We start from the raw sequence: 224,740 nt of genomic DNA on the forward strand, positions 1-224,740 counted from the left end.
GGACAGCTGACGAGGCTGCTTAATTTGACTTTAAACCCGCACTTGCACAGTGATCCAATCCACGCCGGGGGTTTCGGCACCAGCGACGAATTTTGGGGGCAGCGCGCCTTGTTCCTGCGCAACGATCACGGACTCGACCAGGGCGGCGGAACGACCGCACTCTCCTTCGGGCGTCCGTCGGCGATTCCGGAAGCGCCGGCGCGCAAGGGCTTCGCCGACCGGTTGCGCGCCCGTTACCCCGATTTCGAACTCGTCCCCGATCTGGGATCACGCATCGGAACGCTGCAATGGTATCGCGGCGCCGCAACCTGCATCGGCCTGTGCGCCGTCACGCTGTTCATGGCGCCGGGCCTCGAAAATCCCATCTACGGCTATGTTCCGCCCGCGCTGGAAGGCAGCGAGTGGGAAGCCGCCCGAGCCCAGTCGATCACGCCGCTCGGCAAGGGCGCCGGCACCGGCTATCGTATGGCAGCCACTGCGCTCGTCCAGCCACTGGCCGAGACGCCCGAGCGTCCGGTGATCGACCTTACCGCCACCTTGTCCTCGGGCAACGGCCTGTTGAGCGCGCTGCGTCGTTCGGGCGTCGGAGCGACCGACGCCAGCTTCGCTGCCGAACTGATCGGCAATGCGATCGATTTGGACAGTCTTGCCTCCGGGACGACGCTCGACCTGCGGCTCGGCCGCCGGATGGACAAGTCGCAGCCGCGGCCGCTCGAGCGCCTGGCCTTTCGCGCGCGCTTCGACCTCAGCGTCGAAGTAGTGCGGAGCGGTGCCGGCCTGGCGCTCAAGCAAGTGCCGATCGCCGTCGACCACACGCCGCTGCGCATCCGCGGCAAGGTGGGGCCCAGCCTCTATCGCTCGGCGCGCGCGCTCGGCGCTCCCGCGAAGGCAGTCGAAGCCTTCATTCGTTCGATTGCCTCCGAAATGCCGGTCTCGCGTCTCGGCGCCGACGCCGAATTCGACATGATCGTCGAGCAGGCGCGCGCCGAGACCGGCGAAGTCCAGATGGGCGACCTTCTCTACGCCGGCGTGACTCAGGGCTCACGCAAGGTGCAGCTCGTCCGCTGGGAGGATGGGGGCCGCACCGAATGGCTCGACACGCGCGGCCGCCGCGAAACCCGCGGCACGTTCGATCGGCCCGCGAACGGGCGCCTGAGCTCGGGCTATGGCATGCGCCGCCACCCGCTGCTCGGCTACCGCCGCATGCACAAGGGGCTCGACATCGCGGCGCCCACGGGCACGCCGATCCGCGCCCCTGCGGACGGCACCGTCACATTCGCCGGCCGCAACGGCGGCTATGGCAATTTCATGCGCGTGCGCCATTCGAACGGGCTTTCGACCGGATATGGGCATGTCAGCCGCTTCGCCGTGCGCTCGGGTGCGCGCGTGCGACAGGGGCAGGTGATTGCCTATGTCGGCTCGACGGGGGTCTCCACCGGGCCGCACCTCCACTGGGAAGTCTATCGCAACGGCCAGGCGATCAATCCGAATTCGGTGAGCTTCTCCAATATCCGCCAGCTGTCGGGCGGCGAGCTCAGCGAATTCCGGTCGAAGCTGAACCGACTGATGGCCGTGCCGGTCTCTGTGCCGGTACGCGAGGAAGCGGACGCCGCCGGCGAGGACTGAGGCGCGTCAGCTCCGCTGACCATCTTCCGAGGTAGCCGGTTTTCGCAAGGATACCGCGGCCTCTCTCGGACGGACGCTGCTACCGCCCCTGCGCCCGCCACCGCTTGATCGTGCGCTCGAGGATCGCCTCCTCGCCGGCCGTTTCGCGCCACAGCTGCGAGAAGGCAGGATCGCCCGACGCCGGGCGCCTCGTCTCGTCCAGCGTGTCGAACAGCAGCCGGACGGGCGTGGCCACGCCTTCGCCGACTGCGATGCACTCGCGGTTGCGCAGCGCCGGGATCGAATCGAGGAAGCCGCGCGCGCCTTCGGGCATGGCGGCACGGACGAAGCCCTGATCGCGCTCGTTGTTGAGCCGCATCGTCAGGATCGTGCCGCACTGCGAAAGCACGCCTTCGGCAAGATCCGACGGACGCTGAGTGATGAGGCCCAGCGATACGCCATATTTCCGGCCTTCCTTGGCGATCCGGCTGAGGATCCGGCCAACCGAGGAGCCGTCGGCGTTGCGCTCGTTCGGCACATAGCGATGTGCTTCCTCGCAGACGAGCAGGATCGGCCGCTGCGGCTCGTTGCGCGACCAGATCGCAAAGTCGAACACCATCCGGCTCAGCACGGCCACCACCACAGAAGTGATTTCGGACGGCACGCCGGAGACGTCGATGATCGAGATCGGCTTGCCGTCGCCGGGCAGCCGGAAGATGCGCGCGAGGAAACTCGCCATCGAATCCGCCACCAGCATGCCCGAGAACATGAAAGCGTAACGCGGATCGCCCTTGATCTCGTCGATCTTAGCCTTGATCCGCAGATAGGGCGCACTGTCGGTCGCCTTGTCCATCTTGCCCATCTCGAGCTGGATCAGCTGCGACAGGTCCGACAGCAGATAGGGGATCGGCGCGTCGACGGTGAGCTTCGGAATTTCCTGCGCCAGCCGGTTCTTCGCCTTGGCTGCGAGCAGGCATTTGGCGAGGATGTCGGCGTCCACCTGCCGCTCCGAACCGCTGCTGGTGAGAAAGACTTCGCAATGCTCCTCGAAGTTCATCAGCCAATAGGGCATCGCTAGGTTCGACACGTCGTAGAGTGCGCCGCTGTTCTTGAAGGCCGCGCCATATTCGCCGTGCGGATCGATCATCACGACATGCCCCTGCGGCGCCAGATCGCAGATGCGGTGCAGGATCAGCGCGGCGGCGGTCGACTTGCCGGTGCCGGTCGATCCCAGCAGCGCGAAATGCTTGCCGAGCATCGAATCGATGTAGAGCGCGGCGCGGATGTCGCGAGTCGGATAGACGCTCCCCACTTCGATATGGGCGCGATCGTCCGCGGCATAGATTTGCTGGAGATCCGCCGTGGAGACGGGAAAAACGGGGCAGCCCGGCGTGGGATAGCGCGTGACGCCGCGCCGAAATTTGTAGAGCTTCCCGGTCAGCTTTTCCTCGTCGCCCTCGCCGAGGAAGTCGACCTGCGCCGCGATCCGATCGGTGCGCCCGTCGGCGAGCCGCAGCGAACGGATGTTGGCGATCAGCCACGAACTGCCGACGCGCATCTTGATCTGCGCGCCGACCTGGCCGGCATTGGCGATCACCGTGTCGCGATGCTCCGCCAGCGCTTCGAGCGACTCGCCGTCGAGCATTACCTGGCTCGACGATCCCGCGATCTCGAGCACCGCGCCGATCGGCGCCAGCGCCGAATGCAGCTGTGGCGAATCGCCCGTCAGCGGCTGCGCGCCTTCGAATCCCTGGCTTCCGAACGTAGCGTCCATTCCCTGCTCCCCGTCGCGCGGCGAATCATGCACAAAGGGAAGTAAAGATTGGGTTCTTTCGCTGTGGACCGGGCGGAATCAGAACCGCCGCCAAAGCGCGCCGGCGCCCCAGCCGAACAGGACCGAAAGGGTCACCGCTGCGAGGCCGTACAGCAGCGAGGATCGCTCGGCGGCACGCGCGACGAAGCGTTCGAACCCGGACTTGCGGATTTCGATCGGCCGCACCGCAGCGGCCAGCACGCGGCCGTCGCGGATCAGGAAGGTTTCCGCAGTGAATCGCCCGACCGGCACACGCGCCGGGATCGAAATACGCGCGCGGTACAGCACGTCGTCGGTGATCTCCACTGCGCCCGGCGCTTCGTAATAGAGGCCCTTGCTCCGCATCAGCGAGACCAGCCCGGCATCGAAGCGGCGCTGCGCCTCGGGAATTGCACCGGAGGCAGGCGAAAGCTGCAGGCTGTCGAGCCCGAGCTCGTAGATGGCGCGTGTGCGATCGTCGACCAGCGTGTCGATCGGCTCGGACGAGGCGATTGCATAGAAGGACGGGGCCGAGCGATAGCGCATGCTTTCGGCGTTCACCCAGATGCCGGCGACTTGCTCCTTCTCGCGCACCAGGATCGACTGCACCGGCCCCTTCACCACCACGACGATCTCGGCGGGTTCTTCGTCCGGTCCCGGTGCCCGGCCACCGGGGTAGACGATCGCGCCGAACAGCAGCAGCTCGGCACCGGTGAAGGAATAGACGATCTCGATCTCGCGCTGCGACACGTCCGGCACCAGCACCGGCTTCGTCGCACCGCCGAGCAGCAGCGCCGGCAGGAGCAGGAACAGGGCGCGGCCGATCATCCAGCCAGCTCAATGGTGAAGATTTCGTCGGGTCGCCACACCAGCCCCAGCAGCATGCGCGACGCGACCACCAGCACCATCACCGCAAGCGCAAAGCGGAGATATTCGGGCTTGGCCTTTTGCGCGAAGCGGGCGCCGAGCTGTGCCCCCACCACCGATCCGATCAGCAACAGCACGGCGAGCACGATATCCACCGCCTTGGTGGTGGTGGCGTGCACCAGCGTCGCCGCCGCCGTTACGAACAGGATCTGGAACAGCGACGTGCCGACGACCACCGTCGCGCCCATGCCGAGCAGATAGAGCATCGCCGGCACCAGGATGAAGCCGCCGCCGACGCCGAGCAGAATGGTGAGAATGCCGGTGAAGAAGCCCAGGATGAGCGGCGCCAGCGGCGAGATGTAGAGCCCCGAGCGATAGAAGCGCCAGCGCAGCGGCAGCGCCGCGACCAGCGGATGATGCCGGCGGCGGCGCGGACGCGCGGGGCCGCCGGCGCGCACCGCACGAATACTCCGCAGCGATTCGGACAGCATCAGCCCGCCGATCGATCCGAGCAGCACGACATAGAGGACGCCGATCGTGGTATCGATCTGGCCGCTCGCCTGAAGCAGGGTGAAGAGCCAGGCGCCGGCGAAGCTTCCAAGGATCCCGCCGGCGACCAGCACCAGTCCCATCTTCATGTCGACGCCATTGCGGCGCAGATGCGCGAAAACGCCGGACACGCTCGCACCCGTCACCTGGCTGGCCGCTGAGGCAGCCGCGACGGTCGGCGGAATGCCATAGACAATGAGCAGCGGGGTAGTGAGAAAGCCCCCGCCCACGCCGAACATTCCGGAGAGCAACCCCACGCCCAGGCCGAAGAACACGATGACGAGCGCGTTCACCGAAAGATTGGCGATGGGAAGATACAGGTCCATGGAAGTGACGCGATACTCGCTCGCGGCGCTCGGCAAAAGCGCAGCCGATCAGAAATCGGCGGCGAGCGTGAGAGTCGCCCCCGATCCGGGTTGCGCATCGCCGGCGACGCGCTGGCGCCAGTCGAGCGCGACTCGCATTGGGGAACCGCCGGTGTCCACGCCCAGAATGGCGCTGGGGCCCAGGTCGAGCCGCGCCGCGTCGCGCTGGGCAGCACCCCAGACTCCTCCGCCGAGCGCCAGACGAAAGTTCGATCGCTGCGCGACGGTGCGCGTGATCCGGATTGCGCCATCGGCATAGGGTTCGATCCGCGTGCGGGCGACTGCGCCTGCCTGGCCATAGGCTTCCAGGCGAAACTCGTGCTCGATCCGCCGGTCGATGCCTGCGATCAGCCCCAGCGCGGGACCGCTGACGCCCCCCGGCTCGAGCGCGATGCGCTGCTCCGCGGCGAGCCGCACCGGCAGCTCGCTCGGCTGCCACTCGAGGCCAAGCGCCGCCTCACGTCCGCGCCCTTCCAGCGGCGCCGTCACGCGCGCGACGGCAGCGAGCCGGGCGCGCGGTGCGAGCCCATAGGCAAGGCGCACGCCGGCCTGACCGCCGCCGAGCTGAGCTCCGCCAGGCGCTTGCGCGAGGCCGCCTGCGCCGCGTGCGACCAGCCAGGCGCTGCCCGACCAGCGGGCGCGGAGCGGTGGAAGCGGAAACGGGAGCGGCGCCTCCTGCGATGGAGGCGGCGAAACGCTGGCTGTTGCGACGCTTCCGACCGGCACGGGAGATCCATATTGGATCAGGCCGAGCAAGGCGAACTGGACACGCACCGGATCCCGCGCACGCCGAGCCGCGGATGCGCGAGGAGGTGCGAACGCCCGTAGCCTCGCCGGCGCCACTGCGCTGCTCCGATCGGTCGCCGTTGCGGCGCGCATGTCGGGGCTCGGCTTCGGTTCGGGCCCGGTCTGGGGGATGGCCACAGCGGCAGCCAATGGAATGCTCTGCCGCACGGCTTCTGGAAGCGAGCCGGTGTGAGGCCAGAGCAACAGAATGCGGGCGGCGATCCATAGGACGGCGATTGCGGCGAGAAACCGGAGGGGCCGCCCGCGCCCCTTCATCGTGCGATGCTCTCTGGCAAGTCCGGAAACTGGTGGTGTGTCTTCTCCCATTTCAGGGCGCCGCCCGCCAGCATCGAAAGATAGAGAAGAACGGCTCGGCGGGCCGCGAAAAGCGCCACCATGTTGGACACGAGCACGCGCGGCAACGAACGGGCTGCCTCGGCGGCGCCATAGGCACGCCAGACGAATGCGGCGCGGATCAGCGCCCGCCACGCGAGCAGCGCCGCATTGGCGAGAAGCAGCGCATGCATGGCTGAGGCAAGCGCAGGCGCCTGCGTGCCGGTTGTCACGTGGAGGACAAGCGAAGCCCCCCAGGCGACGAGCGCGCAATAGGCGACCGCCAGGACAGGCATTGCGAGCGTCGCTCGGCGATCGCGCATCCGCATCCAGTGATCGGCGATGTGGCGCGGCTCGGCCCAACCGATCCGGTCCCATCCGGCGAATGCGATGCCCGTCATCCACCGTGCCTTCTGCCGAACCGCCGCGCCGAATCTCGCCGGGAAATATGCCCGGACTGCCACCGGCCAGCCGCCGGGGCACTCGGCGACGCGCGCGATCGCTGTCCGTCCGCCCATTGCGCTCACCGTCAGGCCGAGCTCATAATCCTCGGTGAGGCTCGACGCGTCGAAGGGGGCGCCGTCGCGCAAGTCGGCGATCCGCCCAAGCATATCGCGGCGAATGGCACAGCCGACACCCGCGAAGGGCATGCCGGCGCCCAGCGTCTGCCGCACGACGAGCTGCTTGCCATGCGCTTCAGCGAACTCGTCGCAATAATGGCCCGAGACCCAGCGCGACGCCGGGTGCGGAAGCGGCAGCACCGGAAGCTGCACTGCGGCATGCTGTTCGAGCATGTGGGCGAACACCCGAAACTCCTGCGGATGCACCACATCCTCCGCATCGTGCAGCGCAACCGCGGCAAAGCGCGTCGCCTCCGCCATTTCGTCGCGCAACAGCGCCCGCCACAGCGTGTTCAGGCAGTCGGCCTTCGTGGTGGGGCCGGGGTCGGGGCCGATCACCAGCCGGACGCGGGCATCCGATGCCGCGATCCGAACGACTGCTGCGATCGTGGCGGGATCATTGGGATAGGTCCCCACATAAATTCGGTACGCCGGATAGTCGAAGCGCTCGAGCGCCGTCCGCAGCATCGGCTCGATCACTGCCGACTCGTCCCAAGCGGGCACGAACAACGCGATCTGCGGCGGCTCCGCCGGCAGCGGAATGTCCGCGAGGCTCGGCCGAGGCGCCGCGCCGGCGCCGAGGCGGCCGCGCAGTGCTCGCCACCCATAGATCGCATCGACAAGCAGATCGTCGAGCCCGCCGATCAGAAACCAGATCGATGCGAACAGCGTCGCCTCGCGCGCGGCGCCATCCACCAGCAGCACCAGAATCGATCCGTTCTGCACCCGAACTCCCCCGATTCGGTTCGAACATCATCAATGCAGCAGTAGCTTCGATCAAGGGCCGCCACGCGATGTGCGCAATCGTCGCTGGACTCGCTTGCCGACGGCCCGGTACTTTGTTGCTCGCCTTTGGGGGGAAGGGTGCATGCGACTCGGTGCTCGGATCGCGCTTCTGGCGCTTGTGCTCACGCCACTGGGTGCCGATACGGCGTTCGGCGATTCGCGGCCGCAGGTGGTGCTCGCCACGCCCGGCATCGGCGACGGATCGATCGAGCGATTCACGGTGCGGTTCGACGAGGCGATGGTGCCGCTCGGCGACCCTCGGGCGCAGGGGCCGTTCACTGTCGAATGCCCTGTCGGAGGCGAAGGTCGCTGGGTCGATCAGCGCACTTTCGTTCACGAATTCGCCGATCCGCTGCCCGGCGGCGTCACCTGCACCTTCGCGCTTCGCGAGGGTCTGAAAAGCCTCGCCGGCTATGCCGTCACCGGCCAGAGCCGGTTCACCGTGGACAGCGGCGGGCCGATCGCGCGCGCCGTGCTGCCCACCCGCTGGGGCGGCAAGGTCGAGGAGGATCAGGTCTTCCTAGTCGCCGCGAACATGCCCGCCGATCGCGCTTCGGTGGCCGCGAACGCGTATTGCGCGGTCGACGGCATCGGCGAGCGCATCCCCGTCGAGGTGCTCGACGCGCGTGTACCCGCGCGGCTGATCGATGAACTCGGCACCGATCGCTGGGAAGTGCGCAGCTTTCTCGAAGAGGCTGGTCTGCCGCAGGCGCTCCCCGAAGGCGACGAGGCACGCGCACAGGCCACGCGCACGATCACTGCGCTCAAATGCGGCCGGCCGCTGCCGCCGGGGCGCGACGTGGCACTCGTCTGGGATGCGGACATCGCCGCCGCCTCTGGCCGCAGGGCGGGCGCCGACGAGCGGTTCGACTATGAAGTGCGCACGCCCTTCACCGCGCGGTTCGAATGTTCGCGCGTGAACGCCCAGGCGGGATGCAATCCGATCGAGGAGGCGCACGTCCGCTTCTCCGCTCCGGTCGCGCGCGACAAGGCGGCGGCGGTCCGCCTGCGCCTTGCCGACGGGCGCGAGATCGCGCCGACGCTGTCCGACGAGGACCAGCGCAACCAGACGCTCGAGTCGGTCGGGTTCGATGCGCCGCTTCCCGCCGACACGAACGCGCAGCTGATCCTGCCGGCTGACCTTGCCGACGAGAGCGGTCGGCCGCTCGCCAATGCCGAGCGTTTCCCGCTCGAAATCCGCATCGACGAGGCGCCGCCGCTGGTGAAGTTCGCCGCGCCCTTCGGCATCCTCGAGGCGCAGGAGGGCGGTGTGCTGCCCGTCACCGTGCGCAACGTCGAACCGGCGCTTCAGGGCGCACAGCGCGCGGTGACCGGTGAGAAGCTGCGAGTTGACGCCAGCGACGGAGAGATCGCGCAATGGCTGCGGACGCTCGACGAAGCCGACAACTACCGCAGCGAGACAGTGACGCGCGGCGGCGAACCGGTGCGGATCAACCGCACCGGCGACCGGCCGGTGCTGATGGGCGATGATTCGGGCGCGAGCAGCTTCAACGTCACGCTGCCCGGCGGCGGTCGGACGTTCGAAGTCGTCGGCATCCCGCTCAGCGAGCCGGGTTTCTATGTCGTCGAGCTGGCCAGTCCCCGCCTCGGCCAGGCGCTGCTCGGGCGCGAAGCGACACGCTATGTCTCGGCTGGCGCGCTCGTCACCAATATGGCGGTGCATTTCAAATGGGGCCGTGCGGGCTCGCTCGTCTGGGTGACCGCGCTCGACAGCGGCCGTGGCGTCGATGCGGCCGAAGTGCGCGTCACCGACAGCTGCACCGGGCGATTGCTCGCGCGCGGAACCACCGATGTCTCCGGCCGGCTCGCCGTTCCGCCGGGCCTTCCCGAACCGGAAACCTGGGGTAATTGCGACAGCGCGGGCGCGCATCCGCTGATGGTGTCGGCGCGCAAGGCGAACGACATGAGCTTCACGCTCACCGACTGGGGCGAGGGCATCCGCCCCTACGACTTCGATCTACCCTATGGCTGGACCCCGCCGGAGACGATCTTCCACACCGTGTTCGACCGTGCGCTCGTGCGCCAGGGCGAGACGGTGCACATGAAGCATATCGTGCGCGAGCCGATCGCGAGCGGCTTCGCCGCATCGCCGGCATTCTCCGGCACGCTGCATCTTTCGCACCGCGGATCGGACACGCAGTTCGAGATTCCGCTGACGATCGGGGAGAACGGCACCGGCGAGACTCAATGGTCGGCACCGCGCGGCGCGCCGCTCGGCGACTATGATCTCCGCGTTGAGGCGGGCGATCGGTCGATCTGGACGGGGCAGTCGATCCGACTCGATGAATATCGCCTCCCGACCATGTATGCCACCGTCACTGGGCCCGAAACGGCCGCGGTGAAACCAGGGTCGCTGCCGCTGGACCTGTTCGTCGGCTATCTGTCGGGCGGCGGCGCCGCCAACATGCCGGTCGAAGTGCGCGTCGGCTATTTCGAAGGAGTCGGCACGCCGTCGGGCTATGAGAGCTTCAGTTTCGGCGGACGCGAGCTCCGCGAAGGCACCCGGCCGATGGACGGCGAGGGCGACGACCGGACCGATACGCTGCCGCCCACTCAGACGCTGCCCGTGACTCTAGGCCGCGACGGTACTGTACGAACCAGCATCGACGTGCCCCAGTCGCTCGATCAGGACACGGCGATGCTCGTCGAGCTCGACTATCAGGATGCGAACGGCGAAGTGCTGACTGCCTCGCGCCGCATCCCGATCTACGCCTCGGCCGTGCGGCTCGGCATCAAGACCGACGGCTGGCTGATGTCCGAAGACGATCTGCGCCTCAAGCTCGTCGCGCTCGACACCGAGGGGAAGCCGATCGCCAATCAGCGGGTGCGGGTCGACCTCTACAGCCGCGAAATCCTCACAGCGCGGCGGCGGCTGATCGGCGGCTTCTACGCCTACGACAATCAGATGCGTACGACCAAGCTGTCGCCGCGCTGCACCGCGACCACCGACGAACTCGGCTATGCCGAATGCAGCATCGATCCCGGGATTTCGGGGGAAGTCTATGCTGTGGCCTCGACCACCGACTCCGCCGGAAATGTCGCGCGGGCGAGCCAGTCGGTGTGGCTCGCGGGCGAGGACGAATGGTGGTTCGGCGGCGACAATGGCGACCGGATGGATGTGCTTCCCGAAAAGCCCGAATATGCCGCGGGGGAGACGGCGCGGTTCCAGGTGCGCATGCCGTTCCGCGAAGCGACAGCGCTGGTGACGGTGGAGCGCGAAGGCGTGCTTTCCAGCTTCGTCGTCGGGCTGGAGGGCTCGAATCCGGTGATCGAAGTGCCGATGCCCGGCGACTATGCGCCCGACGTCTATGTCTCGGTGCTGGCGGTGCGCGGTCGCGTCGACGGCTGGTCGCTGTGGACGGCGGATGTGGCGCGCCAATTAGGCCTGCCCTTCTTCCGCCGCGATGCCTCCAAGCCGACCGCGACGGTGGATCTCGCAAAGCCCGCCTATCGCCTCGGCATCGCGCGCGTGCGCGTCGGCTGGGAAGGGCATCGGCTCGATGTCGACGTGCGGGCGGACAAGCAGAGCTACGCCGCACGCGAGACCGCGACTGTGGACCTGCACGTCGTCAATCCCGACGGCAGCGCCGCCGGCGAGGCCGATGTCGCCTTCGTGGCGGTCGACGAGGCGCTGCTCCAGCTCGCGCCCAATCCCAGCTGGGAGGTGCTCGAAGCGATGATGGGCGAGCGGCCGCTCTCGGTGCTGACATCGACCGCGCAGATGCAGGTGGTGGGCAAGCGCCACTATGGCCGCAAGGCAGTCGAGGCGGGCGGCGGCGGCGGGACGGGCGACTTGTCCGGGCTCAACCGCGAGAATTTCGAGCCGGTGCTGCTGTGGCGTGGCCAGGTGGATCTGGACGAATCGGGTCGTGCGAAGGTGCAGGTGCCGCTGAACGACGCGCTCACTGCGTTCAGGCTGGTCGCGATCGCCGCCAACGGCAGCCAGCTGTTCGGCACCGGGCAGACGACGGTGCGCACCCAGCAGGATCTCAGCATCTTCGCCGGAGTGCCGCAGCTGGTGCGCAGCGGCGATCGCTTTGCCGCGGCGTTCACGCTGCGCAACGGCTCCGACCGGCCGATGCGCGTGACTGCCGAAGTCGAACTGAGCCCGCGGATCGCCACCGGCAATCCGCTGACCGTCGATGTGCCGGCTGGCGGCGCGGTGCCCGTCGCGTGGAATCTCGATGCGCCCAATGCCGAGGGCACGCTGACCTGGAACGTGCGTGCCCGCTCGACGGACGGCGCGACCGACCAGATCACCGTGACTCAGGACGTGAGACACGCCGTACCGACCGAAACCTGGGCCGCAACGCTTGTGCGCGTCGGAGATGGCACTAGCATCACCATCCGGCCGCCGGCCGGCGCGCTGCCCGGGCGGGGAAATGTCTTCGTTCGGCTCGCCGACTCGCTGTCGCCGCCGCTCGAAGGGGTGCGTGGCTATATGTCCCGCTATCCCTACGAGTGTTTCGAGCAGCGGCTGTCGAAGGCGGTCGTGCTTGGTGACGTCGGCGGCTGGAACCAGCTGGCGGGCGAAATGCCGGCGTTCCTTGATGACGAGGGTCTGCTGCGCTATTTCGCGATCCAGTCGCTGCCCGGATCGGAAGCACTCACCGCCTATGTGCTGGCGATGGCCGCCGAGGCCGGGCTGCCGCTGCCGCAGGGGCCCCGCGAGCGGATGCTTGAGGCGATGAAGGCAGTGCTCGACGGGCGGCTGCGCAACGAGGATCAGGGCGACGTGCGCCTCCAGCGAGTCGCGGCCTTCGCGGCGCTCGCGCGCCATGGCGTCGCCACTCCCGCGATGCTCGGCCAGCTTGGCATCGGCCCCGCCGACATGCCGACCTCGTCGCTCGCGGACTATCTGTCGGCGCTGGGCCGCGTTCAGGGGCTGGCGAACGGCGCCGAGCTGCGCGCGCAGGCCGAGCGGGTGCTGCGCACGCGGCTGGTCTACGAGGGGACGCGCATCGACATCAGCGACAAGGGCGAGATGCCATGGTGGCTGATGGCGTCCGACGACGAAGCCGCGATCAAGGCGCTGGTCGCCACGCTCGGCAGGCCAGGATGGGAAGAGGATTCGGCCAGGATGATGGTCGGCGTGTCGCTGCGTCAGCAGCGGGGCCATTGGGATACGACCCCCGCCAATGCCTGGGGCGCGGTCGCCGCGCGCAAGTTCGATCGGATGTACCCGGCCAATGCAGTCCCCGGCACGACCACGGCGACGCTCGCGGGGGCGACGGTCTCGCGCGCCTGGCCGCTCGTCGAGCCGCGCCGCGAATTCAGCTTCCCATTGCCTGCCGCCGCCGCGCCGCTGCGCGTTGTGCACAGCGGCGGCGCTGGGCCCTGGGCGACGGTGCAGGTGCGTGCCGCGGTGCCGCTCGCCGAGCCGGTGAACGCCGGCTATCGCCTAAGCCGTCAGGTCAGCGTCGTGCAGGCGGCGACTCCGGGAACGCTCCGTCGCGGCGACGTCGTCAAGGTGACGATCACGGTGGAGGCGTCTGCGGCGCGCAACTGGGTCGTGATCGACGATCCGGTTCCCGCCGGGGCACAGGTGCTGGGCGGTCTTGGCAATCAGTCGCAGATCCTCGGCGCCGAGGCGGGAAGCGGGGAGGGTGTGCAGCCGAGCTATGTCGAGCGCGATCGCGACGCGTGGCGGGCCTATTTCCGCTGGATGCCGCGTGGCAGCGTCACTGTCTCCTATGTCGTGCGGCTCAACACCGCCGGGCGGTTCCATTTGCCGCCGACTCGAGTCGAGGCGCTTTATTCGCCGGAGATCTTCGCCGCCGTCCCCAACCAGCCGGTCACCGTGACGCAGCGGTGACGACGAGCGATCCCCGGCGGCACGGGTTTGCGTCGAGCCTGTCGATCGGCGCCGCCGTGGTGCGGGGGCTGCGCCGGAGCTTCGCCGATCGCGGCTGGCGCGGCCGTGTCACGCCGCATCGGCTGATCGGGGCGGCCGGCGCGCTGTTCCTAGGCCTGTTCGCCGCTTTCTGGTGGATCACGCTCCCGCCGCCGCTGCCCGGTTTCGCAGTCGTGCGGGCCGGCTGGCAGCCTTCGGAGGCCTGGCTATACGATCGCAACGGTCGGCTGCTCGACAGCAGCCGAGTCGATTTCGCCGCACGCCGGCTCACCTGGACGCCGCTGGCGGAGATTTCGCCCGCCGCGCGCTCGGTTCTGACCGCGGCGGAAGATCGGCGGTTCGAACGCCATGGTGGCGTCGATTGGTGGGCGCTCGGCGGCGCGCTCCGCGACCGAGTGGAGGGCAGGCGCGTTCGCGGCGCCAGCACGCTGTCGATGCAGGTCGCGGCCTATCTTTCGCCTGCGCTCGCGGCGCCCGGCTCGCGCAGCTTTTGGGACAAGTTGCGCCAGATGCGCGCCGGCGACGCGCTCGACGGTCATTGGACCAAGGATCAGATCCTCGAGGCCTATCTCAATCTCGCCGGGTTCCGCGGCGAAGCGCAGGGGATCGGCGCTGCCGCGCTCAGCCTGTTCGGCAAGACGCCCGCCGCGCTGAGCCGCGACGATGCGCTGCTGCTCGCCGCGCTGCTGCCAAACCCCAGCGCCGGTGCAGGCGAAGTCGCCCGTCGCGCCTGCGCGCTTTCGCAAGAGAGTGATTGCGCCCGGTTCTCCGGCGCGGCGGCGTCGATGCTCGGCCCCGCCCGGAGTCTTCAGCTCGATCCCGGCCTTGCTCCGCATCTCGCCGATCGCATGCTGATCGAGCCGGGCCTCAGGATCGAATCCACGCTCGATCTGCGCGTCCAGCAGATCGCGATCACGGCGCTTCGTCGCCAGCTGCAGGGACTGGGGGGCACCCGCGCGCGCGACGGCGCAGTCATCGTCGTCGACAATGAAAGCGGCGATGTGCTCGCCTATGTCGGCGGCATCGGCGGTGCTTCGACGGCACCGGCGGTCGATGGCGCCAGCAGCTATCGGCAGGCCGGATCGACGCTCAAGCCGTTCCTGTACGCAATGGCGATCGAGCGGGGATATCTGACGCCCGCGTCGATCCTCGACGATTCGCCGGTTCAGCTCGACACGGCCTCCGGTCTCTACGTCCCCCAGAATTACGACCGCGCGTTCAAGGGCCCGGTCTCTGCCCGCAATGCGCTGGCCGGCTCGCTCAACGTGCCTGCGGTGCGCACGCTGCTGCTCACCGGTGTCGATGCCTTTCGCGACCGGCTCTGGGATACCGGCTATCGCGGGATCACTGAAGACGGGCAATATTACGGCTTCTCGCTGGCGCTGGGCTCTGCGGAAGTGACGTTGATGGAGCAGGTCGCCGCGTTTCGCAGCATCGCCCGCGGCGGGCTCTGGTCGCCGCTCCGGCTGACCACCCAATCCGAAGCGGCCGAGCCGCGCAGGGTCCTCTCCTCGCAAGCGGCATGGATCGTCGCGGACATGCTCGCCGATCCCAATGCCCGCGCCGTCACCTTCGGGCTCGATTCGGCGCTTCGCCTGCCGTTCTGGGCCGCCGCCAAGACAGGAACGTCCAAAGCGATGCGCGACAACTGGTGCATCGGCTTTTCGGATCGATTCACCGTCGGGGTCTGGGTGGGCAATCTGGAAGGCGATCCGATGCGCGCGGTTTCGGGGACCAGCGGCGCGGCCCCGGTCTGGCGGGACGTGATGCTCGCCATCCATGCCGGTCGCCCGGGCCGGCCACCGCCGCGCCCACCGGGGATCGAGGAACAGCTTACGCGCTTCGCGGGCAATCTGGAACAGCCGCGCCGCGAGTATTTCCTCGCCGGCACCGGCCTCGCCACTGTGTCGCTCGCGCCGCAGACGGCGCGGCGGCCGCGGATCGTCACTCCGGTCACCGGCAGTGTCTATGCGCTCGATCCGGATATCCCACCCGATCGGCAGCGGCTTTCGGTAGCAGTCACTGGCGAAGTCGCCGGCCACCGGCTGCAGCTCGACGGGCGCGACCTGGCGGCGGCCGATTCGCAGCCCCTGATCGTCACTGCCCCGGGCCGTCACCGGCTACGGCTGCTCGATCTGCGCGGCGATGTGGTCGATCAGGTTCTTTTCACGATCCGCTGACGCGAGGTGCCGAACCAATCGCCGGGCCGCGCGTTGCGCCTGGTGGTCCTACCCCTTTCGGGACTGGTGCCGAGGGGCACCGGCCGCGCCGAAATGCGCATCGGCGCGGCCGAACCCCGCAATCACCAATAGAAGTTGTTGTAGACCCGCACCACGATTCCCCGGCGGACATCCACCAGCAGCAGATCGTCATAATGGCGAACGTACCGCTGGAAACGTCCGGCGGGCGGCAGGCGATAGCGCCACGGGTCGTTCACGGCAAAGCGCGGGCCGAAGAACATCGAATTGATCCGGATGCCGGGCCGGAACCGCTGATAGCGGAACGGCGCTCGCCAATGGCCGCGCGCAAAGACGCGGCGATTCTCGTTGCGATAGCGGCGCCAGTCATGGTCGCCCCAGCGTCGTTCGCGATAGTCGCGTCGATCCTCGCGATATTCGCGCCGCGCCTCGCGCAGATCCCGCCGCTCGCGGCGGATGTCGCGCCGGTCGCCATAGCGGCGCGCTTCGCGCAGGTCGCGGCGCTCCTGACGGATTTCGCGTCGGTCCTGACGCAGCTCGCGGGCCGACTGCGCGTTGGCAACGCTCGGCACCGTCGCGACCGGAATGGCGACGGCAGCGATCAACGCTGCGGAAATCAGTTTCTTCATGTCCATCTCCTCTGCGGCTTCCGGCGCCGCTCCGCATGAAGCGAAGCGGCCGCCGACAGGAGCCGGTATGGAGAAGGGCGGCTGAACTCGCCGGGAATGGCCCGGTAATCGCAGCGAAAGCTAGGTTAAGGGCCCGAAGGTCCTCCGGTGCCCGGAGCGCCGACCGTGCCGATGTTGCCGAACAGATCCTCGAAGAAGCCCGATTCGCGGCCGAGCGTCGGCGTCTTGCGGTTGGAGGGGTCGATCGATGCGATCAGCTCTTCGCCGGTCCGGTCGATCGCCGTCACGTTCCCCGCGTCGTCGAATGTCACTCGAAGCGTCACCTGGCGCGTCGGCTCGGGCGTGTTGAACGCCAGATACTTCGTATCGCGCGCGACATAATACCAGGTGCGGTCGGAAAACTGGCCGCTCAGCGTCGGATTCCCGAGCGTCTGCAGCACCGATTCGCGGTTGTCGACGCCCGGCTGGATCGAGTTCACCAGATCCGCGTCGATCACATAGCCCTGGTGGCTCCGCAAAGGCGCACAGGCCGATGCCGCCACCGCGAGAGCCGCCACGAGCAGGGGTGCGCGCAGGGAAGACACCGACATTCCATTCTCCACTCAGGATCGAACGCAACACGCGGATGCATTGCATCACGTACCATTCCCCTCAATATGCGGGAGAGCGTCGCCAAACAAGGAGGCGACGGCGATACGGGAAAAGGACATGCAGTTGCTTCAGCGCTTCCTCGCACGCGATCGCAGCGAGGGCGCGGTGCTTTATGCGGCGATCGTCGCTCGCGGCCGTGACCCGCACTGGTATCGCAAGGGCGGAGTGCCCGACACGCTCGATGGACGGTTCGATATGATCGCATCGGTGCTGGCGATGGTATTGCTGCGCCTCGAAGGCGACCCGGCCGGCGTGAGCCTCTCCACCGCGCTTGCCGAGCGCTTCATTGACGACATGGACGGTCAGCTGCGCGAGATCGGCATCGGCGACCTTGTGGTGGGCAAGCACATCGGCAAGATGATGGGGATGCTGGGCGGCCGTCTCGGCGCCTATCGCGCCGCGTTCGCGGAAGGCGCCCTCGGGCCGGCGCTCGGCCGCAATCTCTATCGCAGCGCGGAGCCGCAGCCCGAGGCTCTGGCGCATGTCGAGGCCGCGCTGACTCGCTTTCGCGAGGAATTGAACGGGTTTTCCGCCAAGCAGCTCGCCGCCGGGAAGCTTCCGGAGTGACGCCGGAATTCTCCCGCCCGCATCGGCTCGACAGGATCGGGGCCGGTGAGAGCACGGTCGCCGTCGAAGCGACCGCGGACGAACGCGCCGCGCTCGCCCGACGGTTCGGGCTCGTCGCGCTCGATCGGATCGCGGCGACCTATGCGCTGCGCCGTGACTCAGCCGGGGTCCATGCGCGCGGGCGCCTTTCCGCTGCCGCGACTCAAGCGTGCGTCGCGACCGGCGTGCCGCTGCCGGTGACGGTGGACGAGGAGTTCGAACTGCGCTTCCTGCCCGAGCCGGAGACCGAAGCCGAAGAGATCGAGCTCGATGCGGGCGCATGCGATACGGTCTTTTACGCCGGCGGGACGATCGATCTGGGCGAGGCGGCCGCCGAGACGCTGGTGCTGGCGCTTGACCCCTTTCCGCGTAGCTCCGAAGCGGCGCAGGCGCTGAAGGAGGCCGGCGTGCTGAGCGAGGAAGAAGCAGGGCCCTTCGGCGCGCTGGCCGAGCTCAAGGAAAAGCTGAAGCGCGGCGGCTGAACGGCCGCGCCGGAGCGCCTATTTCCCGGTGGCCAGGCCGCGCGCGAGCATCGCCGCTACCGTGTCGGCGACTTCCTCCGGCGATGCGTCCTCGCTCCACACGCCATAGCGCAGGCCGAGAAACACGTTCATTCCCATGATCGCCCAGGCGTGCACCTCGCCGACCTCGGGGATCACTTCGCCGCGCGCCGCGGCCGCTTCGAGCCGCGCGCGGATGCGCTCGGCGGTCGTCGTGTAATGCGCGCGGAAGCTCTCGGGATCGACGAATTCGGCCTCGTCGATGATCCGATAGATCTCCTTGTGCTGCCGCACGAACCGCATGAAGTGCAGCAAGCCGGCGCGCTCGGCATCGATCTGGTGCGGAGCGGCACGCAGCGCGGGCGCCACATGCTCGCGCACCTGGTTCGACATGTCGCGGACTAGCGCCCGGAACACGGCGTCCTTCGAATCGAAATAGGTGTAGAAGCTGCCCAGCGCGACGCCGGCTCGCCGCGTGATTCCGCTCACCGAGCCTTCGTGGAATCCCTTCTCGCCGAACTCCTCCGCCGCCGCATCCAGGATCGCGCGCAGCGTACGGCGACCGCGCGCCGTGCGCGGTTCCTTGCCGGCGCTCGCCGCTTCGGCCGGCATTGTGGCCGCGATGCCACGCTCCGTCCCCATTTCAGCCCCTCTCCCCGATCCAAGTTGAAACCCGGTTCAGGTTTCAGTATAGCTCCCGGCAAGTGCTTACAACCCGTGCCGTCGAAGCCGGGGATAACTGTCTTGGGGAGGGAGCTTTTCCGATGAGTCACCGTCTGTCGTCCGTTCGTCCGCTGCTGTTCGCGGGCGCCGCCTTCGCCACGCTGGCGGCAGCGTCCGCCTCTGCGCAATCGGTCGAGGAGCCGGTCGTCGGCGCCGTCGACACGCAGATCGCCGAAAGCGACGAGATCGTCGTCGTGGCCCGCCGCCGCGAGGAGCGGCTGATCGATGTCCCGCTCGCCGTCACGGCGATTTCGGACGAGGATCTGGCGAAGCTCCAGGCGGTCGATCTCAGCGGCATCCAGGGCACGGTTCCCAACCTCAATCTGGTGCAGGGCCGCGGCTCGGCGTCGAACGCCAACATCTTCATCCGCGGCATCGGCCAGCCGGACGCGCTGCAGACCTTCGATCCGGCGGTCGGCGTCTATGTCGACGGCGTCTATATCAGCCGCATCAACGGCGCGCTGTTCAACCTTTTCGACGTAGAGCGGGTCGAAGTGCTGCGCGGCCCGCAGGGGACGCTCTATGGCAAGAACTCGACGGGCGGCGCCGTCAACATCGTCTCGCGCAAGCCGAGCGTTACCGATCTGACCGCCGCAGGCAGCGTCACCTATGGCAGCTACGATCAGCTGCTGGTGAACGGCTATGTCTCCGCGCCGCTGGTCGACGGGACGGTCGGCCTCAGCCTTGCCGGCGTGTATGACCAGCGCGACGGCCTGGTCACCGATCCGGTCGACGGACGCGAGTATAACGACCGCGACACGATCGCCGGCCGCGCCATCCTGCGCGCGCTGCCCAGCGACAGCATCGAGCTGCTGCTGAGCGCGGACTACACCCGCCAGCGCCCGGAGCCCACCGTCGGCTATGCGACCGCGCCGCTGCTCGCCACCAGCTTCACCACCGGCGTGCGCGTGCTGAGCCCCGCCTACCCCTATGGTGAGTATGATTATCGCGCCCGCACTTCGCTCGCTCCGGGCCAGGGGCAGGAGCTCGATCACTGGGGCGTGAACCTCACCGCGAACATCGATCTGAGCGACAGCTTCACGGTCACGTCGATCAGCGCCTACCGCGATCTGGTGAGCGAAGCCTATATCGACATCGACGCGACCGAGTTCGAGCTGGGCGACGTGTTCGTCGGGATCGATCAGTATCAGTTCAGCCAGGAACTGCAGCTCAAGTACAGCTCCGACCGGCTGAACGGCGTGTTCGGCCTCTACTATCTCTACGAGAAGGTGACGTCGCACCAGGAGGCCTATGCCGACGATCTGTTCGAGCTGACGCCGACGGTCGGATACACCTTCACGCGCTTCATCGACGACGATCAGCGGCTCAACAGCTATGCCGCCTATGGCCAGCTGACCTATGATCTGACCGACCAGTTCAGCGTGACCGGCGGCCTGCGCTACACCAAGGAAGAGAAGCGGTATGACCGCTACACCGTCACTGCGTCGAACCTGGCGCTGCTGAACGGCCTGAGCTTCCGCTTCCCGGACGATCTGCCGGCGCCCTACAACGCCACCAACGAAGCGACGTTCGATGCGTGGACGCCCAGCGTCACGCTTTCCTACAAGCCCACGCGCGACACGCTCCTCTATGTTTCCGCCTCGCGCGGCTTCAAGTCGGGCGGCTTCAACGGCCGCGTCAACAGCCTGAACGACGTCACCGAAGTGGTGGACGGCGTCACCACCATCCGGCCCTATTTCGAGCCGGAAACGGTGTGGACCTATGAAGGCGGCGCCAAGGGCCGCTTCCTCGACGGCCGAGTGAACCTGTCCGGCGCGGTATTCTATTCCGACTATCGCGACTTCCAGGCGCGTGTGGGCGCCGGCAACAACACCGGCACCGGCGGCGCGCTGCCCGTGCTCAATGCCGGCAAGCTGCGCATCTGGGGCTTCGAGTTCGAAGCCGATGTGCGCCCCGTCCCCGAATGGTCGGTGCGCACCTCGTTCGGATACCTCAATGCCGATTATCTCGAGTTCGACGATGCGCGGCGTGCGCCCGCCTCGGCCTTCTCGTGCAATCCCACCGGGAACGAGATCGTGTGCGAACCCGCCTTCGCGCCGCCGATCACTCTGTCGTTCGCGACCGACTATACGATCGATCTCGGCAATGCCGGCGGCATCACCTTCGGCGGCGACCTGCGCTTCGTCGACAAGCATTATCTGTCGATCGACAACCGCCCCGGGCTGACCGAGGACGGCTATGAGCTGGCCAATGCCTTCGTCCAGTACACGACCGAGGATGGGCGTTTCTATCTGCGCGGCGGCGTCAAGAACCTGACCGACAGCCTGTACAAGACCGACGGCCAGGAATTCTCCAGCGTCGGCAACATCCAGACCGCCTATTACGGCGATCCGCGCACCTGGAGCATCACGGCGGGTTTCCGCTTCTGATCGCGACGGCTCCGCGCTGAAACTCGGGAAGCCGGGCGTTCCTCGAACGTCCGGCTTCTTTTCTGCGGCACACACCGATAGGAAGGATGCCATGACGTCCGCGACCGCCACCACTCCGCCCGCCACGCGCGGCTATCGCAACGTCGTGCTGGCGATGCTGCTGCTGGTCTATACGTTCAATTTCCTCGACCGGCAGATCCTCGGCATCCTGGTCGAGCCGATCAAGGCCGACCTCGGGCTCGACGATACGCAGATGGGCATGTTGGGCGGAATCGCCTTCGCCATGCTTTATTCGGTGCTCGGCGTGCCGCTCGCGCTGATCGCGGACCGCACCAGCCGCAGCTGGGTCATCACCATCAGCCTCACCGTGTGGAGCGGCTTCACGGCGCTGTGCGGCCTGGCGACCAGCTTCTGGCAGCTGTTCTTCTTCCGGCTCGGCGTCGGTGTCGGCGAAGCGGGTGGCGTCGCCCCAAGCTATGCGATCATTGCCGATTACTACCCGCCGGAAAGCCGCTCGCGTGCGCTGGCGATCTATTCGCTCGGCATTCCCGTGGGTCTCGCGCTCGGGGCGATCCTGGGCGGCTATATCGCCGCCGCGGTCGATTGGCGCATGGCGTTCATCGTGGTCGGCATTCTTGGAGTTCTGATCGCGCCGATCTTCCGCCTGGTGGTACGTGAACCGATTCGCGGGATGAGCGATCCAGTGAGCGCGTCGCCCCCCGCCGAACGTGCGCCGCTCGCCACCGTGTTCCCGATCCTCGCGCGCAAGCCCAGTTTCTGGCTGCTGGCGTTCGGCGCCGCTTCGAGTTCGCTGTGCGGCTATGGCCTCGCTTTCTGGACGCCCGCGCTGCTGATGCGCAGCTTCGGCTTCGATCTGCTCGGCGCGTCGCAGTTCATGGGGTCGCTGCTGCTCATCGGCGGTACGCTGGGCGTCTTCATGGGCGGCTGGCTCGCCGATCGGCTCGGCACGCGCGATCGGGGCAATTATGCGAGGCTCCCAGCCATCGCCTTTCTGATCACGCTGCCGCTCTTCGCTGCGGGATTCTGGTCGACATCGCCGATCATGGCCTGGTTCTTCCTGGTCATTCCGAACGGGCTCAACATTCTGTGGCTCGGCCCGGTGACGACCGCGATCCAGAATCTGGTTCCCTCGCACATGCGCGCGACTGCCTCGGCAAGCTTCCTTCTGATCAACAATCTGATCGGGTTGGGGGCGGGCTCCTGGGTGATGGGCGCGATGTCCGACTCGATGGCCGCGCAGTTCGGCAATGAGTCGCTGCGCTATTCGATGATCGCGGCGCTCGGCTTCTACGCGCTCGCCTCAGTGCTGATGTTCCTGGCGGTGCGGACGCTGCGGCGGGACTGGGTGGAAGGCTGATCCGGCTCGGCGCGCGCGCTCGCGAGAGACCGAACGGCGGCGTTTCAACCTACGTAGCTTACCGAGTCGTTAAGCTACCGAATCGCGCCGGAGGGGAGCGGGGCCCATATCGGCGCCGTGGCCGAGAGCATTGTTCTACGGCAACCAGGCCGGGCGACCTTCCCCCCTTTCGGTCGCCCGGCCTCCCTCACCGCTCGCGGGTCGCCGCGAAGGTGATTTTCGGATAGCGATCGGCGATATAGCCGACTTCCCACGCGCTCTTCGCAAGGAACACCGGATTGCCGTCGCGATCCTTCGCCATCGCGCTGCGGTTGAGGTCGGCGAATTCCTTCAGTGCTGCCGGCTCGCCCGAAACCCAGCGCGCCGTCTCGAACGGCGCCATTTCCAGCCCGGCGGCAACCTTATACTCCGCGTCGAGCCGCGAGAGCAGCACGTCGAGCTGCAGCTGCCCGACCACGCCGATGATCCAGTTCGATCCGATCTCGGGATAGAAGACCTGAGTCACGCCTTCCTCGGCCATGTCGTCCAGCGCCTTGCGCAGCTGCTTGGTCTTGGTCGGGTCCTTCAGCGCTACGCGGCGCAGAATCTCCGGCGCGAAATTGGGTAGTCCGGTGAAGCGCACGGTCGCCTTTTCCGACAGCGTGTCGCCCACGCGCAGCGTGCCGTGGTTCGGAATGCCGATGATGTCGCCCGGAAAGGCCTCGTCCGCCAGCTCGCGCTCGCGGGCGAAGAACAGGATCGGCGAATGGATCGCGATCGGCTTGCCATGGCCCGAGGGCGTCAGCTTCATGCCCCGCTTGAACGTCCCCGAGCACAGCCGCATGAATGCGATCCGGTCGCGGTGGTTCGGGTCCATGTTCGCCTGCACCTTGAACACGAATCCGGTCACTTCGTCGCGGCTCGGCTCGACCGCGGCGGGCTCGGCCGGCTGCGCGCGCGGCGGCGGCGCATGTTCGGCCAGCGCCGCGATCAGCGCGTCGACGCCGAACTCCTTGAGCGCCGATCCGAAGAACACCGGCGTGAGATCGCCGTTGCGATACGCCGCGCCGTCGAAATCGGCATAGCCCGCCAGCGCCAGCTCGGCGTCCTCGCGCAGCTTGGCGAGATTGTCGGCCGAAATCAGCGCGTCGAGCTGCGGATCGTCGAGTCCGCTGGTCTGCACCACCTTGCCCTGGAATTCGCGGCTCGGCCCTTCGGGCAGCAGCAGCTTGTTCGTGCGCAGGTCGAAGATCCCCTCGAACGTGCCGCCCATGCCTACCGGCCAGGTCATCGGCGCCACATCGAGCTGGAGCAGGTCGGCGACCTCGTCCAGCGTCTCGAACACCTCGCGGCCCTCGCGGTCGCATTTGTTGACGAAGGTGATGATCGGCACGTTGCGGAGTCGGCAGACCTCGAACAGCTTGCGTGTCTGGCTCTCGATGCCCTTGGCGACGTCAATCACCATCACCGCCGAATCGACCGCCGTCAGCGTGCGATAGGTGTCCTCGCTGAAATCCTCATGGCCCGGCGTGTCGAGCAGGTTGAAGGTCACGCCGTCGCGTTCGAACGTCATCACCGACGACGTGACCGAAATGCCGCGCTGCTGCTCGATCTTCATCCAGTCGGAACGCGCGCGGCGCGCCTGGCCGCGCGCCTTCACTTCACCGGCAAGGTGGATCGCGCCGCCGAACAGCAGCAGCTTTTCGGTCAGCGTCGTCTTGCCGGCGTCGGGATGCGAGATGATCGCGAAGGTGCGGCGATCCTGGGGTGTGCTCATCGCGCGCGCTCTAGCGGCTGGCGCCGAACCCGTCGAGTGCGGCGCCGCGCCGGCTCACTCTTCCCGGTGTACGGCGAAGCCCTGGAACGACTGATTCACCGGCATCAGCTCGAGCCGGTTGATGTTGAGATGCGGCGGCAGCGTCGCGACCCACAGGATCGTCTCGGCGATATCCTCCGCCGTCATCGGGTTCGCCCGGGCGTAGAGCGTGTCCGAGGCCTCGCGCGATCCGCCGGTGCGCACCATGGTGAACTCGGTTTCGACCATGCCCGGTTCGATCGAGGTCACGCGGACGCCGGTGCCGTGCAGGTCGGCGCGCAGCGCGAGGCTGAAATGGTTTACGAACGCCTTGCTGCCGGCATAGACGTTGCCGCCGGGATAGATGTAGCTCCCCGCCACCGAGCCTAGGTTCACGATCGCGCCCTTGCGCGCGATCAGCCCGGGCAGCAGCTTGCGCGTGATCGCCACGAATGCCGACACGTTGGTGTCGATCATCGTCTGCCAATCGTCGAGCGAGGACTCCTGCGCTGGTGCGGTGCCGAGCGCGAGGCCGGCATTGTTCACCAGCAGATCGATCTCCCGAAACGCCTCGGGTAGCGCCGCCATGGCCGAATCGAACGCCGCGCCGTCGCGCACGTCGAACTGGGCGCCGTGGAAGGAATCGCCCAGCTCGGCCTTCAGTGCGTCGAGACGCTCGGCCCGGCGCCCGGTGCCGATAACGTGCCACCCGGCGTCGACAAGCGCGCGCGCGGTGGCTTCGCCGATGCCGGCGGTCGCGCCTGTGACGAGTGCGGTTGGCATGGGCTTTCTCCTGTTGCTGATCTGAACCATGGGAGGACAGCTTCGTTCAGCCCCGCAGCTCCGCGCCCTGCTTCGCCGCCGCCGCGACCACCCTGTCGCCGATCGCCTTCAGCTCCTCGTCGGTGAAGCTCTTCTCGCCCGGCTGGAGCGTCACTTCGATCGCCAGGCTCTTCTTGCCCTCGGGGACGCCGGTGCCGGTGAATACGTCGAACAGCCGCGCCTCGGTGATCGTCGCCTTGTCGGCCCCCTTCACTGCGCGGACCAGATCGCCCGCCGCTTCGCCGGCATCGACGAGGAAGGCGAAATCGCGCGTGACCGGCTGCAGCGCGGGCGGCGCATAGGCCGGGCGCATGAACCCGCTCGCGCGCTTTCCGGGAAGCGCATCCAGATACAGCTCCACCGCTGCGACATCGTCGTCGAGATCGAATGCCTTGAGCACGCTCGGATGCAGCACGCCGAATGCGGCGAGCACCGTCTTGGGTCCGAGCCGCAACGTGCCCGAACGGCCGGGATGCCAAACCTCGCCCGCCTCGCCCATCACCTGCAGATTGGCGACCGGTGCGCCTGCCGCTTCGAGCAGCGCGAGCGCCTCGGCCTTGGCGTCATAGGCATCGAACGGCTGCGCCTTGCCGCTCCGCCAGGTGCGCGCACTGCGCGCGCCCGCGAGCACCAGCCCCAAAGTCGGCCGTTCGCCGTCGGCGAAATAGCGCCGTCCGATCTCGAACAGGCGGGCACCGTCTGCCCCTCGCTTCAGATTGCGCTCCGCCGCCGCGAGCAGCCCCGGCAGCAGCGAGGGGCGCATCACCTTCAGCTCCTCGCTGATCGGATTGGCCAGAGTCCAGGCGCCGCCGCCGAATGGCGCAGCCTCTGCCTCCGAGATGAAGCTCCAGGTAACGGCCTCGTTCAGTCCGCGCGCCGCCGCCGAACGGCGCAGCTTGCGCTCGAGCAGCTGCTCGGGCGTGGCGGTCGGCCGCGCCACGCCGGGCGCGCGCGGCAGCGGCTCGGCGGGTACCGTGTCGATGCCGGCGATGCGGATCACTTCCTCGACCAGATCGGCCGGCCCTTCGACATCGCGCCGCCAGCTCGGCACGACTGCCTCGCTGCCGTCTTCGCTCACTTCGAAGCCGAGCCGGCTCAGAATGTCGCGCTGCGTGGCGGCGTCGAGTTCCAGCCCGCCCAGCGTTCGCGCCATGTCCGGCACGAAACGCACGCTGCGCGGCTCGGCCGGGGGCGTGCCTGCGCGCGTGATGCCGCTCGGCGTGCCTCCGCACAGGGCAAGCACCAGCCGCGTGGCGATCGCCAGCCCGGCATCCAGGAAGGCGGGATCGACTCCGCGCTCAAATCGCTGGCGGGCGTCCGACGTGAGACCCAGCTTCTGCCCGGTGCGCGCGATATGATCGGGATCGAACCAGGCGCATTCGATCAGCACATCGGTCGTAGTGTCGGAAACGCCCGATTCCTCGCCGCCCATGATGCCGCCGATGTCATGGACCTGCGCATCATCGGCGATCACGATCATCGTCTCGTCGAGTACATAGGTCTTGCCGTTCAGCGCCAGCATCTGCTCGCCCGGCCTCGCCTTGCGCGCGACGAGCCCGCCCGAAAGCTTTGCCCGGTCGTAGACGTGCAGCGGCCGCCCGAGATCGACCGAGACGAAATTGGTGATGTCGACCAGCGCCGAAATCGGCTTCTGGCCGATTGCAGTGAGCCGCCGCTGCATCCACGGCGGGGCAACGCGATTGCTCACGCCCGACACATTCTGCGCATAGAAGGCGGGGCAGCCCTCGGGGTCGTCGGTCCGCACGTCCGGCCCTGCGCCTTCGCCGTCGACCGAAGCGACCTGCGCGCCGCCCGCGCCCGGTTCGAGTTCGACATGGGCATAGACTTGCGCCAGCGGCTTCAGCGTTCCAATCCCCGCGGCAGCCAGATCGCGCGCGATTCCGCGCACGCCCATGCAATCCTGCCGGTTGGGCGTGATCGACACGTCGATCACCGGATCGGTCAGCCCGGCATAATCGGGGTAGGGCAGGCCCACCGCACCCTCGGCGTCGCCGCCCAGATCGATGATCCCCTCATGCGCGTCCCCCAGCTCGAGTTCGCGCACCGAACACATCATGCCGTTCGATTCGACTCCGCGGATCGCGGCGACCTTCAGTTCGAATCCGCTGCCGGGCACATAGGCGCCCGGCGGCCCGAACACGCCGATCATTCCCGCCCGCGCGTTGGGTGCGCCGCATACGACCTGGAGCGGGCCGTCACCGGCTTCGACCGAAAGCACCTGCAGCTTGTCCGCATTGGGGTGGGGCTCGGCGGTCAACACCTTGGCGACGCGGAATGCGGCGAGCTTCTCGCCCGGATTGTCGACACCTTCGACTTCGAGGCCGATGCGAGTCAGCGTCTCGACGATCGTGTCGACATCCGCATCGGTCTCGAGATGCGCCTTCAGCCAGTTCAGCGTGAACTTCATGCGCCCACTCCCCCGCTCAGCGTGGGCACGTCGAGCGCCGAGAAGCCATAGTGGCGCAGCCAGCGCAGGTCGCCGTCGAAGAAGGCGCGCAAATCGTCCATCCCGTATTTGAGCATCGCCAGCCGGTCGATCCCGCAGCCGAAGGCAAAGCCCTGCCATTCCTCGGGATCGAGCCCGCAGGCGGCGATCACCATGGGATGCACCATCCCGCTGCCGAGGACTTCGAGCCAGCCGCCGCCGCTGCCGCCGATCACGCGCTTGCCCTTCTCAAGCGTGTAGCCGACATCGACTTCGGCCGACGGCTCGGTGAAGGGGAAATAGCTCGGCCGCAGACGCAGCACGATGTCGTCGCGCTCGAAGAACGCCTTGAGGAACGTCTGGAGCGTCCATTTGAGGTGGCCGAGCGTGATCCCCTTGTCGATCACCAGCCCCTCGACCTGATGAAACATCGGCGTGTGGGTGGCGTCGGAATCCGAGCGATAGGTGCGGCCGGGAGCGATGATCCGGATCGGCGGCGGACCGCTCAGCATCGTGCGGATCTGCACCGGGCTGGTGTGGGTGCGCAGCAGCATCTTGCGCGCGCCGTCCTCGCCTTCCGGGAAATAGAAGGTGTCGTGCATCGCCCGCGCCGGATGCGTCTCCGGGATGTTGAGCGCAGTGAAATTGTGCCAGTCGTCCTCGATTTCCGGCCCGGTTGCGACCGAGAAGCCAAGGTCGGCGAAGATCTCGGCGAGCTCGTCCATCACCTGGCTCACGGGGTGCACGGTGCCCTGCGGCGGCAGATCGACCGGCAGCGTGAGGTCGACCGTCTCGGTCGCCAGCCGCGCCTCGAGCTGCGCCGCCTCCAGCGCCGCCTTGCGCGCGGCAATCGCCTCGGTCACGTCCTCGCGCAGCCCGTGGATGCGCGGCCCCTCCGTCTGACGCTCCTCGGGGCTCATCTTGCCCAGCGTCTTCAGAAGCGCGGTCACCGCGCCCGATTTGCCGAGCGCGTGGACGCGCAGCGCCTCCAGCGCCTCAAGCCCGGCGGCGGCGTCGACGGACGCGAGAAGGTCCTGGCGGAGCTGATCGAGATCGGTGGTCATTGCGCGGCCTCCAAAGCAAAAGGGGACGGGCGGCGCAATGGCGCGTTTCGCCGCTGCGGGAACGCACCGCTGCCGGCACGCGACTCGGGTCGCCCCTCCGGCGAAGATACACGAACGCCCGCGGGACGTTTCCGTCCCGCGGGCGTTCGGATTTCGATTCGCGTAGGCGCCGTCAGGCCGCTTCGGGCAGCGCCGCCTTGGCCTGTGCGACGATCGCCTTGAAGGCGTCGCCTTCATGCATCGCGATGTCGGCCAGAACCTTGCGGTCCAGCTCGACGCCGGCGAGCTTCAGCCCGTGCATGAACTGGCTGTAGGTGAGGCCTTCGGCGCGAACGCCCGCGTTGATGCGCTGAATCCACAGCGCGCGGAAGGTACGCTTTTTGACCTTGCGGTCGCGATAGGCGTACTGGCCAGCCTTTTCGACGGCCTGGCGCGCGATGCGGATCGTGTTCTTGCGGCGGCCGTAATAGCCTTTCGCCTGATCCAGAACCCGCTTGTGCTTCGCCTTGGTGGTGGTGCCGCGCTTGATGCGTGCCATTGTCCGGTCTCCTTACTTCAGGCCGTAGGGCGCCCACGCCTTCACGTGGTCGACATCGGACTTGGACAGCACGCTCGTGCCGCGATTCTGGCGGATATACTTGGAATTGTGGCTGATCAGCCGGTGGCGCTTGCCGGCGACTCCATGCTTCACCTTGCCGGTGGCGGTGAACTTGAAGCGCTTTTTGACGCCGCTCTTCGTCTTGAGCTTGGGCATTTTCGTCTCCTTGTATCTGCGACGATTTCGAACGGCCACGGCAGCCCATACCGGCCGGGCAGTTCCTCCAAATCGCGGAAAGGCGGGCGCCTAGCCCAAAAGCGGTCGCGTTGCAACAGCCTCAGCGGCTCATGCCGCGGCGGTAGAGCACGGTGATCGCGACTCGGCGATTGCGCGGATCGGCCGGATCGCGGGCGATCATCGGCTCCCGGTCGGCGACTCCCTCGATCCGCTCGAACCGGTCCTCGGGAACGCCCGCGGTGGCAAGGCGGCGGCGAGTCGCTTCGGCGCGCCCGCTCGAGAGCATCCAGTTGTTCATGTTGAGCGGATCATTGTAGCGCAGGCTGTCGGTATGGCCGCGGATCATGATCGTGTTCGGCAGCCGCGAGAGCGATTCCCCCACCAGCGCGACCAGCGCGTCGGCATCGGCGACCAGCGCGGTCGTGCCCACGTCGAACATCGAATAGTCGGCGTCGTCCATCAGATCGATTCGCATGCCGTCGCGGGTCTGGACGAAGCGCACCTGGTTGCGCAGCCGCGAGAAGCGCGCCTCGCCCGCCAGCGTCGCGGAAAGCCGGCGCTGAAGCTCGCGAAAGCTCTGCCGGTCCTCGGCCTGCATCGCACCCGCGCTCTTGAGCGAGCCGCGCTCGCCGGTGCCGACATCGTCGCCGCCCTGCGCCCCGGCGGGGATCGTCAGCGAGCGCGTGCCCGTCTGCGCGGCCTTGTGCGGGTAATTGTCCTTGTCGATGATGCTCTCGCCGCCGAACAGCCCGTTCGATCCGGCACTGTTCTGCCGGAATTCGACCAACGTCGGTGCGAAATAGTCGGCGAGCGCCTTGCGCTGCTTTTCGGTGGTCGCGCCGAGCAGCCACATCAGCAGGAAGAAGGCCATCATCGCCGTGACGAAATCGGCATAGGCCACTTTCCAGGCGCCGCCGTGGTGGCTGCCATGTGCCTCGACATAGACTTTCCTGACGATGATCCGCGGCGGCTGATTCGAGCCGTGCGGTGCGCGCGCGACCATTTACCGCCCCCTCAACCCGTCGAAGACTTCGGCGAACGCCGGCTGGTTCGAATGGGAGATGCCCGAGCGCGCCGCCTCGATCACCAGCGGCTGGGGATGGCCGTGGAGCGAGGCGATGATGATCTGCTTCACCGTGTGGTAGATCGCGGCGTCGGCATCGATGACCTGCTGGAGCCGAGTGGCGAGTGGCCCGACCAGTCCATAGGCGAGCAGGACGCCGAGGAAGGTCCCGACCAGCGCCGAACCGATCATCGCGCCCAGTATCTCGGGCGGCTTGTCGATCGATCCCATCGTCTTCACCACCCCCAGCACCGCCGCGACGATGCCGAGCGCGGGCAGCGCGTCGGAAAGCCCCTGGAGCGTCGTCTGCGGACCCTGCACCTGATGGTGGTGCGTCTTGATGGCGTTATCCATCACCTCTTCCACGGCATGCACGTCGAGCGTGCCCGAGGAGACGACCACCAGCCGAAGTGTATCGGCGATCAGATTGGTCAGCGGCTTGTCGGCGAGAAGCCGGGGATATTCGGCGAAGATCGCCGAGGATTGCGGGTCCTCGACATGCGGCTCGAGTGCGATCGGCCCCTCGGTGCGCAGCATCTTCATCAGCTTGGAAACGAGGAAGATCGTGTCGAGATAATCCTGCTTCCGGTATTTCGGACCCTTCAGCACCTTCATCACGCCGGCGCCCAGTGCCTTCAGCTCCGCCGTGGAATTACCGATGATGAGTGCGCCCACCGCAGCGCCGCCAATGATCATCATCTCGTGCGGCACGGCATGCAGCACCGGCTCGAGCGCCCCGCCGGTGAGTGCGAAGCCGCCGAAGACCATGACCAGAAGGACGATGAGACCGATCAGCGGAAACATGACGCCGTTAACTTCCCCCCTTGCCGCGCAGTGGCCGCCTCTTCTCAGGAAACGGCAGCGCAGTGGCGATCTTCAGCGAAAAATGATGATGCGGTGCTCGCCCGCGGCTCAGCGCAGATAGTCGAACAGCGAGAGCCCCGAGAGCTTTGTGAAGCTCGCCTGAGTCGCCTGAAGCACGGTCAGCGTCTTCTGCAGTTCGGCGATCGCGGTGGGCACGTCGGTCTCCTCGATCGCCAAGCGGGTTTCGGCGTGCGCCAGCGTCGCCGCCTCGAAGCGTTCCGCGACCAGATCGAGCCGCATCGCCCGCGCGCCGAGCGAGGCGCGCGCGGCGCCCACTTGCTCGCCCGCGGCGCCGATCCCATCGATCGCGTGCGACACTGCTGTGCCGAGCCCCTCGCCGCCGGCACGCAGCGCCTGCGCCAAATCGGCGACAAGCGCGAACATGTCCGTGCTGCCCGCCGCCGTGGCGATCCCGCCGAACACGGCCTGGCCACTCACCGTCGCCTGGATCGATTCGCCCCCTCCGATCGGGATCGGCGACGGCGCCCCTTCGCCGACGAAGCCGATGCTGCCGTCTTCGCCACGGGCATAGGCGCGGTCGCCGCTCGCGCCGCCGAACAACGGCTGCCCGCGCGCGTCGCGCGTGTTGGCGAGCGTCAGCAGTTCATCGAGTATCGCGTCGAGCTCGGCGGCGATCGTCGCGCGATCGACGTCTGCGAGCGTGCCGTTCGCCGCAGAGAGCGCGAGCTCGCCCGCACGGCGAAGCTGGGTCTCGATCGCGGCGAATGTCGAATCGTTCTGGGCGAGGATGCCCTGCGCCAGAGTGACGTTCGCGGCATCGGCGGTCTGATCGGCAGCGGCGCGATCGAGCGCCGCCACCTGCTGCCAGGCGGCCGGCGCTTCCGAAGCCGTCGCGAACCTCTTGCCGGTGCCGATCTGCGCCTGAAGCTGGTCGGCGCGTGCCGTAAGGCGCGCCATCTGGGCCATCGGCCGATCGAAGATATGTGTGGTCGAGATGCGCATGGAGCCTACCGGATGTCGAGAATCGCCTGCAGCGTCTCGCGCGCGACCTGGATCACGCGGCCCGACGCCTGAAACGCTTGCTGAAAGCGGATGAGATCGACGGCTTCCTCGTCGAGGTTGACGGCGGCGCCCGCGTCGCGGACTGCGACGGCATTGTCGCGCATCGTGGCCTGCGCCTCTGCGACCGAGCGCCGACCCGAAAGCGCCGATGCGTTCGACGTGATCAGCGTCGTCACCCTGTTCTCGAAGCCTGCATCGCTGCGCAGCGCCTCGAAGCCGGCGAGATTTCCGTTGTCGCGCGTGCCGCCTCCCGGCAACGCCGCTGCGATTCCGCGCGGATCGTGCAGCGCGACAGTGATCTGCGCGGGCGTCTCTCCGGGCGTGAACAGCGGCATCCCCTGCTGCCCGTCGAGGTCCTGACCGCTGGCCTGAACCGCGTTGGCGCCGTCGATGAAGGCAGTCGCCAGCAGATCGAGTTCGGCCCGGGCGGCGGCGATCCGCTGAGCGCCTTCAGCCGTGCCGGCAAGCGCCCCCGCAGCGGGCACGAGCGTCTGAATCTCGCCGCTGCGATGGACGGCGAACGAAAGCGCGCCCTCGCCGTTGCCGACGCAGGTGACGATCCCCGCACTCGTGCCGTCGATCAGCACCGGGCCGGCGGCCCCGCCCGCCCGAACGGCGGCGCGACCCGCGGAATCGACGCTGACGTGGATATCGGTGAGTGCGCTCATCGCCTCGAGCAGCCGATCGCGCTCGTCGAGCATGGCGGCATGGCCGCTGGTGCCCGGCATGGTGGGGCCGATGCCGCCGTTCACCTTGGCGAGGCTGGTCGCGAGGTTGTTGAGCGCGTCCACCGCCGCATCGGCGCTCGTATCTAGGTCGGCAGCGGCTCCGGCGAGCGCCGCACCGGTCGCGCTGAACGCAGAGGCGAGTGCCGCAGCCGATTCGAGCATCGCCGCGCGCGGCGCGACCGCCGCGGGATCCGCCGCGACCGCCTTGGCCGAATTGAAGAAGGCGGTCAGCCGCTCGCCGAGCTGGTTGCCGGTCAGCGCACCTTCGATCCGCGCCAGCCAGGTCACGCTCGCTTCGCTGCGCGCCAGATCGGCTCCGGCGTTGCGCACCTCGGCACTGCGGATCGCGTCGCCCGAGCGGACAACGCCGTCGATCGCGACTCCCGATCCGTTGAGCCGTGCATCGGCGAACGAGGGGCTGGCGATCTCGCGTACCTGCGTCGTCCGGCGCACATATCCGGCCGTGCCGGCATTGGCGATGTTCTCGGACGTGGTGTTGAGCGCGCTCTGATAGGCGCGCACGCCCGAAGCGCCGATCCCCAGCATGTCGCTCATGCGTCGCCCCCGCTGCCGCCGCCGGTCTCGGGCTGGCTGCGCGACAGGAATTCGGTCATCGCCTTGCCGATGCCGAGCGGCGTGTGGCTCGCCATGTTCTGCGCGAGCTGCTGATCCTGCATGTCGCGGAACTGGTCGATCGCCTGGCTCTCGAACAGGCCGTCGGAAAGCCGCGCGCTGCGCATCGAGGACAGCATCATTCGCACGAAGATCGCTTCGAACTGCGCGCCCGCCGCGTCCAGATTGGCGCGCGTGTCGAGCCGCGACGTATCGGGCGCCGTTGGCCCCGCCGCGCCCGAGATGGTCGCGGGGCCGGTCACAGGATGACCAGCTCGGCTTCGAGCGCGCCGGCTTCCTTGAGCGCTTCGAGGATCGCGACCAAATCGGCCGGCGAGGCGCCGATGGCGTTCACCGCGCGGACGATATCGGCAAGCTGCGGGCCCGGATCGAACAGGAACATCGGATTGCGCTCTTCCTCGACCGCGACCGAGCTTTGCTCCTCGAGCGCGGTCACCCCGCGGCTGAACGGAGCGGGCTGCACGATGCGCGGGGCCTCGTCGATCTGCACGGTCAGCTTGCCATGCGTGACGGCGGCGGGACGCACCCGGACCGCCGAGTTGATGACGACCGTTCCGGTACGGGCGTTGACGATGACGCGGGCAGGGGCTTGCGCCGCCTCGACGGGAAGATTCTCGATCTCGCTCATCATGGTTGCGCGAACGTCGGCGCCGGGCGGCGCCATCACCGCCACCGAAACGCCGTCGATCGCGCGGGCGCGCTGCTCGCCGAAGCGCAGGTTGATCGCGTCGGCCACGCGCTGCGCAGTGGTGAAGTCCGAGCGCGCGAGGTTGAAAGTGAGATACGGCGTCGTTTCGAAGCCGGTCTCGACCGCGCGCTCGACCGTAGCGCCCTCGGGAATGCGGCCGGTCGATGGGACGTTGACCACGATCCGTGATCCGTCGCGGCCCTCGGCGCCGAGCCCTCCCACCGCGAGGTTGCCTTGCGCCATCGCATAGATTTCGCCGTCCGCGCCCAGCAGCGGACTGAGGATCAGCGTGCCGCCGCGCAGGCTGCGCGCCCGGCCCATGGCCGATACGGTGATGTCGAGCCGCTGGCCCGGCTTGGCGAACGGCGGCAGCTCGGCCGTGATCATCACAGCCGCCGCGTTCTTGAGCGCCGGATTGACCCCCGGCGGCAGCTGCAGCCCGAAGCGCGACGCGACGCCGCGCATCGACTGGACCGTATATTCGAGATTGTCGTCGCCCGTGCCGGGCAGGCCGACGACGATGCCATAGCCGGTCAGCTGGTTCGAACGGATGCCCTGGAAGCCGCCGAGATCCTTCACGCGCTGCGCGGCAGCGGGCTGGATCGCGATCAGGCCGGCGAGCAGGGCGAGGAGCAAGCGAGTCATGGCGGCGTCTCTCCGTCGGCTCAGAAGGGGCTGATGATCTGGAAGAAGCGGCTGAGCCAGCCCTGCCGGCTCGCCCGGGCGAGGTCGCCGCGGCCGGTGTAGCTGATCTGCGCATCGGCGACGCGAGTCGATGCGACGCGGTTATAGGCGTCGACGTCCGCAGTACGGACGATGCCGCGGATGCGGACGAATTCGTCGCCGCGATTGAGCGTCAGCCGCTTCTCGCCCTGGACCACCATCAGGCCGTTGCCGAGCAGTTCGGCGACGGTGACGGTGATCTCCCCGGAAAGCGCATTGGCCTGATCCGCGGTGCCGCCGCCCTGGAATCCCCGATTGCCGCCGAACGTGGCGTCGCTCGGGCTGAACAGCGAGAGCGGCCCGGTGGTCGGTGGTAGGATCGAAAATCCGCCCGAGCTGTCGAGGTTGGTGCCCGCCGATTTGGAGGCGCTCGTGCGCTCGACCAGAACGATCGTCAGCGGATCGCCCACGCGGCGGGCGCGCTGGCCCTCGTACAGCGCCGCATAACCCTGGCTCGCCTGAAAGATGCCGCCGTTGGCGGGCGGCGCCGGTTGCGCGATCGGCACGGCGGGCGCGAACTGCGGATCGGCGTCGCGGCGCTGCGCCTCGGCCGGAGCCGCGCTGAACGCCAGCACGGCGACGGCGGCCGAACCAAGGGCGAGGCCGGCGAGAAAGCGTGCCGAGCGCATGTCAGACGTTCTGGTTGACATATTGCAGCATCTCGTCGGTTGCCGAGATCATCTTCGAATTGACCTCATAGGCGCGCTGGGTTTCGATCATGTCGACGAGTTCCTCGACGACGTTGACGTTCGAGCCTTCGAGCATGCCCTGGCGGATGTTGCCGCGGCCGTCCTCGCCTGGATTGCCCAGATTGGCGGCGCCCGAGGCGGCGGTCTCGATCAGATAATTGTCGCCCTGCGCCTGCAGCCCCGCCGAATTGGGAAAGCTGGCGATCTGGATCTGCCCGAGCGTGCTCGGCTCGGTCTGCCCCGCGACCGTCGCCGAGACGGTGCCGTCGGTGCCGATGGTGATCGACGTCGCTCCTTCCGGAACGGTAATGCCGGGCATCAGCTGATAGCCTTCGGACGTGACCAGCATGCCTTCGGCGCTGCGCGAGAAGTTGCCGGCGCGGGTGTAGCCGAGCTGGCCACCGGGCAGCTGCACCTGGAAATAGCCGTTGCCGTCCAGCGCCAGGTCGAGCGCATTGCCCGTCGTCTGGAGCGAACCCTGGGTCTCGATCCGCGCGGTGCCCTGGATGCGCACGCCGGTGCCCAGATTGATGCCGGTGGCATATTGGGTATCGGCGGTGCTCGCCGATCCGGGCGCGGTCACCACCTGATAGGCGAGCGTCTGGAACGAGGCGCGGTCGCGCTTGAACCCGGTCGTATTCACGTTCGCCAGATTGTTCGAGATCACGCGCATGCGCATGTCCTGGGCGTCGAGCCCGGTGCGCGCGATGTGCAGTGCGGCGGAACCCATTGCTTGTCCTCCTTAACCGGGCATCCGCATCAGCGATGCGGTGCTTTCGTCCATGCTCTTGGCCTCTTTCAGGAGGTTGGCCTGGACCTCATAGGCGCGCTGGTTCTCGATCATGTCGACCAGCGCCTGCGTGAGATTGACGTTCGACTGCTCGAGCGTGCCCGTTTCGACGCGGGCGTCGAGATCGGAGGGCAGGGCGCCGCCGCCGCGAACGTGGAGCAGATTGTCGAGCCCCTTCACCGTATCCGATCCCTCGGGACTGGCGAGCTTGATCCGATCGATGATCTGCGGCTGCGTGGGGTCGCCGCCCGGCGGCACGATCGAGACGCTGCCATCGGCGGCGATCGCGATCGATTGATGCGGCGGGACCGTGATGGGGCCCCCCGACCCCATCACCGGAAAACCGTCGCCGGTCTCCAGCACGCCCGACGGCGCGACCTGCAGGTCGCCGCGCCGGGTATAGGCCTCGCTGCCGTCGCCCGCCTGCACTGCGATCCATGCTTCGCCGGCGACCGCCACGTCGAGCGGGCGACCGGTCTGGACGAGCGCGCCGGGTCGCCGATCGGCGTCGAGCACCTGCTCCGTCGCGAGCTGGCGCGAGGCGAGGCCATCGCCGGACACCAGCATGCGGTCGAACGAGACCCGGTCGGCGCGATAGCCCACGGTCGAGGCATTCGCGATGTTGTTCGCGATCGAAGCCTGCGCCGCCATCTGGCTGCGCAGCCCCGAAAGTGCCGTGTAGACGAGCCGATCCATGTCCTGTCCTCCCGCCGCGGCTGCGATCAGCTGCGGATGTTGAAGATGGTCTGCGAGATCTGGCTCGCGGTATCGAGCGCCTTGGCGTTCGCCTGGAAGTTGCGCTGTGCGGCGATCAGCCCGACCAGTTCCTCGGTGATGTCGACGTTCGAGCGCTCGACCGCGCCCGCCATCAGACCGCCGAAGCCGTTGGTGCCGGGCTCGCCGAGCCGCGGTTCGCCCGAGAGGCCGGTCGCCGACCAGGTCGAATTGCCCAGCTGGCGCAATCCCGACGGATTGGAGAAGTTGGCGAGCACCACCTTGCCGAGCGGCTGGCTGTCGCCGTTCGAGAAGCTCGCGCGGACGATGCCGTCGTCGCCGATGGTGACGCCTTCGAACTGGCCTACCGCGGCGCCGTCCTGGCTGCGCGCGTTGACGCTGAACGGCGAGCCGACCTGCGTGGTGGCATTGCCGAAGTCGAGCGTGAGCACCTGTTCGGAAGTAGCGCCGGGCGCCAGGAAGCCGCTGAACGTCGTGGGTGCCGATGGCGCGGTCAGCTTGCCGGTCGCGTCGAATTCGAGCGTGATCGGAAGCGGCTCGCCGTCGCCCGCGTCACCCGCACTCAGCTGCTGGTCGCCGACGAACGAATAGACCTTCCAGTTCGAGGTCTGGTTATCGACCGTGGGCGAGGCCTCGCGGACGAAATAATTGGTCAGCGTCAGCGCGTTGCCGTTCGCATCGTAGATCGTCGTCTGGGCCGACTGATTGTAGGTGCCCGGATCGAAGCGGTTGAACGTATAGGGCGTTTCCTCGTCGAACCGGGCGGCGTTGGCCGGGATCGGCGAATTGGCCGAGAGATTGAGCGACAGCGCGACATTCTCGGTCGCCTGCGGCGTGCCGCTGGTCTGCGGCAGGCGCAGCGCCACGGTGGAATCGACCCCCGTCGCCACCACCGCGCCCGAACCGTCGACCGGATAGACTTGCAGCTTGTTGCCCTGTGCGTCGGTGACATAGCGGTCGCTGTCGACCTTGAAGCTGCCGTTGCGCGTGAACATCACGCCCGACGATCCCTCGCCCTTCATTGCGAAGAAGCCGTCGCCCGAAATCGCGATGTCGAGCGCCGAGCTCGACTGGGTATAGCCGCCCTGGCTGAACTGCTGGCGCACCGATTTCACGACGGTGCCCGATCCGACCATCTGGGTCGGGTTCGAATTGGCGGTCGAGGCGATCACGTCGGCGAACTGCGTCGTCGAGCGCTTGAAGCCGTTGGTCGAGACGTTCGCGAGATTGTGCGAGATCGTCGACATGTCGGTCTGCGCGGCCTGCAGCCCGCTGAGCGAAGTGTAGAAGGACATTCGGGTTACTCCTGTTTGCGGGCTCAGCCGGCCTTGAGGACGGCGGAGGGAGAGATCTGGCCGATGCCAGGAAGGGTGAGGACGGGTTCGCCGCCCGCGTCGAATGCGACCGCAGTGACCGGAGCCCAGACCAGCGGAGTCGCTTCGACGGTTTCGCCTTCGGCGTTCATCGCGCCGACGCGGATGCGGAACGGCCCGGCACCGGGTGCGTCGCCGCTGTCGGTCGTGCCGTCCCATTCGAAGTCGATCGCGCCCGCGCTCCGCGCGCCGAGCTGCACCGTCTTCAGGATCGCGCCGTCGCCATTTTCGATTGTCACGGTGACGTCGCTGGCATCGGCGCCAAGGACGATCGTGCCCCCCATCGTGCCATCGGTGCGCGGATAGGCAGTGTCGCCTTCGACGAGCACGGTCTTGCCGACCCAGGACAGCGCATCGGCGGTCGTCGTTCCGCCCAGCCGCTCGGAGATCGCCTTCAGCGTCGAGTTCATCTCGCTGATGCCGGCGAGACTCGAGAATTGCGCCATCTGGGCGACCATCTGGCTGTTGTCGACCGGCTCGAACGGATCCTGATTCTTCAGCTGCGCGGTCATGAGCGTCAGAAAGTCGCTCTGATCCATCTCGGTCCGGCCAAGATTGGCGGTGTTCGCCGAGGCGGTCGCGGCGTTCGACGGTGTCGTGCGGCCGATGCCGAGGGTGGCGAGGGTGGAATCGAAGCTGCTCATCAGCCGCGGCCCAGCTTGATCGTGTCGAGGATCAGCGACTTCGCGGTCGCGAGCACTTCGACATTGTTCTGATAGTTCCGGGCGGTTTCGAGCATGTCGACCAGCTCCTGCGTCTCGTCGACCGCGCTCTCCCAGACATTGCCGTCGGCATCGGCCATCGGATTGCCGGGATCGTAGCGCCGCGTGGGTTCCGTACCCGCGTTGACGACGCGCTCGACATCGACGGTCGACATGCCGCTCGCCGCGTCGAAATGCGTGCGGAACACGGGCTTTAGCGTGCGATAGGCCCCGTCTGCGCTCGAGGCGACGGTGCCGGCGTTCGCGAGGTTGGAGGCCGTGGTGTTCATCCGCACGAGCTGCGCTGACATGGCGCGACCCGCGACCTGGAAGATGGTGAGCGGTTGATCGGGCATCTTACTCCCCCCTCAAGGCGCGCGTGATGGTGTTGATCCGCCCGTTCAGGAACGACAGCGTCGTCTGATAGGCGACGGCATTCTCGGCGAAGGCGGTCTGCTCCGTGGCGAGCTCTACCGTATTGCCGTCCGCGCTGGGCTGGACCGGAACACGGTAGAGCGTCGCCTGCGCGATCGCCTGGTCGGATGCGCCCCCCGACGCCTCCAGTCCGGCGAGCGCTGCCCGGAAGTCGATGTCCTTCGCCAGATATCCTGGCGTGGACGCATTCGCGATGTTGGATGCGAGCATGCCCATGCGCTGCGAGCGCACGGTCAGCGCCGCGCCATGCACACCGAAAAGGCCATCGTTCGACATCGTGCACATCTCCCGCACAAGGTTCGTCCGCATTCCAAGCAATGGGCGTGCCAATTGCGCTTCGGCGCCTCGAGAACCCTCGGGTGCCGTTTGCGATCGGCAGGAGCGGCAGGTTTTTGCCGGATCGGCGGCAACCGGTTGCCGGAACGGTCGCGAATGGTCCGGCGAGGGGCTTGAGCGGGGAGTTGGCCTGCGGATTGCATCGCGCGGAGCATGACAGCCGCCGACCTCGCTCCCTTCCTCGATCCGCTCGCACTCGCCATCGTCGGAGGCGGGACAATGCTCGCGGTGGCGCTCCGGACTCCGGGCCGCGACTTGGTCCGCGGAGTGGCCGCCCTGCGCGTGCTCGGGCGCCGCCGCTTCGACGCCGAGCCGCTGCTCGCGCAGGTCGCGGCGCTGACGCGTATTTCGCGGCGGCATGGCGTGATCGCGCTCGACCGTGCGGTCATCGCAGACGCCGATGTCGCAGCCGCCGTCGAAGCCATTGTCGATGGCGCGCGTGCCGATGCCGTGGCGGAACTGGTCGCGCGCCGCCGTAGCGCGCGCGCCGAGCGCCACCGCGCGGCGGCGGAACTCTGGGCGGCGGCCGCCGAAGCGGCGCCGGCGATGGGAATGATCGGCACGCTGATCGGGCTGGTTCGGATGTTCACGACGATGAGCGATCCCGCGGCGATCGGCGGAGCGATGGCAGTGGCGCTGCTCACCACCCTCTATGGCGCGGTGCTGGCGAGCCTGGTGGCGCTGCCGGTCGCGGCGCGGCTGCGGCGGCTTGCGCGCGTCGAGGCACAGGAGCGGCTGCGGCTGGAGGCACCGCTGGTGGCGCTTGCCTCGATTCAGCCAGCGGGCGTTCGGGCGCCGCACGAGATCGCGGCATGATCGACATTTCCGAAGAGGGCGCGCGCAACGCCCGGCCCGTGTGGCTGACGACACTCGCCGATCTTGGCCTGCTGCTCATGGGCTTCTTCGTCTTTCTGCAGGCGACACAGGCCGAACCGCGGCTTCTCGCCTCGGGCTTCCGCGCCGCCTTCGATGCGCCCGCTGCGGAGCCGCGTCCGGCGATGCCGGTCGCCGCGGCGATTCTCGAAGGCTTCGCGCCCGGATCGGCAGTGTTGCCGCCGGCCGCGCATGTCGTCGCCTGGGCGCGCGATGCCGCGCGTGACCCGCGCACGCGGATCACGGTGACCGGAGAGGCGGGGCGCGACGCTGCCGATCGCGACTTAGCGACCGGCAGCGCTGCGATCCTCGCTGCCGACCGGGCGCGGGCCGTCGCCGCCCTGCTGGTGCGTGGCGGCGCCGTCGCGCCGGACAGGATCGAGATCGCCACTGCGGACGGCCGGCGCCGCGCGGTGCTGACGCTTGGATACGCGGGCGTGCCGCAATGACCGTTGGCCCGGCACGATTGTTGCTGCGCAGGCGCCGATAACGAAGGAGAAGATCATGCTGAAGCTCTTGCTGCCCGCGTCCGCGCTCATCGCTGCGACGCCCGCCGCCGCGCAGGACTTCCAGTCCACCGAAGCGCTCGACACGCTGGTCGCCCAATTCACCGGCAAGGCGATTGGCGAGGAGGGTGGCGCACGCACGGCAGTCGATCGCCGGCTGCGGCTTGCTGCCTGCGCCGCACCGCAGCTCGAATGGCGCACCGATGCCCATGATGCCGTGGTGGTGCGCTGCATGGCGCCCAGCTGGCGCATCTTCGTCCCGGTCGACGCCGCACCCGCGGCGCAGGCGCAGGCGGCAGCCGCGCAGGGATCGACGCGTCCGGCGGATCAGGAACTGGTGATCCGCCGCGGCGATCCGATCACGGTCGAGGCAGGCGCGCAGGGCTTTTCGATCACGCGCGACGGGATCGCGATGAGCGATGCGGCCCCGGGCGCGCGCCTGCTGGTGCGGGTCGAGGAGCGCGAACCGCCGATCCAGGCGGTCGCCGTCCAACCGGGCCGCGCGACCCTTCCTGGATGGACCGATTGATTTTCTGCTAAAGCGCCGTTGCCGACGGCCGTTTCTTCCGGTGTCGGCAGCAAAGCGAGGAATGCGGACATGGTGGATCCTATCGGCAGCAAACCGGCTAGCGCGATCGAGCGCCGTCCGGCGCCGGTCGGCCCTGCCGAGCCCGTCGTCGCGGCGCGCGCGGTAGAGGGTGCGACGTCGCAGAGTGCCGAGGCGCCCGGTGCGACGCTGCTCTCTGCGGCGATGGCCGCCGAGCCACCGGTCGATGCCGATCGTGTCGCGCGCATCCGCAAGGCGATCGCGGACGGAACCTTCCCGCTCGTGCCGTCGACCATCGCCGACCGGCTGCTCGCGCTCAAGATGAGCTGGAAGCCCCATGACTAGGCAGGACGCGCTGGTCGCAGTGATCGAGGCCCTTCACGCGGAGATCGCCGCGCTCAAGGCAAACGACGTCGCTGCGCTAGAATCGGCGACTCAGACCAAGCTCGCCGCGATCGAAGCGGTCGCCGCGCACGAAGCGACTCCGCCCGACGCGCAAATCCGCGAGCTCGCCGCCGAGGCACATCGCCTGAACGAAATGGCGCGTATCTACGTCAACCTGATGGCGGCAAATGTCCGCCGGCGCCTGCAGGATCTTGCCGGTGTGGCGGCACCCGCCTACCGCCCTGGGCTGCGGCTCGCCTACGGCTGAGCCTTTGCGGCGCTTTCCGCTGAGCCGAACCGGCCACAGCTGCTAGACTGGCACGCTCCTTGCTGATCCGTTCCCGCACCCAGGGGAAATCGGATCAGGGTTCGATGAACGTCGCTTCGATCGGAAACACTGCGGACGTCCAGTCGGCGATCGCGCTGGCCAGCCGGCGTACCGGCGTCGACTTCAACTATCTGCTTGGCCAGGCGCAGGTCGAAAGCGGGATGCGGGCCGATGCGCGCGCCCGCACCTCCAGCGCGACCGGCCTCTATCAATTCATCGAGCAGAGCTGGCTCGCCGTCGTCAAAGAACATGGCGAGAAGCACGGCCTCGGCTGGGCGTCCGACAATATTCGCCAGAGTGCGAGCGGACGCTTCACCGTCGCGGACCCCGCGACGCGCAGCGCGATTCTCGATCTGCGCACCAATCCCCAGGTCGCCGCACTGATGGCCGCCGAACACGCGTCCGACAATCAGGCTGCCCTCGAATCGTCGCTCGGCCGCGCCACCAACGGGACCGATCTCTACATGGCGCATTTTCTTGGCCTGGGCGGTGCGCGCTCCTTCCTTGGAGCGCTGGAGACGAACCCTGGCCGGTCGGGAGCGTCGATGTTTCCCGCGGCGGCGCGCGCGAATCGCAACATCTTCTATGCGGCGAACGGCCAGCCGAAATCGCTCTCCGAAATTTATCGGGGCTTCGCCGCGAAGCTCGACCGCGGCGCCGCTGCCGTCGGTGCGACCGGACTCGCCTCGGCGTTGCCGAGTGGCGCGGCCGAGGTTCGTGCGCTCGCGAACGGCGGGGCCGTGATCCCCGGGACGCGCGCGGTCGCGGGCGACACGCCGTGGGTCGAAACGACGCTCGCCAATCTGAACACGCTGCGTCAGGTCGATCCGCTGCGCCCCACGCCCGACACTGCGCGGCTCGCCTATCTGATGCTCGCGAGCCTGGGGGGCTGACCGAATGACTGCCGTTTCGCTTTCGCCCGCTTCGTTCGGACCCGCGATGAAGAGTTTCGCGCTGCCACTCGCGATCCTGCTGCTCGTGGCGCTGATGGTGGTCCCGATCCCGGCGTTCCTGCTCGACGCCTTCTTCATCATGAACATCATGATCTCGCTCGCCGTGCTCATGGTGGCGCTCAATGCGCAGAAGCCGCTCGATTTCTCCGCCTTCCCCACCGTGCTGCTCTTCGTCACGCTGTTTCGGCTCGGATTGAACGTCGCCTCGACGCGCGTCGTGCTCGTCCATGGCCACGAAGGCGAGGCCGCCGCAGGGCATGTGATCGAGGCGTTCGGCACCTTCCTGATCGGCGGCGACTATGTGGTCGGACTGCTCGTCTTCTCGATCCTGATCATCATCAACATGATCGTGGTGACCAAGGGCGCCGGCCGCGTCTCCGAAGTCTCGGCGCGCTTCACGCTCGATGCGCTGCCGGGCAAGCAGATGGCGATCGACGCCGACCTCAACGCCGGCCTCATTACGCCGGACGAGGCACGCGCGCGCCGCATCGAAGTATCGACCGAAGCAGATTTCTACGGCGCGATGGATGGTTCGTCCAAGTTCGTGAAGGGCGATGCGATCGCTGGTCTGCTGATCCTCGCGATCAACATCCTCGGCGGCCTGATCCTCGGCACGATCACGCATCAGATGAGCGTGGGCGACGCCGCACAGACTTATGTGCTGCTGGCGATCGGCGACGCGCTGGTGGCGCAGATCCCGGCGCTGCTGCTTTCGATCGCCGCTGCCGCGATCGTCACGCGCGTCACTTCGAGCCACGATCTCGCCGGACAGATCGGTAGCCAGTTCGGCAGCCATCGCACCTGGACGCCGGTGGCGGTCATTCTGGGACTGCTGGGCATCCTCCCCGGAATGCCCGCGCTCGTCATCCTGCCTGCCGCTGCCGGCGCAGGTTTCGCCGCCTGGAAGCTCCGTGCGATTGCGAACCGACCGCCGCCGCCCGAGCCGGTGGCTACCGAACCGGCCGACCTCTCCAGGATCGGCTGGGACGAGGTGACCGACAGCTGCCACGTCATGCTCGACATCGGCTACGGCCTCGTGCCGCTGGTCGACGAGCGCCGCGGCGGCCCGCTCATGGGCCGCATCACCGGCGTGCGCCGCCAGCTCTCGAAGGAGCTGGGGTTCGTCGTGCCGCAGGTGCGGGTGCGCGACGACATCAATCTGCCGCCCTTCACCTATCGCATCCTGATCGGCGGCGTGGTGGTGGGCGAGGATTCGGTCTCGCCCGACGAGATGCTGGCGCTCGACACCGGGGAAGCCGCGGGCTCGATTCACGGCAAACCCTGCAAGGATCCGACGTTCGGGCTCGACGCGATCTGGGTCAATCCGGGCGACGCCGACGCCGCGACCGGCGCGGGGTATCTCGTGGTCGATCCGGGCACGGTCGTCGCCACGCACCTCAATCAGATGCTGCTCCAGAACGCGTCGGATCTGCTCGGCCCCGACGAGGTGCAGGCGCTGCTCGACGGGCTGAAGGACCGTGCGGCACAGCTCGTCGCGGCGCTGTCGCCGCAGCCGCTGCCTCTCACCACGCTGACGCAGGTGCTGCGCGGGCTGTTGGCCGAGAGCATTCCGCTCAAGGAATTCCGCCGCATTGCCGCCGCGATCGCGGTGGCCGCGCAGCGGACGCCCGACGCCGAGGAGATCATCGAGCTGATCCGGCCCGAGCTCGGCGCGCTCATCATTCAGAAGCTCTGCGGCGTGCGCGAGCCGCTGCGCGTGATGACGCTGGAAGGGCAGCTCGAGGCGCTGCTGGGGCAGGCGGTTCGCGCCGACGGATCGAATCGGCACACGATCGAGCCAGACCTTGGCCAGCGGATCGCCCAGGCGCTCAGCCATGCCGCGGCCCCGCTGATCGCCGAGGCCAAGCCCTTCGTCCTCGTCGTCCAGCCTTCGATCCGGCGCGCGATTCGCAAGCTCGTGAAGAGCGTGCTGCCCGACACGCCGGTGATGAGCTTCTTCGAAGTACCCGAGGAGAAGCCCGTCGAGGTCGTCGCGGTGATCGGTGCGCCGGAGGCGCTTCCCGCATGACCGCAGCTCCCCAAAGGAAGATCGATGCCATGACGGCAGCCGCCGCGCAGTCGCCGCTTACCTATTCGCGCACTCCTTCGTCCGAACGCGAGGCGGAGGCGCTGGTCCGCCGCCATCTGCACACGGTGCGCCGGGTCGCCTGGCACATCCACGGATCGATGAGCACGATCGTCGATGTCGAGGATTTGATCCAGATCGGGCTGGTCGCGCTGGTCGAGGCGGCGAGCGCGTTTGAGGATCGCGGGCAGGTGAGCTTCGAAAGCTATCTGATGACGCGGCTGCGCGGCGCGATGATCGACGAGCTTCGGCGACAGGCAACGCTGACTCGCGGCGCGATGCGGCGGCGGCGCGCGTACAACGGCGCGGTGGCCAGCCTTTCCGAGAGTCTCGGCCGCACACCCACCGATAGCGAAGTGGCGGAAAAGCTGGAAATCACGCCGGAGAAGCTGCGGCTGGAATATGCCACGGCCGAGGCGATCCGCTTCGATTCGATCGATGACGTCTATTCGGACGAGGCGCCCTGGTTCATGGCCGACGAGCCCGATGCCTTCGATCAGCTCGCCGAAGCCGATCAGCGCGAAGCACTGATCGAGGCGATCGCGGGCCTGCCCGAGCGCGAGGCGATGGTGATCCAGCTCTATTACGTCGAGGAACTCAACCTCGAGGAAATCGGCCAGGTGATCGGAGTCGGAGCCGCGCGCGTCTGCCAGATCAAGTCGGCGGCGCATGCGCGCCTGAAGAAGGCGTTGCGGGCGCGGCTCGGCTAGCGGTCGAGCAGCGCCAGCGTCCGATCGTCGCGCGCGCCCGAATAGAAGCCGTCGAGAACCGCGGCGAACCGCGCATCGCCGCTTACCGCCTCGAACAGAGTCATCGACGAGCGCAGTTTCATCGCATCGATGTCGCCGAGCATCGCCTCGGCCGTTCTGCGCCCGCGCCAGTCGAGCACCGCCTCGCTGCACTCGACAAGCCTGGGCCCGAGCTGGTCATGCGCCAGATAGGCGCACGCCTCGGCGCGGTCGACGATCGCATAGCGTTGCGCTTGCGCGCTACGGCCGAGCCCGGCGATCTGCGGAAAGACGAACCACATCCAGTGACCGCGCTTGTCGCCGGCGCGCAGCTCGGCGAGCGCAGCGGCATAGCTGTCGCGCTGCGCCGCGACGAAACGATCGAGTTCGTTCGCTACCATTGGTTCGGCTTCGCGCCGGCCGGCCGCTGCGTCAACTCCGCACGCGAAGAGCCCCGGCGGCATGGGCCGTCGGGGCTCCCGTGCGCCCCCTCTTGCGAGGGAGTTGACCGGTCGGGCGCGCCTGTCAGGGGGGTGACGCCCCCGACCGGCACAGCCTTAGCGGAGCAGCTGCAGAACCGATTGCTGGCTCTGGTTGGCCTGGGCGAGCATCGCAGTCGATGCCTGCGCCAGGATCTGCGCCTTTGCGAGCGCAGTCGTCTCGGCCGAGAAATCGGCGTCCTCGATCCGGCTGCGCGCCTCTTCGAGATTGGTCGAGATCGTGCTCAGATTGTTGACCGTCGACTGGAGGCGGTTCTGCACCGCACCCAGATCACCGCGGCTCGCCGAGATCTTGTCGAGCGCCGCGTCGATCACCGCCAGCGCATCCGAAGCCTCGGTCTGGCTGCTGATCGCGAGCGTGGTGTTCGTCGCAGTCAGCCCGGTGGCGGTGAGTCCCGCCTCGGTGCCGGAGATGGCGACCAGTTCGCCTTCCTCGGCCGAGAGTGCGACCGTTCCGGTGGCCGTCACGCCGGTGGAGTCGATCGCCGTCAGATCCATGGCTTCACCGTCGGCGCCAGTGGCCGCAGTGAACACGCCGTTGGCGCCCTTCAGCGCGACGTTCCCTCCGTCGGCGGCGGTCAGCACCAGCTTGCCGTCGACGTTCGACGCGACGATACCGGCATCGGACACGCCATCGGCGTCGTTGATGGTCGCCACCAGGTCGTCGACGTCGGTTTCGGTGCCGGCCAGAGCGACGTCGGTATCGCCCACCTTGATCGTGATCGCTTCGGCTTCCGGACCTTCGGCGGTCACGCCGGTCGACAGGCTGGTGAGCGCGACGGTTTCGCCCTCGAAGTCAGTCGCCGCAGTGAAGACCGCATCGCCGGCCGCGAATTCGATATCGCCGCCGTCGGCACGCGTCAGCACCAGCTTTCCGGTATCGACCGACGCGACATAGCCCGCGTCGGTGACGGCCGACGTGGCGTTGATGCGATCGGCCAGCGCCTGCACGCTGCCGGCGGTCTCGTCGGCAGCGGTAAGCGTGACCGTCTCGCCGCCGATCGTGAGGCTGAGCGCCTCGGCGATCTCGCCGGTATCGACCGTCAGCGTGACGCTGTTCGGCGCCTGGGTGGTGAACTTGCTCGCGTCGACGGTCAGCGAGACGGCGTTGGTCGCGGTCGCGGTGACGCCGGTTTCCTCAGACTTCGCGTTGATCGCGGCCGCCTTTGCCGCTGCCGATCCATCGGTGGAAGCGCCGATCGCGACACCGTTGATCGTCACGCTGCCCGCCGCCAGCGCAGTCGCGCCGACGTTACCGCCGCTGGCGCTTCCTTCGAGCGCCAGCAGACCCAGCTTGCCGGTCGACGCGGCCACCATCGACACGCTGATCGTCTCGCCGGCGTTGATGCCGGTCTGCAGCGTCAGGGCCTTGAGCGAACCGTCGAGCAGCTTCACGCCGTTGAAGTTGGCGGTTTTCGAGACATTGTCGATCTCGGCGACCAGCTGGTCCATTTCCGACTGCAGCGTTGAGCGCTCGATCGTTCCGAGCGTGCCGTTCGCCGACTGAGTGGCCAGTTCCTTCATGCGCTGAAGCATGTTGGTGACTTCGCCGAGCGATCCTTCGGCGGTCTGGGCGAGCGAAATGCCGTCGTTCGCATTGCGGATGGCGACCGCCATGCTGCGAACCTGGCTCGTCATGCGGCTCGCGATGGCAAGGCCAGCCGCATCGTCCTTCGCGCTGTTGATCCGCTTGCCGGTCGACAGACGCTCCATGGCGGTCTGCAGCGACGCCGTTGCGCCCATCGACGCATTCGACGCGCGCAGCGACGCGATGTTCGTACCGATAACAGTCATGTCCAAGTCTCCTCAGTGCTGGCGCTTCCCGCGTCCCCCCTGAACGGGAGCCCGAGCCGCCAGCCCTGAGAACGACCGCCGATCCGCGGCATTAAGCAGAAACTCGCTCTCGCGCGCGTGCGCGCGTAGAGGCAATGCGCGCGGCGCGGTGAAAATCGTTGCGGAATCGAACAGACTTAACGGCTCGTTTACCACCTTTCCCCCAGAAGCAGCGCGACAGGGGGGATTTCATGGGCACGATCTATCCGTCCGCCGCAGTGCTGCGACAGAAATATGCGCTGGTTTCGGCGCTGCGCGCTCAGGGTTTCGAAATCGGCTCGTGCGAGAGCGGCAAGCCTGCGTCCGGCGACTTGTTCCTGGTCGCACAGGGCGAGACACCGCCGGTGGCCGCACGTACGCTGGTGATCGGGAACGACGGCTGCGCCGCAGTCCCCTTCCGCGACGGCAGTGCCGCCCGCGTCTGCTATTCGCCCGAAGAGGCGGCGACCGGCATCGGCTTCGCCAGCGCCTTCCTGCGCGGCCCCTCGGCGCCCGTGGCAGCCGATCCGGAGAGCCTTGCGCTGCTGGCGCTCGCCGAGCGCGTCGCGAGCGCCGACATCACGGTATTGATCAACGGCCCGACCGGAACCGGCAAGGAAGTGCTCGCACGCGCCATTCACGAGGGCTCGTCGCGGCGCGACGGACCGTTCGTGGCGATCAACTGTGCAGCGCTGCCGGAATCGATGCTCGAAGCCATGTTGTTCGGTCATCAGAAAGGCGCCTTCACCGGCGCCTCGTCGGGCGGCCAGGGCTTCTTCCGCGCGGCGCACGGTGGCACGCTGCTGCTCGACGAGATCGCGGAAATGCCGCTCCAGCTCCAGGCGAAGCTGCTGCGCGCGCTTCAGGAGCGCGAAGTGGTGCCGATCGGCGGTACGCTTCCCGAGAAGATCGACGTGCGGGTGATCGCATGCGCCAACCGCGATCTGCAGGGCGAAGTCGAAGCCGGCCGCTTCCGCGCCGACCTTTATTATCGGCTCAGCGTCTTTCCCTTGACCACCAGGGCACTTGCCGAACGCCCCGGCGACATTCCGGCGCTCGCGGCGGCGATGATCGTCCGTCACGGGGGCGGACGGGCTGCATTGCCCTGGCTTGCGCCCGGTGCGCTCGCCGAACTGACTGCGCACGACTGGCCGGGCAATGTTCGCGAGCTGGAGAATGTGATCCAGCGCGCGCTGCTGCTGGCACCCGCCGATGCGATCGGCGCCGAGCACATCCTCTTCGACCGGCGGCCCGAGAACCGAGTGGAAGCCGGCGCGAAGCTGAGCAACATCGTCCAGATGTCCGAATTTCACGCGATCCGTGAGACGCTGGCGGCCTGCAACGGCAGCCGGATCGAAACCGCGCGGCGGCTCGGCATTTCCGAGCGTACCTTGCGCTATCGGCTAGCCAAGGCGCGCGAGCAGGGTGACGATATCGCCCGGGCGATGTCGGCATGAGCGGCGTCGGCGGACCCGGCGCCGCGATGGGCGTCGATCGGGTGATGGAGCTGCGCGCCCAGATCCTCGAGCGCAATGCCGCGCTCAACCGGGCGCAGCAGACTGCCGGCACGCCCGCACCCGTGGAGCCGCAGCGCACCAGCTTCACCGACACCTTCACCAGCGCGGTCCGCGAGGTGAACCAGAGCCAGCAGGAAGCGGGAGCGCTCTCCGCGGCCTATGAGCGCGGCGAGACGGTGGATATCGCCAAGGTGATGCTCGCGCGCCAGCAGGCCTCGGTTGGCTTCGAAGCGACGCTGCAGGTCCGCAACAAGCTTCTCTCCGCCTATCGCGACATCATGAGCATGCCGGTCTGATCCGATGAGCCCCAATCTCGCACCCGCATCCGAAGCACCCGCAGCGGCCCGGCCGCTTCCGGGCTTCGCCAATCCGCTGCGTCAGCTCGGCGGCATCATCGGCCAGCCTGCGGTCAAGCGCAGCCTGCCGATGATCCTGCTGGTCGGCCTCGTGCTGGCGGCCGCGCTCGCCTGGGCGATGGTTTCCACGCCGCCGCAGCGCATCCTGTTCACCGACCTGCCCGACGCCGACAAGGCGGCGGTCGCCGAGGCGCTTCAGCAGGCAGGAATCGACACCGGATTCGACGGTGGTGGCGCCATCACCGTGGCCGAGGACGCGTATCACAAGGCGCGCATGCTGCTTGCCAGCCAGGATCTGCCGCGCGCCGCGCCGGGTGGCTATGCCATCCTCGATCAGCTGCCGATGGGCGTCAGCCGCGCGGTGGAGGGCGAACGGCTGCGGCAGGCGCGCGAAACCGAACTCGCCCGTTCGATTGCCGAGCTCGATTCGGTCGCCGACGCGCGCGTGCATCTGGCGATGCCCGAAAGCTCGGTGTTCGTGCGGGATCGCGCCGAACCCTCGGCGTCGGTGATCGTCCGCCTCCAGCCGGGCCGCACGCTCAGCGAAGCACAGGTGCGCTCGGTGGTGAATCTCGTCGCGTCCTCGGTGCCGGGGATGCAGGCCGAAGCCGTCACGATCGTCGATCAGCTCGGTGCGCTGCTCAGTCGCCCGGACGGCGATATCGGCACGTCGGCAGGCGACACTCGGATCGATTTTGAACGCCGGGTCGAGGACGAGTATCGGACCAAGCTGTTCCAGCTGCTGACTCCGCTGGTCGGCGCCGGGAACTTCACCGCCGAGGTTCAGGCCGACGTCAACCTCGACGAAAGCCAGGCGACCCGGGAAAGCTACGACCGCGAAGGCGTCGTCCGTGCCGAGCAGGGCAATTGGACCGGAGCGCCGCGCGAACAGGCGCCGGGCGGCATCCCCGGCGCACTGTCGAACACGGCACCGATCCTCGGGTCGGTCGAGTCACCCGATGCCGCGACCGCCGCCGCTCCCGCTGCCGCCGATGTCGCCCCGTCGACAGCGCCGATGCGGCAGAGCGACAGCTTCGCCCGCACCTATGACCTGGGCAAGGAAGTATCCGTGACGCGCACCGTGCCGGGAGCGGTGCAGCGCATCTCGGTCGCGGTGCTGCTGCGCAATCCGGAAGGCCAGCCGCGCACCGAAGCCGAGATCCGCCAGATCACCGAGCTCGTCCGCGCGGCCGTAGGCTATAACGAAGCCCGGCAGGATCAGGTGACGGTCGTCAGCCGCGCCTTCACCGACAATGCGGACGTGCGCGAGGGCCCCGCCTGGTACGAGGCCGGATGGGTCGCGATGGTCGCGCGGCATGTCACTGCAGTGGTCATCGCGCTGCTGGTGCTGCTGCTCGGCGTGAGGCCGCTCGCCAAGGCATTGCTGAAGAAGCGGGAGGAGGGCGCGATGCACCGCCCGGCGCTTGCTGCCGCACAACCGTCCGCCGCCGAACCGCAGCCGGGGGTCAGCGTCGACATGCTCGATCGCGGCCGCAGCTATGACGATCGCGTCGGGCTGGTGCGCGGCTTCACGCGCGACAATCCCGCGCGCGCGGCGCTTGCCGTGCGCGACATGATCCGGACGAATGCGCCATGATGCACGGCGTTCGCCATTTCACCGGAGTGGAGCGCGCCGCCGTGCTGATGATGCTCGTCGGCGAAGAGGAAGCCGCGGCGATCCTCCAGAAGCTCGACCCCGAAGAGGTTCGGCAACTGGGCAAGGCGATGTTCGCCGTTGCCGATGTGAGCGAGGCCGAGGTCGAGCAGGTGCTCGACGATTTCGTGTTCAAGGCGCGCGACCGCAGTACCGTTCAGTTCGATCCGGCGCCGAAGATCGAAGGGATGATGACGAAGGCGCTCGGCGCCGAGCGGGCGGAAAGCGTTCTCGCCCGGATCATGCCGGCCCAAGTGGCCTGCGGGCTCGAACAGCTGGACTGGTTCGATCCCGAAGAGATCGCTTCGATGATCGGGGCCGAGCATCCGCAGATCGCGGCGGTGCTGCTGGCCAACCTCGATCCCGATGTTGCCGCCAAGGTGTTCGAGAAGCTGCCCGAGGCGCAGCAGCCGGAGATACTGCATCGGGTCGCCAAGCTCGGCCCGGTACCGCCGGAAGCGATCGAAACGTTGCGGACGATGCTCGAGAACCGGGCAGCTGCGCCGCGCAAGCAAGCCGGGCTCCAGCTCGGCGGCACGCGCGAGGCGGCGAAGATCCTGCAGGGCGCGCGCAAGGCGACCGAGGCCAAGGTGATGCCCAAGCTGTTCAAGCTCGACAAGGCGGTCGCCAGAGAGATCGAGGAGGCGATGTTCGTCTTCGATAATCTGCTCGAGCTCGACGACAAGAATCTCAGCACGCTCATCCGCAGCATCGACGGCGAGATCCTCGTCAAGGCGCTGAAGGGCGTCGAAGAGGAAGTCCGCAACCGCTTCCTCGGCTGCATGTCGAGCCGCGCCGCCGATGGCATCCGCGACGAGATGGAAGCGCGCGGCCCGATGAAGCTCGCCGAAGTGCTCGACGCGCAAAAGGTGGTGATCGGTGTCGCGCGCGGGCTGGTGAAGGAAGGGGCCATCCACATGCCGGGGGGAGGCGACGAGGAATATGTCTAGCTTCGCACCGGGGCTCGCCATGCGCCACGCCGCTGCCGGCGATTTGCTCAAGAAGGCGTTCGAAGGCGCCGCGGGATTCACCGCCGTCGATCCGGCGGCGAGCGCTGCGCGTCACTTCGCGCCGCAAGCCGAGGGGCCACGGCATTTCAAGCCCGCCGACCCGAGCCGCAATCCGACCGAGGGCTGGGACCCGTTCGATGCCGAGTTGCCTCCGGTGCAGCCGCAGCCGAGCCGCGGCTTCAGCGATCCCGTCGCTGCGGCGCATGCCGCGGGCGTCGCGGAGGGCCGTGCCGCCGCACTGGCGGAAATCGAAGCCGCCCGGGCGCGCGAAGGCGCACTGCTCGACCAGGTCTCGACGGCGCTGGCACGCGGCGCCCATTTCGACCGCGAGCGGATGGCCGGGCAGCTGCGGCAGACCGTGCTGCATCTCGTCCACCGCCTGATCGGCGAAACGGGCATCGCGTCCGACCTTCTCGACCGGCGAGTCGCCGCCGCGGTAGATCTGCTCGCGGACGGTGCCGAGTCGGCGCTGTTGCGGCTCCACCCGGAGGACGTGCCGCTGCTCGAAGGAAAGCTCCCCGCGCGCATCTTCGCGGTCGGGGATGCGCATGTCGCGCGCGGTGGCTTCGTGATCGAGAGCGCTTCGACGATCATCGAGGACGGCCCCGATCTCTGGCTCGAGCAGCTCGCCGAAGCGATCGACAAGGTGCCGATTCCGCCGCCATGCTGAACGCCTTTTCCAACGCGTATCTCGAAGGCCTGAGCGTCCGCGACTTCATCGCGAAGCCAAAGGTCTCCGGACGGCTTTCCTCCTACGACGGGCTGTTGATGGAAGCGGTCGGGCTGTCGCTGCCGGTCGGCACCGTCTGCGCGGTGGGCACGGCCGGTGCCGAGCGCGTGGAAGCCGAAGTCATCGGCTTTCGCGGCGGCAAGACGCTGCTGATGAACCTGGGCGGTCCGGCGCCGCTGCTTCCCAACGCGCCGGTCCGGCCAATCGGACCGCCGGGCGAAGCGGAGGTGGGCGCGGCACTGCTCGGGCGCGTCGTCGACGGCGCGGGCAAGCCGATCGACGGCCAGGGCCCGATCCGCGGCGCCGGCCGCTGGCCGCTCGCGGGCAAGCTCCAGTCGCCGCTCGACCGCGGCCGCGTGCTCGAGCCGCTCGACGTGGGCGTGCGCGCGATCAACGGCCTGCTCACGGTGGGGCAGGGCCAGCGGGTGGGCATCATGGCGGGTTCGGGCGTCGGCAAATCGGTGCTGCTCGGCATGATCGTCCGTGCCGCGCAAGCCGATGTGGTGGTCGTCGGGCTGATCGGCGAGCGCAGCCGCGAAGTAGCCGACTTCCTCGAGACCAAGATCCATGGCGAGGCGCGTGCCCGCTCGGTGGTGGTCGCCGTTCCCGCCAATCATTCGCCTGTGCTGCGAATCCGCGGTGCACTGCGGGCAACCGCCATCGCCGAAGCGTTTCGCGCCGAGGGCAAGAAGGTGCTGCTGATCCTGGATTCGCTCACGCGCGTCGCGCATGCGGGCCGGGAGATCGGCCTCGCGCTGGGCGAGCCCGCATCGGCGCGCGGCTATCCGCCCTCGGCGATCGCAATGCTGCCGAGCCTGATCGAACGGGCCGGCACCTGCGTTTCCTCGGGTGGCTCGATCACGGCGATCTACACGGTGCTCGCCGACGGCGACGACGGCAATGATCCGGTGGTCGACAGCGCGCGATCGATCCTGGACGGGCATATCGTGCTGAACCGCCAGCTCGCCGAGCGCGGCGTCTATCCGGCGATCGACCTGGGACCTTCGGTGAGCCGAGTGATGACCGACATCGTCGGCAAGGAGCATCTCCATGCCGCGCGCGTGCTGCGGCGCCATCTCGCCACCTATGAGGAAAACCGAGACCTCGTGCTGATGGGCGCCTATCGCAGCGGCGCCGATCCCGCGATCGATGCCGCCATCGCCTGCCATCCGGCGGTGCTGGAATATATCCGCCAGGACGCCGACGACGTCGTGCCGCTCGAAGCGGCGGTCGCCGAACTGACCGGCGTCTTCGGCGATGGCTGAGCGCAGCGCGAAGAAGCTTGCGCGAATCCACCGGGTGCGCTCGCTCCAGCTCGGTCAGGTCCAGGCGCAGGAGGCGCACGCGCAGGCGCGGCTGGCGCAGGAGGCGGCGCTGCGGCGGCGGATCGATGCGCTTGCCGCCAATGTCCAGCCGAGCTCGGCGCCGGCGCTTGCCACCAGCCTTGCCGCGTCCGCCCATTTCCGCGAACGGCTTCGCCACACCGCCGAGGCGGCCGATCGACGCGTGGAAGTGGCCCAGCAGGGGCTCGAAGACGCTCGCGCGGCAACCCGCGAGGCCAAGCGCGATCAGACAGCGGTCGAAAAGCTGATCGCGCGTCACGAAGCCGATGCCGCGCTGGCGGCGCTGCGCGCGCTCGAAGCGCTTCCGCCCGTCCGAGGGAATCGGCACGATCCTTGCTGACCCGTTCGAGTGACACGTCACTCGGGGGAGTCATGATCCAGTTCACGTTGCAGCCTGTGACCGCCGGTGCTTCGGCACTCGTCGTTGCCGCAAGCGAGCCCGGTGCGGCGAGCCGCTTCGCGCTCGCGCTGGGCAGCCTACAGGCGGGCGCGGTCGCGGCCGAAGCCGAACTCATCCCTGCCGAGGGCGCGGCTTCGACGATCGACCGGCAAGTTCCTGCCGCTGACGGCAAGCCATTGCCGGAGGCGGAAACCGATGCTGCTGCCGGACCGGAGGTGGAAGTCATTCTTCCGTGGCTGGTCGCCCCCGCGCCTGTGCCGGTGCCGCCCGCCGAACCGCTCGCGCCCCCTGAAGCGGCTCCGGACCCGAGCGGCACATCAGTCGCGCCGACTTCTCTCTCAAACGCAGCAGCCGCCTCAAACGCAGCAGCCGCCGCGCCGGTCGCGGCGGTCGCCCCGGCGGCCACTGCCGCGACGTTGCCGATGGCGTTCCAGGACAGAGGCGGACCTGCCGCGGTCGCCCCCCACGGCGTCGCTCCTGAAGGGCCGCGGCAAATTGCAGCTTCGGTGTCGGCCCCAGCATCACCGCAGACGCCGATCGTGCCGCGGTCCGACCACCGGAGGCTGCTCTCTTCTTCCGCGTCGATCGCTCCGGTCGCAGCCCGGCCAGCGGGCGCGGCAGCCGTCGAGATCAGGCCGCTCCTGCCGCAGGCGGAGGCTGCGCCGGCGGCCACCGGCGTCGTTGCCGAGCCGGACGCCCCATCCTCCGCACCGCTGCGGAGCGCTCCGCACCTGGCTGTGGTGGGATCGGAGCCCACCGCCGCGGCTCCGCAAGCGCCCCGGGCGCCGGTTGAAGCTGCGCGTCCGTGGAAGGACGCGCCAAGCGACGGAACGCGCGCGGCGAAAGTCGATGTACCGAGTCCGCCGAGAATCGAAATATTCGCCGCCGATCCGGCGCGGCCCCTGCCGCTCACCGCCCAGCCACCGCTCGCATCGGCACCGCAGGTCGTGACGCCGGCCGCCGCCACTTTCCTCGCCGAGATCCTGCCACAGCGCCGGACGGGGCGAGTGGAACCGGCGACTGCGCCTGCGATCGCCGCACCGCAGGTCGCCGCACTGCAGATCGCCGCGGACACTGTCCGCACGCCGGTCGCGCAGCCGCTGGCGGAAGCACAGCAGCCGCCGCTCGATCTCTCGCGCAATGACTGGATGGAGTCGATGATCGAGCGGATCGAGACGCTGCGCGACGCAGCGGGCACGACGCGCGAGACGCGTATCCGCCTGACGCCGAACGCGCTCGGAACGCTCGACGTTTCGGTGCAGCAGGACGGCGATGCCCTCCAGATCCGCTTCACTGCGGATTCCGCCGCGACTCGTACTCTGCTCGCCGAAGCCGCGCCGCGCTTGAACGACCTCGCCGAATCGCGGGGGCTGCGCCTAGGCGAGACTGCGGTCGATGCCGGCGGCGCAGGTGCCGGACGCGAGCAGCGCCGGACGCACGAGCCGGAGCAGTTCCTTCGCGTGGCGCGCTCCGGCGCGGCCGAGCCAGAGCCCGATACCGCCACCGACCACCGCATCGCCTGACATTGAAGGGAACCGATGATGACCGAGACGACGATCGAAGAAGCCGCGCCGCCGAAGAAGAAGCGCAGTCTGCTGAAGCTGATGCTGCTCGCCCTGCTGCCGCTCGTGCTGATCGGCGGCGGTGTGGGCGGCGGCCTCTATGCCGCGCAGGCCGGCTGGCTTCCCGGCGCGGGCGGCGCGGCTCCGGCAGCACGGGACGACAGGCCCCAACTCGTCCCGAAGAGCGAACAGGCACATGCCGAAGCCGGCGCCAGCGGCGAGGAAAATACCGGCACGCCGACGCCCGCAGGCGAAGGCGGCGAGGCCTATGCTTCCAACTATTACGCGCTGGAGAAGGAGTTCACTTCGAACCTTCAGAACAGCGTTCATTTCGTCCAGGCCGGCCTCGCGATTTCGACTCACTATGACGATCGCGTGATCCAGAATCTGCGTACGCACGAGATCGCCGTCCGCTCGGCAGTGCTCATGGCGCTGAGCGAAACTACCGAAGAGGAAGTTTTCACCACCGAAGGCAAGCGCCAGCTCGAGGCACGCCTGGTGAACGCGATCAACGGCGTTCTGCAGGAAAAGGAAGGCTTCGGCGGGATTGGTAACGTCTACTTTACCAATTTCATTGTTCAGTGAACGAGCATGGTTAACGCCTCTTCAGAAACGGATGCGCCCGATCGGCGCGAGCGGCCCCGGGCCGGCGCGGAGCACGCCCCGGCGCTGGGCAGCGCGCGGCTCAATCCGTTCGGCGATCTGGTCACGCTGCAGCATCTGACCGCGCGCGCCGCCCGTTCGCTGAAGAGCGTGTTTGAAGGCGTGCTGCGCCGCGATCTGCGCAGCTGGGCCGAGCCGCTCGTCGTGCAGCGCTGGGCCGATTATCGGACCGAGTGCGGCGAAGGGCTGAGTGCCTGGCAGCCGCTGGCGATGTCTCCCGGCAAGGCGCAGGCGCTGCTCGTGCTCGAAGGGCGTTCGGTGCTCGAGATGCTCGACGCCTTCTTCGGCGGCGATGGCCAGGCTCCTTCCACGTTGCCCGAAGAGTTCACGCCCGCAGCCCAGTCGATGGTCGGCCGAATCGGACACGCCGTGGCCGATCCGCTTGCCGCCGCATGGGAGCCGGTGTCGCGGATCGAGTTCGCTCCCGTCGCCGGTGCTGCGATCGCGACCGCGCCCGATCTGGGTGGCGACACCGCGATGGTAGTCACGCGGCTCGGCTTCGCCGCCGGCGACGCCGCGCCGTTTTACATCGATCTCCTCTATCCGGTCGCCGGCCTGAAGCCGCATGCGCCCCAGCTCACCGCAAAGGTCAAGGCGCAGGACTGCGCCGTCGAACCGGAGTGGCGCAATGGGCTCACCCGCGCGGTCATGGCGGTCAGCCTTCCCGTGCGCTCGGTGCTCGCCGAGCCGCGGCTGCGCCTCGGCCAGCTGCTCGAGCTCAAGGTCGGCGACGTCATTCCGATCGAATTCGGCCCCGAAGTGCCCGTGATGGTCGCCGCGCGGCGGCTGGGCACGGGACAGGTCGGTACCTCGAACGGCCGCGCCGCGGTCCGTCTCACTTCCATCGAGCCCATTTCGCAAGAGGATCTCGCATGAACGACATGACCGGCGGATTTCCGGTCGACGCCGCGCTCGCCGCCAATCTGCGGCTGCTGCAGGACGTCGATGTGAAGCTCACCGTGGAGATCGGCGCGACGAGGCTCAGCCTCCGCGAGTTGCTCGCGCTGGGCGAATCCAGCGTGATCGAACTCGACCGCGAGGCCGACGAACTGCTCGACGTCTTCGTCAACGGCACGCTGATCGGTCGCGGCGAAGTGGTGACGGTCGGCGAGAAGTTCGGCGTCCGGATGACCGAGCTGGTCAATCCCGAGAAGCGAGTCGCGCCGCGATGATGTGGTCCTATGTCCTGAAGCTGGTGATCCTGCTGCCGCTCGTCTGCGGCCTGCTGATCGCCTGCCTCTATGCGTGGCGCAAGCTCGAGGGGCGGCTGCCCCGCGGCGCGGGCGAGCGGATGGTGCAGGTGAAGGAGACGATGATGGTCTCTCCCGGCGTCCGCCTCGCCGTCGTCGATTTCGAGGGGCGGCGGCTGCTCGTCTCGGTCGCGCGCGGCGGCGTCACTCTGGTCGACAGGCTGGAACAGTGAGCGTCGCCTCCGTCCTTCGGTCGCCCCGGCACAAGACCGGAGTGACGGTCGCGATGCTGGCGCTGTTCGCAGCGCTTCTCTTCGCCGCACCCGCTTTCGCGCAAGGCACGTCGATACCGGCTCCGGCGCCGACACCCGGCGTCGGCGACGCGCTCGATCGCGCGCTCGGCGATCTGGGCGGCGGCGAAGCGCCGCTCAGCCTGTCGCTGCAGGTCCTCATCATCATGGGCCTGCTTACGATCCTGCCCGGAATCCTCTTGATGATGACCAGCTTCACGCGGATCATCATCGTGCTTGCAATCCTGCGCCAGGCGCTGGGGCTTCAGCAGACGCCGCCCAATCAGGTGCTGATCGGCCTGTCGCTGTTCCTCAGCTTCTTCGTGATGGCGCCGGTCCTCAACACGATGAACACCACTGCCATCCAGCCCTATGCCGAAGGCCGCATCAGCTCGACCCAGCTGATCGAGACCGCGGGCGAAGCACTGCACGGCTTCATGCTCAAGCAGACCCGCGTGAAGGACGTGACGATGTTTGCCGATATGGCGAACACCGGCCCGATCGCGACGCCCGAGGACACGCCCTATTCGGTGCTGCTGCCGGCGTTCGTGACGAGCGAGCTCAAGACCGCGTTCCAGATCGGCTTCCTGATCTTCCTGCCGTTCATCGTCATCGACTTGGTCGTTGCCACCGTGCTGATGAGCCTGGGCATGATGATGATGTCGCCGACGATCATCTCGCTGCCGTTCAAGCTGTTGCTGTTCGTGCTGGTTGACGGATGGGCGCTGACGATGGGCAGCCTCGCCTCGAGCTTCGCGACCTGACCATGGCGGACGCGGACTATTTCCTCACCGTCGCGCGCGAAGCGATGTGGGTGCTCGCGCTGGCCGCGGCGCCGATCCTGATTCCGGCGCTCCTCGCCGGCCTGTTCCTCGGCATGGTGCAGGCGGCGACTTCGATCAACGAACAGACGCTTTCGTTCGTGCCCAAGCTGGCGATCGTGGGCATCAGCCTGGTCATCTTCGGCGGGATGATCCTCGGACTGCTCGGCGACTTCACGATCGGCATCTTCGAACGCATTCCCGATCTGGTGCGCTGAGCGATGATGGGCTTCGGCCTTTCGATCGAGCCGCAGCTCTGGGCCTTGCTCTTTGCGATGGTGCGGATCGGCGCGGCGTTCATCGCCGCGCCGGTCTTCAGCGCGGTTTCGGTGCCGCTGCCAGCGCGGATCGCGCTCACCGGCGCGATCGGGGTGCTGGTGATGCACGTCGCGCCGGTCGTTCCGCCCGCGGAGATTTTCTCGCTCACCACGATGCTGATGGTCGCGGCCGAGGCACTGGTCGGGCTTGCGCTCGGCTTCGTGCTCCAGATCGCCTTCGCCGCGCCGCTGGTGGCAAGCGAAGTGATCGGCATTTCGATGGGCATCGGCTTCGCCGCCGCGGTCGATCCGCAAAACGGCGCGGCCACGCCCGCGCTCGGCCAGTTCCTGTCGATCCTGCTGACGCTGCTGTTCCTGTCGGTCGACGGCCATCTGGTCCTCGTCGATCTCGTCGTGCGCAGCTATGACGCGCTGCCGCCGGGCGAGGCATGGCTCGCGCCCGAGCGGCTGCTGAACATCGCCCTCTTCGGCGGCTATGCCTTTGTCGCCGGGCTGCTGCTCGCGCTGCCGGTCGGTTTTCTGTTGTTGTGCCTCAACATCGTCGTCGGCATGCTCTCGCGTTCGGCGCCGGCGCTCAACCTGTTCGCGGTAGGCCTGCCCGCCAGCCTCGCGCTCGGCGTCGTCGCGATCCTGATCGCGTTGCCGGCGATGGGGGACTATCTGCTGGTGATCATCCGCGAGGCGCTCGACGCCGCGCAGGCGCTGGTGCTGGGCTGATGGCCGAAAGCTTCGGCGAAAAGACGGAAGCCCCGACGCCCAAGCGCAAGCAAAAGGCGCGCGACGACGGCGACGTCCTCAAATCCCGCGAGTTCGCCGCCGCGCTGGGCGTGTTGCTCGGCTGCGGCTGGATCGCGCTGCTCGGGCCGGGGCTGCTCGGCGCGTGCAAGGCCGTGATGGCGGCGAGCTTCACCTTCGGCCGCGGCGATATCGAGGCGTTCGAGCCCTGGCGCCCGCTGGCGGAGGCAGGCTGGAAGCTCGCGCCCTCCCTCGGCGCGCTCCTCGCGCTGTCGCTGGCAGGCGCTGTTCTCAGCCAAGGAGCGCTGGGCGCGCTGAGCTGGAACAACAAGCTGCTCATGCCCAAGGGCTCGCGGATCAATCCCGCCTCGGGCCTCAAGCGGATCTTCGGCGCGAATGGCTGGATCGAACTCGGCAAGTCGCTGCTCAAGGTGGTGCTGCTGGCAGCGATCGGCGGCTGGATGCTGTGGCTCGTGGCGCGACCCTCGGTCGGTCTCGTCTCCTCCGACGTGCACCAGGCGGTCGGCGCGCTCGGCGGGCATTTCCTGATGCTGTTGTTCGCGATGTCGGCGGGGCTCGCCATCATTGCCGGGATCGACCTGCCGATCCAGATCGTGCGGCGGCTGCAGAAGCTCAAGATGAGCAAGCAGGAAGTGAAGGACGAGCACAAGGACAGCGAAGGCTCGCCCGAGAACAAGGCGGCACAGCGCCAGCGCCAACGCGAAATCCTGAAGGGCGGCTTCCGCAAGTCGGTCGGCACCGCACATGTCGTGCTCACCAATCCGACGCATTTCGCCGTCGCGCTGCGCTACGATCAGGGAAGCGACCAGGTTCCGGTGGTCGTCGCCAAGGGGCGCGGCCAGACCGCGCTCGCGATCCGCGAGCTGGCGGGCGAATTCCAGGTGCCGGTGCTCGAATATCCGCAGCTCGCGCGCGCGGTCTACTACACCAGCCGCGAGGGCCAGGAAGTGCGCGACGACCTCTATATGGCGATCGCGACGGTGCTTGCCTTCGTCTTCAACCTGAATGCCGCCGCCGGCGGGCGTAAGCCCCCCGTCAGCGTGCCCGAGACTGCACGTTTCGACGAAAACGGTCGCCCGGAGACACGCCGGCCCTAAAGCGCTGCGCCCGGTTGCCGCTTAATCGGAGAGGGGGACGATCATGGCCGTCGAATCGATTGCGAAGACGCTGGGCACCGGATCGGGAATCGACATCACCGCGCTGGTTTCGCAGCTGGTCGATGCCCAGTTCCAGGCGAAAACCGCGACGCTCGAGAAGAAAAGCGAGGCACTCACCGCGCAGATCTCGTCGGCGAGCCAGCTCAAGAGCAGCATCAGCGGCTTTTCGACGGCTCTTACGGCGCTCGCCAAATCAGGTTCGCTCTCCACTCAGCCGACGAGCTCGAACGCATCGCTGGTGACGGTCGCCGCACAGCCGGGCGCGCAGATCGGCACACTCGACGCGCGGCTGGAGGTTCGGCGCCTCGCCGCGGCGCAGGTCGCGAGCACGGCGCCGATCGCCGATGCCACCGCAGCGGTGGGCATGGGCACGCTTACGCTCACCTTCGGCACGGCGACGGTAGCCGACGGAGCGATGTCGGCCTTCGACCCGGGCGCGACCAGCATCGATATCGCCATCGGCGAGGCGGATTCGAGCCTCGAAGGGATTATGAAGGCGATCAACGCCGCCAATGCGGGAGTCACTGCCTCGATACTGAGCGACCCGGATGGCGCGCGGCTGGTGCTGAAGGGTACGACGGGCGCGGCCAAGGCGTTCACGCTGAGCGCGACGGAAACCCCGGGCGCGGAAGGCCTCTCCGCACTGGCGATCGGCGTCGGCGCGAGCGGCACGACGATCGGCAGCGCGGCGGCCGATGCGGAAATCGCCGTCGACGGGATCGCCGTGAAGCGCAGCGGCAACGGCCTGTCCGACCTTATTCCCGGCGTTCGGATCGATCTGGTCTCGGCACAGCCGGGCACGATCGTGCGGATCGGAAGCACACCGCCCACCGAGGCGCTGCGCCAGGCGGTCGCCGACGTCGTCGACACCTATAACGAGCTGCTGTCGATCGTGCAGGCGGAGATCGATCCCGTCGCCGGGTCGCTGCGCAGCGACATGGCGGCGCGGAACTTGGCGCAGTCGCTGGGGCGGCTGACGCTGGCGCCGCTGGTGCCCGGCGCGGGCACGGACGCGCCGACGACGCTCGCCGCGCTGGGCGTCGCCACGAACCGCGACGGGTCGCTCCGCATCGACGCCGATCGCCTCACCGCTGCGCTCACGACCCATCCCGGGGCAGTCGAAGCGATGTTTCGCGCCGAAAGCGGTCTTCCCGCGGCGCTCGCCGCCATCTCGACCGCCGCGGCGAGCACCGCCACCGGCCTTGGCGCAAGCGAGGCGCGCTATACCGAAGCAGCGGGCAATCTTGAGGAAGATCGCAGCGAGGCACTCGCCGCCGCCGAGGCACTGCGCGCGCGGATGACCCAGCAATTCGCGCGGATGGACTCGAAAGTCGCCGCCTACAAGTCGACGCAGAGCTTCCTGCAGCAGCAGATCGACGCGTGGAACGCGGATTGACTGCGATGCGCTATGCCACGGTTCTCGCCGGCGATCCCGCCGCCACCTATCGTCAGGTCGGACTGGCGAGCCGCGCCGGCGGCGCCGATCCGCATCAGCTCGTCGGCCTTCTTTACGAAGAGGGCGTGGCTGCGCTGCGGACGGCGGCCTGGGCGGCGGAGAACGAGAATTCGGCGCTGCGCGGCGAGCGCGTGTCGCGCGCCATGGCGATCCTCTTCGCGCTCGAGGCCGGGCTGGATTTCGACAAGGGTGGCGACGTGTCCCGCACGCTGGCCAGCTTCTATCACGGGCTGCGCCAGCAGATCGGCGCCGCCAGCCTGGGAAGCGATCCCGCCCCCTTCCGGGATGCCGCCGCCAGCCTGGCCGAAATCGCGGCTGCCTGGGCGAGCATCACGTCGAGCTGAACCGGACAGCTATTCCCAGCGTGCGAGCAGCTGATCGACGCTCGCCGGCTCCGGCGGCACGGCTGCGCAGGGCGATCCGGAAAAGCGCGGTGCGGGCGCCGGCTGCACGCCGCCTTCCTGCATGTTGAAGGTTTCGCGTGCGCGGTTGTGCGGATGATCGGGCGCTTCGGCGAGCGACAGCACCGGGGTGACGCAGGCGTCGCTATCCTCGAACTGCGCTGCCCAGTCGTCGCGGCCGCGCGTGGCAAAGGCTTCGGAGAAGGCCGTCGTCATGTCGCTCCAGCAGGCGCGATCATATTGTTTGAAGCGGCCGGCCTCGAGCCCCAGTCCCTCGCACAAGGCCCGGAAATAGGGGGGCTCGAGCGCGCCGACGGCAACGTGGCGACCGTCCGCGCAGGCATAACAGCGATAAAAGGGCGCGCCGCCGTCGATCAGATTCGAAGCACGGGCATCCACCCAGCGCCCCGCGCCATGGAGGGCATAATAGAGCGTCATCAGCGAGGCCGCGCCGTCGATCTGCGCGACGTCGATCACCTGCCCGCGGCCGGTCGCCTGGGCGGAGAGAATGCCGGAAACCATACCGAGCGCGAGGTAGAGCGCGCCGCCACCATATTCGCCGATCAGGTTGAGCGGCGGCACCGGAGTCGATCCCGTGCCGATCGCATGCAATGCGCCGGTGAGGGCGAGATGATTGATGTCGTTGCCGGCGCGGCGTGCGAGCGGCCCGTCCTGCCCCCAGCCGGACATGCGGCCGTACACAAGCCGCGGATTGGCGGTCAGGCAGCGGCTCGGATCGAGATCGAGCTGCTCCATCGTGCCGGCGCGAAACCCCTCGATCACGCCATCGGCGAGCGAGATCAGCGCCAGTGCCTGTTCGCGCGCGGCGACGTCGGTCAGGTCGAGCGCGATCTCCGAACGGCCGCGATAAAGCGCGGGCGCCACTGCGCTGCCGTCGGGCCCCGAGCGGCGGATACGCACCACGTCGCAGCCGAGGTCCGCCAGCAGCATCCCGCAGAGCGGGACCGGCCCGGTCGCGTCGAATTCGACGATCCGCACACCCGCCAGCGGCCCGTGACTCATTCCGACCATCCGCACCCCCATGCTTTGCCCGAATCGGTCATAGCGGTCGGTCGCCCGAGTGGCCATGCGCGTTGCCGGTGGCCTCACGGCCGCCTTTCCGCTAGCGGGACGATGATGAGGCAACCACATATCGTCGCGATCGGAGGAACGCTCCGGCCTGAATCGAGCACCGCCGGCGCCCTCGCGGCGGCACTCGCCATGGCGGAGACTCGCGGCGCGCGCACGACGCTGCTCACCGGCGACGCGATCGCCTTCGGCCATTATGATCCCGAAACCGCCGGCGATGACCCCGCGGTGGCGCGGTTCGTCGAGGCGCTGCGCGACGCGGATGCAGTGATCGTCGGCTCGCCGGGCTATCACGGTACGCTCTCGGGCCTGGTCAAGAACGCGCTCGATCACGTCGAGCTCTTGCGCCGCGACACGCGCAGCTATTTCGACGGCATGCCGGTCGGCTGTATCGCGACGGCGGGGGGATGGCAGGCGGCGGTCTCGACCCTTTTGGCGCTGCGCGACATCGTCCACGCGTTGCGCGGATGGCCGACGCCGATGGGGCTGGCGATCAACACGAATGCGGAGGAGGATCCGATCGCCGCCTGCGAATCGCAAATGGCGATCATGGTCGCGCAGATTTTCGATTTCCTCGACTGATCCGCCGCCAGATATCCGCGCCGTTAACCAGTTTGTGACGCGCGCGCCCTAGCCTTGCCTCCAGCCAGCAGGGGGGGTGGGAATGGATCAGCTGACGGCAGGGCAGGCGATGCCCGTGCGCCGCAGAGCGACGCGGACGATTCTGGCAGTCGACGACAGCCGGGCGAACCTCAACGTGCTCGCGCACCGGCTGGGCCATCTCGGCTATCTCGTCGTGCTCAGCGACCACGGGGCCGAAGCGCTCGACCTCATCTCGGCGCGTGGCTTCGATCTCGTGCTGCTGGACAGGATGATGCCGGACGTTTCGGGCATCGAGGTACTTCAGGAGATCCGGGGATCGCGCGAGACCGCCGACCTGCCCGTCATCATGATCACCGGCCGCAGCGATCCCGGCGCTGCCGTGGAGGCGCTGGCGGCAGGCGCCGACGATTATCTCGCCAAGCCGTTCGAATTCGAAGTGCTGGCGGCGCGCATCGAGCGCACGCTGGCGCGCGCCGGCCGCGTCGAGGAACTCAAACGCTCCAATCTGGCGCTCGACGCGCGGATCGCGGCGCGCGCCATCGAACTGGGCGAGGCACGCACCGAGCTGGCTGCGACTCGCGCCGATCGCGGGCGCCTGATCGCATCGATCCAGGCGCTGCACGACGAGCTCGACCGGCTCAGCGCCTGAGCCAGTGCCGCCGGCCGAAGAAGCCCGCGATCACCACCGCCAGCAGTGCGCAGACCCCGACCACGCCGGCGAATGCCCAGGGGCGCTCGGCGAAGGGGATTCCCTCGACATTCATGCCGAGCAGGCCCGTGAGGAACGTCAGCGGCAGGAACACCATCGCGACGACCGCAATCGCCAGCGCGCGCTGATCGATCTGTTCGGCCCGAAGATCGGTGAGCGTCTCGTGAATCAGCGCGGCGCGTTCGCGGATGCTTTCCACTTCCTCGGCCATGCGCGCGGCGCGATCGGAAGCCGCAGCGAGATGCAGCCGGTCGTCGTCGCGCAGCCAGTCGCCGGGCAGTCCGGCCAGCTTCTCCAGCGCCGCGCGCTGCGGCACCAGGAAACGGCGATAGCCGATCGCCCGGCTGCGCACCTCGGCGACGTGGCGGCGCAGTTCGATCGAGCGGCCGGGCGCGAGTTGCTCCTCGCATGCGTCGAGCGAATCGCCGAGATCGGCTACGACCGGGTCGAGCTCCTCGGTGATCGCCAGCGCAAGCGCGGCAATCAGGTCGCCCGGATCGTGGATGCCGCCCGCCGCCACCTGACCACACACCGGGTCGAGCACGTTGAGCGACTTGCGCGTGACCGAAAAGACCCGGCCTTCGTGCGCATAGAGGCGGATCGACGCCAGCGGATCGGAAGCGGCCATCGTTTCCGACGAAAGCCCACGCAGGTTGATCACGGCGCCGTCGTTGACTGCATCGCACCGCGGGCGCGTTTCCACCGCGGTGAGCGCTTCGACCAGGATCGGCGGAAGCTTCGCCTCCTCGTCCAGCCAGCGTCTCGCCGTTTCGTCTGCGGAGGTCAGGTGAATCCACACCAGGTCCGCGCGTTCGCCGAGCGCTTCGGCTGCGGAGAGGCGACGCACGGCGGCGTCATGGACCGAATAGGCGAAATCGCTCATGCCATCTCCAGATCGACTGTGAGCCCCGGCCCCGGATCGGCGGGCGGAGCGGCGCAGGCGATCCGATCCGCGTCGGCGCGGGCGCGATTGAGGATGGCGGGCGGTACGTTCTGGCGGTGCGTTACTCGATCGGCGAATGCAAGCGCGCGTGCCTGACGGAGAGTGAGATCATCCGGATCGGCGGAGGTCAGGCGAAACGTGAAGATTTTCGCACAGTCATCCGCCGCGCCGGTTGCCAGCCATTCCTCGACGCGCGCGGGTCCGCCATTCCCCAGCGGATCGAGCGGTCCGCCCGGCGCAAGCGCGCTTCCAAGCGCGCGGCGTCGGGCATCGCCCTCGGGCCAGCGATCCCGGATCGCCTCGCGCGCCTGTGCCAGCGCCTGCGCCAGCCCGCCCAGATCGGCGGGGAGCAGCGCTTCGATCCGCTGGCGCACCGACGCCGCGAGGCCCGCCGACGCGCCGCCGGTCGCCACTGCGACGAGCAGCGGATCGCGATCGATGATCGCGGGGGTGGTGAAATCGCACATTCCGGGCCGATCGACGGCATTCACCAGCAGTCCCCGCGCCTTGAGCCGCGCGACCGCGGCCTCGGCCTCGGCGGCGTCCTCGATCGCCACGATCGCGATCTGCGCCGCGCCTTCTTCGCCGATCACGCTGGCGCCGGCGCGTTCGAGCAGCCGGCGCTTGGCGGCCGCCGCCTCGCCCTCGCCGAGCAGGATCACCGGCCGACCCGCGAGCCGCAGCACGACGGGCAGCCCGGCCTTCACGTCAGCCAGTCCGGCACGGTTTCGGCGGCCATGATCGTTTCGGCAGTGATCCGACCGGCGACTACGTCGAACCGCTCGCCGGAAACGAGCACTTCGGGCACGAGCGGGCGGCTGTTGTAGGTGCTCGCCATCGTCGCGCCATAGGCGCCGGCGCTGCGCAGGACGATGAGGTCGTCCCGCCGAACCCGGTCGATCTCGCGGGCATTCGCGAACACATCGCTGCTCTCGCACACCGGGCCGGCGACGTTGGCGACGAAACGCTCGCCGCACGGTCGAACCGCGGCGATATCGTGATAGGCGTCATAGAGCGCGACGCGCGCGAGGTCGTTCATCGCCGCGTCCACGACCACCCACGGGTGTGTCACGCCCGGCTTCACCCACAGCACGCGCGTCAGCAGCACGCCGGCATTGGCGGCGATCACGCGGCCCGGCTCGAACATCAGCGTGACGCCCCAGTTGCGCGCCACCCGCGCCACCATCGCCCCGAATTCGGCGGGGCTGGGCGGCGCTTCGCCCGGCCGGTACGGTACGCCGAGCCCGCCGCCGAGATCGACATGGCTGATCGAATGGCTCGCCGCGCGCAGCTCGGCGATCAGTTCGCCGACGCGCGCGAACGCCTTTTCGAGCGGGTCGAGCCGGAGCAGTTGACTGCCGATGTGCACCGCGACGCCGCGCAGATCGAGCCCCGGCAGCGGCGCCAGCCGATCGAAGATCGCGCGCGCCTGATCGATCGGCAGTCCGAACTTGTTTTCCGCCTTGCCCGTGGAAATCTTGGCGTGGGTTCCGGCGTCGACGTCCGGATTGACGCGCAGCACCGCGGGCGCACGCATGCCGCGCGCCGCTGCCAGCTCGGCGAGGACGACGCCTTCCTCCTCGAGCTCGAGATTGAACTGACCGATCCCCGTTTCGAGCCCGAGCGCAAGCTCGTCGCGCGACTTGCCGACCCCGGAAAAGACGATGTCCTTCGCCGCAATGCCGGCGGCAAGCGCGCGGGCGAGCTCCCCGCCGGACACCACGTCCGCGCCAAAGCCTTCGCGTGCGAGCACCCGCAGCACCGCGAGATTGGGATTGGCCTTCACCGCGAAGGCGCAGTGCACGTCGCCCGCGCCCGCCAGTGCCTCTCGAAACACTCGTGCGTGCCGCTGCAGCGTGGCGGTCGAATAGACATAGACCGGCGTTCCCACCGCCTCGGCGATGACCGGGAGCGGCACGTCCTCGGCGTGGAGGATGCCGCCGCGAAGCTCGAAATGGTCCATCGTCAGTTGGGTGGCGGAAGATCGAATTCGTCGCTGCGACGCTCGCTCGAGCTTTCGATCAGGTCGTCGCTGCGTGCCGGCCGGGTCTGCATCGGCGCGGCGAGCAGATCCTCGGCGGTCGGTGGCTCCTCCGCGCCATAGGGGGTGGGCGGGAGCGGCTGGCCCGGAGGCGCCTCGAGCTGCTCGCGCGCACCGCAGCCGGCCAGCGCCAGCGCCGCCGCCAGGATTCCGTACCGCCTCATCGCCTTTCCTCCGCCCGGGCCGATCGTGCCGCCTCGATCGCCTCGCGCACTCGCGACGGCGCGGTTCCGCCGAAGCTGGTGCGGCTCGCGACCGAGGCATCGACGCTCAGCACGTCGTACACCCGATCGTCGATCCTGTCGTCCACCGCGCGCAGCGCCTCGAGCGGCAGCTGGTCGAGCCGCAGGCCATCGGCTTCAGCGCGCGCTACCGCGCGTCCGGTGATGTGGTGCGCCTCGCGGAACGGCACATTCGCTTCGCGGACCAGCCAGTCGGCAAGATCGGTCGCGGTCGCGAAGCCGCTCTCCGCCAGCCCGCGCATCCGGTCTGTACGAAATTCGGCGCTCTCGACCATGCCCGTCATCGCTGCGATCGACAGGCCGAGCAGGTCGTTCGCCTCGAACACCGGCGGCTTGTCGTCCTGCATGTCCTTCGAATAGGCGAGCGGCAGCCCCTTCATCGTCACCATCAGGCTGGTGAGGCAGCCCAGGATACGCCCGGCATGGCCGCGGACCAGCTCGGCGGCGTCGGGATTGCGCTTCTGCGGCATGATCGAGCTGCCGGTCGACCATTGGTCGGACAGTTTCACGAAGCCGAACGGCTGGCTCGCCCAGATCACGAATTCCTCGGCCAGCCGGCTGAGGTGCAGGCTGCACTGGGCGGCTGCGGCGAGATAGTCGAGCGCGAAATCCCGGTCGGAAACCGAGTCGAGCGAGTTGCGCGTCGGCCCGTCGAAGCCCAGCGCCGCGGCAGTGGCCTCGCGGTCGATCGGAAAGCCGGTCCCCGCCAGCGCGGCAGAGCCGAGCGGGCACAGATTGAGCCGCACGCGCGCATCCTGCAGCCGCGAGCGATCGCGCCCGATCATCTCGTAATAGGCCATCAGATGGTGGCCGAGCGTCACCGGCTGCGCCGACTGGAGGTGCGTGAAACCCGGCATCACGCTGTCGGCATGCTCCTCCGCACGCGCGATCAGCGCGTCCTGGAACTGGCCCAGCGCGGCATCGGCCTCGTCGAGCGCGTCGCGTACCCACAGCCGAAAGTCGGTGGCGACCTGATCGTTGCGCGAGCGGGCAGTGTGCAGCCGCCCCGCGCTCGGCCCGATCTTCTCGGCCAGCCGGCTCTCGGTCACCATGTGGATGTCCTCGAGCGCATAATCGACGGGCACGCCCTGCGCCTCGAAATCCGCCGCGACGCGATTGAGGCCCTGCGCAATCGCATCGGCATCGCCGGGCGAGACGATGCCCTGGGCGCCCAGCATCGCCACATGTGCCTTGGAGCCTGCGATATCCTGCCGCCACAAGCGCTTGTCGAAGGGGATCGAGGCGTTTATCTCACGCATCACCGCCGACGGGCCTTCCGCGAAGCGCCCGCCCCACATGCTGTTGGAGCTATCCTTGCGACCGGCGATCGCCCTTCTCCTTCCTGCGCTGCTCATGGCGAGCGGCTGCGATACGCAAGGCGATGCGCCGGAGCAAGCGGAGGCAGTGTCCGCCCCCGCCACGCCGACCGCTTCCGGTAGCGCTGGTGACGCCCAGGTCGAGGAGATCGGCACGCTCGACCGCAGCCATGCCGGCGAGATCGCGCCCGACGTTGCCTTCGAGGATCCGGCGGGGCGGGCCGTCACGCTCGCCGATTTCCGCGGCACGCCGGTCCTGCTCAACCTCTGGGCGACCTGGTGCGCGCCTTGTGTGGCCGAGATGCCGACGCTCGATGAGCTGGCGATCCGCGAAGGCGATGCGCTCAAGGTGCTGACCGTCAGCCAGGATCTGCAAGGCGCCGAAAAGGTGGATCCCTTCTTCGAGGAGGCAGGGTTCGAGCGGATCGAGCCCTATCTCGATCCCGAAGTGCTGCTCAGCGCCCATTATGCGAGCAATTTGCCGACGACGATCCTCTATGATTCGCAGGGCCGCGAGGTCTGGCGGATGCTGGGCGGCATGGATTGGACGAACGCCGCTGCCGCCGAGCTGATCGGGGAAGCACGCTAGGCCCCTGCCGCGGTGTAACGCGGCGCTTCCCACGCCCGCGCGGTTGATCCGTACGCGACAATCGCGCACCACATGCCGAGCGTACCGGGGGAAGCGAACAATGGCGGCACTGACACTCGATCATGTGACCAAGCGCTTCGGCGCCGTCACCGCAGTGAACGATCTGAGCTTCACCGTCCCGCAAGGGCAGGTGTTCGGCTTCCTCGGCGGCAATGGCGCGGGCAAGACCACGTCGCTGCGCATGGTGCTCGACATCATCCGCCCGACCGAGGGCAGCATCGAAGTGCTCGGCCGCCGACCGGGGCGCGAGAACAGCGCCGACCTCGGCTTTCTTCCCGAAGAGCGCGGGCTCTATCGCAACATGAAGGCGATCGACACGATCGTCTATTTCGGCCGGCTGAAAGGCATGTCCGCCGCCGATGCGCGGCGCGAGGGGATGATATTGCTCGAGCGCTTCGGCCTCGCCGATTTCGCCAGGACGACGCTCGACAAGCTCTCGAAGGGCATGGCCCAGAAGGTGCAGCTCGCCACGGCCGTGGTGAACCAGCCCCGGCTGCTGATCCTCGACGAGCCGTTCTCCGGGCTGGATCCGGTCAATCAGGCGCTGCTCGAGGACGAAATCCGCCGCGCGGCGGACAATGGCGCGACCGTGATCTTCTCGACCCATGTGATGCAGCATGCCGAGCGGCTGTGTGACCGGCTGTTGCTGCTCGCCAAGGGCCGGAAGGCGTTCGAAGGCTCGCAGGACGAGGCACGCGCGCAGCTGCCGACGCGGCTGACGCTGATCGCATGCGAAACCCCGGCGTCGCTGCCGGGCGTGGTGGAAGTGCATGAACTGGGGACCGCGGGAGCGGGCTGGACCCGCTACGACGTCCGGCTCGATCCCGGCGGCGACCCGGGCGATCTGCTCGAGGCGGCGACTCAACGGAGCTTCGCCTTGCGGGGTTTCGAGCGGCACCGGCCGAGCCTTCACGACGTCTTCATCCACATCGTCGGCGCCGCGGAGGTGAAGCCGTGATCCAGCACATCCTTCTCGTCGCCGCCCGCGAGTTTCGCCAGATCGCGGCGACGCGCAGCTTCTGGCTCACGCTGCTGATCCTTCCCGTCGCGCTCGCGATCGGCGCAGTGGCGCCGCGGCTGATGGAGGATTCGGACACCGAGCGCGTGGTGCTGATCGACGCGCGCGAGACCGCGGCCGCCGCGATTCGCGAGCGTCTGGAGATCGACGAGCAGCGTCGCATCCTCGAGGCACTCTCGCGTTATTCGCAACGCTACGAACTCGACGATGCCGACCAGCGTGCGCTCTGGGCGCAGCACGACCGCTGGTACAGCGACGACGAAGTTCGCGCTTTCGTGGAAGCGGGCGGCGCGGATGCGGCACTGGCGACGATGCGGCGTGCGGCGGGCGAGGAAACGCCGGAATTTGACGCCCCCGAGCCCTGGTACGAGCTGGTCGAAACGCCGGCCGATCTGGCGAATGCGGCACCGGGCGAGCTCGACGCCCGAGCCGATGGCTGGCTCGATCCTTCCGAAGAGAGCGGCCGGCAGGAAGTCGATTACATCGTCTTCGTTCCCGCCGACTTCGGCTCCGAGGCGGCGCCGGTGCGCATCTGGTCCGACGGCCGGGTCTCGCAGGGGTTCGTCCAGACGCTGCAGCAGGTGCTGACGCGCGATCTGCGCACGCGCTATCTCCTGGCTGCGGGCCTGTCGTCCGAACAGGCCGCGACCGCCAGCACGCTTACTCCTGCCGTCGCCGTGAGCACGCCGCCGCCCGGCGGCGGGCGCGAGCGGGTGCTGATCCGATCCGTCTTACCGCTGCTCAGCGCCTATATGCTGCTGATGTCGCTGCTGCTTTCGGGAAGCTGGATGCTGCAGGGCGTGGTCGAGGAACGGTCGAACAAGCTGATCGAGACGGTGCTCGCCTGCGTGAGCCCGAACGAGCTGCTCTACGGCAAGCTCTTCGGCACGGTCGCGGTGGGGCTGGTGATGGTTCTGTTCTGGACCGGCTGCGCGGTCTTCGCCGCCTTTGCGACACAGAGCGCGGTCGCCGAGTTTCTGCGCCCGGCCCTCGCGCCGCTCGCCTCCCCCGGCACCGCGCTGACGATGCTCTACTTCTTTCTTGCCGGTTATCTGATGGTCTCGATGATCTTCCTCGCGATCGGTGCGATGAGCGATTCGTTCCGCGATTCGCAGAGCTATCTGACGCCGGTGATCCTGGTGATCGCAATGCCCTTCGCCTTCATCGCTCAGGCGGTGCTGCGCGAAGAGGGCGGGCTGCTGATCCAGCTGATGACGTGGACCCCGCTCTATACGCCGTTCACGATGCTTGCCCGGCTGGGGACGGGCGTGCCGCTGTGGGAGCTGCTCGGCGCCGGGGCACTGCTCGCGCTGTTCATCGTGCTCGAGTTCGTCTTCCTGGGCCGCGTCTTCCGCGCGAGCCTGCTCTCGGCGGGCGAAAAGCCCACGCTGGCCCGTATCGGCCAGCTCATGCGCCGGCGAAGCGAAGTCTAGGGAGCTTCAAGGAAGCAGCGGCTGGATGCCCCGCGTGGATTCGAACCACGATTGACGGAGTCAGAGTCCGTAGTCTTACCATTAGACGACAGGGCAATGCCGTGCGAGGGGCGCGAAATAGGCGGCGCCTCGCCTGCTGTCAACGCCGCTCGTGCGGCTTGCCTTGCTCCGCCTGCGGCTCTGCGCTAGCCTCCCTGCCAAGCGCCGGTCGGTTCGGGCATCCGGGCCGTGACGGATAGAACATAAGCGAGTTGAATGAGATGGGGGACGGCTCCGTTCAGGTGCCGCGCCGAAGGAGCTCCGGCTCCCCCCGGGCGGCAGGGTCGAATGCAGGGCCGGCACGCGGGCGCTGGCCTGAGGCGCGCCATTATGCCGCGCTCGATCTGGGAACCAATAATTGCCGGTTGCTGATCGCGCGGCCGCAGGGCTCGGGCTTCGCGGTGGTCGACGCGTTTTCTCGAATCGTGCGGCTGGGCGAGGGCCTGGCCAGTAACGGCCGGCTGAGCGATGCCGCGATCGAACGCACCGTCGCGGCGCTGCGCATCTGCGCCGAAAAGTTGAAGCGCCGCAACGTGACACTCGCCCGATCGGTGGCGACCGAGGCGTGCCGCCGGGCCTCGAACGGCCCCGAATTCATCGAGCGCGTTTATCGCGAAACCGGGATCGCGCTCGACATCATCACTGCCGAGGAAGAGGCCCAGCTTGCCGTGCTCGGCTGCCATGCCCTGCTGGAACCGGGCGACGGCCCCGCGCTGGTGTTCGACATCGGCGGAGGCTCGACCGAGCTGGTGCTGGTCGATTCGACCGAGCCGGTGCCCGCCATCCTGGACTGGCACAGCGCGCCCTGGGGCGTGGTGTCGCTCACCGAGGCGGCGGCGCGCGGCGACAGCGACGCCGAGCGCACCGCGGCCTATGCCGACATGCGGGCGCGCGTTTCGGAGAGCTTCGCCGCCTTTGCCGAGCGGCTCGATCCGCCGCCGGGCAGGCGCCGGCTGCTCGGCACCAGCGGCACGGTGACGACGCTCGCCAGCGTCCATCTGGGCCTCGACGCCTATGATCGCGGCGTGATCGACGGGCTGATCGTGCCGAGCCGCGCGATGCGCGACGTGAGCGTGCGCCTCGCCGGAATGAGCCTGGCGGAGCGCTCCGGCGTGGCCTGCGTCGGTCCCGAGCGCGCGGATCTGGTGGTCGCGGGATGCGCGATCCTCGAGTGCATCCTCGATCTCTGGCCGGCGGAGCGGCTGGGGATCGCAGATCGCGGCATCCGCGAGGGCATCCTGCGCCGACTGATGACCGGAGCGCGCGCATGAGCCGGGGCGGAAGCGGCAACCGTGTCGGGCGCCAGCGGGTGCGCACCGCGCGCGGGCGCAGCTCGCAATCGGTCCGCTGGCTGGAGCGGCAGCTGAACGATCCCTATGTGAAGCGCGCCAAGGCGGAGGGATATCGCAGCCGCGCCGCCTACAAGCTGATCGAGCTCGATGAGAAATTCGGCTTTCTGAAGGGTTCGCGGCGGATCGTCGATCTGGGCATCGCGCCGGGCGGGTGGAGTCAGGTGGTCCGCCGCAAGCTGCCGAATGCGGCGATCGTGGGGATCGACCTGCTGCCGGTCGATCCGATCGAAGGCGTCGCCATCCTGCAGATGGACTTCATGGAGGATGCCGCGCCGGATCGGCTGGTCGAGGGGCTGGGCGGTGCGCCCGATCTCGTGCTCTCGGACATGGCGGCGAATACCGTCGGCCATCCCCAAACCGACGCGCTGCGCACCATGGCGCTGGTCGAGGCTGCCTTCGACTTCGCATGCGAAACGCTCGAGCCGGGCGGAGCTTTCGTCGGCAAGGTGTTCGCCGGCGGCGCCGATTCGGCGCTCGTCGCCGCGATGAAGCGCCGCTTCGCCACGGTCAAACACGCCAAGCCGCCCGCCAGCCGCAAGGGCTCGGTCGAATGGTATGTGGTGGCACAGGGGTTCAAGGGTCGCGATCAGGTTTGACCCGCGACGGCATGAAAAAGGGGCCACGGCAATGCCGCAGCCCCTGTTCGTTCGTCCAGGCTGGCCTCAGCCTTCGTAGTCGGCGCCGAGATTCTGATTGCGCGGCGGCGCGGCGGCAGTGAGCCGGAGCGCTTCGGCCGAATCGGACAGCGAACCGAGCTCGTCGGGCGCTTCCTCATCGTCGATCTGCACGCGCTGGAGGCCGGAGACCACCGCTTCCTCGAGCTGCTTGGGCTTCACCGTCTGCTCGGCGATCTCGCGCAGGGCGACCACGGGGTTCTTGTCGCGATCGCGATCGATCGTGAGCTCGGCACCGCCGGAAATCTGCCGCGCGCGTTGCGCCGCGAACAGCACCAGATCGAACCGGTTGGGAATCTTGTCGACGCAATCCTCGACGGTGACGCGCGCCATGCTACGCTTCCTTGGGCTACGGAGTCTCGGGAAAGCGCGGCAAATAGGCGAAGGGCCGCGCAATGTCAAGGATTTCGGGCGCGTTCCGGCCGAGCCTGCCCGCCACGGCCCCCGCACGAGCCGGGCTTGCGCAACGCGGCCCTTCTCTTCATGCACCCGGTCATGCATTCGCCCGCGGCGCAACCGGCATTCACCGTCGACGGCAATCGCCTGACGCTCGTCACCGAAGGGCCGCGACGGCTCGAGGTACTGCTCGACCTGATCGGCTCGGCGCGTCGTTCGCTGCGGCTGCTCTACTATATCTATGTGAACGACAGCGCGGGCGCGGCGGTGCGCGACGCGCTGATCGCGGCGGCGGGGCGCGGCGTCGACGTATCGCTGATCGTCGACGGGATGGGCAGCGAACCGGCCGAACAACGCGACTTCTTCGATCCGCTGCGCGAGGCGGGTGTCGATCTCTGCCGCTTTCTGCCGCGGTTCGGCAGGCGCTATCTGCTGCGCAATCACCAGAAGCTCGCCCTGGCGGACGGCGAGGAGGACGATGCCCGCGCCATGATCGGCGGGTTCAACATCGAGGAATCCTATTTCGGCACCGTCGAGGACGCCGCCTGGCGCGACCTGGGGCTGCTGGTCGAGGGCCCCGCGGCACAGCGGCTGACCGGCTATTACGACGCGCTGGAGCGCTGGACCAAGGCGCGGCGCCCGCCGATTCGCGACCTCACGCAAACACTGCGTGCGTGGAGCGAAACCAGTGGCAACGCCCGCTGGCTGATGGGCGGTCCCACGCGTCGGCTCTCCCCCTGGGCGCGCATCGTGAAGCAGGAAATGGAGCGCGCGCGGAGCATCGATCTCATCTCCGCCTATTTCGCGCCGAGCCCCGCGATGCTGCGGCGGCTTGACGAGGCCGGGCGGCGTGGCCGGGTGCGGCTCGTCCTGCCATCGAAAATGGATCATACTGCGGCGATCTGGGCGGCGCGCTTCGCCTATGCGGGGCTGCTGCGCAAGCAGGTCGAGATCTACGAATATCAGCCGACAAAACTGCACACCAAGCTCTATGTCGTCGACGACGTGGTGCATATCGGCTCGGCCAATTTCGACATTCGCAGCCTCTTTCTCAATCTCGAGCTGATGCTGCGGATCGACGATCCGGCCTTTGCCGCGCATGTCCGTGCCTATGTCGACGGCGAAGTGGCGGCATCGGAGACGATCACTGCGGAGCTCTATCGCGCGCGCGCAACGCCGTGGCGTCGGCTGAAGCAGATGGCCGCCTGGTTCGTGATGGTCGTGCTCGACTTCAGCGTCACCCGCCAGCTCAATTTCGACCGGTCCGACGGCGAGACGCGACGCCGACGTCCGGACTGACTGCGGCTCCGCGCGTCGGCGGGTTGACGTGCCCGTCAACACACTTACACCAGTGTAAGCGAAGTCGCGGAAACATGCGGCACCTGGTGGCGAGAGGATGGCAATGGCGGAAGCATATATCGTGGCGGCGGCGCGGACCGCAGGCGGACGACGCAACGGCAAGCTGATGAGCTGGCACCCGGCGGATCTGGGCGGCGCGATTCTCTCGGCGATCGCCGAGCGCAGCGGCATCGATCCGGCGGCGATCGACGACGTTGTCATGGGCTGCGTCGGCCAGGCGGGCGAGCAGGCGCTGCACGTCGGCCGCAACTCGGTGCTCGCCTCGACACTGCCGCAGAGCGTGCCAGCGGTCACCGTCGATCGCCAGTGCGGCTCGTCGCAACAGGCGCTGCAGTTCGCTGCGCAGGCCGTGATGTCGGGCACGCAGGACGTGGTGATCGCCAGCGGCGTCGAGCATATGAGCCGCGTTCCGATGGGCACCTCGGTCGCGGGCGGCGCCAAGCCGTTCAGCGACAATATCCTCGAGCGATTCGGCGTGCGCGGCTTCAGCCAGTTCACCGGCGCCGAGATGATCGCCAGGAAATACGGCTACAGCCGTGAACAGCTCGACGCCTATTCGCTGGAGAGCCATAAGCGCGCGGCCGCCGCCACCGAGCGCGGCGATTTCGAGGACGAAATCGTCCCGCTCGAAGTCGAGACGGCGGATGGCACCGAACTCCACAAGGTGGACGAAGGCATCCGCTTCGACGCGAGCGCCGAGGGGCTCGCGAGCCTCAAGACGCTGGTCGAGGGCGGCGCGATCACCGCGGGCAACGCCAGCCAGATCTGCGACGGATCGTCGGCCGTGCTGGTCGTGTCCGAACAGGCGCTCAAGGATCATGGCCTCACTCCGCTCGCGCGGATCGTGAACCTCACCGTCACCGGGGGCGACCCGGTGGTGATGCTGGAAGAGCCGCTGTTCGCGACCGATCGGGCGCTCAAGCGCGCGGGCATGAAGATCGACGACATCGACCTCTATGAAGTCAATGAGGCGTTCGCGCCGGTGCCGCTCGCCTGGATGGAGCATACGGGCGGATCGCACGATCGGCTCAACGTCAACGGTGGCGCGATCGCGCTCGGCCATCCGCTCGGCGCCAGCGGTACCAAGCTGATGACGACGCTGATCCACGCGCTGCGCAAGCGCAAGCTGCGCTACGGCCTGCAGACGATGTGCGAAGGCGGCGGGCTCGCCAACGTGACCATCGTCGAGGCGCTCTGATCGCGATGCCCGGAGCGTTGGACGGGCTGCGGATCGTCGAGTTCGCCGGGATCGGGCCGGGCCCGTTCACGGGCATGATGCTCGCCGATCATGGCGCCGAGGTGATCCGGATCGACCGGCCGGGCGCGAGCTTCGGCCCGGCCGCGCTCGCGCGGTCGCGGCGCTCGATAGCACTCGACTTGAAGCAGCCCGAAGGCGTCGCGGTCGCGCGCGCGCTGTGCGGCACTGCCGACGGGCTGATCGAGGGCTATCGGCCGGGCGTGATGGAGCGGCTCGGGCTCGGCCCGGACGCGCTGCTCGCCGGCAATCCGAAGCTCGTCTATGGCCGGATGACCGGCTGGGGCCAGCATGGCCCGCTCGCCGACCTGCCGGGGCACGACATCAACTATATCGCGGTCGCGGGCGTGCTCGAAGGGATCGGCCGGCCGGGCGCGCCGCCGGTCGCGCCGGCGAACTATGTCGGCGATTTCGGCGGTGGCGGGATGCTGCTCGCGTTCGGCATGGTCGCGGCGCTGCTCGCGGTGCAGCGCGGCGCGGCGGGCCAGGTGGTCGATGCCGCGATGACCGACGGCGCGGCGCTGCTCGCGGCGATGAGCTGGGGCTTTCGCGGCGCGGGCATGTGGCGCGACGGTGCGGGTGCCAATCTGCTCAGCGGCGCCGCGCCCTTCTACCGCAGCTATGGCTGCTCCGACGGACGGTTCGTGGCGGTGGGAGCGATCGAGCCGCCTTTCTATGCGGCGTTGCTCGACGGCCTTGGCCTCGCCGGCGATCCGGACTTCGCGCAGCAGATGGACGTCGCGCGCTGGCCCGCACAGAGCGCGCGGCTCGAGACGATCTTCGCGACCCGAAGCCGTGACGAATGGGCCGAGGCGTTCGCCGGCACCCAGGCGTGCGTCTCCCCGGTTCTGACCATGGGTGAGGCGGCGGCGCACCCGCACAATCGGGCGCGCGGCACGTTCGACGAAGTGGGCGGCAGTATCGAACCGGCGCCGGCGCCCCGATTCTCGCGCACGCCCGCGGCAGCGCCGACGTCGCCGGGTGCCGTGGGTGTCGATACCGACACGGTGCTCGGTGCGCTGGGATATGACGACGAAAAGCTCGCGGCGCTGCGCGCCTCGGGTGCCATTCAATAGACGAGAGGAACGACGATGAAGTTCGAAGCTACGGCGGCAGTGGTCACGGGCGGCGCCTCCGGACTCGGTGCGGCAACGGCGCGCGCGCTGGCGAAGGCGGGCGCGAAGGTCGCGCTGTTCGACATGAACGAAGAGAAGGGCGAGGCAGTCGCGAGCGAGATCGGCGGGGTCTTCTGCAAGGTCGATGTGCGCTCGGACGAGGAGGTCGATGCCGGGTTCGAAAAGGCGCGCGCGGCGCACGGGCAGGAGCGGATTCTCGTCAATTGCGCAGGCGTCGGCAACGCGTTCAAGACGGTCGGGCGCGACAAGGCGACGGGCGAGATCAAGGTGTTTCCCGCCGCGGCCTTCGACTGGGTGATTCAGGTGAATCTGGTCGGCACGTTCCGGTGCATCTCGAAATCGGCCGCGGGCATGCTGACGCTCGAGCCCGGAGAAGGCGGCGAGCGTGGCGCGATCGTCAACACCGCGAGCGTCGCGGCCGAGGACGGGCAGATCGGCCAGGCGGCCTATTCGGCGTCGAAGGGCGGCATCGTCGGCATGACCCTGCCGATCGCGCGCGATCTTTCGGCCGAGGGCATCCGCGTCAACACGATCCTGCCCGGCATTTTCGACACGCCGCTGATGAATGCCGCGCCGCCGCAGGTGAAGGAGGCGCTCGCCGCGTCCGTGCCGTTCCCGAAGCGGCTCGGCCACCCCGAGGACTATGCGAGCCTGGCGCTCGAAATGCTCCGCAATCCCTATTTCAACGGCGAGGACGTTCGCCTCGACGGCGCGATCCGCATGGCTCCGCGCTGAGGCACGGCGTGTGCCGGGGCGGAGCTACTCCGCCTCGGCCGCCTGCCAGTACCGGTCGCGCAGCTTGCGCTTGTAGAGCTTGCCGGTCTCATGGCGCGGCAGCGCCCGCTCGAAGTCGATCGATTTCGGGCATTTGACGTGGCTGAGCCGCTCACGGCACCAGCCGATCAGCTCCTCGGCGAAATCGGGCGTGGCATCGCCCCAGTCGACCGGCTCGATCACTGCCTTCACTTGCTCGCCCATCTCGGCGTCGGGCACGCCGATCACTGCCGCGTCGGCCACCTTCGGGTGCGTCAGCAGCAGATTCTCGGTCTCCTGGGGATAGATGTTCACGCCGCCCGAGATGATGAGGAAACTCGCTCGGTCGGTGAGGAAGAGATAGCCGTCCTCGTCGAGGAAGCCGATGTCGCCGAGCGTCGACCAGCTCGGATGTTCGGGGTGGCGCACGCTGGCCGTCTTCTCCGGATCATTGTGATAGGCGAAGGGAACGGCACTCTCGAAATAGACGAGCCCGGGGGCGCCCGGCGGGAGCTCGGCGCCGTCTTCGTCGCAGATGTGGACGATCGCGGTGGTCGAGCGGCCGACCGAGCCGGGCTTCGCCAGCCACTCCTCGGAAGTGATGAAGGTGGCGCCGTTGTTTTCCGATCCGGCATAATATTCGGAGATGATCGGCCCCAGCCAGTCGATCATCGCGCGCTTGACCGGGATCGGGCACGGCGCCGCCGCATGGACGAGGTGGCGCAGCGACGAGAGGTCGTGGCGGGTGCGCGTTTCCTCGGGAAGCCGCAGCAGCCGTGCAAACATCGTCGGCACCATCTGAGTGAAGGTGACGCGATGCTCCTCGATCGCGCGCAGGGCGGCCTCGGCATCGAATTTGCGCAGTACCACGACCGTGCCGCCCAGCCGCTGCATGCCCGTGCTGAAGGCAAGCGGCGCGGTGTGATACAGCGGCGCGGGCGTCAGCAGCACGTCGCGCTCGGTGAGGCCGAAGCGCATCTGGAGAAACGCCGCGAGCGGGTGCGGCTCCTCCGCCGCGCCACCGGTCAGCGGCAGGCGGATGCCCTTCGGTCGGCCGGTGGTGCCGGACGAATAGACCATGTGCGTGCCCGCCGTTTCGTCGGCGATCGGCGTATCCGGGCAAGCATCGAGCGCAGCGGACCAGCTTTCGGCACCGGCCAGCGCGCCTCCGGCGGCGTAGATCGCGCGGACGCCGTCCGGCAGCCGCTCGGCGATGCCCGCCGCCCCCGCGACCTCGGGCGAGGCGACGAGGACGCGCGCACCCGAATCGGCGAGAATATACACGGCCTCTTCGGCGGTGAGCGCAGTGGAAACAGGCACGAAATAGAGCCCCGCGCGCTGGGCCGCCCAGAAGAGTTCGAAAAAGGCGATTCCGTTCGGCAGCCAGGCCGCGACCGCGTCGCCCGCGCGAAGGCCGTCGCCGCGCAGGCGATGGGCGCCCTGGTTCGCGCGCCGTTCGAGCGCCTCGAAACTCAACCTCGTGCCGGTTTCCGCCACGATCACGGCGGCGCGCGCCGGATCGCTGGCGGCGAAGTGCCGCGGATGCATCCCAGTCTCTCCCACTTTGTGTTTTCGCGGCAGGATGCGGCCTTGCTTACACTCGTGCAAGTACTTGTGCGCGTGCCCCGGCTCTGCGACCAAGGAGGCGACGACCCGGGAGCACACCGGGCGAGCTGGAGAGACTGGAATGGCTGCACTGGACGTACCGCCCCCCGCCTGCATGCGCGATCCCGAGATCGAAGCCTTCGCCGAGGGAGCCGGCCGCTTCTTCGAACGCGCGGCGACTCCCGAGCGCATCGCGCGGTGGCGCGAGGCCGGGCAGGTCGAGCCCGCCTTCTGGCGCGAGGCAGGCGAAGCGGGGCTGCTCGGCGTGTCGATCCCCACCGAATATGGCGGCGCGGGCGGCGACTTCCGGCACGATATCGTCGCGGTCGAGCAGGTGGGGAAGCACGGGGTCGAGGGCTTTGCGCTGTCGCTCCACAATGTCATCATCCTGCCCTATGTGCTCGCCCACGGCACCGAGGAGCAGAAGAAGCGGTGGTTGCCCAAGCTCTGCTCGGGTGAGAGCATCTCGGCGATCGCAATGAGCGAGCCGGGTGCCGGGTCGGACCTTCAGGCGATCCGCACTACTGCGCTGAAGGACGGCAACGGCTATCGCATCAACGGCGCCAAGACGTTCATCTCGAACGGCCAGATCGCCGATTTCATTGTCGTCGTCGCCAAGACCGATCCCGAAGCGGGCGGCAGGGGCGTGTCGCTGCTGGTCGTCGAAACCGACCAGGCGGAAGGATTCCGCCGCGGCAAGGCGCTCGACAAGATCGGCAACGATGCGCAGGACACGTCTGAGCTGTTCTTCGACGATGTCTGGGTGCCGTCGGAGAATCTTCTCGGCCTCGAGGAAGGCCAGGGCTTTCGCCAGCTGATGGCCGAGCTCCCCCGCGAACGGCTGATCATCGCGGTGGGATCAATCCAGACGATGGAGCGCGCGCTCGAAACCACGATCGAGTACGTCAAGGAGCGCAAGGCGTTCGGCCAGCGTATCCTCGATTTCCAGAACACCCAGTTCGTGCTCGCCGAATGCAAGGCCAAGGCGACCGTCGCCAAGGTGTTCGTCAATGACTGTATCCAGCGCCAGATCGAGGGCACGCTCGACCTTACGACCGCGGCGATCGCGAAGCTGCGCGCCACCGACACCGAGTGGGAGATCGTCGATGCCTGCCTTCAGCTCCACGGCGGCTATGGCTATGTGAACGACTATCCGATCGCCCGTATGTTCCGGAACAGCCGCGTCCAGCGCATCTACGGCGGTTCGAACGAGATCATGAAGCTGCTGATCGCGCGCTCGCTCTAGCCGCGTTCCGGCATCTGCCAGGCGCGCGCCCGTCGCGGATTTGTCGCTGCGCTGCGACAAATCCGCACGCGCCTGGCACAATTTTGCGACAAGTGACTTCTAGTGGGGCCGGGAAGACTTCGCGGGCCCATCCGGCGTTCGCGGCTATGGCGTAGGGAGTATCGGCTGCGATGCGTAAACTGGGGTGCCTTTTCGGCGCATTGATGATCACGGCCTCGCCAATGGCACTGGCAGCGCAGGAAGCTCCTCCCGCCTCCACCGGACCGGCCGAGCCGAACCCGCAGGACGCAGCCCCGCAGGGCGAGGCCTATGAAGCCGAGGAAATCGTGGTGCGCAGCGAACTGCGCGGCTCGGTGATCGGCGATATCGAGCCCGAGCAGGTGCTGACTCCCGCCGATGTCCGCTCCTATGGCGCGAGTTCGATCGAGGAATTGCTCGAGGCACTTGCGCCGCAGACCGGCAGCGCGCGCGGGCGCGGCGGCGAAAGGCCGGTGCTGCTGCTCAATGGTCGCCGCATTTCGGGCTTTCGCGAGTTGCGCGACATCCCCACCGAAGCGATCGAGCGAGTCGAGATTCTTCCCGAGGAAGTCGCGCTCAAATACGGCTATCGCGCCGACCAGCGCGTGGTGAATTTCGTGCTGCGCGAGCGTTTCCGGTCGTTCACGGCCGAGCTGGAAGGCGAAGTGCCCACCGCCGGCGGCTTTTCCGCCGTCGAGGCAGAGGGCGGGCTGCTGCGCCTCAATTCGAACGGACGCTTCAACTTGAATGTCGAATATGAGGGCAGCTCGGCGCTGCTCGAGAGCGAGCGCGACATCGTGCCGACCACCTCGACCGGCTTCTACGATGTGGTGGGCAACATCACTGCGCCAGGAGGCGTGGGCGAGATCGATCCCGCGCTGAGCGCGATTGCCGGCATACCCGTCACCGTCGCGGGCGTGCCGGGCGGAGCCGCGGGCGGCGCACCGGCGCTGGCGGGCTTCGTGCCGACCGCCAACACGCCGAATGCGAACGGCCTCACCCCCTATCGCACGCTGCGGGGGCCGAGCGAACAGCTCAGCATCAATGCTGTGGTGAGTCGCGCTCTGTCCACGGACATCACCGCGACACTCAATGCGGAACTCGAAGCGACCAATGGCGAGACGCTGCTCGGGCTTCCCGGGGCAGTTGTCACTCTCCCTGCGGGCAGTCCCTTCTCGCCCTTCTCCGGGCCGGTGGAGCTTTACCGCTACTATCCCTCGCTCGCCCCGCTTACGCGCAGCACCGATGGGCGCACCGCGCATCTCGGCCTCGCGATCAACGGCGATTCGGAGGAGTGGCGCTGGTCGGTCACCGGCAACTACGATTATTCGACCAGCGAGACCTTCACCGATCGCGGAGTCGATGCCAGCGGGCTGCAGGCGGCGCTCGATGCCGGCGATCCGGGAGTGAATCCCTTCGCGACCCCGCCGCTCGCGCTGCTCGATGCGCTACCGGTCGATCGCACACGCTCGGCCTCCAGCGTGGGCGAGCTACAGGCGCAGATCGCCGGTGCGCCGCTCTCGCTGCCGACCGGCGACGTCACCACCAGCCTGCGGGTCGGCGCGACGACGACCGACTTCGAAAGCGAGACGCTGCGCTCGGGCATGATGCGGTCGAGCAGCGTCTCGCGCGACCTGGCGAGCGGACAGCTCAGCGTGGACGTGCCGATTGCGAGCACGCGCGAAGCCGTGCTCGATTTCGCCGGCGACATCACGCTGAACGGCAATGTCGAGGTGGAGCAACTGTCGGATTTCGGGACGCTGCTCACCTATGGCTATGGCGTGAATTGGGAGCCGGTCGACGATCTGCGCTTCCTCGTATCGGTAACCGAGGAGGAAGGCGCCCCGACGCCGCAGCAGCTGGGCGATCCGACGCTGGTGACGCCCAACGTCAGCGTCTTCGACTATACCCGAGGCGAGACCGTCGATGTGACGACGATCACCGGCGGTAATCCCGATCTGGCGCCGGATGACCGCAGCGTCTTCAAGCTCGGCGTCAATGCCCGGATTCTCGAGGAGCCCGATCTGCGGTTCAGCGCGGACTATGTGCGCAGCACGACCCGAAACGACATTTCCAGCCTCCCTGCCGCCACCGCCGCGATCGAGGCGGCCTTTCCGGACCGCTTCGTCCGCGACACTTCGGGCCGGCTGATCCAGGTCGATACTCGCGCGGTCAATTTCGCGCGCACCGAACGCGAGCAGATCCGCTACGGCTTCAACTTCTCGATGCCGCTCACCTCGACGGTCCAGCGCCGCATCGAGCGCTATCGCGCGGCGCGCGAGGAAGCCGAGCGCACCGGCCAGCCGGCGCCGCCGGTGCCCGAGGAGCTTCAGCGCATGCGCCAGCAGCGGGGCGAGCGACGCGGCGACGCCGAAGGCGGCGGGCAGCCGCCACGGAATGGCGGGGAGCAGGCCGCGGGTTCGTCCGGGCAGGAAGGGTCGCCGACGGAAGGCGCGCGCACGCCGCGCGGCCCCGGCGGCGGTTTTGGCGGCCGGCGGGGCGGGCGCGACGGAATGGGCGCGGGCCGGATCAACTTCAGCCTCTATCATACCGTCCACCTGCGCGACGAAGTCCTGATCCGCGAAGGACTGCCGGTGATCGACCGGCTGAACGGCGACGCCACGGGCAGCACGGGCGGGCAGCCGCGCCACGAACTGGAATTCCGCGCGGGCATCTTCAAGGACGGGATCGGCGCGCGGATCAGTGCCGATTGGCGGAGCGGAACGCGCGTCAACGCCGGCACGCTGGGGGCGCCAGAGCCACTCGATTTCGCGCCGTTCACCACCATCGACTTGCGGCTGTTTGCGGATCTGGGGCAGCAACTCTCGCTCACCCGCGATCATCCGTGGTTGCGCGGAACGCGGGTCTCGCTCAGCCTCGACAATGTCTTCGATGCGCGCCAGCGCGTTACCGACAGCAGCGGCGCCGTGCCGCTCAGCTATCAGCCGGATCTGCTCGATCCCGTCGGCCGGCAGGTTTCGATCAGCATTCGCAAGCTGTTCTTCTGAACGCAGCGGGTCCGGGGCCGATCGGTTCCGGACCGCTCAATGACCGCGGCAGGCGAGCGCATCGAGAATCTCCTCGACGCGGGCCGGATCGCCCGCGGCGATGACTTCGCCGTTGCTTGTCGCGGTCAGCGGGTCGCCGGCCCAATCGCACATCCGTCCGCCCGCGCCTTCCACGACCGGCACCAAGGCGGCGAAATCGTGCAGCTTGAGCTGCGCCTCGACGACGATGTCGAGATGGCCCGAGGCAAGGCATGCATAATTGTAGCAATCGCCGCCCAGCACGGTGCTGAGCACCTGGCCGTCGAGATGCTCGAAGGCATGGAGCTGCCCGTCGTCGAACAGCGCGGGCGACGTCGTGGCGAGCAGCGCCTCGCCGATCTCGCGGCAGCGCCGCGTCGTCGCGGGCGCGCCGTTCAACGTGGTCGGGCGGCCCACGACTCCCAGCCAACGCTCCTTCAGGATCGGCTGGTCGATGATACCCAGCACCGGCCAGCCGTCCTCGAGCAGCGCGATCAATGTTCCGAAGATGGGCCGCCCGGCGATGAAGGCGCGCGTGCCGTCGATCGGATCGAGCACCCATCGGCGGCCGCTGGCCCCCTCGCGCTCGCCGAATTCCTCGCCCGCGATCGCATCCATCGGCCGCTCGGCGATCAGCAGCTTGCGCATCGCCTCCTCGGCGGCGCGATCGGCCAGCGTCACCGGCGACTTGTCCGCCTTTGCCTCCAGCCCATGCGGCGCGCGAAAATAAGGGAGGATCGCCGCGCGCGCGGAGTCGGCGAGCTGCTCGGCGAGGGCGATGTCGGCGGAGGAAACGGTCATGCCGCTGCCTAGCGCTCCCGGACGGCGCTCGCCAGCCCGCGCCGACGGCAGATTCGACTCGCCATCGTCACAATCGACTGCCAATCCGTCGAGCCGATGCGCCGCAGATTGCTCCTCGCTCCTCTTCTGGCCGCCACGGCGTTCCCTGCCGCAGCGCAGGTGCGCACGGTGCCGGTTCAGCCCGCATCCGAGCGCGAGGCGCTGGGCGGAGTCGAAGTCTATCTGGTCAACGAAGGCGAGGTGCCGGTGTCCGCGCAGGGTCCGCGCCAGATCGAAGTGACCGCGGCCGACGGGACGCGGCTGGTGCTCGAGCGGCTGCCGGCGCCGGAGCGCAGCGTCGCGCCGGGCGGCTTCGCGAAGCTGCGCTACGTTCCTGTCGGGCTTGCGGAGGCCGCGGTCCCGCGCGCCGAGGCGTTCCCGCCGGCACGCCTGCCCGAGCCGGGGGAGACGGTGGTACAGAGCGCGACAGGATCGTCGGCGGGCTTTCTCGATCGGTTTTCCCCTCACGAGCCCGTTTATGGCGCCTTCGGCCTCGGCGATTCCGGTGCGAAGCTGCAAGTGAGCTTCGCCTTTCAGCCGATCGGCGGCGAGGGCGCACTCAGCAATCTTCGCTTCGGCTATACGCAGACGATGTTCTGGGCGCTCGATCAAGATTCGGGGCCGTTCCGCGCCACCACTTACAGCCCCGAAGTCTATGCCGATGTGCCGGTCGGCGACGCCAGCACGCTGGCGCTCGGCTGGCGCCACGATTCGAACGGCCGCGGCGCGGTCGGCTCGATCGACGCCAACCGCATCTTCGCGCGCATCGAACATCGCATCGATCTCGGGGGCGACTGGCGGCTCGATCTCGCGCCACAGGCTTGGTTCTACGTCGGCAAGCAAGGCGCGGCACCGGATCTCGCCGACTATTGGGGATATATGTCGATCACTGCCGCGCTGTCGCGGCCGGACGGGCTGAAGATCGCCGTCACAGGCCGGGGGAATTTCGAAACGGGCAGAGGCGCTGCCGAACTGTTCGTTTCCTGGCCGCTGGCCAGGATCGACGATCGCATCGGTGCCTATCTCTTCGGTCAGGCGTTCACTGGCGATGGCGAGGTGCTCGATGAGTTTCGCGTCGAGGACAGCCATGTACGAGTCGGAATAGCGCTGACCCGCTGAGCGGTGACAACAGGGCGAACGAATGGGAGAAGACTCCGATGTGGACACGATTGCTCCTTCCCGCGGCGCTCGTCGCGGCAGCCTCGCCGGCGCTGGCTGCGCTGACGATCGGTGCTCAGGCGCCCGATTTCCGAACCCAGGGGGCGCTGGATGGCAGGGCCTTTCCGCTGAAGCTTTCGGATCAGCTCGCGCGCGGCCCGGTGGTGCTCTATTTCTTTCCCGCCGCCTTCACGCCCGGCTGCAATGCCGAAGCCCGCGCCTTTTCCGAGGCGGCCGACGCGTTTCGCGCCGCCGGGGCACAGGTGATCGGAATGTCCGCCGATCCGATCGACAAGCTGCAGCGCTTCTCGGTGGAGCATTGCGCGGGCCGCTTCCCGGTCGCGCACGCCGATGCGGCAGTGATTCGCGGATATGACGTGGCGCTGCGCGGCAATGGAGCGATGACCAGCCGCACCAGCTATGTCATCGGCCGCGATGGCAGGATCGCCTATGTCCACGACGATCCCGCGTTCGCCGGCCACGTCACCGGCACGCTGGCGGCGGTACGCGAACTCGGGGCCGCGGCTGATTAATCGCGGTCGAGCAGGTCGTCGGTCACCGTCATCGTGAAGGCGGGAAGATTGTCCGGCGGGACTTCGGCGACGGCATCGACGAAGGCAGCGCGGGTCTCGGGCTCGTCATAGACCATCTTGGCGTCATAGGCCCGCTGCCACGCCGCTTCGTCCGGCCATTCGGCATAGCCGACGAATCGGCCGTCGCGCTCCTGGTGCAGCCGGGAGCCGTAGCTGCCGTAGCGTTCCCGGATCAGCTCGGTCCCGCGCCGCCACGCCTTTCGGAACTGCGCTTCCTTGCCTGGGTGGACGCGCCACCAATAGACCGCGACGAACATAATGCCTCCTTCGGTTTTCGCGGGCGCTCACCGGATGTTAGCAGTTTCGGGCCTAACTCGGTTCCCATGGAATCGCGCCGTACGCAGGATATCGCCGCATGCGGCAGGGTAGGGGTTTGAGCCTTATGGCCGGGGTGAGGGCGGTCCGAGCGAGCAGCGCCGGCGATGCAAGCCGCCGGCTATATGATCGAATCGGCGCGTTTCTGTTCGATCAGCGGCTTGAGCCCGATCCGACCAATTTCGCTTTCGCCTATCATCTTCTCGAGAACCCGGAGGGGCCGCTCGCCCGTGCAGTGGCGGCGCTGACCGACGGCGGCGTGCGGCTGACTCGGCGCGACATCGAGTCGCTCGGCTGCGAGGCCACGCCCGGCCAGAGCGAGGCCACCGACGGCAAAAAGGCCGAAGGGCTGGTCGCGCAGACCCAGATGCAGGTCGAGGGTTTCGAGGACATCATGCATGCGATGCGCGCTGAAACCGAGGGCTTCGGCCGCGATCTCGCCGCGAGTGCCGCCGCCATCAATCAGTCGCGCGCCGAAGTGGGGAACGACGGCGTGATGCTCGATGAAGTCGCGCGAATCACGGCGGCGATGCTGACGCGCGTGCGCACTGCCGAGAGCCGACTTGAATCCGCCACCCGCGAAGCGAGCGATCTCCGCAAGAAGCTTGAGGAAGCGCGCGACAATGCCCGGCGCGATCCGCTGACCGAGCTGCCCAACCGGCGGGCGCTCGAAGAGGCCTTTACCGCCCAGTCGGCTGCAGGCGAACGGCTCTGCCTTGCGGTGTGCGACGTCGATCACTTCAAGTCGGTCAACGATCGCTTCGGCCATGCCGTGGGTGATCGAGTGCTCAAGGCGATCGCCGAGGCGCTGTCGCAGGCGTGCAGCGGCCATCTCGTCGCCCGTTATGGCGGTGAGGAGTTCGCGGTGCTGTTCGCGGGCATCGCCCTAGAGCCGGCGCGCGCGACACTCGATACTGCGCGGGCGACCGTCGCCGCCAAGCGATACCGGCTGCGCGAGAGCGACGCCCCGCTCGGCGAGATCACCTTTTCGGCCGGACTTGCTGCCGGAGCCAGGGACGACAGTTTCCAGTCGCTGTTCCAGCGCGCCGACAGGCTGCTCTACACCGCGAAGAACAACGGCCGGAACTGCGTCCGGACCGGCTGAGGAAAGTCGGCGCCACAAGTTGGCGGATTTCACGATGTGCTTCTGTGTGAATTCCCAATACGCCGCCCCTGAAAAAGGCGCAGCGTTTGATTCCAGTGCCTTAGTGAAAATGGCACAGCCCCTGCAAATGATCGGGTAACGGCGGCCGGACGGTCCGAACCCGCCGATTTGCAGGGAGAAACATCATGGTACTTCGTCTCGATTCGCTCCAGCGTTCGGCCGCCTTTGCGGGCGCGCTCCTCTTCACCGCGGTTCTCGTCTTCGCGTCCAGCCCGGTTCTGCCGGTCGCCTGATCGCCTCAGTCAAGCACCCAAGGGGAGCAGCCATCATGGTTCGCAATCTGCTGGTCGGCGTCGCTTCGTTCGCCGTCACCACCCTTCTGATCGTCGTCAGCGGCGCGCAGGGATCGGCCCTTCTAGGCTGATCCGCTGCGCCCGTGGGCGCCCGGGCTGCGGCGCCCACATTCGCCGCACAATTCCTCCACATCTCCGATTCGCCGGCCCGTGCACGGAACCCGAAGCGGCAGGCGCCGGTTCGGGCAGTATTCCCAAACACATGCACGGGAGCATGCCCCCATGACCGATACCGTCGAGATGGTTCACGAAGACAATCTGCCCGGCCACGAGAGCACTCTCGAGCCCAAGCCGGACTGGGAGCCGCGCTATCCCGGCTCGGGGCGCCTCGAAGGCAAGGTGGCGGTGGTGACGGGCGCCGACAGCGGCATCGGCCGCGCCGTGGCGGCGCTCTATGCCCGCGAAGGCGCCGATGTCGCGATCGTGTATCTGTGCGAGCATGACGACGCCGAGAAGACCGCGCAGATCGTTCGCGGCGAAGGCCGGGAGGCACTCACCATCGCCGGCGACGTCGGCGACGAAGACTTCTGCACGTCCGCGATCCGGCAGGTGGTCGAGAAATTCGGCCGCATCGATGTGCTGGTGAACAATGCCGGCGAGCAGCATCCCGACAAGAACATCACCGAAATCACCGAAAAGCAGCTGCGCCGGACCTTCCAGACGAACATCTTCGGCATGTTCTTCATGGTTCAGGCGGCGCTGCCGCATCTTAAGAAAGGTGCCGCGATCGTGAACTGCACCTCGGTGACGATGTACAAGGGATCGCCGGAATTGCTGGATTATTCGAGCACCAAGGGTGCGATTACAGCGTTCACGCGATCGCTCTCCGGCAATCTCGCCGAGAAGGGCATTCGCGTGAACGCCGTTGCCCCGGGGCCGATCTGGACTCCGCTCAATCCGAAGGGCGGCGCCACCGAAGAGAAGCTCGAGCATTTCGGCGAATCGACTCCCATGGGCCGCCCCGGACAGCCCAACGAAGTCGCGCCGTCCTTCCTCTTTCTCGCCTGCGAGGACGCCAGCTATATGTCGGGGCAGGTGCTGCACCCGAACGGCGGCATCGTCGTCAACGGCTGAGCTAGCCGCCGCTCGCCGCCAACGGAAAACATTTCCGGCGGCCCGCGCCGGCGCCGTCTGGTCGCGTCAGGCCGAGGCGCGTGCGGCTATCGGCGCAGCCTTGGCGGCCGCGTGATCGGCAAAGCGTTCGGCGGCCTGCCCGAGCACGGACTCCGGATCGAGCGTGCGGCGATCGCTTACGCTGGCGCAGTGCGCGCGGAGTGCGCCCGGCGGACAGGGGGCGCCTCTCCGCGCGAATAGGTGCCGGTGAGCAAGCCGGCCGCAAGTACCTTGCCGGCCATTGCCCGCACCAGCGCGCCGCGCCCGGGATTGTCGCCCACGTCCGGCCCCGCGGCGAGCGCGAAGAGCTGAAACGCATAATGATGCTCGCCATGGCCGGTGGGAGGATCGGGCGGCAGCCAGCCCTCGGCGAAATAGCTGTTTCGCCCCACGTCGCTGCCGTCGGCTCCGGCCTTGCCGTCGGCCTGGATCGCGCCTTCGACCAGCTCGCCGTCATGCGGCGGAAGATCCCAGACGACCGCATGCACCAGCGGCGCCGGTGTCGGGGCATCGGCATCCTCGACGATCAGCGCCAGTCGCTCGGCTCCTTCTGGCACACCGGTCCAGAACAGCGGTGGCGAAACGCCCTCGCCATCCTCGGTGAAGCGCACGGGAAGGCGCGCGCCGTTGGCGAAGGCAGGGCTGGCAAGATGCAGGTTGTCGAAGCTGCCGAGCTCGGGCTGAACGATTGCGAGCTTGTCGGCGCCCGCGCGCACGCCTTTCAGCGCATGGCCCAGCCAATGGGGGACGTGTTCGAGCATCGGCGCGTCTCCTTTCCCGCGATGCAACGCCGCAGCAGCCGTCGCGCTCCCGCCGCCGCCTGCTGCGGAGCCATCAGAGATCGAGCGCCTCATATTGCGCAGGCGGCACGATCCCTTCCATCCGCTCGCTCAGAAGCGGGCGAAAGCTGGGGCGGCTTTTCATCCGCACATACCATCCCTTGGCCTGCTCATTGCCCTTCCAGTCAATCCCGCCAAGATACTCGGCGACCGAGATCTGCGCTGCGGCTGCGCAGTCGGCGAAACTCATCGTCGCACCTCCCAGCCAGGTGCGGTGATCGAGCAGATAGTCGACATAGTCGAGGTGGCTGACCGCCGCCTTCATCGCGGCCCGCAGCGCACCGGCGTCGGGTGCCTGCTTGTGGACGATACGCTTGAGCATCCGTTCGTGGAGCAGCGGCGCCGTGACGTCGCGATAGAAATGCGCGTCGAACCAGGTGACCAATCGGCGCACTTCGGCGCGCTCGGGCGCAGTGCCGCCCAGCAGCGAAGCCTTGCTGACCGTTTCCTCGAAGAATTCGCAGATCGCCGTCGAATCGACCAGCACGACGCCGCGTTCCTCGTCGACCATCACCGGCGTCTCGCGCGCGGGGTTCAGATCGAAGAATTCGTCGCGCTGAAGCCAGGGCGATTCGCGCACGAGATCATAGCCGACACCCTTTTCGCCGAGCACGATTCGGACTTTGCGCGAGAAGGGGCACAGCGGGAACTGGAGGAGGGTCCACATGGGCCGTTCCTTAGCGGTACGCGGACTCGCGGGGAAGCGGATCCGCGAAGGTGCGCGGTCGATCTTCCTCCCGCGGCGGCGGCGGCGGTCCTATTCCGCCGCCACGATTTCCTCCGGGTGCGCCGCTTCCTCGACCGGCGTATCACTGAGCGGATGCGGCAGGCGCTCGAGCATTTCCTTCGGTACGACCTGCCAGAATTTGCCGCGTTCGCGCGCCCAGTCGGCGAGCAGGCCCGCTGACCATTTGCTGTCGGTCGCCTGTGCATGCGCCTCGATAAGCCCGCGCAACACTTCTTCCCAATGCGCCGCGTCGAGCCGCTGCCAGACGATGCTCTCGGAATTGGCGCGCAGCGCGAAGCTCTCGTCGGCATCATAGACGAAGGCCATGCCCCCGGTCATGCCTGCGCCAAAGTTGCGCCCGACGGCCCCCAGCACCACGGCGATGCCGCCGGTCATATATTCGCAGCCGTTCGCGCCGCAGCCTTCGACCACCACCGTGGCGCCCGAATTGCGCACCGCGAAGCGCTCGCCCGCCTGGCCCGCCGCGAACAGCTTGCCGCTGGTCGCGCCGTAGAGAACGGTGTTGCCGACGATGGTGTTCTTCCAGCTTTCGAGCGGCGAGCTCACCATCGGCCGCACGATGATCGTGCCTCCCGAAAGCCCCTTGCCGACATAATCATTGGCGTCGCCGAACACCTCGAGCGTCACTCCCTTGCACAGGAACGCGCCGAGCGACTGGCCCGCCGAGCCGCGCAGCCGGACGTGAACATGACCCTCGGCGAGCTTGGACATGCCGAACCGGCGCGTGATCTCACTCGAGAGCCGCGTTCCCACGGCGCGATGCGTGTTGCGCACCGAATAGGTGAGCTGCATCCGCTCGCCGCGCGAGAAAACGGCGGCGGCATCCTTGATCATCTGCGCGTCGAGACCGTCGGGAACCTCGTTGCGGAAGGTGTTGAGGCTGAACCGCCGCTGGTCCTCGTCAGCGTCGACCTTGGCCAGGATCGGATTGAGGTCGAGGTCGTCGAGATGCTCGGCGCCGCGGCTCACCTGGCGCAGCAGCTCGGTGCGGCCGATCACGTCGTCGAGGCTCCTGCATCCGAGCCGCGCCAGGATCTCGCGCACTTCCTCGGCGATGAAGGTCATCAGGTTGATCACCTTCTCGGGCGTTCCGACGAACTTTGCGCGCAGCTTCTCGTCCTGGGTGCACACGCCCACCGGGCAGGTGTTCGAATGGCATTGGCGGACCATGATGCAGCCCATCGCGACGAGCGAGAGCGTGCCGATGCCGAATTCCTCGGCACCCAGGATCGCGGCGATCACGATGTCGCGCCCGGTCTTGAGCCCGCCGTCGGTGCGGAGCGTCACGCGCCCGCGCAGTCCGTTCAGCGTCAGCGTCTGATTGACTTCGCTGAGGCCCATTTCCCAGGGGGTGCCGGCATATTTGATCGATGTGAACGGAGAGGCGCCGGTGCCGCCGGTGTGCCCGGCGACCAGGATCACGTCGGCATGCGCCTTGGCGACGCCCGCCGCGACCGTGCCGATCCCCGCCGAGCTCACGAGTTTAACGCAGACGCGCGCTCGCGGATTGATCTGCTTGAGATCGTAGATCAGCTGCGCGAGATCCTCGATCGAATAGATGTCGTGGTGCGGCGGCGGCGAGATCAGCGTGACGCCGGGAGTCGCATGGCGCAGCTTGGCGATGAACTCGGTCACCTTGAAGCCGGGCAGCTGCCCGCCCTCGCCGGGTTTTGCGCCCTGCGCGACCTTGATCTCGATCTCGTCGCACGCGTTCAGATATTCGGCGGTCACGCCGAAGCGGCCGCTCGCGATCTGCTTGATCGTCGAATTGGCATTGTCGCCATTCTCGCGGGGCTTGTAGCGCTCCGTGTCCTCGCCGCCCTCGCCCGATACTGCCTTGGCGCCGATGCGGTTCATCGCGATCGCCAGCGTCTCGTGCGCCTCGGGGCTCAGCGCGCCCAGGCTCATTCCCGGCGTTACGAAGCGCTTGCGGATCTCGGTGATCGCCTCGACCTGGTCGATCGGCACACCCTCGCCCGGATAGTTGAATTCGAGCAGATCGCGCAGATAGACCGGCGGCAGATCCCGCACGCCGCGCGAGAAATTGAGATAGGTCGAATAGCTGTCGGTCGCGACGGCGGTCTGCAGCAAGTGCATCAGCTGCGCCGAATAGGCGTGAGTCTCGCCGGTGTGGCGCTGGCGATAGAAACCGCCGATCGGCAGCGTCGCCACCATCGCATCGAACGCCGCGTCGTGCCGGCTTTTCGCATTGACGTACAGCGAAGCATAGCCTTCGCCGGAAATCTTGGTCGGCATGCCGGGGAACAGGTCGTTCACCAGCGACCGGCTGAGCCCGACCGATTCGAAGTTGTAGCCGCCACGATAGCTGGAGATCACGGCGATCCCCATCTTCGAGAGGATCTTGAGCAGACCCTCCTCGATCGCCTTCCGGTGGCGATCAAGGCATTCGTCGAAGCTCAGCGCTCCGAACAGTCCCCGCGCGTGCCGGTCCTCGATCGCGGCCTCGGCGAGATAGGCGTTCACCGTGGTCGCGCCGACGCCGATCAGCACGGCATAATAATGCGTGTCGAGGCACTCGGCGGTGCGGATGTTGACGCTGGCGTAGGAGCGCAGCCCCTTGCGCACGAGATGTGTGTGCACTGCGGCCGCGGCCAGCACGCCGGGAATCGCGACGCGATCGGGGCCGACCGCTTCGTCGGTGAGGAACAGCTCGCTGCGCCCCTCGCGCACAGCCTGTTCGGCCTGGAGGCGAATCTCGGCGATCGACGCGCGCAGCGCCTCCGGCCCAGCGTGCGCATCGAAGGTGCAGTCGATCTCGGCGGCCTGGCTGCCGAAATGCGCCTTCAGCCGCTCCCAGCCCGAACAGCCGAGCACCGGGCTGTCGAGCACCAGCACACGGTTCGTCTGGCCGTCGACATCCAGGATGTTGGCCAGATTGCCGAACCTAGTCTTGAGCGACATCACATGCCGCTCGCGAAGGCTGTCGATCGGCGGATTGGTGACCTGACTGAAGTTCTGGCGGAAGAACTGGCTGATCAGCCGCGGCTTGTCGGAGATGACGGCAAGCGGCGTGTCGTCTCCCATCGAGCCGATCGCTTCCTTGGCGCCCTCGACCATCGGAGCGAGGATCAGCTCCATGTCCTCGAGGGTCTGGCCCGCCGCCACCTGGCGGCGTGTGAGTTCGGCCCGGCTATAGCGGCAAACGGGCGCTTCCGGAGCTGCGGGAAGGTCGTCGATCGTCAGGAACTCGCCGACCATGCCCGCATAGTCCGCTTCGGTGGCGACGCGGTCCTTCACTGCCTGATCGTGCAGCACTTCGCCGGCATCCAGGTCGATCGCGAGCATCTGACCGGGGCCGAGCCGGCCCTTTTCGACGACATTGGCCTCGGCAACCGGCACCATCCCGGTTTCCGAGCCCACGATCAGCAGTCCATCCGAAGTGCGCGTGTAGCGCAGCGGCCGCAGCGCGTTGCGATCCATGCCCGCAACCGCCCAGCGCCCGTCGGTCATGGCCAGCGCGGCGGGGCCGTCCCACGGCTCCATCACGCTCGCCAGATATTTGTACATGGCGAGATGGGCCGGCGGCATGTCCGGCTGGTCCTGCCATGCCTCGGGCACCAGCATCAGCTTGGCGGTGGGCGCGTCGCGGCCCGAACGACAAATCGCTTCGAATACCGCATCGAGCGCAGCGGTATCGCTCGCGCCGGCGGGGATGACCGGCTTGATGTCCTCCGAATGTTCGCCGAACGCCAGGCTCGCCATCTTGATCTCGTGGCTGAGCATCCAGTTCTTGTTGCCGCGGATCGTGTTGATCTCGCCATTGTGCGCGAGGCAGCGGAACGGCTGCGCCAGCCACCATTGCGGGAAGGTGTTGGTCGAATAGCGCTGATGGAAGATCGCGACCCGGCTGGCGAAGCGTTCGTCGGTGAGGTCGGGATAGAAATCCGACAGGCTCTCGGCGAGGAACAGCCCCTTGTAGATGATCGACCGGCAGCTGAGCGAGCAGATATAGAAGCCGCTGATCTGTGCGGCGATTGCGCGCCGCTCGATGCGGCGGCGGACGAGATAGAGCTCCTTCTCGAACTCGGCTGCATCCATCGCATCGGGCATCGGTCCGGCGATCATGATCTGCTCGATCTCGGGCCTAGTCGCCTGCGCCTTCAGGCCGATGACCGAGACGTCGACCGGCACCTGGCGCCAGCCATAGATGGTGTAGCCCGCGTCGATGAGCTCGCTCTCGACGATCGTGCGGCACGTCTCCTGCGCGGTCAGATCGGTGCGCGGCAGGAAGATCATGCCGACGGCGAGCCGGTTCGGCAGCACGCGGTGGCCCGAATCGGCGATCGCATCGTCGAAGAAGGCGGCGGGCAGATCGACGTGCAGCCCCGCGCCGTCACCGGTCTTGCCGTCGGCGTCGACCGCGCCGCGGTGCCACACCGCTCGAAGCGCATCGATCGCCGATTGAACGACCCGGCGGCTCGCCTTGCCGTCGGTTGCGGCGACCAGGCCGACGCCGCAGGCGTCGCCTTCGAATTCGGGGCGGTACATGCCCTCGCGCGCGATGCGCTGGCGCTCGGTTTCGTTCATCATGCCGCCACTTTCGCGTTTCCGGCGTCGGCGCGTGCCTTCAGCCACTGATGCATCTGATCGGCCACGTCGCGACCGTCGCGGATCGCCCAGACGACGAGGCTTGCGCCGCGCACGATGTCTCCGGCCGCGAACACGCCGTCGAGGCTCGTCATCATCGTCTTGCCGTCGGTTCGCACCGTCCCCCAGCGCGTGACGCCGAGCTCGGGCGCTTCGAACAGCGTCGGCAGATCCTCCGCATCGAAGCCCAGCGCCCGGATGACGAGATCGGCGGGCATGGCGAAGTCGCTGTCCGGCTCGGGCTCGGGGCTGCGGCGGCCGGTGGCGTCGGGTGCGCCGAGGCGCATCCGGGTCGCGCGCACGTGCGAAACCGAGTCACCGCCTTCGAACGCCGTAGGTGCCGAGAGCCAGACGAATTCGACGCCCTCTTCTTCGGCATTGGCGACTTCGCGCTGCGATCCCGGCATGTTCGCGCGGTCGCGGCGATAGAGGCACTTCACCGATGCCGCGCCCTGGCGAACGGCGGTGCGCACGCAGTCCATCGCCGTGTCGCCGCCGCCCACGACCACGACATGCTTGTGCGCAGCGTCGAGCACCGCCGCGTCGGGCGGCAGCGTGTCGCCGAAGCCGCGGCGGTTGGAGGCGATCAGATAGTCGAGCGCTTCGACCACGCCTTGCCGGCCGGCGCCTTCCAGCTTCAGCGCGCGCGGCTTATAGACGCCGGTGGCGATCAGCAGCGCGTCGTGGCGCTCGCGCAACGCGTCGAGGCTGGCGTCGCGGCCGACCTCGAAGCCGGTGTGAAAGACGATGCCGCCCGCCGCCAGCCGCTCGGTGCGGCGCGTGACGACATGCTTCTCGAGCTTGAAGCCCGGGATGCCGTAGATCAACAGTCCGCCGGCACGATCGTAGCGATCATAGACATGCACTTCATAGCCGGCGCGGCGCAGATATTCGGCTGCGGTCAAGCCGGCGGGCCCCGCGCCGATCACGCCGACCGACTGGCCACGCGCCGGACCGGGCTCGAGCGGCTCGACCCAACCTTCGTCCCACGCGGTATCGGTGATGAACTTCTCGACCGATCCGATCGTCACTGCGCCGTGACCGGAGAATTCGATCACACAATTGCCTTCGCACAGCCGGTCCTGCGGGCAGATGCGACCGCAGATCTCCGGCATGGTCGACGTAAGGTTCGAGAGCTCATAGGCTTCGCGAAGCCGCCCCTCGGCGGTCAAGCGCAGCCAGTCCGGGATATGGTTGTGCAGCGGGCAATGCACCGCGCAATAGGGCACGCCGCACTGCGAGCAGCGTCCCGCCTGGTCCGCGGCCTGCTCGACCGGAAAGCGTTCGGAGATTTCGTCGAAATCGCCCGCACGGGCGCCGGGCGCCCGCTTGGCCGGATAGGCCTGCCCGTGATCGACGAACCGGAGTGTTGCGCTGTCTGCCATCCGGTCGCCGATACAGCAGTGCAGGCGTAAAGTCACGCGAAATCCGCTATAAAGGTAAGATCTACTTACCTAATCAGCGGGGAAAGGCCAGTAGGCGACGCCAACGCCAAAGAGCGCTCGAAAATAATGGCCCGACTCGGACCTAGCGGTTCACCAGCCAGATGAGCGCGATGCTCCCGATCACGATTCGGTACCAGGCGAACGGAGCGAAGCCGAACCTCCCCACCACCCTGACGAACGCCTTCACCACCAGCAATGCGGCGACAAAGGCGCAGGCGAAGCCGATCGCGATACTGGTGAGATCGTCCACGCTCAGCAGATCGCGGTCCTTCCACAGCGCATAGACGGTAGCGGCGAGCATGGTGGGTACGGCGAGGAAGAAGCTGAACTCCGCCGCCGTCTTGCGTTCGACGCCCATCAGCAGCGCGCCCATGATCGTCGCGCCGGACCGGCTGACTCCGGGCAGCATCGCCAGGCACTGGACGACGCCGATCGAACCGGCGGTCTTGAGCGGCATCTCCTCGACGCGGTGGACGCGCACCAGCTTCACCATCCGCTCGATGACGAGGATCGCGATCCCGCCAACGATCAGCGCCACCGCCACGATCACCGGCGTCTGCATCGCCGCCCGCACCGCATCATAGACGAGCACGCCGATCACGAGCGCGGGGAGGAAGCCGATCAGGATGTTGCGCGCGAACAGCAGTGGTTCCCGCTCGCGGCGCAGCACGCCCATGCCCATGCCCCAGAAGGTCTGCCAATAGGCGACGATCACCGCCAGGATCGCCCCGAACTGGATGGCGATCTTGAACGTGACCGAGCCTTCGTCGGTAAAGCCGAACAGCTCGCCGCCGAGGATCAGATGGCCGGTCGACGAGACAGGCAGGAATTCGGTCAACCCCTCGAGAATGCCGAGGAGAATGACGACGACCAACTCCGACATGTGCTTCTAAGCCCCTTGAACCCCGCGCGCGATCCCCAGCGGCAACTGCCTGCGTGATCGCGCTGCTTGTCGTGAACGTGGTGCGCGCCGATCAGGCCGGCTCGCCAGCCTGCCCAAATCTGCCGTAGCGACGAAATCGTACCAGCCAGTTCGGCGCGACAGCCGCGAGCGGCGTCGGCGATACGCCGAGCGCCTCGAGCCCTTCGGCGCCCGGCGACACCACTGCATCGCGCTGCAGCATCTTCCACTGCTCGCGCGTGATCGGCGCGCCGGGCAACGATCCGAATGTCGCGAGCATCGACCCGAGCGCATCGGGCAGCTCGACGAAAGCGGGATCGCGCCCGACTGCCTTGGCGATCCAGCGCAGCAGCTCGGCCATCGTCAGCACGTCCGGGCCGCCCAATTCATAGACGCGGCCGTCATGGTGCCGCGGCTCGAGCAGCGCGCGGGCCGCGGCTTCCGCAACGTCGGCGACATAAACCGGCTGAAACTTCGCCTGCGGGCGCAGCACCGGCACCACGGGCAAAGTTGCGATCATGCCGGCGAATCGATTCACGAATGCATCCTCGCGTCCGAACACCGTCGTCGGCCGCAGGATGGTCGCGCCGGGAAAGGCCTCGCGCACCGCGTGCTCGCCTTCGGCCTTGGACCGGGCATAGTTCGACTGCGAATCGGGATCGGCGCCGATCGCGGAGATCTGGACGAATGCCGCCGCGCCGGCCCGAGCTGCCGCCTGCGCCGCGGTCTGCGCGCCCTGCACATGCAGGGCGTCGAAATTGCTCCAGCTGCCGACCAGGTTCAGCACCGCATCGGCGCCGTCGCAGGCCCGCTCGATCGTCTCGGGCCGGGTCACGTCCGCGGCAATGAACTGCGTCTGCCCGACGCCGCCGAGCGGCCTCAGGAAAAATGCGTCGCGCGGCTTGCGCTGGGCGATCCGCACCCGCGCACCTGCCCGTAGCAGCTCCTGCGCGACATACCGCCCGAGGAATCCGCCCCCGCCGAGCAATGTCACCAGCCTGTCGTTCATGCTTCGCCTCTTGCCAACGCCTCGCTCCCAAATGCCCCGCGCCGGCGCAAACGGCAAGCTGCTGCGGGAACCCGCCCGGCACCGGTTGACAAGCTCCCGGCCGATCCGTAGAGCGCGCCGCCTACCCCGTGCCCAGATGGCGGAATTGGTAGACGCACCAGCTTCAGGTGCTGGCGGTCGCAAGGCCGTGGAGGTTCGAGTCCTCTTCTGGGCACCATTTACCCCCTCCATAAAATCCCAAAACCATCGACAAAACGGCAGAAATCTGCCATTTTTCAACTGGTTTCGTCTGATGGCGTTCCAGTTGATTTCAGTCGATCCCGGCCAGATTCGGGCCACCGCCTGGGTCACCGTGGCCCGGTTTTTGGTGGTGGCCCGCGGGCCACCGAAAGGGGGATCAACGGGCGCCTTCGATTGCGGACCAATCGAATCGAAGGATGCGTACCATGCCACTGAAAGACCTGGAGATTCGGGCTCTCAAGCCGCAGGATCGGATCTACAAGCGAACGGACGAGCGCGGCCTCTATATCGAGGTGCGTCCCAACGGCTCAAAACTCTGGCGATTTAAGTACAACTTCCTCGGCAAGGACAAGCGCATCGCTTTTGGCAGCTATCCCGAGGTAGGGTTGGCCGAGGCCCGGCGGAAGCGCGACGAGTTCCGGCAGAAAGTCCGGGAAGGGATCGACCCGGTTGCTGAGCGCAAGCACGAGAAGCTGGTCGCAAAATACAATGCCGCCAACTCGTTCGGCGAGATCGCGAAGGAATATATCGACAAGATGGTCCGCGAGGGCCGTGCCGATACTACCACGACGAAAGCGAATTGGCTGCTCGAACAGCTCGCTCCGATCGAAACGAGCGCGATTGCCGACCTGAAGCCGGTCGATGTACTCGGCGCGCTCAAGCGCATCGAAGCAAAAGGTAAGCACGAGACGGCGCGCCGTTGCCGCTCCTTTGCCAGCCGGGTGTTTCGCTACGGGGTCGCGACCGGGCGCTGCGAAACCGACCCGACCTCGGTGCTGCGCGGAGCGCTGGTCACGCCGAAGACGAAGCATCATGCGGCGATTCTCGATCCGAAGGCAGTCGGCGAGCTACTCCGCGCGATCGACGCTTACTCGGGCCACCTGATCACGCGAATCGCCATGCAGGTGTCCCCCCATGTGATGGCCCGACCCGGCGAGCTCAGGCAGGCGCTGTGGCCCGAGATCGATTTAGAGAATGCCGTGTGGAAGATCCCCGCCGAGCGGATGAAGATGCGCCGGCCGCATGCCGTGCCCTTGTCTCGGCAGGTGGTGGCCTATCTTACCCAGCTTCACGAGTTGACTGGCCCGGACGGCTTCGTGTTTCCGGCGTTTCACACCTCGCGCCGGCCGCTAAGCGAGAACACCGTCAACCAGGCCTTCCGCCGCATGGGCTATGCGGTGGGCGAAGTTACCGCGCACGGCTTAAGGACGACGGCATCCACTTTGCTCAACGAGAGTGGCAAATGGAGCCCCGACGCAATCGAGCGTTCGCTCGCGCATGCCGACGCCGATTCGGTCCGGGGCACGTACAACCGCGGCTTCTACTGGGAGGAGCGGGTCGCGATGCACCAGTGGTGGAGCGACTACCTCGATCAGCTACGGGCGGCGGTGCCATTCTCAAAGACTGCCTAACGGATTGGCGAGTCGGTCGTCATTGCGAGCCCCATAGCCCTTCGGCGAGCTGGTGCAGTGAGCCGCTGTCGAGCCCCTCGACGGGTCCGTCCTTGGTAACCACCAGGCGACCGTCGGGATTCTCAGTCGACCACACCGTTATTCCCTCCGCGGCGTACCCCTCCAGCTTGCGCTCCCAGCGTCGGCGGTAGGAGGGACGCTCAAGCATACCGCAGTGCTCCCAATACCAAATGTCCGCACCCACCTCGATTGTGAAGTCGGGCCAACGCTCGATTCCGCCGAGCAGGCGCGGCTTCTCGAACGTGTATCGGAGCAATCCCCGCTGCTCGAGTTCGTGGAGAATGTCGGCTATGACGATCTCAGACTTTGAGCTGACAAGGTCGCCTCGCCGCGTCGCGTGGATCAGCTTGTCTTCCAGGAAGGTCCGCCTCGCATGGGCGGGCTCGCCTGGGGGAGGCTCGATTGCCACGGGTCGGGGCGAAGCGAAGAGATTGGTGACGCGCCGGGCTGTCTCCGAATGATATTCCGAGCGGAAGCGCAGGAAACCGCCGAATGGGCCCTGATGGAGGATCCAGATGCGGTCCTTCTGCCGCGTGAGGGCAGTGTAAAGTAGCTCGCGGGTGAGTAGCCTGCTGTGCCGCGGCAGGACGAGCAGTGTGGTCCCGAACTCGGACCCTTGGGCCTTGTGGACCGTGACCGCGTAGCCGAGTTCGAGCAGCGGAGAGGCGTGGTCGGAGAAGTCGCGTCGAGAGAAGCTGTAGGTGTCGCCGAGCTGGGTGGCGAACTCGATTTGGGTGAAACGTGGGTACTTGTATCCGGCCTGCCCGACGACGACGCCGACCTCGCCGTTAGCGAGATAGCCGTCGTGGGCTTCGCCCTCCGCCCAATCCCACCGCTTGCGACCATGATTGCGTAGGCAGATGACCTTGTCGCCATAGGTGATCTCGTCCGAACCTCTCGGTTCGATCATTTTGAATTGGCGTTCCCGGTCCCTCACCGAGTCCAGCCGCCTCGAGCGGGCCACTCGCTTCACATGGCGGTTCAGATCGGCCGAGCCGCCCGGCAGATCGCGGTGGGGCGTGAGGATTTGCCACCGCTCAGCGGCGGCGCCGGCTCCAACATTAAAGTATGGGAACTCGTCCTCCGTCCCGCCCAGCGAGATCTCCACGGCGCGTTCGAGGTCGCCGGCAGTACAATCCAACTCCGTTTCCAGCGCTTCCGCAACGCACTGACGCAGCCGGTCAGACGTATCCCACTCGAGGAGGCGCAGCCGGTCGCCCGACGGAAGGCCCGCGATCTCGTCCTCACCGGGCCCGTCCGCCGCGCCCGCGAAGAGGGCGGCGAGTTGCACGTCTTCGAGTGCGTCGGCCGCCACCGATCCATCGACTCCAGTTTGGCGGCGACTGATGCGCAGTCTAGCCACGCCTACGCCTCCCGCGGTTTCCTCAAGGTGCGCGATGAGGTCGACGAACGGGCGGCCGGCGCCGATCGGCGGCAGCTGCTTTGGATCGCCGACGAGAATCAGGCGGGCCGTCGTCGGCAAAGCGCTGACGAGCGCCGCAAATTGGTCCTCGGTGAGCATTGAGGCCTCATCGACAATGCACGTCGAGATGCGCGCCGTCGGTCCGGTCCGGGGAAAGCAATGAACGCCGGTGTCAGGATCCCACCGCTGTTGCTCGAGGAGGAACTGGGCGAGGGTCCTGGCTGCGTTGGGCATGCCGGTCTGGACGCCGAGGCGGACGCGAGCCTTCCCCGTCGGTGCCAGAAGCGCGACATCATTGCCGACTATGGAGCGTCTGCCGAGGAGGACCTTGAGCAGCGTCGTCTTCCCCGAACCGGCGGGGCCGAGCAGAACTGCGACGCGCGATGATGCAAGCGTCGCCAGCGCCTCGGCCTTTTCCTGGCGCGCGGCGTGTTCGAGCTCATCGCTCCGTGCCGCTTTCCGTCGCTCCTCGGTTAGGCCGCCGTCGAGCGCCGCGTCGAGGAGCTCGCGCCAGCCGGCATCGGTCGTGTCCAATCCGCCCGAAAGCCGCGCCTTGATCGCGCGGCCGATGACAAGGCGCGTCTCGACGTATCGTTCGAGCTGGGCATACCACTCACCGTCAAGCTCGGAGACGTCCACCTCCGGGTTGAACTCGTCAGCGAGGAGCTCGAGCGTGAGCTCGTCGATCGGCGCCGTGGGAGAGAGCGGGAGCTCCGCTACGCGTTCGGCCAGGACCTTCGCCGGCACCAGCGTGCTGCCCGCCGCAGCGGCGCCCTCGAGCGCTGCGATCGAAGCCGCCAGGAGCCTGTGCCAGTCGTCGGGTTCGAGCGGATTCACTTCGCACTCGTCGGGCAACGGCCACGCCTCACGGATGGGGCCGCCCGCCTGTATGCCCCGGTCGACCGTTCCGAGGCCGATCGGCGCCAGCGTGAAACGCGAACGCTGGAAGAGCTCATACGGATTGCGCACATAGTCTTCCGTCCGCTCCGCGTCCCACGCTTCGAACGCCTGGTCCCGGCTCAGCTCGAAGCGCGACAGCGTCTGCATGAGCCGATAGCGGGAGGGTTCTTTCATGCGAATGTGCTCGCAGCGCTTGCGCTGCATTCCGGTCAGCGCCGGAGCGCCGGCGGGCGGCGGGCGCACGCCGGCGAAAATCTCCTCGACGACTGGCCAGGGGTTCGCGCCTTCGTCGAGAAACGGTGCCAGCGCATGCGCGAACAACGTCCCGTTGAAGGCGTTGGGCTGCACGCAGCTGAGCGCGCTGCCCAACCCGGGCGCGGGGCCCCGCAGCGTCCAGAGCTCGCTGATACGGGCGTCGATCCAGTCGATCGCCTCCGCCCAGCGCCCCGGGATGATAGTCTCGATGCGCTCGAGAGCGTTGCGCACGGACTGAAGTGCCGCGATGGCGCTTCCGTGTTCCACGTGCTCGCTGCCGTAGAGGAACTGCTCGCGCAATTCCTCGGGCGCCAGAGCCAGATACTGGGCCGGCTCGATCTCTGAATTGCTCTCGGCGAGGGAGAGTATCTCCTGATATGGCAGGACAACGCCACCCGAAAACCCGTGCTCGCCGCGCCGCAGCGAGTGCTGGAAGGGACGCTCCCAGATCATCGACCGGACGCGCCCGCCCGCAGCGCCGCCGGCATAGGGATATTCGTCCACCTTGCCGACATGCTCGACCCGGGCCACCGCCACGATGGGACTTCCGAGCCCGTCGGCCAAGGGTGTTCGGCGCGCATAGAAAAAGACGAGCGACGTCTCGGGCTCGAGCGGGTCGGCGAACGCCTCCAGCATAGTTCGCTGGTTCTCAACCTCCTGGATCCATGCCGTCTTCGACATGAAGCCAGGGAAGTCCGGTGATTGCGGCTCGCGGTCCAGGTCGAGGTCCAGGCCGAGGTCCTTGGCCAGTTGCTCCGCCGGCTCGCGGAGCATCCAGCGGTAGGGCACGACGACGCCTCCCCACGCCGGCAGCTGCACGGTCGTCGGCCGGATGTGCCGGTGGAGGTCGCTCCAGCTCGAATAGGGCATCTGGATCGAGAGCGGCTGGGCGCGGCCCGACAGGAACGCTGATCGCTCCCGCACGCACGGCGGCAGGCGGCTTGGCTCGAGGTTCTCGAACGCCTCGCCTGCATGGCATTGCTCGAACTCGTCGTTTTTTCCCTCTGCGATCAGGCTGACGGCAAGGCATGCCGTGTTCGCTTTGGGGTTGCGGCAGATTGTGCCATCCCACCCACCGTCGTGCCATGGAACCCGCACCGAGAGGTGGCGTGCGTTTGCGCCCTTCAAGTCGTCCCCCTGTATTCTCTCCGAAACGGCATATCCTGCTCGACCGAAGCGACACCTGTCCAGATTACATCAAGTCGCGGAGCAGCATCCAAGTCGAATGTGGATGCAACGATGGTCCAGATGGCTGGGTCTTGGCCTCTTTCCGCTTAAAAGCTGCTTGACCGCGACGGTCGCGAGCCGGCCGTTAATAGCGGCTATCAGGCGCGATTCGGACAGCAATTGTGAAAGGCGATGCGGCTCAGTGCGAGAGTGCGGTCGTCATCTCGTCGCACTATCTATCTGCGTCGGCAGCATATCCCTTCGGGCTGCGCATCCAGGCTTCGACGGCGGACTGGCGCCAGCCGATGCAGCGATCGCTGATCTGGATACTGCTCGGAAAGCTGCCCTCCTGCATCTTGCGATACATGGTCGAGCGGCTGAGGCCGGTACGATCGAGCACGGCCTTGAGGCGAAGGATGCGGTCGGGGGTGTCGGACATCGGATGATCCTTTCCGGCTCAGGACTTGGGGCGCGAGCGCGCGAAGACCTGGTCGCTGTCGAGGAAGCTCTGGAGCATGTGGGGGACGAGGTCGGCGACGCTCGCCGTCTCGCCATAGGTCTCGCGATAGGCTTCGGCATAGGCGGCCAGCGACTGGTGCAGGTCGGGAAGGACCATGATCGCAATCTTGACCGGGGTACGGTCGGGGATGCGCGCGAGGCGAAGGTCGGGCATCGGGAACTCCTTTCAATGCCAGGGACGAAGGATGAGGTCGCGGTGGACGACGAGCCGGACGGGCGCGCCGGGGGCCTCCAAAATCATGATCGCGCTTTCCTTCTGGGCCCTGACGCTCCTGTGCTGCGGCTTCGCCGCAGTCGGGGGCGGGCGAGACGGGCGGCGGGTTGCTATGATCTACGTCCTCGGCTGCCTGGCCACGGCCGGCGCCTGGTTCGTCCAAAGCGACTGGTCGCATACCCATTATGCGACTTTCCTGGTCGATGCCGTCCTGCTCGTCGCCTTTTGGTGGATCGCAATGCGATCGGATCGGTGGTTCCCTACATGGGTCACCGGCTTCCACTTGGTCACCGTCGTGTCGCATGTCGCAAGCTTCGTGGTGCCTGGCTACGCCTTCAAGCTCTACTTCTTCCTGCAAGGCTTCTGGTCGGTGCCGATGCTGATCGTGCTGATCGCGGGCGTGGCGCTCGACCGGCGCGGGGGCGTCGCTGATGCGCCCCGCACCGGAGGGTAGCCCGGAGCATCCTTCGCATGCGGATGCGTTTGCCGCCCCGATTGAGCATCGATCCGGGATCGACAGCGCATATCCTGCACATGAGCTGACGGCGCTATCCAGCAAGGCCCGTGCCATCGCTGGGGCGCTCGATGGCATTGTGGCACGGCAAGCTCCCGTCGCCGGATGCCCGCCCACCCGAGCCAATCCACGGATTGCCGGCTCTGCCGCGCTGGCGATGGTCGCCAAACAATACCTTCGCCATCGGCGCATGCGGGACGCGCTGTTCCCGACGGGTCTGTTCGCCGATCCAGCCTGGGATCTGCTGCTCGACCTCTACGTGGCCGGCGTGGAGCGGCGGCGGATCAGCATATCTAGCGCCTGCATCGCCGCAGCGGTTCCGTCGACCACCGCGTTGCGCTGGATCGCAGTGCTCGAAAGCAAGGGCCTGATCTTGCGCATCGCCGACTCGAAGGATCGCAGGCGCGCCTATCTCACACTTGGGGCCCAGGCCTCCCGCTCGATCGAGGCCTGGCTGCAGGACATGAGCGGCATCGGCAGCACGGGTGCTGACTGACGTCCACTTCCAGTGAATGGGGCAGGGCGGTACGAGTGCGACGAGAGGAAGACCTGCTCCCCTGCCATGGCGCAGCTTAGCCATCATACCTTTCGAACGAGCGAGTGATCGTTAGATATGCGGGCTGGCGTATAGTGGTCGATTATACGGATTAGCGCATATCGCAGATATATGCGCTAATCCGCATATTGAAGAATTATCCACGGTGGCGTATAGCGGCCATTGGAGACGACCGATGGCCCCAATTGCGCGTACCCCCAAGCAGCTCGGCGAAGCGTTGCGACGCTACCGCACACAGGCGAAGCTCAACCAATCCCAAGTCGCGGCGAAAGCAGGTCTGCGTCAGGCAACGATCTCGCAAATCGAAAGTGGGCACGGTGCGGCAAAGATCGAGACGATCTGTGCCATCCTGGCGGCGCTAGATCTCGAGCTCGCGATCACCCCCCGTTCGAAGAGCAGCTCGGAGGATATCGAGGACATCTTCTGATGCCCCGCAAAGCCGCTCGCGCCCCTCTTAACGTCTTCCTGAACAACCGCCATGTCGGCCGACTGACGCGGCAGTCGAGCGGGGCGATCGACTTCGCCTATGATCCAAGCTGGCTCGGATGGGAGAACGCCATCCCAGTGTCGCTCTCGCTGCCGTTGCGCGAGAACCGCTATCTCGGTGACCGGGTCACGGCGGTATTCGAGAACCTCCTGCCCGACTCAAAACCGATCCGCACCCGCGTCGCGGAACGCCTGGGGGCTCAGGGTACCGATGCCTTCAGCCTGCTCAGCGAAATCGGCCGCGACTGTGTCGGCGCTCTGCAGTTCATGGCTGTCGACGAGCTTCCGCCACCAACCACCGCGGTCGATGGGATCGAGATCGGCGAGGACGAGATCGCCGGCATCGTGGCGAACCTCGCGCGCGCGCCCCTAGGCCTCGACAGGGAAGACGACTTCCGCATCTCCGTCGCCGGAGCGCAGGAAAAGACGGCGCTGCTGCGCCACGAGGGAAAATGGCTGAAGCCGACCGGCACGACGCCGACCACGCACATCCTCAAGCCCCAGATCGGCGAACTGCCGAACGGCATCGACCTGTCAAACAGCGTCGAGAACGAATTCTACTGTCTCAAGCTGATGGAAGTGTTCGGGCTGGCAGCGAACGAAGCGGAGATCGCCACCTTCGGAGCAACCAAGGTTCTCGTCGTCACGCGCTTCGACCGGCGCTGGACCCGTGACGGGAGACTCCTCCGGCTCCCGCAGGAGGATTGCTGTCAGGCGCTTTCGGTCGCACCGGCTGGCAAATATGAAAGCGAAGGCGGCCCCGGCATCGCGGCGATCGCCAATCTGCTCGCCGGAAGCGACGATCCGTCGGGCGACCGGCTCGCCTTCTTCAAGGCGCAGCTGCTGTTCTGGCTGATCGGCGCGACGGATGGCCATGCGAAGAACTTCAGCATCTTCCTGGCGCCGGGCGGCCGCTTTCGCATGACGCCTTTCTATGATGTCCTTACCGCGCAGCCGAGCCTCGATGCGCACCAGATCCGCCGGAACCAGTTCAAGCTGGCGATGGCGGTCGGCAATTCACGGAAATATCGAATCTTCGATATTCATGGACGGCATTTCGCGGAGACGGGCCGCGCCGCAGGACTGTCGACGCAGCTCATCGGCCAAGCGATCGACGATATCCGGCAAGGATTCGATCGGGCATTCTCGGCCGTCGAAGCCGTGTTGCCAGCGCATTTCCCGGAAGCCATTCACGCGACGGTCCTGTCGGGCGCTCGTGATCGCCTGGCCCGCCTCGCAACCGCCGACGGGGAATTGGGACGAGGCGGCTCCTCGGAACCAGCCCGGCAGGGTTGAGACCGACATTGCTTGAGCCGAGATGCGCCTCGACTAAGGCGAACCGCTTCAGACATTGCAAAAACATCTGGTGCTTCACAGCGTAATTCGATACGGTTTCTTTAGTAACCGAGAGATGCCAACAAGACTCGAACCGCTACTATTTTATATTTTTTGGGCCAAATTTTGGGTCACCAACAAAATCGAATCTTGCGTTGCCATTTATAATCAATACTTTAACTTAAACTATCGAGTCTTCTTCTGGGCACCATTTGTTCTTCTCAGAACATCCCAAAAAGTCTATAAAACCCCCGAAATCCAAGGAATTTGGCCCTTGGGTCGTCCCGGAACGTGTCAGCAACATCCAGACATTCCGAGAACATTTGCGGGCCTTTTGCGGATTTCGGTGTAAACCACATTCGAGAAAGGCCCGCACGTGCCATTGACCGATAGCCAGCTCAAAGCGCTCCGTCCTAAAAACAAGCCTTACAAGGTCGCAGACGAGCGCGGCCTGTATGTCGAAGTCACGCCGATAGGTAGCAAGCTTTGGCGCTTCCGCTACCGAGTCGGGAGAACCGAGAAGAAGCTTTCGATCGGCACCTATCCCGACCTCAGCCTAAAAGAGGCGCGCAACGCAGCGCTCGAGGCGCGTCTAGCGGTATCCAAGGGCGGTGATCCTGCGCTCGAGAAGCGCAAGCAGAAGATCCGGGCTGAATTCATCGCGGGGATCACATTCGAAGAGGTGGCAAGAGAATACATCGACCAGATGATGGCCCGCAATGGCAGGGCCGATGCGACGCTGCTCAAGGCCAACTACTTCCTCGACAAGCTGGTTCGCTCGATCGGGAAACGACCGCTCGAACAGATCGAGCCATTTGAGGTGCTCGCCCCGCTCAAACGCCTCGAAGCGGCAGGCAAGCACGAGACGGCGAAGAAATGTCGCTCCTTCGCCAGCCGGGTGTTCCGCTTCGGCGTTGCCACCGCGCGTTGCGCGGGCGATCCGACGAGCCTCCTCAAAGGGGCTTTGATCACGCCCAAGGTAAAACACTACGCCGCGATCCTTGAGCCCGACGAACTCGGCGGCCTCTTGCGGGCGATCGACGACTATACCGGCCACCCGATTACGAAGTATGCGCTGCTGGTCGCACCGCATGTCTTCGTCCGTCCGGGCGAGCTCCGCCACGCCGAGTGGAGCGAGTTCAACTTCGAGGCAGGCGTCTGGAAGATCTCGGAAGGCAAGATGAAGTCGCGCCGCGCCCACGCTGTGCCCCTGTCGAGCCAGGTGATCGCCTACCTGAAGGAGCTGGAGGCAATGCTTGGCTCAGAAGGATACGTGTTCCCATCCGCGCGATCGGAAACGCGTCCCATGAGCGAGAACACCCTCAACGCGGCGTTCCGCCGAATGGGATTTTCGAAAGAAGAAGTCACTGCCCATGGCCTGCGCGCCACCGCCTCGACCATGCTCAACGAGTGCGGGCTATGGAGCGCAGATGCGATCGAGCGGGCGCTCGCCCATGGCGACAGTAACGCGGTGCGGGGCATCTATCACCGAGGAAAGCACTGGGATGAACGGGTGCGCATGGCCCAATGGTGGAGCGACAACCTGGACCAGCTGAGAGCTGGCGGCCGCATCCTCAACCTTCGGGCCGGATGATCAGGCGCTCGCCGTGCCGATCCAATCTGTTCGCAGGCGATCCAGGCTGTGGCTTTCACCCTCGGCCGTCACCTGGCCACCAATCGTGTCACTGTCGGGCTCGCAGCCTTCGAGCACCCAGTGGTCACCGGCTTCGGTCACGATAGAATAACCGCGGGGGCCGAGTTCGAGCCGGCCGGTTATGCGCCTTCGATTGGTCGTCATCAGTTGGCGTAACTCATCCAGCGGTCGAGAACGCTTCGTACATAACCGGGCGTCTCGCGATTTCTTGGAATCCCGCCTGCCTTCGTCACGGCGCCGGGTCCAGCGTTGTATGCGGCAAGGGCGAGATGCACCGATCCAAACCGATCGAGCATCTGTCTGAGATAGCGCGCACCACCCTCGATATTCTCCTGCGGATCATGCCGGTTTGCGACGCCGAGTTCTCTGGCGGTGGCCGGCATCAGTTGCGCTAGACCTGCCGCACCCGCGGGACTGACCGCAAGCGGGTTGAACCGGGATTCCGCCCAGATCAGAGCCTGAAGTAGCCGCGGCGGCAGCCGATGCCTTAATTCGGCTTCGCGGATGAGCGGCAGGTAGATCGCTTCCCGATAGCCGGGGACGACTGCGCGGAACGCAGGTGCACTTTGCTCCGAACGTCGACCGCTCTCGCCGCTGAAGCTTTCCCCGCCCGGGTCCTCTTTAAGGCCATGGTCGTGATCGAAAATTCGAAATTCCTGAGCGAAGGCTCCTTCGCCAGCCGTCAGGCTCGCTGCACAGATCAAGCCTGCAATGAACCGGCCTACCATTTCGCGTTCTCCTCGATTGCTCCGAATCGCAAGAGAACATAAAAAGAACATCAACCTGTAGGAAAGCGATTAGAACACCGCAAAGAGGAGAGGCAGCGCTGGGGAAGCGAGCAGACGATATGGAGTCTTCCGATGCAGGCCCGAAGTGAAGGTCAGAACACACAATCCCTCGAAGCAACTGCTCGGCAGCTCTGCAAAAGCCGCGGCGGGCGCTGGTCCGGTTCCAAGGGCATGGCCCGGTGCCCGGCGCACGATGATCGCACCCCTTCGCTCGGCGTCACCCTGGGACGACGTGCTATCCTGTTCCATTGCTTTGCCGGCTGCGATCAAGCGAGCGTGATTGACGCTTTCAGAAGGGAGGGGCTTTCCCCCGCGCAGCTGTTCGGCAGCTCTCCGCTGAATGCCGGAGAATCGACGATAGAGCGGTCGCCATCGCAAGGTGTGCTCCGGACATGGCATAGCGCCTCGCCCCTGAACGGCAGTCCGGCCAAAGCTTATCTCGAGGCGCGCGGTATCACGGCTGTCTCGCCCGCGCTGCGCTTCAACAGTCGAACGCCTCTCGGACCCAAAGGCCGCGCGCAGTTCCTGCCAGCGATGATTGCAGCCGTCAGCCTCGACGAAGGTCCGATCGCTATTCACCGAACATTTCTCGATGCGGAGGCGCCCAGGCTCGCGGCATTCGACGGCCCGAAGCGTGCACTCGGTGCGCTCCGATCGGCCGCCGTCCGACTGTTCCCAGCGATTGATAGAGTGCTGGGCATTGCCGAAGGTGTTGAAAGCGCGCTCTCGGCCCGTGCACTCACCGGCGTTCCATGCTGGGCAACGCTTGGTAATGAGCGCTTTGCGCTCGTCTCGATCCCCGAGAGTGTCACCGAGCTCCATCTCTTTGTCGATTACGATGCAGGCGGCCAATTGGCCGCGGAACGCGCGCTCCAGAGCCATGCGCTCGAAGGCCGGACCATCCATGTCCGGCGTCCTTCAAAGCGCGAAACGGACTGGAACGACGAACTGGTGAACTGGCTCGCCCGCAAGCGGGCTTCGTAGAGAAGAGAGAGCTTTGGCCTCGTGATCGGCAGAAGGCTTCGTGCCCGATGCCTCCATCAGGAGGACCAACAATGCTTCAGTTCGAATTTTTAGAACCCGACGCTGAACCTCATGCCCAGCCCTTGGCGGCGACGATCGGCGAACAAATAGCCTCTCGTCTGGCCGACGGCTGCCACCTTACGCGTAGCTCCATTTCTGCGCTCTTTGCCGAAGAGACCGGGATCCAGACCTGGGGGACGGGTTGGTCCATCGACGACTACAACGATGCGATCGAGATCGGCGCGCTCCTGTGGCTGAAGTCTCACGGCCGGATTACGCTCGGTACCGCGATCCGTGAAGCGGACGCGCGCTTTGAATGGCTCGAAACCGCCTTGCCCCCCCGCCATGTGCGTAGCGAGGCGCAGATCGAGCTGCAGCAGTTCTCGACCCCGCCCATGCTGTCCTGGCTCATGGCGCAAGCGGCTCAGCTTCGCTCATCCGATCAGGCCCTCGAGCCTTCGGCAGGTAACGGCGCGCTTGCCCTATGGCCGGCTGTTCAAGGCTCCGACCTCACGCTCAACGAGATCGATCCTGCTCGCCGACAGTCACTTGCCCATCTGTTTTCCGACGCAGCAGTGACCGCTCACGACGGTGAGGTCATCGATCATCTCCTGACCCACAGGCCGCCGACCGTCGTCCTCATGAATCCGCCGTTTGCGCGCAGTCGTGAGCGCGGGGTCAGTGCGGCAACGGCGTTGCGCCATCTTCGCAGCGCATTCCGTCTTTCGAAGAGAGGCGCTCGCCTCGTCGCGATCATGCCGGAAGGTTTCGATGCGTCTCGCTTCGCCAGCTCATTGAGCGATGCCAGGCTGCGGCTCGATGTGCGCATCGCCGGCGCGTTCCGGAGGAACGGCACAGGCATTCGCGTGCGCATGGTGGTGTTCGACAAGGCCGTCGACGGCCTACCGGTGGTCACTGCGGAAGCGGACGATTTGTCCGATCTGGCAACGCTGATCGGCCGACTCCCGCCGCGCGCTCGCGATACTCCGGAAATTCCCGTGCTGACCGCGCGGCCCGCGACCGGCACTTTGAGAAAGCCAGCGAACGCCCGGCCCGCGGCTCCGTTTGGAACTCGCCCTGCAACTGGCGAGCCGTTCGAAGAGCTCGGCTATGTGACGCTGGATGAGCCCGCGCCCGTCCCGGAGCAGACAGGGATCTATCTTCCCTATCGCCCGAGCCGGGTTCAGATCGGAGGCGCGCCGGTCCATCCGACGCCGCTTGTGGAATCCATCGCGATGGGGTCGGTCGCGGCTCCGATACCGGCCGTGCGGCCAAAGCTGCCCGCCAACTGGCGGGCCCGCCAACTGCTTTCCGAAGCCCAACTCGAAACGCTCGTCTATGCCTGCGAGGCGTTCTCGCACGATCTGCCAGGACGCTTCCGAGCCACCCAGGAAGGAACCACGCTCGAGCAGGCCGAGGATGGAGCCCGTTACCGTCAGGGCTTTTTCCTCGGCGACGGCACTGGAGCGGGAAAGGGGCGACAGATCGCGTCGGTGATCATGGATCGCTGGCTTGCCGGCGAACGCCGACACATCTGGATCACGAAGAATGAGGCGCTGCTCGAGGATGCCCGCCGCGACTGGGAAGCACTCGGCGGCATGCGCCTCGACATTCAGCCACTCTCAGCTTGGAAGCTGGGAGCACCGGTTCGTTGGTCCCAGGGCATCCTCTTCATTACTTATCCGACGCTTCGCTCGGGTCGCGCAGACGATACGCGGCTTGACCAGATACTCGCCTGGACCGGCGATGATTTCGAAGGCGTGATCGCGTTCGATGAGGCCCACGCGATGGCCAATGCCATAGGCAGCCGTAACGCGCGCGGCGCTTCGAAAGGCTCCGAACAGGGCATGGCCGGACTAAGACTGCAGAACCGGCTTCCTCGCGCCCGGATCCTCTACGCTTCGGCTACCGGCGCTTCGGACATTTCCAACCTCGGATATGCGACCCGCCTCGGCTTGTGGGGAGCCGAAACCGCGTTCCCGACACACGAGGCGTTCACGACCGAAATCCGGGCAGGCGGTGTCGCGGCGATGGAGCTCGTCGCCAGGGATCTCAAGGCTCAGGGCCTATATCTTTCCCGCGCTTTGTCATTCGCGGGAGTCGAGTACGAAATCCTCGAGCACCGGCTGACCGATGCGCAGATCGCCATCTACGATGCCTATGCCGAAGCCTGGGCGATCATTCATCGCAACCTCGACGAGGTGCTTCAGGCGACGCGAATAGTCGATGAGGACAGCGGCGACACACTCAACCGCAACGCCAAGGCTGCTGCGCTGTCCATTTTCGAAGGCACCAAGCAGCGGTTCTTTGCGCAGCTCCTGCTCTCGATGAAACTCCCGAGCCTGATCCCCGCGATGGAGGAGTCGCTCGCGACCGGCCACTCGCTCGTCGTGCAGCTGGTCTCGACCGCCGAGGCGATGCTCGACCGCCGCTTGGCCGATCTGACTCCCGAGGAACGCGAAGCGCTCGATATCGACCTTTCGCCGCGCGAGTATGTCATCGACTATCTCGCCAAGAGCTTCCCCACTCGTCTGATGCAGGTCTTCACCGACGAAGACGGCAATCTGCGTTCCGAACCGATGAGCAACGACGATGGCAATCCGGTCATGTGTCCACGCGCCGTCGCCGCGCGCGATGCGCTGATCGAACAGCTCTGCGCCCTGCCGCCGATCGCAACTGCGCTCGATGCGATCATCGAACACTTCGGAACCGGCACCGTCGCCGAAGTTACGGGTAGGACGAGACGGCTGATTCTTGGGCGGGACGGACAGCAGCGGCTCGAACGCCGCGGCGGGTCCGCCAACGTTGCCGAGGCTCAGGCCTTCATGGATGGTGCCAAGCGCATCCTTGTCTTTTCCGACGCCGGCGGGACGGGCCGTTCCTACCACGCCGACCTTAATTGCCAGAACCGGCAGCGGCGCGTGCATTTCCTGCTCGAGCCGGGGTGGCGCGCCGACAATGCGATACAGGGTCTGGGGCGGACCAACCGCACCAACCAGGCGTCGGCGCCGCTCTTCCGACCTGTGACCACGGATGTGAAGGGTGAGCGGCGGTTCATCTCGACGATCGCGCGGCGGCTCGACAGCCTCGGCGCGCTTACCCGCGGACAGCGGCAAACGGGTGGACAGAACCTGTTCGATCCGGCGGACAATCTAGAAAGCGATTACGCCAGAGATGCGCTGAGCCGCTGGTTCCACCTGCTCTACGATGGCAAGCTCGAGGCGACAAGCTTCGCCGATTTCGTGCGCCAGACCGGCCTACGGCTTGAAGGTCCCGAGGGCGGTCTTACGGACGACCTGCCCTCGATCCAGCGCTGGCTCAACCGCGTGCTCGCGCTGCCGATCGGGATGCAGAACGCGATCTTTGACGAGTACCTCGCCCTCATCGAAGCGCGCATAGAGGCTGCGCGCGAAGCGGGAACACTCGATCTCGGGCTCGAAACGCTCAAGGTCGACAGCTGTAGAGTAATTTCGGATCAGATCATTCGGACCGACCCGTTGACCGGCGCTGAAACTCGCCTTCTCTCGCTGGAAATCGAGCGGCACTTGCGGCCCCTGCGCTTTAAGCGGCTCGCGCGGCTGCATGACATTGACTCGCCTGGTGTCATACCACTCCACAATGCCCGTTCGGGGCGGGTGGCGCTCAGCGTTCCCGCGCGCCGTTTGATTGCCGACGATGGAAGTGTGATCGAGCGGCGGCGTCTGCTGCGTCCGCTCAAATCCGCCAACTGGACCCGCGAGGCGCTCGCCGAAAGCGCCTGGGAGGCTATCGATCCGGCTTCGTTCGAACGTCTCTGGCGCGCCGAAGAGATCGAAGCCGCCAAGGAGCCGGTCCGCGAACGGGTGCACCTTGCAACCGGGCTGCTACTCCCGGTCTGGAAGCGCCTGCCCGGCGATCACGTGCGCGTGACCCGTATCGTCTCGGCCGACGGCTCCTCCATTATCGGCCGCGAGGTGGTGGCCGCGGATATCGTCAAGGTGTCGCAGACCTTCGGCCTAGGAAACCCTGTCTTGCCTACTTCCGGTGAACTGGCCGCTCTCGTCCTCTCGAGCGGCACCGCACAGTCCTTGCAGAGCCATGATCCGCTGACCGTCAAGCGCAGCCTCGTCGGCGGCGAGCAGCGCATCGAGCTGACTGGCTTCGCGCCCGATCGGCTCGAGTGGTACAAGGCCAAAGGCTGCTTCACCGAGATCATCCGCTACCGGACGCGCCTGTTCGTGCCGGTGGCCAATGGAGCGGCTATTCTTGAAGCGCTCGCTCCCTGATCAGCGGCAGCACGTCCCGCAGCAGAGAGAAGAGAGTGCCTTGGACTGGCGAACCTTGTGGGATGCACCCGCACCGGTTCGTTCAATCCATCAGGAGACGATCGATGATCCAGTCCATTCCCTTGAAGAAGCTCGTCCCGAGCCCCCGCAACGTCCGGAAGGTGAGCGATGCTACCGCCGATGCCCAGCTCAAGGCCGATATCGCCGCTCGCGGCCTTCTCCAGAATCTGGTCGTGCGCAAGGCGACGCGCGGCACGTTCGAAGTCGAGGCCGGCGGGCGGCGGCTTGCCGCGTTGCAGTCGCTCGCCGAGGACGGCGCAATTCCCACCACCCACGAAGTGACCTGCCTCGTCATCGAAGGCGACGAATACGAAGTTCGCGAAGCGAGCCTGGCCGAAAACTTCCAGCGTCTCGCCATGAATCCCGCTGACGAAGCGCAGGCCTTCGCCGCAATCATAGAAGCGGGCGCCACGACCGAGGACGTCGCCCGGCGCTTTGGCCTGACCGTCCGCTTCGTCGAGGGCCGACTTCGGCTTGCATCGCTTGCGCCATGCGTCTTCGAAGCGCTGGCGGAAGGCGCGATCACTCTCGACATGGCAAAGGCCTATGGCGCGGTCTCGGACACCGAGCGGCAAGCTTACGTCTTCGCCGAGCTGCAGGATGCCTGGTACCAGATCACGCCCGATACCATCCGACGGATGGTGCTGGACGCGACCGTGCGCGGCAGCGATCCGCGCGCGATCCTGGTCGGTCGCGAGGCCTATCTCAAAGCGGGCGGGCGGATCGAGCGCGAGCTTTTCGACGATGATGCCAGCGAGAGCTGGGTCGACATCGCGCTGCTGGAGGATCTCGCTCACAAGAGGATGGCGGAGGCAGCGAGCGTCAAAGCTGCTGAACTCGGCCTTGCGTGGGTTCGTCCGACGCTCGGCTCGTATGTTGGCCACGATCTGATCGAGGGGCTGAACCGCCTTCCTGCCGAGCCGGCCCCGCTGAATGAAGCGGAAGCCGAGGAACTTTCGATACTGGAGGCAGACTACGACCGTGAAGCGGCAGTCCTCGAAGACGAGGACAGCAGCGAGGAAGAGGTCGCCAAAGCTGAGGAACAACTCGCCCGCATCGATCGAGCCATGCGAGAGCTCAACGATCGCCCGCCGGTACTTGCCGACGATCTGAAGGAAGAAGCGGGGGCGTTCCTGGTTCTGTCGCGCAGCGGAGAGCCGATCCTCGTTTCGCAGTACTACACGGCAAACGCGGTGACGCAGCCTGACGACGGCATCATCGAGCCCGTCGACGAGCGGGAACAGGTGTCGAGCAAGAGTGCAGCCTATTCGCAACGACTGCTTGATGAACTGGCGATGCAGCGCCGGGACGTCCTTGCCATCCATCTTGTTAACGACCCCGGCCTGGCGCTCGACCTCATCATCTTCACGCTTGCCGACGCCGATGGTCACGACTGGCGCGCCAAAAAGGCGGTCACGATCTCGGGGCCAGCTGCCAACGGCCCGGTATCGGGCTTCGAAGCCAAGGATGCTCCGGCGAGTGCGGCGCTGGCGGAGTTCACCGGTTCGCTCGACGAGAGCTGGCGCGCCGGCGCTTCGGAGATCGAGCGATTTGCCGCCTTTCGGACACTCCCCGAGGAGGCTCGCAGCCTGTGGCTCGGCTTCGTGGTCGCCCGTACGCTCATTGCCAGCCTCAACACCGAAGGTGACCGCGGATGTCCGCTACACGATTCACTGGGCGCCTTTCTCGAGATCGAGATGGCGCACTGGTGGAGGCCGACGGCGGCGAACTTCTTCGATCGCGTGCCGAAAGCGCGCATCCTCGAAGCCTTCGATGCCGTGGGCGGGTCCGAGCTTGTCAACCGCTATGCCGGTTCCAAGAAGGCCGATCTCGCATCGGCTGCCGAACGCATCTTTTCGGGTGAGTTCATCGGCGAGGCGGACGTCAAGGAGCAGGCGTTGGCCTGGGTTCCGGCCGTCATGCGTTTCGGCACTCCCAAGGAAGAAGCCATCGGCAACGATGAAACGTCTGCTCGGTCGGAAGACGCCAACGACGAATTGACCGAGCAAGCTGCCTGAACCTCCTGACAGATCGGCTTGCGCGGTCGGCGGTCCGTCCATTCCGGACGGGCCGCCTTTAGTCGTTTTTGGCCAAGTCTGAACCGTCAGTCGTTCTACCTAGTGGATGAGACGTCCTCGCTGGATATTCAGCAGGAACGCCGTTGCGAACGTCTGCCGGGAGCTCCATGATGAGCAGCGAGGGGATGCGAGATCGATCACGCTACAGCCAACCTGCCGTCGAGGGATTTTGAGGTCACCTCAAAATTTTTCACCAAGTTGGGGTTCGAGCAGGACTGGCGGGATGACGGCTGGATGATCTTGAAGCGTGACAGCGTGATCCTGGAGTTCTTCCCACATCCAGACCTGAACCCAGCCGAAAGCTGGTTCAGCTGCTGTCTTCGGCTTGATGACTTGGCCGCGTTTTACTCGGTCTGTTTAGACGCTGGAGTACCAGAGCAATGTTGGGGTCACCCCCGGGCTCAGCCGCCGCAGCAAGAAGATGGCGGTCTCCTGATCGGAGCCCTGATCGATCCGGACGGAACCCTCATTCGCCTTATCCAAAATTGATTGCAGCGCCGGCCTTCAAGGTCACCAGAAATCGACGAGCGCATTGATTGTCAGCGGGGGCACACCCCAGTGGACAGCCTTTGATCCTCTTTGGGAACCCGTACCAACTACAGCATCGTTCTCCTCTTGAGGAGCGCGCAAATGCACTACGATTTGATCATCATCGGCACGGGCACGGCGGCAATGGTCGCAGCGATGCGGGTGCGCGACGCAGGCTGGACGGTTGCTGTCGTCGACGAGAAGCCGTTTGGCGGCACCTGCGCCTTGCGCGGTTGCGACCCCAAGAAGATGCTCGTCTCGGGCGCAGAGGTCATCGATGCGGAGCGCCGGATGAGCGGACACGGCGTCGACGGTGATTTGCGGATCGACTGGCCGGAATTGATCGGTTTCAAGCGCACCTTTACCGATCCCGTGCCGGAGAAGCACGAGCACCGCTACCGCGATAAGGGCATCGACACTTTTCACGGTGCGGCCCAGTTCACCGGCCCGAACTCCCTCAAGGTCGACGCAGCAGAGCTAAGCGGCCGTCATGTTCTGATCGCCTCGGGCGCCGCACCCGTCCCGCTCGGTATCGCGGGCGAGGACCATCTGGTCGACAATGAGTTCTTCCTGGCCATGGAGCAACTGCCACGTCGGATCGTCCTGGTCGGCGGCGGCTACATTGCAGCGGAGTTTTCCCACATTGCCGCACGCGCTGGCGCCAAGGTGACGGTGATCCAGCGCGGTCCGCGCATGCTTACGCATTTCGAGCCGGAGCTCGTCGGCTGGCTGACGGAGTCGTTCGACAGTATCGGGGTGCAAGTCATGACCGATACGACTGTCGTTGCGATCGAGCGCAACGACAGCGGATTTGTCGTGCATGGCGAAAGGGGCGACGACAGGATCGCTGTGGAGGCCGACCTGGTCGTTCACGCCGCCGGCCGCGCCCCTGCACTCGACCGTCTGAACCTCGAAGCCGCCGATGTTGCTGTCGCTCAAGGTCGGCTCAAACTCAACGAGTACCTGCAGAGCGTCACCAACCCGGCAGTTTATGCAGCTGGCGATTCTGCCCAGCAGGGACCGCCGCTGACGCCTGTTTCGAGCCATGATGCGAAGGTGGTCGCGGGCAATCTGCTCGAAGGCAACCAGCGGACGCCGGACTATCGGGGCGTGCCGAGTGTCGCCTTTACGCTTCCGCCGATTGCCGCTGTGGGCATGGGCGAGGACGAGGCGCGCAGATCGGGAGCGCAATTCCGGTTGAAATGCGAGCGCGCTTCGCGCTGGTACACGGCGAGGCGGCTTGCCGAGCCGGTCTACGGATACAAGACGCTCGTCGAAGAAGGCACCGGTCGGATTCTGGGTGCGCACCTCGTCGGTCCTCACGCGGACGAGATCATCAACATCTTCGCTCTGGCTATTCGGCACAACCTCACTGCCGATGATCTGAAGAGCACCATGTTTGCTTATCCTACCGGGGCATCGGACGTAGGCTACATGCTCTAGGGGGCAACGCCATCCAGCATGTCGATGACCGGACAGTCGGGCACGTGCCCACCCGAACAGCGCTCGACCGTAGAGGCGAGCAGCCGCTCCAGTCGTTCGAGATCCGCCATCTTGCGCCTGACCTGGTCCAGATGATGAACCGCGATTTCGCGAACTTCGTCGCAGCACGCCTCCTCGGGGCCGCCCAGTTCAAGGATGGCGCGCACTTCGCCAGGCGTGAAGCCAAGCTCCCTCGCCCGCTTTATAAAGCTCAGTGCCCTGACATGCTGGTCGGTAAAGACCCTATGGCCGCCTTCGGTTCGATCGGGCTCGGCGAGGAGGCCAACTTTTTCGAAGTAGCGAATTGTCTCGATATGCACGCCTGTGCGGCGGGCGAGTTCGCCTATCGAAAGACCGCCCACGCAGAAACTCCTTGATCCTGTAGCGACTACAGGTGGCACATAGCGCCGAATCGCGCTGGAGACGAGAGCTGACTGATCGAAGTGCCCCTTCCGTTATCCGACTGCAGGGATCCGAGCGAGGCGTCGCTGCCGTGGGAACGGTGGCCAGCTTGACCGCCCTGTTCTCTGCTGCTGCGTGCTGCGTGCTGCCTCTCGCGCTCGCCGGGCTAGGGCTCGGAGCAGGCGGTCTCGCTATATTCGTCCCCTACCGATGGCCGATGACAATCATCGCCTCGGTTCTGATCATTGCGGGTTGGATGCTCTACCTGCGCAAGCATCGCGCTTGCTCTGCTTACGTGGACTGTGCGGTGCCGGCGCCAAGTCGAGCCACGCTGGCGATGCTCGTGGGTGCTACGGTGATCGTCGTTATCAGCGCGTTGTGGGGTTTTATCGAGCAGCCGCTGATGCGCGTGCTGGGCGGGGCGTGATGCAGACCACCTCTAACATCACATGTCCCAAGTGCGGCGGCACCTCAGGCGAAACGATGCCGACCGATGCCTGCTGGTTTTTTTACGACTGTCGCCATTGCGGCGTGAAGCTTAGGCCGCTCTCCGGCGATTGTTGCGTCTTCTGCTCCTTCGCAGATGTTCCGTGCCCGCCGATTCAGGAAGCCCAACAATCCGGTTCGCCGTCCGGATGCTGCGGGGCTGGATAGCAGATACTCCCCCCGCCGCGCCGCTCAAGGCGGAGCGCCGGCCTCACACAGGGTACCCATAGGCGAGCTCTACAGTCTCTCCGCATTATTCGTCGCAGAGCGCAAAGCTGACACGACGTCCAGATGAGAGGAAAGAAGGCTTCTTCTGATTGCCACGGGACAACCTCGTTCCGGCAATCGGGAGACACCTCATGTCCAAGTTCAAACGCCGCAGCGGCGGGCAATCCCCTGCTGCACAAATCACCTCTGCGATTATCGAGAAACTCGAGCAGGGAACCAGGCCATGGGTAAAGCCATGGCGCGGGGTGCCGGTAGCACGACCCCTGCGCAGCTGCGGCACACCCTATCGGGGCATGAACACCTTCTGGCTGTGGATGATCGCCGAAGCTGCCGGATTCCTGTCGCCCTACTGGATGACATACCGGCAGTGCCAGAAGCTTGGTGGGCAGGTCCGCAAGGGCGAGAAATCGACGATCGCGATCTTCTACAAGAGCTATGACAAGCATGTCGAAGGCGATGATGGGGAAGAAGGCACTGAGACGCGACGCGTTCTCAAGGCCTACGCGGTCTTCAACGCCGATCAGTGCGACGGCTTGCCCGAAATGTATCGTGCCAAGCATGAACTCGAACCGGTCGAACCTGCCGGGCGGGAAGAGCGGCTCGACACCTTCTTTTCAGGGGTCGGCGCCGAACTTCGGCATCAAGGGGCCGAAGCCTACTACGAGCCCATCCTGGATCGGATTACGATGCCGCCGGCGGCGCTGTTCGATGGCTACGACCACTACTACGCAACGCTGGCGCACGAACTCTCGCACTGGACCGGGCATGGCTCTCGCCTCGGCCGGAATCTCAAGAATCGCTTTGGAAGCGAGTCCTACGCGGCCGAGGAACTGGTGGCGGAGTTGTCCGCCGCGATCCTGGGCGCCGAGCTCGGTCTGCCGGTTGCGCATCTCGATCATCATGCGAGCTACATCGCGCATTGGCTCGAGCTTCTGAAATCCGACGATCGGGCCATCCTGACCGCCGCTGCCAAAGCAGAGGAGGCTGCGAGCCTCATCCTGAGGCTCGGAGGGCGTTCGGGTACCGGTAGCGAGGCTGCGGCAGCCGATCTCGCCGAAGCGGCTTGAGGGGGTGCATGATGGGACGTTCTGTCAGCTATCCGTCCGACGCAGTTGTCGCCTTCCGCACTTTAGAGATCGAAGACGAGGATAATTGGGAATGGGAATATGAGTATCTGGTCGAGGAAATTATCGAGACTGCGCGCAGCACCGTTCCCTCACTTGAACCCTGCGACGGGTGGCGCGGCCGCGAAGACCGCATCCTGCTGCGCAACGCCTTTGCCGACTGCGGGATCTCCGCCTACTGCGGGCTTGTCGCCATCTGGCTCGCTGAGCGCGACGACGGTGGGTACTGGGATGCCGATGCCTATCACCCGCGATCCGGGCGGGCACAGCGCTGGCTTTCGCAGGTGGCGAGCCGGTTCGAAGCGACATTCGGTGAGCTACGCATGATTGGGCAGTTTTCGAATGGCGATGCGATCTTCGAGCGCAAGCCTGTTCAAATGAGTAGTTAGGTGCTATGTTGTGCATATGAAAGGATGCGCCAATGGCGACGAGAGCCGCTGAAGTTGAGGTGGGAGATAGCAAGGTCCTGACCACCGCGATCGCCAGAATTGCGGAGTTTTGGGGTCTGACCAATGCCAAGCTTGGGTCGGTTCTCGGGCTGTCTCAGGCCACCGTCTCGCGTTTGCGCGCGGGCAAATCCGAGCTCGATCCGGCCAGCAAGTCGTTCGAAGCCGGCCAGTTTCTGCTGCGCCTGTTCCGCTCGCTCGATGCGCTGCTCGGCAGCGACGATCTGGCTGCGCGAGCCTGGCTCGCGACCCCGAATCTCGACCTAGAGGCGCGGCCTCTTGACCTGATCGACAGCTTCAAGGGTCTCATGACGGTTTGCGACTATGTGGACGCCCACCGCGCTCGCGTCTGAGCTGCGCCGTTACCGCAGGACTGTTTGGCGTGTCGTCGAGGCGCAGCATCGCATCTCGACCAATCGGCTTGCGGCCAACCTTGATGACCAAAAGCGGCTCGAGGAACTCGCCGATGCGGCCAAACCTGATCTGCCCAGGGCAGCGCGCGGGCTGCACTATCTTCTCGCCTCGCCCTTCCGCTACGGCCACGGGGTGGCCAGCCGATTTCGGCGCGCGAACGAGCGCCCCGGCATCTTCTACGCCAGCGAGACCGAGCAGACCGCGATCACCGAAACCGCCTACTGGCGGCTTCGCTTCATCAGCCGCTCGCCGGGTTTTGTCCCCGGGAACCGCACAAGCGAGTATCTGAGCTTCTCCGTTCCTGTCTCCATCACCCGACTTCTTGACACCACGCGGCCCCCTCTGTCGCGCGACAGCAAACGCTGGGTCGACCCGCTCGACTATTCCGCGTGTCAGGTTTTCGCCGACGCTGCTCGTGCCGCTGGAGGGCAGGCGATCCGCTCGCCGTCGGCACGCGATCCGCAGGGGATCAATCTCGCGCTGTTCGATCCCGCGTGCTTTGCCAAGGCCGAGCCCGATCACGGACGCGGCTGGCACCTGCGCCTGGAAGGCCGGCGCCTCACTGCACTGGCTGCGTTTCCTTCGGGCGAGGTGCTGGATTTCACGGCCGAGCAGTTCGGACTGCCTTCGCTCGGCTGAAGCTCGAATCGCGTGGTCCCTCTTTGCGCAGCCTGCCGGAGTCTGATTTCCTGCCTGTCCTGTTCGCTCGCGCGGGCCCTGGACCGGCCCGGTTCCGCCGCAACCCGCGCAAGGCTGCGGCCCGTGTGGCCCGCGCCAGCCTTGCCTTGCGGGGTTTCCCGCTGCGCGGTGCGGCGACCCCGTTTACCCGGTCCCTTCCGGGCCCGGCGAACAGGCCGCAGGAAACTTCTCTCTTCCCCTGCGGCAGTCGCCTTCGCTCAGGAGGAAATGACCCATGTACGACAGCTTCACCGCCCAGCTTGCCGGACTCGATCTTGCCGGCTTTTCGGTTCAACCCGCACCCTTCAACGAAACAGATTTTCCCGCCGAAGAGGCGAGCGAGCAGACCCTCGCAGCCGTCTGGTCCGACATGTTCGCCCTGTTCGCCGACACCGCGCTCGAGGCCGATGCCGAGGACATCGCCTGGGGCTTCGTCAATCTCTTCCACCGCGCGGCGACCCGCAAGTCCGCGCAGGTCGATCGCGCAAGCGATGAGATCCGCGTGCTGCTTTCCGCGGCCGATGGCTCGGAAGTCCACTCGAGCAACCTCGAAGAGCAAGTCGAGCGCGCACAGGCTTCCGAAGCCAGCATGCTCGCTTTCGAGCACATGCGCGAGGTCGCGGCGATGCTCTACCGCGAAGAGACCGGGGCATCCTGGAAGCCGATGACGGGGTCGCGCGTAGCGCACGGAAAGAACCTCACCTCTGCGGTCATCGATGCGCGCGATTTCCTCAAGGTCCGCTCAGAACGTCGGCGCGCCGCGCTCACGCCCGAAGGCACCGCCGTGGTCTTCGCCGGAGGCCGCGCCAGCTTCGCCACGACCGAGGAGGCGACGAGCTATGCGAACAACATCTGGGCCACGCTCGACCGAGTGCGCGAGCAGGTGCCTGATATGCTCCTCGTCCATGGCGGCGACGGCAAGGGCGCCGATCGGCTTGCAGCCGCCTGGGCCGAACGCCACGAGGTACAGCAACTGATCTTCGGTCTCGATCGTAGGTTGGGTGCCCGGGCCGGGTTCAAGCGCAACGAGCAGATGCTGGCGATGACCCCGCGCTACGTGATCGCCTTTCCCGGTAATGGCGTCACCGAGCGTCTCGTCATCGAAGCCAAGGCACGCCGGATCACGGTCGTCGATCGCCGCGGTCCGCTGGGGACCAAGCCTGGCACCGACTGAGGCCACGCCCTTCGATCGCGCTGTAGCGGCCAGAAGACCGCTGACTGCTTGTCGCCATCTGTCGAGTGCGCGTTAACGTCGCAGGGACCCACTGGCGCGCACCGGAAGCTCCGCACTCAAGAGGGCGTTCTCACGCGCCTACCCGCACCAGCATCATCTCTGCGCCTTCCAAGCGAGCACACTTGGACAGCCGATGATGCCTTGACGACGGAGAGCCCGGCAATACCCCCTTTCTGGGAATAGGCAGGCGAAAGATTTCTCGTCAGCCTAATCGCATGGACGAAAGCAGTCTCTCATGGATCACGCCGCAAGTGGTTGGCGAGGCGCTGGCTGGGTCGAGGCACCGCGACCGCGCAATCATCTTGCGGCGCGTTATTGATGGTTGGACCTACAGCGATATCGGCGAGGAGCTCGGCATTTCGCGGCAACGCGTCGTGAGGCGGATGGGTAAGGCGCTTTACAGGTTACGGTGCGCCGTGGATGTCGAAGCTGGGCGGACTGGTGGCAGGTAGGCGCGGTTTGGATCACCGGCCGATGCGCACCCACCGTCAATCAGTAGCCCCATCGGGGTTTTCGACGCTCAGCAGCTCCCTGGTATTCGGAGGCGCAGATTCAGCGCCCACGGCTTCGCTGGCCGACCCGCGACTCTTTCGTGCGCTTCACATGGCTCTTCCAAACGCCCCGGGTTCAGACTCCGCGAAATGACGCTATGTCTTCATCATGGACCTGGACGACCTGCTGCAACGATACTTCTCATCCACCGATCTTGCGGCGGTAAGTCCCGATGTGCTGGCCGCGGGCTTGGAGCGCTGTCAGGTCGATCTCGGCCTCGAAAAGGACCGCGGCAAGCGCTTTGCCCTGTGGGCGCTGCTTTACATGCTCGGCTCCGCGCCTGATCTTGAGGCGGCGTTCAAAGATGCTGACGACCGGGAGGCGGCCCGCAATTTCATGGACCTGCTGGCGGCCAGCGAGGGCGAGGGACCGGGCGGATAGGAGAGCGGGGTCCAGGGCGCCTTCGTCCAGCCACCCGAACCCAGTCCGGCTTCTTCGCGAACAGTCCTGAATCAGGTCAGCTGAGGCCGGCAACGCCTTTGCCTTCGGGCCGTGTTGGCAGCTACGCTGCCTGCCCGCACCACCCCTTGAAAAGGCGTTTCCCTTGGGCCTGACGGCCCTGCGGTGCAGCCCTCCCATGCCCTGTTTCTTCTGGATGTTCGCAAGCCGGAAATGGTTTCCGGTTTGGCACACCGAAGGACCAGTCACATGACCAACCTCGTAATCCTCACCGGCCGTCTCGCCCGCGATCCCGAATCCCGCGAGACCAAGGGCGGAACCTCCGTCACCGGCATCACCGTTGTCACCGACCGCCCCGCGCGCGACAAGGACGGCAAGACCTACAAGGATGAAAACGGCTACACCGCCAAGGACAGCGAATTCCACCGGGTAACCTGCTTCAACGGCCTCTCCAAGACCGTCGGGCAGTTCTGCACCAAGGGCCAGCTGGTGTCGGTCCAGGGCCGGCTCCACTACACCCAGTGGGAAGACCAGGATGGCGTCAAGCGCTACGGCTGCGAGATCCTGGCTGACAAGGTCGACTTCCTCTCGCGCGGGAACGCCAGGCATGGCGACGAAGACAACCGCGACGCGCCCGAGATCGACTGACGTCATCGATCGACCGGCGAGCGACGAAGGGGCTCTGCCGCAAGCGCGGCAGGGCTCCTTCTCGTCTTGTTCAGGAACCAGCGGGCGTTTCGTTGCGACCGGATGCAGACGGTTCGCCTTCCAGCCGCCGCAGCGCTTCGGCTTCACCAAGCTTGCCGAGCATCTCGCTCGCCTGTTTGAGGCCCTTCCTCGAGAACGCCTCGACACCTGATCCGAGGATCAGCTGTCCCAGCTCGAGAGCGGCTTTCTCTTCCAGTGCGCGTTGCCGCTCGTCGAGAGCTTGACGCTCGGCTTCGAGCTTCCTGAGCGCGTCGACCGCGCTTCGTTTCGTGGGCATGCGTGGGGTCCTTTCGCGTCCACTCCTTGATGCCTCCGTGCTCCACTCTGCTGTGCCTGCAGGGGTGTAGGAAAGCACTTTTTGCGAAGCTCGTTTGCGGGCGCTTCATCCGAGAGGTTGGGAATGGTCCTGGCTCACGGATCGTCCATGGTGATGGCCTTGCGGCTCCCGCGTCAAGGACGGCGGGGCCCCACCATTTTGCCTCCCCTTCGCTTTGCTGTGGTCCGACAAAATCGTTGCCCCCACCGCCGCTAACGCGGTCGCCCGGAGGGCGATCCTGGACCCGGGATCCGCAAGGCCATCGGCCGAACTCCTGTCGTCTCAAGGACAGACATCAGGAGGATATCATGGCTTCACTCGCTCCAATCGCATTGAACGCGGAACGCTACTTCGAAGCACTGGCGGTTGCCGAACGACGCGCGCTGCACAGCTACTTCGATCAGCATATCGTAGAGGACGAGACCCTAGGCTACTTCGCGCTCGACGAAGGCGATTACAACGCCCTGCCGGCTCAGCTGGCGAACCGGGTGGTCCACACCGTGCGCGGAGGAATGCTCGACGAGTTCTGAGGGCGAAGAGAGGGCGGGAACCGGCGACGGTTCTTCGCCCTTTTTTCATGCTCACCGGACGATGGGTTCAGGGATGCGGAGCGGGGCTGTGGACGCGCTCTGTCCCGCGCATCTGGCGATGCGCTCCTGAGGGCGCGGCTTTTTTGCGTTTGGCCCCGCGCGCACTTGCGAACCGGCGGCGGGTCGGACCAGCGCGCGCGGGTCGAAACGACAGACCCCGTTCCGGCCGCTTCGCACATGGTCCCTTTGCCGCCGCCTCTTTCGCAGGTGCGATCTCTTGTCGGGGAGAGGCCAAACATCAATCCCTTCTGCCTGACATTCGCCGGCGAGGGATTGCTCGCGCTCCTTAGGCGAAAGGCGGCAAATGCCCTCGGGAACACAACGTCTTCGGTCACTGGCACTCGCCGCGCAATGGGGAACAATGGGCACACCGTACGCAGCGGTGCTGCCGGATGTTTCATTGTCCTTTCAACGAGATAGATCTTGATTTCGCGAGATGCAGCAACTGATTTGCCGGTGATGCATGAAGTGGATTCGCGATTTGCGGGTAAATCACTCTGCCATAAAGCCTTGAACAGATGGGCGAACTTTCCGTTTTCCTACAGGCTGCCCGTGATTTAGTCTGATCCTCGCCTTCCGCAGGGTGAACCAGGTTCCTTATCGTTCAAGGAGCTTGGAAAAGTGCAACGTCATCAAAGTCTGCAGAGCTATGTTCCCCCGCTAATCGCGGACTGGATCAGGGAGCAGGCGCGCCTCAAGCAGGTCAGCGTCAGCATCGTCGTGCGCGACCTGCTGGTCGCCGCCTGGACCCGCGACAACGATGCGCTTCTGCGCCCCACCGGGGCCGATCCGGAGCGGCAGAGGGTGTTCGCGACGGTCGCGCTCGACGCGCTGCTCGCCCACCATTCCGACGAGACTCTGAGGGAGCGCACGCTGGCTGCCTATCACCGCCGGCTCGAGCGGCTCGGTCTCATTCCGGCTTCCGGCAAGGGAGGCGAGCATGAAGCATAATCTCGTCAACTTCACCCGCGGCAGCCAGCTGCTGGGTCACTTCGGCTTCATGTTTGCGGCGGGCCTCAAGGGACCGCTGCTTGTCACCGTACTCGTCATTCTCGGTCTTGGCTGGTGGGAGGTCAAATCCTCGCTCAGCGAGCAAGAGGTCTATCTCCTGTGGATGCATCTCTACGCCTCCACCTACGGGTTCATGGAGTTCGATCCCGCCAAGCTCGTGCACCTCAAACTGGGCGGCGGCGAGACCGCCGCCTTTCCCATGTCGGTCGTCACCCAGTACCCTCCGATGCGCGCCGCGGTCGCCGCATTCGGGGAGGCCCTGCGGAGTACGTTCCTGGTTGCAAGCCTGGTCCTCGTCCCGCTGTTCATCGCCTTCTGGTGGATCGCCGAACGCTTCGGCGAGCGCTCGAAACAGAAGAAGCATGTGCGCGGCTCTTCGCTCGCTAGCCTGCCCGAACTGGAGAGCGAAATTGCCCGGCACAACGCCCGCGAACGGGCGCGCGAATACGGCAGCGAAATGGGTTGGGCATGGCGTCTGGCCGGTCGTGCATCATTGCGCGAAGCGGGGCTCTATACTCCCGCGCATCTCGGTGGCGTGAGCTGGCCTTGGCGGCGCGAGCAGAGCCACGCGATGCTTGTGGGGACCACCGGCACCGGCAAGACCGTGGCACTCACCGATCTCGTTGACGAAATCCGAGAGCGGGGCGAACGCGCGGTGATCTTCGACCTCACTGGGGCCTTCATCGAGACCTTCTACGAAGCGGACCGCGACGTCATTCTCAACCCGCTCGACGCCCGCTGCCCGGCCTGGAGCGTGTTCAACGACTGCACCTCGCGCGCCGAATTCCATTCCGCCGCGGAATCGCTCGTGCCCCACGACGGGGGCGGCTCGGAGCAGTTCTGGGTGCTCGCCGCGCGCACCATGTTCGTCGAGACTTGCATAAAGCTCGCCGCGGAAGGACGGGGCAGCAACCAGGCGCTCGCCGACGAGCTGATGAACGCCGACCTGTCCGATCTGCACAAGCTGCTCGAGGACACGATGGCGGGGCCGATCACCACGCCGAGCGCTGCCAAGATGGCGGAATCGGTGCGCGCGGTGTTCAACGTCAACGCCAAGGCGATGCAGATGCTACCCTCGCGCGGGGAGCCGTTTTCGATCCGCCGCTGGGTCAAGGGAACATGCGAACCGGGCTCGCTGCTGTTCCTCTCGGCGCGCTATGTCGACATGAGCGTGCTGTCGCAGTTGCTCACGTTGTGGCTCGATACCGCGATCAACACGCTGATGTCCGGGCGGCGGACGCGCGACCTCAAGCTATGGTTCCTGATCGACGAGCTCGGGGCGCTGCACCGCCTGCCGTCGCTCGAGAAGGGGCTGCAGACCGCGCGCAACTTCGGCGGCGCAATCGTCACCGGCGTGCATGCCTTCGCCAAGCTCAAGGAGGTCTACGGCGAGAACATGGCGATGACCCTGTCCTCGCTCGCCAGAACCAAGCTGATTCTTGCCACGGCAGACCGTGAAACCGCGACCTGGTGCTCCGATGTCGTTGGGCACCGCGAGGTCCGCGAAATGGAAGAAGGCTACAGCTATGGCTACAATAACGCCCGCGACGCGGTCAGCCTGACACCCCGCCGACAGGTCGTTCCGCTGCTCCTTCCCGACGAGTTCATGGAGCTTGCCAGCCTGTCGGGCTTCATCAAGTTTCCGGATGGATTCCCGGCAGCGCCGGTCACGCTGATCCCGCGCGATTGGCCCCGTTTTGCCGAAGGGTTCATCGCGCGTGAGATGCCATCGCGAACCGGCGCAGCCCACCGCAGCGACAGCGATCGTTCTGATACTCGGGGCAATGCGGAGCATCGCGCAGGGAGCGACGACGAGGGCGGCGAACCGCGCCGTCTGGCGCGCAAGGATCGCCCATCAGTTGAACCGCAGAAGGCACCGTCGCGGAGCAATCGCGCGGCGCAGTCGGACACTCCGAAATCGGGAAGAGGCGGCAAGCAAGCCTCGGCCAAGGCGTCCTTGCCCTCCGATCCGGCAATTGACGTGCGGCTTGCATCAAGGTCTAGCTCCAGGCCGGAAACCGGTGCTCACGCGCAATCCGAATTGCCGCTGGGCGAAGCCAGGGAGAGCCCAAGAGAACCCGCCGGCCTGACGGACAAGCCGTCGCGCCCGGATGTCCCTGATCCGCAAACCTCACAGGATGCGGCACGCGATCGTAACTGCGCCGACCACCGGCAACAGGAGGATCAGCAGCGCGCGCTGCTCGGAGGCGCCGCGCGCGAACAGCAGGACCGCGACCTGGGCGATATCGGGCCCGATATCTGATCGCCTGGCGGGAGGCTTGAGGGGCCAAACGGGATCCGCCGCCAATGCTCTCTGTCGCCAATGTCCGCTCGCCGTCGGCCGCCGCGAGCTACTTCGCCGCTGACAATTACTACGCCAGAGCCGATGCCGACCGGTCGGGCCAGTGGATCGGCAAAGGCGCCGATCTGCTGGGCCTGAAGGGCCGCGTCGAGACCAAAGCCTTCGATGCGCTGTTGCGCGGCGAGCTACCCGACGGATCGAACGTCGGCAATCACGGCCAGTGGCATCGGCCCGGCACCGACCTCACCTTTTCGCTGCCCAAGAGCTGGTCGCTGCTGGCTCTCCTCGGCAAGGACGAGCGGATCGTCGAAGCCTACCGCGAAGCGGTCATCGAGACGCTCGCCTGGGCGGAAAAGAATGCTGCCGAAACCAGGCTAGTCGAGAAGGGGCAGGTGCGCACGGTCGCCACCGGCAACCTTGCCATCGGTCTGTTCCAGCACGACACCAACCGCAACCAGGAGCCCAATCTGCATTTTCATGCGGTCGTCGCCAACGTGACTCGGGGCCCCGACGGAGTGTGGCGCACGCTCAAGAACGACCGGCTATGGTCCCTGAACACGCTCCTCAATTCGATCGCGATGGCGCGGTTTCGCACGAGCGTCGAGAAGCTCGGCTACGAGACCGGTCCGGCGCTCAAGCACGGCAATTTCGAGGCGCGCGGGATCGGCCGCGAACAGCTGATGGCATTCTCCACCCGGCGGCAGGAAGTGCTCGATGCGCGCCGTGGCTCGGGACTGGAGGCCGGGCGGATTGCCGCCTTGGCGACCCGTTCAGCGAAGGAGGCGATCGAGGATCGCGGCGCGCTCGCCGTTCGCTGGGATCAGGCGGCAAAGGAGATCGGTCTTGACCTCGAGCCGCTGGTCGAATCCGCGCATCTGCGGGCGGCGTCGCAGGAGAGGGAGGCCGCGCGGCCGGCCACACTGGTCGAGCGCGGTATCGCCCGCCTGCGGGAATTTGCCGCGCGCATTTCGGGCGAAGAGCGCGACCCGCTGGTGCCGAGCCATGTCTTGAAGAAAGGTCCCGAAGCCATCGCGGCGGCGCAGGCGGTCGCCTCTGGCGTGCGCCATCTCTCACAGCGCGAGGCAGGCTTCGAGCGCGAAGCGCTTTACAAGGCGGCGCTCGACTTCGGTCTGCCGACGACGATCTCCCACGTCGAAACCGCCGTCCGCTCACTGGTCCGCTCGGGCCATCTTCTGGAGGGGACGGGCAAGCACAGGGGCTGGGTCACGAGCCGTGAGGCGGTTGAAGTCGAGACGCGCATCCTTGCCTGGGCGGCCGAAGGCAAAGGCGCGATCGAGCCCGGTATCGCGGAAAGTGAGGCAACCAGCCGCGTCCAGGCGTCGGCCCAGGTCAACCACGGGTTCAAGCTCAACGAGGGACAACTCGGCGCCGCCCGGCTGATCCTGTCCTCGACTGACCGAACCATCGCCATTCAGGGCGTGGCAGGCGCGGGCAAGTCGAGCGTCCTCAAGCCGGTGGCCGAAGTGCTGCGCGAAGAAGGACATCCGATGATCGGCCTCGCGGTGCAGAACACGCTGGTGCAGATGCTCGAGCGGGACACGGGCATTCGTTCACAGACTCTCGCGCGGTTCCTCAAGGACTGGGGCAAGCTGATCGACGAGCCGGGAAATGGCCCTAGTCACAATGAGGCGAAGGCAGCCTTGAGGGACTATATCCTGGTGCTCGATGAGGCCTCGATGGTCTCGAACGCAGACAAGGAACAGCTGCTCCGCATCGCCAACCTGGCCGGCGTGCACCGCCTGGTCCTGATGGGCGATCGCAAGCAGCTCGGAGCGGTCGATGCCGGAAAGCCGTTCGCGCTGCTTCAGCAGGGCGGGATCGCCAAGGCAGAGATGAACACCAATCTGCGCGGCCGCGACCCCGTTCTCCGGCAGGCGCAGGCGGCCGCACAGGCAGGTCTTGTGCGATCGGCGCTCGACCATCTCAAGGAGCACACCGTCGAAACCGAGGGCGAGGGCGCGATCGTCGCGGCGGAACACTGGCTCGCGCTTCCCCCCTCTGAGCGCAAGCACACAGCGATCTATGCCTCGGGCCGCAACATTCGCTCTGCGGTCAACGAGGCGGTCCAACGCGGCCTGCAGGCGAACGGAGAAATCGGCCCCGAGAAGATCGCACTCGACATGCTCGATCGCGTGAACTTCACCCGCGAGGAATTGCGTTACCTAGCTGCCTACCGGCCAGGCATGGTGCTTGAGGTCGCGAAGGCGGAGCGTACCTTGGGGCTCAAGCGCGGCGAGTATGCTGTCTGCGGCATCGATGAGGCGAAAGGCATCGTTCGGCTTGAGGACGAGCGCGGCCGGCAGCATGCGTTTAGGCCAGCCCGGATGCAGAAGGCCGACAAGGACGGCAATCTGGTGCTGTTCGAACGGCGCGAGCTCGAAATTCACCGTAGCGACCAGATCCGCTGGACGCGCAACGATCACCAGCGCGGACTGCTCAATGCCGACCGCGCCAAGGTCGTTTCAATCGAGCGGGGTCGGTTGACGGTCGAGACCTCGAAGGGCGAGCAGCTCCAGCTGAAGCAGGGAGACCCGATGCTGAAGCGGATCGATCTCGCCTATGCGCTCAACGCGCACATGGCGCAGGGGCTGACATCCGACCGGGGCATCGCCGTCATGGACAGCCGCGAGCGCAATCTCTCGAACCAGCAGACGTTTCTGGTGACCGCGACGCGTCTGCGCGATCATCTGACGCTGGTGGTAGACAGCGCGGCGAAGCTGGCAGGCGCGGTGGCACGCAACAAGGGCGAGAAAGCTTCGGCGCTGGAGGTGATCGAGCGCCTGCGAAATGCCGCTGCTATCGGAGTGTCGAAGGGCCTTGGCGAGCAGCCGGGGCGCGATACCGAGCGTGAACTGTCTCGCGAAAAGACCCGGGCAATCGATATCGGGATTTAGTTAGGCGCGGCTACTCGCAGTCTGTGCCATCATTGTCGCGATCGAGGTGGCTCCCGTAGCCGGGCTGCCCCCGCCGGACCGGGCGGCGTCGGCCTTCCGCGCGGCGGTGCAGTTCGGGTAGTACACCTCGCCGCCTGCGCGCTGAGGACTGGCCGGTTGCGCGGAGCTCTGCCCCAGATGACAATGCCGGCCGCCATTCTTGCGGTCGTTGTAGCAGCCATTGGCCGCAAGACCTCCGGAGTGCGCCACGACTTGCGCGCTCGGCGGTGTGCACCAAACGTCCGGATTGCGCCCTAATAGCGGCCATAAAGTCAGGCGAGGACACGCCTGAAAGCTGCCGTTCCAAAGTTTCGTCTGATTGAGGAAAATAAGCCTTCAATCGCAATAGGTCGAAAAATTTTCTTCGCGATGCGTCTTGGTCGCTGAAGTGAGGCGCATGAAATCCTCGTTAAGTTCGGCTTTGCCGTATCGTGACCGTGCACGAATTAAGTTGCTCCTTCATTATGACTTTCGGATGAGCACCACCCCAGCAATCACAAGCGCGCCGCCAGCCAGAAGCCAGGATTGATCGACAAGCAACGCGCTAGCTATGATCAATGCGGCAGCTAGAGGGCCTTTCAAGGACTGACGCTCATTGCGAAGTCCAGTGAGCTGCTCGATACTGAGCGGATCGAGCTGAACCGGCACATATCCTGACTTTGCGATCGAGTTCGCAGTGGCAAGTATGTCGGGCAAGGACGCCGACAAACCCAGCAGCTGACCGCGAAGTCTCTTCAAACCCGACCGAGCGCTGCCGAGCGAGAACCGCTCGGCGAGAAGCTCCGTCATGATCGGCCGGGTCTCTTCGGCGATGTTGTAGTCCGGTGCCAGCGATCGGACGAAGCCCTCTGCAGTCAACAAGGTACGCAGAAGAATGGCCAGATCAGGTGGCAGAACCAGTCGATAATCCCGCAACAGGTCGAAAACGCGGGAAAAAATCTGCGAGAACTCGATGCCAGATAACACGGTCCCCCTGAACTCTCCGATCAACTGATCCAGATCCACCGCGAGCGCATCGCGATCCACCTTCGGCTCCCCCGCCCATGCGAGCAGGACATTCGCGACATCGCTGGTTTCCTCACCAGCGATCGCAAGCACGAGGCGGACGATCTCGTCGCGCCTGGCCTTGGTGAGCGTCCCGACCGATCCAAAGTCGATGAAGCCGACATCCTGCTCGCCGATCATGAAGACGTTACCGGGATGGGGGTCGCCGTGAAATTCGCCGTTCAGGATGATCATCCGCAGGACAGCGTTGGCATAGCTTTTAGCGAAAGCCGCCACCCGCGGGTCGTCCGATGGGCTGCCCAACGAAGACGCGGGCCTGCCGTACAGGCGTTCCTGAACGTTCACCCGCAGCCCGGTCAGTTCCCAATGGATGGCCGGGGTCCTGACGCCGATGGTATCGAGATATGCGCCGATCCGCTCGCAGGCTCGGGATTCCGCAGCGAGGTCCATCTCCCAGGCAAGATTGCGGCCGAAGGTCCGCAGAAACTCGACTGGCCGGTAACGCGCGATGTCCGGCGACCGTGCTTCCACGATCCCGGCAAGGCGTATAAGGAGGCGCACATCAGCCTCCATCCGAGCGGCAGTGCCTGGCCGCCGAACCTTCACGATGACCTCGCTTCCGTCCCGCAGTCTGGCGGAATAGGTTTGCGCTATGGAGGCAGAGGCCAAAGGCTTTTCGTCGAACTGCGCAAAGTCGCTCCGCCAGTCCTCACCCCAGCTTGAAGCAAGTACGGGCTCGATATCTGCGAAGGGCACTGACGACACCTGATCGTGCAGGGTTGAGAATGCCGTGATCCAGTGTTCGGTAAACAGATCGCTTCGGGTGGCGAGGAGTTGCCCCAGCTTTATGCCGACTGGCCCGATGTCACGGAGGAACGCCACAACTGCAGCCGGACGAAATTCGCGAGGATCGATGACATTGCTCGAAGAGGGAATAAATCCGAGGGCTCCGGCGAGATTCTTCGCGCCGTGCCTCATTAGGATTTGGCCGATCTCCGCGGCGCGAGCGATGCTGCTGATAGGCTTTTCCGGGGGCGATGCCATGATTTTACTCAGCCTCGGCCCGGAGTTGGTCCAGATTTTCCGATACCCTTGCAAGAATCTGCTGCAACGTTCGCTTCTCGTCGGCGGCAATGTCGCGCCAAAGCAGACCATGAAGCCTATCCGCGGAGCCTCTCAGTTCGGGCAGCAGATCGTCAAGCTGCTCCGTGAGGATGAGCTGCCACGCTCGCCGATCCGTCTCAGCTCGAAGCCTTTTCATCAGCCCGCGTGCGCAAAGACCTGCAACCGCCTGGCCGATGGTCGCCGATTCCAGTTCCAGTTTCTTGGCGATTTCAGCCTGCGTAAGGGCAGGATCGCGAAGAAGTTGTCCGATGATCCTCCACTGTGTCTGATTGAGACCGATCCTGGCGACCCTCGCATCGTACACTCTGCGCGCGCCGCGACTGATCTCGTCCATAAGATAGAGAATGCGGTCATCATCGGTGATGACCTTCTGCCGACGCTGAGACCGTGACATGGTATCTGGTTTTTCATCCATAGCGCTGTGTAGTCGGATAGCCTCGGATGCCCAAATGCAAACTGCTAAATGCCTTTACTATCTGGCTCACGGCTCATAGGGCGCGAGACGCGTTCACCTTTTACTGAGGCTGCCGAAAGAGTCAGATGACCGATAACTCCAACCAACCGGAGCAGGAGGGCACAACCCCAACGAAACCGCAATCGCGGCGTGGCTTGCGCATCGTGCTAATCCTCGTTGGTCTTGCCGTGCTGCTTGGCGGGATCTGGTGGTACTACCGGCACGTAAGCTACGGACAATACATGCAGTCGACCGATAACGCCTATGTCGCTGCCGACAGCGTCGTTATCTCTTCCAAGGTAGCGGGATACGTCGAAGAGGTCTTCGTGGGGGAGAACGAGCAGGTTGCTCTCGGCGGAGCCCTCGTACAACTGGATCTGCGGGATTATCAGGCGCAAGCGCAACAGGCGCGCGCACAGATCGCTGCGACCCTGGCCGGTGCCGACACAATCCGTTCTCAGGTAGCTGAACAGGATGCAGCCATTCGCCAGGCGCGGGGCCAACTCGCCGCCGCGCGCGCAGCACTCGACCTCGCGAACGACCAGGTGGCGCGATATCGGCCCCTTGCCGCGACAGGAGCCGAACCGCGGGAAAAGCTCGATCAGTATGAGGCGCAGGCGCGGCAGGCGCGGGCCGAACTCGCCGCTGCGCAGGCGGCGGTCGCTGCCGCGACCGCTCGCCGGGGGACCCTGTTCGAGCAGATCAGCCAGACCCAGGCGCAGGCGGACGCTGCTCGCGCTCAGCTGGAAACAGCCGACCTTACGGTTGAATCGACCTTGCTGCGCGCCAGCAAGGCCGGCCGCGTCGGCGATCTCTCGGTGAGGGTGGGCCAGTTCGTGCAACCGGGTCAACGTTTGATGACGGTGGTTCCGGTGAGGGCGATCTACGTGACGGCAAACTTCAAGGAAACGCAGGTCGGCCTGATCCGGGCCGGCCAGAGCGTCAGGCTCGAAGTTGACGCCCTGCCCGACCTTGAGATCGCGGGACGAGTGGTCAGCATATCGCCGGGAACGGGCGCGGAATTTTCCATCCTCCCCCCCGAAAATGCCACCGGCAACTTTACCAAGATCGTTCAACGGATACCCGTCCGCATCGCTATCGATGCTCCCCCTGAAGTGCGGCGTCTGCTCGTTCCCGGCATGTCGGTAGTGGCTACGGTCGACACCCGGAATGCTGCCGGCGAATTGGAAGAGATCTCGAGTCGGACTCAATGACCGAGATACTGGCAGCGCAGGACACTTCGATCGGGCCGGCCGGGAGCCGAAAGAACGCAGACGTTACTGCCTGGGTCGCTGTGGCCGCGGGCGCGCTCGGCGCCATGCTCGCGACGCTGGACATATCAATCGTCAATTCCGCACTCCCCGTCATTCAGGGCGAGATCGGTGCCACAGGCGCCGAAGGCACCTGGATTGCTACGTCATTTCTCGTTGCTGAGATTGTCGTCATTCCACTGAGCGCTTGGCTCGAACGGCTGTTCGGTCTGCGAACCCTCCTCATCATCGCGGTCAGCGCGTTCACCGCATTTTCTGTGCTATGCGGTGTAGCCACCGACCTTACGACCATGATCATCGGCCGCACGGGCCAGGGCTTCATGGGCGGAGTCCTCATTCCGACCGCAATGACTATTGTGGCTAAACGATTGCCGCCGCACCAACAGCCAATCGGAATGGCGCTGTTCGGCATGACTGTGGTTCTTGGCCCCGTGATGGGGCCATTGATCGGCGGCTGGCTGACCGAGAACCTGAGCTGGCACTATGCCTTTTTCGTCAATGTGCCAGTCTGCGCAATCCTGCTGCTCCTGCTGTTTATCGGGCTGCCTCACGAGAAGCCCAAGTGGGAATATCTCACGGACGCCGATTGGGCTGGCATTCTCGGGCTGATCCTCGGACTGGGCGGTCTGACTGTTGTACTCGAGGAAGGGCACCGTGAGGAATGGTTCGAGTCCTCACTCATTCGCTGGCTAACGGTGGTGACCATTATCGGCTTTGCCTGTTTGATTTACGGACAAGTGAAAGCACGCAAGCCGGTCTTGAAGTTGCAGCTCCTGTTCAATCGACAGTTCGCCAGCGTCGCGATCATGGCGCTCGCCCTGGGCATGGTGATGTATGGTTCGACCTATGTCATTCCGCAGTTCCTCGCGATCATTTCTGACTATAATGCTTTTCAGACGGGACTGGTCATCTTCTGGATGGGTGTCCCGGCCTTTCTCCTGATGCCGGTTCTGCCTCTGATGATCCGCAAGGTGGACATCCGCATTGCCGTCGGCACCGGAATGCTGCTGATGGCGATCAGCTGCTTTGTCAGCACGAGTCTGACCGCCGAATCCGGCGGCGCTGTCTTCACTGAAGGTCAGCTTATCCGCGGGGCCGGAATGATCCTTGCGATGATGTTCCTGAATCAGGCAACGGTGGCTTCGGTGGCCAAGGAAGACGCGGGCGATGCCTCGGGCATTTTCAACGCGGCCCGCAATCTTGGCGGATCATTCGCCCTCTCGGCCCTCGCTTCGTTCCAGGACCAGCGGATCTGGCATCATAGCCGGCGGATGGAAGAGACCCTGAATGCGAACAGCGTTTCGCTACAGGACTATCTCGAAGGGCTGGCGCGAAACTTCGGCGGCATGGAGGGGGCGATGGCCGTCCTGAGCCGCACCCTCCAACGCGAGGCGTTCATAATGACCTACAATGACGTGTTCCTGGTTATGGGGATTCTGACCCTCGCGACGGTTCCGCTGGTCCTCTTCCTGAGGCCGCTTCCAAAAAATGTCTCCCTTTCGATGCACTGAGCCCTACACGATGCGCCACTTGCTACCTCCGCTTGTCACTATCGCCTTGCTAGCTGGATGCACGGCAGGGCCCGATTATGCAGGCCCCCCGGAAGTTGTGTCAGCAGACACGGGCACTCGCTTTGTGCGCGCTGGCAGTGATGTGAGCGCATCTGATCCGGTTGTCGCTCAATGGTGGCTGCTGCTCGGCGATCCCGAGTTGACGCGGCTGGTGGAGGCTGCGCTGTCCGGCAACCCCTCGCTCGCCGCAGCGCAGGCGCGCATTGCCCAGGCACGGGCATCCATCAGGCAAGACCGTGCGGGTCGAATGCCATCGCTTGGGGCACAGGCCACCACCGTGCAGGGCCGGCTTCCTGGTCTCGACCTTCAAGGCGGGGCGCCCCCCCCGTCAGAGCAAACCAATTCCGACGCAGAAACCGATGACTCACTGAGCTTTTACAATGTGGGCCTTAACGCCAACTGGGAGCTGGAGTTCGCCGGTGGCTCGCGCAGGCGCATTGAGGCCAGCAATGCCCAAGCTGCTGCAACGGTGGCCAATGCAGAGGACGCAAAGGTCCAGTTGACTGCCCAAGTGGCCAGCACCTACGTCAATTTGCGGGAGGCCCAATTCCGCGCAGAGCAATTTGAGGCGCAGATTTCGTTGCAGGAAGAGATCCTGGCGCTGACATACCAACGCTATCAGCGCGGTGCATTGCCGCTTTTCCCGGTAGGCACCGCGAATGCCGAACTGGAGATGCTCAAGTCACAACTTGCCGAAGCTGAAGCGGATATCGCAGTCCTGTCTGATGCACTCGCTATACTGACCGGACAGGTGCCGGGATCAGTTGATGCAGCGCTCACGACTGCGCGCTCCATTCCCATGCCGCCAGAGCAGGTCGCGATCGGCGATCCGGCAAGCCTGGTGGCGCGTCGGCCTGACATAAGGGCGGCCGAACGGTCTCTTGCCGCGTCGACGGCGCGGATCGGGGTGGCCGAGGCGGCGCGGTTCCCGAAATTGTCCTTCACAGGGATCTTAGGCCTCGGCGGATCCTCGTTGGACGACGTTGTCGATGTCGGCGAATTCTCCGCACTCGCGATCCCGCGCCTCCAGTGGAATTTCCTGGATTTCGGCAGGGTAGACGCTGCGATCGACCAAGCCGGGGCAGCGCGCAACGAAGCAGTCGCCAATTACCAGCAGACGGTGCTTCTGGCACTGCAAGACGCCGAACGTGCCTTGGCTCGCTTCGGCCAGCAGCGTGTTGCGCTCGCTGCCAGTATGCAAATCAAGAAGCAGGCTGACGTCGCGGCAGACCTGAACCGCCAACGTTTTGCCGCAGGAGCGATCTCGAAGGCTGACCTCAACCGGGCCCTGCGAGAACAGCAGCAGGCCTCAGCAGACCTCGTCCGGGCAAAAGGTGCCCTTACGCTGGCGTGGATCGCGCTGCAGAAGTCGCTGGGCCTTGGGTGGCAAGAGCCTATTCGAGATCAATAGTCCCGCCGCGCTGATCAAGTGATCCGGTTGACGAGAAGTAGGCGCCCCTGCCGCTGGCGACCAACTTGTCGTCGGGCTCGAGAACCCGGGTTTCGGCCACCGAAATCTGTCGCCCGATCTTCACGATCTGTCCGTGAGCAGTGAGAGGTCCTGAGGTTGCAGGACGGTGGTAATCGACATGCAGATCGGCCGTCGCTCTCGCCGCGACGCCCCCGGCAAGCAGAGTATAAAGCCCGGTGAGGTCGACCAGTGAAGCCAGGATCCCTCCATGCGCCGACCCAATCATAGGGTTCGACACGATCTCTTCGCGCCATGGCATGGTGATCGCGATTGACTGGTCGGAGCATGTCGCAATCTCCAGCCCAAGCCATCGGTGAAACGGCGCGATATGCAGCATTTCCTGCAAGCGCTCTCGATCGATCATAGCTCCCTCGTCCCCTGTGGCTGAGCCGTATCGGATGAGTGATGGCGCCCTAGGAAATCGACGATAGCGGCGGAGAAGGCATCGTTCGCATCGCCCACCACCATGTGCGTGGCATCGGCAATATCGGTGTATTCTGCATGGGGGGCGAGTTGTCGCAGATGCAAAACGGCCTCTTCGGAAACAAGATCGCTAGAGCCGCCTCGGATGAGGTGAAGCGGAAGCGTGAGATTCGCCGCAGCTTGGCTCAGCATTGCCGATTGACGTTCTTGGCTGTCTGGGTCGCCTTGTCTGGCTGACATTATATTACGGATAAACACCGGGTCCCAGTGCCAATAGAAGCGCCCATCCGACTTCTGCCGCAGATAGTTTTTCAGACCATCGCTCGCGCCCCGCTTGGGACGATGCGGCATGTAGCGAGCGATCACGTCGGCCGCCTCCTCTGGTGAGGCGAAGCCGCTATCGACATGCTCTTCCATGAAACCAACCACGCGCATCACACCGCTGGGCTCCATGCGCGGGGCAATGTCGACCAATGTGAGTGAAGCAAAGCTACCTGGAGCAAGCTCCCCTGCGGCAATCAGTCCAGCGAGCCCGCCCAGTGAAGCGCCGACCAGCGCTGGCTTCTGGTCCAGGCGCGACGCTGCAGCGACCAGATCCGCCGCGAAGTCGCGCATTTCGTAAGCTCCGCATGGCGACCAATCGCTGTCTCCGTGACCGCGCATGTCGAAGGCGATTGCGCGAAAGCCGGCTTGAGCCAACTCGCTGACCACCCTTCTCCACGCGCGCCGTGTCTGCCCGCCGCCGTGCGCAAGAAGGACGGGTTTAGCGTAGGCATCCCCCTCAGCCTCGGCTGTAAGAGAAATTGCGCCTGCGCCCTCAATCGTAAAGGTTTCTCTCGCCATCACTGGATGGTAGGAAAGGCGCGCTAAATAGTAAACCGATTTAGTTTGTGGCTCTCGGCTCCGTGTTGGCTGTCCTGCAGGGCGTTTCAACGACGGCAAAAGTCTATGCCAAGAGGGGTTTCTCCAGACCATTCTCTAATGCACCGGCTTGCGATTCGGTCAGCAGTCGCTGTCCGCTTAATCCGCTCAAAGATATAAAAGCTGCCTTTCCGCTTCCGGCCCAAATCCAGCCGCGACGCTCTACGCCGATCGCCGTCGGTGGCAGCCCTTTTCTTTTCCGACGCTTACCCCCAATATGCTCACGGAGGGCACGTGGACGCTGACGAATTCATCGCAAAGTGGCAGGTATCAGGGGGCAATGAGCGCGCGAACACGCAGCTGTTCGTGACCGACCTGTGTGCGCTGCTCGGCGTCGACCAGCCGCAGCCGACGCAGAGCGATACCGTGCGCAACGACTACGTGTTCGAGCGCCACGTGGTAAAAGCCGAGATCGACGGTACTACCTCCAATGGCTGGATCGACCTCTACAAGCGTGACTGCTTCATCCTCGAAGCTAAGCAGGGCAGCGCTGCAGACGCCAACGCAGTGGACGAGGGCCGGGGCGATGCCTTGCGCGACCTCTTCGGCCAAACCGCCGCTGAGCGCTTCAAGCGCGGCATGGCGAAGCGCGGCACTGAGCAATGGACTGGCGCCATGTTGCGCGCTGCCGGCCAGGCCGATGGTTATGCCCGTGCCCTTCCCGAAGGTCACGGCTGGCCACCGTTCCTGCTGGTGAGTGATATCGGCTATTGCATCGACGTCTATGCCAACTTCGCCTGCGACGGGCGGCCCTACGTCCCGTTCCCGGACCGCCGGCGGTTCCGCATCACGCTGGAGGACTTGCGCGACGAAGACGTACTCACGCGACTGGCGGCGATCTGGACCGCCCCCATGTTGCTCGACCCTTCAGCCGAGGCGGCGCGCGTCACGCGCGAGGTGGCCAACCATCTCGCCGCTTTGGCCAAGAATATCGAGGCGCGCGAGCAGAACCCCGACCGCGTTGCCGCCTTCCTGATGCGCCTGCTGTTCACGATGTTCGCCGAGGACACGCGCCTTATTCCGAAGAAGAGCTTCAGTGCGCTGCTGGCGAAGGTGCGCGACCGGCCCGAGAACCTGCCGCCGCAACTCACCGATCTTTGGAAGGCGATGGACAAAGGTCGCTTTACCGGCGCGCTAGGCGAAGCGGGCGAGACCGTGCGCCGGTTCAACGGCTACCTGTTCAAGGATACCACGGCGATTGCGCTGACCACGGGTGAGATCGACGTGCTGCTCGGGGCGGCCAAGGCTGACTGGCGGCAGGTCGAGCCGGCGATCTTCGGGACTCTACTGGAGCGCGCGCTCAACCCAAAGGAGCGGGCGAAGCTTGGCGCGCATTACACCCCGCGCGCCTACGTCGAGCGGCTGGTCGGGCCGACGATCATGGAGCCGCTGCGCGAGGACTGGCTTGGCGCCCGCACGGCAGCGATGGAAGCGGCCGAGGCGGGCGACCGGGAGAAGGCGCGGCGGCTCGTCGAGGCGTTCCACGGGCAGCTGGCGCAGACCAAGGTGCTCGATCCCGCCTGCGGCACGGGCAATTTCCTCTACGTCGCATTGGCGCGGATGAAGGAGCTCGAAGGTGAAGTGCTCGAGCTACTCGAGGAACTAGGCGACGAGCGCTACCTTGCCGAGCTGTCCGGCCACACGATCACCCCTGAGAACTTCCTCGGTATCGAGATCAACCCGCGCGCGGCGGAGATCGCCCAGCTGGTGCTGTGGATCGGCTATCTCCAATGGCACTTCCGGGTGAACGGCGAGGATCGAATGCCGGAGCCGCCGGTGCTGCGCGACGTGAAGACCATCGAGTGCAGGGATGCGCTGATTGAGTGGGATAGGCGCGAGCTAGTTCGCGACGATCAAAATCGGCCCGTTACGCGTTGGGACGGCACTACAATGAAGCGCCAAGCGTCGACAAATCGGCTGATCCCAGACGAGTCGGCGCGCGCGGAGATCTATAGATACATCGAGCCAAGACAGGCGCGATGGCCGGACGCCAATTTCATAATCGGCAATCCTCCTTTCATCGGGTGCCGTCGGATGCGTAAGCGACTTAGTTCGCCTTACGTGGACGCCTTGCGGTTGGCCTACAACGATCTCTCCGGCGAAATCGACTTTGTAACCTATTGGTGGGCACGGTCCGCGATGCTTGTCGGCATAGGGAAGGTGCGGCGCTTCGGACTAATAACGACCAAGACGATCGCGCAGCCTAGCAACCGTTCGGTCTTACGTGAGCACCTTGAGAAGGATCGTGGACGTCTGATCCACCTTAAATTCGCAATCCCCAATCATCCCTGGCACGATCAAGAGACGACTGCCTCGGTGCGAATTGCGATGACCGTTGGCGCAGCCGGCGACAGCGCAGGCTGTTGTGGACAATAAAAACCGAGAGCCGGCGGAGTGGCACAACTTATCTAGATTTTGACACTCGGATGGGACGGATCAATGTTGACCTAACTATCGGCCCGCAAGTGGCTTCAGCAACAGCGCTTAAGTCCAACTCCAAGATCTGTTGGATGGGCGTAAAAATGTCCGGCGAAGGCTTCAAAATAAGTTCAGCTCGTCGCGACGCTTTCGAGCGAGAGGGCGTCCCCTTGGACCGGATGCCCCGGGTCTTCGCGGGAACCGACGTGAGTGAACTTCGCGCCTGGATTTTTGCTCTGGATTTCTTTGATTTTTCTGAGGACGAGGTGAAGCGGAACTATCCGACAGTCTATGATCACCTTTTGACCTACGTAAAGCCCGAGCGCGATCACAACGATCGTGAAGCGTACAGTGAAGAGTGGTGGCGTTTCGTAGAACCCAGGCCGCGCCTGCGGGCCTCGACCCGAGACCTGCAGCGCTACATTGTTACCTCCGAGACTCACACGCACCCCATCTTCACGTTCGTAGAGAGTCGCCAACTCATCATCGATGGGTCTGTAATTGCAGTGGCGTCAGACGACGCTTGGATTCTGGCAGTCCTCTCCAGCCGCATTCACGAATTCTGGGCGTTACGCGCCGGCGGGAGACAAGGCGCGGGTGATGATCCTCGTTACCAGAATGAAATGTGCTTCGATCCCTTTCCTTTCCCGGACCCCTCCGACGAAACGCTCAAGTTCCGCATCCGCGACGCCGCCGAAAAGCTCGACGCCTTGCGCAAGGACGTGCTCGCGCGGCACGAGGACCTCACGCTGACCAAGCTCTACAACGCGCTCGAAGCGCTGCGCGCTGCCGAGGCGGCGGCGAAGGTGTTGTCCGACAAGGATCGCGACGTGGTGGGGCGCGGCTGCGTCTCGCTGATCCGGCAATACCACGAAGAGATCGATGCGGGGGTGGCCGAGGCCTATCGCTGGCCGGCCGACCTGAGCGAGGAGGAAATCCTAGACCGGCTCGTCGCGCTCAACAAGGAGCGGGCGGCGGAGGAAGCAAAGGGCAAGGTGCGCTGGCTTCGCCCTGAATTCCAGGCACCCACATATGTCGCGCCAGTCGAGCAGGCGGCGCTGGCGCTGCCCCAAGCGGAAAAGCCAGGCATCGAGATCCTCGAATGGCCCAGGGCATTGCCCGAGCAGGTGGTAGTGGTGGCGAGCGTGGTCGCGCGCGCTGAGAAACCCCTCGGTGCGGGAGAAATCGCGCGGGCTTTCAGAGGCAAGCGTGCGGCCACGGTGGTGCCGGTGCTCGATGCGTTGGCGGGCATGGGCCGGGTGCGCAAACTGCAGGATGGCCGCTACGCGGCGTGAGCCGTCCCTACCCACATAGCGGCTAACCGATCAGGAGAGCCGAAGTGGGCAATCTTTCAAGCGGAGGCTGCGAAGGGCTGGCTTTCCGGATCGTGAGCCAACGTCAGACCGGCCGGTTCCGGCCCATCCTGCCGTACAAGCTAGAGCGCCCGCCCAAACCAGATCACCCGCCCCACCACGTGTACCTCTGAGCGGTCCATGTCGCTCCAGGTCGGGTATGCGGGATTGTCGCTAGCGATCGTAATCTGCTTGCCTCCCGGCTTGATGGCGACGCGTTTCACCACAAGTGCATCATCGGCGCGAAGGACGTAAATTCCGTCGCGGAGCCGCGAGGCATGATCGGACGCATCGACGAGCACTTCATCGCCGTCGCTGAGCGTGGGCTCCATAGAGTCGCCCATCACGCGCACGATCGACAGGCTGGCGCTTTTTGCCGACGTCAGACTACGGAGCCAGCGCTCATCGAACCCGAAGCGCGTTTGTGCAGTCTCACTCGCCGCCACTGCGCCAAAACCCGCGGATGCCTCGACGTCGAGCACGGGGATTTCCACGAGGCCGTCCCAAACGACGTTGGCCGGGCCACCGAAAACCTGTTCATCGACGCCGAAGAAGCTCGCCAGGATCTTGCGGTCTTCATCGTCGAGCTTGCGGGGCGAGCCTCGCTTGATGAACTGCTGGATGTAGCTGGCATTGCGCCCCAGCAGCCTCGAGATCGATGCATAACCGTATTTGTGCTTCTGGATCAGCCGGTCAAGCTCTTCCCTGACATTCTCCATGGTCAGTCCTCTACGTTTCTCGTCGGGTATAGGATTCTTCCTAGACTCGCAAAATTCTTCCTAGTAGGAACATAACAGGAACGCAAGGAAGATGTGAGTCGAGGCTAGGAGTGATGACGTTGTTGGACCGGATCGAGATACACCTCATCAAGCACCGCATTTCCGCGACACGCTTCGGCCGCCGCGCAGTCGGTGACCCGAGGTTCGTGCTCGACCTGAGAATGGGGAGGCGCCCCAGACGACGCACTCTCGAACGGTTGAATGCCTATCTCGATCGGATCGAACGCGGCAGTGAAGGCAAAGGGCTTACGAGGACGGATCGTCTTTCTGCCGGTCCGCGAGACTGTCAAAGCGGCGAGCAACCTCCTGCCACAGCCGAGCCCCGTCCTTTTCACCGGATCGAGAAAGCGCGTCTATTCTCTCGGCAATGAAAGAGGGCCCGCGATTGCCGTGTGCCTTCTCAACCCAAAGCGCCATGCCCCACAATTCCTGTTCTCGGGTAAGCGTCACATTAGCCAACCGATAGCGCCTGCGATCGCCAACAGCATCGCGGCCCCGATTATCCACGCTTCGAGATGGAGTTTCCAGGCGTTCGCTTCGTCCTCGGCGCGCTCTTCGTCGGTCCGCCAATCGCGCATCAGCACCACGACTCCCGCCGACCGGTCCAGGTGCGGGCCAGGTTTTCCGATACGAGCTGATCGCCCAATGACCGGCCGCTTCGCATTATGACGCGAAGCTTGCGTCCGTACTGGTCCTCATCGCGGTTTCCGATCGGGCGCAGTTCGAACTCGCCTCCGTTGAGCAGCACGACAAGCCGATCCCGTGCACGAATTCCTCTCTCGTATTCGGCGCTGCATTTCGGCGAGGAAATCTCCGGCGTGTCTATATCGGCAATGCGGATTTTCACGCCCTCGAGCCGGATCGTGTCGCCATCGACCACGCACGTCTTTCGGATCGTGCCGCACACGGCAAAGGTATGCGCCCCTGTGGCTTGCGCGCTAGCTATACTCGCCGGCCAATTGGTTCCGACGAGCCCGCCAATAGCTCCCGCCAGCAGACCACCTCCAACAAGCATCGCGAGCGAGCGGCGCTTCGTCCGCTTCTGCCGACGTAACTCCTGGCGGAAGTCGAAGATCAGCGCACTCGGTTTGCTGTCGCACTGCTTGTTTGATCTGCGCCGGAACATCATGCCCAGGCCAGGCAGGTCGCGATGAGGAGCGCGCATTTCATTCTGATTGTCTGCCATCACCGCTGACACGAGCCAAGTCCTGCATATCGTAGTTCCGAAGCTTTTGTGCTAAGATGCGGGCACCTCCTCTCCCAATTTCTTTCAGGAGAGCGGAGATGGGCGGCGCTGGTTTGTGAAGGAGATGGTCGATGAGCGATCCAGACAAATCCCGGAACGCCGGTGGGCAGGATTGGCAGGGCTTTGCCGAGGTCGATCGAGCCATCGCCGAGAACCGATTGACGGCTTACACCTGGAAGAAGACCTGGGCCGACCCTTGGGGGCGTCTCAAGCTAATCATGATCTTCCTAGCCCTTGTAGCATTCGCAGCCTTTGTGATCGTGCAGGACGTAATTCTCTAGTGATCACCATTTCTTGACCTGGTCAGCCGCTTCTTCTGAGGCCCCCCGAGCATCACGGGTGCGACCGTCTAGATAGTCAGTAACACGATCCAGTCGCTGAGAACCGCGAGTTTGTGCTCGCTCGACTTCACGTTCAATCTCCTCGCCCTCTCCGGACAAGTCTGACAGCGTACTTGGAGACACTCCGAGCATTACCGAACCGCGGACATCGCCTTGTGAACTCACATCTGGGCGTGAGACCGGCGAATAAGGAGGCAGGACAAGCTCGTCGGCGATTTCGCCATGCAGCTGATCCGCATAGCTTTCGACGAAGCGCGCCTGCAACTGCTGCCCTTGCGCGCTCATCTGGAACTCGATGTCATCGAAGTGCACCGGGCCGTAATAGTCTCGATTGGCCTCAATCTCGGCCATGCCCCATTCGCGGTAGGCCTGGCTGAGATTGAGCGATCCCGCCGCAGTGGCGCTTTCGTACCAGCTCGCCTGATTCTCCAGACGGCTGGCAAGCTCTTCGGCGCGGCGTGCTTCGACGGTGTAGCTCTGCGCCTCGGTGAGCGAGGTGGTGAGGCCCGAGGCACTGCTCGAGACCAGCGCTTCCGAGCTCGAATTTGTCTCGCGCAGGAAGCCCTCGCGCGTGGTCGACCAGCTCTGGCTCTCGGAGATCTGCCTGAGCGCGCCGAGCAGCCGTGACCGGTCCTCCGACGCGATCCCGATGTCGCTGTCGGTCCAGCTCTGGTTGCGCCCACCTCTCACTCCCAGTGTTGCGGATCCCGCACCGCGTTCACCCTTCAGGCCAAGCCCCGCATCGCCATTGAGGAACCACGAGACACTGATGTCATCTGCGGCGCGGCGCGACAGACCGAATTGCTGCTGAAGCGTCCGCGATGCGTTGTCGACCTCGCTGAATGCGCTGCCGATGCTGTCGCTGTTGGAGGTACCGCTGACGCTCTCGTTCGAGCGCGAGCGCGTGTACGCATCGCGGATCTCGTTAAACCGTGTGACAGCCGAGCTGGTCGATTGCTGGGCGAGGTTGGAGAAGGTCTCGCTCTGCCCGCGGCTCTGGCTCGCCATGGTCGAGAGCCTGCCGCTGAAATCCTGTCCCAGCGTCGGGCTGAACGGATAGCTCGAGGTTGGCACATGCGCGAACTCGGCACCGGGGAAGCTGGTGGTCTGTGTGCCGCTGTCACCGAAGCTGCGCGTCTGGCCCGCGCCATAGGCGATGTTGGGCGCAAGGCTGCCTTGCGCGAACTGGCGCGAGAACACGCTCGAATTGTCGATGTTCGAATTGCCGAGCGAGACGTTACCCGTGCTCGCTTCGCGCGCGGCTTCCTCGGCCGCGTTCTGGCTCGGGTTGAGGTAGGAGGTCGCCTGGGTGGAGATGGCCATGGCGCCCTTGGCGACGCCGCCGGCGAGGAACGGCACCGAGGCGACGAGATAGCCGGCCAGCACGCCGATATCGCTGTTGACGTCGCTCATTCCGCCAAAGGTCGCCAGACTCAGCCCTGTGCTGCCGCTGGCTGCCGCGACATCGCTCGCGCCCTTGAACATGAGGATCATGTGCAGGATGACGAACAGCGGTCCCCAGGCGGCAAGATAGAAGAAGCCCGTGACGTAGCCCCTGAGCGCTAGAGGTCCGCTCCTGGGCATCAGGAACAGCGGAAAGAGCACCGGAAACAGCGCGTAGAATACGACGGTCAGCACGACGTTGAGGATAGGCACCCATTTCATGGCATTGTGCGCGATTGACGAATAGGTCCGCTCGGTCTGGATATCGGCGCGGGTCTGCGCGAAGACATCGACGCTGGTCGTGCCGCTCGCGCCGGCAAAGCCGTGCATCGCCTGGTTCATTGCATTGATGGTGAGGACCTGTCGGAAGATGGCGCTCGCGCTTTGCGAGACGCCGCTCAGATACTGATAGGCGACCGGCAGGTCGGCGAGAAGCTTGGCCCTGGCGAGCGCTTCGGTCTGGCGCGGGTAGAGCTGGCGGCCCGCGACCAGCGTCATCTCGTCGATGAGGCCGGCCCACTGGTTCGAGAGCGACGTATAGGCTTCGCGGCAGGTAACAATCGAGGCGGTGACGCTGTCATCAGCCTGGCGGGTCACGAACTTCTGCGCGCGCGCCGCGCTGCCGGGCGCGATCGCCGCCCAGATGTCACTGCTCTGCGACAACTCCTTCATCGAGTAGCGGCCGAGCAGCAGGTCATAGAACACGCATTGCCGGACATGCTCGTCGAAATTGGCGGCGAACTCGGGATCGTTGATGCGCAGCGAGCGCGTCGCCTCGAGCAGCCGCGCACCGTAGATCATGCCGTTCTTCGAATAGTTAAGGTCGTCCGGCAGGCCGAAGACGAGCTCGGCCGAACGGGTGAGATAGTCGCCGGCCTGGCTGGTGAAGCTCGCCATCAGCGCGAGCCCCAGCGGGACACTGGCGACCGTGGCCGGAGCAAGGCCCGGATTGACGCGGTCGGTGACATGCACGTCCATCCGCGGCACCATCAGGCACATGTAGATGAGCGTCGCGCCAAGGAACCAGTTAAGCCAGGCGCGCCAGTCCTGATTGAAGGCGAGCACGATGACCGCCAGTGCCATTCCCATCACCAGCGCGACCTGAATCAGGCTTTTGTAGCCGCCCGCACCGGTCCAGGCGGCGACTGCGTTCAGGACGTTGACGATGTATTCGCCGCCGCCGACCGTGAATATCTCGACCACTTGCCTTGATCCCTTACGGTACGATCGAGCGCGACTGCAGCCCGCGCGACCAGTCGAGCGCCGCGGCCATCGAGGGTGACATCGAGGCGGCGAGCATGTTCTCGATCATCGCGGTCTTCTCGATGATCTGGACGATCGCGGTGATGCGCGCCTGTCCGTTAGCCTGCCGATGCGCGAGCTGGTTGCGCACCTCCGCCACTTGCGCGCGCCACAGCGCGAGCTTCGCTTCGTCGGCGGCAATGAAACTGGCCATCGAGCGGCCCGCTTCGGAGACGATCCGCTCGAGGATCGCGTGGAGCAGATCGATGCTCGCGACTTCGGCAAGAGTAGCGCGGTCATCGGTCGCCATGCCGCGTCCGAACGCCGCCTGCACGGTGAGGATCTTGTAGAGCGGCAGCGACGCGACCTGGAGCAGTTCCTTTTCGGCCTCGCCGATTGCGGTGTCGGTGCGGATTGCGTCGACCATGTTGCCGATCATCAGAGCGACGCGCGGGCGGATCGCCTTCGCGCTGGCAAGGCTCAGCTGCTGGAAGCTCGGATTGAGGCACTGGTCGGGCTCGTCGCACTGAAACACGCGCACGCTCTGACCCTGCGTCCCGTCGAGCAGCGCGGTCACCAGCGTCGACGAGGCGTCGCCCGCAAAGGGCACGAGCCTGCCGGGCTCATCGTCCTTGGGCGGCACGTAGATGACCGTTCCGATCAAGGTCATCGCGTATTCGGCGAGCTCGCGGTCGAAGGTGCCGCCGGGATTGAAGAAGGCGCTCTGCTTGAGGACATGCCAGGTGTAGTTACGAGGCACACCGGGATTGACGTCGGCGAAGTCCTCGCTGCCGTTCTCGTTGGTCGAGGCGCGCTGCCCGCGGGTGCCGCAGCCATGCTTGGCCGCGGCATAATCGGTGAAGATGCCTTCGGAATTGCCGATCGCTTCGCAGATCGCCTTATCGGCAAGATCGCCCTTCGGCCACACGCCCCCGACCAGGCCCTGCGCCATTTCGCAGGAGTTGATCGACAGCTCGTTCATGAGCTGCGCCTTCTGGCTGAACTCCTGCATGATCTTGTTGCACTCGGGGCAGATCGTATCGATCGCGAGGCTGAAGGCGAAGCCGACCGCGTTGTTCGCGACCGCCTTCAGCAGCGCGACCATCTCGCTGGCGTTGATGAACGAAAAGGAGCCGGCGAAGATGTCGATCCCGCCGCAGCCGGCCCGCGCCCGCGGCAACTGGAGATTGGCGATGTTGGTCGTCTTCTGCGGAAAGCGCGTCCAGACATTGCCCATGCTGTAGTAACCCGCCGACTGGCCTTCGAAGGCGGTCGGACCGGTGACGTTCGCCGCCCCGCCCATGTCATCCATGAACCGGTCCATGCTGTCGCCGACGTTTGCCGATGCGGGGGCTACAAGCGGGGCGGCGACCATGCTCGTGGCGGCCAGCGCAAGCGCAAGGGTTCTGAGCCTAGTAATCATGTCCGGCTTCCTTCGAGGTGAGGAGATAGATGCGGTCCTGCAGCTCGTCGGCCGAGAGCACGCCGTAGCCGATCGGGATCGGGCGCTTCCCGACGCTGTCCCACAGCACCACCGCCGGGGTGATCCCGGGCTCGAGCCCCATGCGCGGCCGCTGGCCCTTCTCGACGCTATAATCCGGGAAGTGCCGCGACGGCCCGCCATCGGTCGAGATCGCACGCACGGTGATGCGCCAGCGTGACGCGACCGCCTTGACGATCGGGCTCATGACCTCGCAGGCGCCGCAGGTCTGGGCGAAGAAGTAGAACAGGCCGTAGCGCTCGGAGAGCCGGGCCATAGCCAGGTCGCGCTCGGCCGCGCGGGTATCCTGCCACTGTTTCTTGGCGAGCGCGCCAACAGGACGTTCGAGCGTGTAGTCGAGCGCCGGATCCTGCCACAGCGCGCGCTGCCAGACGTCGGAGAACAGCGAAGCGCGGTCGAGCTGTTCGCGCTGGAAGCGGATGTAGGCGGCGACATTATCGGGCGTGGGGCGAAGAATCGCCTGCGCCTTCAACTCGCGTAAGGTCCCCGTGATCGCGTCGAGCTCTTCCGCGGCACTCGTCGAGGCCTGCGGCGGCGGCTCTGCCTCGCGAGGCGCGGGCGCAGGCCTCACGCAGTAGAACCAGTACCCGAGCTTGCGCTCTGCGCAGTAGAGCGCGTCGGCCGCGTCGCTTGCGGGACCTGCGTCCTGCGCCGCCAGCGGGCCAGCCATGCACAAGCCTGCAGCCGCGCAGAGCGCGAGTTTGATGGCGCCGCGCATCACTGTGCTTCCCTTGCGTAGTAGTCCTGGATCTTCTGCTGGATGATGGTGCTGGTCTCGAGCTCGCCCGGCAGACGCGCGGCGTCGGTGAACTCGGCATAGACTTCGGAGAAATCCATCTGGCTGAGGTCGAGCCGCGCGAACTCGTCGAGCGTGAAACCCGTGCAGGTTTCGGTCTTCGGCTTGCCCCAGGGCTTGGGCAGCTGGCGCCGACCCTGCTCCTGCAGAATGCGCGAGAGCTTGGACTCAAAGCAGCAGTAGACCTTCTTCTTGGTCAGACACACGCCGAGGAAGCTGTCGGAGCAATAGGTGCCGACATAGGCGCAGAGGCCCTGCGCATCGCGCTCGTGCAGCAGGACTTCCTCGCGATCGCAGCCGAGCGCCACCAGCAGGCTGATCCCGGGGATGAGCGGGAATCCCTTGCCCTTGCAGCAGTTGAGCACGCCGAAGACCTTCGACGAGCAGGTGTTGCGGGTTCCGCGAAACAGCGTCAGCGTTTGCGGGTCGAACTGCCCGCGCGCCTCGTTCATCGCGTGAAGCGCGGTCACCGCATCCTTGAACTCGTCATTCGCTTTGCGCTCGATCGTCTCGCAAGAGCCGTCGATGCAGTAGACGTCGCCGTCGCAAACATATTGCGTGCCATCCGCTTCGCTGGCCGGCAGCGGGCATTCGTAGACGCGCTCCCAGGTCTCGCATGCTTCTTCGCCGCTCAGACACTCCTCACGGACGAAGCGGCAGCTTCCCTGGTCCTCGAGCGCAGAGCAGTCGCTGGCGGCGCTTCGGGTGACGCAGCTGTAGCTGCGCTGCCAGGCCCAGCAGGGCCGGGTGACCGCGACGCCGTCCACTATGCGCGTCTGCGGATCGCTGTCGGTGCAGATCTCCGCGTCGAGCGTGCAATCGCCGTTGCTCGCGAAACCGGCGCACTGGCTCTCGTCGGGGGCGGCAGCTACATCCGTTGTGCTTGTGACTGCATAGGGTGTCCGGCCCGACACCGGAGCGTGGCAGGTCATCTCGGTCAGCGGTTCGCCCGGTTCCGAGCAGAACCGCGTGTGCCCATTGTCGAACCATTGCAGGCAACGACCCTCGCGCTGGCCGGTCGCGCGGCAACTCGCGCCGGCGAAATCTTCGCAGACAGGCTCGCCCGAACTGTTGAAGTCGTCGAACCTGCTGCAAAGATAGTGATACTGCGGCCGCCGGGAGACGCGTGCGACGAGCGGAACCGCGCATTGACCGGCGCTCTGGTCGATCCGGGTGCCCGTATTGCAGGTCGCGAAGTATGTTCCTGCCGATCCCGCACCGGGCGGAAGCGGCACGCAGGAACCCTGCGCACCCCCGACCGCCATACCGCTGGTGTAATCGAGCGGGGTCTCGCTGATTATCCGGCTGCGCGCCAGCATGTCGGAGATATCCTGCGCGTCGAACTCGGCGCGGGTGGTCATGCTGTCGCGGATCGTGCGCAGCGCCGGGTTCGTCGTTGCATTGGCGCGTGCGCGAGCCTCGATCTGGTCGGGGTTTTGCGCCAGGTCCTGCAGGCCGCGCGTCGCCTGCGGATCGTAATTGGGTACGCGGCTTGCATCGACCGGCGCCGAAGCCGCGTCGCGCGCGCTTTCGAGCAGGTCGCGTGCTGTCTGCTTGCCGTCGGCCCTGGCCGCCTCGGTGGTCTGGGCGGTGCTCGCGTCCGGCACAGCAAGCATCAGCGCGAGCACAGCGGCAATCATCCGCGTCATGGCCGGCCTCCTTCGAGGCGGGCGAGGTGGAGGCTGGCAAGCGCCGCGCCGGGCCCGCCGCCTCCGGCGAAGGTTTCGAGAACATGGGCGACGCCGACATTGCCCGCGATGCGGTCGTGCGGCGGGACCGCGCTCCTGCAGTCGAACCCGTCGCACGGGCTGAAATCGGTGCTGAGCATGACGAAGCTCGGCGCGGCCTTTATGTCGAAGGCGCGAAAGAGCCGCGGATCGATGCCGAGCGAGCCTGATTCGCTGCCGTCGCTCCAGATCGCCGCGAGGCGCTTCTTGAAGCCTTCGCTGTCGCCCTGCGGAAAGCCGCGCAGCACCGTGACCCCGCCCGCGCGGCGCATGTCGCGCACCAGCGCCTTGAGCGCTTCGGGCGGCATCGACAGCGAGACAAAGGCGATGAAGCGCGGGCCTTCGCTCAGCGATGCCGCCTCGGCTTGCGCGTGGGCACGGACCATGGCGTCAAAGTCGAGTGGATCAGCAGTGAGATCGGTGCCGACGCTTTGAGCATAGGCTGCACGGTTGGCCTGCGCGCCGTCTTGCGTGCTGCGGGCATCCTCGGCGAGCACGTCTGCCCGCTCGCGCACCGCGGTGGCCAGCGCCTCGGCATCGCCGGCGTGCTCGGAGGCGCGCGCACGGATCGCATCGAGATCGAGGTCATCCGATGCGCTCTGCGCGAGCGCCAGGCCGCCAAGCGAAATGGCGAGGACAAACGGGACAAGAAGGAGGGGTTTGTTCATAGCGCGCAGCAGTTCCTCTTGCGCCAGACGAGGTAACCCATGTCCTCGCCGATGGCGGGGACGACCTGTCCGGGCTCCTGGAGGGTGGTGGAGGTGCCGATCGGCGGGCAGGCGTAGCGCCCGCTCGTCGCCGGATTGGGATTGGTGGCCTGGAAGCGGTATTGCTGCTTGCGCATCACCGGCATCAGGTATTTACCGCACAGGCCCTTGGAGCCCATCGTGCCCCACGAGACGAGCTCGCGGTGAAGCTTGTAGGCGAACCGCGAGAGCACGAGCCGCGAGGCTTGCACGTGCCCGACAGAGGCCGAGACGTTGCCGTTCATCGGATACATCGACCCCTGGCAGCCCGCGCACCAGAACATTTCATCGATGGGGAGTTTGGCGGTCGCCGCCGCGCAGTCGGCGGCGCAGGCGGCCAGCGCCAAGGGATTGGCGAACAATACTGCTTCGGGATTGATGATCGCGGTGAGCTCGCTGTCCTGCCACAGCGGATCGATCTCGGAGATGTAGAGGATGTCGATCGAGCCCGGCTCGAGGCACAGGAAATCGGCGACGATCTCCATCCAGTAGATCAGCGGATAGGCGTACCAGTGGACGTGCCAGCTCGAATAATACTGGCTCGCCCCGCCGATCGCCGAAGGCCCGGAGATCGAACGAAAGCCTATGTCGAAGCCGGGATCGAGCTTCATCCCGCCGAGATTGACGAAGCACCAGGGCTTCATGCTGACGTCGGCGAGCCGCACCGGCTCCCAGAACCCCATCGCGATGCCGGGCCTCACGCCGCACAGGCACAGCGGCAAGTCGGGGTTGTCGGGATCGGGGCGGTTCGAAGGCCAGATCTCGAGCCCACCGACCGAGATCGGGAACAGGCACGACCAGCAGATGTCGGTGATCGGGTTGACGAAGCTGCCGGTGCACTTGCCCGGCCCCGCATCGGCCGCGGCGGGCGCCGCCAGAGCCAGCGACAGGGCAGCGAGCAGGAAGGTCGCAAGCTTGCGGATAGGTGTCATCGCGCCGGCTCCTTCTTCGCGGCAAGTGTGATCTCGCTCACGGCGAGCAGGCGGCCCTGCTGGCGCACGCGCGCGGGCACGGCCCTGATGCCGAAGCGCTCGGTGAGCTTGCCGCCCTGGTCGAAATAGAAGCGGCGCTGGCGGGCCTTCATCAACTCGAGCGGTGCGCCGCTGACCAGGATCAGCTTGGCCTGCCGATCCTGTTTGAGCGCCCAGGCGACCTGCGCCGCGTCGTCGCCGTCGAGGAACAGGAGGTCGGCGCGCAAGGCAACGCTGTCGAGCGGGTTGACCCTGGTGCCCGCGGCATGGATCAGCTCGCCCTTCGCGCCCCTGATATCGGCGGCGAGCGTGATCGTCGGATCGAAGGACCAGCTGCGATCATCGACCGCGCGCGCGATTCCGGCGACCGGCTCGGGTCGGTTGACGCGCGCCACGGTGCGCCGCTTCAACTGGTCGTTGAGCCTCGCAGTCTCTTCCGATTTTTCCATCGCGACGAGGCGCGACTGGATCTGCTCGAGCAGATCGCGCTCGATCACCGGAAAGACCGCGCCCTGCTGGCCGTAGTCGCGCGCCTGCGCGGCAGTCGGCAGAGCAAGAGCGATGGTCAGGACAAGCGCGAGCCGGATCACAGGATCGCCCTCCCGCTGCCGAGGATCTGCCCTGCACAGACGAAGCCGATCGCGCCGTAGCGGCTGTCGAGCCCGCGCGGATGATCCGTGCCTGTGTAGTAGCAGTTTGCTGGGATCGTTCCTGCGGGACCGCGCGTCAGCGGAATGCCGAGGCGGGTCACGGCAAGGCGCGTCGCAATTTTCTTGCCGTTGACGAACACGTCCATGCCTTCGTGGCTCACGACATCGCCGGGCAGACCGAGCACGCGTTTGCCGAACATCTGCGGGTCGGGTCCGAAATGGGTCTCGACCAGCGTGCTCGGCGGCGGCTCGAAGAAGATCAGGCTGCCGCGCTCGATCGGTGCGCGCTTGTCCAGCCAGAACGCCCAGTTGGGCAGGCTCGGGCTCGCGTTGAGCAGCAGAGCGTGATCCTTGCTGAAGGCGTCGAGCGGCGCCCAGGCCAGCGGCAAGGCGAACAGCGCGCAGAGGATCAGCGGGCGGCGCCAGTGAATGGCAGGACGCATCATCGGCGCGGCTCCTGCTGGAGCTTACCGGCAATCCGCCGCTCGAGCTCGGGCGTGGCGTCCTCCGCCGCGCCCGCGAGCACCGCCTCGGCAACCAGCACGACCCGTCCATCGCGGCCCATTTCGGCCACCGAGGCTTCGGCGGCCTGCAGGTAGGCAAGGCTCGCCGCCTGCACCGCCTGCGGCTCGGCATCGGCGCGAGCCGCTTCGTCGACGAACTTCCCGATGGTTTCGGCGAGACGGACAGTGACGATCCGCGGGCTCGCGTCCGTGGTTATCTCGCGTGTGACCCACGCGGCCCAGAGCAATGCGCCGGCAAGGCCGAGCGTCGCTAGGACGCCGAGCGTCAGCCTGGGGTGGGGAATCCGCAGCCTAGTCATGACGCCCGTCTCCTTCTGCGAGGCGGCGCTCGAGCCGCCGGAGGAAGGCCGGCAGGCGGAAGAGGGCGTATCCGCCCGCGGCGAACAGGAACGCGACCTTGAGGTCCTGGCTGAAGAAGTGCCGGGCGACCGGCTCGGCGAGCCGGTAGTGATCGGCAAGATTGCCGAGCTGCGCGAACAGCAATCCTAGATCCCACCCCGCGAGGAACAGGAACACGAACAGCGGCAGTCCGAGCACGACGAGCACGATGTTCATCGCAAATCCCGCCGCCTCGATCAGCACGAGGCACGTGCCCTGCGCCAGCGACCTCGTATCGATCTGCCTTGCTCGGCCTTGCCCGCTTGCAATGCGATCGAGCGGCGTTTCGTAGTCGAGGGCCATCATGCGGCTCCTCGGGCCGAGCCGGCGATCCCCGCGACCTGGCCGATCGCCTTGTCGAGCGGCATGCCGTCGGCGACGTGCTTGTGGATCGCGGCATAGGTGTCGGGATCGGACGAGAAGATTGTCGCCGAGAACGGGTCGAGCACGAGCCGGCCGACCGCCTCGATCTCTGGACCCTTGATGTAGACCTCGCTGTATTCGGTGCCCGAGCGCTTGAGACTGCGGATCAGCGTCTCGGTGCGGTCGTCCATGTCGAGCCGCGCTTCCTTGCGGAAGTCGGCGATGGTCTCGGCCTTCTGCTGAAGCACCAGCATCCAATCGCTGTTTTCGAGCGCGGCGCGCGCGCCGTCCGACTTGTAGTAGTCGTTAAGCGATTGCGTGGCGGTGGCGAGAGCGCCGCCGTACTTGCGTGCGGTGCGGGCATAGGTCTCGACGAACTCGCCCATCGAGCCGCCCTTGAGCATGGCCCAGGCCTCGTCGATCAGCAGCAGCTTCTTCGTCGAGCGCGAAGAGCGGGTCATCGCCTGACCGGTCATGAACATGATCGCCGAAAGGACCACGCTCCGCAGCTCCTCGCGTGAAGCAAGATCGCTCATCTCGAAGACCGTGAAATCGTCCTCAAAGGCGAAGCTCGCCTTGCCGGAAAAGAACCCGGCATAGCTGCCGCCGCGGCAGAACGGACCGATCGCGGTCGCGAGCTCCCTGCCGGCCTCGTTTGTTGTCGAGTGGAGCGCATGCGCGACATCGTCGATGCTGCCGCCGCTGCCGAGGCTGTCCCAGACCTGCGTGATCGCGCGGTCGATCAGGCCTCGCTCGGTATCGCTCGGCGCCGTGCTCGGGCGTGCCATCTGCCCGACGATCGCCTTGATCATCGCGAAGCAGTCGAGCCGGTAATCCTCGTCGCTTTCGGCACGCGCATCGTCGACCATCGAGAACGGGTTCAGCGAGAAGCCCGAGGCGAGCGTGAACTCGACGAAGCGGCCACCCTGGAGCTTGACCGAATGCTCGAAGCTGCGGCCATCGTCGATCACAACGACCTTGGCGCCCGCGCCGCGCAGCGCCGCGCAGAGCTCCTGCAGCAGCACCGACTTGCCCGAGCCCGACTTGCCGCAGATCGCGATGTTGTGGTTGCCCGCGCGGTTCTCGAAGGGCGACCAGAAGAAGGGCTGGCCGCGCCGTCCGACGAGCAGCAGATGCGGGATGTCGCTGCCGAGATATTCGCCCTGCATCGGCGCAATGTTCGCGGCGGTGGTCGAGAGCATGGTCTTGAGGCGCTTGAGCCGTGTCATGTCGCTTGCGAGGCCGTCGGCAAGGCTCAGCGGGAAGGCGGCGATCAGCCCTTGGAGCTGAAGGAAGCGCTCGTCGGCGAGGTCCCAGCCCGCCGCCTTGTAGATCGCCTTGACCACGCGCTCGTGCGTGTCCCCCTGGCCGAGCGGCGAGATCGTGGTCAGGCCGTAGAACAGCTTGACCAGCTTCTTGCCCGCCTGGAGTTCTGCCTGGACATGGCGCCATTCGGCCGATTGCTCGCCGAGCCTGGGCAGGAAGCGCGCGCTCTTCGTATCCGACAGGCTGGTCGTGCGCATGAACTTGTAGCCCGCGCGCGCGGCGGCCGCTTCCTGGTCGGGATAGACTAGGCACAGCATTGTCGCGGTGGGGCACGGGAAACGCAGCTTGTCGGTGAACATGTCGCCGATCAGACGCGCGCATTCCCACGGCGCCCAGCGCTCGGGCGTCGAGCGTACGGCATAGTGGCGCAGATCGAAGCGGTCGGGATAGCATTCGCCGACCTGCGGCACGCCATCGCGGTCGCGGCCGGTCTCGCGGAAGCGCTCGGTGCGCAGGATCAGGCGGTCGTCTTGGACCTCCAGCTCGATGTCGCGGCGGATTGCCTGGACGTCGAGCGTCTCGTGGCGGTTCCAGCCTATCCGGTCGGGCTCGCGCGCCGTGGTCGGCGAGGTCAGCTCGTCGATCAGCGACAGCAGGCCGTGCGGCTCGAGGCTCGCCGCATGGAGCCCGAGCGAATGGAGCATGCCGAGGAGGCCCTCGCGGCATTCGGTGAGTTCGCTGTCGCTGACATTGCCCGGTACCGGCACGCCCAGCGACAGGATCAGCCGAGTGGCGCGCGCGTGGAACGGCGCATGCGCCGAACCCGATTGCCAGACCAGATCGTAAAGGCGCTGCGTGCGCGCCCGCGCGATCGCCTCGTAGATGCCGCCCTGCTCGTAGCGCGGGGCGAACCAGGGACCGACCACCGAGCCGATCCGCGGACTGGCGAAATTGAGCACCTGCAGGCAGGCGCCCGCCGGCATGCCTTCGGAGAAGAACTGCCCGAGAATCTCTCCGGTGCGCTCGTCCGCGCCCACGAGCGGGGTGACTTCGAGCACGAAACCCTTCGAGGCGCGGTTACGGTAGAGGCCGGTGCGCTCGTCATAGACCCGGTAGGGCAGCCAGTCCGAAAGCATGTCGAGCATGAGCGGCGCGCGGGCGTGCTCCGCGCGGTCGGTATCGGCGAACAGGCCGGAGAGGACCGCGTCGCGCGCGGCGCCAAGCGAAAAGCTCACTGCTGGTCTCCTTGATCTGGGGTGGGTTGGACAAGCGAATGGGGCACCCGGCCGGGGGAGGCGTTACGACCGGGTGCCACGGCGTCCGGCGCATCTGCGCCGGGTATCGCCGGACCGGGCTGCGAGGGGAGGAACAGCTGGTCCGGCAATTCGGGGAAGGTGGGGTTTTGGGAATTCTCGGGCTCCGGCGCGCGGGCAACCGCCTGGCCGATTGCGCGCAGCAGCTCGCCGGTTCCGCTCGGCTGCCGCCAGCCCGGGTTCGCCGGCTCTGGCAGCACGACCTGGACCACGCGGGCCTCGTGCTCGCGTCCGGCTTCGTCGCGGTGCGCGGCGAGCACGATGCGCAGACTGCGACCCACGGACGTCCGGCCCTGTGCGGAAGAGACGGGCAGCGTCTCCTGACCGGCAGCCACGCCGGTCGCCTGCGCGTCGATCAGCGAGGTCGGGGCGCAGGTGCCTTCGGGCGCGCGGCACGCGAAGTTGCCCTCGACGTTGCCGCCGAGCGTGGCGCAGCCGGCGAGAAGCGATGCCGGGACAATCCCGCAGGCGAGGTTGCGGATGGGCGCGCTCATGACCGCGGCCCCTTTTCTCCCGCGGCGAATGCTCGCAGCGTCTCGGCATCGCGGAAGCCGTGGAGCACCGCGCCGTCGCGGCTACGTACAATGACCGGCGTACCGGCAAAGCCGTTGGCCTTCGCAAAAGCTTCGTTGGCATCGAGCGCGCTGGCTTTGGCGCAGGATTTGCCGCTGGCCTGCAACTCTCCAGCATAGGCCGCGTGGAGCGCCTTTTCAGGATCCTTCGCGCAGAGCACCGTCTCGGAGAGTTGCCGGCTCGCCGCACCGAAAATCGAGATCGGGCGCTCCTCGACCTGGACCTTCGCCTTGATGAGTTCACCCGCAAGGCGCTGGCAATAGCCGCACTGGAAATCTGAGAAGACCACCAGCCTCGCGCCTTTCGGGTTGCCCCAGCGGATTGCGCCCTCGGCGGGCAGGCTCGCCAAGTCGACTTTAGCCGGCGCAACGCTCGAAGCGGTCTCGTTTTGTTCTGAACGTGCCCGGGCGCCGCCCGCGGCGAGCAGATCGGGATTGAGCTCGAGCAGCCGCGCGGCGGTAACATCGCGCCGCTCTTCCATGTCGTAGAGTCGGCCCACGAAAAGGTAGCGCGCGGTCTCGTCAATATAGAACAGCGTGTCGCCCGAGACGACCTCGCACCACGGGCCGAGCGTGTCGCAGGTCAGCGCATCGACCGGTGTTTTCGGGAGGCGCAGCTTGAGTGCAGCGGCGACGTCGCTTGCGAGACCGGCCGCATTGGCGGGAAGCGCGGTGACGGCGGCGACGCCGAGCGTCAGCACCGTGGCGGCGCCGGTCATCGCAAGCGCGACATGGGCGGCGCGGGCTTTCAGGCCCGGCCGGGCGTGAGAAAAATTCATGTTACTTGGTGCTCCTGACATGGACGCCGTCGAGGAAGACGATCTCGACCTCGATGCCGGTCGGCATCTCGACGACGGGTTGGTATTGTTCGGCGCGTTCGATGAGGTAGCGGCTGACCGTGTCGGCGGCGTCACCCGCGCCCTGGCCGAAACCGCCGGCAAGAATGTCGGTCGGCGAGAGCGCCTCGCGCTGGCCATTGGCGCCGACCTGTCCGGTGAAGATGCCGTTGGCGTTGGCGGAGAAGCCGCGCCCGAAGCCGCCGACGATCCCAGCAAGCAGCGCCTGACCGACGAGGCTGCCTTCGCGGCTGACCACGCGGCCGCGCACCCCGGACTTGCCGGCAAAGGCGATGAACCCCTTGACCTCGCTCACCGCGTAGCGGCCGCCGGGCTGCGCACAGGTCATCCGCGCGAGCTTGACGTAGACCTTCTCGGCCGAGAGATCGCCGCGCGCCGCGCCGTTGACGAGGCACCCGGTGAGGTCGGTGGTAAGCAGCCGCTTGCCGCTGACGACCGAGCGTGCGGGACCGGTTATGCGCAGCACGACGGGCAGCGGATCGGTCTGGCTGGCGACGCCGGTCGAAGCATCGACCCCGACGATTACCCGCGCCGGGGCATAGGAATTGGGCGGCAGGTAATCGCGGCTCGCCTCGAGCATCAGCGCAGGCGAGCGTTCGGCCGCCGGGCGGCTCTTTGCCTCGCCCGCTTCGCCGAAGCTGAGCGTGCTGAGGCCTCCGCTCTGCGGACCGGGTGCGAGCGCGTCGCCCTGTTGAGGCCCCCGTTGCGGCTGCGGCGGCGTGACCCCTGGGCCATAGGTCGGCGGCGGCGCGGCCGGTGCCGGTGGTTCGGCCTGGCGAACCTGCTGCAGCTCGCCGCGCAAGGCGGCGTTCTCGGCCGAGATCGCAGCGATCGCCGTCTGGCCATCGCTGCGCATCTGCGCGTTTTCGGAGCGCAGCGCTTCGAGTTCCTGCTCGATCGCGGGCCGCGGCACTTGCGTTTCCTGCAGATCCTTGATCGCGCGGCCCTGCGCATCGAGCCGGTTGCCGTAAGTGGCGACAAACTCGCGCTGCGATAGGTTGCGGTTGACGAGACCGCCGGTGTCGATGGTCGCCGCGCCCTCGGCCGCGGCGCCGTCATCATCCTCGCCGCCGAAGACGATCCACGACCCGCCGATCAGGACGAGCGCGCCGATACCTGCGAGCAGCAGCTTCTGGCGCCTGGCGATCTGGGTGTTGAGGGTCCGCCGGCCTTCGGCATGACCGCTGTCGTGCGGCGCGCGTTCGGGCGTCGTCTCGGATGCGTCGGCCATCACTCGAGACCTCCAGTGCTGAAGACAAGGAAAGCGCTGGTCGCTTCGCCGGGAGGCAGAGTGTCGCGGCCATAGGCGAAGGCGAGCGCGCCCCCGGGCGCCTCGCGCTCCTCGCCGAGCGCGAGCGGCTCCTTGCCCATGTTGCGGATGAGGAAGCGCTGACCGGTCAGCGCCGCCCCGTCGTACTGCGCAACCTGCTGAACCTCGATGGCGCCGGTGCGGCGCGGCCGCGACAGTTCGGCGCGCGCCGAGAAGCCGGGCAGCACCCCGTCGCTCGCCATCGCCTCGATCAGACGGATGGCGGCTTCGTCCTGGCCGCTTTCCTGCTCCCATTCGGCCGCCTCGCTGCGAACGAGCGCCGGATTGGTGATGAACAGCTGGCCCGCTTCCACGCCGCCGAGGCGGCAGGCGAACCGGTAGACGTAGCCTGCCTTGCTGGTGGTGAAGAAGCTGATCTTGTCCGACGCGAACTGCGGCGGCACCGAGATGTAGATGTCGCCGCGCACCGGCTCGTGGGTCACCTGAAAGTCGTTGTAGGGGAAGCCGCTGGCGATCTTCGAGACATTGGCGAACCCGTCCTCGACCAGTGCGATGCGGGTCAGTTCGCCGCGCGCGAGCTCGCAGTCGATCGTCGCGTTGTCCGCCGCCTCGACGAACTGATCGGCATGCGCGGGAACCGCGACCAGCGCGAAAGATGCCGCCACGAAGGCCGCGCCGATTGCGCGCAGGCCGCTGTCGGGAACCCGGGTCGCGCCGATGCAGAAACAGGCAAGGCCGGTCCCGGCGAGTGCCGCGCTCAGCGGCGTTGAAAAGAGGCTCATGATGGCTGCTCCTCGTCTGTGGTAATTTGCTCGAAGCCGGTGAGGCCGAGCGAAAGCCCGCGCTTCGCCCAGGCAAAGCGGAAGGTCCGTTCCTGGCTCGCAATCACCTGCGCTCCGACGAAGGTCTTGAGCGTGCCGGTGACGGTTGCGGTGAGGCTCTTGGTATCGACCACCATCGAGCGGATCACGAAGGCCTGGCTGACGTCGGAGCCGCGCTGCTCGTCGACGATCTTGACCAGATCGGCCTTGAGGCGGCCGTGCGCCGCCGGATCGGCCACTTTGAGGATCTGCTCCATCCAGTAGTCGAGGCTTTCGGGCGAGCGGTTCAGGAGCATCAACGCGGTGTCGCGGGTGACGAGCTCGAGGTAATGCGTATCGATCCCGCCGCTCGAGACGGTCAGCGTCTCGGCGGTGACCGGAACGAGAACGACCTGCTCGTCGCGGGTGATCGCTGCCCCGATCCCCAGCACGCTGGTCGCTGCCAGAATGGCGCTCAGTCCTGCGAAGCGGTTGCGCTGGGCGAGATATCGCTGCGCCTGCGCATGTGCGAATTCGGTTTGCATGTCTGTCCTCCCCTCACCCGGCCAGCAGGCGGCAATGGGAGGGCGGCGTGGCTTTCAATCCCAGGAAGCTCCCGGGCAGATACCAGTAGGCAGCATGCACCAGTTTCGACCCAGCATTGCCTGCCTTCGCCTTCCGCAGGGCGAACCAGGTCACGACCGATAGGCCCGTGCCGATGATGATGTGCTGCGCGAGAATGCCCCAGGCGAACGGGACGAGAAGTCCCGCGAACTCGTCGATGGTCCAGAAGCCGATGAGCTCCGGATCGTCGAGCCGCCGTGGAACAAGGTATCTGTCGGCCATGATGCCGCCCTCCTGCCGAGTGACCGCTGTCAGATGACCGCGGTCACGACCGAGGTGACGATCGGCACGCCGGTGCCGACGCCGATCCCAACACCCACCGGCACCGCCACCTGGCCGAGCGCAAAGCGCCCCGAGGCCAGCGCGATGAGGCCGCCGGCAAGCGACATCACGGTGATGATCTTGCCGCCCGAACCTTCGAGGAAGTCGGTGAACTTCTGCAGCGCCGGATCGAAGGTGGTGTCCGCGCCGGCATAGGCGGCGCCGGCGCAGGCGAGCGCTACGATGGCGGGAAGAATGTAGTCTCGTGCCCGGGGGCGGGCGGCGCTGAGCGGCTTGGTGATCATCGGGAGGAACTCCGGCAAAGTTGAACATCGAACCAGCGAGCGTGTTCGCTGTATGTTCATTCCTCGCCGCGAAGCTGGGGTGTAGGAAATGGCCGAGTGCGCTTCGGCCCCATCGACCAAGCGAAAAGCGACGTGGACGAGGGACCGGGTCGGGTTTCGCGCTGGTCGGGCGACCAGGTGCGCCAACCTGGCTGCCTTCTGCGCGCGGTCTACCGCGCATTGCGATCCGTCAGCCGGGATCTGCGCGAATCATCATAGGAAGCTGATTCGATCCTTCCTCTATGTTCTCTTCTTGTTCTTTTCGTTTTCCTACAGCCTTCCTTCGCGGCTAGCCCTCGAGTCGATCACCAACTCGCGAAAGGATTCGTCGATGACAAACATGGCGCTCTTTGCCGAACAGCAGGTTCGCGCAGACCTCGCCCAGTTGCTGCTCGCAGCAGTCGAAGCCAGCGGCCGGACGCGCTGCGACATTGCGCGCGTCGCGCAGATTCATAAGGATGCCCTGCGCCGTGTTCTGGCAGGCGAGCGCTCCGCCAGCCTGGGCGAGGCCCTGCGCATTCTTGCCGCGAGCGGCGTTACCCCCCAGGCCCACATCCTGCTGTTCCTCGTCAGCAGCGGCGATCATGCTATTGCCTGGCTGCAATCGGATCTCGCGCAGTTCTTCGAGGACTTCACCGGCGAGCTGCCATCTGCGCTCGAACGCGTCCTGGGCAACCAGGTCCACAATGTGAGGCCGCGTTGGGCCAAGGGCACGGCGCACCGCGTCGCCCGGCTCCTGTCCGACCATATCGAGGAACTCGAACGCAGGGATGCGCTGCTTGGTGACGGTTTCACCTCGAGCCAGGGAGGCCATCATGGGTGAGGCGATCGATCCTGCAGCGCCTGAGCCGCGCAAGGTCCCGCGCCTTATCCGTCTCCCTGAAGTCAAGCACCGGGTCGGACTGGGCAGGTCGACGATCTACCGCTGGATGGCCGAGGGCAGGTTTCCGAAACCGGTGCAGCTTGGCGGCTATGTCGTGGCCTGGGTAGAAGAGGATGTTGAGAACTGGATCGAAACAGTGAGATCCTGATCGGGATCTTCTCGATGCCGGTTTTTGTACCCATAGTCGCTGAAGCAACGATCTATCCTTCCAGCCATCCTGACACGGAATTCGACGGCCGCCATTCTTGGTGGTTGAAAAAACGGGCTGTTCTGCGCTAGGGAGCGCCACATCTGATGACTCGCACCTATCGCCATCTTGTCCTGCACCCCTTGGCCGTCCTGCTGATGCTGGTCGCGATGGTAGTCGCGACCGCGGCGGATGCGGCCACCTGTGGGACCGAGGTGGCGCCGATCGGCTCGGTTGAGGCATCGGCTGCTTCGTTCGCCGAAGTCGAAGCGGCGGGCCATGAAGAACGTCGGGACGACCCGAATGCGCCTGCAGATCAGCACGGCATCTGCGGCCACGGTCACTGCCATCACAGCGCGAGTGTCACTGGAGAGATGCCGATGGACCGGGCTCCTGCCTCTGCGGTCATAGTGGTGCCCGCCAGTCCCATCGCTCTCTCTTCGGACGAGAACGCACGCCTGAGACGCCCTCCTCGCGCCTGACAAGACCAAACGCGCCGCTCCTGGCGGCGCTTTTCGGATTGTCAGCAGAGGAAGAACTCAAAACATGTCAGCCAGAAAATGGCGGGGCGCCCTTATCTCGGGGCTGGCCCTCGCCGCATACGCGATGCCTGCCGCGGCGCAGGAGCGCGAGCTTCTCTCGCTCGAAGAGGCCTTGAGCCGATCAGGCTTGTCCGAGAGTACCGCCGAAACGCAATCGAATCCTCGGATCGTCGGACCACGTGCCGACACCGAGGCAGCGCAGGCGCTGGTCGGTCAGGCTCGATTGAGGCCAAATCCCGAGGTCTCGTTCGAGGTCGAGAACATTGCCGGAAGCGGCGCGTTCTCCGGGCTGAGTGCAACCGAATACACACTTTCGGTCGGACAGCGGCTCGAGCTTGGCGGTAAGCGCAGCGCTCGCGTCCAGGCTGCCGAAGCCCAGGCGCAACTTGCGAACGTTCGGGCTGATCTGGCGGAAGCCGAGCTCGGCTTTCTGGTGCGTGAGCGCTATGTAGTTGCCGCGGCGGCAGCGTCACGGGTAGAGCTGGCGCTCGACATCGTCGAGAGGAATGTCGAACTTGCCCGAATAGCTGGCGTGCTCGTCGAGGTCGGCCGGGAGCCACCGCTCCGGGGATTGCGCGCCCAGGCGGCACTGGCCGAAGCGCGAGCGGAACTGCAGGCTGCCGAGGCAGCCAGTCTGGCCGCGCGCACCGCGCTTGCAGCGCTCTGGTCGGATGAGGGTGCTCCGCCGGTAGTTCCGAGCGACTTTCCCGACATCGTGCCGCCAAGCACAGTTCTGGTCTCTACGACGGGGCTTCAACTGCAAGCGGCGCGTGCCGAAAGCCGGGCGGCCGAAGCCGAGATCGACCGCGAGCGCAGCTTGCGCGTTTCCGACCCGGTGGTCTCTGCCGGTGTGCGGCGCTTCGAGGAAACCAATGACAATGCGTTTCTCGTCGGCGTCTCCATCCCGCTTCCCTTCGCCAACCGCAACCAGGGCAACATCGCCGCTGCCGAGGCGCGGCTGCGTGCGGCCAATGCCCGCGAGGCGATAGCGCTTGCCGATTTCGAACAGGCGGTGACCCGCGCCCGGGCGCAATACCTCGCTGCCGAAGCGCGCGTCGAAACACTTTCCGCAACGTCACTCCCCCAGGCCGAGGAAGCGCTGCGGCTTGTCCGCATCGGCTATCGCAATGGCCGTTTCCCGCTGATCGAGGTCCTGAGCGCCGCAGAAGCGCGCGACGATATCCGCGAGGCCCTGATCGCCGCGCAGGAAGACCAGGGACAAGCTGCCGCCGAGCTCATCAGGCTGGCCGCACAATGAGGAATATCTCCATGAACCGCAGAAAACTGGCGATCATCGCCGGGATTGCCATTCTCGCTGCAGCGCTGCTGCTGTTCCTCTGGCCTGACGACGAAGGCGACACGCACGCCGAGGGCGGGGTGCACGCCGGAGAAGAAGCGAGTGAGTCCGAACTTCCCGAAGGACTGGTCCTCCTTGCCGAAGAGCAAATCCGCGCCGCCGATATCGAGCTCGCCACCGTCCAGACCGGCGCTGCGGTCGAACTCGTTTTTCCGGCCACCGTCGCGGCGAGCCCGTCTGCGAGCGCGCGGATCGATGCACGGGCATCGGGCGTCGTGCGCAGCATCGGCAAGACGCTCGGCGATTATGTCCGCCAGGGGGAAACAGTGGCACGCATCGAAAGCGCCGATGCTGCAGCGCTCGCCTCGCAGCTGAGTGCTGCCCGCGCGCGCGTTACCGAGCTTTCGGCCGCTTACGAGCGCGAGCGCCGCCTGTTCGAGGCCAATGTAACCGCGCGGCAGGACCTCGAGGCCGCCCGCGCCAATCTCGATGTTGCCCGTTCCGAACTGAACCGCGCCCAAGCCGCGGTCGCCGCTGCTGGTGTCAGCGGCGATGGTCGTTCGCTCGCCGTAACAAGCCCCCTTTCAGGGCGCGTGACGGCAGCTCCGATCGTGCTCGGCTCCTTCGTCGATGCGGGCGAGGAGCTCTATCGCGTTGTCAATCCCAACGGCATGCAGGTTGAGGTCGCCCTGCCGTCGGAGGATGCCGCACGTATCCAGCCTGGCGACGAAGCGGCGCTAATCGTTGGCGACGGCCGCGAGATCGGCGCGCGTGTACGGTCGGTGACGCCTTCGCTCGATCCTGAGAGCCGCAGCGCGACTGCGGTGCTTACCCTGGCACGTCCGATCCCCGGCCTCCAGCCGGGCGCCTTCCTTCAAGCGCGGATTCGTCCCTCCGGCGAAATCGACCAGACCCGCATCGCTGTGCCCGAAGACGCAGTGCAGGTGCTCGAAGGACGCGACGTCGTCTTCGTGCGGACGCAGCGCGGGTTCCAGGCACGGGAGGTGCAAACGGGCAGCCGTTCCGCAGGGATGGTGACCATTCTTTCGGGTCTCCAGCCCGGATGGCGCATCGCCACCGACAACGCCTTTCTGCTGAAGGCCGAGCTCGAGAAGGAGGGCGCCGAACATGGCCATTGATCAAACCACCTCACCCGCGGCCGTTGACGCGCACGAGGAAAGCCATCGTCACGGCGTGATCGGAATGGTTCTCGACGTTGCCGTGCGCTTTCGCTGGGCGATCATCGTCCTGACTGTATTCGCCGCGATATACGGCGCATTTAACCTGTTGCGGCTGCCGATCGACGCCGTTCCCGACATCACCAATACCCAGGTACAGATCAACACCAGCGCACCCGCGCTCTCGCCTTCGCAGGTGGAGACACAGGTGACTTTTCCGATCGAGACCGGGCTCGCCGGGATCGAGGGGTTGGAGATGACCCGGTCTATATCGCGCAACGGCTTCAGCCAGGTAACCGCGATCTTCGAAGAAGGGACCGATCTGTACTTCGCGCGCCAGCAGGTCAACGAACGCCTGGCGCCGATCGGAGCATCGCTGCCCGAGGGCGCTGAGCCCACCATGGGTCCGATCTCCACCGGCCTAGGCGAAGTGCTGATGTACACCATCGAGTACGAGCATCCCGGTGGGCGGGGAGCACGAACCGGCGGACGTACCGGCTGGCAGGCCGATGGCAGCTTCATCACCGAACGCGGCGATCGGCTCCAAAGCGAGGTCGCCAAGGCGGCCTATCTGCGCACCGTGCAGGACTGGGTTGTTGCGCCGCTGATGCGATCGATCGATGGCGTGGCCGGGGTCGATTCGATCGGCGGCTTCGAAAAGCAGTTTCTCGTTCAGCCCGATCCGGCTCGCCTAACCGGTTATGGTCTGTCCTTCGATTCTCTTATCGACGCGCTCGAAGCGGCCAATCTTGCAGCGGGAGCGAATTTCGTCGACCGCGCCGATGAAGCTCTGCTCGTCCGCGTCGACGCCCGTCTTGGCGGCATCTCGGATATCGAGGAGGCGGTCGTCGCCACCCGTGAGGGCGTGCCCATTCGCATCGGCGACGTGGCCACTGTCGAAATCGGGGGCGATCTCCGGACCGGCGCCGCATCGCTGAACGGCGAGGAGGCCGTTGTCGGCACGGTTCTGATGCGCGCTGGTGAAAACAGCAGAACAGTCGCGGCCGGCGCTGCCGAGCGGCTCGAGGAAGTTCGCGCATCGCTTCCGGACGGCGTGGTAGCCGAGATCGTCTACAACCGTTCGGCGCTCGTCGACGCGACTATCGCGACGGTCGAGAAGAACCTTCTCGAAGGCGCTCTTCTCGTCATTGCCGTGCTGTTTCTTCTGCTCGGCAACATCCGCGCCGCGATCATCACAGCCCTCGTCATCCCGATATCGATGCTCATGGCTGCGATCGGCATGAACCGGCTGGGCGTCTCCGGCAATCTGATGAGCCTCGGAGCGCTCGATTTTGGCCTGATCGTGGATGGCGCGGTCATCATCGTCGAGAACAGCGTCGCCCGTCTGGCCACGCGGCAACATCGCGAAGGGCGCTTGCTAACCCTGGGCGAGCGACTGACCGAAACACGGCTTGCCGCGCAGGAGATGATCAAACCGACCGTCTACGGACAGGCGATTATCTTCCTCGTATTTGCGCCGCTCCTCACTTTCACCGGAGTCGAGGGCAAGACGTTCTCGCCCATGGCGATCACGATGATGCTCGCGCTGGCTTCGGCTTTCGTTCTGTCGCTGACATTCGTGCCGGCGATGATTGCGGTGCTGCTCAACAAGAAGCTTACCGAGACGGAGGTAAAGCCGATCCGGATCGCCAAGGAGCGCTACGGGCCGGCGCTGCGAAAGGCGATTGCGCGTCCGTGGCCCGTCATTGGTGCCGGTGTCGGCGTATTCGCCGTGGCGGCATTCATATTCGGCTTCCTCGGCAGCGAGTTCACCCCGCAGCTCGACGAGACCGATCTCGCGGTGCAGTCGCTGCGCATTCCCTCCACGTCGCTCGAGCGCTCCCTGGCCATGCAGCGAAGGGTGGAAGACCGGTTGGAGCAGTTTCCGCAGGTTGAACTGGTGTTCTCCCGGACGGGAACGGCCGAGGTCGCCAGCGATCCGATGCCGCCCAATGCCTCGGATGCCTACGTCATGCTGAAGCCTCGTGAAGAATGGCCCGATCCGGACCTGTCGAAAGATGCGCTCGTTGCCGAAATGGAAGAAGCGCTCGGCGGTCTGATCGGCAATCTCTATGAGTTCAGCCAGCCGATTGAGCTGCGCTTCAACGAACTGATCGCCGGTGTGCGCGGCGATGTGGCGGTCAAACTCTATGGGGAAGACCTCACTGCGTTGACCGAAGCGGCGGGCGATGTCGCGGGCGTCCTGCGCGGCGTCGAGGGCGCGGCAGATGTGAAGGTACAGCAGGTGACGGGCTTTCCGACCCTCGACATCGCCTTCGATCGGCCGACCATCGCACGATATGGGCTGTCCGTAGAAGACGTCGCCCAGTCGGTCGCCATCGCACTCGGCGGGCGACCTGCCGGTCTGGTCTTCGAAGGCGACCGAAGGTTTGAGGTCATCGTTCGTCTGGAAGCTGCGGCGCGTGACGATTTCGACCAGCTCGGGGCCCTCCCGATCGTTCTCGAAAACGGCGTCACTGTTCCGCTGCGGGCGCTCGCCGATTTCCGCGTGGTCGACGGCCTTGCTGAAGTGCGCCGTGAACAGGGGCGCCGGCTGGTGATCGTCTCGGCCAACGTGCGCGAACGCGATCTCGGCTCCTTCGTGGAAGAGGCCCAGGAAGGGGTCGCTGCACAGGTCGACATGCCGCCTGCCTCGTTCATCGAATGGGGTGGCCAGTACCAGAACCTGCAGGCAGCGCAGGCACGGCTCGCAATCGTCGTGCCTCTCTGCTTTGCGCTCGTCCTGCTCCTGCTGTTCATGGCGCTTGGCGGTTGGGTTCCGGCCCTGGCGGTGTTCAGCGCCATTCCGATGGCGCTGGCGGGCGGCATCTTCGCACTCGCGCTGAGGGGACTGCCGTTCTCGGTCTCGGCGGCGGTGGGTTTCATCGCGCTTTCGGGCGTGGCGGTGCTCAACGGCTTGGTGATGATGACGGCGATCCGGCAGCGCCTCGAGAAAGGCATGGACCTAGAAGAGGCGATCGAGGACGGCGCCCTGGCACGCATGCGCCCCGTGTTGATGACCGCGCTGGTCGCTTCTCTTGGCTTTGTGCCGATGGCAATCGCGACCGGAACCGGCGCCGAAGTGCAGCGTCCGCTGGCTACCGTGGTCATCGGCGGGCTGATCACCGCAACGATCCTCACCTTGTTCGTTCTGCCTGCAATTGCGCGGCTCGTGCTGCATCGTCCCGACGACGAACGCAGCTGGCGCGAAAAGTGGTGGGAGCGACTGCGCCGCAACGTCACGCGGGAGGAACGCGACGAATTGCGGGAGGTTACATAAAGGAAAGGGTTCTCAAAGAACCCGACGGAAGAGGCTATTGTGCTGGAGATCGAAGAAGAGAATGGGCTGATCCGGGTTAAAGCCGGGGGAACTCTAGAAAGCTCGGACTACGACCGCTTCGTACCCCTGTTCGAGCGCATTGCTGCGATCGAGCAGGGAACGGTGCCGATGGTCATCGAGCTCGCGCCGGATTTCTCGGGCTGGGACCTTGGCGGAATCTGGCGCGACCTCCGCTTCGACGTGATGCACAAGGACCAGTTCGGCCGTATCGCCATCATCGGCACAAGCGACTGGCACGAATGGGCCACCAAACTGTCCGACGTTCTCTTCCCGCCGGCTGAAACGCGCTTTTTCGATCCGGATGCCGAAGGGCGCGCCGAACGCTGGGCGCGGACCGGTGCCGAAGGCGAAAGGAACGCCGAATGAGCGAAACCGACCTAGACCTCGCCTCCGCCGACAAGCGCCGTACTCTGTGGATCGTGCTTTGGCTCAACGTCGCCATTGCAGTCGGCTTCTTCATCACCGGCGCGATAGGGGATTCCAATGCGCTGATTGCGAACGGCCTGGACAATACGTCCGACGCGGTCGTCTATGGGCTGACCTTATTCGCCCTCACCCGCTCGCGAGTGTGGAAGCGCGGGGCGGCGCGCGTTTCCGGTTTCATGCTCCTGATCTTTGCGGTCGGCGTCGTCCTCGATGCCATACGCCGTTTCCTCGAAGGATCGGAGCCTGCCGGCATAATGATGATGGCGATGGCTGCCGTCGCAGCGGTCGTTAACCTTCTCTCGCTCTATCTGCTCAAGAAGCTGCAGAACCGCGATGTCAATCTGCGCGCGGCCACAACCTTCAGTTTCAACGATTTCGTGGCCAACGGCGGCATTATCATTGCTGGCATCGTCGTGCTCTTCACCGGTGCCAACTGGCCCGACCTCGTTGTCGGCATCGCGGTTGCCTGCATTGCGCTGTATGGCGGTATCGAGATCCTCCGCGATGCGCACATGGACATTCACGAGGAGAAGGGCACCGAACACCGGGGGATCGGGAAAAAATGACAGCGGTCTGGGCAGCGGTTCTTCTCGCCGCCGTCTGGGCAGCGCACTGGGGCGCGGAGCGGCTGTCTGGGCCGCTCAAGAAGCTTCGCAAGCAATGGGGCTTTTCGGTTGCCGCGGGTGGCTCCTTTCTCGGCATCGCGGCAGCCTCGCCAGAAATTGGCATCAACGTCACGAGCGCGGCGCGCGGCGTCTCCGATATTGGACTGGGCGCGATGCTCGGCTCAAACGTCCTCGCCATCCCGCTGATGGTGGCGACAGCTTATGTCGCAACCCGCAAGTCGGGTCTGAAGGAATCGGGTAACAAGGACCACCAAGAGCACCGGCGAAAGCACTACGTCGCGGTCGACAAAGGTGCCGTCACCGTTCAGGCGCTACCCTACCTGGCGATCCTCGCGGTCTTCGCCCTGCTGACGCTGCCCGCCCCGTGGCGAGGCCTGCAACCGATCGACGGCTGGCTCCTGCTGCTCGCCTACCTGGCGTACCTCGTCCAGGCTCTGGTGCGCGGCTGCAAGCAAGGCGAGAATGTCGACTGGAGCCGCAAGGAACGGTGGATGGCGATCGCAGGCGTCAGCGCGCTTGCAGTCGGTGCCTATTTCACCGTTTTCTCCAGTGAGAAGATCATCGGCGCTCTCGGTATTCCCAACGTAGTCGGCGGTTTGTTCATCACCGCCACTGTCGCAGCTTTGCCCGAGGTCTTCGCAACGTGGAGCGTCGCCCGCTCCGGCCAGGTCACCTCGGCCAGCACCAGCGTGATCGGCGATCATGCGGTGACGATGACGCTCGCCTTCATACCGCTTACGATCATCGGTACGCCGATAGAGGACTTTCGCCTCTTCTGGGTCAGCTTGGCGTTTGTGGCGCTGATGCCTGTCCTCTATGCCATGTTCATCCACTTTTCGGGCGAGCAGGCGAGGGGTTTCCATCGCTGGACGATTTTCGGCTTCGCAGCCGCCTACGCGGCGTTCGTCGCGGTAGTCGTGTTTTGGGTGCAGCCGTTCCAAGGTTCGGGAGGCGGGGCATGAGCAGCGAACATCAGCAAGCCGGCGCCAGCTACGCCGGCCCGTCTCATCGCAGTGGAGCGCCGGGTAATCGGAAGCCTGACATCGCTGCGGCAGCGGGAGATGGCGCCGCCATGGTGTTCGCACTCAATGGTTTTGCCTGTCTGCACCGGGCTGGTTCGGAAAAGATCGTCACGTGACGATCATCGACACGGTTTTTGCGACACAAAGCCGGTCGCATGCCCTGCTCCTGTCGACGCTCGCCAGCGTCGGCTTGATCGTCGGGGCAGTATGGGCAGAGCGCGCCGCAGCGGAATTGCGCCGATATGACCTGCTCATGCCCGGCGTCTCGGGCGTTCTCTTTGCGCTCGTTGCCGTCACGATTATGCCATTTGCCGAGCTAACCGTCGGCCGGTGGCTCATCCCCTTCCTGTATCTGGCTGGCGCGGCAGCTTCTGTTATCCTGTGCACGGCAGCTCGGCATCTTGCACTTCGTCGCGCGAAGACGTCGAACAGAAGCGCTAAACAAAGCGGCCGCCAATCTGCTTTCGCCGAACGCTCCGTCTTCGCGATCGTCGATCTGCTTGGGTACGGCATGGCTATCGGCGTAGCAGCCGCCGCGTCGGCCACCTTGGGCATAGCTCTGGCGACTGGCCTTACTGCAGCAAATGTCCTTGTTTCCCGCCAGCTCACCGCCGGATTTCTGTCGGCGAAGATGGGGCGGATGGACCGCGTTGTATTGCAGGTTGGTCTCGTTCTGGTGCTCAATGTCTTCGCACTCCTGGCGTTCTGGACAGTGCACAGCTTCGGTAGCAACGGCCTGCCGGGGCTTGTTGCGTTCTTCGGAGGATTTCTCCTTGCTGCGGCGGCAAGAACCCTGCTCTCTCACGGGCAAGGGATTGCCGCGGGAAAGCAGGTAGGATCCGCTCTCGCCTTCCTGTGTGGTTTTGTCGCCTTCGCTCTGTTCGCCGTTGGACTTGGCGAGATTCTGGACGCTGCTGGTATCTCGAGCGCGGGCCTCGAGCATCCGGTGGAGCAATCGTCTGCTCAACCGAACACCCGTCAAGCGAGGGGATAGGGAAGCAACATGGGGCACTCCCACAATCACGGCGGCCACAGTCATGGCGAAGAGAACCTGAGCGATCGCCAGCTGATTTTCGCCGTGGCGATCAACGTTCTGCTGACGGTGGCGCAGATAATCGGCGGGATCGTGTCCGGTTCACTCGCGCTGATCGCGGACGCGCTGCACAATTTCAGCGATGCGGCTTCGCTCGGCCTCGCGTGGTTTGCGCGCCGGATCGGGCGGCGACCTGCGGACAAGCTTATGACGTTCGGCTATGCCCAAGGGGAAGTCGTTGCAGCGCTCATCAACCTGACCACGCTGCTCATCATCGGCTTTTACCTGCTCGTGGAGGCCATCAACCGGTTCGCCGATCCGCAGCCTGTTGAGGGCTGGACCGTCATTGGCGTGGCGGGAATTGCCTTGGTGATCGATCTCGTCACCGCCTTCATCACCCATCGCGGCGCACGCGACAGCATCAACATGAAGGCGGCGTTCCTTCACAACGTTTCTGACGCGATGGCCTCCGTCGGAGTAATTGCGGCAGGCGTCCTTATTCTCCTGTACGATTTCTACCTCGCGGACCTAATCATCACCGTAGTCATTGCTGGCTATGTTATCTGGCAGGGTCTGTCGCTGATGCCGAGGACGGTTCGCCTGCTGATGGGAGCGGTGCCCGATGAGGTCGAGTTCGATCAGATCGTTCGGACCTTGCAGGAGCACGATGGCGTCGCGGGCGTGCATCATGTGCATGTCTGGAACCTGGGGGAGCACCATCGCGCCCTTGAAGCACATCTCACTCCCTCCACGGCCTCGCTTCAGGCTTTCGAAGAACTCAAACAACCGTTACGAGGTGTGCTGCTGGAAAGGTTCGGCATTGCCCATGCAACGCTCGAGGCGTGCCTCGTGAGCGAATGTGACGATCAGCTGATACCGCCGCATCCATCTGCAAACGACCCCGACCACTGATCCACCGCGCAAGCAGCACGTCGAGCCCAGTGGTCGCGCTGCAGTCCCATCGCACCGGCGGGCTGACCAGCATGAGCGCTGCTAGAAGCGGCCCGATACTGACTGAGAGGGCGATGCCGACCGACGGCACGAACAGACCGAAAGCTACTGCCAGGACCGCAAGCAGCAGGAGATTGTTCGCAACACGGGCGAGCAGCTTCTGCATTCGATGTCTGGAATAATGCGCGGGCTGTGTACCGTCAGCCAGTGCGATGCTGGCCGAAGCGGCGCGAAAAAACTAAAAAGCTGTCCGAGGCTGGAGCTCGCTGGAAACAACCGCGCCCGGTCGGTTTGACTACAGCCGATGTCAAATCAGGTCGGACGATCTCTTCGTGATTACCATCTTTTCCGGACTCATGTCGGCCATTGTATATCCGACACCGCCTGTCCCGAGGCCGGAGTGCCGTCGCCCGGCAAAGGGCATCCAGTCGACCCGGAATGCGGTGTGGTCGTTGACCAGCACGGTGGAACCCGACAGCCGCTCGACGCAATGATCGGCGATGTGCAGTCGCTCGGTGAATACGGCGGCCTGAAACGAATACGGCAGCTCGTTCGCCTGGGCAATTGCTGCGTCGATACTGTCGTATCCGTAGACGCACACCACGGGTCCGAACACCTCCTCTCGCGAGACCTTGGCGTCGCGGGGCGGATCGACGAGAACGGCGGGATGATAGAGCGTCGGGCCGATGCGCTTCCCGCCTGCGGCCAGTCTGGCACCGCTCGCGACGGCGGCAGCGACCCAGGCTTCGACCCGGTCGACCTCGGCAGGGCGGATGAGAGGACCGCACTGCGTTTCCTCTTCAGTCGGATCTCCCACCCTCAGTGCCTCTGCGCCCGCAGCCAGCTCGGCAGCGAAATCCGGCAGTTCGGCGCGCGGAACGAACACCCGCTGGACCGAAACGCAGACCTGGCCAGAATGATAAAAACCCCCTTTCAGGAGCGACGGGATGACGTTTTCACGCGGTACGTTCTCATCGACGATGACCGGTGCCGCGCCCCCATGTTCCAGCGCGACGCGCGTACCGGGCGCGAGCCTGGAACGAAGCATCCAGCCTACTTTTGCTGACCCGATGAAGGAGAAGAACGCTGTTCGCGGATCCGTGACCATTTGCTCGGCGACATCGTTCGTGCAGGGTACGAAGCGGCACCATTGTTCGTCGAGACCTGCCTCGTAAAGGATTTCTACGAAGCTCTTGCAGGACAGGGGCGTATCCTTGGCCGGCTTCACCAGAACGGGGCACCCGGTCGCCACCGCGGGGCCCACCTGATGGGCGATCAGATTTAGCGGATGATTGAATGCCGAAATCGCGACCACAGGCCCGATCGGCTCTCGGAAGGTGTAGGCTCTGCGGCCTGCGCCGGCCTCGTTCAGGTCCATCGGAATCTGGCGCCCGCCGCTCGCGAACAATTCATGCACGCAGAGTTCGACGCTCTGTATGGCGCGGCTGGTTTCTGCACGGGCGTCGACAAGCGGTTTTCCGCCCTCGCGTGCAATCTGCATCGCAAGCGTTTCGGCACGCTCGCGCATGAGCGCGCCGGCGCGTTGCAAAATGGCAATCCGCTCATGAACCGGAATCCACGCCCGCCGGTCTTCGTGCAATGCGCGCGCCTCGTCGAGCCAGCGGTCGATCAGCGGCCACTCGACCAGGTCCACGCTGCCGATGCACTCCTGGTCGTAAGGGTTGAGGACCTGCCAAGTCATTGGGGGCATTCCATCGCGCTCAGCTCATCGATCAAAACTTTGCGGTTCTCGGAGTAATCTACCGGCAGATCCACGAGGTGAACGCCGCCGCTCTCGAACGCATCGTTCAGGGTCGGAACCAGTGCTTGGCTGCTGTCGATCCGGTGGCCCGTCGCGCCATAACTTTTCGCGTAAGTGACAAAATCCGGGTTCGCGAAGCTCAGGCCGTAATCGGGAAACCCAAGTTGCTCCTGCTTCCACCGGATCATCCCGTAGGCGGCATCATTCAGAATGAGCACAACCAGGTTGAGGCCAAGCCGGACCGCGGTTTCTACTTCCTGCGAATTCATCATGAACCCGCCATCGCCGCAAACCGCCAGCACGCGGCGCTCTGGCCAGAGCATCGCCGCCATCATGGCCGAAGACAGCCCGGCTCCCATCGTTGCCAGTGCGTTGTCGAGCAGAATGGTATTGGGCTCATGCGCGATGTAATTGCGGGCGAACCAAATCTTGTAGATGCCATTGTCGAGAGCGACGATGTCGTCCCGCCCCATGACCCGGCGCACATCGGCAACCACGCGCTGCGGTACGATCGGGAACCGTGTATCGTCACTGCCGCGACGGATATGCGCGGCAATTTCTTCGTGCACACCGGCATAAGCGGTCAGGTCGCACGGCTGCTTGCCGCGAAGCCGCTCTCCCAGACGCTCCACCGAACCGGCAATATCGCCGATAACCTCCAGCTGCGGAAAATAGACCTGGTCGACCTCGGCGGCCTTGTAATTGATGTGAATGACGGTTTGGCCGCCGGGCTCCATGAAGAAGGGCGGCTTTTCGACAACGTCATGGCCAATGTTGACGATCAGATCGGCGCGCTCGATGGCGCAATGAACATAGTCGTCCGAAGACAATGCCGCGGTGCCGAGATATAACGGACTCGCTTCATCGAGCACCCCTTTGCCCATCTGGGTGTCGAAGAACGGGAACTGGGTGTCGTCGACGAACTTGCGGAGTGCTTTGCAGGCGCTGCGCCGGTTGGCTCCGGCCCCTACCAGAAGGAGCGGGCGTTCGGCGGCCATTATGCGCTCGGCCGCTTCATCTATCGCGGCATCGCCCGCCACGGCATAGTGTCGCGTGTGAGGCGCAACGACCGCTTCGGAGGTCTCTTCCTTCGCAATATCCTCGGGCAACTCCAGCAGGACCGCACCGGGCCGCTCCTCCTGGGCTCTTCTGAAGCCCTCCCGCACCAGTGACGGGATGCGCTCGCCATTCACGATCTGCTTCGCCATCTTGCATAGAGGGGTGAAGAGCGCGACGACATCCACAATCTGAAACTGGGCCTGTTTCGAGACCTTGATGGGCTTCTGCCCGGTAATGATAACGAGGGGGAAAGCGCCCAGCGCAGCGTATGCGGCCGGGGTTGTAAGGTTGGTCGCCCCCGGTCCCAGCGTCGCCAGGCAGACGCCGGGTTTTCCGGTGAGGCGACCATATGTCGCTGCCATGAAACCGGCTCCCTGTTCATGGCGGGTGACGATCAATCTGATCGAAGATGTGCGAAGCGATTCAAGCAAATCCAAATTCTCCTCACCGGGCACGGCAAAGATATATTCAACTCCTTCGGCTTCCAGGGCGGCGACTAGGAGATCGGATGCTTTCATCAGCAAAGTCTTTCTTGCGTTGTTTGTTCGCAGGCCTGCTGCAGTAGCGTTCCGTTGTCTGGCTTGATGGGACACCAGCCACGAGCACAGGGGTAACCTTAACAGGCTCGTGCACCAATTGCGGAGAAGCCGCCATAAGCCGTGCGAGTAGATAACAACGATGCCGTTGGTTCACTGTTCCGCCAACGTCCGAGGACCGCTGCTTTAGCTCACGACTCGGGGCAAACCGCTCTGCTTGCGCCGATCCACGGCAGACGGCCTCTATCTGGTTCTCGACGCAAAGCTCGAGCCGTTGGCCTCCCTTCGATCGCAGCCGAACTCAGGCGCTTCAACGACGCTTATATGGATCTTCGTCCGAATGGCTGCTCGTCGGTCGAAGGCACCATATCATCGGACCGAAAGGAACGAGGGGGCAGGGCCCTGCGTTAAACGAGTGAGCGCGCCATAGCAGCGCAACCATTTGCCAAAAGGCCTAGGAGAGATGACGTGGAAATTCGCGAACTGATGACAAAGGATCCGGCATGCTGCAGCCCGTCAGCCAGTGTGAAGGAAGCGGCTTCGCTGATGGCAAGCAACGACTGCGGTCTAATTCCCGTGACCAACGCGGAAGGCGAGCTGGTCGGCGTCATTACCGATCGCGACATCGCTTGCCGCTGCGTTGCGGAAGGCAAATCTGCCGAAACCCTGGTCGAAGACATCATGTCCTCTTCACCCATCACAGTGACCATCGATGCCAGCGTTGCTGAATGCTGCAAAAAGATGGAAGACAATCAGGTTCGTCGCCTTCCGGTAGTCGACGATGCGGGCAGGTGCTGCGGGATCGTGTCACAAGCGGATATCGCGCGGCATGCTGGTGAGCATCAGACAGGCGATCTCGTGCGCGAAGTGTCGGAGCCGGCGCAATAGCTTGCTTTGGCGCATATGCTAAAAGCGCCTCGGCTTCGCAATTAAACGCTCGCGCATCTTTGCTGCCTCACGCTATTCAGCGTGAATCAGCGTTGATACCCTAGGCTTTAAGCGGTTCGGCTGGTTCAGGTGCGGATTGGCTTACAACAACTCTGGGTCTGCTCAATCTTCAGCCTGGCGAGGAATCCAGCACTGCGCGCAGATCGGAAGGAATTTCCAGGCGGGCAAAGGCGCTGACATCGCTTCGGCCGGTATTGCCGATGGGAAGTCGGCCCGTAAGATTGCCCAGCGGCGCAAGAGCCAGACGCGCGATCTGGCCACTCGCTTCGCCAGTCGCGCTGTCGAACGGCGAGGCCCAGCATTTTCCAGTGCGATTGGCAGTGGGGCCACAGCAGGGTCTGCGCGACGATGTGGGCGCGCTCCAGATGGTGCCATGCCCGCTCGAAGCGCCCCGAAACTTCTGCAAGGCTCGCAGCGCAGTATTCCTGAGTCAAAAAGACGGTCATGCGCGCGCGGGTGCTGTCATCCATGTGCCAGCTCCCGGCGCGCCTGTGTGAAGACCTCGCTGCTGCCCCAGATGGCGAGCCCGGCCATGATGCCCGCGACAAGCAAGTCGGGCCACGCCTGCCCGGTGCCAAACACGCCCAGCGCAGCGGCGAGCACGGCAATATTGCCCAGAGCGTCGTTACGTGAGCAGATCCAGACCGAACGCATGTTCGCATCTCCTTCTCGATAACGGAACAGCAGGAGGGCAACCGCCGCGTTGACCAGCAGCGCCAGCGTGCCGATGAGACCCATCGTCTGCGGCTCAGGGCTCGAGCCGACAGCCAGGCCATAAACCGCATAGCCGATCACCCACAGGCCGAAGGCGAGCATCGTGGCGGCCTTGAACAATGCCGCTTTCGCTCGCCAAGCCAGAGCCATGCCCGCAACACCGAGACTGATTGCGTAGTTGGCCGCATCGCCGATGAAATCGAGCGCATCGGCCTGGAGCGCGCGGGAATCGGCCGCGACACCGGCAACGATCTCCACCACGAACATGGCAGCGTTGGCGATCAGGGCGATCCACAAGATCAGCCGCCAGCGCGGATTGTTGTGCGCGCTCCGGTCAGTATCTGTCGTCTGGCAGCAGGACTTGCCCATGCCGCTCTCCTTGCAAGCTTCGAGTCGCAGGGACATATGCACCTTGTAGCAACTACAAGGTCAAGCGATGCGTATCGGCGAACTGGCAAAGGCCACCGGCACCAAGGCGGAGACGATCCGCTATTACGAGCGCGAAGGTATCCTGCCGACCGCGGATCGCACCGACAGCAACTATCGCGATTACTCGCAAGACCATCTGGCGGCGCTGACATTCGTGCGACGTGCGCGCGAACTCGGCTTCAGCATGGCGCAGGTGCGTGAACTGCTGGCGTTGTCCGATCACGACGACAAGCCTTGCGAGGACGTCGATCAGCTTGTCCGGCAACAGCTGAGGGAGATCGACGGCAAGATCGCCGATCTGACTGCGCTGCGTGAGGAACTGGGCCAGATGCTACTATCTTGTCAGGCGGACCGTATCGGCGCTTGCCGAATTGTAGAGAGCTTGAGTGCTTCGCGCGCCAGGCCATAGCCAGCGCCGAAGGTCGCTTCTCGAAACCTGCAAAGGCCTGGATGCATGGTAAGAGAGATTAACTGGCGGTCGATATGTCAATTTCGGACAGGAAAGCGCCAGCAATCTAGGTGGCTGAAGAATAGTGCCTGACTGCGAAATCGCCAAGCGAAGCGGATCGTTCGATGCTCAATGTGATGGGGCGTCCGCGATGGCACCGATGACCTGGCAATCGGCCATGCGGCCGCCGTCGCAGTTGGCGGCCACTCTCTCCAGCTCACGCCGCATCAGCATCAGACGAGACATCCTCGCTTCTACAGCGAGAAGATGACGGCGTGCGATCGCAGCCGCCGCTCCGCAATCGAGGTCCGGGTGCTCCGAGAGAGCAATCAGTGACTTCAGCTCCTCCGTTGAAAAACCAAGGTCACGCCCGTTCCGTATGAACTTCAGGCGCTTTACATCCGCTTCGCTATAGGTGCGGCGGCCGGAATCTGTGCGCGCCGCCTTCGGCATCAAGGCGATATCCTCGTAAAAGCGGATGGTGTTGACCTTGACGCCAGTGCGCCTCGCCAGCTCGCCGATCATCAGCATCGCCATAAGTCTTGATCCTCCAGTGACTGGAGGATGTATCCTGTGCCTTCTTGAGTCAATCGTCAGGAAGGCCGAATGGACCCCACGAACTTCACGCCGGCACTGGGCCGGCCAAAACTGACCGGCGCATACGATCTCGCCATTAGGCTGCTCACGCGCGAAATGACATGGCGCTCAGCCCTGCTCGACCAGCTCGCCCCCTCCGGGGACGATGTGATCCTGGACGTCGGCTGCGGCACCGGGACGTTCGCTTTGCTTATCAAGGAGGCGGTGCCGAACGCGCGAGTTGTCGGACTAGATCCGGATCCCGCGGTGCTGGAGATCGCCGCCGGCAAGGCATCTGCAGCGGGCATCGAGATCGACTGGCGGCAGGCGTTCGCGCATGAAGCGGATCGATATGGCGACCCCTTCACAAAGATCGTCTCGAGCCTTGTCTTCCATCAAGTGCCAATGGAGGAAAAGAGGCGCGGGATCGCAGCCATGGTCGGTGCGGTAAGGTCCGGCGGCGAAGTCCATATCGCCGACTATGCGCGACAGCGCTCCAGACTCATGCGCGCATTGTTCGGCTTGGTGCAGCGCTTGGACGGGTTTGAGAACACAGAACCGAACGCTCGCGGAGCAATGGAAGCGATCCTCGCTGATCTCGAGCCTGACAGCGGCCGCCCGCGCCGGGTCGTCCGCACGCCGACGGGGGAGATCAGCCTGTTTCGCCTCAAAGTAGGACCTGCGTTGCAAAAGAGGCTTGCTCCTCCAGTGACTGGAGGTTCTAGAGAGGCGTCATGACAGAATCGAAAGGAGAAACCGGCTGCGGCTGCCACGGGGATACAAATAGAGCTGCCGTCGATCCCGCCTATCGCCGCGCGCTCTGGATTGTCGTCATCCTCAATGCCGGGTTCGGGATCATTGAACTGTTTGGCGGCTTCCTTGCGAATAGCCAGGCACTGAAGGCGGATTCGCTCGATTTCCTGGGCGACGGGTCGATCACCTTTATCGGGCTGCTCGCGCTGGCCTGGGCCGCGTCCACTCGCGCGAAGGTTGCACTCACCCAAGGCTTATTCCTCGCGTTGCTCGGTGTATGGGTGCTCGGGATGGCCGCATGGCGCGCGATGAACGCCGTCGCGCCCGAAGCGGAGCTGATGGGCGGCATCGGGATCGCGGCTCTGGCTGTTAACGTCACGGCTGCTCTCGTCCTGGCCCGCTTCCGGGATAGCGGCGATGCCCAAGCACGAGCAATTTGGCTGTTCTCGCGCAACGATGCGATCAACAATGTCGCGGTCGTCATAGCCGCCGGCCTGGTCTACTGGCTGCAGAGCGCTTGGCCGGATCTAATCGTCGCAGCCATCATCGCCGTCGTCTTCCTTCACTCGGCCTGGGAGATCATCCGTGGCGCCAGGCGGGAGCTTGCGGAGGAACGATGAGGCTCAGAAGACCCTTCGCGCCGGAGCCTGAACCTGCAGCTCGTCTGCGCTGCAACACGTGCGACGATCATGTCTTTTCGTACCAACAGCCATGCGAGATTGACAGTTAGAAGCCGTCGATAGCGACCGCGCTGGGACTTTGGCGAACAGCTCGCATGCCGAGCTGCGCCGGCTGGACCGCAGCTGCGTGACCTTGGCTCTGGCCGACCCTTTGCAATTGATTATCAGTCGCATCGAATATAAGAGCTTTCCATGCCCGATCGCAGTTTGCCTTCCTGGGGCCGCAATGGCCGAGTGCTTGTCCTCATCGTTGTTCTCCTCCTAAGCGTTGTGGCTTCTGGCGCAGCGCGCGCTGGCGCACCCGGAGTCGCGACTACCTGGCGAATGCTTGACTATGTGGCTGTCGACTACGGCGCAGCGGTTACCGACGGTAAGGTGTCCAACCAGTTCGAATACGACGAGATGATCGAGTTCTCTGCGTCGGTCGCCGAGCGGATCGGCAGCCTTCCGGCCAGTCGGAACAAGAGCGTTCTCCAGGAACGCGCCAGAGAATTGAGGGAAGCCATTGCGCGCAAGCGGCCGGCCGGCGAAGTCGCGCAACTGGCACGCGGTCTTGCGGCCGCCCTGCTCGCGGAGCACCCGGTCCCGCTCGCCCCCAGCGAGGCGCCTGACCTGACGCGGGCAACGACTTTGTTCGCCCAGAACTGCGCCTCGTGCCACGGAGCGGCTGGCGAGTCTCCGCCGTCGCAGCTGATGAATATCGATCCCCCTCCGATCGACTTCACCGATCAGGAGCGCGCGCAGGAGCGCAGCGCGTTCGGGCTCTACCAGGTCATCACCCAGGGTCTTGAAGGCACGACCATGCCGAGCTTTGCTTCCCTCCAGGATCAGGATCGATGGGCGCTGGCCCTCTACGCTGGCGGCATAGCCTTCCCGCACGAAGCAGAAGGCCAGCGCATCTGGGAGGAGAACGCCGAGATCCGCCGTCTCGTACCTGATCTCGAAGCGCTGGTCGCCCTGACACCAGCGGCGTTGGCGCAGCAGATCGGGGAGGACCGGGCATTTGCCGTCATGGCTTACCTGCGAGCCAATTCGCAGGTTATGGAGACGGCCGAAGGCTCGGGGTCACTGGATTTTGTTCGCCAGAAACTGCGCGAAAGCCTTGCGGCATACAAGCGGGGGGACCGCGCACAGGCCAATGAACTTGCCCTCTCCGCCTATCTCGATGGATTCGAACCGCTTGAAGCGGTTCTGTCTACCCGCGACGGAGATCTGATGCTGCAGGTTGAGCAAGCGCTTAGCGGCTTTCGCGCGAGCATCAACTCGGGTGTTCGGCCAGGGGAATTGCGCAGCCAGCTCACAGACCTATATCCGCTTTTGGACCGCGCGGAGACCGCCTTGTCGCCCGAAGCGGCGACAGACATTTCGACGTTCCTCGGCGCCTTCACGATCCTGCTGCGCGAGGGGCTCGAGGCGCTGCTGGTGGTGATAGCAATGATTGCGTTTGTCCGGAAGTCGGAGCGAACCGAGGTCATGCCCTACGTCCACGGTGGGTGGATTGCTGCCCTGCTCGCCGGTGTGGCCACCTGGGCCGTTGCAACCTACTTCGTGACCATAAGCGGCGCCAGCCGTGAGCTTACCGAAGGGTTTGGCGCGCTACTGGCGGCCGTGGTGCTCGTCTCGGTCGGCATCTGGATGCACGGGAAAAGCCAAGCCGACGAGTGGCGGCGGTACATCCAGGAAAAGATGGGCAAGGCTCTTTCGCGCCGGTCTGCCTGGTTCCTGTTCGGGCTCGCCTTCGTGGTGGTCTACCGCGAAGTATTCGAGACGATTTTGTTCTACGCGGCCTTGTGGAATCCTCAGAACAGCGGGACCATTCTTGCCGGTGCGCTGTCGGCACTCGTCGTTCTCGCGGTCCTCGCCTGGATCATGCTCCGCTACAGCCGGAAACTCCCAATTACCCAGTTCTTCAGGTACAGTGCGTGGCTCATCGCGGTCCTCGCCGTTGTACTCGCCGGCAAGGGAGTGGGCGCGCTTCAAGAAGCGGGAATGCTGGGCGTAACCCTCCTCGAAGGTCTCCCACGGGTCGATTTGATTGGGTTCTATCCTGCCGTCGAGCCGATCGCTGCGCAGGTGATCACCGCAGGAGTCCTGTTTTTCGGGTTTCGGAGCAGTGGAGGCCAGCGAAGAACTGCCGCGATGCAGGTCTAGTCAAGAAGATGGAATGGCAGCGCTCGGTACATCGTTGCCAGCTTGGCCCTTGTTAATCTGAGCGCACAGGCTCGTTGCCTGGAGGATCACTTTGGATCCACGCCGTGTCGCGATGTATTTCCTCTGTTGAGGCGTGCAGCAGCCATGGGTTGGCGCGTTACAAAAGAAGGGAAAAGCGACGCCGAGTCCCTAGTTCACTCCCATCCTGCGCGTCGTCCACAGTGCCACTGTAGGAACGGTGATCCACATGGCCACCGGGACCGCACCGATATCTATGATGGGCACGGCTGGCATGGCCGGACCGTAGGTCCACCCCCAGTCGCATCGCACGGCCAGCATCTCAATGGCCGCCGTGACGCTGAGGCCAATGATCAGATAGGCGACGAAGCGGGAAACCGGCCACGCGAGCAACCAGGGAGTCTTTCCGCTGCCGATCGAAGCGCCGAGATACGCTCTCACCATGATTCCGGCGTAGCCCAGCGCTGCAAGCGCGCTGCGACGCGCAGCCCCGGCAGGACTAAGATTGCCGGTCTCATGGAAGGGAAGCTGCAGCATTTCCCCATGCGAAGGCGATGAGCACTCCGGATATGGCGAGCCAAAGAGCGGGATGCGCGCCGCGCTAGGTCTTTCGCTTCGTATCTCGGGCGCTGCGGTCCAGAGCTAATGTCTCCTGTTCAAGTGTTCTGACAAGTGCGCGGGAGGTCGATCCCCGATCTCTGTGCTGTTTGTACAAGCATCTTAAACGACGAAGCGATCCCAGCTCCCGTAATGCTCGTCGCTCCGGCGGCCTCTCGGCAGGCTCAATCCTATCAGCAATGCTCCGAGCACAGCACCAATGATGTCGCTCATGATGCTGGTGCTTCCGTCCATCAGCCAGGGAGCCGAAATCAGCCAGAGGCCAAACGCAATGTTCAGAAAACGCAGCGGTCTTGCGACTTCCGCCATCGCTATCACCGCAACCGTGATGACGAGCGCCCCCACCACATGATCGCTGTCGGCGAGAGGTGGTTCTGTGCCGAGAACGAGCCTTGAAAACATCAGGAAAGCGCCGATCAGCACACTGATGGCTAGTGTCCAAGGGATCGTGACGCCGCGCGCCGCAGAGCTGCCGATCGAGGCGAGCGCCGCATCGAAGCCGGGATGGGTATCCTTGCTTCCACCCGGCAGCGCGTCGCCGCGGAAGAACGATCGCCAGAACGGTCGCCCGCGCCGTGTGTTCAGAACGAGGAACTGGCCCATCGCGACCAGCTCATCGAGCGAATAGGGGATCATGATCAGCATCGCGGCGGCCGCCATGAGGCAGATCGTGCAATAGGTTCCGATCATGATCGGCTGGATGATGATGAAGTAGATGCTGATCACGCCCAGCGGCACCACGACGATGCCGAACAGCGTCACCATCCACGGCATGGTCCGCCAGCGGGCGCGACCGCCCATCACCCCCATCAGGATCTCGAACATGTAGCTCATCGCGCCGATACCACCGTCGGCCACCGGCCAGGCTTTGGATACGTCCGACGTGATGATGTATTCGGTGCCGTTGAGCGCAGTGGACGAAGCGAAAAAGGGCTCCCACACGCCGTCGATATGGCCAAGCTGATACGCCGTGAGAATGCGCGACAGGAAGAACCCGACAGCCCCCAGGATGATGATCGGCATGCGCTGGACATAGGTCGAAGGCGAATAGGTCCAGCCCGGCGGCACGTCGCTGTCGTCCATCATGCCCTCCGGCGCCATGCCCGGCATCATCGGCACCAGGATGGTGAAAGCGATCACCAGCGCGCCGATGAAGGTGTCGTTGGCATAGACGGCCGCATCGGGCGTCCAGAACAGCAGCGGGGCGCCGAGCAGCCAGATGCCGATGCAGGTATTCGCCCATTGCGCCCAGCCTCCGCGCGGCGAGAGCGAGATGGCCGCAAAGACCATGATCAAGATCCCGCTCACGACATCGTTCCAGGCTGTCAGCCAGCTCCGCAGCGCCGGATCCCAGAGATTGCGATCCTCGGTTACACGCATGACGGCGGAGGCGAATTCGCTCTGGTCGAAGGTTCCGAAGACAAAGGGTGTGGTCGCGAGCCAGAGGCCGAGCGCCATGGTCAGCCAACGGACCCACAGCATGCTGAAGTGCATTTTGCGCATATGGCTGGAATGGTCCGCCAACACGTCCTCACCCAGTACGCGAGGCCTTGCCTCTTCGGCGTCGTCGAAATTGCTGCCGGCGACCCGCGCGGCATTCAGCTTGTTCTCGCGGTACCAGGCGGGGGGATCGGCATTGAGGCCTTCGACGATCCGCGGCAGCGCGGTTCTCAGCTGATGTTGCGGTGTCCAGTCCAGCTTTTCTCGCGCGTTGCTCAGATCGAGTTCGTAGTGATCGTCCGAAATGTCGACCATCCAGGGCCGGATGAAGGTCTCCTCGCCGAGCACTTCGTTTTCGACCCAAGCCCCCGTCTTGGCCAAACCCTTCGGGACCGAGCGGGTCGTCCAGTCCTCGTCGTGGATCAGGCGACCCAGCGCCTTTTGCAGATCGCCGTATGACATCACGTCGTCTTCGCCGAGAAGGACGGGCCATTCCTCCGGCAAGTCGCCTCGGCGGTCGACGATCCGCTCTAACGCATCGAGCAGGTCATCGAGATGCAGATAGGGCTGGCCAGTGTCGAGATCGCCGGGATAGACGCGGGCGCTGGGTCGCTTCTCGTAGATGCGTGCGACCTGCTGTGCGAGGAACGCAGAATGGCCTTCGTCGTCGTAGACGCCCGCAGGCCGTACGAAGACCGCATTGATGTCGCCGCGCTGCTTGCGGATCAGTTGCTCCGTACGGACCTTCGATTCCCGGTAGGGGAGGTGCGTATCAAGCGGCGAGGTCTCGTCGATCAGCTTGCCGCGCTCGACCGGCGCGTGGACCAGCATCGTGCTGACAAACACGAACTGGTCGATATCGAAATCCTGCAGCGCATCGAGCAGCCGGCCAGTCCCCTTGACCGTCACTTCGTCATATTTGGAATTGGGTTCGCCTGTGAGATCGAAGTACGCGGCCAGATGAATGAAGGAGGCAATTCTGGAGCCATAGGCAATGCGAACGCGTTCGAAGGCCGCATCGATGCTCGCCTGGTCGGTGACATCGACACAAACGCACTCGGCTTCCGCCGGCGGGTGCGGCGACGCATCGCGATCGAAGCCGATCACGCGATAGCGGGCTGCGAGTCTTTTTACGATCGAGGAGCCTATGTAGCCGCTCGAACCTGTAACTATAACGACAGGTCTGTAGGAACTTTCATTCAAGATGTGATCCTTCCTCCGACTTTCTGCGACGCGCGGTCTTCCCCTTTATACCATAGCGCTAGCAGCTAGAGCACGCACGGGGACTGCGGGCGTTCCTTCTGCTACGGATTGACGGCCTGTTTCCTCTCAAATGGCATGGCTTTTCGGGACCGGCTTCGGCATGTGCTTCGTCTCGAGGCCACCTTGGCGCTTCGGTCCAAGGTGAGGGTCCACTCCGCTGGGCGATTGGACAAACCGCCGCAGACGGCCAACGGGTTGTCCTTCAAACCGGAACCGAGCGCGATGGCGCTTCATTCTCTTGTCGTATCCAAACTCGAATTTCTGAAAAGCAGGAGACACGACATGCAAGCGCAAGACGTAATGACCGCTAATCCCGCATGCTGCCGGCGTTCGAGCAGCGTAAAAGAGGCAGCGAGTCTCATGGTTGATAACGATTGCGGCGAAATCCCTGTCGTCGATGACGAAGGCTCACTCGTCGGCGTGGTCACCGATCGCGACATCGCCTGCCGCTGCGTCGCACAGGGCAAGGGTTCCGACACTCCGGTCGAGGAAGTCATGTCGGCTTCCCCCGTGACGGTGGGGCCAGAGGCAAGCGTGGACGAATGCTGCAGCAAGATGGAGGCGAACCAGATCCGCCGCCTTCCCGTTGTCGATCGCGAAGGAAAGTGCTGCGGCATCGTTTCGCAGGCCGACATCGCACGTCACGCCGATAAAAAGGAAACCGGCGATCTCGTGCGGGAGGTTTCGGAACCAACGCTTTAAGCCGCGAGCGCCGGCTGCTGCTGAGAGAGATTTAACGCTGCAAGCGTTCGAGCGCATGGCGCAGGCGGTCGGCCGACTTGCACTTGGCTGGTAGCCGGACTATCTGCCTTGAGTGAGATTTCTTCGCGCCCTGACACTTATATTTTTCAGCTTCGGCCTGTTCGTCCAGGTTGCGGCCCAGGCGGCTGTTCCGCAGAGCGAGCCGGCGGAGATGACGGAATGCGCCGAAATGGCGCAGGCGTCAGCTGAGCATGGCATGGGCAGCCAGGGTGAATCCGATCGCAAAGGGCCTTGCCCGGACATGACGCTCGACTGTCTTGTCGCCATGAATTGCCTGCCGCCGCTGGCGCTTTCAGGTGGTGGTTCAATGCAGGCAGCGCCGTTCCCGGCCGCCGCATCTTATCTCAACCGCGACGCTGTTCGGCTCGTAAGCGAACCGATGCGGCCGGAGTCGCCGCCTCCACAAACCAGCCTCACCGTCTAGTTTTCGAACGGCGGCGCGCTGCGTCGCTAAGCGAGCTGGCTGGATGACTGCGTCTGTGCGCCGCGGCACGACCGCGATGGCATGTGCATCGCCTTACCGGCCCGCTCTGAACGAGCGAGGTTTATCCAATGTCTTGGCGGATTTGCTGGGTGCCTTTGGCAGCCATGATCGCCGCGCAGGCTGCACAGGCGCAGCCCGTCGGCTACGAGGAAGCGCTTGAAGCCGCGCGGGCGGAGCAGCCCGTTCTGGAGGCGGGCGCGTTGCGCGTGGAAGCAAGGCGGGTGGCGGCGGATGCTGCCGACGAACTGCCCGACCCGCGCCTCCGCGCTGGCGTCATGAATCTGCCGGTCACCGGGCCAGCCGCCTTCGAGATCGACCGGCAGCTTCCCACCCAGATCGCGGTCGGCATCGAACAGGAAATTCCTAACCTCGCCCGCCGCCGCGCACGATCCGGTCTCGCAGCTTCAGAGATCCGCCTCGCCGAAGCGCGTCTCGGCATGACGGAACGGAGTGTTCTCGCCGATGCCGGAGGCGCCTGGGTGAGCCTCTATTATGCACAGCGACGGATGGATCTTGCGCGCACCGCGCTGGCCGACCTTCGGGAGTTTGTTCCGGTCGCCAACAGCGCGGTCGCATCAGGATCGGCACGGCCCGCCGAGAGCCTGGCGATCCGGCGCGAACTGCTCGGGATCGAGGATGCCATAACTGCCATCGAGGCAAGCCGCGAAACGGCGCAGGCTCGCCTTTCGCGCTATATTGTCGTCGACCAACCTGTTGCGCAGGGCATTGCTCCCAGCGCAGATGTGGATCCGGAACGGCTACGGCTCGGCCTGGAAACCAACCCCGAACTCCTGCTTGCGGACGCCGAGAGTGAGCGGTCCGAAGCGGGCGTCCGGTTGGCTCGTTCCGAAAAGCGGCCCGACTTCGGCGTGAGTGTAACCTACGGCCGCAGAAATCCCGATTTCGGCGATGTCGTGTCGGTCATGGGCTCGGTCACGCTGCCGATCTTCACCGATCGGCGACAGAACCCGCGTATCGCGGCCGCCGAAGCGGACGCAGCTGCCGCGCTGGCCGAGCGGGACGACCGTCTGCGCGCTGTCACTGCCCGGTTCGAGGCCGACCTTGCCGCCTGGCGCAGCGCGGTGCGGCAATGGGAGCGGGCGCGCGACGAGCTAATCCCGCTCGCACGCAATCGGGCTACACTCGAGACGGCCAGCTTCGCCGCAGGCCGCGCCGATCTTGTCGACGTAATCGCGGCAAAGTCCGCACTCGCACTTCTCGAGCTCGAGATACTCGAACGCGAGCAGGCCGCGGTCGAGGCGGCTGCGACGCTGCGACTTACCTACGGGGAGGACAGGCCATGAGAGCTGTGTTCGAACGTCTCACGCCGCGCCAGCGCTCTTATGCGGCGGCAGCCGGTATTGCCTTGATCAGCCTGGGAGCCGGCTACGGTCTGTCGATGCTCGGCGAAGACAGCGGCGGCGGTGATGGCACTTCCGACACCGGCTGCGAGGAAGTGCTCTACTGGTACGATCCGATGGTGCCCGACCAGCGCTTCGACGAGCCGGGCAAATCTCCGTTCATGGACATGCAGCTGGTCCCAAAATGCGCCGGAGGCGAGGCGCAAGGCGGCGAAGGAGTCAGCATTGATCCCACGATGGTGCAGAATTTCGGAATCCGCACCGCCGAGGTCGAATTCGGCGTGCTGGAGCCCGAGACGACCGTCACCGGCACGCTCGCCTATAATGGGAGCGAAGTCGCGATCGTCCAGCCACGCGCCGGCGGCTATGTCCAGCGGACCTACGGCCACGCACCGCAAGACCTGATCGCCAGGGGCGCGCCGATCGCCGATCTTCTGGTGCCCGAATGGGGCGGCGCGCAAAACGAATATCTGGCCGTCGCCGCGACCGGGGACCAAGCCTTGACCCGGGCCGCGCGCGAACGTCTGCGCCTCCTCGGCATGCCGGAATCGGTGATTTCTTCGGTCGCACGAAGCGGCAGGCCGCAGTCGACGATTACAATCACCGCGCCGCAATCCGGGGCGATCACTGCCCTTGGTGTGCGGTCTGGCATGACGGTCATGGCGGGCCAGACCCTCGCGGAAATCAGCGGCTACAGTCCGATCTGGCTCGAGGCGGCGGTGCCGGAGGCGCTGGCGGGGAGCGCCCGCGTTGGACAGCCGGTAAGCGCAACGCTCACCGCTTTTCCCGGCGAACGCTTCGCCGGCCGGATCATTGCCATCCTGCCTAGCGCGCAGGATGCCAGCCGGACGATCACCGTGCGCGCGGCGATGCCCAATCCCGGGCTGCGTCTGAAGCCGGGAATGTTTGCCCAGGTCACGCTTGCACCCGAGCGGCAAGAGGCCTTGCTGGTGCCGTCCGAAGCCGTGATCCGCACAGGTGAACGAACCCTGGTGATGATCACTCAGGAGGGTGGGGGCTATCGCCCTGTCGAGGTCCGGATCGGACGCGAAGCAGGCGGTCGGACCGAAGTGCTTGCTGGGCTCGCGGCGGGCGAAGAGGTGGTCGTTTCGGGTCAGTTCCTGCTCGACTCCGAAGCCAGCCTGGCCGGTATCGATGTGCGCGCGATCGACGAGGCTCCATCGACCGCTGGCGAAGGCGAAACGCAGAAGGAAGCGGATAAGCCGCGGACCTATCGCGCCACCGGCACGATCGAGCGGATCACTGCCCGCAGTGTCACCTTGCGGCACGGCCCCGTGCCCGCGCTCGAATGGCCGGCCATGACGATGGGGTTCGCCTCCGAGGGTCCGGCGCAGCTGCGCGGGTTTCAACGCGGCGACCGGGTTGCCTTCACCTTTGTCCAGGCCAGAAGCGGACCTCGCATCGTCTCGATCCGGAAGACCGGCGAATGATCGCGCGGATCATCGACAGTTCGATTGCCAACCGCCTTTTCGTGGTTCTGGCTGCAATCGGTCTGGCGCTCGCCGGCTTCTGGGCAGTGCGGACCACCCCGGTCGATGCTCTGCCCGATCTGTCGGATGTACAGGTGGTGATCCGCTCGAGCTATGCCGGGCAGGCCCCGCGCATCATCGAGGATCAGGTCACCTATCCGCTGGCGACGACGATGCTTTCGGTCCCGGGAGCGAAGACCGTGCGCGGCTATTCGTTTTTCGGCGACAGCTATGTCTATGTGATCTTCGAGGACGGCACCGATCTCTACTGGGCGCGCTCGCGCGTTCTGGAATATCTCAACCAGGTCCAGAATCGTCTGCCCGAAGGGGTCGAGAGCACGCTCGGCCCGGATGCGACCGGGGTCGGGTGGATCTACGAATATGCGCTGGTCGATCGCACCGGAGGGCACGATCTTGCAGGGCTGAGAAGCCTGCAGGACTGGTTCCTGCGCTACGAGCTGAAGACCATTCCCGGCATTGCCGAGGTCGCCAGCGTCGGCGGCATGGTCAAGCAGTACCAGATCGTGCTCGACCCCTATCGCATGGCCTCGCTTGGCGTGACCCACGCCGAGGTGGTAAGCGCGGTCCAGGCGGGCAACCAGGAGGCGGGCGGCTCGATCGTCGAGATGGGCGAAGCCGAATTCATGGTCCGCGCGTCGGGCTATCTCGGTAGCCTGGAGGATTTTCGCGTCATACCTCTGCGCACCGAAGCGGGCGGCGTTCCGGTCACGCTCGGCGATGTCGCCAATGTCCAGATCGGGCCCGAACTGCGGCGCGGCATCGCCGAACTCAATGGCGAGGGCGAAGTCGCGGGCGGAATCGTCATCCTGCGGCAGGGCGCCGACGCTCGCGGTGCGATCGAGGCGGTGGAAGCGAAGCTCGATCAGTTGCAGGCGAGCCTGCCCGAAGGCGTCGAGATCGTCACGACCTACGACCGCTCGCAGCTGATCGACGCCTCGGTCGAGAATCTCACCACCAAGCTGATCGAGGAGTTCATCGTCGTCGCGCTCGTGTGCCTGTTGTTCCTGTGGCACGCCCGCTCTGCGTTGGTTGCCGTGGTAACCCTGCCCTTGGGCGTCCTCGCCGCCTTTCTCGTCATGCGCTTCCAGGGGGTGAATGCCAACATCATGTCGCTGGGCGGCATCGCCATTGCCATCGGTGCGATGGTCGACGCGGCGGTGGTGATGATCGAGAATGCGCACAAGCATATCGAGCGCTGGACCGAGCAGAACCCGGATACGGTAATGTCGGCTCAAGAACGCTGGCGGATCGTCGCGGATGCATCGAAGGAGGTCGGCCCGGCGCTGTTCTTCAGCCTGCTGATCATTACCCTGTCGTTTCTGCCGGTCTTCACCCTGCAGGCGCAGGAAGGACGGCTGTTCGCCCCGCTCGCCTTCACCAAGACCTATGCGATGGCGGCGGCGGCGATCCTGTCGATCACGCTGGTGCCGGTTCTGATGGGCTGGCTAATCAGGGGCAAGATACCGGCAGAGGACAGCAATCCGATCAACAGGGCGCTGACCCGCGTCTACCGGCCCGGCCTCGATTGGGTGATGCGCCGTCCCAAGGCAACGCTGGTCATCGCCGGGCTGATCTTCGCCACGACGCTGGTTCCCTTCTCGCGCCTTGGCGGCGAGTTCCTGCCCCCGCTCGATGAGGGCGATCTGCTCTACATGCCGAGCGCGCTCCCCGGTCTTTCTCCAGGCGAGGCCTCGGCACTGCTTCAACGGACCGACCGCCTGATCAAGACGGTGCCCGAGGTCGACACCGTGTTCGGCAAGGCAGGGCGCGCCGACACGGCGACCGATCCGGCGCCGCTGACGATGTTCGAGACGACGATCAGCTTCAAACCGCGCGAGGAATGGCGTGAGGGGATGACGCCTGACAAGCTGGTCGAGGAGCTCGACCGCGTGGTCCGGGTTCCGGGCCTCGCCAATGTCTGGGTGCCCCCGATCCGCAACCGTATCGATATGCTCGCGACCGGCATCAAGAGCCCGATCGGGGTCAAGGTCGCAGGCGAGGACTTGGGCGAGATCGAACGCGTGGCGCTCCAGGTTGAACAGATCGCCAAGCAGGTACCGGGGGTAAGCTCGGCGCTGGCCGAAAGGCTGTCTGGCGGCCGCTATGTCGATGTCGATATCGATCGCCTGGAAGCAGCCCGCTACGGGCTCAACATCGCCGATGTGCAGCAGATCGTATCGGGCGCGATCGGCGGCGCAAATGTCGCGCGCACGGTGGAGGGGTTGGCTCGCTATCCGGTCAATGTCCGCTATCCGCGCGAGATTCGCGACAGCGTCGATGAGTTGCGCAACCTTCCGGTCCTGACCCCTGCGGGACAGCAGATTACGCTTGGCACGGTGGCGAATGTCCGCGTGACCAGCGGGCCGCCCATGCTCAAGAGCGAGCAAGGCAGGCCGACCAGTTATGTCTATGTCGATGTGCGCGGGCGCGACCTGACCTCGGTGGTGAGCGACTTGCAGGAGGCGATCGCGGCCGAGATCGATCTGCCCGCGGGCGTCAGCCTTTCCTATGCCGGGCAGTTCGAATATCTGACCCGCGCCTATGAACGCCTGAAGATCGTTGTGCCCGCGACGCTCGCGATCATCTTCCTGCTGCTTTATCTGATTTTCCGCCGCTTCGACGAAGCGCTGCTGATCATGGGTACGCTCCCCTTTGCGCTGACCGGCGGGTTCTGGCTGCTCTACCTGATGGGGTACAACCAGTCGGTTGCCACCGCCGTGGGGTTCATCGCGCTCGCAGGCGTTTCAGCAGAGTTCGGCGTGGTCATGCTGATCTACCTAAAAGCCGCGTTGGAGCGGCGGGAGGGCGACCTCGACGCCGATGAGGTATCGGCGGCGATCCGCGAAGGCGCGCTGTTGCGCGTGCGGCCCAAGGCAATGACCGTCGCCGTGATCCTCGCCGGACTGTTTCCGATCCTCATCGGCACCGGTGCGGGCTCGGAGGTGATGAGCCGCATTGCCGCACCGATGATCGGCGGGATGATAACCGCCCCCCTGCTTTCGATGTTCGTGCTTCCCGCCGCCTATCTGATGATGCGGCGCCCCCGGACCAAACGGTCCAAACCCCTCGAAGGAGAAGAAGAATGCGTTTTGCAACCCTCATGACTTTACTGGCCGCGCCGCTGGCGCTCGCCGCCTGCGGCTCTGGCGACGATACCGAAATGATGGACGACACGGCCATGGCAGAAGGCCAGATGGCAGACGGTCAGATGCCGATGGACGGTGCCGACATGCCGATGATGGGATCGGACGGCGCGATGCAGAGCGCCTCAGCCGAAGGAACGGTCACCGCCATCGATACCGATGCGGGAACGATCACCATCGATCACGGCGCAGTCCCGGCAATTAAGTGGCCGGCCATGACGATGGCGTTCGAAGCCGACGAACAACTGCGTAACCGCGTTGCGGTTGGCGATAAAGTCTCGTTCGAATTTGCCACCGGAGAAAGTGGCAGCTCGATCACCTCCATCACCAAAAAGTAGTTTGTGGACCGGCCCCGGATGGTTTTCCGGGGCCGGTATTACAGGAGAAGGACGATGATGAATGGTGAAATGCCGTCGGCGATGATGGGGATCATGGGACTGTTCTGCCTGTTGCTGGCTGTCCTGATGGTGTTGGGCATCGCCGCGCTGATCAAGTATCTTCGGAGCAAATAGAGTGGACCGGTGGGTCATCTCGACCGGTCTCGACCGACGCGCCTTGCTGAGAACAGCCGGCACAGCCGCTGCCGGCTTCATGGTTTTTCCGTTGTCGGCCTGCGAAGCGAGGAACTCGCTGCTTGGTTCCGATGGAGCCGGTGCCAATTCGCTTGTCATTCCCCAGCGCGACCAGGGAACCGTCGAACTGGGCGTGCGGGTATTCCGACTGTCAGTATCCGCAGGGCAGAAGGAATTCGCTCCCGGCGTCGCTTCGCCCACGATCGGGGTAAACGCGCCCTACCTTGGCCCGACGCTGGAGATGCGCCGCGGCGAGCGGGTTCGGTTGCATATCGACAACGAACTGCCAGAGGGTGCGACGGTCCACTGGCATGGATTCGAGCTTCCCGCCGCCGCTGACGGCGGACCGCACCAGCTGATCCGTCCAGGCACACGCTGGAGCCCGACCTTCGAAGTTCGCCAGCGCGCTTCGCTCTACTGGTATCACTCGCATCTGCATCGCGGCACGGGACCGCAGGTCTATGCGGGGCTCGCCGCACCGATCTACGTCCGCGATGACGAGGAAGACGCGCTCGATCTGCCGAGCGAATACGGCGTCGACGATATCCCGCTTATCGTCCAGGACCGCCTGCTCGATAGCTCCGGCAGGCTGCTCTATCCGCAGACCATGCATGCACAGATGATGGGCGTGCGCGGAGACCGTATCTTCGTGAACGGTACTCAGAACGCAGTGTTCGACGCGGGAACCGGCCTGTTGCGCCTGCGCATCCTCAATGGTTCGAATGCGCGCTTCTACGATTTCTCGCTGTCCGGCGGGCAGACCATGCAATTGGTCGCGAGCGATGGCGGCCTTCTCCAGCGCCCCCATCCGATCCGGTCGCTCAGGCTCGCCCCGGGAGAACGCGCGCAGGTGATCATCGACCTTTCCGAGGGTCGCCCACTCAGCCTGGTCGCCACCAGCCCGGACAATTCGATGAGTATGATGGGCGGGGACGGCCGGGGCATCATGAGGCGAGGCATGATGAATCGGGGCCGGGACGACGGCGGCGCTGACGAGGTCTTACGGATTCTCGAAATCAGGCCGCAGGGCGCACACCGATCGGCGACTTTGCCAACGCGGCTGGCCTCGTTTGCCGCGCCCGATCCGTCGGTGGCTGTCCGCACGAGGAGATTTGTCCTCGACATGGGCATGATGGGCGGCGGCATGTCGATCAACGGCGCGAGCATGGACATGAACGTCATCAACGAGCGCGTACCCGTCGGGCAGTGGGAAATCTGGGAAATCGCCAACGCCTCGATGATGGCGCACCCCTTTCATATCCATAATGCGCAGTTTCGCGTGATCGATCGCGGCGGACGCGCGCCGTCGCCGCTGGAAACGGGGTTCAAGGACACTGTCGTCGTTAATCCGCGCGAGCAGGTGCGCCTGCTCCTGCGCTTCGAGGAACACACCGATCCGGACCTGCCCTACATGTATCATTGCCACATTCTCGAACATGAGGATGCTGGCATGATGGGGCAGTTCGTCGTCGTGAAGAGCTAGGAAGGAGTTCGCATGAGCAAGGGGGACAGCGTGCTCGAGGGCACGGCGATCGATCCGGTCTGCGGGATGAGCGTCGAGATCGACGGGGCGAAATACACTGCCGAGCACGAGGGCGCGCGACACTATTTCTGCTCGTCGCGCTGCCATGACAAGTTCCGCTCGGATCCAGAGCTCTATCTGTCGGGCGCGCACCTGAATGCTGTCGAGGATGTGCCCGAGGGCGCGATCTATACCTGCCCGATGCATCCCGAGATACGCCAGCCGGGCCCGGGGAGCTGCCCGATATGCGGGATGGCACTCGAGCCGGAAACCGTGAGTCTCAACGAAGGACCCGATCCCGAACTTGTGGACATGCGCCGGCGCTTCTGGTGGAGTGCGCTCCTCACGCTGCCGCTGTTCGCCTATGCGATGAGCGATATGGTTCCGGGGCTCAGCTTCGACCAGCTGATCGAGCCGGCCCGGGCGCAGTGGGCGCAGTTCGTCCTCGCCACCCCCGTCGTTCTATGGGGCGGCTGGCCGTTTTTCGTACGTGCGTGGCAATCGCTCAAGACGCGCAATCTCAACATGTTCACGCTGATCGGAATCGGGGTCGGCATTGCCTATCTGTTCAGCCTGGTGGCGACCGCGCTGCCGGATTTGTTCCCGCCGGCGTTCCGCGACCACTCGGGCCGGGTGGGCGTGTACTATGAGGCAGCAGCGGTCATCACGACGCTTGTCCTCCTCGGGCAGGTACTGGAATTGAAGGCACGCGGCTCGACGTCGAGCGCCCTTCGCGCACTGCTCGAACTCGCCCCGCCTTCTGCTGTGAAGATCTTCGGCGAAGCCGATGAACGCGAAGTTCCGCTCGATGAGCTTGTGACCGGTGACCGCTTGCGCGTGCGGCCTGGTGACAAGGTCCCGGTCGACGGCGAAATCGAGGAGGGATCGAGCGCAATCGACGAGTCGATGGTGAGCGGCGAACCCCTGCCGGTGACCAAGCGCGCGGGCGATACGGTCATCGGCGGAACGGTCAACCAGACCGGGGGCTTCATCATGCGGGCCACCAACGTCGGCAAGGACACCATGCTGTCCAAGATCGTCCAGATGGTCGCCGAGGCGCAGCGCAGCCGCGCGCCGATTCAGCGATTGGCCGATCAGGTCGCGGGCTGGTTCGTGCCCGCCGTCGTCGTGGTCGCAATCGTCACTTTCGTGGTGTGGGCGATCTGGGGGCCGGCTCCGGCTTTCGCCTATGCGCTGGTAAACGCCATTGCGGTCCTGATCATTGCCTGTCCCTGTGCGCTGGGGCTCGCCACGCCGATGTCGGTAATGACCGGCACCGGCAAGGGCGCGCAACACGGCATCCTGATTCGCAATGCCGAAGCGCTCGAGACGCTCGAGAAGATCGATACGCTGGTGGTCGACAAGACCGGCACGCTGACGATGGGCAAGCCCGATCTGGTAGCGGTCAACCCGGTCGAAGGTATCGATGCCACCGAATTCCTTGCTTCGGTCGCGGGCGTCGAGATGGGCAGCGAGCATCCGCTTGCCCACGCAATCGTCGAGGGCGCCCGGGTACGCGGGGTGTCGCCCGCCAACGCAACGGACCTGGCCTCGACTACCGGCGAAGGCGTCGAAGCGACCGTAATTGCCCGCCGGGTGGCGATCGGCAACGAGAAGATGATGCGGCGGGTCGGGATCGACGACGAGACCTGGTTGGGCTCGGCCGAAGCCGGTCGCGCGCGGGGGCAAACGGTGATGTTCGTCGCATTCGACGGGCGCCCGGCAGGCTTGATCGCAGTGGCCGATCCCATCAAACCGACCAGTTCGGCGGCCATCGCCGCGCTGCACGGTCGTGGCATTCGCGTGGTCATGCTGACCGGCGACAGCCGCGGTACGGCCGAAGCGGTGGCGCGGGAGATGGCCATCGACGAGGTGCACGCCAACGTCTCGCCCGAAGACAAGCACCGCGAAGTAGAGAGGCTGAAATCCGAGGGGCGCCGTGTCGCGATGGCAGGCGACGGGATCAACGATGCGCCCGCGCTTGCAGCAGCCGATGTCGGCATCGCCATGGGCACCGGCACCGACGTGGCGATCCAGAGCGCCGGGGTTACACTGGTGCGCGGCGATCTGACCGGCGTGGTGCAGGCGATAGTCCTGTCACGCGCGACCATGCGGAACATCCGGCAGAACCTGTTCTTTGCCTTCGCCTACAACACGCTGGGCATTCCCGTTGCCGCAGGCTTGCTGTTTCCGTTTACCGGCCTGCTGCTCAATCCGATGATAGCGGCGGCGGCCATGAGCCTGTCTTCGGTTTCGGTGATTGGCAATGCACTGCGACTGCGCGGAGTGAAGCTGCCGATCTTTGCGGGGCAAGGCGCTCGCGAAAGCTGACACTTTCAACGGATGCCGCCGAACCCGGAGTTACGACATCGCGCCAGTTGGATGATTATGCGGACGGGCCTGCCGACGGTCTACGAACCTTCTTGCGTCGCAGCTTTGGAAACCGGTTTGCCAACAGGACGAAGCCCGACAGAGCGATGGTCGTTCCGCCGATCCCGAACACCAGCAGCCACCAGCTGTTGATCCGGTCCCGCTCGGTCCAGTCCATGATGTGCAGTCCCCAGACGAAGTCGAAGAAGCGCCAGGTATCGCTTCGTGCGGCCAGAATCGCTCCGCTGGATGCGTCGATATAGATTCTCGTCGTGTCCTCGTCGCCGAAGGTGACCTGCCAGGCGGGAAAGGGCCCGCGGAACTCCGTTCCGACCGGTGTCTCGATGAGCATCTCGCTTGCAATCAAGGTTTCGGGTCCGGTCCATGCACGACGGGCAATGGCGCGCGCGTCGACACGGGATAGCGGCGAGAGCTTCTGACCGGTGGCAGGATCATGCAGGGATTTCGACCCGTTGCTCCGCTCGATCTGAACAACAGAACGGCCGGCCACGGATTTGGTCGTCAGCGCGACGAGGTTTTGTCGATCCCCCAACCATCGCGGTCCGGGGAACGCAGGATCGAGCGTTTCGGCCTGCCGTGTAATAACGTGTTCGGACCGCACCTTCTCGATCTTGAGGAAGGACATGATGGCGCCCGTGCCCATCCACAACAGCGCCTGGACACCGACAAACAGCGCGAGCCACTTGTGCAGCTTGCTGCCGAAAACATGAAGCCGCAGCTTGCGCGACGGCTTTCGAGATGCCGGTATCGACGCCACGAGGCCTTATTCGCTGCGCGGCGCGCGCGACGACGAATGGTATTGCACGATCTTCCACCCATCGGCGTCGTGCGCGAGCACCGAGGTCGCAACGCCTTCGCGCTCGATCACCCGCCCGTCCGTGAGTTCGATCCGGTAGGTATAGCTCTCGCGCCCAAAGGCCATGTGCCCCATCCGGCTGACCGCGACCGTCGGCTTGCCAAAAACGAAACTCGTGATCGCATCGAGCTCGGGTCCGAGATGATGCTCCATGTAGTTCGCGAAGCTTCCTTCGTCCTTTCCGTTCTCGAAAACGAAGGACTCATCTGCGAATAAAGCGATCATGGCATCCGCATCGCGGGCCGTCAGGGCACTGCGATAGGCGGTCAAGACAGCCTCTGCGCCCGCCACATCGTCGTTCATGGCCGCCATGTGGTTTGTATGATTCATGGCTTGCCCCGACTGGTTCATCGGCGTCGAGGCGGCGTGCTCGGTATGATCCGCAGACTGCGCCATCGCCGCGGGGGTGGTCGCTGTCAGGGCCAAGGCGATCGTTCCTCGAATTATCCATGCGTGCATTGAACTTCCCTCCCTCAAAACCAGAATCGTATGCCGACGACGTAATTTGTCACGCTCGGATCTTCGCCGTTCGCCCGCGCATAGTCTGCGCTTCGCCCGACCTTCCATTCCTGTTCGACGCCGATGTAGGGCGCGAACTCACGGGCGAATTCATAACGCAGACGCAGGCCGAGTTCGACCGTGTCCAAGCCCGACCCGATGCCGAGTTCAGGCACGTTCTGCGCCGACAGGTTAAATTCTGCGCGCGGTTGCAGAATGAGGCGCTGAGTGATCCGCTGATCGACCTCACCTTCAATACGCGCGGTCAGGTCCCCCTTGGTGGACAGAAACGCCGCGGCATCGATTTCGAACTGATAGGGCGCCAGACCCTGGATGCCGAGGACCGCATAGGTCCGGTCGCGCGGGGCGAAATCCTGGCGTACACCTGCCTGCAGGTCGAACCACGGGCCAATTGCGCGGCTGTATAGTGCCTGGACTTCTGCGCCCTCGATTTCCTCGCCGAAACTGCCTTCGCCCTCCGATTTGAACCAGAACTTGTTGATATCGCCGCCGTAATACCCCTGCACGTCCCACAGATAGCCGTCTTTGCCCTCGCGCAGCCGGTATTCGGAGCGATCGGCCATGAACCAGAAAAAGGTCTGACCGCCCTGTTCTTCGCGCAGTTGCTCGCGGCTCGGGCGCATGGCGGCGGCGCCCCAGATGGCGTCCGCGGCACGTGGCGGCCCCGATCCGGCTGAAGGCGGCGGCGTCCCGGCGGGGATCGGCATCGCCATCGCGTCGTGATCCATTTGCGAGTGGTCGACCGTCTCCGCCTGCGCGGGGGAATGGTTCATCTGCGCATGATCGGCGATGGGTGTCTGCTGCGCGTCCGTCTCCATCTGCGAATGGTCCATTTGCAAATGGTCCATGGTGTCCGGCCGCGCGCTCTGCTCAGCCGTGGGTGCCGGTGTTGGCGCAGGAGCTGGAGCGGGCGCCGGCATGGTATGCCCGGCATGCTGTGCCAACGAGGGCGCCGCCGTACCGATGAGGAGCAGTGCGAACAGCGATTTCATCCGTGTTCTCCCACGCGCTCTTGCTCGGGCGCATCGCCCTTCGGCGCCACGGTGACGATCTGAAACATCCCTGCATGCATGTGATAAAGAAGGTGGCAATGGAACGCCCAGTCTCCGGACTCGTCGGCGGTCAGATCGAACGAGGCGCTCCCGCCGGGCTGGACGATGACGGTGTGCTTCTGCGGCTGGCGGTCTGCCGGCGCGCCGTTCACCAGTTCGAAAAAATGGCCATGCAGGTGGATCGGGTGCGCCATCATCGTGTCATTGACCAGCTTCACCCGGACCCGTTCATTGTAGGCGAAACGGATCGGCTCGTCGCTGACCGACGAGAACTTCTTCCCGTCGAACGACCACATGAACCGTTCCATGTTGCCCGTCAGGTGGATTTCCATCTGGCGGGACGGCGTGCGCAAGTCATCGTTGGGCTCAAGCGCGACCAGATCCCTGTAGGTAAGGACCTTGTGCGGGACCTTGTCGAGCCCGATGCCGGGATCGCCCATCCGGTCGACCGGATTCATCGCCACCATGTCGAGGCCCGGCCCGACCGCCACATCCGGCGACAACATGGACGTGTCGCGCATGTTCATGCCGCCCATGTCCATCGCGCCCATGGGCTCTGCTGCACTCGTCGTGGCCGGGTTCGCAGGAGCGTGCCCCATGGCGGAATGGTCCATTCCGCTAATGGAGTCGTCGCTGCCATCCATCCCGGCCATGCCACCGCCGTGATCCATGCCGCTCATACCCATGTCGGCCATAGTCAGGAGCGGAGGGTCGCGCAGCGCCGGGACCGCCGCCCGCGCGCCGGGCCTGCTGGCGAGGGTTGCCACCGCCATGCCCGAGCGGTCCATCGACTCGGCAACGATCGTCATCGCCTCGCCGGTGGGCTCGACAACGAAATCGTATGTTTCGGCGGTGCCGATCTGAAACTCCTCGACGGCCACCGGGCGCACATTCTGCCCGTCGGCGGCGACGATTTGCATGCGCGCGCCGGGGATGCGGACATTGAAGAAGCTCATCGCGCTGCCATTGATCACCCGGATGCGCACCCGCTCGCCGGGATTGAAGAGAAACTCCAGGCCTTCGAGCGGACCATGCCCGTTGGCGAGGTACGTGTAAGTGGAGCCGGTCACATCGAGAATGTCGGTCGGCATCATGCGCATTTGTGCCCACATCCGCCTGTCCTCTCCGCTCAGCGGATAGTCGTCGGTCCAGGTGGTTTTCTGGTAATTGAAGTACCCTTCGCCCTTCTTCAGCTTGTCCATGATCGCGTGCGGATGCATCGGCGTGAATTCGCTGAGCAGCAGCACGTAGTCGCGGTCCGCCTGCACCGGATCGGCTCCCGCCGGATCGATCACAATGGGGCCGTAGTGCCCCGCCTGCTCTTGAAGATCAGAGTGGCTGTGCCACCAGTAGGTGCCGGTCTGGCGAATGGCGGGAAGATCGTAGGTGAAGGTCTCGCCCGGCTTGATGCCCGGGAAACTGACGCCAGGCACGCCGTCGAACTGGAACGGCACGAGAAGCCCGTGCCAGTGTATCGAGCTGTCCTGCGAAAGCGTGTTCGTGACGTTGAGGCGAACAGGCTCCCCTTCCTTCAGCCGGACCAGCGGTCCGGGCACGCTGCCGTTGACCGCAATGGCATGGCCCCTGCGGCCCTGAACCACGCGCGGGCCTTCACCGATCGTCAGATCGATCGATGATCCAGAGACTTCGTCGGAGCCCGAGCGAATAACGCCATTGTGAATATTGGCGCCTCGGGCCCAGGCGGGAGTCAGGGCAGTCAGCCCGGCCAGACCGGCGGCACCGGCCCCTGCGCCCAGAAGGCCTCTTCGGTTCATCGTCAGCATGTAGATTCCTGAAGGTTTTCCATGACCCGGAATTACGCACCAAGCGGGCTTTCCCCTCACTCGAGGTCGAGTTTATTTCTGAGCTGCTTGCGCGCGCGGTAGACCAGCGATTCCACCGCTTTTTCCGAAATGCCGAGCAGTTCGGCAGCCTCGCCCTGGCTTCGCCCCTCGACCGTCACGAGTATAAGGGCTTCGCGCAGGCGCCGCGGCAGATTGAGGATCTCTGCATGGGTTGCCTTTAGAAGCTGCTTGTCCAAAGCCTCGATTTCCGGCGACGGCGCGCGATCGGCAGCGAGATCGATTTCCAGCACCTTTCCGAAGCCCAGGAATCGGGCCGCTTTCCTGCGCCGCAATCTGTCGCGACACTTATTCAAGGTGATGGTGGTCAGAATGGGCAGGATAGGCCGCATTGGGTCGAGCCGCGCGCGGGCGATCCAGGCCGATGCCAGCGCACTCTGCACCGCATCCTCCGCATCCTGGCGAACGCCCAGCATTCGAAACGAAGTCGCCAGCAGTCTCGGCAGTAACGGTTCTACGAGCAGGGTGAAGGCACGGCGGTCACCGGCGACAACCTTTGCGACAAGCTGCTCCTGGTCGTGAGATTGCCCCTGCACTCCAGGATCATTCCGGCGGCGAACCGGTCAGCGACCGGGCAACCTGTCGGTCGAATTCACGTTGCTGATCCTCGTCGAGGATACTTCGCATAGCGAAAACATGCCGCACCGTCGCCTTCTGCAACTCGCCCATGCTGGCATGAACCTGGTCGATCGCGGCGCTTACCTCAGGGCCGTATTCGTGCTCGCTGTCCATCGCAGCGGCCAGAACAGCGTTCGCGCGACGAACCGCAAGTTCGCGCTGCGCGTTCTCGATATCATACCGCTCCTCGAGCCGGTCCAGTTGCTCGTCCTGGGCTGCGGTAAGATCGAGTTGCTCGTGTACGAACTCGTGGAGCCCGCCCGACTGGCCTGGCGCGAACCATCTCTGTGCCGCGGTTGCACCCATAAAACCCGCCAGAGCGGCGAGCAGAATGGCAATCAGGATTTGCCGTTTAGGATTGGTCATCGATCGACGTGCAGCAGCGCAGAAGGAGAAAGCCCTGCGTCGCTGAACAACGGATAGCTTCGATCCTGCGCGTAGGCAGGCACTTGAACGGTGACGGCTCCTGCGCTCAGTCCGACTGCGAAGAGCGCCACGAACAGCGCGCTGCGCATGGTTCTATCCCGACGCGCGCTGATATCGCCGACCCGCTCCCAGACTCCCTCCATGAAGCCGTCCGGCACCTCGGCGTCAGCATCGTGCGCGAGACCCTCGAGATAGGAACCCAATTGCTGTTTCATCGGTGACGGTCGATCCTTCGGCTGCAGGTCGTTTCTCAATACGCTCGAACCGTCCGCAGCCCTCAATTGAACTTACGTGAGGGGAGGCGGCTCGGGATGCGTAACCGCAGCATAAGCCGCGTTAACCCGCCCTGAAAGAGATCTCGTTGTTATGAAAGCTGCCCATCTTCTTGTGCTTCTGTGCGTGGGCTTACTCTCGGTCAGCCCTGCCCATGCGCATGGCGATGAGGAACACGGTGGAGCTGAAAACGCCAAGTTGAGCTCCGAGGTGGCCGGACAGATTTCCAAGGGTGATATCGCGCCCTCAGCTGTTCAGGCCACCGGGGCGACACCGGTGTCCAGTGGGCACGATGATGCAGCAGGAGGACATGAAAGGGCAGTGGAAGCCGGCGCGCTCGTCTTCCTTCAGAAGCTGCACCCCGCAACGGTCCATTTCCCAATCGCATTGTTCCTGGTGGCGGCGCTGACCGAACTGTTCGTTATGGCACAGCGAGGAGCAAGTCTCGAACCGGCTGTCCGCGTGCTGATCTATGGCGGCGCCGCGGGCGGCGTGATCGCGGCGCTGTTCGGGTGGATCCATACCGGTTTCTGGTTCGGCGGGGATGCTGTGATGCAGGTCCACCGGTGGAACGGCATGCTGATCGCCGCGCTGGGCGTGGTCCTGGTGTGGCTCGCTCGCAGCCCACGGGAAAGCAGAACTCTTCTGCGGGTCGGGCTCTATTCAGTATCTGCGCTCATTCTCGCCCAGGGATTCCTTGGGGGGGAACTCACACATGGGCCCGATCACCTTGGCTTCTCCTGGATTTGAAGGGAAAAATCGTCATGAGTTCATTCACGCACAAGCAAATTTTTGCGGCGATCCTGATCGGTGCCGCATCAGCGGTCCTGGCTGCATGCGACCAGCAGGCAGCCCCCAACGACCGAGTGGAGGGCTCTGAACTGGGCGAGGCGGCGCCGCCGGAAACGGTCTTCCCGGTGACTGAAGTTGATGCGGACAGTTCCGCCGAGATCGAAAGCCAAGACGTCCCGGCCGCCGCCGCGGCGAAACCCGAGCGCAGGTCAGCCGATCAAGTGCCGACAAGGTCGGCAAGCAAGCCTGCGCCCAGTTCCACCACAGTCCCGATGCCTCCCAAGAGCGAGGCTGCCGAACCGGCAGATCCTCATGCAGGACATGATATGGAAGCCATGTCCGATCACGACATGAATCGCATGTAACAAAGGAAGGGTCGAACTGGAACGATGTCGCGGTCTGTGCGGTTAAAAAATCAGAACCAATTCAGATCGGGACCGGCGCTCGACCAGATTATAAATAGACAGGAGCGTTAGATGGCACAGAAAGAACACGCAGACGGAGGTGAATCGAAGGGATACCTGCGCTTCATGGCGATGATCGCCACCTCAACGGTCGTCATGTTCTTCCTAATGTATGTTAATACATACGACGCCGATCACATGACCTGGAGCGAGACACGCTTTTGGATGGCTTTCGTCATGGGGTCCGCGATGATGGTCGTCATGATGCTGTTCATGTGGAGCATGCACAAGAACAAGACCAAGAACTTCATCATACTCGGCGTCGCTGCCGTTGTCTTCGCCCTCGCGCTTTGGCTGGTTCGTAGCCAGACTACCGTAACCGACACCGAATACATGTCGGCGATGATCCCCCACCATTCGATTGCCATCATGACCAGCGAGCGTGCGCACATACGCGATCCGCGGGTCCGCAAGTTAGCCCACGACATCATTCTCGCCCAGCGGCGGGAGATCGCCCAAATGAAATACCTGATTGCCGATATCGAGGAGAACGGTGTTCGCACTGCGGAGCGCATGCCCGAGGAGGTGGAGCAATGAAAATAGCAGTTACGATCGCACTTCTGGCGTTGCCTCTGGCGGCCTGCAACCAGAACACTGAGCTCGGCAATGACCGCGAAGGTCAGATCGACGCGGCGCCAACCCCGGCACCGATCATGGGTGCTGCAGCCGCACTTGAGAACGTCGCCACCGCCGCACTCAAGCCCGAAACCATGAGTGATGCAGACATCGCGGCGCTTGGTGGAAGAGAAGGGCGCTGCGCGGTCAAGCTGACCGAGGTGGACTTTCCGTCATTCCTTTACGAACCCACAGGCAGCGGCGCCATCAAGCTGAATGGCAAGCTCATTGTGTTGCGCAATGCTGGCGATGCCAGGTTTGAAGACGGTGGACTGACGGTCACACTGCAGCCGGTGGATGATGAAGGTAACGCCGGCCTCCAGGCGATGGAGATGATCATCGTTCCTCCCGGCGCGAAGGATGAGATCGGCTATCGCGGCTATAGTCAGTGTTTCCAGGTTAGATGAGGCATGAGCGCAACGGGGAAAGGAGTCGTCCACGGTGCTGTTGGCGCGCTGGTCGCTCTGATCCTGATCGGGTTGGTCGTAGTCCTCACTGGAAGCTACAATGTCGCGGCGACCGAGCGGCACACCACCGTCGGAGAATGGGCGCTCGACACGAATTTCAGGAATTCGGTGCAAGGGCACGGCAGCGACATCACTGCACCCGAACTAACGCCTGCGATGGTCGCGGCCGGTGCGGGTGAGTACAAGGCAATGTGCGCCCATTGTCACGGAGGAATCGGCGAGGGGCGCGCCGAATGGGCCCAGGGCATGCGCCCCAAACCCCCGGCGCTTGCCGGAGCGGCCGACGAGTGGAGCGCGAGCGAAGTGTTCTGGCTGGTCAAACACGGCGCCAGGATGACCGGAATGCCAGCCTTCGGCGACACTCACGATGATCGCGCGATCTGGAATATCGCTGCCTTCGTGAAGCAGATGCCGGAGATGAGCGAAGACGAGTATATCGCGTTCGGAGAAGGCCAGCATTAGATCACAAAGATCACGTAAACCCGCCCCGGGCCGCTCGCATACCCGCTCCGGCTGATCTTGCGAGGGATAGTCGCTCCAGAAGGCCAGCAACGAGACAGAGGGAGAAATACCGTGCCGCCAGTTCATCCGGCCCTAGTGCACTATCCCGTCGCGCTGGCGGCGACATCGGTTATTGCCGACACTGTGGCGGCAGCCATCAATGTCCCCGCGCTCCTGATCCTTGGCCAATGGGGGATGGCGATCGCGGCCGTGGGCGCGGCTATCGCCGCTCCGGCCGGTTACTTCGACATGAAACGGGGTGATCTGGCGCACGAGACGCACGAGCTCGTCCACCTGCACATGAAATCAGGCTTGGTACTGGTAGTTGTGCTTGCGATCGCTGCCCTCTGGCGCTGGTCCCTCGCAGAGCCGACCCTTCTCTACTTCGTATTCGCCTGGATCGTTCTCGCAGGTGTGGCGCTTCAAGCCTGGATGGGCGGAGAGATCGTTTATGCACACGGCGGCGGGGTCGCAGCGGCAGGTCAGGGCACCGCACCAGAGGCCGAAGCGAAAAAGCCCTCGCGAAGGTTCTACCGCGCAATCACGGGCAAAACGCGAATCTAACGAAGAGCACCGAAGCTGATCACGTTTTCGGCGTTCATCGGGGGACGGCAGCCGTAACGGGCGTGAGCTAATCCTGATCCCCGCAGCCTTGCGGTCCGAGCCGATGCCGCAAAGTGGGCGCATCGAAATCTGTGGCAACGCCGACGAACAAAAAAGCATAGACGAAGACGAAAACCAACCATCCAGTAGGTCTATCGATATTCGACGGAGCTATCTCTTCAGATGCCGTGGTCGCCCCAGCCGTGGGCATTCAGCAACCCGCGGAGCCGCCTACGCCGGTCCTGCTTGGATCGAACGCCGTCGGCGAACTCTTCTTCAGAGACCGCCGGGTAGCCCCGCTGCAGGATCGAACCGAGCGATGGAACTGGCAGCGGATCATCAGCAGGTTGCACGAACTTTTGCGGCAGAGACTGGAGAACGTTCGTCAAAGCGGAGCGGACTGAGTTGAGGATCACGGCCGGAGCGCGGAGACCCCGCGGTACGCCATGAGCTGCAATCATCACAATTTGATCGAGCCGTGCAAGGCTTGCAATCGGTGACTTGGCCGCCTCCCCCGAGTGAAAATACTGGAGGACGGGGTATGCAAGATACTGCTGACTGAGCTTGGTAAGCTGGCTCGCAACGCTTTGCAGCGGCAGGGCTAGTCCCGAATAATTCCTGCCGTCCCAGCCGGCTGCGACCACTTCCGCGGGCGTATCTCCCAACCCCCATACCTCTGCGGCAAACGCTCGTGCCGAGACGGCGGCCGAAATCACGGAGATCAGATAGGTGATCGCGAGGGTCGCGGTAAAGAGGCCGGCCCCCGATGCGAGCGCGGTAGCGATCTGCCAACCGTTCCCGTTCGGCGAGAACTCGCCGTTGCCCAAGGTGAACAGTGTATATCCGACAAAATAGATCCGGTCGCTAACGTCAGCAACGGCTTGGGAAGAGCTGGCGACGAGAGAGGTCGGAGCTGACCAGAAGATCAGGAACCATCCCAGCCACAGTAAAAGTAGCCAACTCATGGTGGTGATAGTCAGGACGAGCGGACCGGCAACCACCATCAGGCGGTGATTTCTAAAAGCTTTCAGAAGGAGCCAGACGAGGTTTGAGGCAGCGCGGGTTATTGGCCCGGCGCCCCCTCCAACCCACAGCGTGGTCCAGATCGTTTCTAGAAGTGCGGCAGCGACGATAATCACCCCGACAAATAGGATGAACCATTCCACCGAAGCATTCTCCTCCTTGGTCGGCGGTCCCATCGCCGGTGGCGGGGCAGGAAGCGCGCCGGGTTGTCCCCGCACGTGCGCAGCGCCGTGTTTGCAAGCGCCCACCCCTCCGTTTGCGGTCCGCCGCCCGGTCGCCGCGGTGTGTCTTTCCGCCTACATTGGGAACCAATGCGCTTCTCGCGCGAATGTTTCATCAGACGGTCGCTAGTCGCGTCCGCGGGTTGGACCCGCTGGATTTGGTCGCGGGCGCCTGACTGCCGCCGCCACCGCACCCGTGCATCTCGAAACGCGTGCGCTGCGATCGAACCCAAGAAATAAGAGTTAACTATGTCCATCATTCTCAAGCCGCTTGAACAGCAAACCATCGTCATCACCGGGGCCACGAGCGGCAACGGCTTGGCCACAGTCCGCGAGGCAGCCCGCAGAGGAGCTTCACTAGTGCTCGCCGCGCGCAACGCAGAGGCGCTCGAGGAAATCGCAGACGAGCTGCGTGCGACAGGTGCGCGCGTGGCGACCTGCAAGGCAGACGTCGCTTCTGACGAAGACATCGAGCGCATTGCGCAAACTGCCATCGAGGCATTTGGTGGCTTCGACACTTGGGTGAACGACGCGGCTGCGGCGATGTACGGCAGGATGGATGAGATCCCGATGGAGGACCACCGCCGCGTCTTCGACGTCAACTATTTCGGCGTGCTCAAGGGCTCCCTTGTCGCGGCCGACCACCTGCGCGAAAAGGGCGGGGCGATCATCAATTTGGGTTCGGTCCTGTCGGATCGAGCGATGATCCTGCAGGGCGCGTATTCCGCGACCAAGCACGCGGTGAAGGCCGCCACCGACGCCTTGCGCATGGAACTGCAGCGCGACGGCGTGCCAATCTCGGTAACCCTGATCAAGCCCGCGGCGATGCACACACCCTATCCCGAGCATGCGCGCAACTACATGAACGAGCCGGCGAGGCTGCCGCCGATCCTCTACGATCCGCGGCTCGTGGCCGAGGCCATCCTTTTTGCGGCCGAACATTCCAAGCGTCAGCTGTACGTGGGCGGCAACGGCTATTTAATCAGCCTAGGCGGCCGGTTTGCCAAGCGAGCGACCGACGCAGCCATGAAGGCGCTTGGTCGAAGGTTGCAGACCGACGAGCACCAGCCCGCGCCGCCGGCGACAAAGGACAACCTCTATGAACCGCGCCAGGATGGATCAATCGATGGCCATCAAGATTACTATGTGCGGCGCACCAGCCTCCTTCTGGAAGCTCAAAAGCAGCCTGCACTTACCCTGCTTACCGCGGCAGCAGGGCTGGGTCTCCTCCTACTTCCGAGATGGGGCCGCGCCAGCTGAATGCGCTATCCCATTGAGGGTAGCTCTTGAGATCGCAGCGCGACATGTCGATCATTTGAAATCAGAGCGAAGGGCGGCCATCGATTGTCTTCAAATCATTCTGGAAAAAATGGTGTAGAGTCCTTAAAAAGGCATCGAACCAATACCTTAGTGGCCGTTTGCGGGCCCTTTCCGGGCTTTTTCCGAAAGCCGCATTCTGGAAGTGCCTGTTATAAATGCGGAAAATACCTTGAATTGGATGCCTCTTCTGGCACCATTTGTTCTTCCGCCGGGGTCCGCGGAAGTGCGCCAAACCCATGGTTTTCCGCCGTTTTTGGGGTAAAGTCGTCTTCCGAAATTCGGGTGCGATCGGGAACAATCATGGTATCCGTTATGGTATCGAGCCGCCCTTATGGGCGGTCGATGCCATGGGAAAATTGTTCTCGACGATGGTCGCCCACGCAAGGCCGCCGGAACGGCCATATAAGCGCACCGACGACGGGTCTTTATCTCCTAGTCAAGCCGAACGGCGCAGGCTCTGGCGGCTGAACTGCGCCTATCTCGGCAAGCAGCACACGCTTTCGTTCGGGCCTTGGCCGGAGGTGGGGCTGGCCGCGGCACGCTAGCAGCTCGCCGAAGCACGCAGATTGATCGCCGCTGATTTCGATTCTTCGCATGAGCAGAAGCTCGCGCTTGCCAGGCCAGCTCGACTGCGACGTCTTCTTCATACGATGCTGATGGAAGCATCGTCCGAGCGCCCGTCGCTTTTCTTCCGATCGCCGAGCAAGATCGACAAGGATGGGTCACTTACACCGGATCGCTGGCGGATCTCATTCTTCGCGAAGAGGCCAGGAGCAGCAAACCCCCGGCCAGCAACGCCGCATTGATCGCCCACACGGTCACGCTGCCGCTACCACTCGCGCGGAAAATCGAATGGCCGACCGCGATCCCGGCGAGCAGCAATGCAGTGGCAAGCTTGCCTGCGTGAGCGAGCACGCGCGCCGACAGAATCGCGCACAGCCCCAGGCACAGCACCGTGCCGCCGGCCCAGATGGCGACCATCTGTTCGGACGAGGCCGAGGGCAGCATCAGCGCCACTGCGGCAACCAACCCTAGGCCGACCGGCTGGCTCCATACCACAGCCGCCCAGACGCGCTCCCACCCGGGCGCGGGGCGTCCCTTGTCCCGGCGCCTCGCCAGCCAGATGTTGACGCCGCCGACCGCGAGATAGGTCATCCCCAGGCCGAGAATGAAGTAGACGATCTTGATGATCGGACCGCCGAACCAGCCGAAGTGCAGCGGGCCGAGCGAACCCTGGATGCGCTCGCCCGTCGTCGCTTCGGGAAGCGACTTGGCGTAATATCGCTCGCCGTTGCGAGCGAAGCCATATTCCGCGCCGCCGGCCAGCACCCTGTCGTCACGGTAGGAAAGCACGACCGCGCCGCCCTGTTCGGTCGGGTGGACGAGTTCGATCCGCTCCAGCCTGCTCGCGCTGGGCCGGGATTCCAGCATGGGCCGAATGTCGATCATCGGCGCCGCAGCGGGATTGTCGGCGGGTTCGGGCGGCAGGAACAGATCGTAGATCTTGCCGGTGTCGCCGCTGAACATCGCCATGCCGAGCACACCCACGACGATCGTCACCAGGCCCAGAAATGCCCCGCTCAGCGAAACGATGAAGTGAAAGGGCAGGCCCCATACGCCGATCCGGTTGTGCAGGTCCGCTTCCTGCAGGCGGGCCGAACCGCCGAGCCGGAGATGGAAGGCGTCGCGAAAGATGCGGGGATGCGCGAGGATGCCCGAGATGAGGGAGGACAGCAGCGCCACGCCGGTCATGCCGACGACGAAGCCCCCCCAGGTCGACGGCAGGTGCAGGAAGATGTGCAGTCCGGACAGAAAGGCGGACCACGGCGTCTCCAGCGGCCCGACGATCCGGCCGGCCTCATCGGCCAGCCAGACCGACTGTTCCTGCGCGTAGACATAGATTCGCAGGAGCGGATTGTCGTCGGCCGGCAGCGTTGCATAGACGTGGCCGATTTCCGCACCGCCGCGTTCTACGGCCCCGGTCAGCGCGACCTGGATGGCATCGTTCGAAAGCTGTCGAATCTCGGGTGCGCCGGCGGCTTCCCACCAGATAAATTCATCGTAGAACACCAGCAGCGAGCCCGACAGGCAGACGACGTAGATCGCCGCCGCGAAGGCGAGCCCGAGGCCGCTGTGCCCCTTGAGCACCGCCTGGACGAACCCTGCGGGCACGCGCGCGAGAAGTGGCTTGCGGCGCGGTCGCTCGCGCGGTGTCGTGTCGTCCATCAGAACCCCCTGACAATGGCGAGGCCGAAGCCGAACGCGGTGACCGCGACCAGGAAGGCCAGCGCGCGCAGGATGCGATTGTCGGCAAGCGTCCACGCCATGCACGCGCCCCAGACGACTGGGATCAGAAGCCCGCCGACGACAAGTCGTGTCTGGGGCGCACCGCCGGTCCAGGCGGTATAGAATATCCCGATGCCCATCGCGGCGATCAGGCCGATGGGCAGCGCCAGCAACCAGCGCAGGACGCCGCGCCACCATGTCGATGCACGCTCGATCGGTTCCGGTGCGAGACTGCGGTTCTTCCGCTCGCGGCGCCGGCGCAGCTCGTATCCGCTGGCCACCACCGCCAGCGCCGCCACGCCGGTGATCGGAAAGGCGATGAACAGGCCGCGCATCGATCCGAACGCCGCCATCGCCACCGCGAAGGTGGCGATCATGACCCCCCAGCCCAGCCATTTCCATGCGACGCCATCGCTGCCGCGCGCACTCCATGCGCGGCGGAGCAGGAGCGCTCCTGCGGCGCCGCCCCCGCCGATTATCGCCATCCACAGGCTGTCCATGAAGAAAATCCCCGTCCGGCTATCAATAGCGCGCGGTCAGGATGATGCCATATTCGCGCGGCGCCACCGCCGGGGTGACGAAGATCTGGTTGGGCTGATCCCCCGGGCCGACAAAGGACGTGGCGAATTCCTCGGTCAGGTTGCGACCATAGACGGTCAGGTCGAAATTGTCCCCACGATAGCCGATGCTCGCGTTGAGCAGGAAGAATCCGTCGTTCTCATATTGCGGGTCGTTCTCGAAATCCGAGAAGGAGCCGCCCTGGTAGGTCGCATTGGCCTGAACGAAGATCCTGTCGGTCACGAACTGGCGTCCGCCAACCGCCGCGGTCCAGTCGGGCGAATAGCGGAAGTCATTGCCGGCGAGATCCACGCCGGTCACGCCGCCCGTCGTGCACGTTTCCAGAAACGCAGCATTGATGCCGGTGCGGCAGAATTCCTCGAATTCGGTCTTTGCATAGCCCAGGCTGGCGAACAGGTCGGTGCGGCGGGTCGGACTGTAATTGGCTTCCAACTCGAAGCCCCAGATCTTCGACTTGCCGGCATTCTGTGTGTCGACGTTGAATTGAACGCCGTCGATCGGGACATCGACCTGCTGATCGGTCCAGATGCCGTAATAGGCGTTAGCGTTGATCACGAGGGTGTCGTCGAGCCATTCGGTACGCGCCGCGATCTCGAAATTGTCGAGATATTCCGGGTCGAACGTATCGAGCTGGCCGGTGGTGCCCACGCGAGCGCCACCCGCGCGATATCCGCGCTTGTAGAAAGCGGAGAGCATGACATCGTCGTTCACGGCATAGGTCAGGCCGACCTCCGGAAGGAACGCGCCGAAATCGGTCTCGTAGGATTCCGATGTCGCGACAAGGCTGGCTCCCAGGATCGCATTCACCTGCGCCACCCCCGCTTCGACCACCGGCCCCAGGCCCGGTTGCAGCATGTCGGCAACGGCGCCCGCCTGCGCCGGATCGGGCAGCGGCGTGCTGGCATCGAGCACATTGTTCTGCGAAAGGTCGGACGACACTTCTTCGCGGTCGTATCGCAAGCCCGCCGAGAGCGTAAGCCGATCGGTGATGTCGAATTCAGCCTGCGCGAAGAAGGCGTAGTTGGTCGTGTCGCTCGACCCGATATTGTTGACATCGACCAGCAGGAACGGCGGATAGAAGGGAAGCAACACGTCCGGTACGCCGAGTTCGGTCGGGTTGAGAACCACCGTCGGTGCGAAAACGCCGTCGGAGCTTATGTCGATGTAGAAAACTCCGGCCGTGCCACGCAGACGATCGCCCGCGTAGGTGACGCGCAGTTCCTGCGAAAAGTTTCGAGCCTCCTCGACCTGGAATCCTTCGCCCAGCGACGCCGCCGTCCCATCGAAGTCGGTCGACGTCGCATAGTCGGCATCCATGAAGGCGGAGATCGACTTAATGCTCCATGTGTCGGAGAAGCGATATTCGAGATCTAGCGAACCGATCAGAAGTTCGTTCTCCGTCCGGTTCGGGATATTGTTCGAGGTCTGATAGAGATCGAGCGGCTCGCCGACGGCAAGGGCATAGTTGTTCGTGCCTTCCGTCCGGTCTTGATATTGCAGCGATGCGAGCGCCCTGAAGCTGGTGCTGGGTTCGAGCAGCACCCGTCCCCGCACCGTGGTGTTCTCGCTCGCGCCGTCATCCTCGTCACCGGTCGTGCGGTTCTTCAGGAAGCCTTCCGTTCCGGAATGCTCTGCGGTCAGCCGGAAAGCCGCGACGTCGCCCAGCGGCACGTTGACCATGCCTTCGACCGCATAGGTTTCGAAATTTCCGTATTCGGCGCGCGCCGCGATGTCGAAGCCGCTGGGATCGGGCTCGAAGGTACGCACCACAAGCGCCCCCGCAAGGGCGTTGCGCCCGACATTGGTGGACTGAGGGCCGCGGAATATCTCGATCTGCGAAACATCCCAGAGGTTCTTTGGGTAGGCGCTCGCGAAAATGCCGGTCAGCGGGACATTGTCGTAATATACGACGCCGAGATCGCCCGATCCGCCGGTCGCGTTGAAATTGCGCGTGATCCCCCGGATGGAAAAATCGAAGCCGCCGAAGGTGATGCCGACATTGGCCGATTGCAGAAAGACATCGTCGATCTCGAGCAGGGTGCGCTGGTCGATCGTTTCCGCGGTGGTCACGGCAACGCTTTCCTGCGTATCCTGCAGCGTGCGTTCGATCTTCTGACCGGTAACGACGATCGTATGGACCGAGGCGTCGCGGGAAGTGGACTGGTCCGCCTCCGGTTGGTCGGACTCTACACCTGCCGGCGCCGTTTGCGCGAACGCCGTTCCGCTCAGAGTGCACAAAGCAACCACGCTGGCGGACAGCTGCGCGACCATGCGCGCTTTCAATCGATAGTTCATTTCCCAAAGCCCCCTTTGTTTCCCCGTCCGCTAACGCGAATCATTCGCAGCGGCAAGAGCAGAGGGAGCTCCCGGCCGTTGACGAGCAGGAACATGACGACGCCGAGTTGGGAGATGGTCAGGATCGCCTGCGCGTCGGCGACAAGGCCGAGTGCGGCAGGCCCCACGAGCACGCCTGCCGCGAATAGCCTGGATCGAGCCAAGCCCCAGCCTGCGGAACAGAGGAGCGGCGAGAACCGCAGCGCTCATCAGCGCCACGACGGGCCCGATCGTCGGGCCGAGGCTAGCGTCCGCCAAATCGGTGATCCCGAATGGTTTCGAGCGGTGGGCCGCCACTTCCGCGCCGTGGCGGACACGCCGGACACGATCACGAACCGGCGACCGCCGCATCCGCGACACCCTATCCCTGCGCCAGCTGCACCGGGCTAGCCGTCGACGGCGGGCAGCTTTCGCGCGATCGGCAGCGCAGGCGCGTGGTTGCCGCTCATCGCGCCTGCGCATGTTCTCCGAAGCATTCGATCAGCATTTCGGTGAGCACCCGTATCTTCCTGGACGGATGCTGGCCGGGCGGACGCACCACGAAGATTCCGAGTTCGGGTGGGGGATAGTCGGGCATGACCGGCACCAGCGCGCCCGATGCGAGATGATTCTCGATCAGTCCCACCGGGAGCCCCGCTATCCCTAGGCCTGCCAGCGCCGCGGCGACCAGCGCAACGCCATTGTCGCCCTTGAAGCGTCCATGTGGTCGCATGGCGATCACCTTGTCGCCGTCTACCACGGGCCAGGTCTCGGTTCCTTGCATCAGCGCCTCGTGCGTGACGAATTCCTCGGGGGTTTCCGGTGATCCGTGCTTTTCTATGTAGCTCGGGGAGGCAACGTAGGCCGCGTGCATCGGACCGATGCGCCGCGCGATCAGATTGGAGCTGGGCAGGCTGCCAACCCGGATGGCGCAATCGAACCCTTCGGCAATAAGGTCGACGAAGCGATCGGTGTAGCAGGTATGGATATGCAGCGCCGGATGGCGCTGCGCCATGTCAGCGAGCACCGCGGCGAAGTGAGTCGGCCCGAACGAGAGCGGCGCCGCCACGCGCAAACGGCCCTTCAGGTCGCCATCGGGAGAGATTACTTCCATCGCCGTTTCAATCTCGGCGACGGCGCGCGCCGCATAGTCGCGGAAGGCCGCGCCCGCCTCGGTCAGTGCGGCGCCGCGGGTCGTCCGCGCCAGAAGCTGGGCGTCGAGATCCTGCTCGAGCCGGGAGAGCCGTCGACTCACGATCGATTTCGACAGGCCCAACCGACGTGCGGCGGGGGATATGCCTCCGGAGTCGGCGACCTCCACGAAGGTCCGCAGCGCATCGATGTCCATCCGGTGTTCCCCTCTGCGCGACACAGCACGCCGAGCGCTGACGCTACCGCGCCGGGGATCGGAGTGGCAATGTCACGCTGATGTTCCGCCCCCATGGGTTCGCGCGGCGAGCCTGCAAACAACGTCAGCAAAGGATGATCATGGCACTCCGCAACGGCCTCGACTCGCTTCTGCGTCCCGAAGACTCGGTGCTCGTTCTGATCGACCACCAGCCCTATCAGCTCGCCAATCTGAACAGCCACGACCCGCAGACAGTTGTGAACAACACCACCGCGCTGGCGAAGATGGCCAAGGCGTTCAGCGTGCCCACCATCCTGACCAGCGTGATCGCCGAGCGCGGCGGGCTGCTTTTCAAGCAGCTCACGGATGTGTTCCCCGGCCAGGAAGTGATCGACCGCACGCTGATCAACACCTGGGAGGACCAGACGGTCGTCGATGCCGTCAAGGCGACCGGCCGGAAGCAGCTCATCATCGCGGGCCTGTGGACGGAGGTCTGCGTGGCCATGCCCGCGATCCACGCAGCAGGCGAGGGCTGGGACGTCACGGTCGTCACCGACGCCTCGGGCGGCACCTCGATGGAGGCGCATCAGATAGCGATCCAGC

General features: G+C 65.5%; 211 protein-coding genes, 2 tRNA genes and 1 pseudogene (1 of these 214 running past the window's edge). 115 read left to right on the forward strand and 99 right to left on the reverse strand.

The genetic code is table 11. The annotated features are described in order from the left end of the window. Window positions 1–42 precede the first annotated feature (42 nt). Entirely contained in the window at window positions 43–1,626 is a 1,584-nt protein-coding gene (locus H7V21_RS09915) for a M23 family metallopeptidase (protein WP_262503811.1), read from the forward strand. Between the two features lie 79 nt (window positions 1,627–1,705). Here H7V21_RS09915 and H7V21_RS09920 read toward each other — a convergent pair whose 3' ends face one another. The 5 genes from H7V21_RS09920 to H7V21_RS09940 form a co-directional block, all read right to left on the reverse strand. Then, window positions 1,706–3,379 (reverse strand): ATP-binding protein, encoded by a 1,674-nt coding sequence (locus H7V21_RS09920; RefSeq protein ID WP_188053485.1) that lies wholly within the window; start codon window positions 3,377–3,379, stop codon window positions 1,706–1,708. A gap of 78 nt (window positions 3,380–3,457) precedes the next feature. Continuing rightward, window positions 3,458–4,225 carry a TIGR02186 family protein gene (locus H7V21_RS09925; protein WP_188053487.1) on the reverse strand — a complete coding sequence of 256 codons (768 nt, stop codon included), beginning with the start codon at window positions 4,223–4,225 and terminating at the stop codon, window positions 3,458–3,460. Further along, window positions 4,222–5,139 (reverse strand): sulfite exporter TauE/SafE family protein, encoded by a 918-nt coding sequence (locus tag H7V21_RS09930; protein WP_188053489.1) that lies wholly within the window; start codon window positions 5,137–5,139, stop codon window positions 4,222–4,224. Before H7V21_RS09930 ends, H7V21_RS09925 begins: the two co-directional genes overlap by 4 nt. 48 nt (window positions 5,140–5,187) lie before the next feature. Further along, window positions 5,188–5,904 (reverse strand): hypothetical protein, encoded by a 717-nt coding sequence (locus tag H7V21_RS09935; RefSeq protein ID WP_188053491.1) that lies wholly within the window; start codon window positions 5,902–5,904, stop codon window positions 5,188–5,190. A gap of 332 nt (window positions 5,905–6,236) precedes the next feature. Then, complete coding sequence (locus H7V21_RS09940) at window positions 6,237–7,643, reverse strand: glycosyl transferase family protein (RefSeq protein WP_262503812.1); 1,407 nt, start codon at window positions 7,641–7,643, stop codon at window positions 6,237–6,239. Between the two features lie 142 nt (window positions 7,644–7,785). Between H7V21_RS09940 and H7V21_RS09945 the strand changes: the two genes are divergently transcribed. Together H7V21_RS09945 and pbpC are read left to right on the forward strand one after the other, a co-directional pair. After that, window positions 7,786–13,539 carry an alpha-2-macroglobulin family protein gene (locus tag H7V21_RS09945; RefSeq protein ID WP_188053493.1) on the forward strand — a complete coding sequence of 1,918 codons (5,754 nt, stop codon included), beginning with the start codon at window positions 7,786–7,788 and terminating at the stop codon, window positions 13,537–13,539. 122 nt (window positions 13,540–13,661) lie between these two features. Beyond that, window positions 13,662–15,758: a penicillin-binding protein 1C gene (gene pbpC / locus H7V21_RS09950; protein WP_188056478.1), complete on the forward strand. Its 2,097-nt coding sequence runs from the start codon at window positions 13,662–13,664 to the stop codon at window positions 15,756–15,758. A gap of 122 nt (window positions 15,759–15,880) precedes the next feature. Here pbpC and H7V21_RS09955 read toward each other — a convergent pair whose 3' ends face one another. Then, window positions 15,881–16,405 carry an RcnB family protein gene (locus H7V21_RS09955; protein ID WP_188053495.1) on the reverse strand — a complete coding sequence of 175 codons (525 nt, stop codon included), beginning with the start codon at window positions 16,403–16,405 and terminating at the stop codon, window positions 15,881–15,883. A gap of 125 nt (window positions 16,406–16,530) precedes the next feature. Then, window positions 16,531–16,995: an outer membrane protein assembly factor BamE gene (locus tag H7V21_RS09960; RefSeq protein WP_188053497.1), complete on the reverse strand. Its 465-nt coding sequence runs from the start codon at window positions 16,993–16,995 to the stop codon at window positions 16,531–16,533. A gap of 118 nt (window positions 16,996–17,113) precedes the next feature. Here H7V21_RS09960 and H7V21_RS09965 point away from each other — a divergent pair, with 118 nt between their 5' ends. Together H7V21_RS09965 and H7V21_RS09970 are read left to right on the forward strand one after the other, a co-directional pair. After that, complete coding sequence (locus tag H7V21_RS09965; protein WP_188053499.1) at window positions 17,114–17,623, forward strand: ubiquinol-cytochrome C chaperone family protein; 510 nt, start codon at window positions 17,114–17,116, stop codon at window positions 17,621–17,623. After that, complete coding sequence (locus H7V21_RS09970; protein WP_188053500.1) at window positions 17,620–18,144, forward strand: YceD family protein; 525 nt, start codon at window positions 17,620–17,622, stop codon at window positions 18,142–18,144. The genes H7V21_RS09965 and H7V21_RS09970 overlap by 4 nt, the downstream gene beginning before the upstream one ends. An 18-nt stretch (window positions 18,145–18,162) precedes the next feature. Here H7V21_RS09970 and H7V21_RS09975 read toward each other — a convergent pair whose 3' ends face one another. Further along, a complete protein-coding gene (locus H7V21_RS09975) occupies window positions 18,163–18,804 on the reverse strand; it encodes a TetR/AcrR family transcriptional regulator (protein WP_188053501.1) in 642 nt (213 codons plus the stop codon). Between the two features lie 122 nt (window positions 18,805–18,926). Here H7V21_RS09975 and H7V21_RS09980 point away from each other — a divergent pair, with 122 nt between their 5' ends. Continuing rightward, complete coding sequence (locus H7V21_RS09980; protein ID WP_188053502.1) at window positions 18,927–21,275, forward strand: TonB-dependent receptor; 2,349 nt, start codon at window positions 18,927–18,929, stop codon at window positions 21,273–21,275. A 91-nt stretch (window positions 21,276–21,366) separates the two neighbouring features. Beyond that, window positions 21,367–22,653 (forward strand): spinster family MFS transporter, encoded by a 1,287-nt coding sequence (locus H7V21_RS09985; RefSeq protein ID WP_188053503.1) that lies wholly within the window; start codon window positions 21,367–21,369, stop codon window positions 22,651–22,653. Between the two features lie 187 nt (window positions 22,654–22,840). Here the strand turns inward: H7V21_RS09985 and H7V21_RS09990 are convergent, their stop codons facing one another. From H7V21_RS09990 to flgB, 19 genes are all read right to left on the reverse strand, one after another. After that, window positions 22,841–24,409, reverse strand: a complete 1,569-nt coding sequence (locus H7V21_RS09990; protein WP_188053504.1) for a peptide chain release factor 3 — start codon at window positions 24,407–24,409, stop codon at window positions 22,841–22,843. Between the two features lie 54 nt (window positions 24,410–24,463). Beyond that, window positions 24,464–25,210: an SDR family NAD(P)-dependent oxidoreductase gene (locus H7V21_RS09995; protein WP_188053505.1), complete on the reverse strand. Its 747-nt coding sequence runs from the start codon at window positions 25,208–25,210 to the stop codon at window positions 24,464–24,466. A gap of 46 nt (window positions 25,211–25,256) precedes the next feature. Further along, on the reverse strand, window positions 25,257–27,677 hold the full coding sequence (gene pheT, locus H7V21_RS10000; RefSeq protein WP_188053506.1) for a phenylalanine--tRNA ligase subunit beta: 2,421 nt from the start codon (window positions 27,675–27,677) through the stop codon (window positions 25,257–25,259). Then, entirely contained in the window at window positions 27,674–28,759 is a 1,086-nt protein-coding gene (gene pheS, locus H7V21_RS10005) for a phenylalanine--tRNA ligase subunit alpha (protein WP_188053507.1), read from the reverse strand. The genes pheT and pheS overlap by 4 nt, the downstream gene beginning before the upstream one ends. A gap of 172 nt (window positions 28,760–28,931) precedes the next feature. Continuing rightward, complete coding sequence (gene rplT / locus H7V21_RS10010) at window positions 28,932–29,297, reverse strand: 50S ribosomal protein L20 (RefSeq protein ID WP_188053509.1); 366 nt, start codon at window positions 29,295–29,297, stop codon at window positions 28,932–28,934. Window positions 29,298–29,309: 12 nt separating this feature from the next. Then, the gene (gene rpmI / locus H7V21_RS10015) at window positions 29,310–29,513 is read right to left on the reverse strand and encodes a 50S ribosomal protein L35 (RefSeq protein ID WP_165325786.1); all 204 of its coding nucleotides are present in this window, start codon (window positions 29,511–29,513) and stop codon (window positions 29,310–29,312) included. A gap of 121 nt (window positions 29,514–29,634) precedes the next feature. After that, complete coding sequence (locus H7V21_RS10020; protein WP_188053511.1) at window positions 29,635–30,537, reverse strand: flagellar motor protein MotB; 903 nt, start codon at window positions 30,535–30,537, stop codon at window positions 29,635–29,637. Then, window positions 30,538–31,401 carry a flagellar motor stator protein MotA gene (motA, locus tag H7V21_RS10025; protein WP_188053513.1) on the reverse strand — a complete coding sequence of 288 codons (864 nt, stop codon included), beginning with the start codon at window positions 31,399–31,401 and terminating at the stop codon, window positions 30,538–30,540. 108 nt (window positions 31,402–31,509) lie between these two features. Next, window positions 31,510–32,424 carry a flagellin gene (locus H7V21_RS10030; protein WP_188053515.1) on the reverse strand — a complete coding sequence of 305 codons (915 nt, stop codon included), beginning with the start codon at window positions 32,422–32,424 and terminating at the stop codon, window positions 31,510–31,512. 5 nt (window positions 32,425–32,429) lie between these two features. After that, complete coding sequence (gene flgK, locus H7V21_RS10035; protein ID WP_188053517.1) at window positions 32,430–33,767, reverse strand: flagellar hook-associated protein FlgK; 1,338 nt, start codon at window positions 33,765–33,767, stop codon at window positions 32,430–32,432. After that, window positions 33,764–34,087: a rod-binding protein gene (locus tag H7V21_RS15895; protein ID WP_262503813.1), complete on the reverse strand. Its 324-nt coding sequence runs from the start codon at window positions 34,085–34,087 to the stop codon at window positions 33,764–33,766. The genes flgK and H7V21_RS15895 overlap by 4 nt, the downstream gene beginning before the upstream one ends. Continuing rightward, on the reverse strand, window positions 34,084–35,178 hold the full coding sequence (locus H7V21_RS10045; RefSeq protein ID WP_188053518.1) for a flagellar basal body P-ring protein FlgI: 1,095 nt from the start codon (window positions 35,176–35,178) through the stop codon (window positions 34,084–34,086). The genes H7V21_RS15895 and H7V21_RS10045 overlap by 4 nt, the downstream gene beginning before the upstream one ends. 20 nt (window positions 35,179–35,198) lie before the next feature. Then, the gene (locus H7V21_RS10050) at window positions 35,199–35,885 is read right to left on the reverse strand and encodes a flagellar basal body L-ring protein FlgH (RefSeq protein ID WP_262503814.1); all 687 of its coding nucleotides are present in this window, start codon (window positions 35,883–35,885) and stop codon (window positions 35,199–35,201) included. A gap of 1 nt (window position 35,886) precedes the next feature. Continuing rightward, the gene (gene flgG, locus H7V21_RS10055) at window positions 35,887–36,675 is read right to left on the reverse strand and encodes a flagellar basal-body rod protein FlgG (protein WP_188053522.1); all 789 of its coding nucleotides are present in this window, start codon (window positions 36,673–36,675) and stop codon (window positions 35,887–35,889) included. 12 nt (window positions 36,676–36,687) lie between these two features. After that, window positions 36,688–37,431 carry a flagellar basal-body rod protein FlgF gene (gene flgF, locus H7V21_RS10060; protein WP_188053524.1) on the reverse strand — a complete coding sequence of 248 codons (744 nt, stop codon included), beginning with the start codon at window positions 37,429–37,431 and terminating at the stop codon, window positions 36,688–36,690. Window positions 37,432–37,457: 26 nt separating this feature from the next. Then, window positions 37,458–38,765: a flagellar hook protein FlgE gene (locus H7V21_RS10065; RefSeq protein WP_188053526.1), complete on the reverse strand. Its 1,308-nt coding sequence runs from the start codon at window positions 38,763–38,765 to the stop codon at window positions 37,458–37,460. Window positions 38,766–38,788: 23 nt separating this feature from the next. Further along, on the reverse strand, window positions 38,789–39,487 hold the full coding sequence (locus tag H7V21_RS10070) for a flagellar hook assembly protein FlgD (protein WP_316714810.1): 699 nt from the start codon (window positions 39,485–39,487) through the stop codon (window positions 38,789–38,791). Then, the gene (gene flgC, locus H7V21_RS10075; RefSeq protein ID WP_188053528.1) at window positions 39,487–39,900 is read right to left on the reverse strand and encodes a flagellar basal body rod protein FlgC; all 414 of its coding nucleotides are present in this window, start codon (window positions 39,898–39,900) and stop codon (window positions 39,487–39,489) included. The genes H7V21_RS10070 and flgC overlap by 1 nt, the downstream gene beginning before the upstream one ends. A 1-nt stretch (window position 39,901) precedes the next feature. Then, window positions 39,902–40,255: a flagellar basal body rod protein FlgB gene (gene flgB / locus H7V21_RS10080; protein ID WP_188053530.1), complete on the reverse strand. Its 354-nt coding sequence runs from the start codon at window positions 40,253–40,255 to the stop codon at window positions 39,902–39,904. 213 nt (window positions 40,256–40,468) lie between these two features. Between flgB and H7V21_RS10085 the strand changes: the two genes are divergently transcribed. The 8 genes from H7V21_RS10085 (at window position 40,469) to H7V21_RS10120 (ending at window position 46,702) form a co-directional block, all read left to right on the forward strand. Continuing rightward, entirely contained in the window at window positions 40,469–41,131 is a 663-nt protein-coding gene (locus H7V21_RS10085) for a MotA/TolQ/ExbB proton channel family protein (protein WP_188053532.1), read from the forward strand. Beyond that, window positions 41,128–41,637, forward strand: a complete 510-nt coding sequence (locus H7V21_RS10090; protein WP_262503815.1) for a flagellar motor protein MotB — start codon at window positions 41,128–41,130, stop codon at window positions 41,635–41,637. Before H7V21_RS10085 ends, H7V21_RS10090 begins: the two co-directional genes overlap by 4 nt. Before the next feature lie 55 nt (window positions 41,638–41,692). Next, a complete protein-coding gene (locus H7V21_RS10095) occupies window positions 41,693–42,223 on the forward strand; it encodes a flagella basal body P-ring formation protein FlgA (protein WP_188053534.1) in 531 nt (176 codons plus the stop codon). Window positions 42,224–42,292: 69 nt separating this feature from the next. Continuing rightward, window positions 42,293–42,586, forward strand: coding sequence for a flagellar biosynthesis anti-sigma factor FlgM (gene flgM / locus H7V21_RS10100; RefSeq protein ID WP_188053536.1), 294 nt, complete (start codon window positions 42,293–42,295; stop codon window positions 42,584–42,586). Then, complete coding sequence (locus H7V21_RS10105; protein WP_188053538.1) at window positions 42,579–42,893, forward strand: flagellar protein FlgN; 315 nt, start codon at window positions 42,579–42,581, stop codon at window positions 42,891–42,893. Before flgM ends, H7V21_RS10105 begins: the two co-directional genes overlap by 8 nt. A gap of 104 nt (window positions 42,894–42,997) precedes the next feature. Beyond that, entirely contained in the window at window positions 42,998–43,846 is an 849-nt protein-coding gene (locus H7V21_RS10110; protein WP_188056482.1) for a lytic transglycosylase domain-containing protein, read from the forward strand. A 4-nt stretch (window positions 43,847–43,850) separates the two neighbouring features. Then, window positions 43,851–45,935 carry a flagellar biosynthesis protein FlhA gene (gene flhA, locus H7V21_RS10115; protein WP_188053540.1) on the forward strand — a complete coding sequence of 695 codons (2,085 nt, stop codon included), beginning with the start codon at window positions 43,851–43,853 and terminating at the stop codon, window positions 45,933–45,935. A gap of 29 nt (window positions 45,936–45,964) precedes the next feature. Further along, on the forward strand, window positions 45,965–46,702 hold the full coding sequence (locus H7V21_RS10120; RefSeq protein ID WP_188053541.1) for a sigma-70 family RNA polymerase sigma factor: 738 nt from the start codon (window positions 45,965–45,967) through the stop codon (window positions 46,700–46,702). Here the strand turns inward: H7V21_RS10120 and H7V21_RS10125 are convergent. After that, window positions 46,699–47,121, reverse strand: a complete 423-nt coding sequence (locus H7V21_RS10125) for a DUF1810 domain-containing protein (protein ID WP_188053543.1) — start codon at window positions 47,119–47,121, stop codon at window positions 46,699–46,701. The two genes, H7V21_RS10120 and H7V21_RS10125, sit on opposite strands and share 4 nt — an antisense overlap. A gap of 156 nt (window positions 47,122–47,277) precedes the next feature. After that, window positions 47,278–49,014: a flagellin gene (locus H7V21_RS16010; RefSeq protein WP_188053545.1), complete on the reverse strand. Its 1,737-nt coding sequence runs from the start codon at window positions 49,012–49,014 to the stop codon at window positions 47,278–47,280. A gap of 230 nt (window positions 49,015–49,244) precedes the next feature. On the opposite strand from H7V21_RS16010, the gene H7V21_RS10135 reads away from it, so the two are divergent. Genes H7V21_RS10135 through H7V21_RS10220 form a run of 18 tightly spaced genes read left to right on the forward strand, consistent with a single transcriptional unit; the run spans window position 49,245 to window position 64,559 of the window. After that, window positions 49,245–50,489: a sigma-54 interaction domain-containing protein gene (locus H7V21_RS10135; RefSeq protein WP_188053547.1), complete on the forward strand. Its 1,245-nt coding sequence runs from the start codon at window positions 49,245–49,247 to the stop codon at window positions 50,487–50,489. Beyond that, the gene (gene fliE, locus H7V21_RS10140) at window positions 50,486–50,845 is read left to right on the forward strand and encodes a flagellar hook-basal body complex protein FliE (protein ID WP_188053549.1); all 360 of its coding nucleotides are present in this window, start codon (window positions 50,486–50,488) and stop codon (window positions 50,843–50,845) included. Before H7V21_RS10135 ends, fliE begins: the two co-directional genes overlap by 4 nt. A gap of 4 nt (window positions 50,846–50,849) precedes the next feature. Further along, a complete protein-coding gene (gene fliF, locus H7V21_RS10145) occupies window positions 50,850–52,502 on the forward strand; it encodes a flagellar basal-body MS-ring/collar protein FliF (RefSeq protein ID WP_188053551.1) in 1,653 nt (550 codons plus the stop codon). Further along, complete coding sequence (gene fliG, locus H7V21_RS10150) at window positions 52,499–53,509, forward strand: flagellar motor switch protein FliG (protein ID WP_188053553.1); 1,011 nt, start codon at window positions 52,499–52,501, stop codon at window positions 53,507–53,509. The genes fliF and fliG overlap by 4 nt, the downstream gene beginning before the upstream one ends. Continuing rightward, window positions 53,502–54,239 (forward strand): FliH/SctL family protein, encoded by a 738-nt coding sequence (locus H7V21_RS10155; RefSeq protein WP_188053555.1) that lies wholly within the window; start codon window positions 53,502–53,504, stop codon window positions 54,237–54,239. The genes fliG and H7V21_RS10155 overlap by 8 nt, the downstream gene beginning before the upstream one ends. Further along, on the forward strand, window positions 54,233–55,564 hold the full coding sequence (locus tag H7V21_RS10160; protein WP_188053557.1) for a FliI/YscN family ATPase: 1,332 nt from the start codon (window positions 54,233–54,235) through the stop codon (window positions 55,562–55,564). Before H7V21_RS10155 ends, H7V21_RS10160 begins: the two co-directional genes overlap by 7 nt. Then, window positions 55,557–55,982, forward strand: a complete 426-nt coding sequence (locus tag H7V21_RS10165; RefSeq protein WP_188053559.1) for a hypothetical protein — start codon at window positions 55,557–55,559, stop codon at window positions 55,980–55,982. Before H7V21_RS10160 ends, H7V21_RS10165 begins: the two co-directional genes overlap by 8 nt. A 32-nt stretch (window positions 55,983–56,014) precedes the next feature. Continuing rightward, entirely contained in the window at window positions 56,015–57,565 is a 1,551-nt protein-coding gene (locus H7V21_RS10170) for a flagellar hook-length control protein FliK (RefSeq protein ID WP_188053560.1), read from the forward strand. Between the two features lie 15 nt (window positions 57,566–57,580). After that, window positions 57,581–58,189, forward strand: a complete 609-nt coding sequence (gene fliL, locus H7V21_RS10175; RefSeq protein WP_316714824.1) for a flagellar basal body-associated FliL family protein — start codon at window positions 57,581–57,583, stop codon at window positions 58,187–58,189. Between the two features lie 6 nt (window positions 58,190–58,195). Then, complete coding sequence (locus H7V21_RS10180; protein WP_188053562.1) at window positions 58,196–59,143, forward strand: flagellar motor switch protein FliM; 948 nt, start codon at window positions 58,196–58,198, stop codon at window positions 59,141–59,143. Further along, window positions 59,140–59,439 (forward strand): flagellar motor switch protein FliN, encoded by a 300-nt coding sequence (fliN, locus tag H7V21_RS10185; RefSeq protein ID WP_188053564.1) that lies wholly within the window; start codon window positions 59,140–59,142, stop codon window positions 59,437–59,439. Before H7V21_RS10180 ends, fliN begins: the two co-directional genes overlap by 4 nt. Next, a complete protein-coding gene (locus H7V21_RS10190; RefSeq protein WP_188053566.1) occupies window positions 59,436–59,690 on the forward strand; it encodes a flagellar biosynthetic protein FliO in 255 nt (84 codons plus the stop codon). Before fliN ends, H7V21_RS10190 begins: the two co-directional genes overlap by 4 nt. 53 nt (window positions 59,691–59,743) lie before the next feature. Beyond that, window positions 59,744–60,511: a flagellar type III secretion system pore protein FliP gene (fliP, locus tag H7V21_RS10195; RefSeq protein ID WP_188056484.1), complete on the forward strand. Its 768-nt coding sequence runs from the start codon at window positions 59,744–59,746 to the stop codon at window positions 60,509–60,511. Between the two features lie 2 nt (window positions 60,512–60,513). Beyond that, window positions 60,514–60,786, forward strand: coding sequence for a flagellar biosynthetic protein FliQ (locus H7V21_RS10200; RefSeq protein ID WP_188053568.1), 273 nt, complete (start codon window positions 60,514–60,516; stop codon window positions 60,784–60,786). A 3-nt stretch (window positions 60,787–60,789) separates the two neighbouring features. Beyond that, the gene (fliR, locus tag H7V21_RS10205; protein WP_188053570.1) at window positions 60,790–61,563 is read left to right on the forward strand and encodes a flagellar biosynthetic protein FliR; all 774 of its coding nucleotides are present in this window, start codon (window positions 60,790–60,792) and stop codon (window positions 61,561–61,563) included. Then, window positions 61,563–62,699: a flagellar biosynthesis protein FlhB gene (locus H7V21_RS10210; protein WP_188053572.1), complete on the forward strand. Its 1,137-nt coding sequence runs from the start codon at window positions 61,563–61,565 to the stop codon at window positions 62,697–62,699. Before fliR ends, H7V21_RS10210 begins: the two co-directional genes overlap by 1 nt. A gap of 43 nt (window positions 62,700–62,742) precedes the next feature. Further along, window positions 62,743–64,155: a flagellar filament capping protein FliD gene (gene fliD / locus H7V21_RS10215; protein WP_188053574.1), complete on the forward strand. Its 1,413-nt coding sequence runs from the start codon at window positions 62,743–62,745 to the stop codon at window positions 64,153–64,155. Next, complete coding sequence (locus H7V21_RS10220) at window positions 64,140–64,559, forward strand: flagellar export chaperone FliS (protein WP_316714831.1); 420 nt, start codon at window positions 64,140–64,142, stop codon at window positions 64,557–64,559. Before fliD ends, H7V21_RS10220 begins: the two co-directional genes overlap by 16 nt. A 9-nt stretch (window positions 64,560–64,568) precedes the next feature. Here the strand turns inward: H7V21_RS10220 and H7V21_RS10225 are convergent, their stop codons facing one another. Beyond that, a complete protein-coding gene (locus H7V21_RS10225; RefSeq protein ID WP_262503816.1) occupies window positions 64,569–65,705 on the reverse strand; it encodes a CaiB/BaiF CoA transferase family protein in 1,137 nt (378 codons plus the stop codon). 45 nt (window positions 65,706–65,750) lie between these two features. Here H7V21_RS10225 and H7V21_RS10230 point away from each other — a divergent pair, with 45 nt between their 5' ends. Together H7V21_RS10230 and H7V21_RS10235 are read left to right on the forward strand one after the other, a co-directional pair. Beyond that, the gene (locus tag H7V21_RS10230; protein WP_262503817.1) at window positions 65,751–66,287 is read left to right on the forward strand and encodes an NADPH-dependent FMN reductase; all 537 of its coding nucleotides are present in this window, start codon (window positions 65,751–65,753) and stop codon (window positions 66,285–66,287) included. 82 nt (window positions 66,288–66,369) lie between these two features. Next, entirely contained in the window at window positions 66,370–66,957 is a 588-nt protein-coding gene (locus tag H7V21_RS10235; protein ID WP_262503818.1) for a response regulator, read from the forward strand. Here H7V21_RS10235 and H7V21_RS10240 read toward each other — a convergent pair. From H7V21_RS10240 to argH, 5 genes are read right to left on the reverse strand one after another with little or no spacing between them, the layout of a single operon-like run. Continuing rightward, window positions 66,947–67,900, reverse strand: a complete 954-nt coding sequence (locus tag H7V21_RS10240) for a zinc transporter ZntB (RefSeq protein WP_188053576.1) — start codon at window positions 67,898–67,900, stop codon at window positions 66,947–66,949. The genes H7V21_RS10235 and H7V21_RS10240 overlap by 11 nt on opposite strands. Continuing rightward, window positions 67,897–68,667 carry a bifunctional precorrin-2 dehydrogenase/sirohydrochlorin ferrochelatase gene (locus tag H7V21_RS10245; protein WP_188053578.1) on the reverse strand — a complete coding sequence of 257 codons (771 nt, stop codon included), beginning with the start codon at window positions 68,665–68,667 and terminating at the stop codon, window positions 67,897–67,899. Before H7V21_RS10245 ends, H7V21_RS10240 begins: the two co-directional genes overlap by 4 nt. Further along, on the reverse strand, window positions 68,664–69,923 hold the full coding sequence (gene lysA / locus H7V21_RS10250; RefSeq protein WP_188053580.1) for a diaminopimelate decarboxylase: 1,260 nt from the start codon (window positions 69,921–69,923) through the stop codon (window positions 68,664–68,666). Before lysA ends, H7V21_RS10245 begins: the two co-directional genes overlap by 4 nt. Before the next feature lie 2 nt (window positions 69,924–69,925). Continuing rightward, window positions 69,926–70,165 carry a hypothetical protein gene (locus H7V21_RS10255; RefSeq protein ID WP_188053582.1) on the reverse strand — a complete coding sequence of 80 codons (240 nt, stop codon included), beginning with the start codon at window positions 70,163–70,165 and terminating at the stop codon, window positions 69,926–69,928. Next, window positions 70,162–71,541 (reverse strand): argininosuccinate lyase, encoded by a 1,380-nt coding sequence (argH, locus tag H7V21_RS10260; RefSeq protein ID WP_188053584.1) that lies wholly within the window; start codon window positions 71,539–71,541, stop codon window positions 70,162–70,164. The genes H7V21_RS10255 and argH overlap by 4 nt, the downstream gene beginning before the upstream one ends. 16 nt (window positions 71,542–71,557) lie before the next feature. On the opposite strand from argH, the gene H7V21_RS10265 reads away from it, so the two are divergent. From H7V21_RS10265 to H7V21_RS10275, 3 genes are all read left to right on the forward strand, one after another. Then, window positions 71,558–72,148: a TlpA family protein disulfide reductase gene (locus H7V21_RS10265; RefSeq protein WP_262503819.1), complete on the forward strand. Its 591-nt coding sequence runs from the start codon at window positions 71,558–71,560 to the stop codon at window positions 72,146–72,148. A gap of 100 nt (window positions 72,149–72,248) precedes the next feature. Next, window positions 72,249–73,166 (forward strand): ABC transporter ATP-binding protein, encoded by a 918-nt coding sequence (locus H7V21_RS10270; RefSeq protein WP_188053588.1) that lies wholly within the window; start codon window positions 72,249–72,251, stop codon window positions 73,164–73,166. Next, the gene (locus tag H7V21_RS10275; protein WP_188053590.1) at window positions 73,163–74,659 is read left to right on the forward strand and encodes an ABC transporter permease; all 1,497 of its coding nucleotides are present in this window, start codon (window positions 73,163–73,165) and stop codon (window positions 74,657–74,659) included. The genes H7V21_RS10270 and H7V21_RS10275 overlap by 4 nt, the downstream gene beginning before the upstream one ends. Window positions 74,660–74,681: 22 nt before the next feature. Here the strand turns inward: H7V21_RS10275 and H7V21_RS10280 are convergent. Beyond that, a tRNA-Gln gene (locus tag H7V21_RS10280) sits at window positions 74,682–74,755 on the reverse strand. Between the two features lie 164 nt (window positions 74,756–74,919). On the opposite strand from H7V21_RS10280, the gene H7V21_RS10285 reads away from it, so the two are divergent. Continuing rightward, on the forward strand, window positions 74,920–75,969 hold the full coding sequence (locus H7V21_RS10285; RefSeq protein WP_188053592.1) for a Ppx/GppA phosphatase family protein: 1,050 nt from the start codon (window positions 74,920–74,922) through the stop codon (window positions 75,967–75,969). After that, window positions 75,966–76,646, forward strand: a complete 681-nt coding sequence (locus tag H7V21_RS10290; RefSeq protein ID WP_188053594.1) for an RlmE family RNA methyltransferase — start codon at window positions 75,966–75,968, stop codon at window positions 76,644–76,646. Before H7V21_RS10285 ends, H7V21_RS10290 begins: the two co-directional genes overlap by 4 nt. Window positions 76,647–76,712: 66 nt before the next feature. On the opposite strand, the gene rpoZ is transcribed toward H7V21_RS10290, so the two are convergent. Continuing rightward, window positions 76,713–77,057: a DNA-directed RNA polymerase subunit omega gene (rpoZ, locus tag H7V21_RS10295; protein ID WP_188053596.1), complete on the reverse strand. Its 345-nt coding sequence runs from the start codon at window positions 77,055–77,057 to the stop codon at window positions 76,713–76,715. 162 nt (window positions 77,058–77,219) lie between these two features. Here rpoZ and H7V21_RS10300 point away from each other — a divergent pair, with 162 nt between their 5' ends. The 4 genes from H7V21_RS10300 to H7V21_RS10315 all read left to right on the forward strand — a co-directional run bounded on the left by H7V21_RS10300 (window position 77,220) and on the right by H7V21_RS10315 (window position 81,605). Next, the gene (locus H7V21_RS10300) at window positions 77,220–78,419 is read left to right on the forward strand and encodes a phospholipase D-like domain-containing protein (RefSeq protein ID WP_188056489.1); all 1,200 of its coding nucleotides are present in this window, start codon (window positions 77,220–77,222) and stop codon (window positions 78,417–78,419) included. Window positions 78,420–78,522: 103 nt separating this feature from the next. After that, on the forward strand, window positions 78,523–79,677 hold the full coding sequence (locus H7V21_RS10305) for an acetyl-CoA C-acetyltransferase (RefSeq protein ID WP_188053597.1): 1,155 nt from the start codon (window positions 78,523–78,525) through the stop codon (window positions 79,675–79,677). Between the two features lie 5 nt (window positions 79,678–79,682). Next, window positions 79,683–80,810 (forward strand): CaiB/BaiF CoA transferase family protein, encoded by a 1,128-nt coding sequence (locus H7V21_RS10310; protein WP_188053599.1) that lies wholly within the window; start codon window positions 79,683–79,685, stop codon window positions 80,808–80,810. A gap of 15 nt (window positions 80,811–80,825) precedes the next feature. Next, a complete protein-coding gene (locus H7V21_RS10315) occupies window positions 80,826–81,605 on the forward strand; it encodes an SDR family NAD(P)-dependent oxidoreductase (RefSeq protein ID WP_188053601.1) in 780 nt (259 codons plus the stop codon). A gap of 24 nt (window positions 81,606–81,629) precedes the next feature. Here the strand turns inward: H7V21_RS10315 and H7V21_RS10320 are convergent, their stop codons facing one another. Beyond that, window positions 81,630–83,171 (reverse strand): acyl-CoA synthetase, encoded by a 1,542-nt coding sequence (locus H7V21_RS10320; protein ID WP_188053603.1) that lies wholly within the window; start codon window positions 83,169–83,171, stop codon window positions 81,630–81,632. Between the two features lie 139 nt (window positions 83,172–83,310). On the opposite strand from H7V21_RS10320, the gene H7V21_RS10325 reads away from it, so the two are divergent. Continuing rightward, window positions 83,311–84,474, forward strand: coding sequence for an acyl-CoA dehydrogenase family protein (locus tag H7V21_RS10325; protein WP_188053606.1), 1,164 nt, complete (start codon window positions 83,311–83,313; stop codon window positions 84,472–84,474). A 203-nt stretch (window positions 84,475–84,677) separates the two neighbouring features. Further along, the gene (locus H7V21_RS10330) at window positions 84,678–87,500 is read left to right on the forward strand and encodes a TonB-dependent receptor plug domain-containing protein (protein ID WP_262503820.1); all 2,823 of its coding nucleotides are present in this window, start codon (window positions 84,678–84,680) and stop codon (window positions 87,498–87,500) included. Between the two features lie 36 nt (window positions 87,501–87,536). On the opposite strand, the gene hisN is transcribed toward H7V21_RS10330, so the two are convergent. Next, window positions 87,537–88,319 carry a histidinol-phosphatase gene (gene hisN / locus H7V21_RS10335; protein WP_188053610.1) on the reverse strand — a complete coding sequence of 261 codons (783 nt, stop codon included), beginning with the start codon at window positions 88,317–88,319 and terminating at the stop codon, window positions 87,537–87,539. Window positions 88,320–88,415: 96 nt separating this feature from the next. Between hisN and H7V21_RS10340 the strand changes: the two genes are divergently transcribed. After that, window positions 88,416–89,477 carry a phospholipase A gene (locus tag H7V21_RS10340; RefSeq protein ID WP_188053612.1) on the forward strand — a complete coding sequence of 354 codons (1,062 nt, stop codon included), beginning with the start codon at window positions 88,416–88,418 and terminating at the stop codon, window positions 89,475–89,477. A gap of 38 nt (window positions 89,478–89,515) precedes the next feature. Continuing rightward, window positions 89,516–90,049, forward strand: coding sequence for a peroxiredoxin (locus tag H7V21_RS10345; protein ID WP_188053614.1), 534 nt, complete (start codon window positions 89,516–89,518; stop codon window positions 90,047–90,049). Here the strand turns inward: H7V21_RS10345 and H7V21_RS10350 are convergent. Beyond that, window positions 90,046–90,366: an antibiotic biosynthesis monooxygenase family protein gene (locus tag H7V21_RS10350; protein ID WP_188053616.1), complete on the reverse strand. Its 321-nt coding sequence runs from the start codon at window positions 90,364–90,366 to the stop codon at window positions 90,046–90,048. The two genes, H7V21_RS10345 and H7V21_RS10350, sit on opposite strands and share 4 nt — an antisense overlap. A 125-nt stretch (window positions 90,367–90,491) precedes the next feature. Here H7V21_RS10350 and H7V21_RS10355 point away from each other — a divergent pair, with 125 nt between their 5' ends. Next, entirely contained in the window at window positions 90,492–91,529 is a 1,038-nt protein-coding gene (locus tag H7V21_RS10355; protein WP_188053618.1) for a GGDEF domain-containing protein, read from the forward strand. 575 nt (window positions 91,530–92,104) lie between these two features. Further along, window positions 92,105–92,956 carry a glucose 1-dehydrogenase gene (locus H7V21_RS10360; RefSeq protein WP_188053620.1) on the forward strand — a complete coding sequence of 284 codons (852 nt, stop codon included), beginning with the start codon at window positions 92,105–92,107 and terminating at the stop codon, window positions 92,954–92,956. A 176-nt stretch (window positions 92,957–93,132) separates the two neighbouring features. On the opposite strand, the gene H7V21_RS10365 is transcribed toward H7V21_RS10360, so the two are convergent. The 6 genes from H7V21_RS10365 to H7V21_RS10390 all read right to left on the reverse strand — a co-directional run bounded on the left by H7V21_RS10365 (window position 93,133) and on the right by H7V21_RS10390 (window position 102,545). After that, a complete protein-coding gene (locus H7V21_RS10365; RefSeq protein WP_188053622.1) occupies window positions 93,133–93,756 on the reverse strand; it encodes a YbhB/YbcL family Raf kinase inhibitor-like protein in 624 nt (207 codons plus the stop codon). 73 nt (window positions 93,757–93,829) lie between these two features. Then, complete coding sequence (locus H7V21_RS10370; protein ID WP_188053624.1) at window positions 93,830–94,501, reverse strand: glutathione S-transferase family protein; 672 nt, start codon at window positions 94,499–94,501, stop codon at window positions 93,830–93,832. Between the two features lie 90 nt (window positions 94,502–94,591). Next, complete coding sequence (gene gltB, locus H7V21_RS10375; protein WP_188053626.1) at window positions 94,592–99,133, reverse strand: glutamate synthase large subunit; 4,542 nt, start codon at window positions 99,131–99,133, stop codon at window positions 94,592–94,594. Then, window positions 99,130–100,575: an NAD(P)-dependent oxidoreductase gene (locus tag H7V21_RS10380; RefSeq protein ID WP_188053628.1), complete on the reverse strand. Its 1,446-nt coding sequence runs from the start codon at window positions 100,573–100,575 to the stop codon at window positions 99,130–99,132. The genes gltB and H7V21_RS10380 overlap by 4 nt, the downstream gene beginning before the upstream one ends. Before the next feature lie 142 nt (window positions 100,576–100,717). Continuing rightward, window positions 100,718–101,518 (reverse strand): undecaprenyl-diphosphate phosphatase, encoded by an 801-nt coding sequence (locus H7V21_RS10385; protein ID WP_188053629.1) that lies wholly within the window; start codon window positions 101,516–101,518, stop codon window positions 100,718–100,720. 91 nt (window positions 101,519–101,609) lie between these two features. Continuing rightward, the gene (locus H7V21_RS10390; protein WP_188053631.1) at window positions 101,610–102,545 is read right to left on the reverse strand and encodes a complex I NDUFA9 subunit family protein; all 936 of its coding nucleotides are present in this window, start codon (window positions 102,543–102,545) and stop codon (window positions 101,610–101,612) included. 130 nt (window positions 102,546–102,675) lie between these two features. Here H7V21_RS10390 and H7V21_RS10395 point away from each other — a divergent pair. Both H7V21_RS10395 and H7V21_RS10400 read left to right on the forward strand, forming a co-directional pair. Next, window positions 102,676–102,762 (forward strand) — tRNA-Leu (locus tag H7V21_RS10395). A 229-nt stretch (window positions 102,763–102,991) separates the two neighbouring features. After that, a complete protein-coding gene (locus H7V21_RS10400; protein ID WP_188053633.1) occupies window positions 102,992–104,197 on the forward strand; it encodes a tyrosine-type recombinase/integrase in 1,206 nt (401 codons plus the stop codon). A 19-nt stretch (window positions 104,198–104,216) separates the two neighbouring features. On the opposite strand, the gene H7V21_RS10405 is transcribed toward H7V21_RS10400, so the two are convergent. The 3 genes from H7V21_RS10405 to H7V21_RS10415 all read right to left on the reverse strand — a co-directional run bounded on the left by H7V21_RS10405 (window position 104,217) and on the right by H7V21_RS10415 (window position 108,675). Next, window positions 104,217–107,963 (reverse strand): ATP-dependent RecD-like DNA helicase, encoded by a 3,747-nt coding sequence (locus tag H7V21_RS10405; protein ID WP_188053635.1) that lies wholly within the window; start codon window positions 107,961–107,963, stop codon window positions 104,217–104,219. Window positions 107,964–108,234: 271 nt separating this feature from the next. Further along, window positions 108,235–108,441, reverse strand: coding sequence for a helix-turn-helix transcriptional regulator (locus H7V21_RS10410; RefSeq protein WP_188053637.1), 207 nt, complete (start codon window positions 108,439–108,441; stop codon window positions 108,235–108,237). A gap of 18 nt (window positions 108,442–108,459) precedes the next feature. Then, entirely contained in the window at window positions 108,460–108,675 is a 216-nt protein-coding gene (locus H7V21_RS10415; RefSeq protein WP_188053639.1) for a DUF2274 domain-containing protein, read from the reverse strand. A 172-nt stretch (window positions 108,676–108,847) separates the two neighbouring features. Here H7V21_RS10415 and H7V21_RS10420 point away from each other — a divergent pair, with 172 nt between their 5' ends. The 5 genes from H7V21_RS10420 to H7V21_RS10440 all read left to right on the forward strand — a co-directional run bounded on the left by H7V21_RS10420 (window position 108,848) and on the right by H7V21_RS10440 (window position 113,220). After that, entirely contained in the window at window positions 108,848–109,189 is a 342-nt protein-coding gene (locus H7V21_RS10420) for a hypothetical protein (RefSeq protein ID WP_188053641.1), read from the forward strand. Continuing rightward, a complete protein-coding gene (locus H7V21_RS10425) occupies window positions 109,167–109,745 on the forward strand; it encodes a hypothetical protein (protein ID WP_188053643.1) in 579 nt (192 codons plus the stop codon). Before H7V21_RS10420 ends, H7V21_RS10425 begins: the two co-directional genes overlap by 23 nt. Before the next feature lie 235 nt (window positions 109,746–109,980). Beyond that, complete coding sequence (locus H7V21_RS16015; protein WP_188053645.1) at window positions 109,981–110,232, forward strand: helix-turn-helix domain-containing protein; 252 nt, start codon at window positions 109,981–109,983, stop codon at window positions 110,230–110,232. Continuing rightward, window positions 110,232–111,587 (forward strand): type II toxin-antitoxin system HipA family toxin, encoded by a 1,356-nt coding sequence (locus tag H7V21_RS10435; RefSeq protein ID WP_188053647.1) that lies wholly within the window; start codon window positions 110,232–110,234, stop codon window positions 111,585–111,587. Before H7V21_RS16015 ends, H7V21_RS10435 begins: the two co-directional genes overlap by 1 nt. 415 nt (window positions 111,588–112,002) lie before the next feature. After that, window positions 112,003–113,220 carry a tyrosine-type recombinase/integrase gene (locus H7V21_RS10440; RefSeq protein ID WP_188053649.1) on the forward strand — a complete coding sequence of 406 codons (1,218 nt, stop codon included), beginning with the start codon at window positions 112,003–112,005 and terminating at the stop codon, window positions 113,218–113,220. Here H7V21_RS10440 and H7V21_RS10445 read toward each other — a convergent pair whose 3' ends face one another. Next, window positions 113,221–113,424 (reverse strand): DUF5818 domain-containing protein, encoded by a 204-nt coding sequence (locus H7V21_RS10445; RefSeq protein ID WP_188053651.1) that lies wholly within the window; start codon window positions 113,422–113,424, stop codon window positions 113,221–113,223. Then, the gene (locus tag H7V21_RS10450) at window positions 113,424–114,008 is read right to left on the reverse strand and encodes a lytic transglycosylase domain-containing protein (protein WP_188053653.1); all 585 of its coding nucleotides are present in this window, start codon (window positions 114,006–114,008) and stop codon (window positions 113,424–113,426) included. The genes H7V21_RS10445 and H7V21_RS10450 overlap by 1 nt, the downstream gene beginning before the upstream one ends. A 132-nt stretch (window positions 114,009–114,140) precedes the next feature. Here H7V21_RS10450 and H7V21_RS10455 point away from each other — a divergent pair, with 132 nt between their 5' ends. The 5 genes from H7V21_RS10455 to H7V21_RS10470 all read left to right on the forward strand — a co-directional run bounded on the left by H7V21_RS10455 (window position 114,141) and on the right by H7V21_RS10470 (window position 123,465). After that, window positions 114,141–115,052, forward strand: a complete 912-nt coding sequence (locus H7V21_RS10455; RefSeq protein WP_262503822.1) for a toprim domain-containing protein — start codon at window positions 114,141–114,143, stop codon at window positions 115,050–115,052. 71 nt (window positions 115,053–115,123) lie between these two features. Next, the gene (locus tag H7V21_RS10460) at window positions 115,124–119,356 is read left to right on the forward strand and encodes a strawberry notch family protein (RefSeq protein ID WP_188053654.1); all 4,233 of its coding nucleotides are present in this window, start codon (window positions 115,124–115,126) and stop codon (window positions 119,354–119,356) included. A gap of 104 nt (window positions 119,357–119,460) precedes the next feature. Next, window positions 119,461–121,434: a ParB/RepB/Spo0J family partition protein gene (locus tag H7V21_RS10465; protein WP_188053656.1), complete on the forward strand. Its 1,974-nt coding sequence runs from the start codon at window positions 119,461–119,463 to the stop codon at window positions 121,432–121,434. Window positions 121,435–121,626: 192 nt separating this feature from the next. After that, window positions 121,627–121,983, forward strand: coding sequence for a bleomycin resistance protein (locus H7V21_RS15725; RefSeq protein WP_223177070.1), 357 nt, complete (start codon window positions 121,627–121,629; stop codon window positions 121,981–121,983). Between the two features lie 141 nt (window positions 121,984–122,124). Continuing rightward, entirely contained in the window at window positions 122,125–123,465 is a 1,341-nt protein-coding gene (locus tag H7V21_RS10470; protein ID WP_188053658.1) for a dihydrolipoyl dehydrogenase family protein, read from the forward strand. Here H7V21_RS10470 and H7V21_RS10475 read toward each other — a convergent pair. Continuing rightward, entirely contained in the window at window positions 123,462–123,866 is a 405-nt protein-coding gene (locus H7V21_RS10475) for a MerR family transcriptional regulator (RefSeq protein WP_057883273.1), read from the reverse strand. The two genes, H7V21_RS10470 and H7V21_RS10475, sit on opposite strands and share 4 nt — an antisense overlap. Window positions 123,867–124,123: 257 nt before the next feature. Here H7V21_RS10475 and H7V21_RS10480 point away from each other — a divergent pair, with 257 nt between their 5' ends. The 10 genes from H7V21_RS10480 to H7V21_RS10520 all read left to right on the forward strand — a co-directional run bounded on the left by H7V21_RS10480 (window position 124,124) and on the right by H7V21_RS10520 (window position 130,115). After that, window positions 124,124–124,333, forward strand: coding sequence for a hypothetical protein (locus H7V21_RS10480; protein WP_188053660.1), 210 nt, complete (start codon window positions 124,124–124,126; stop codon window positions 124,331–124,333). Then, on the forward strand, window positions 124,333–124,560 hold the full coding sequence (locus tag H7V21_RS15980) for a GDCCVxC domain-containing (seleno)protein (RefSeq protein ID WP_316715533.1): 228 nt from the start codon (window positions 124,333–124,335) through the stop codon (window positions 124,558–124,560). The genes H7V21_RS10480 and H7V21_RS15980 overlap by 1 nt, the downstream gene beginning before the upstream one ends. 191 nt (window positions 124,561–124,751) lie before the next feature. After that, a complete protein-coding gene (locus tag H7V21_RS10485; RefSeq protein ID WP_188053662.1) occupies window positions 124,752–125,687 on the forward strand; it encodes an ArdC family protein in 936 nt (311 codons plus the stop codon). Between the two features lie 11 nt (window positions 125,688–125,698). Beyond that, window positions 125,699–126,133: a hypothetical protein gene (locus H7V21_RS10490; RefSeq protein WP_188056491.1), complete on the forward strand. Its 435-nt coding sequence runs from the start codon at window positions 125,699–125,701 to the stop codon at window positions 126,131–126,133. A gap of 32 nt (window positions 126,134–126,165) precedes the next feature. Then, a complete protein-coding gene (locus H7V21_RS10495; protein WP_188053663.1) occupies window positions 126,166–126,543 on the forward strand; it encodes an antitoxin Xre/MbcA/ParS toxin-binding domain-containing protein in 378 nt (125 codons plus the stop codon). Further along, window positions 126,515–127,243: an RES family NAD+ phosphorylase gene (locus tag H7V21_RS10500; RefSeq protein ID WP_188053665.1), complete on the forward strand. Its 729-nt coding sequence runs from the start codon at window positions 126,515–126,517 to the stop codon at window positions 127,241–127,243. Before H7V21_RS10495 ends, H7V21_RS10500 begins: the two co-directional genes overlap by 29 nt. A gap of 274 nt (window positions 127,244–127,517) precedes the next feature. After that, entirely contained in the window at window positions 127,518–128,456 is a 939-nt protein-coding gene (locus H7V21_RS10505; protein ID WP_188053667.1) for a DUF2493 domain-containing protein, read from the forward strand. Window positions 128,457–128,731: 275 nt separating this feature from the next. Continuing rightward, window positions 128,732–128,968 (forward strand): sigma factor-like helix-turn-helix DNA-binding protein, encoded by a 237-nt coding sequence (locus H7V21_RS16020; protein ID WP_188053669.1) that lies wholly within the window; start codon window positions 128,732–128,734, stop codon window positions 128,966–128,968. 208 nt (window positions 128,969–129,176) lie between these two features. Then, window positions 129,177–129,449 carry a hypothetical protein gene (locus tag H7V21_RS10515; RefSeq protein ID WP_188053671.1) on the forward strand — a complete coding sequence of 91 codons (273 nt, stop codon included), beginning with the start codon at window positions 129,177–129,179 and terminating at the stop codon, window positions 129,447–129,449. A 267-nt stretch (window positions 129,450–129,716) separates the two neighbouring features. Beyond that, entirely contained in the window at window positions 129,717–130,115 is a 399-nt protein-coding gene (locus tag H7V21_RS10520; protein WP_188053673.1) for a single-stranded DNA-binding protein, read from the forward strand. Between the two features lie 70 nt (window positions 130,116–130,185). Here H7V21_RS10520 and H7V21_RS10525 read toward each other — a convergent pair whose 3' ends face one another. Further along, window positions 130,186–130,452 carry a DUF6437 family protein gene (locus H7V21_RS10525; RefSeq protein WP_188053675.1) on the reverse strand — a complete coding sequence of 89 codons (267 nt, stop codon included), beginning with the start codon at window positions 130,450–130,452 and terminating at the stop codon, window positions 130,186–130,188. Between the two features lie 347 nt (window positions 130,453–130,799). Here H7V21_RS10525 and H7V21_RS10530 point away from each other — a divergent pair, with 347 nt between their 5' ends. The 4 genes from H7V21_RS10530 (at window position 130,800) to mobF (ending at window position 137,309) form a co-directional block, all read left to right on the forward strand. Then, a complete protein-coding gene (locus H7V21_RS10530) occupies window positions 130,800–131,021 on the forward strand; it encodes a hypothetical protein (protein WP_188053676.1) in 222 nt (73 codons plus the stop codon). Between the two features lie 681 nt (window positions 131,022–131,702). Further along, window positions 131,703–132,032, forward strand: a complete 330-nt coding sequence (locus H7V21_RS10535; protein WP_188053678.1) for a hypothetical protein — start codon at window positions 131,703–131,705, stop codon at window positions 132,030–132,032. Next, on the forward strand, window positions 132,022–134,355 hold the full coding sequence (locus H7V21_RS10540; protein ID WP_188053680.1) for a type IV secretion system DNA-binding domain-containing protein: 2,334 nt from the start codon (window positions 132,022–132,024) through the stop codon (window positions 134,353–134,355). The genes H7V21_RS10535 and H7V21_RS10540 overlap by 11 nt, the downstream gene beginning before the upstream one ends. A 44-nt stretch (window positions 134,356–134,399) precedes the next feature. After that, window positions 134,400–137,309: a MobF family relaxase gene (gene mobF, locus H7V21_RS10545; RefSeq protein WP_188053682.1), complete on the forward strand. Its 2,910-nt coding sequence runs from the start codon at window positions 134,400–134,402 to the stop codon at window positions 137,307–137,309. 10 nt (window positions 137,310–137,319) lie between these two features. On the opposite strand, the gene H7V21_RS16025 is transcribed toward mobF, so the two are convergent. From H7V21_RS16025 to H7V21_RS16030, 3 genes are all read right to left on the reverse strand, one after another. Next, window positions 137,320–137,493, reverse strand: a complete 174-nt coding sequence (locus H7V21_RS16025; RefSeq protein ID WP_407701511.1) for an excalibur calcium-binding domain-containing protein — start codon at window positions 137,491–137,493, stop codon at window positions 137,320–137,322. A 317-nt stretch (window positions 137,494–137,810) separates the two neighbouring features. After that, window positions 137,811–139,397 carry an ABC1 kinase family protein gene (locus H7V21_RS10555; RefSeq protein ID WP_188053684.1) on the reverse strand — a complete coding sequence of 529 codons (1,587 nt, stop codon included), beginning with the start codon at window positions 139,395–139,397 and terminating at the stop codon, window positions 137,811–137,813. A gap of 4 nt (window positions 139,398–139,401) precedes the next feature. Next, a complete protein-coding gene (locus H7V21_RS16030; RefSeq protein WP_086741076.1) occupies window positions 139,402–139,893 on the reverse strand; it encodes a MarR family transcriptional regulator in 492 nt (163 codons plus the stop codon). 125 nt (window positions 139,894–140,018) lie between these two features. Between H7V21_RS16030 and H7V21_RS10565 the strand changes: the two genes are divergently transcribed. The 3 genes from H7V21_RS10565 to H7V21_RS10575 are packed head-to-tail and all read left to right on the forward strand — an operon-like array spanning window position 140,019 to window position 144,185. After that, the gene (locus H7V21_RS10565) at window positions 140,019–141,146 is read left to right on the forward strand and encodes an HlyD family secretion protein (RefSeq protein ID WP_086741073.1); all 1,128 of its coding nucleotides are present in this window, start codon (window positions 140,019–140,021) and stop codon (window positions 141,144–141,146) included. After that, the gene (locus H7V21_RS10570) at window positions 141,143–142,714 is read left to right on the forward strand and encodes an MDR family MFS transporter (protein ID WP_086741071.1); all 1,572 of its coding nucleotides are present in this window, start codon (window positions 141,143–141,145) and stop codon (window positions 142,712–142,714) included. The genes H7V21_RS10565 and H7V21_RS10570 overlap by 4 nt, the downstream gene beginning before the upstream one ends. A gap of 10 nt (window positions 142,715–142,724) precedes the next feature. After that, window positions 142,725–144,185: an efflux transporter outer membrane subunit gene (locus tag H7V21_RS10575; RefSeq protein ID WP_188053686.1), complete on the forward strand. Its 1,461-nt coding sequence runs from the start codon at window positions 142,725–142,727 to the stop codon at window positions 144,183–144,185. Here the strand turns inward: H7V21_RS10575 and H7V21_RS10580 are convergent. Next, window positions 144,169–144,609 carry a hotdog fold thioesterase gene (locus H7V21_RS10580; protein ID WP_188053688.1) on the reverse strand — a complete coding sequence of 147 codons (441 nt, stop codon included), beginning with the start codon at window positions 144,607–144,609 and terminating at the stop codon, window positions 144,169–144,171. The genes H7V21_RS10575 and H7V21_RS10580 overlap by 17 nt on opposite strands. Continuing rightward, the gene (locus H7V21_RS10585; protein ID WP_066581753.1) at window positions 144,606–145,511 is read right to left on the reverse strand and encodes an alpha/beta fold hydrolase; all 906 of its coding nucleotides are present in this window, start codon (window positions 145,509–145,511) and stop codon (window positions 144,606–144,608) included. The genes H7V21_RS10580 and H7V21_RS10585 overlap by 4 nt, the downstream gene beginning before the upstream one ends. 312 nt (window positions 145,512–145,823) lie before the next feature. On the opposite strand from H7V21_RS10585, the gene H7V21_RS15730 reads away from it, so the two are divergent. Together H7V21_RS15730 and H7V21_RS15735 are read left to right on the forward strand one after the other, a co-directional pair. Continuing rightward, a complete protein-coding gene (locus H7V21_RS15730) occupies window positions 145,824–147,965 on the forward strand; it encodes a DNA methyltransferase (protein ID WP_223177011.1) in 2,142 nt (713 codons plus the stop codon). 50 nt (window positions 147,966–148,015) lie between these two features. After that, window positions 148,016–149,302, forward strand: coding sequence for a type IIL restriction-modification enzyme MmeI (locus H7V21_RS15735; protein ID WP_223177012.1), 1,287 nt, complete (start codon window positions 148,016–148,018; stop codon window positions 149,300–149,302). 140 nt (window positions 149,303–149,442) lie between these two features. Here H7V21_RS15735 and H7V21_RS10595 read toward each other — a convergent pair whose 3' ends face one another. The 4 genes from H7V21_RS10595 to H7V21_RS10605 form a co-directional block, all read right to left on the reverse strand. Then, window positions 149,443–150,078, reverse strand: coding sequence for a helix-turn-helix transcriptional regulator (locus tag H7V21_RS10595; RefSeq protein ID WP_120717199.1), 636 nt, complete (start codon window positions 150,076–150,078; stop codon window positions 149,443–149,445). Window positions 150,079–150,384: 306 nt separating this feature from the next. Beyond that, on the reverse strand, window positions 150,385–150,555 hold the full coding sequence (locus H7V21_RS16035; protein WP_410482677.1) for a DUF6961 family protein: 171 nt from the start codon (window positions 150,553–150,555) through the stop codon (window positions 150,385–150,387). Between the two features lie 29 nt (window positions 150,556–150,584). After that, window positions 150,585–150,722 carry a hypothetical protein gene (locus H7V21_RS10600; protein WP_162935725.1) on the reverse strand — a complete coding sequence of 46 codons (138 nt, stop codon included), beginning with the start codon at window positions 150,720–150,722 and terminating at the stop codon, window positions 150,585–150,587. Beyond that, entirely contained in the window at window positions 150,716–151,324 is a 609-nt protein-coding gene (locus H7V21_RS10605; RefSeq protein ID WP_316714896.1) for a thermonuclease family protein, read from the reverse strand. Before H7V21_RS10605 ends, H7V21_RS10600 begins: the two co-directional genes overlap by 7 nt. A gap of 131 nt (window positions 151,325–151,455) precedes the next feature. On the opposite strand from H7V21_RS10605, the gene H7V21_RS10610 reads away from it, so the two are divergent. Beyond that, window positions 151,456–151,665, forward strand: coding sequence for a hypothetical protein (locus tag H7V21_RS10610; RefSeq protein WP_120717201.1), 210 nt, complete (start codon window positions 151,456–151,458; stop codon window positions 151,663–151,665). 3 nt (window positions 151,666–151,668) lie between these two features. Here H7V21_RS10610 and H7V21_RS10615 read toward each other — a convergent pair whose 3' ends face one another. From H7V21_RS10615 to H7V21_RS10700, 18 genes are read right to left on the reverse strand one after another with little or no spacing between them, the layout of a single operon-like run. Next, window positions 151,669–154,371 carry a conjugal transfer protein TraG N-terminal domain-containing protein gene (locus tag H7V21_RS10615; protein ID WP_188053690.1) on the reverse strand — a complete coding sequence of 901 codons (2,703 nt, stop codon included), beginning with the start codon at window positions 154,369–154,371 and terminating at the stop codon, window positions 151,669–151,671. Between the two features lie 13 nt (window positions 154,372–154,384). Beyond that, complete coding sequence (locus H7V21_RS10620) at window positions 154,385–155,833, reverse strand: conjugal transfer protein TraH (RefSeq protein ID WP_188053691.1); 1,449 nt, start codon at window positions 155,831–155,833, stop codon at window positions 154,385–154,387. Next, window positions 155,823–156,581 carry a conjugal transfer protein TraF gene (locus tag H7V21_RS10625; RefSeq protein ID WP_262504089.1) on the reverse strand — a complete coding sequence of 253 codons (759 nt, stop codon included), beginning with the start codon at window positions 156,579–156,581 and terminating at the stop codon, window positions 155,823–155,825. The genes H7V21_RS10620 and H7V21_RS10625 overlap by 11 nt, the downstream gene beginning before the upstream one ends. Before the next feature lie 47 nt (window positions 156,582–156,628). Beyond that, the gene (locus tag H7V21_RS10630; protein WP_188053695.1) at window positions 156,629–158,356 is read right to left on the reverse strand and encodes a conjugal transfer protein TraN; all 1,728 of its coding nucleotides are present in this window, start codon (window positions 158,354–158,356) and stop codon (window positions 156,629–156,631) included. Then, window positions 158,353–159,102: a type-F conjugative transfer system pilin assembly protein TrbC gene (gene trbC / locus H7V21_RS10635; protein ID WP_188053697.1), complete on the reverse strand. Its 750-nt coding sequence runs from the start codon at window positions 159,100–159,102 to the stop codon at window positions 158,353–158,355. Before trbC ends, H7V21_RS10630 begins: the two co-directional genes overlap by 4 nt. Continuing rightward, on the reverse strand, window positions 159,099–160,112 hold the full coding sequence (gene traU, locus H7V21_RS10640; protein ID WP_188053699.1) for a conjugal transfer pilus assembly protein TraU: 1,014 nt from the start codon (window positions 160,110–160,112) through the stop codon (window positions 159,099–159,101). The genes trbC and traU overlap by 4 nt, the downstream gene beginning before the upstream one ends. Beyond that, window positions 160,109–160,741 carry a type-F conjugative transfer system protein TraW gene (gene traW / locus H7V21_RS10645; protein ID WP_188053701.1) on the reverse strand — a complete coding sequence of 211 codons (633 nt, stop codon included), beginning with the start codon at window positions 160,739–160,741 and terminating at the stop codon, window positions 160,109–160,111. Before traW ends, traU begins: the two co-directional genes overlap by 4 nt. Further along, window positions 160,738–161,244, reverse strand: a complete 507-nt coding sequence (locus H7V21_RS10650) for a S26 family signal peptidase (protein ID WP_188056493.1) — start codon at window positions 161,242–161,244, stop codon at window positions 160,738–160,740. Before H7V21_RS10650 ends, traW begins: the two co-directional genes overlap by 4 nt. Beyond that, complete coding sequence (locus H7V21_RS10655) at window positions 161,244–161,624, reverse strand: TrbI F-type domain-containing protein (RefSeq protein WP_188053703.1); 381 nt, start codon at window positions 161,622–161,624, stop codon at window positions 161,244–161,246. Before H7V21_RS10655 ends, H7V21_RS10650 begins: the two co-directional genes overlap by 1 nt. Beyond that, window positions 161,617–162,009: a hypothetical protein gene (locus tag H7V21_RS10660; RefSeq protein ID WP_188053705.1), complete on the reverse strand. Its 393-nt coding sequence runs from the start codon at window positions 162,007–162,009 to the stop codon at window positions 161,617–161,619. Before H7V21_RS10660 ends, H7V21_RS10655 begins: the two co-directional genes overlap by 8 nt. Then, a complete protein-coding gene (gene traC / locus H7V21_RS10665) occupies window positions 162,006–164,567 on the reverse strand; it encodes a type IV secretion system protein TraC (protein WP_188053707.1) in 2,562 nt (853 codons plus the stop codon). The genes H7V21_RS10660 and traC overlap by 4 nt, the downstream gene beginning before the upstream one ends. Beyond that, the gene (locus H7V21_RS10670) at window positions 164,564–165,139 is read right to left on the reverse strand and encodes a hypothetical protein (RefSeq protein ID WP_188053709.1); all 576 of its coding nucleotides are present in this window, start codon (window positions 165,137–165,139) and stop codon (window positions 164,564–164,566) included. The genes traC and H7V21_RS10670 overlap by 4 nt, the downstream gene beginning before the upstream one ends. Further along, the gene (locus H7V21_RS10675; RefSeq protein WP_188056494.1) at window positions 165,136–165,996 is read right to left on the reverse strand and encodes a DsbC family protein; all 861 of its coding nucleotides are present in this window, start codon (window positions 165,994–165,996) and stop codon (window positions 165,136–165,138) included. The genes H7V21_RS10670 and H7V21_RS10675 overlap by 4 nt, the downstream gene beginning before the upstream one ends. 1 nt (window position 165,997) lies before the next feature. Continuing rightward, window positions 165,998–167,305, reverse strand: coding sequence for a TraB/VirB10 family protein (locus H7V21_RS10680; RefSeq protein WP_188053711.1), 1,308 nt, complete (start codon window positions 167,303–167,305; stop codon window positions 165,998–166,000). After that, window positions 167,305–168,126 (reverse strand): type-F conjugative transfer system secretin TraK, encoded by an 822-nt coding sequence (locus tag H7V21_RS10685; protein ID WP_188053712.1) that lies wholly within the window; start codon window positions 168,124–168,126, stop codon window positions 167,305–167,307. The genes H7V21_RS10680 and H7V21_RS10685 overlap by 1 nt, the downstream gene beginning before the upstream one ends. Further along, window positions 168,123–168,689, reverse strand: a complete 567-nt coding sequence (locus H7V21_RS10690; protein WP_188053714.1) for a type IV conjugative transfer system protein TraE — start codon at window positions 168,687–168,689, stop codon at window positions 168,123–168,125. The genes H7V21_RS10685 and H7V21_RS10690 overlap by 4 nt, the downstream gene beginning before the upstream one ends. Window positions 168,690–168,702: 13 nt before the next feature. Then, the gene (gene traL / locus H7V21_RS10695) at window positions 168,703–168,990 is read right to left on the reverse strand and encodes a type IV conjugative transfer system protein TraL (RefSeq protein ID WP_057883310.1); all 288 of its coding nucleotides are present in this window, start codon (window positions 168,988–168,990) and stop codon (window positions 168,703–168,705) included. A 29-nt stretch (window positions 168,991–169,019) separates the two neighbouring features. Next, a complete protein-coding gene (locus H7V21_RS10700; RefSeq protein WP_188053716.1) occupies window positions 169,020–169,334 on the reverse strand; it encodes a DUF2523 domain-containing protein in 315 nt (104 codons plus the stop codon). Between the two features lie 292 nt (window positions 169,335–169,626). Between H7V21_RS10700 and H7V21_RS10705 the strand changes: the two genes are divergently transcribed. From H7V21_RS10705 to H7V21_RS10760, 12 genes are all read left to right on the forward strand, one after another. Continuing rightward, complete coding sequence (locus H7V21_RS10705) at window positions 169,627–170,196, forward strand: hypothetical protein (RefSeq protein ID WP_262503826.1); 570 nt, start codon at window positions 169,627–169,629, stop codon at window positions 170,194–170,196. Further along, window positions 170,189–170,404, forward strand: coding sequence for a helix-turn-helix transcriptional regulator (locus tag H7V21_RS10710; protein ID WP_188053718.1), 216 nt, complete (start codon window positions 170,189–170,191; stop codon window positions 170,402–170,404). The genes H7V21_RS10705 and H7V21_RS10710 overlap by 8 nt, the downstream gene beginning before the upstream one ends. 146 nt (window positions 170,405–170,550) lie before the next feature. Continuing rightward, window positions 170,551–170,925, forward strand: a complete 375-nt coding sequence (locus tag H7V21_RS10715) for a hypothetical protein (RefSeq protein ID WP_188053720.1) — start codon at window positions 170,551–170,553, stop codon at window positions 170,923–170,925. A 64-nt stretch (window positions 170,926–170,989) separates the two neighbouring features. Further along, window positions 170,990–172,243 (forward strand): TolC family protein, encoded by a 1,254-nt coding sequence (locus H7V21_RS10720; protein ID WP_188053722.1) that lies wholly within the window; start codon window positions 170,990–170,992, stop codon window positions 172,241–172,243. Window positions 172,244–172,254: 11 nt separating this feature from the next. Then, window positions 172,255–173,421, forward strand: coding sequence for an efflux RND transporter periplasmic adaptor subunit (locus H7V21_RS10725; protein WP_188053724.1), 1,167 nt, complete (start codon window positions 172,255–172,257; stop codon window positions 173,419–173,421). Window positions 173,422–173,476: 55 nt separating this feature from the next. After that, entirely contained in the window at window positions 173,477–176,740 is a 3,264-nt protein-coding gene (locus H7V21_RS10730) for an efflux RND transporter permease subunit (protein ID WP_188056496.1), read from the forward strand. A gap of 39 nt (window positions 176,741–176,779) precedes the next feature. Further along, complete coding sequence (locus H7V21_RS10735) at window positions 176,780–177,166, forward strand: STAS/SEC14 domain-containing protein (protein WP_188053726.1); 387 nt, start codon at window positions 176,780–176,782, stop codon at window positions 177,164–177,166. Continuing rightward, on the forward strand, window positions 177,163–177,792 hold the full coding sequence (locus H7V21_RS10740; RefSeq protein ID WP_188053728.1) for a cation diffusion facilitator family transporter: 630 nt from the start codon (window positions 177,163–177,165) through the stop codon (window positions 177,790–177,792). The genes H7V21_RS10735 and H7V21_RS10740 overlap by 4 nt, the downstream gene beginning before the upstream one ends. Beyond that, window positions 177,789–178,814, forward strand: a complete 1,026-nt coding sequence (locus H7V21_RS10745; RefSeq protein WP_188053730.1) for a sodium:calcium antiporter — start codon at window positions 177,789–177,791, stop codon at window positions 178,812–178,814. The genes H7V21_RS10740 and H7V21_RS10745 overlap by 4 nt, the downstream gene beginning before the upstream one ends. Continuing rightward, complete coding sequence (locus tag H7V21_RS10750; RefSeq protein ID WP_188053732.1) at window positions 178,811–178,990, forward strand: hypothetical protein; 180 nt, start codon at window positions 178,811–178,813, stop codon at window positions 178,988–178,990. The genes H7V21_RS10745 and H7V21_RS10750 overlap by 4 nt, the downstream gene beginning before the upstream one ends. Continuing rightward, a complete protein-coding gene (locus H7V21_RS10755; protein WP_188053734.1) occupies window positions 178,987–179,868 on the forward strand; it encodes a hypothetical protein in 882 nt (293 codons plus the stop codon). The genes H7V21_RS10750 and H7V21_RS10755 overlap by 4 nt, the downstream gene beginning before the upstream one ends. A gap of 9 nt (window positions 179,869–179,877) precedes the next feature. Beyond that, entirely contained in the window at window positions 179,878–180,819 is a 942-nt protein-coding gene (locus H7V21_RS10760) for a cation diffusion facilitator family transporter (RefSeq protein WP_188053735.1), read from the forward strand. A gap of 346 nt (window positions 180,820–181,165) precedes the next feature. On the opposite strand, the gene H7V21_RS10765 is transcribed toward H7V21_RS10760, so the two are convergent. Beyond that, the gene (locus H7V21_RS10765; RefSeq protein WP_188053737.1) at window positions 181,166–182,560 is read right to left on the reverse strand and encodes an aldehyde dehydrogenase family protein; all 1,395 of its coding nucleotides are present in this window, start codon (window positions 182,558–182,560) and stop codon (window positions 181,166–181,168) included. Continuing rightward, a complete protein-coding gene (locus tag H7V21_RS10770; RefSeq protein WP_188053739.1) occupies window positions 182,557–184,197 on the reverse strand; it encodes an acetolactate synthase large subunit in 1,641 nt (546 codons plus the stop codon). Before H7V21_RS10770 ends, H7V21_RS10765 begins: the two co-directional genes overlap by 4 nt. 486 nt (window positions 184,198–184,683) lie before the next feature. Between H7V21_RS10770 and H7V21_RS10775 the strand changes: the two genes are divergently transcribed. Beyond that, window positions 184,684–185,103 carry a CBS domain-containing protein gene (locus H7V21_RS10775; RefSeq protein ID WP_188053741.1) on the forward strand — a complete coding sequence of 140 codons (420 nt, stop codon included), beginning with the start codon at window positions 184,684–184,686 and terminating at the stop codon, window positions 185,101–185,103. A 169-nt stretch (window positions 185,104–185,272) separates the two neighbouring features. Here H7V21_RS10775 and H7V21_RS10780 read toward each other — a convergent pair. Next, a pseudogene (locus H7V21_RS10780) lies at window positions 185,273–185,633 on the reverse strand (DUF3703 domain-containing protein). Beyond that, window positions 185,626–186,246: a cation transporter gene (locus H7V21_RS10785; RefSeq protein ID WP_188053743.1), complete on the reverse strand. Its 621-nt coding sequence runs from the start codon at window positions 186,244–186,246 to the stop codon at window positions 185,626–185,628. Before H7V21_RS10785 ends, H7V21_RS10780 begins: the two are co-directional and overlap by 8 nt. Window positions 186,247–186,313: 67 nt before the next feature. Here H7V21_RS10785 and H7V21_RS10790 point away from each other — a divergent pair, with 67 nt between their 5' ends. Continuing rightward, window positions 186,314–186,715 (forward strand): MerR family transcriptional regulator, encoded by a 402-nt coding sequence (locus tag H7V21_RS10790; RefSeq protein WP_188053745.1) that lies wholly within the window; start codon window positions 186,314–186,316, stop codon window positions 186,713–186,715. A gap of 168 nt (window positions 186,716–186,883) precedes the next feature. Here H7V21_RS10790 and H7V21_RS10795 read toward each other — a convergent pair whose 3' ends face one another. Further along, on the reverse strand, window positions 186,884–187,291 hold the full coding sequence (locus H7V21_RS10795) for a MerR family transcriptional regulator (protein WP_223177013.1): 408 nt from the start codon (window positions 187,289–187,291) through the stop codon (window positions 186,884–186,886). A gap of 69 nt (window positions 187,292–187,360) precedes the next feature. Here H7V21_RS10795 and H7V21_RS10800 point away from each other — a divergent pair, with 69 nt between their 5' ends. The 3 genes from H7V21_RS10800 (at window position 187,361) to H7V21_RS10810 (ending at window position 190,914) form a co-directional block, all read left to right on the forward strand. Further along, a complete protein-coding gene (locus H7V21_RS10800; protein ID WP_188053747.1) occupies window positions 187,361–188,068 on the forward strand; it encodes a class I SAM-dependent methyltransferase in 708 nt (235 codons plus the stop codon). Continuing rightward, window positions 188,065–188,703, forward strand: a complete 639-nt coding sequence (locus H7V21_RS10805; protein ID WP_188053749.1) for a cation transporter — start codon at window positions 188,065–188,067, stop codon at window positions 188,701–188,703. The genes H7V21_RS10800 and H7V21_RS10805 overlap by 4 nt, the downstream gene beginning before the upstream one ends. 252 nt (window positions 188,704–188,955) lie before the next feature. Next, a complete protein-coding gene (locus H7V21_RS10810) occupies window positions 188,956–190,914 on the forward strand; it encodes an FTR1 family protein (RefSeq protein WP_188053751.1) in 1,959 nt (652 codons plus the stop codon). A gap of 189 nt (window positions 190,915–191,103) precedes the next feature. Here the strand turns inward: H7V21_RS10810 and H7V21_RS10815 are convergent, their stop codons facing one another. Together H7V21_RS10815 and H7V21_RS10820 are read right to left on the reverse strand one after the other, a co-directional pair. Then, window positions 191,104–191,469 carry a hypothetical protein gene (locus tag H7V21_RS10815; RefSeq protein ID WP_188053753.1) on the reverse strand — a complete coding sequence of 122 codons (366 nt, stop codon included), beginning with the start codon at window positions 191,467–191,469 and terminating at the stop codon, window positions 191,104–191,106. A gap of 183 nt (window positions 191,470–191,652) precedes the next feature. Beyond that, complete coding sequence (locus H7V21_RS10820) at window positions 191,653–194,193, reverse strand: NAD-dependent epimerase/dehydratase family protein (protein ID WP_223177014.1); 2,541 nt, start codon at window positions 194,191–194,193, stop codon at window positions 191,653–191,655. 342 nt (window positions 194,194–194,535) lie between these two features. On the opposite strand from H7V21_RS10820, the gene H7V21_RS10825 reads away from it, so the two are divergent. From H7V21_RS10825 to H7V21_RS10860, 8 genes are all read left to right on the forward strand, one after another. After that, window positions 194,536–194,955, forward strand: a complete 420-nt coding sequence (locus H7V21_RS10825) for a CBS domain-containing protein (RefSeq protein WP_188053755.1) — start codon at window positions 194,536–194,538, stop codon at window positions 194,953–194,955. A gap of 112 nt (window positions 194,956–195,067) precedes the next feature. Continuing rightward, window positions 195,068–195,439 carry a hypothetical protein gene (locus H7V21_RS10830; RefSeq protein ID WP_188053757.1) on the forward strand — a complete coding sequence of 124 codons (372 nt, stop codon included), beginning with the start codon at window positions 195,068–195,070 and terminating at the stop codon, window positions 195,437–195,439. A gap of 149 nt (window positions 195,440–195,588) precedes the next feature. Continuing rightward, the gene (locus H7V21_RS10835; RefSeq protein WP_262503828.1) at window positions 195,589–196,803 is read left to right on the forward strand and encodes a TolC family protein; all 1,215 of its coding nucleotides are present in this window, start codon (window positions 195,589–195,591) and stop codon (window positions 196,801–196,803) included. Then, window positions 196,800–198,311: an efflux RND transporter periplasmic adaptor subunit gene (locus H7V21_RS10840; protein WP_188053760.1), complete on the forward strand. Its 1,512-nt coding sequence runs from the start codon at window positions 196,800–196,802 to the stop codon at window positions 198,309–198,311. Before H7V21_RS10835 ends, H7V21_RS10840 begins: the two co-directional genes overlap by 4 nt. Continuing rightward, window positions 198,308–201,475, forward strand: a complete 3,168-nt coding sequence (locus tag H7V21_RS10845; RefSeq protein WP_188053761.1) for an efflux RND transporter permease subunit — start codon at window positions 198,308–198,310, stop codon at window positions 201,473–201,475. Before H7V21_RS10840 ends, H7V21_RS10845 begins: the two co-directional genes overlap by 4 nt. Next, window positions 201,454–201,852 carry a copper-binding protein gene (locus H7V21_RS10850; protein ID WP_262503829.1) on the forward strand — a complete coding sequence of 133 codons (399 nt, stop codon included), beginning with the start codon at window positions 201,454–201,456 and terminating at the stop codon, window positions 201,850–201,852. Before H7V21_RS10845 ends, H7V21_RS10850 begins: the two co-directional genes overlap by 22 nt. A 175-nt stretch (window positions 201,853–202,027) precedes the next feature. Next, entirely contained in the window at window positions 202,028–203,569 is a 1,542-nt protein-coding gene (locus H7V21_RS10855) for a multicopper oxidase family protein (RefSeq protein ID WP_262503830.1), read from the forward strand. Window positions 203,570–203,581: 12 nt separating this feature from the next. Then, window positions 203,582–205,939 carry a heavy metal translocating P-type ATPase gene (locus H7V21_RS10860; protein WP_188053762.1) on the forward strand — a complete coding sequence of 786 codons (2,358 nt, stop codon included), beginning with the start codon at window positions 203,582–203,584 and terminating at the stop codon, window positions 205,937–205,939. Between the two features lie 55 nt (window positions 205,940–205,994). On the opposite strand, the gene H7V21_RS10865 is transcribed toward H7V21_RS10860, so the two are convergent. From H7V21_RS10865 to H7V21_RS10895, 7 genes are read right to left on the reverse strand one after another with little or no spacing between them, the layout of a single operon-like run. Beyond that, the gene (locus H7V21_RS10865) at window positions 205,995–206,756 is read right to left on the reverse strand and encodes a PepSY domain-containing protein (RefSeq protein ID WP_188053763.1); all 762 of its coding nucleotides are present in this window, start codon (window positions 206,754–206,756) and stop codon (window positions 205,995–205,997) included. Window positions 206,757–206,762: 6 nt separating this feature from the next. Next, window positions 206,763–207,281 (reverse strand): YybH family protein, encoded by a 519-nt coding sequence (locus H7V21_RS10870; RefSeq protein WP_262503831.1) that lies wholly within the window; start codon window positions 207,279–207,281, stop codon window positions 206,763–206,765. Between the two features lie 47 nt (window positions 207,282–207,328). Further along, window positions 207,329–208,366, reverse strand: a complete 1,038-nt coding sequence (locus H7V21_RS10875; protein WP_188053764.1) for a copper resistance protein B — start codon at window positions 208,364–208,366, stop codon at window positions 207,329–207,331. Next, a complete protein-coding gene (locus H7V21_RS10880; RefSeq protein WP_188053765.1) occupies window positions 208,363–210,210 on the reverse strand; it encodes a copper resistance system multicopper oxidase in 1,848 nt (615 codons plus the stop codon). The genes H7V21_RS10875 and H7V21_RS10880 overlap by 4 nt, the downstream gene beginning before the upstream one ends. 56 nt (window positions 210,211–210,266) lie before the next feature. Beyond that, window positions 210,267–210,824 (reverse strand): RNA polymerase sigma factor, encoded by a 558-nt coding sequence (locus H7V21_RS10885; RefSeq protein ID WP_188053766.1) that lies wholly within the window; start codon window positions 210,822–210,824, stop codon window positions 210,267–210,269. Window positions 210,825–210,831: 7 nt separating this feature from the next. Continuing rightward, window positions 210,832–211,272, reverse strand: coding sequence for a periplasmic heavy metal sensor (locus H7V21_RS10890; RefSeq protein WP_188053767.1), 441 nt, complete (start codon window positions 211,270–211,272; stop codon window positions 210,832–210,834). Then, a complete protein-coding gene (locus H7V21_RS10895; protein WP_188053768.1) occupies window positions 211,269–211,547 on the reverse strand; it encodes a hypothetical protein in 279 nt (92 codons plus the stop codon). The genes H7V21_RS10890 and H7V21_RS10895 overlap by 4 nt, the downstream gene beginning before the upstream one ends. Window positions 211,548–211,698: 151 nt before the next feature. Between H7V21_RS10895 and H7V21_RS10900 the strand changes: the two genes are divergently transcribed. The 6 genes from H7V21_RS10900 to H7V21_RS10925 all read left to right on the forward strand — a co-directional run bounded on the left by H7V21_RS10900 (window position 211,699) and on the right by H7V21_RS10925 (window position 215,008). Then, window positions 211,699–212,355, forward strand: coding sequence for a DUF2231 domain-containing protein (locus H7V21_RS10900; protein ID WP_188053770.1), 657 nt, complete (start codon window positions 211,699–211,701; stop codon window positions 212,353–212,355). Window positions 212,356–212,369: 14 nt separating this feature from the next. Continuing rightward, a complete protein-coding gene (locus tag H7V21_RS10905; protein WP_188053772.1) occupies window positions 212,370–212,762 on the forward strand; it encodes a hypothetical protein in 393 nt (130 codons plus the stop codon). Window positions 212,763–212,873: 111 nt separating this feature from the next. After that, on the forward strand, window positions 212,874–213,398 hold the full coding sequence (locus tag H7V21_RS10910) for a DUF305 domain-containing protein (protein ID WP_188053774.1): 525 nt from the start codon (window positions 212,874–212,876) through the stop codon (window positions 213,396–213,398). Then, window positions 213,395–213,883 (forward strand): DUF6692 family protein, encoded by a 489-nt coding sequence (locus H7V21_RS10915; RefSeq protein WP_188053776.1) that lies wholly within the window; start codon window positions 213,395–213,397, stop codon window positions 213,881–213,883. The genes H7V21_RS10910 and H7V21_RS10915 overlap by 4 nt, the downstream gene beginning before the upstream one ends. Window positions 213,884–213,886: 3 nt before the next feature. Then, the gene (locus H7V21_RS10920; RefSeq protein WP_188053777.1) at window positions 213,887–214,405 is read left to right on the forward strand and encodes a c-type cytochrome; all 519 of its coding nucleotides are present in this window, start codon (window positions 213,887–213,889) and stop codon (window positions 214,403–214,405) included. 135 nt (window positions 214,406–214,540) lie between these two features. Continuing rightward, complete coding sequence (locus tag H7V21_RS10925) at window positions 214,541–215,008, forward strand: DUF2231 domain-containing protein (RefSeq protein ID WP_188053779.1); 468 nt, start codon at window positions 214,541–214,543, stop codon at window positions 215,006–215,008. A 218-nt stretch (window positions 215,009–215,226) separates the two neighbouring features. Here the strand turns inward: H7V21_RS10925 and H7V21_RS10930 are convergent, their stop codons facing one another. Further along, entirely contained in the window at window positions 215,227–216,213 is a 987-nt protein-coding gene (locus tag H7V21_RS10930) for a two pore domain potassium channel family protein (protein WP_188053781.1), read from the reverse strand. Window positions 216,214–216,540: 327 nt separating this feature from the next. On the opposite strand from H7V21_RS10930, the gene H7V21_RS10935 reads away from it, so the two are divergent. Continuing rightward, entirely contained in the window at window positions 216,541–217,551 is a 1,011-nt protein-coding gene (locus H7V21_RS10935) for an SDR family oxidoreductase (protein ID WP_188053783.1), read from the forward strand. A 786-nt stretch (window positions 217,552–218,337) separates the two neighbouring features. On the opposite strand, the gene H7V21_RS10940 is transcribed toward H7V21_RS10935, so the two are convergent. The 4 genes from H7V21_RS10940 to H7V21_RS10955 form a co-directional block, all read right to left on the reverse strand. Next, on the reverse strand, window positions 218,338–219,837 hold the full coding sequence (locus tag H7V21_RS10940; protein WP_188053785.1) for a PepSY-associated TM helix domain-containing protein: 1,500 nt from the start codon (window positions 219,835–219,837) through the stop codon (window positions 218,338–218,340). Then, window positions 219,837–220,397, reverse strand: a complete 561-nt coding sequence (locus H7V21_RS10945; protein WP_262503832.1) for a hypothetical protein — start codon at window positions 220,395–220,397, stop codon at window positions 219,837–219,839. Before H7V21_RS10945 ends, H7V21_RS10940 begins: the two co-directional genes overlap by 1 nt. 22 nt (window positions 220,398–220,419) lie before the next feature. Beyond that, complete coding sequence (locus tag H7V21_RS10950) at window positions 220,420–222,771, reverse strand: TonB-dependent receptor (RefSeq protein ID WP_188053787.1); 2,352 nt, start codon at window positions 222,769–222,771, stop codon at window positions 220,420–220,422. A gap of 484 nt (window positions 222,772–223,255) precedes the next feature. Further along, window positions 223,256–224,137, reverse strand: coding sequence for a LysR family transcriptional regulator (locus H7V21_RS10955; RefSeq protein ID WP_188053789.1), 882 nt, complete (start codon window positions 224,135–224,137; stop codon window positions 223,256–223,258). A 140-nt stretch (window positions 224,138–224,277) separates the two neighbouring features. Here H7V21_RS10955 and H7V21_RS10960 point away from each other — a divergent pair, with 140 nt between their 5' ends. After that, window positions 224,278–224,740: the 5' portion of a hydrolase gene (locus tag H7V21_RS10960; RefSeq protein WP_188053791.1), read on the forward strand. The gene runs 188 nt beyond the window's last position; 463 of the gene's 651 nt are visible here — the first part of the coding sequence; the start codon lies at window positions 224,278–224,280; its stop codon lies off the right edge, out of view.

Origin of the sequence: Sphingosinithalassobacter sp. CS137, assembly GCF_014334115.1 — a bacterium.
In the GTDB taxonomy this organism is placed as follows: domain Bacteria; phylum Pseudomonadota; class Alphaproteobacteria; order Sphingomonadales; family Sphingomonadaceae; genus Sphingomonas.

What these genes read in the sequence shown, in the direction of transcription:
- H7V21_RS09920 (WP_188053485.1), bottom strand. Translation starts at nt 3,379, where the DNA reads ATGGACGCTACGTTCGGAAGCCAGGGATTCGAAGGCGCGCAGCCGCTG.
- H7V21_RS09925 (WP_188053487.1), bottom strand. Translation starts at nt 4,225, where the DNA reads ATGATCGGCCGCGCCCTGTTCCTGCTCCTGCCGGCGCTGCTGCTCGGC.
- H7V21_RS09930 (WP_188053489.1), bottom strand. Translation starts at nt 5,139, where the DNA reads ATGGACCTGTATCTTCCCATCGCCAATCTTTCGGTGAACGCGCTCGTC.
- H7V21_RS09945 (WP_188053493.1), top strand. Translation starts at nt 7,786, where the DNA reads ATGCGACTCGGTGCTCGGATCGCGCTTCTGGCGCTTGTGCTCACGCCA.
- H7V21_RS09955 (WP_188053495.1), bottom strand. Translation starts at nt 16,405, where the DNA reads ATGAAGAAACTGATTTCCGCAGCGTTGATCGCTGCCGTCGCCATTCCG.
- H7V21_RS09960 (WP_188053497.1), bottom strand. Translation starts at nt 16,995, where the DNA reads ATGTCGGTGTCTTCCCTGCGCGCACCCCTGCTCGTGGCGGCTCTCGCG.
- H7V21_RS09965 (WP_188053499.1), top strand. Translation starts at nt 17,114, where the DNA reads ATGCAGTTGCTTCAGCGCTTCCTCGCACGCGATCGCAGCGAGGGCGCG.
- H7V21_RS09975 (WP_188053501.1), bottom strand. Translation starts at nt 18,804, where the DNA reads ATGGGGACGGAGCGTGGCATCGCGGCCACAATGCCGGCCGAAGCGGCG.
- H7V21_RS09980 (WP_188053502.1), top strand. Translation starts at nt 18,927, where the DNA reads ATGAGTCACCGTCTGTCGTCCGTTCGTCCGCTGCTGTTCGCGGGCGCC.
- H7V21_RS09985 (WP_188053503.1), top strand. Translation starts at nt 21,367, where the DNA reads ATGACGTCCGCGACCGCCACCACTCCGCCCGCCACGCGCGGCTATCGC.
- H7V21_RS09990 (WP_188053504.1), bottom strand. Translation starts at nt 24,409, where the DNA reads ATGAGCACACCCCAGGATCGCCGCACCTTCGCGATCATCTCGCATCCC.
- H7V21_RS09995 (WP_188053505.1), bottom strand. Translation starts at nt 25,210, where the DNA reads ATGCCAACCGCACTCGTCACAGGCGCGACCGCCGGCATCGGCGAAGCC.
- pheT (WP_188053506.1), bottom strand. Translation starts at nt 27,677, where the DNA reads ATGAAGTTCACGCTGAACTGGCTGAAGGCGCATCTCGAGACCGATGCG.
- pheS (WP_188053507.1), bottom strand. Translation starts at nt 28,759, where the DNA reads ATGACCACCGATCTCGATCAGCTCCGCCAGGACCTTCTCGCGTCCGTC.
- rplT (WP_188053509.1), bottom strand. Translation starts at nt 29,297, where the DNA reads ATGGCACGCATCAAGCGCGGCACCACCACCAAGGCGAAGCACAAGCGG.
- rpmI (WP_165325786.1), bottom strand. Translation starts at nt 29,513, where the DNA reads ATGCCCAAGCTCAAGACGAAGAGCGGCGTCAAAAAGCGCTTCAAGTTC.
- H7V21_RS10020 (WP_188053511.1), bottom strand. Translation starts at nt 30,537, where the DNA reads ATGGTCGCGCGCGCACCGCACGGCTCGAATCAGCCGCCGCGGATCATC.
- motA (WP_188053513.1), bottom strand. Translation starts at nt 31,401, where the DNA reads ATGTTTCCGCTGATCGGTCTCATCGTCCTTCTGGTCATGGTCTTCGGC.
- H7V21_RS10030 (WP_188053515.1), bottom strand. Translation starts at nt 32,424, where the DNA reads ATGCGCATCTCGACCACACATATCTTCGATCGGCCGATGGCCCAGATG.
- flgK (WP_188053517.1), bottom strand. Translation starts at nt 33,767, where the DNA reads ATGAGCGACATGCTGGGGATCGGCGCTTCGGGCGTGCGCGCCTATCAG.
- H7V21_RS10045 (WP_188053518.1), bottom strand. Translation starts at nt 35,178, where the DNA reads ATGACTCGCTTGCTCCTCGCCCTGCTCGCCGGCCTGATCGCGATCCAG.
- H7V21_RS10050 (WP_262503814.1), bottom strand. Translation starts at nt 35,885, where the DNA reads ATGCGCTCGGCACGCTTTCTCGCCGGCCTCGCCCTTGGTTCGGCCGCC.
- flgG (WP_188053522.1), bottom strand. Translation starts at nt 36,675, where the DNA reads ATGGGTTCCGCCGCACTGCACATCGCGCGCACCGGGCTCGACGCCCAG.
- flgF (WP_188053524.1), bottom strand. Translation starts at nt 37,431, where the DNA reads ATGGATCGGCTCGTCTACACGGCACTTTCGGGGCTGCGCAGCCAGATG.
- H7V21_RS10065 (WP_188053526.1), bottom strand. Translation starts at nt 38,765, where the DNA reads ATGTCCTTCTACACTTCGCTCAGCGGGCTGCAGGCCGCGCAGACCGAC.
- H7V21_RS10070 (WP_316714810.1), bottom strand. Translation starts at nt 39,487, where the DNA reads ATGAGCAGCTTCGATTCCACCCTCGCCACCCTCGGCATCGGCCGCACG.
- flgC (WP_188053528.1), bottom strand. Translation starts at nt 39,900, where the DNA reads ATGCCCGATCAACCGCTCACCATCTTCCAGGTCGCGGGTCGCGCCATG.
- flgB (WP_188053530.1), bottom strand. Translation starts at nt 40,255, where the DNA reads ATGTCGAACGATGGCCTTTTCGGTGTGCATGGCGCGGCGCTGACCGTG.
- H7V21_RS10085 (WP_188053532.1), top strand. Translation starts at nt 40,469, where the DNA reads ATGACAGCCGCCGACCTCGCTCCCTTCCTCGATCCGCTCGCACTCGCC.
- H7V21_RS10090 (WP_262503815.1), top strand. Translation starts at nt 41,128, where the DNA reads ATGATCGACATTTCCGAAGAGGGCGCGCGCAACGCCCGGCCCGTGTGG.
- H7V21_RS10095 (WP_188053534.1), top strand. Translation starts at nt 41,693, where the DNA reads ATGCTGAAGCTCTTGCTGCCCGCGTCCGCGCTCATCGCTGCGACGCCC.
- flgM (WP_188053536.1), top strand. Translation starts at nt 42,293, where the DNA reads ATGGTGGATCCTATCGGCAGCAAACCGGCTAGCGCGATCGAGCGCCGT.
- H7V21_RS10105 (WP_188053538.1), top strand. Translation starts at nt 42,579, where the DNA reads ATGACTAGGCAGGACGCGCTGGTCGCAGTGATCGAGGCCCTTCACGCG.
- H7V21_RS10110 (WP_188056482.1), top strand. Translation starts at nt 42,998, where the DNA reads ATGAACGTCGCTTCGATCGGAAACACTGCGGACGTCCAGTCGGCGATC.
- flhA (WP_188053540.1), top strand. Translation starts at nt 43,851, where the DNA reads ATGACTGCCGTTTCGCTTTCGCCCGCTTCGTTCGGACCCGCGATGAAG.
- H7V21_RS10120 (WP_188053541.1), top strand. Translation starts at nt 45,965, where the DNA reads ATGACGGCAGCCGCCGCGCAGTCGCCGCTTACCTATTCGCGCACTCCT.
- H7V21_RS10125 (WP_188053543.1), bottom strand. Translation starts at nt 47,121, where the DNA reads ATGGTAGCGAACGAACTCGATCGTTTCGTCGCGGCGCAGCGCGACAGC.
- H7V21_RS16010 (WP_188053545.1), bottom strand. Translation starts at nt 49,014, where the DNA reads ATGACTGTTATCGGTACGAACATCGCGTCGCTGCGCGCGTCGAATGCG.
- H7V21_RS10135 (WP_188053547.1), top strand. Translation starts at nt 49,245, where the DNA reads ATGGGCACGATCTATCCGTCCGCCGCAGTGCTGCGACAGAAATATGCG.
- fliE (WP_188053549.1), top strand. Translation starts at nt 50,486, where the DNA reads ATGAGCGGCGTCGGCGGACCCGGCGCCGCGATGGGCGTCGATCGGGTG.
- fliF (WP_188053551.1), top strand. Translation starts at nt 50,850, where the DNA reads ATGAGCCCCAATCTCGCACCCGCATCCGAAGCACCCGCAGCGGCCCGG.
- fliG (WP_188053553.1), top strand. Translation starts at nt 52,499, where the DNA reads ATGATGCACGGCGTTCGCCATTTCACCGGAGTGGAGCGCGCCGCCGTG.
- H7V21_RS10155 (WP_188053555.1), top strand. Translation starts at nt 53,502, where the DNA reads ATGTCTAGCTTCGCACCGGGGCTCGCCATGCGCCACGCCGCTGCCGGC.
- H7V21_RS10160 (WP_188053557.1), top strand. Translation starts at nt 54,233, where the DNA reads ATGCTGAACGCCTTTTCCAACGCGTATCTCGAAGGCCTGAGCGTCCGC.
- H7V21_RS10165 (WP_188053559.1), top strand. Translation starts at nt 55,557, where the DNA reads ATGGCTGAGCGCAGCGCGAAGAAGCTTGCGCGAATCCACCGGGTGCGC.
- H7V21_RS10170 (WP_188053560.1), top strand. Translation starts at nt 56,015, where the DNA reads ATGATCCAGTTCACGTTGCAGCCTGTGACCGCCGGTGCTTCGGCACTC.
- fliL (WP_316714824.1), top strand. Translation starts at nt 57,581, where the DNA reads ATGATGACCGAGACGACGATCGAAGAAGCCGCGCCGCCGAAGAAGAAG.
- H7V21_RS10180 (WP_188053562.1), top strand. Translation starts at nt 58,196, where the DNA reads ATGGTTAACGCCTCTTCAGAAACGGATGCGCCCGATCGGCGCGAGCGG.
- fliN (WP_188053564.1), top strand. Translation starts at nt 59,140, where the DNA reads ATGAACGACATGACCGGCGGATTTCCGGTCGACGCCGCGCTCGCCGCC.
- H7V21_RS10190 (WP_188053566.1), top strand. Translation starts at nt 59,436, where the DNA reads ATGATGTGGTCCTATGTCCTGAAGCTGGTGATCCTGCTGCCGCTCGTC.
- fliP (WP_188056484.1), top strand. Translation starts at nt 59,744, where the DNA reads ATGCTGGCGCTGTTCGCAGCGCTTCTCTTCGCCGCACCCGCTTTCGCG.
- H7V21_RS10200 (WP_188053568.1), top strand. Translation starts at nt 60,514, where the DNA reads ATGGCGGACGCGGACTATTTCCTCACCGTCGCGCGCGAAGCGATGTGG.
- fliR (WP_188053570.1), top strand. Translation starts at nt 60,790, where the DNA reads ATGATGGGCTTCGGCCTTTCGATCGAGCCGCAGCTCTGGGCCTTGCTC.
- H7V21_RS10210 (WP_188053572.1), top strand. Translation starts at nt 61,563, where the DNA reads ATGGCCGAAAGCTTCGGCGAAAAGACGGAAGCCCCGACGCCCAAGCGC.
- fliD (WP_188053574.1), top strand. Translation starts at nt 62,743, where the DNA reads ATGGCCGTCGAATCGATTGCGAAGACGCTGGGCACCGGATCGGGAATC.
- H7V21_RS10225 (WP_262503816.1), bottom strand. Translation starts at nt 65,705, where the DNA reads ATGGCCACTCGGGCGACCGACCGCTATGACCGATTCGGGCAAAGCATG.
- H7V21_RS10230 (WP_262503817.1), top strand. Translation starts at nt 65,751, where the DNA reads ATGATGAGGCAACCACATATCGTCGCGATCGGAGGAACGCTCCGGCCT.
- H7V21_RS10235 (WP_262503818.1), top strand. Translation starts at nt 66,370, where the DNA reads ATGGATCAGCTGACGGCAGGGCAGGCGATGCCCGTGCGCCGCAGAGCG.
- H7V21_RS10240 (WP_188053576.1), bottom strand. Translation starts at nt 67,900, where the DNA reads ATGAGCGATTTCGCCTATTCGGTCCATGACGCCGCCGTGCGTCGCCTC.
- lysA (WP_188053580.1), bottom strand. Translation starts at nt 69,923, where the DNA reads ATGGACCATTTCGAGCTTCGCGGCGGCATCCTCCACGCCGAGGACGTG.
- H7V21_RS10255 (WP_188053582.1), bottom strand. Translation starts at nt 70,165, where the DNA reads ATGAGGCGGTACGGAATCCTGGCGGCGGCGCTGGCGCTGGCCGGCTGC.
- argH (WP_188053584.1), bottom strand. Translation starts at nt 71,541, where the DNA reads ATGTGGGGCGGGCGCTTCGCGGAAGGCCCGTCGGCGGTGATGCGTGAG.
- H7V21_RS10270 (WP_188053588.1), top strand. Translation starts at nt 72,249, where the DNA reads ATGGCGGCACTGACACTCGATCATGTGACCAAGCGCTTCGGCGCCGTC.
- H7V21_RS10285 (WP_188053592.1), top strand. Translation starts at nt 74,920, where the DNA reads ATGGGGGACGGCTCCGTTCAGGTGCCGCGCCGAAGGAGCTCCGGCTCC.
- H7V21_RS10290 (WP_188053594.1), top strand. Translation starts at nt 75,966, where the DNA reads ATGAGCCGGGGCGGAAGCGGCAACCGTGTCGGGCGCCAGCGGGTGCGC.
- rpoZ (WP_188053596.1), bottom strand. Translation starts at nt 77,057, where the DNA reads ATGGCGCGCGTCACCGTCGAGGATTGCGTCGACAAGATTCCCAACCGG.
- H7V21_RS10300 (WP_188056489.1), top strand. Translation starts at nt 77,220, where the DNA reads ATGCATTCGCCCGCGGCGCAACCGGCATTCACCGTCGACGGCAATCGC.
- H7V21_RS10305 (WP_188053597.1), top strand. Translation starts at nt 78,523, where the DNA reads ATGGCGGAAGCATATATCGTGGCGGCGGCGCGGACCGCAGGCGGACGA.
- H7V21_RS10310 (WP_188053599.1), top strand. Translation starts at nt 79,683, where the DNA reads ATGCCCGGAGCGTTGGACGGGCTGCGGATCGTCGAGTTCGCCGGGATC.
- H7V21_RS10315 (WP_188053601.1), top strand. Translation starts at nt 80,826, where the DNA reads ATGAAGTTCGAAGCTACGGCGGCAGTGGTCACGGGCGGCGCCTCCGGA.
- H7V21_RS10320 (WP_188053603.1), bottom strand. Translation starts at nt 83,171, where the DNA reads ATGCATCCGCGGCACTTCGCCGCCAGCGATCCGGCGCGCGCCGCCGTG.
- H7V21_RS10325 (WP_188053606.1), top strand. Translation starts at nt 83,311, where the DNA reads ATGGCTGCACTGGACGTACCGCCCCCCGCCTGCATGCGCGATCCCGAG.
- H7V21_RS10330 (WP_262503820.1), top strand. Translation starts at nt 84,678, where the DNA reads ATGATCACGGCCTCGCCAATGGCACTGGCAGCGCAGGAAGCTCCTCCC.
- hisN (WP_188053610.1), bottom strand. Translation starts at nt 88,319, where the DNA reads ATGACCGTTTCCTCCGCCGACATCGCCCTCGCCGAGCAGCTCGCCGAC.
- H7V21_RS10340 (WP_188053612.1), top strand. Translation starts at nt 88,416, where the DNA reads ATGCGCCGCAGATTGCTCCTCGCTCCTCTTCTGGCCGCCACGGCGTTC.
- H7V21_RS10345 (WP_188053614.1), top strand. Translation starts at nt 89,516, where the DNA reads ATGTGGACACGATTGCTCCTTCCCGCGGCGCTCGTCGCGGCAGCCTCG.
- H7V21_RS10350 (WP_188053616.1), bottom strand. Translation starts at nt 90,366, where the DNA reads ATGTTCGTCGCGGTCTATTGGTGGCGCGTCCACCCAGGCAAGGAAGCG.
- H7V21_RS10355 (WP_188053618.1), top strand. Translation starts at nt 90,492, where the DNA reads ATGGCCGGGGTGAGGGCGGTCCGAGCGAGCAGCGCCGGCGATGCAAGC.
- H7V21_RS10360 (WP_188053620.1), top strand. Translation starts at nt 92,105, where the DNA reads ATGACCGATACCGTCGAGATGGTTCACGAAGACAATCTGCCCGGCCAC.
- H7V21_RS10365 (WP_188053622.1), bottom strand. Translation starts at nt 93,756, where the DNA reads ATGCTCGAACACGTCCCCCATTGGCTGGGCCATGCGCTGAAAGGCGTG.
- H7V21_RS10370 (WP_188053624.1), bottom strand. Translation starts at nt 94,501, where the DNA reads ATGTGGACCCTCCTCCAGTTCCCGCTGTGCCCCTTCTCGCGCAAAGTC.
- gltB (WP_188053626.1), bottom strand. Translation starts at nt 99,133, where the DNA reads ATGATGAACGAAACCGAGCGCCAGCGCATCGCGCGCGAGGGCATGTAC.
- H7V21_RS10380 (WP_188053628.1), bottom strand. Translation starts at nt 100,575, where the DNA reads ATGGCAGACAGCGCAACACTCCGGTTCGTCGATCACGGGCAGGCCTAT.
- H7V21_RS10385 (WP_188053629.1), bottom strand. Translation starts at nt 101,518, where the DNA reads ATGTCGGAGTTGGTCGTCGTCATTCTCCTCGGCATTCTCGAGGGGTTG.
- H7V21_RS10390 (WP_188053631.1), bottom strand. Translation starts at nt 102,545, where the DNA reads ATGAACGACAGGCTGGTGACATTGCTCGGCGGGGGCGGATTCCTCGGG.
- H7V21_RS10400 (WP_188053633.1), top strand. Translation starts at nt 102,992, where the DNA reads ATGCCACTGAAAGACCTGGAGATTCGGGCTCTCAAGCCGCAGGATCGG.
- H7V21_RS10410 (WP_188053637.1), bottom strand. Translation starts at nt 108,441, where the DNA reads ATGTCCGACACCCCCGACCGCATCCTTCGCCTCAAGGCCGTGCTCGAT.
- H7V21_RS10415 (WP_188053639.1), bottom strand. Translation starts at nt 108,675, where the DNA reads ATGCCCGACCTTCGCCTCGCGCGCATCCCCGACCGTACCCCGGTCAAG.
- H7V21_RS10420 (WP_188053641.1), top strand. Translation starts at nt 108,848, where the DNA reads ATGATCTACGTCCTCGGCTGCCTGGCCACGGCCGGCGCCTGGTTCGTC.
- H7V21_RS10425 (WP_188053643.1), top strand. Translation starts at nt 109,167, where the DNA reads ATGCGCCCCGCACCGGAGGGTAGCCCGGAGCATCCTTCGCATGCGGAT.
- H7V21_RS16015 (WP_188053645.1), top strand. Translation starts at nt 109,981, where the DNA reads ATGGCCCCAATTGCGCGTACCCCCAAGCAGCTCGGCGAAGCGTTGCGA.
- H7V21_RS10435 (WP_188053647.1), top strand. Translation starts at nt 110,232, where the DNA reads ATGCCCCGCAAAGCCGCTCGCGCCCCTCTTAACGTCTTCCTGAACAAC.
- H7V21_RS10445 (WP_188053651.1), bottom strand. Translation starts at nt 113,424, where the DNA reads ATGACGACCAATCGAAGGCGCATAACCGGCCGGCTCGAACTCGGCCCC.
- H7V21_RS10450 (WP_188053653.1), bottom strand. Translation starts at nt 114,008, where the DNA reads ATGGTAGGCCGGTTCATTGCAGGCTTGATCTGTGCAGCGAGCCTGACG.
- H7V21_RS10455 (WP_262503822.1), top strand. Translation starts at nt 114,141, where the DNA reads ATGCAGGCCCGAAGTGAAGGTCAGAACACACAATCCCTCGAAGCAACT.
- H7V21_RS10460 (WP_188053654.1), top strand. Translation starts at nt 115,124, where the DNA reads ATGCTTCAGTTCGAATTTTTAGAACCCGACGCTGAACCTCATGCCCAG.
- H7V21_RS10465 (WP_188053656.1), top strand. Translation starts at nt 119,461, where the DNA reads ATGATCCAGTCCATTCCCTTGAAGAAGCTCGTCCCGAGCCCCCGCAAC.
- H7V21_RS10470 (WP_188053658.1), top strand. Translation starts at nt 122,125, where the DNA reads ATGCACTACGATTTGATCATCATCGGCACGGGCACGGCGGCAATGGTC.
- H7V21_RS10480 (WP_188053660.1), top strand. Translation starts at nt 124,124, where the DNA reads ATGACAATCATCGCCTCGGTTCTGATCATTGCGGGTTGGATGCTCTAC.
- H7V21_RS15980 (WP_316715533.1), top strand. Translation starts at nt 124,333, where the DNA reads ATGCAGACCACCTCTAACATCACATGTCCCAAGTGCGGCGGCACCTCA.
- H7V21_RS10485 (WP_188053662.1), top strand. Translation starts at nt 124,752, where the DNA reads ATGTCCAAGTTCAAACGCCGCAGCGGCGGGCAATCCCCTGCTGCACAA.
- H7V21_RS10490 (WP_188056491.1), top strand. Translation starts at nt 125,699, where the DNA reads ATGGGACGTTCTGTCAGCTATCCGTCCGACGCAGTTGTCGCCTTCCGC.
- H7V21_RS10495 (WP_188053663.1), top strand. Translation starts at nt 126,166, where the DNA reads ATGGCGACGAGAGCCGCTGAAGTTGAGGTGGGAGATAGCAAGGTCCTG.
- H7V21_RS10500 (WP_188053665.1), top strand. Translation starts at nt 126,515, where the DNA reads ATGTGGACGCCCACCGCGCTCGCGTCTGAGCTGCGCCGTTACCGCAGG.
- H7V21_RS10505 (WP_188053667.1), top strand. Translation starts at nt 127,518, where the DNA reads ATGTACGACAGCTTCACCGCCCAGCTTGCCGGACTCGATCTTGCCGGC.
- H7V21_RS16020 (WP_188053669.1), top strand. Translation starts at nt 128,732, where the DNA reads ATGGACGAAAGCAGTCTCTCATGGATCACGCCGCAAGTGGTTGGCGAG.
- H7V21_RS10515 (WP_188053671.1), top strand. Translation starts at nt 129,177, where the DNA reads ATGGACCTGGACGACCTGCTGCAACGATACTTCTCATCCACCGATCTT.
- H7V21_RS10520 (WP_188053673.1), top strand. Translation starts at nt 129,717, where the DNA reads ATGACCAACCTCGTAATCCTCACCGGCCGTCTCGCCCGCGATCCCGAA.
- H7V21_RS10525 (WP_188053675.1), bottom strand. Translation starts at nt 130,452, where the DNA reads ATGCCCACGAAACGAAGCGCGGTCGACGCGCTCAGGAAGCTCGAAGCC.
- H7V21_RS10530 (WP_188053676.1), top strand. Translation starts at nt 130,800, where the DNA reads ATGGCTTCACTCGCTCCAATCGCATTGAACGCGGAACGCTACTTCGAA.
- H7V21_RS10540 (WP_188053680.1), top strand. Translation starts at nt 132,022, where the DNA reads ATGAAGCATAATCTCGTCAACTTCACCCGCGGCAGCCAGCTGCTGGGT.
- mobF (WP_188053682.1), top strand. Translation starts at nt 134,400, where the DNA reads ATGCTCTCTGTCGCCAATGTCCGCTCGCCGTCGGCCGCCGCGAGCTAC.
- H7V21_RS10555 (WP_188053684.1), bottom strand. Translation starts at nt 139,397, where the DNA reads ATGGCATCGCCCCCGGAAAAGCCTATCAGCAGCATCGCTCGCGCCGCG.
- H7V21_RS16030 (WP_086741076.1), bottom strand. Translation starts at nt 139,893, where the DNA reads ATGGATGAAAAACCAGATACCATGTCACGGTCTCAGCGTCGGCAGAAG.
- H7V21_RS10565 (WP_086741073.1), top strand. Translation starts at nt 140,019, where the DNA reads ATGACCGATAACTCCAACCAACCGGAGCAGGAGGGCACAACCCCAACG.
- H7V21_RS10570 (WP_086741071.1), top strand. Translation starts at nt 141,143, where the DNA reads ATGACCGAGATACTGGCAGCGCAGGACACTTCGATCGGGCCGGCCGGG.
- H7V21_RS10575 (WP_188053686.1), top strand. Translation starts at nt 142,725, where the DNA reads ATGCGCCACTTGCTACCTCCGCTTGTCACTATCGCCTTGCTAGCTGGA.
- H7V21_RS10580 (WP_188053688.1), bottom strand. Translation starts at nt 144,609, where the DNA reads ATGATCGATCGAGAGCGCTTGCAGGAAATGCTGCATATCGCGCCGTTT.
- H7V21_RS10585 (WP_066581753.1), bottom strand. Translation starts at nt 145,511, where the DNA reads ATGGCGAGAGAAACCTTTACGATTGAGGGCGCAGGCGCAATTTCTCTT.
- H7V21_RS15735 (WP_223177012.1), top strand. Translation starts at nt 148,016, where the DNA reads ATGGGACGGATCAATGTTGACCTAACTATCGGCCCGCAAGTGGCTTCA.
- H7V21_RS10595 (WP_120717199.1), bottom strand. Translation starts at nt 150,078, where the DNA reads ATGGAGAATGTCAGGGAAGAGCTTGACCGGCTGATCCAGAAGCACAAA.
- H7V21_RS16035 (WP_410482677.1), bottom strand. Translation starts at nt 150,555, where the DNA reads ATGGCGCTTTGGGTTGAGAAGGCACACGGCAATCGCGGGCCCTCTTTC.
- H7V21_RS10605 (WP_316714896.1), bottom strand. Translation starts at nt 151,324, where the DNA reads ATGGCAGACAATCAGAATGAAATGCGCGCTCCTCATCGCGACCTGCCT.
- H7V21_RS10610 (WP_120717201.1), top strand. Translation starts at nt 151,456, where the DNA reads ATGAGCGATCCAGACAAATCCCGGAACGCCGGTGGGCAGGATTGGCAG.
- H7V21_RS10620 (WP_188053691.1), bottom strand. Translation starts at nt 155,833, where the DNA reads ATGATTACTAGGCTCAGAACCCTTGCGCTTGCGCTGGCCGCCACGAGC.
- H7V21_RS10625 (WP_262504089.1), bottom strand. Translation starts at nt 156,581, where the DNA reads ATGGCTGGCCCGCTGGCGGCGCAGGACGCAGGTCCCGCAAGCGACGCG.
- H7V21_RS10630 (WP_188053695.1), bottom strand. Translation starts at nt 158,356, where the DNA reads ATGACGCGGATGATTGCCGCTGTGCTCGCGCTGATGCTTGCTGTGCCG.
- trbC (WP_188053697.1), bottom strand. Translation starts at nt 159,102, where the DNA reads ATGAACAAACCCCTCCTTCTTGTCCCGTTTGTCCTCGCCATTTCGCTT.
- traU (WP_188053699.1), bottom strand. Translation starts at nt 160,112, where the DNA reads ATGACACCTATCCGCAAGCTTGCGACCTTCCTGCTCGCTGCCCTGTCG.
- H7V21_RS10650 (WP_188056493.1), bottom strand. Translation starts at nt 161,244, where the DNA reads ATGCGTCCTGCCATTCACTGGCGCCGCCCGCTGATCCTCTGCGCGCTG.
- H7V21_RS10655 (WP_188053703.1), bottom strand. Translation starts at nt 161,624, where the DNA reads ATGACTAGGCTGCGGATTCCCCACCCCAGGCTGACGCTCGGCGTCCTA.
- H7V21_RS10660 (WP_188053705.1), bottom strand. Translation starts at nt 162,009, where the DNA reads ATGATGGCCCTCGACTACGAAACGCCGCTCGATCGCATTGCAAGCGGG.
- H7V21_RS10670 (WP_188053709.1), bottom strand. Translation starts at nt 165,139, where the DNA reads ATGAGCGCGCCCATCCGCAACCTCGCCTGCGGGATTGTCCCGGCATCG.
- H7V21_RS10675 (WP_188056494.1), bottom strand. Translation starts at nt 165,996, where the DNA reads ATGAATTTTTCTCACGCCCGGCCGGGCCTGAAAGCCCGCGCCGCCCAT.
- H7V21_RS10680 (WP_188053711.1), bottom strand. Translation starts at nt 167,305, where the DNA reads ATGGCCGACGCATCCGAGACGACGCCCGAACGCGCGCCGCACGACAGC.
- H7V21_RS10685 (WP_188053712.1), bottom strand. Translation starts at nt 168,126, where the DNA reads ATGAGCCTCTTTTCAACGCCGCTGAGCGCGGCACTCGCCGGGACCGGC.
- H7V21_RS10690 (WP_188053714.1), bottom strand. Translation starts at nt 168,689, where the DNA reads ATGCAAACCGAATTCGCACATGCGCAGGCGCAGCGATATCTCGCCCAG.
- traL (WP_057883310.1), bottom strand. Translation starts at nt 168,990, where the DNA reads ATGGCCGACAGATACCTTGTTCCACGGCGGCTCGACGATCCGGAGCTC.
- H7V21_RS10700 (WP_188053716.1), bottom strand. Translation starts at nt 169,334, where the DNA reads ATGATCACCAAGCCGCTCAGCGCCGCCCGCCCCCGGGCACGAGACTAC.
- H7V21_RS10710 (WP_188053718.1), top strand. Translation starts at nt 170,189, where the DNA reads ATGGGTGAGGCGATCGATCCTGCAGCGCCTGAGCCGCGCAAGGTCCCG.
- H7V21_RS10715 (WP_188053720.1), top strand. Translation starts at nt 170,551, where the DNA reads ATGACTCGCACCTATCGCCATCTTGTCCTGCACCCCTTGGCCGTCCTG.
- H7V21_RS10720 (WP_188053722.1), top strand. Translation starts at nt 170,990, where the DNA reads ATGTCAGCCAGAAAATGGCGGGGCGCCCTTATCTCGGGGCTGGCCCTC.
- H7V21_RS10725 (WP_188053724.1), top strand. Translation starts at nt 172,255, where the DNA reads ATGAACCGCAGAAAACTGGCGATCATCGCCGGGATTGCCATTCTCGCT.
- H7V21_RS10740 (WP_188053728.1), top strand. Translation starts at nt 177,163, where the DNA reads ATGAGCGAAACCGACCTAGACCTCGCCTCCGCCGACAAGCGCCGTACT.
- H7V21_RS10745 (WP_188053730.1), top strand. Translation starts at nt 177,789, where the DNA reads ATGACAGCGGTCTGGGCAGCGGTTCTTCTCGCCGCCGTCTGGGCAGCG.
- H7V21_RS10750 (WP_188053732.1), top strand. Translation starts at nt 178,811, where the DNA reads ATGAGCAGCGAACATCAGCAAGCCGGCGCCAGCTACGCCGGCCCGTCT.
- H7V21_RS10760 (WP_188053735.1), top strand. Translation starts at nt 179,878, where the DNA reads ATGGGGCACTCCCACAATCACGGCGGCCACAGTCATGGCGAAGAGAAC.
- H7V21_RS10765 (WP_188053737.1), bottom strand. Translation starts at nt 182,560, where the DNA reads ATGACTTGGCAGGTCCTCAACCCTTACGACCAGGAGTGCATCGGCAGC.
- H7V21_RS10770 (WP_188053739.1), bottom strand. Translation starts at nt 184,197, where the DNA reads ATGAAAGCATCCGATCTCCTAGTCGCCGCCCTGGAAGCCGAAGGAGTT.
- H7V21_RS10785 (WP_188053743.1), bottom strand. Translation starts at nt 186,246, where the DNA reads ATGGGCAAGTCCTGCTGCCAGACGACAGATACTGACCGGAGCGCGCAC.
- H7V21_RS10790 (WP_188053745.1), top strand. Translation starts at nt 186,314, where the DNA reads ATGCGTATCGGCGAACTGGCAAAGGCCACCGGCACCAAGGCGGAGACG.
- H7V21_RS10795 (WP_223177013.1), bottom strand. Translation starts at nt 187,291, where the DNA reads ATGGCGATGCTGATGATCGGCGAGCTGGCGAGGCGCACTGGCGTCAAG.
- H7V21_RS10800 (WP_188053747.1), top strand. Translation starts at nt 187,361, where the DNA reads ATGGACCCCACGAACTTCACGCCGGCACTGGGCCGGCCAAAACTGACC.
- H7V21_RS10805 (WP_188053749.1), top strand. Translation starts at nt 188,065, where the DNA reads ATGACAGAATCGAAAGGAGAAACCGGCTGCGGCTGCCACGGGGATACA.
- H7V21_RS10810 (WP_188053751.1), top strand. Translation starts at nt 188,956, where the DNA reads ATGCCCGATCGCAGTTTGCCTTCCTGGGGCCGCAATGGCCGAGTGCTT.
- H7V21_RS10815 (WP_188053753.1), bottom strand. Translation starts at nt 191,469, where the DNA reads ATGCTGCAGCTTCCCTTCCATGAGACCGGCAATCTTAGTCCTGCCGGG.
- H7V21_RS10825 (WP_188053755.1), top strand. Translation starts at nt 194,536, where the DNA reads ATGCAAGCGCAAGACGTAATGACCGCTAATCCCGCATGCTGCCGGCGT.
- H7V21_RS10840 (WP_188053760.1), top strand. Translation starts at nt 196,800, where the DNA reads ATGAGAGCTGTGTTCGAACGTCTCACGCCGCGCCAGCGCTCTTATGCG.
- H7V21_RS10845 (WP_188053761.1), top strand. Translation starts at nt 198,308, where the DNA reads ATGATCGCGCGGATCATCGACAGTTCGATTGCCAACCGCCTTTTCGTG.
- H7V21_RS10850 (WP_262503829.1), top strand. Translation starts at nt 201,454, where the DNA reads ATGCGTTTTGCAACCCTCATGACTTTACTGGCCGCGCCGCTGGCGCTC.
- H7V21_RS10860 (WP_188053762.1), top strand. Translation starts at nt 203,582, where the DNA reads ATGAGCAAGGGGGACAGCGTGCTCGAGGGCACGGCGATCGATCCGGTC.
- H7V21_RS10875 (WP_188053764.1), bottom strand. Translation starts at nt 208,366, where the DNA reads ATGAAATCGCTGTTCGCACTGCTCCTCATCGGTACGGCGGCGCCCTCG.
- H7V21_RS10880 (WP_188053765.1), bottom strand. Translation starts at nt 210,210, where the DNA reads ATGCTGACGATGAACCGAAGAGGCCTTCTGGGCGCAGGGGCCGGTGCC.
- H7V21_RS10890 (WP_188053767.1), bottom strand. Translation starts at nt 211,272, where the DNA reads ATGACCAATCCTAAACGGCAAATCCTGATTGCCATTCTGCTCGCCGCT.
- H7V21_RS10895 (WP_188053768.1), bottom strand. Translation starts at nt 211,547, where the DNA reads ATGAAACAGCAATTGGGTTCCTATCTCGAGGGTCTCGCGCACGATGCT.
- H7V21_RS10900 (WP_188053770.1), top strand. Translation starts at nt 211,699, where the DNA reads ATGAAAGCTGCCCATCTTCTTGTGCTTCTGTGCGTGGGCTTACTCTCG.
- H7V21_RS10905 (WP_188053772.1), top strand. Translation starts at nt 212,370, where the DNA reads ATGAGTTCATTCACGCACAAGCAAATTTTTGCGGCGATCCTGATCGGT.
- H7V21_RS10910 (WP_188053774.1), top strand. Translation starts at nt 212,874, where the DNA reads ATGGCACAGAAAGAACACGCAGACGGAGGTGAATCGAAGGGATACCTG.
- H7V21_RS10915 (WP_188053776.1), top strand. Translation starts at nt 213,395, where the DNA reads ATGAAAATAGCAGTTACGATCGCACTTCTGGCGTTGCCTCTGGCGGCC.
- H7V21_RS10920 (WP_188053777.1), top strand. Translation starts at nt 213,887, where the DNA reads ATGAGCGCAACGGGGAAAGGAGTCGTCCACGGTGCTGTTGGCGCGCTG.
- H7V21_RS10935 (WP_188053783.1), top strand. Translation starts at nt 216,541, where the DNA reads ATGTCCATCATTCTCAAGCCGCTTGAACAGCAAACCATCGTCATCACC.
- H7V21_RS10940 (WP_188053785.1), bottom strand. Translation starts at nt 219,837, where the DNA reads ATGGACGACACGACACCGCGCGAGCGACCGCGCCGCAAGCCACTTCTC.
- H7V21_RS10945 (WP_262503832.1), bottom strand. Translation starts at nt 220,397, where the DNA reads ATGGACAGCCTGTGGATGGCGATAATCGGCGGGGGCGGCGCCGCAGGA.
- H7V21_RS10950 (WP_188053787.1), bottom strand. Translation starts at nt 222,771, where the DNA reads ATGAACTATCGATTGAAAGCGCGCATGGTCGCGCAGCTGTCCGCCAGC.
- H7V21_RS10955 (WP_188053789.1), bottom strand. Translation starts at nt 224,137, where the DNA reads ATGGACATCGATGCGCTGCGGACCTTCGTGGAGGTCGCCGACTCCGGA.